Annotated in this window: 147 protein-coding genes (1 of these 147 only partly in view); 65 read left to right on the top strand and 82 right to left on the bottom strand. The window is 63.5% G+C overall.

Annotated elements, in window-relative coordinates; translation table 11 throughout:
* Window positions 1-1,020: 1,020 nt before the first annotated feature.
* Both G3574_RS24400 and G3574_RS24395 read left to right on the top strand, forming a co-directional pair.
* Complete coding sequence (locus tag G3574_RS24400) at window positions 1,021-1,284, top strand: hypothetical protein (RefSeq protein WP_163968137.1); 264 nt, start codon at window positions 1,021-1,023, stop codon at window positions 1,282-1,284.
* Window positions 1,285-1,681: 397 nt separating this feature from the next.
* Window positions 1,682-2,854 (top strand): glycoside hydrolase family 16 protein, encoded by a 1,173-nt coding sequence (locus G3574_RS24395; protein WP_235953601.1) that lies wholly within the window; start codon window positions 1,682-1,684, stop codon window positions 2,852-2,854.
* A gap of 63 nt (window positions 2,855-2,917) precedes the next feature.
* On the opposite strand, the gene G3574_RS24390 is transcribed toward G3574_RS24395, so the two are convergent.
* From G3574_RS24390 to G3574_RS24325, 14 genes are all read right to left on the bottom strand, one after another.
* Entirely contained in the window at window positions 2,918-4,492 is a 1,575-nt protein-coding gene (locus G3574_RS24390; protein WP_407941701.1) for an amidase, read from the bottom strand.
* 83 nt (window positions 4,493-4,575) lie between these two features.
* Window positions 4,576-6,666: a type III secretion system export apparatus subunit SctV gene (gene sctV / locus G3574_RS24385; RefSeq protein WP_205609901.1), complete on the bottom strand. Its 2,091-nt coding sequence runs from the start codon at window positions 6,664-6,666 to the stop codon at window positions 4,576-4,578.
* Between the two features lie 43 nt (window positions 6,667-6,709).
* A complete protein-coding gene (locus G3574_RS24380; RefSeq protein WP_163968135.1) occupies window positions 6,710-7,120 on the bottom strand; it encodes a tetratricopeptide repeat protein in 411 nt (136 codons plus the stop codon).
* Window positions 7,121-7,122: 2 nt separating this feature from the next.
* A complete protein-coding gene (locus G3574_RS24375; protein ID WP_163968134.1) occupies window positions 7,123-7,548 on the bottom strand; it encodes a hypothetical protein in 426 nt (141 codons plus the stop codon).
* A gap of 39 nt (window positions 7,549-7,587) precedes the next feature.
* Window positions 7,588-8,070 (bottom strand): hypothetical protein, encoded by a 483-nt coding sequence (locus G3574_RS24370; protein ID WP_163968133.1) that lies wholly within the window; start codon window positions 8,068-8,070, stop codon window positions 7,588-7,590.
* 156 nt (window positions 8,071-8,226) lie between these two features.
* The gene (locus G3574_RS24365) at window positions 8,227-8,529 is read right to left on the bottom strand and encodes a type III secretion system chaperone (RefSeq protein ID WP_163968132.1); all 303 of its coding nucleotides are present in this window, start codon (window positions 8,527-8,529) and stop codon (window positions 8,227-8,229) included.
* The gene (locus tag G3574_RS24360; RefSeq protein WP_163968131.1) at window positions 8,526-9,737 is read right to left on the bottom strand and encodes an HrpJ domain-containing protein; all 1,212 of its coding nucleotides are present in this window, start codon (window positions 9,735-9,737) and stop codon (window positions 8,526-8,528) included. Before G3574_RS24360 ends, G3574_RS24365 begins: the two co-directional genes overlap by 4 nt.
* Window positions 9,738-9,739: 2 nt before the next feature.
* On the bottom strand, window positions 9,740-11,278 hold the full coding sequence (locus G3574_RS24355; RefSeq protein WP_163968130.1) for a type II secretion system protein: 1,539 nt from the start codon (window positions 11,276-11,278) through the stop codon (window positions 9,740-9,742).
* 281 nt (window positions 11,279-11,559) lie between these two features.
* A complete protein-coding gene (locus G3574_RS24350) occupies window positions 11,560-12,204 on the bottom strand; it encodes a type 4 pilus major pilin (RefSeq protein WP_163968129.1) in 645 nt (214 codons plus the stop codon).
* Between the two features lie 147 nt (window positions 12,205-12,351).
* A complete protein-coding gene (locus G3574_RS24345) occupies window positions 12,352-13,425 on the bottom strand; it encodes a type II secretion system F family protein (protein ID WP_163968128.1) in 1,074 nt (357 codons plus the stop codon).
* The gene (locus G3574_RS24340; RefSeq protein WP_163968127.1) at window positions 13,400-15,151 is read right to left on the bottom strand and encodes a GspE/PulE family protein; all 1,752 of its coding nucleotides are present in this window, start codon (window positions 15,149-15,151) and stop codon (window positions 13,400-13,402) included. The genes G3574_RS24345 and G3574_RS24340 overlap by 26 nt, the downstream gene beginning before the upstream one ends.
* Before the next feature lie 379 nt (window positions 15,152-15,530).
* Window positions 15,531-16,127, bottom strand: a complete 597-nt coding sequence (locus tag G3574_RS24335) for a hypothetical protein (protein WP_163968126.1) — start codon at window positions 16,125-16,127, stop codon at window positions 15,531-15,533.
* A 1-nt stretch (window position 16,128) separates the two neighbouring features.
* Window positions 16,129-17,553 (bottom strand): type 4b pilus protein PilO2, encoded by a 1,425-nt coding sequence (gene pilO2, locus G3574_RS24330; protein ID WP_163968125.1) that lies wholly within the window; start codon window positions 17,551-17,553, stop codon window positions 16,129-16,131.
* A 10-nt stretch (window positions 17,554-17,563) separates the two neighbouring features.
* On the bottom strand, window positions 17,564-18,574 hold the full coding sequence (locus tag G3574_RS24325) for a hypothetical protein (protein WP_163968124.1): 1,011 nt from the start codon (window positions 18,572-18,574) through the stop codon (window positions 17,564-17,566).
* A gap of 48 nt (window positions 18,575-18,622) precedes the next feature.
* Here G3574_RS24325 and G3574_RS24320 point away from each other — a divergent pair, with 48 nt between their 5' ends.
* Window positions 18,623-18,778: a hypothetical protein gene (locus G3574_RS24320; protein ID WP_163968123.1), complete on the top strand. Its 156-nt coding sequence runs from the start codon at window positions 18,623-18,625 to the stop codon at window positions 18,776-18,778.
* A 104-nt stretch (window positions 18,779-18,882) separates the two neighbouring features.
* On the opposite strand, the gene G3574_RS24315 is transcribed toward G3574_RS24320, so the two are convergent.
* The 3 genes from G3574_RS24315 to G3574_RS24305 all read right to left on the bottom strand — a co-directional run bounded on the left by G3574_RS24315 (window position 18,883) and on the right by G3574_RS24305 (window position 22,690).
* Complete coding sequence (locus G3574_RS24315) at window positions 18,883-19,302, bottom strand: hypothetical protein (RefSeq protein WP_163968122.1); 420 nt, start codon at window positions 19,300-19,302, stop codon at window positions 18,883-18,885.
* A gap of 8 nt (window positions 19,303-19,310) precedes the next feature.
* Window positions 19,311-19,607, bottom strand: coding sequence for a hypothetical protein (locus G3574_RS24310; RefSeq protein WP_163968121.1), 297 nt, complete (start codon window positions 19,605-19,607; stop codon window positions 19,311-19,313).
* 350 nt (window positions 19,608-19,957) lie between these two features.
* On the bottom strand, window positions 19,958-22,690 hold the full coding sequence (locus tag G3574_RS24305) for a hypothetical protein (RefSeq protein ID WP_163968120.1): 2,733 nt from the start codon (window positions 22,688-22,690) through the stop codon (window positions 19,958-19,960).
* A 460-nt stretch (window positions 22,691-23,150) separates the two neighbouring features.
* Between G3574_RS24305 and G3574_RS24300 the strand changes: the two genes are divergently transcribed.
* The 5 genes from G3574_RS24300 (at window position 23,151) to G3574_RS24280 (ending at window position 28,565) form a co-directional block, all read left to right on the top strand.
* The gene (locus G3574_RS24300; protein ID WP_163968119.1) at window positions 23,151-24,101 is read left to right on the top strand and encodes a hypothetical protein; all 951 of its coding nucleotides are present in this window, start codon (window positions 23,151-23,153) and stop codon (window positions 24,099-24,101) included.
* A gap of 398 nt (window positions 24,102-24,499) precedes the next feature.
* Window positions 24,500-25,159, top strand: coding sequence for a hypothetical protein (locus tag G3574_RS24295; protein WP_163968118.1), 660 nt, complete (start codon window positions 24,500-24,502; stop codon window positions 25,157-25,159).
* A gap of 106 nt (window positions 25,160-25,265) precedes the next feature.
* On the top strand, window positions 25,266-25,754 hold the full coding sequence (locus tag G3574_RS24290; protein WP_163968117.1) for a hypothetical protein: 489 nt from the start codon (window positions 25,266-25,268) through the stop codon (window positions 25,752-25,754).
* 2 nt (window positions 25,755-25,756) lie between these two features.
* Complete coding sequence (locus tag G3574_RS24285) at window positions 25,757-27,247, top strand: hypothetical protein (protein ID WP_163968116.1); 1,491 nt, start codon at window positions 25,757-25,759, stop codon at window positions 27,245-27,247.
* Between the two features lie 79 nt (window positions 27,248-27,326).
* Window positions 27,327-28,565: a hypothetical protein gene (locus G3574_RS24280; RefSeq protein ID WP_163968115.1), complete on the top strand. Its 1,239-nt coding sequence runs from the start codon at window positions 27,327-27,329 to the stop codon at window positions 28,563-28,565.
* A gap of 123 nt (window positions 28,566-28,688) precedes the next feature.
* On the opposite strand, the gene G3574_RS24275 is transcribed toward G3574_RS24280, so the two are convergent.
* Complete coding sequence (locus G3574_RS24275; protein ID WP_163968114.1) at window positions 28,689-29,447, bottom strand: hypothetical protein; 759 nt, start codon at window positions 29,445-29,447, stop codon at window positions 28,689-28,691.
* 395 nt (window positions 29,448-29,842) lie between these two features.
* The gene (locus G3574_RS24270) at window positions 29,843-31,327 is read right to left on the bottom strand and encodes a hypothetical protein (protein ID WP_163968113.1); all 1,485 of its coding nucleotides are present in this window, start codon (window positions 31,325-31,327) and stop codon (window positions 29,843-29,845) included.
* Between the two features lie 642 nt (window positions 31,328-31,969).
* On the opposite strand from G3574_RS24270, the gene G3574_RS24265 reads away from it, so the two are divergent.
* Entirely contained in the window at window positions 31,970-34,342 is a 2,373-nt protein-coding gene (locus tag G3574_RS24265) for a PAS domain-containing hybrid sensor histidine kinase/response regulator (RefSeq protein WP_163968112.1), read from the top strand.
* 31 nt (window positions 34,343-34,373) lie between these two features.
* Here the strand turns inward: G3574_RS24265 and G3574_RS24260 are convergent, their stop codons facing one another.
* Window positions 34,374-34,673 (bottom strand): hypothetical protein, encoded by a 300-nt coding sequence (locus tag G3574_RS24260; RefSeq protein ID WP_163968111.1) that lies wholly within the window; start codon window positions 34,671-34,673, stop codon window positions 34,374-34,376.
* A gap of 301 nt (window positions 34,674-34,974) precedes the next feature.
* On the opposite strand from G3574_RS24260, the gene G3574_RS24255 reads away from it, so the two are divergent.
* Complete coding sequence (locus G3574_RS24255; protein ID WP_163968110.1) at window positions 34,975-35,424, top strand: AP2 domain-containing protein; 450 nt, start codon at window positions 34,975-34,977, stop codon at window positions 35,422-35,424.
* Window positions 35,425-35,504: 80 nt separating this feature from the next.
* On the opposite strand, the gene G3574_RS24250 is transcribed toward G3574_RS24255, so the two are convergent.
* The 5 genes from G3574_RS24250 to G3574_RS24230 form a co-directional block, all read right to left on the bottom strand.
* Entirely contained in the window at window positions 35,505-35,879 is a 375-nt protein-coding gene (locus G3574_RS24250; RefSeq protein WP_163968109.1) for a hypothetical protein, read from the bottom strand.
* A gap of 15 nt (window positions 35,880-35,894) precedes the next feature.
* Window positions 35,895-36,611: a phosphoribosyltransferase gene (locus tag G3574_RS24245; RefSeq protein WP_163968108.1), complete on the bottom strand. Its 717-nt coding sequence runs from the start codon at window positions 36,609-36,611 to the stop codon at window positions 35,895-35,897.
* Window positions 36,568-37,263, bottom strand: a complete 696-nt coding sequence (locus G3574_RS24240; RefSeq protein WP_163968107.1) for an apolipoprotein A1/A4/E family protein — start codon at window positions 37,261-37,263, stop codon at window positions 36,568-36,570. Before G3574_RS24240 ends, G3574_RS24245 begins: the two co-directional genes overlap by 44 nt.
* 165 nt (window positions 37,264-37,428) lie before the next feature.
* Complete coding sequence (gene fghA / locus G3574_RS24235; protein ID WP_163968106.1) at window positions 37,429-38,295, bottom strand: S-formylglutathione hydrolase; 867 nt, start codon at window positions 38,293-38,295, stop codon at window positions 37,429-37,431.
* Window positions 38,295-39,401 carry an S-(hydroxymethyl)glutathione dehydrogenase/class III alcohol dehydrogenase gene (locus G3574_RS24230; RefSeq protein ID WP_163968105.1) on the bottom strand — a complete coding sequence of 369 codons (1,107 nt, stop codon included), beginning with the start codon at window positions 39,399-39,401 and terminating at the stop codon, window positions 38,295-38,297. Before G3574_RS24230 ends, fghA begins: the two co-directional genes overlap by 1 nt.
* 186 nt (window positions 39,402-39,587) lie before the next feature.
* Between G3574_RS24230 and G3574_RS24225 the strand changes: the two genes are divergently transcribed.
* Both G3574_RS24225 and G3574_RS24220 read left to right on the top strand, forming a co-directional pair.
* Window positions 39,588-40,979 (top strand): hypothetical protein, encoded by a 1,392-nt coding sequence (locus tag G3574_RS24225; protein WP_163968104.1) that lies wholly within the window; start codon window positions 39,588-39,590, stop codon window positions 40,977-40,979.
* Between the two features lie 162 nt (window positions 40,980-41,141).
* Entirely contained in the window at window positions 41,142-41,774 is a 633-nt protein-coding gene (locus G3574_RS24220) for a hypothetical protein (protein ID WP_163968103.1), read from the top strand.
* 100 nt (window positions 41,775-41,874) lie between these two features.
* Here G3574_RS24220 and G3574_RS24215 read toward each other — a convergent pair whose 3' ends face one another.
* Window positions 41,875-42,099 (bottom strand): hypothetical protein, encoded by a 225-nt coding sequence (locus G3574_RS24215; RefSeq protein WP_163968102.1) that lies wholly within the window; start codon window positions 42,097-42,099, stop codon window positions 41,875-41,877.
* A gap of 295 nt (window positions 42,100-42,394) precedes the next feature.
* The gene (locus tag G3574_RS24210) at window positions 42,395-46,018 is read right to left on the bottom strand and encodes an indolepyruvate ferredoxin oxidoreductase family protein (RefSeq protein WP_163968101.1); all 3,624 of its coding nucleotides are present in this window, start codon (window positions 46,016-46,018) and stop codon (window positions 42,395-42,397) included.
* Between the two features lie 113 nt (window positions 46,019-46,131).
* Here G3574_RS24210 and G3574_RS24205 point away from each other — a divergent pair, with 113 nt between their 5' ends.
* Window positions 46,132-47,037 (top strand): LysR family transcriptional regulator, encoded by a 906-nt coding sequence (locus G3574_RS24205; protein ID WP_163968100.1) that lies wholly within the window; start codon window positions 46,132-46,134, stop codon window positions 47,035-47,037.
* 16 nt (window positions 47,038-47,053) lie between these two features.
* On the opposite strand, the gene G3574_RS24200 is transcribed toward G3574_RS24205, so the two are convergent.
* The 4 genes from G3574_RS24200 to G3574_RS24185 all read right to left on the bottom strand — a co-directional run bounded on the left by G3574_RS24200 (window position 47,054) and on the right by G3574_RS24185 (window position 51,654).
* Complete coding sequence (locus G3574_RS24200; RefSeq protein WP_163968099.1) at window positions 47,054-48,289, bottom strand: DUF3089 domain-containing protein; 1,236 nt, start codon at window positions 48,287-48,289, stop codon at window positions 47,054-47,056.
* Window positions 48,290-48,514: 225 nt separating this feature from the next.
* On the bottom strand, window positions 48,515-50,011 hold the full coding sequence (locus G3574_RS24195) for a hypothetical protein (RefSeq protein ID WP_163968098.1): 1,497 nt from the start codon (window positions 50,009-50,011) through the stop codon (window positions 48,515-48,517).
* A gap of 200 nt (window positions 50,012-50,211) precedes the next feature.
* Window positions 50,212-51,318 carry a PAS domain-containing protein gene (locus tag G3574_RS24190; RefSeq protein ID WP_163968097.1) on the bottom strand — a complete coding sequence of 369 codons (1,107 nt, stop codon included), beginning with the start codon at window positions 51,316-51,318 and terminating at the stop codon, window positions 50,212-50,214.
* A gap of 54 nt (window positions 51,319-51,372) precedes the next feature.
* Complete coding sequence (locus G3574_RS24185) at window positions 51,373-51,654, bottom strand: hypothetical protein (RefSeq protein WP_163968096.1); 282 nt, start codon at window positions 51,652-51,654, stop codon at window positions 51,373-51,375.
* Window positions 51,655-52,132: 478 nt separating this feature from the next.
* Between G3574_RS24185 and G3574_RS24180 the strand changes: the two genes are divergently transcribed.
* From G3574_RS24180 to G3574_RS24130, 11 genes are all read left to right on the top strand, one after another.
* The gene (locus G3574_RS24180; RefSeq protein WP_163968095.1) at window positions 52,133-53,650 is read left to right on the top strand and encodes an XrtA system polysaccharide chain length determinant; all 1,518 of its coding nucleotides are present in this window, start codon (window positions 52,133-52,135) and stop codon (window positions 53,648-53,650) included.
* 47 nt (window positions 53,651-53,697) lie between these two features.
* The gene (locus tag G3574_RS24175; protein ID WP_163968094.1) at window positions 53,698-54,669 is read left to right on the top strand and encodes an XrtA-associated tyrosine autokinase; all 972 of its coding nucleotides are present in this window, start codon (window positions 53,698-53,700) and stop codon (window positions 54,667-54,669) included.
* Complete coding sequence (locus G3574_RS24170) at window positions 54,656-56,197, top strand: TIGR03016 family PEP-CTERM system-associated outer membrane protein (protein WP_163968093.1); 1,542 nt, start codon at window positions 54,656-54,658, stop codon at window positions 56,195-56,197. Before G3574_RS24175 ends, G3574_RS24170 begins: the two co-directional genes overlap by 14 nt.
* 14 nt (window positions 56,198-56,211) lie before the next feature.
* On the top strand, window positions 56,212-57,219 hold the full coding sequence (locus G3574_RS24165) for an XrtA/PEP-CTERM system-associated ATPase (RefSeq protein ID WP_163968092.1): 1,008 nt from the start codon (window positions 56,212-56,214) through the stop codon (window positions 57,217-57,219).
* Window positions 57,216-58,376, top strand: coding sequence for a non-hydrolyzing UDP-N-acetylglucosamine 2-epimerase (wecB, locus tag G3574_RS24160; RefSeq protein ID WP_163968091.1), 1,161 nt, complete (start codon window positions 57,216-57,218; stop codon window positions 58,374-58,376). The genes G3574_RS24165 and wecB overlap by 4 nt, the downstream gene beginning before the upstream one ends.
* An 85-nt stretch (window positions 58,377-58,461) precedes the next feature.
* The gene (locus G3574_RS24155; RefSeq protein WP_235953609.1) at window positions 58,462-59,283 is read left to right on the top strand and encodes an XrtA system polysaccharide deacetylase; all 822 of its coding nucleotides are present in this window, start codon (window positions 58,462-58,464) and stop codon (window positions 59,281-59,283) included.
* Window positions 59,280-60,359 (top strand): FemAB family XrtA/PEP-CTERM system-associated protein, encoded by a 1,080-nt coding sequence (locus tag G3574_RS24150; protein ID WP_163968089.1) that lies wholly within the window; start codon window positions 59,280-59,282, stop codon window positions 60,357-60,359. Before G3574_RS24155 ends, G3574_RS24150 begins: the two co-directional genes overlap by 4 nt.
* A 5-nt stretch (window positions 60,360-60,364) precedes the next feature.
* Window positions 60,365-61,642, top strand: coding sequence for a TIGR03087 family PEP-CTERM/XrtA system glycosyltransferase (locus G3574_RS24145; RefSeq protein ID WP_163968088.1), 1,278 nt, complete (start codon window positions 60,365-60,367; stop codon window positions 61,640-61,642).
* Window positions 61,639-63,279, top strand: coding sequence for an exosortase A (xrtA, locus tag G3574_RS24140; protein WP_163968087.1), 1,641 nt, complete (start codon window positions 61,639-61,641; stop codon window positions 63,277-63,279). Before G3574_RS24145 ends, xrtA begins: the two co-directional genes overlap by 4 nt.
* On the top strand, window positions 63,263-64,480 hold the full coding sequence (locus G3574_RS24135; protein ID WP_163968086.1) for a TIGR03088 family PEP-CTERM/XrtA system glycosyltransferase: 1,218 nt from the start codon (window positions 63,263-63,265) through the stop codon (window positions 64,478-64,480). Before xrtA ends, G3574_RS24135 begins: the two co-directional genes overlap by 17 nt.
* Window positions 64,481-64,521: 41 nt before the next feature.
* Window positions 64,522-66,456, top strand: coding sequence for an XrtA/PEP-CTERM system amidotransferase (locus G3574_RS24130; RefSeq protein WP_163968085.1), 1,935 nt, complete (start codon window positions 64,522-64,524; stop codon window positions 66,454-66,456).
* A 501-nt stretch (window positions 66,457-66,957) separates the two neighbouring features.
* Here the strand turns inward: G3574_RS24130 and G3574_RS24125 are convergent.
* Genes G3574_RS24125 through G3574_RS24110 form a run of 4 tightly spaced genes read right to left on the bottom strand, consistent with a single transcriptional unit; the run spans window position 66,958 to window position 71,278 of the window.
* Complete coding sequence (locus G3574_RS24125) at window positions 66,958-67,662, bottom strand: DUF2894 domain-containing protein (protein WP_163968084.1); 705 nt, start codon at window positions 67,660-67,662, stop codon at window positions 66,958-66,960.
* Window positions 67,659-68,297: an OmpA family protein gene (locus G3574_RS24120; RefSeq protein ID WP_205609900.1), complete on the bottom strand. Its 639-nt coding sequence runs from the start codon at window positions 68,295-68,297 to the stop codon at window positions 67,659-67,661. Before G3574_RS24120 ends, G3574_RS24125 begins: the two co-directional genes overlap by 4 nt.
* Window positions 68,294-70,462, bottom strand: coding sequence for a DUF802 domain-containing protein (locus G3574_RS24115; protein ID WP_163968083.1), 2,169 nt, complete (start codon window positions 70,460-70,462; stop codon window positions 68,294-68,296). Before G3574_RS24115 ends, G3574_RS24120 begins: the two co-directional genes overlap by 4 nt.
* A gap of 15 nt (window positions 70,463-70,477) precedes the next feature.
* A complete protein-coding gene (locus G3574_RS24110) occupies window positions 70,478-71,278 on the bottom strand; it encodes a DUF3348 domain-containing protein (RefSeq protein ID WP_163968082.1) in 801 nt (266 codons plus the stop codon).
* A 459-nt stretch (window positions 71,279-71,737) separates the two neighbouring features.
* Between G3574_RS24110 and G3574_RS24105 the strand changes: the two genes are divergently transcribed.
* The 4 genes from G3574_RS24105 to G3574_RS24090 all read left to right on the top strand — a co-directional run bounded on the left by G3574_RS24105 (window position 71,738) and on the right by G3574_RS24090 (window position 75,234).
* The gene (locus G3574_RS24105) at window positions 71,738-73,192 is read left to right on the top strand and encodes a hypothetical protein (RefSeq protein WP_163968081.1); all 1,455 of its coding nucleotides are present in this window, start codon (window positions 71,738-71,740) and stop codon (window positions 73,190-73,192) included.
* Window positions 73,193-73,249: 57 nt separating this feature from the next.
* Complete coding sequence (locus tag G3574_RS24100) at window positions 73,250-73,630, top strand: DUF1801 domain-containing protein (RefSeq protein ID WP_407941699.1); 381 nt, start codon at window positions 73,250-73,252, stop codon at window positions 73,628-73,630.
* Window positions 73,631-73,772: 142 nt separating this feature from the next.
* Window positions 73,773-74,933, top strand: a complete 1,161-nt coding sequence (locus G3574_RS24095) for a trypsin-like peptidase domain-containing protein (protein WP_235953600.1) — start codon at window positions 73,773-73,775, stop codon at window positions 74,931-74,933.
* A 64-nt stretch (window positions 74,934-74,997) separates the two neighbouring features.
* Window positions 74,998-75,234: an oxidoreductase-like domain-containing protein gene (locus G3574_RS24090; RefSeq protein ID WP_163968079.1), complete on the top strand. Its 237-nt coding sequence runs from the start codon at window positions 74,998-75,000 to the stop codon at window positions 75,232-75,234.
* 19 nt (window positions 75,235-75,253) lie between these two features.
* Here the strand turns inward: G3574_RS24090 and G3574_RS24085 are convergent, their stop codons facing one another.
* Together G3574_RS24085 and G3574_RS24080 are read right to left on the bottom strand one after the other, a co-directional pair.
* A complete protein-coding gene (locus tag G3574_RS24085) occupies window positions 75,254-76,162 on the bottom strand; it encodes a CAP domain-containing protein (RefSeq protein WP_163968078.1) in 909 nt (302 codons plus the stop codon).
* Between the two features lie 26 nt (window positions 76,163-76,188).
* The gene (locus G3574_RS24080; RefSeq protein WP_163968077.1) at window positions 76,189-76,395 is read right to left on the bottom strand and encodes a hypothetical protein; all 207 of its coding nucleotides are present in this window, start codon (window positions 76,393-76,395) and stop codon (window positions 76,189-76,191) included.
* Window positions 76,396-76,615: 220 nt separating this feature from the next.
* On the opposite strand from G3574_RS24080, the gene G3574_RS24075 reads away from it, so the two are divergent.
* Window positions 76,616-76,921 carry a hypothetical protein gene (locus tag G3574_RS24075; protein ID WP_163968076.1) on the top strand — a complete coding sequence of 102 codons (306 nt, stop codon included), beginning with the start codon at window positions 76,616-76,618 and terminating at the stop codon, window positions 76,919-76,921.
* Window positions 76,922-76,970: 49 nt separating this feature from the next.
* Here the strand turns inward: G3574_RS24075 and G3574_RS24070 are convergent, their stop codons facing one another.
* Window positions 76,971-77,222: a hypothetical protein gene (locus G3574_RS24070; RefSeq protein ID WP_163968075.1), complete on the bottom strand. Its 252-nt coding sequence runs from the start codon at window positions 77,220-77,222 to the stop codon at window positions 76,971-76,973.
* A 258-nt stretch (window positions 77,223-77,480) separates the two neighbouring features.
* Between G3574_RS24070 and G3574_RS24065 the strand changes: the two genes are divergently transcribed.
* Window positions 77,481-78,308 (top strand): isocitrate lyase/PEP mutase family protein, encoded by an 828-nt coding sequence (locus G3574_RS24065; RefSeq protein WP_163968074.1) that lies wholly within the window; start codon window positions 77,481-77,483, stop codon window positions 78,306-78,308.
* 105 nt (window positions 78,309-78,413) lie between these two features.
* Here the strand turns inward: G3574_RS24065 and G3574_RS24060 are convergent, their stop codons facing one another.
* The 6 genes from G3574_RS24060 to G3574_RS24035 form a co-directional block, all read right to left on the bottom strand.
* Window positions 78,414-78,938 (bottom strand): SRPBCC family protein, encoded by a 525-nt coding sequence (locus tag G3574_RS24060; protein ID WP_163968073.1) that lies wholly within the window; start codon window positions 78,936-78,938, stop codon window positions 78,414-78,416.
* Between the two features lie 3 nt (window positions 78,939-78,941).
* Window positions 78,942-80,147 carry a vWA domain-containing protein gene (locus G3574_RS24055; protein WP_235953599.1) on the bottom strand — a complete coding sequence of 402 codons (1,206 nt, stop codon included), beginning with the start codon at window positions 80,145-80,147 and terminating at the stop codon, window positions 78,942-78,944.
* A gap of 68 nt (window positions 80,148-80,215) precedes the next feature.
* Window positions 80,216-81,124, bottom strand: a complete 909-nt coding sequence (locus G3574_RS24050) for an AAA family ATPase (RefSeq protein ID WP_163968071.1) — start codon at window positions 81,122-81,124, stop codon at window positions 80,216-80,218.
* An 8-nt stretch (window positions 81,125-81,132) separates the two neighbouring features.
* Entirely contained in the window at window positions 81,133-81,933 is an 801-nt protein-coding gene (locus G3574_RS24045) for an FAD binding domain-containing protein (RefSeq protein ID WP_163968070.1), read from the bottom strand.
* A 10-nt stretch (window positions 81,934-81,943) separates the two neighbouring features.
* Window positions 81,944-84,409, bottom strand: a complete 2,466-nt coding sequence (locus tag G3574_RS24040) for a xanthine dehydrogenase family protein molybdopterin-binding subunit (RefSeq protein ID WP_163968069.1) — start codon at window positions 84,407-84,409, stop codon at window positions 81,944-81,946.
* Between the two features lies 1 nt (window position 84,410).
* On the bottom strand, window positions 84,411-84,923 hold the full coding sequence (locus G3574_RS24035) for a (2Fe-2S)-binding protein (protein ID WP_235953598.1): 513 nt from the start codon (window positions 84,921-84,923) through the stop codon (window positions 84,411-84,413).
* A 339-nt stretch (window positions 84,924-85,262) separates the two neighbouring features.
* Here G3574_RS24035 and G3574_RS24030 point away from each other — a divergent pair, with 339 nt between their 5' ends.
* Window positions 85,263-86,282 carry an XdhC family protein gene (locus G3574_RS24030; protein WP_163968068.1) on the top strand — a complete coding sequence of 340 codons (1,020 nt, stop codon included), beginning with the start codon at window positions 85,263-85,265 and terminating at the stop codon, window positions 86,280-86,282.
* Between the two features lie 609 nt (window positions 86,283-86,891).
* A complete protein-coding gene (locus tag G3574_RS24025) occupies window positions 86,892-87,404 on the top strand; it encodes a hypothetical protein (protein WP_163968067.1) in 513 nt (170 codons plus the stop codon).
* A 5-nt stretch (window positions 87,405-87,409) separates the two neighbouring features.
* On the opposite strand, the gene G3574_RS24020 is transcribed toward G3574_RS24025, so the two are convergent.
* The gene (locus G3574_RS24020) at window positions 87,410-87,793 is read right to left on the bottom strand and encodes a hypothetical protein (RefSeq protein WP_163968066.1); all 384 of its coding nucleotides are present in this window, start codon (window positions 87,791-87,793) and stop codon (window positions 87,410-87,412) included.
* A 332-nt stretch (window positions 87,794-88,125) separates the two neighbouring features.
* On the opposite strand from G3574_RS24020, the gene G3574_RS24015 reads away from it, so the two are divergent.
* The 3 genes from G3574_RS24015 to G3574_RS24005 are packed head-to-tail and all read left to right on the top strand — an operon-like array spanning window position 88,126 to window position 92,396.
* Entirely contained in the window at window positions 88,126-89,715 is a 1,590-nt protein-coding gene (locus tag G3574_RS24015) for a DUF4118 domain-containing protein (protein WP_235953597.1), read from the top strand.
* A complete protein-coding gene (kdpE, locus tag G3574_RS24010) occupies window positions 89,712-90,407 on the top strand; it encodes a two-component system response regulator KdpE (RefSeq protein WP_163968064.1) in 696 nt (231 codons plus the stop codon). Before G3574_RS24015 ends, kdpE begins: the two co-directional genes overlap by 4 nt.
* Window positions 90,408-90,464: 57 nt before the next feature.
* Window positions 90,465-92,396: a potassium transporter Kup gene (locus tag G3574_RS24005; RefSeq protein ID WP_205609898.1), complete on the top strand. Its 1,932-nt coding sequence runs from the start codon at window positions 90,465-90,467 to the stop codon at window positions 92,394-92,396.
* Here the strand turns inward: G3574_RS24005 and G3574_RS24000 are convergent.
* Window positions 92,365-93,675 (bottom strand): metal-dependent hydrolase, encoded by a 1,311-nt coding sequence (locus G3574_RS24000; protein ID WP_163968062.1) that lies wholly within the window; start codon window positions 93,673-93,675, stop codon window positions 92,365-92,367. The genes G3574_RS24005 and G3574_RS24000 overlap by 32 nt on opposite strands.
* A gap of 48 nt (window positions 93,676-93,723) precedes the next feature.
* On the opposite strand from G3574_RS24000, the gene G3574_RS23995 reads away from it, so the two are divergent.
* Together G3574_RS23995 and G3574_RS28880 are read left to right on the top strand one after the other, a co-directional pair.
* Entirely contained in the window at window positions 93,724-96,186 is a 2,463-nt protein-coding gene (locus G3574_RS23995; protein ID WP_163968061.1) for a PAS domain-containing protein, read from the top strand.
* A 265-nt stretch (window positions 96,187-96,451) separates the two neighbouring features.
* Window positions 96,452-98,095, top strand: a complete 1,644-nt coding sequence (locus tag G3574_RS28880) for a methyl-accepting chemotaxis protein (RefSeq protein ID WP_328804841.1) — start codon at window positions 96,452-96,454, stop codon at window positions 98,093-98,095.
* Between the two features lie 580 nt (window positions 98,096-98,675).
* Here G3574_RS28880 and G3574_RS23985 read toward each other — a convergent pair.
* Window positions 98,676-100,736 carry a PAS domain-containing hybrid sensor histidine kinase/response regulator gene (locus G3574_RS23985; RefSeq protein ID WP_163968060.1) on the bottom strand — a complete coding sequence of 687 codons (2,061 nt, stop codon included), beginning with the start codon at window positions 100,734-100,736 and terminating at the stop codon, window positions 98,676-98,678.
* The gene (locus G3574_RS23980; RefSeq protein WP_163968059.1) at window positions 100,733-101,530 is read right to left on the bottom strand and encodes an alpha/beta fold hydrolase; all 798 of its coding nucleotides are present in this window, start codon (window positions 101,528-101,530) and stop codon (window positions 100,733-100,735) included. The genes G3574_RS23985 and G3574_RS23980 overlap by 4 nt, the downstream gene beginning before the upstream one ends.
* Before the next feature lie 354 nt (window positions 101,531-101,884).
* Here G3574_RS23980 and G3574_RS23975 point away from each other — a divergent pair, with 354 nt between their 5' ends.
* The 6 genes from G3574_RS23975 (at window position 101,885) to G3574_RS23950 (ending at window position 108,684) form a co-directional block, all read left to right on the top strand.
* Window positions 101,885-103,189: a sensor domain-containing protein gene (locus G3574_RS23975; RefSeq protein WP_163968058.1), complete on the top strand. Its 1,305-nt coding sequence runs from the start codon at window positions 101,885-101,887 to the stop codon at window positions 103,187-103,189.
* A gap of 142 nt (window positions 103,190-103,331) precedes the next feature.
* The gene (locus G3574_RS23970) at window positions 103,332-103,748 is read left to right on the top strand and encodes a hypothetical protein (RefSeq protein ID WP_163968057.1); all 417 of its coding nucleotides are present in this window, start codon (window positions 103,332-103,334) and stop codon (window positions 103,746-103,748) included.
* Window positions 103,749-103,914: 166 nt separating this feature from the next.
* Window positions 103,915-105,150: a TIGR04063 family PEP-CTERM/XrtA system glycosyltransferase gene (locus tag G3574_RS23965; protein ID WP_163968056.1), complete on the top strand. Its 1,236-nt coding sequence runs from the start codon at window positions 103,915-103,917 to the stop codon at window positions 105,148-105,150.
* Window positions 105,147-106,373, top strand: a complete 1,227-nt coding sequence (locus G3574_RS23960; RefSeq protein WP_163968055.1) for a glycosyltransferase family 4 protein — start codon at window positions 105,147-105,149, stop codon at window positions 106,371-106,373. The genes G3574_RS23965 and G3574_RS23960 overlap by 4 nt, the downstream gene beginning before the upstream one ends.
* Entirely contained in the window at window positions 106,370-107,701 is a 1,332-nt protein-coding gene (locus tag G3574_RS23955; RefSeq protein WP_163968054.1) for a putative O-glycosylation ligase, exosortase A system-associated, read from the top strand. The genes G3574_RS23960 and G3574_RS23955 overlap by 4 nt, the downstream gene beginning before the upstream one ends.
* Window positions 107,698-108,684, top strand: a complete 987-nt coding sequence (locus G3574_RS23950; protein ID WP_163968053.1) for a polysaccharide deacetylase family protein — start codon at window positions 107,698-107,700, stop codon at window positions 108,682-108,684. Before G3574_RS23955 ends, G3574_RS23950 begins: the two co-directional genes overlap by 4 nt.
* Before the next feature lie 477 nt (window positions 108,685-109,161).
* On the opposite strand, the gene G3574_RS23945 is transcribed toward G3574_RS23950, so the two are convergent.
* The 5 genes from G3574_RS23945 to G3574_RS23925 form a co-directional block, all read right to left on the bottom strand.
* Window positions 109,162-110,244 carry a glycosyltransferase family 4 protein gene (locus G3574_RS23945; RefSeq protein WP_163968052.1) on the bottom strand — a complete coding sequence of 361 codons (1,083 nt, stop codon included), beginning with the start codon at window positions 110,242-110,244 and terminating at the stop codon, window positions 109,162-109,164.
* 88 nt (window positions 110,245-110,332) lie between these two features.
* The gene (locus G3574_RS23940) at window positions 110,333-112,345 is read right to left on the bottom strand and encodes an acyltransferase family protein (protein ID WP_163968051.1); all 2,013 of its coding nucleotides are present in this window, start codon (window positions 112,343-112,345) and stop codon (window positions 110,333-110,335) included.
* Between the two features lie 111 nt (window positions 112,346-112,456).
* Entirely contained in the window at window positions 112,457-114,325 is a 1,869-nt protein-coding gene (locus tag G3574_RS23935) for an asparagine synthetase B family protein (RefSeq protein ID WP_205609897.1), read from the bottom strand.
* Window positions 114,326-114,367: 42 nt separating this feature from the next.
* Window positions 114,368-115,603, bottom strand: coding sequence for a pyridoxal-dependent decarboxylase, exosortase A system-associated (locus tag G3574_RS23930; protein ID WP_163968050.1), 1,236 nt, complete (start codon window positions 115,601-115,603; stop codon window positions 114,368-114,370).
* Complete coding sequence (locus G3574_RS23925) at window positions 115,600-117,186, bottom strand: acyl-CoA ligase (AMP-forming), exosortase A system-associated (RefSeq protein WP_163968049.1); 1,587 nt, start codon at window positions 117,184-117,186, stop codon at window positions 115,600-115,602. The genes G3574_RS23930 and G3574_RS23925 overlap by 4 nt, the downstream gene beginning before the upstream one ends.
* A gap of 263 nt (window positions 117,187-117,449) precedes the next feature.
* Here G3574_RS23925 and G3574_RS23920 point away from each other — a divergent pair, with 263 nt between their 5' ends.
* Genes G3574_RS23920 through G3574_RS23895 form a run of 6 tightly spaced genes read left to right on the top strand, consistent with a single transcriptional unit; the run spans window position 117,450 to window position 122,290 of the window.
* Complete coding sequence (locus G3574_RS23920) at window positions 117,450-118,229, top strand: hypothetical protein (protein ID WP_163968048.1); 780 nt, start codon at window positions 117,450-117,452, stop codon at window positions 118,227-118,229.
* On the top strand, window positions 118,213-118,479 hold the full coding sequence (locus G3574_RS23915) for an acyl carrier protein (protein ID WP_163968047.1): 267 nt from the start codon (window positions 118,213-118,215) through the stop codon (window positions 118,477-118,479). The genes G3574_RS23920 and G3574_RS23915 overlap by 17 nt, the downstream gene beginning before the upstream one ends.
* On the top strand, window positions 118,479-119,327 hold the full coding sequence (locus tag G3574_RS23910; protein ID WP_235953596.1) for a hydrolase 2, exosortase A system-associated: 849 nt from the start codon (window positions 118,479-118,481) through the stop codon (window positions 119,325-119,327). The genes G3574_RS23915 and G3574_RS23910 overlap by 1 nt, the downstream gene beginning before the upstream one ends.
* The gene (locus tag G3574_RS23905; RefSeq protein WP_235953595.1) at window positions 119,318-120,265 is read left to right on the top strand and encodes a hydrolase 1, exosortase A system-associated; all 948 of its coding nucleotides are present in this window, start codon (window positions 119,318-119,320) and stop codon (window positions 120,263-120,265) included. Before G3574_RS23910 ends, G3574_RS23905 begins: the two co-directional genes overlap by 10 nt.
* Window positions 120,235-121,563, top strand: a complete 1,329-nt coding sequence (locus tag G3574_RS23900) for a glycosyltransferase (protein ID WP_235953594.1) — start codon at window positions 120,235-120,237, stop codon at window positions 121,561-121,563. The genes G3574_RS23905 and G3574_RS23900 overlap by 31 nt, the downstream gene beginning before the upstream one ends.
* Entirely contained in the window at window positions 121,544-122,290 is a 747-nt protein-coding gene (locus G3574_RS23895; protein WP_163968046.1) for a tetratricopeptide repeat protein, read from the top strand. Before G3574_RS23900 ends, G3574_RS23895 begins: the two co-directional genes overlap by 20 nt.
* Before the next feature lie 197 nt (window positions 122,291-122,487).
* Here the strand turns inward: G3574_RS23895 and G3574_RS23890 are convergent, their stop codons facing one another.
* The 6 genes from G3574_RS23890 to G3574_RS23855 all read right to left on the bottom strand — a co-directional run bounded on the left by G3574_RS23890 (window position 122,488) and on the right by G3574_RS23855 (window position 133,532).
* A complete protein-coding gene (locus G3574_RS23890; protein WP_163968045.1) occupies window positions 122,488-123,945 on the bottom strand; it encodes a lipopolysaccharide biosynthesis protein in 1,458 nt (485 codons plus the stop codon).
* Window positions 123,946-124,571: 626 nt separating this feature from the next.
* Entirely contained in the window at window positions 124,572-127,574 is a 3,003-nt protein-coding gene (locus tag G3574_RS23885; protein ID WP_235953593.1) for an RIFT barrel domain-containing protein, read from the bottom strand.
* A gap of 247 nt (window positions 127,575-127,821) precedes the next feature.
* Window positions 127,822-130,056: an NHL repeat-containing protein gene (locus G3574_RS28165; RefSeq protein WP_205609896.1), complete on the bottom strand. Its 2,235-nt coding sequence runs from the start codon at window positions 130,054-130,056 to the stop codon at window positions 127,822-127,824.
* 352 nt (window positions 130,057-130,408) lie between these two features.
* The gene (locus tag G3574_RS23865; RefSeq protein WP_163968160.1) at window positions 130,409-131,011 is read right to left on the bottom strand and encodes an XrtA/PEP-CTERM system exopolysaccharide export protein; all 603 of its coding nucleotides are present in this window, start codon (window positions 131,009-131,011) and stop codon (window positions 130,409-130,411) included.
* A gap of 172 nt (window positions 131,012-131,183) precedes the next feature.
* Window positions 131,184-132,251 carry an SDR family oxidoreductase gene (locus tag G3574_RS23860; RefSeq protein ID WP_163968044.1) on the bottom strand — a complete coding sequence of 356 codons (1,068 nt, stop codon included), beginning with the start codon at window positions 132,249-132,251 and terminating at the stop codon, window positions 131,184-131,186.
* Window positions 132,252-133,532, bottom strand: a complete 1,281-nt coding sequence (locus G3574_RS23855; protein WP_235953608.1) for a nucleotide sugar dehydrogenase — start codon at window positions 133,530-133,532, stop codon at window positions 132,252-132,254. It lies immediately after the preceding gene.
* A 402-nt stretch (window positions 133,533-133,934) separates the two neighbouring features.
* Between G3574_RS23855 and prsT the strand changes: the two genes are divergently transcribed.
* Window positions 133,935-136,676 (top strand): XrtA/PEP-CTERM system TPR-repeat protein PrsT, encoded by a 2,742-nt coding sequence (gene prsT / locus G3574_RS23850; protein ID WP_163968042.1) that lies wholly within the window; start codon window positions 133,935-133,937, stop codon window positions 136,674-136,676.
* Between the two features lie 343 nt (window positions 136,677-137,019).
* On the opposite strand, the gene G3574_RS23845 is transcribed toward prsT, so the two are convergent.
* Together G3574_RS23845 and G3574_RS23840 are read right to left on the bottom strand one after the other, a co-directional pair.
* A complete protein-coding gene (locus G3574_RS23845; protein ID WP_163968041.1) occupies window positions 137,020-137,652 on the bottom strand; it encodes a PEP-CTERM sorting domain-containing protein in 633 nt (210 codons plus the stop codon).
* A 143-nt stretch (window positions 137,653-137,795) separates the two neighbouring features.
* Window positions 137,796-138,251 carry a hypothetical protein gene (locus G3574_RS23840; RefSeq protein WP_163968040.1) on the bottom strand — a complete coding sequence of 152 codons (456 nt, stop codon included), beginning with the start codon at window positions 138,249-138,251 and terminating at the stop codon, window positions 137,796-137,798.
* A 311-nt stretch (window positions 138,252-138,562) separates the two neighbouring features.
* On the opposite strand from G3574_RS23840, the gene G3574_RS23835 reads away from it, so the two are divergent.
* Genes G3574_RS23835 through G3574_RS23820 form a run of 4 tightly spaced genes read left to right on the top strand, consistent with a single transcriptional unit; the run spans window position 138,563 to window position 143,949 of the window.
* A complete protein-coding gene (locus G3574_RS23835) occupies window positions 138,563-139,960 on the top strand; it encodes a TIGR03013 family XrtA/PEP-CTERM system glycosyltransferase (protein ID WP_163968039.1) in 1,398 nt (465 codons plus the stop codon).
* Window positions 139,957-142,029, top strand: coding sequence for an XrtA/PEP-CTERM system histidine kinase PrsK (prsK, locus tag G3574_RS23830; protein WP_163968038.1), 2,073 nt, complete (start codon window positions 139,957-139,959; stop codon window positions 142,027-142,029). The genes G3574_RS23835 and prsK overlap by 4 nt, the downstream gene beginning before the upstream one ends.
* The gene (gene prsR / locus G3574_RS23825; RefSeq protein WP_235953592.1) at window positions 142,013-143,443 is read left to right on the top strand and encodes a PEP-CTERM-box response regulator transcription factor; all 1,431 of its coding nucleotides are present in this window, start codon (window positions 142,013-142,015) and stop codon (window positions 143,441-143,443) included. The genes prsK and prsR overlap by 17 nt, the downstream gene beginning before the upstream one ends.
* Before the next feature lie 35 nt (window positions 143,444-143,478).
* Window positions 143,479-143,949, top strand: coding sequence for an MgtC/SapB family protein (locus G3574_RS23820; protein ID WP_163968037.1), 471 nt, complete (start codon window positions 143,479-143,481; stop codon window positions 143,947-143,949).
* Between the two features lie 13 nt (window positions 143,950-143,962).
* On the opposite strand, the gene G3574_RS23815 is transcribed toward G3574_RS23820, so the two are convergent.
* Window positions 143,963-144,388 carry a DUF1810 domain-containing protein gene (locus G3574_RS23815; protein WP_235953591.1) on the bottom strand — a complete coding sequence of 142 codons (426 nt, stop codon included), beginning with the start codon at window positions 144,386-144,388 and terminating at the stop codon, window positions 143,963-143,965.
* Between the two features lie 49 nt (window positions 144,389-144,437).
* The gene (locus G3574_RS23810) at window positions 144,438-146,804 is read right to left on the bottom strand and encodes a cytochrome P450/oxidoreductase (RefSeq protein WP_163968035.1); all 2,367 of its coding nucleotides are present in this window, start codon (window positions 146,802-146,804) and stop codon (window positions 144,438-144,440) included.
* 221 nt (window positions 146,805-147,025) lie between these two features.
* On the opposite strand from G3574_RS23810, the gene G3574_RS23805 reads away from it, so the two are divergent.
* Window positions 147,026-147,997, top strand: a complete 972-nt coding sequence (locus tag G3574_RS23805; protein ID WP_163968034.1) for a Bug family tripartite tricarboxylate transporter substrate binding protein — start codon at window positions 147,026-147,028, stop codon at window positions 147,995-147,997.
* A 99-nt stretch (window positions 147,998-148,096) separates the two neighbouring features.
* On the opposite strand, the gene G3574_RS23800 is transcribed toward G3574_RS23805, so the two are convergent.
* The 10 genes from G3574_RS23800 to G3574_RS23755 form a co-directional block, all read right to left on the bottom strand.
* On the bottom strand, window positions 148,097-148,387 hold the full coding sequence (locus tag G3574_RS23800) for an HU family DNA-binding protein (RefSeq protein WP_163968033.1): 291 nt from the start codon (window positions 148,385-148,387) through the stop codon (window positions 148,097-148,099).
* Between the two features lie 96 nt (window positions 148,388-148,483).
* The gene (locus G3574_RS23795) at window positions 148,484-149,218 is read right to left on the bottom strand and encodes a glutathione S-transferase family protein (protein ID WP_163968032.1); all 735 of its coding nucleotides are present in this window, start codon (window positions 149,216-149,218) and stop codon (window positions 148,484-148,486) included.
* Window positions 149,215-149,715 (bottom strand): RidA family protein, encoded by a 501-nt coding sequence (locus G3574_RS23790; protein ID WP_163968031.1) that lies wholly within the window; start codon window positions 149,713-149,715, stop codon window positions 149,215-149,217. The genes G3574_RS23795 and G3574_RS23790 overlap by 4 nt, the downstream gene beginning before the upstream one ends.
* A 66-nt stretch (window positions 149,716-149,781) precedes the next feature.
* Window positions 149,782-151,233, bottom strand: coding sequence for a right-handed parallel beta-helix repeat-containing protein (locus G3574_RS23785; RefSeq protein ID WP_163968030.1), 1,452 nt, complete (start codon window positions 151,231-151,233; stop codon window positions 149,782-149,784).
* A 189-nt stretch (window positions 151,234-151,422) separates the two neighbouring features.
* Window positions 151,423-154,134, bottom strand: a complete 2,712-nt coding sequence (locus tag G3574_RS23780; protein ID WP_163968029.1) for a bifunctional diguanylate cyclase/phosphodiesterase — start codon at window positions 154,132-154,134, stop codon at window positions 151,423-151,425.
* A 176-nt stretch (window positions 154,135-154,310) separates the two neighbouring features.
* Complete coding sequence (locus G3574_RS23775; RefSeq protein ID WP_163968028.1) at window positions 154,311-155,279, bottom strand: chemotaxis protein; 969 nt, start codon at window positions 155,277-155,279, stop codon at window positions 154,311-154,313.
* 299 nt (window positions 155,280-155,578) lie between these two features.
* Window positions 155,579-155,992, bottom strand: a complete 414-nt coding sequence (locus G3574_RS23770) for a hypothetical protein (protein WP_163968027.1) — start codon at window positions 155,990-155,992, stop codon at window positions 155,579-155,581.
* A gap of 97 nt (window positions 155,993-156,089) precedes the next feature.
* A complete protein-coding gene (locus tag G3574_RS23765) occupies window positions 156,090-156,596 on the bottom strand; it encodes a CinA family protein (RefSeq protein WP_163968026.1) in 507 nt (168 codons plus the stop codon).
* Between the two features lie 89 nt (window positions 156,597-156,685).
* Window positions 156,686-156,925 carry a hypothetical protein gene (locus G3574_RS23760; protein ID WP_163968025.1) on the bottom strand — a complete coding sequence of 80 codons (240 nt, stop codon included), beginning with the start codon at window positions 156,923-156,925 and terminating at the stop codon, window positions 156,686-156,688.
* A gap of 168 nt (window positions 156,926-157,093) precedes the next feature.
* Window positions 157,094-157,501 carry a hypothetical protein gene (locus G3574_RS23755; RefSeq protein WP_163968024.1) on the bottom strand — a complete coding sequence of 136 codons (408 nt, stop codon included), beginning with the start codon at window positions 157,499-157,501 and terminating at the stop codon, window positions 157,094-157,096.
* 187 nt (window positions 157,502-157,688) lie between these two features.
* Between G3574_RS23755 and glf the strand changes: the two genes are divergently transcribed.
* Window positions 157,689-158,843: a UDP-galactopyranose mutase gene (gene glf, locus G3574_RS23750; protein WP_235953590.1), complete on the top strand. Its 1,155-nt coding sequence runs from the start codon at window positions 157,689-157,691 to the stop codon at window positions 158,841-158,843.
* Window positions 158,844-158,897: 54 nt separating this feature from the next.
* On the opposite strand, the gene G3574_RS23745 is transcribed toward glf, so the two are convergent.
* Window positions 158,898-159,128, bottom strand: a complete 231-nt coding sequence (locus G3574_RS23745; protein WP_163968022.1) for a hypothetical protein — start codon at window positions 159,126-159,128, stop codon at window positions 158,898-158,900.
* Between the two features lie 331 nt (window positions 159,129-159,459).
* Here G3574_RS23745 and G3574_RS23740 point away from each other — a divergent pair, with 331 nt between their 5' ends.
* Window positions 159,460-160,725: an AI-2E family transporter gene (locus G3574_RS23740; protein ID WP_163968021.1), complete on the top strand. Its 1,266-nt coding sequence runs from the start codon at window positions 159,460-159,462 to the stop codon at window positions 160,723-160,725.
* Between the two features lie 18 nt (window positions 160,726-160,743).
* On the opposite strand, the gene pssA is transcribed toward G3574_RS23740, so the two are convergent.
* From pssA to G3574_RS23720, 4 genes are all read right to left on the bottom strand, one after another.
* Window positions 160,744-161,376 carry a CDP-diacylglycerol--serine O-phosphatidyltransferase gene (pssA, locus tag G3574_RS23735; RefSeq protein ID WP_163968020.1) on the bottom strand — a complete coding sequence of 211 codons (633 nt, stop codon included), beginning with the start codon at window positions 161,374-161,376 and terminating at the stop codon, window positions 160,744-160,746.
* 136 nt (window positions 161,377-161,512) lie between these two features.
* Window positions 161,513-162,091 (bottom strand): protein phosphatase CheZ, encoded by a 579-nt coding sequence (locus G3574_RS23730; RefSeq protein ID WP_163968019.1) that lies wholly within the window; start codon window positions 162,089-162,091, stop codon window positions 161,513-161,515.
* Window positions 162,088-162,486 carry a response regulator gene (locus G3574_RS23725; RefSeq protein ID WP_163968018.1) on the bottom strand — a complete coding sequence of 133 codons (399 nt, stop codon included), beginning with the start codon at window positions 162,484-162,486 and terminating at the stop codon, window positions 162,088-162,090. The genes G3574_RS23730 and G3574_RS23725 overlap by 4 nt, the downstream gene beginning before the upstream one ends.
* 211 nt (window positions 162,487-162,697) lie before the next feature.
* Complete coding sequence (locus G3574_RS23720) at window positions 162,698-164,098, bottom strand: exonuclease domain-containing protein (protein ID WP_163968017.1); 1,401 nt, start codon at window positions 164,096-164,098, stop codon at window positions 162,698-162,700.
* A gap of 172 nt (window positions 164,099-164,270) precedes the next feature.
* Between G3574_RS23720 and G3574_RS23715 the strand changes: the two genes are divergently transcribed.
* Window positions 164,271-164,738: a septal ring lytic transglycosylase RlpA family protein gene (locus G3574_RS23715; protein ID WP_163968016.1), complete on the top strand. Its 468-nt coding sequence runs from the start codon at window positions 164,271-164,273 to the stop codon at window positions 164,736-164,738.
* A gap of 25 nt (window positions 164,739-164,763) precedes the next feature.
* On the opposite strand, the gene G3574_RS23710 is transcribed toward G3574_RS23715, so the two are convergent.
* On the bottom strand, window positions 164,764-165,993 hold the full coding sequence (locus tag G3574_RS23710; RefSeq protein ID WP_163968015.1) for a nucleoside recognition domain-containing protein: 1,230 nt from the start codon (window positions 165,991-165,993) through the stop codon (window positions 164,764-164,766).
* Between the two features lie 157 nt (window positions 165,994-166,150).
* Between G3574_RS23710 and G3574_RS23705 the strand changes: the two genes are divergently transcribed.
* Window positions 166,151-166,723, top strand: a complete 573-nt coding sequence (locus G3574_RS23705; RefSeq protein WP_163968014.1) for a hypothetical protein — start codon at window positions 166,151-166,153, stop codon at window positions 166,721-166,723.
* 18 nt (window positions 166,724-166,741) lie between these two features.
* Here the strand turns inward: G3574_RS23705 and G3574_RS23700 are convergent, their stop codons facing one another.
* Complete coding sequence (locus G3574_RS23700; RefSeq protein WP_163968013.1) at window positions 166,742-167,452, bottom strand: hypothetical protein; 711 nt, start codon at window positions 167,450-167,452, stop codon at window positions 166,742-166,744.
* Between the two features lie 329 nt (window positions 167,453-167,781).
* On the opposite strand from G3574_RS23700, the gene G3574_RS23695 reads away from it, so the two are divergent.
* The 4 genes from G3574_RS23695 (at window position 167,782) to G3574_RS23680 (ending at window position 172,686) form a co-directional block, all read left to right on the top strand.
* Window positions 167,782-168,600, top strand: coding sequence for a mechanosensitive ion channel family protein (locus G3574_RS23695; RefSeq protein WP_163968012.1), 819 nt, complete (start codon window positions 167,782-167,784; stop codon window positions 168,598-168,600).
* Between the two features lie 148 nt (window positions 168,601-168,748).
* Entirely contained in the window at window positions 168,749-169,138 is a 390-nt protein-coding gene (locus G3574_RS23690; protein WP_163968011.1) for a hypothetical protein, read from the top strand.
* Window positions 169,139-169,333: 195 nt separating this feature from the next.
* Window positions 169,334-169,669, top strand: coding sequence for a DUF3135 domain-containing protein (locus G3574_RS23685; protein ID WP_163968010.1), 336 nt, complete (start codon window positions 169,334-169,336; stop codon window positions 169,667-169,669).
* 224 nt (window positions 169,670-169,893) lie between these two features.
* On the top strand, window positions 169,894-172,686 hold the full coding sequence (locus G3574_RS23680) for a bifunctional diguanylate cyclase/phosphodiesterase (protein ID WP_163968009.1): 2,793 nt from the start codon (window positions 169,894-169,896) through the stop codon (window positions 172,684-172,686).
* A gap of 128 nt (window positions 172,687-172,814) precedes the next feature.
* Here G3574_RS23680 and G3574_RS23675 read toward each other — a convergent pair whose 3' ends face one another.
* A complete protein-coding gene (locus G3574_RS23675; RefSeq protein ID WP_163968008.1) occupies window positions 172,815-173,174 on the bottom strand; it encodes a DUF4148 domain-containing protein in 360 nt (119 codons plus the stop codon).
* 378 nt (window positions 173,175-173,552) lie between these two features.
* On the opposite strand from G3574_RS23675, the gene G3574_RS28875 reads away from it, so the two are divergent.
* Window positions 173,553-174,743 carry a GGDEF domain-containing protein gene (locus tag G3574_RS28875; protein WP_163968007.1) on the top strand — a complete coding sequence of 397 codons (1,191 nt, stop codon included), beginning with the start codon at window positions 173,553-173,555 and terminating at the stop codon, window positions 174,741-174,743.
* 19 nt (window positions 174,744-174,762) lie between these two features.
* On the opposite strand, the gene G3574_RS23665 is transcribed toward G3574_RS28875, so the two are convergent.
* Window positions 174,763-175,941: a hypothetical protein gene (locus G3574_RS23665; protein WP_163968006.1), complete on the bottom strand. Its 1,179-nt coding sequence runs from the start codon at window positions 175,939-175,941 to the stop codon at window positions 174,763-174,765.
* Window positions 175,942-176,242: 301 nt separating this feature from the next.
* Between G3574_RS23665 and G3574_RS23660 the strand changes: the two genes are divergently transcribed.
* Window positions 176,243-176,405 carry the beginning of a glycoside hydrolase family 16 protein gene (locus tag G3574_RS23660; RefSeq protein WP_163968005.1) on the top strand. It continues 800 nt past the right edge of the window, so the window shows 163 of its 963 coding nt (coding positions 1-163); the start codon lies at window positions 176,243-176,245; its stop codon lies beyond the right edge, outside the window.

Genomic DNA, 176,405 nt, shown 5'->3' with positions numbered 1-176,405 from the left:
TGGCATTGCTGCCAGATCTTCCCTCCACCAGGTTGCCCCGGCAGACGTCCGATCGTCGCTCACTCAAAATACTGACTAGGCCAGTCCTTGCGAACTGTCCTGTATTCTGTGCAAGCACTTGATATATTGTGAGACACCGGTTACCCGGCGTGCACCCCATCAAGCGCCCACACTTATCGGCTGTTATTTGTTAAAGATCTGTCCGCTTGCGCTGCCAGCCGGTTGACCGGGGAGCGCTGTGCTGCGAAGCGTTGTGTTCGTCAGCAGCAGAGAAACGAGATTATGGGGATTCTTCCGCAGTGCGTCAAGCGCTTTCTTTTGCTTGGCGTTACGACAAACATCGTCGTGAAGTTGAATCCCTCCCCCGATCTGTCCTCACACCTTTCGAGGTGTCGTGCAGCGGGGAGCGCACTTTAGCAAACCGCGTGCGGACGCGCAAGCAGTTGACGCCTCGACGCCGAACATGGCCCATGCTTAAGCGTGACGAGGAACAGTTTATGCGCGCCAGATTTCCAGAGTGAAATGGCGAACCTTGCACTCGCCATTTCACTCTGGAAACGACCACCCTCCGCAAATTGCAGCATTCCGCTCCTGCCGTTATAGTATGCGCCTGATCAGGGAGTCAGCTGTCCATTTTGCAAATGCTGCGTCGGGTCGCGCACAAAGAGCGCGGGCCTTCGTGCGCATGCTCGATGGCGGCGTCTCATCCATTAACCCGTGCATGAATTGACTGGCCGCCCAACATTGGCGGCATCACCAAGGATAAGAAATCTTGTATTTCGCATCCGACCGTCAACCGAATGCAGAAACATGTCACTCAGTTTCGCGCTGCCTGACGCGCTCGATGCTTTTGCGTTCGAAACCGGCGGCGTGCTTCAGACTGAAGAAAGAGAACAGCGACGACCCGGGCGGCCTAACCGCCTCCGGTCCTGAAGTGCAAACAATCCGATAAAGACATTCCCACCTGAACGCGTACTGGCGATCTCGCCGTCGCACTCAGGTTGAAACACTGGACGCCATATGAACGAGCAGGAAATTTTTGCCTACATCACGTCAACAGAGACGGAGGACGTCCACCCGCGCAGCGTAGCCCGAGCTTATGCAGCCACGATCAATGAATTGCAATCTCGTATCAGCGAGCAGGAATTGCAGCGCTTGCTGCTGCTTGGCGCGGCCATGTACAAGAACAGTGTCAGCGATGAGCACAAGGCCTTGCAGATGCCGGCGAGCCTCAAGCCATCCACGGAGCTGAACGCCGACGACGCGAGCGACATCGTTCACTGACAGCGCGGCTTTGCGGCCCTGCGTCGCCACGCAACTCCACTCCGCATCAACTGCAAGCCCGCGCCCGATTCCTGTGCGCGGCTCCGTTGCGTCCCGTACGTGCCGCGTCGCCCAAGACCATCCGTTCACTATCCGCTCATCGCCTGAACACTTTTGTACAACAGGCATGCAAGAATCGTATCGCCCGCGATACTGGTTCGGACCCGCTCAAATATTTTCACCACGCGTGTCACGAAAATCATCGTTCGATCTCAGATTAAAGAGATACTGAGATTTGCCACATTCGGACAAGCGAAAGCATGTTCCGAGAGCATTCTATGGAATGAAACGTTCCTCTATGAATCGATTCATAGTTTTTTTAAGATGATTTTTTAAATTTGCGGAACCATCACTTTCCATGTCCATCGAAACGGTTTTTTTTGATGGGAAGATAAGTATGGCGCATTTAACTCAGGGTCGAAAAACACTGCTCGCATTCGCAGGCATGTCCGTTTTGCTTACAGCCTGCGGCGGCGGATCTTCAGGAGATGCTGGAAGCACGCCGGCACAGGGCGCGCAATCATCCACGAGTGCAACATCCCTGGTTCAGAGCAGCACGGCCGCAGTGCCTTCCGCCGCACCGACCGAGAGTACTGCCTCCACAGTGAGCACCGCGCCCGCAGCCAGCACCGATACAAGCACGGCCAACGCCGCTTCGGCAACACCGGCAGCGCCGGCCGCATCAACAACCCAGGAGACCCAGACCACCCAGCCAACACAGGCAACCGCTGCAAGCGCGCCGGCACCAACGACAACCGCAGCCGCCGCAGGCAACACCACCAACACCAGCGCCGGTACGAGCCAGCAACTTGCAGACGCCGTCGTCACCGGACCCGACTCGCCTACCGGCCAGAATCCCGACAATTTCACCCTCACCTTCAAGGACGAATTCGATACCGACCTCGATTCCAAGCGCTGGAGAACGGACCGGACCGACACCTGGTCTTCCATCAAAAATTACGCGGTAGAAAACGGCACCCTCAAGATCTGGCCGCAGCGCGGCAATGATGGCGCCTTCTTCAATCGCACCATCGATACCGAAGGACGTTTCACCCAGCAGTATGGCTATTTCGAGATCGAGGCAAAACTGCCGAAGGGCAAAGGCGCCTGGCCGGCATTCTGGCTCTTTAACCAGTTCGGCGAGCGCCGCCCGGAAATCGACATCATGGAAGCCTATCCCGGCGGCCTGGAACCCTGGAGCCGCATGGGTGCGGACGGCGTCCCCGTCGCCACCATGTATGCGCCAGTGGCGTGGACGGACAGCACGTCGCGCGCAGGTTACGCCAAGGTCGAGACGCCTGACCTTTCCGCGGATTTCCACCGCTACGGCCTCAAGTGGGAACCGAACCGCCAGACCTTCTATTTCGACGGCCGCGAAGTATTCACGCTAGACGTATCGATGTCGGATCCGATGTACATCATCCTCGACCTCTGGTTCGGAAGCGCGAGCGGAACACCTGATGATTCGACCCCGACCGGTCCGGGCAATTCCTATGAAATCAAGTATGTAAAGGCATGGCAGTTCAAGTAAGCCAGCAGACGCGGGCGGCGCATGCATCATGCCGCGCGCCCGCGTCAACGCATATGTCCCGGCTTACAAGACAGGCGGCCGCCGCGCGCGCGTCGCCTGCTCGAACGCATAAGCCAGCTTGATCAATGTCGCCTCGGCATAAGCCTTGCCGACGAATGACAGGCCGATCGGCAATCCGCTGACCTGCCCAGCCGGTACGGTGACGTGCGGGTAGCCTGCCACCGCGGCAGGCGTGCTGAAGCCGCCGGTATCGCGATCGCCGTTCACCAGGTCGGTGAGCCAGGCCGGCCCGCCGGTCGGCGCCACGAGCGCGTCGAGCTGATGTTCCTGCATGATCTTGTCGATGCCTTCCGCGCACGAGTAACGCCGGTTGTTCTCCAGTGCGGCGAGATAAGCGGGCGAATCGAGGCCTTCCTTGGCTTGGGCCTGGATGAAGAGTTCCTGCCCGAACCAGGGCATTTCCGTTTCATGATGCTTCTCGTTGAAGGCGATGATGTCTTCCAGCGACCTGACCGGCGCGCCTTGCGCGAATTCGGCGAGGTAGGCATTCATGTCCGCCTTGAGCTCATGCAGCAGCACTTCGAGCTCGGTGTCGGCATATTTCGCGACATTGGGTATCTCTACCTCGACGACGGTGGCGCCGAGCGCTTCCAGCTTGTCGACGGCCTGCTCGGCAATCTTCCACACTTCCGGATGCGTCACGAAGGGATTCCGCGCGAATCCGAGCCGCGCGCCGGCCATGCCATTGCGGTCGAGCGCAGCCAGGAAGTCCGGCGGGGCCTCGGGTTGTCCCGAGGTCGCCTTGTCGCGCGCATCCCTGGCGGCGATCACCTGCAGCACAGCGGCGGCATCGGCGACGCAGCGCGCCATCGGGCCGGCGGTGTCCTGGGAGTGAGAGATGGGTACGATGCCATCGCGGCTGACCAGTCCGACCGTGGGCTTGAAGCCGACCAGCGCGGCCATGGCGGACGGCGACACGATGGAGCCATCGGTTTCGGTGCCGATGGCGACGGCCGCGAGATTGGCTGCGATCGCAACCGCCGATCCTGAACTCGAACCACTGGTATTGCGTTCGGCCGCGTACGGGTTGCGGGTCAGCCCGCCGCGCGCGCTCCAGCCCGAGGTGGACCGGGTGGAACGGATGTTGGCCCATTCGCTGAGATTGGTTTTGCCGAGGATGACCGCACCCGCCTGGCGCAACCGTGTCACGAGGAAGGCATCGCGCGGTGCCTTGGCGCCGACGAGCGCCAGCGACCCGGCCGTGGTCTGCATGCGGTCGCGAGTAGCGATATTGTCCTTCAATAGCACGGGAATACCGTGCAGCGGACCGCGCGGCCCTTGCCGGCGGCGTTCCTCGTCGAGTCCGGCGGCCAGGTCGAGCGCATCCGGGTTGAGCTCGATCACGGAACGCAGCGCCTTGCCGCGCCGGTCGATGGCATCGATGCGTTGCAGATAGAACCGGACAAGGGAGACCGCGCTTGCCTGCCCGGTTCGCATCATGGCCTGGAGTTCGGCGATGGACTTTTCTTCCAGTCCGGCGGCCTGGCGGGATTCCTTAGCGGTCCTGGCTGAAATGGACGGGACGGCGAGGGAGCCCGTGGCAAGGGAAGCAACGGTCAGGAACTGGCGTCGGGTCAGCGTCATGGCGGGCATGCATCAGAAAGTTGGCATGCCGGCATTAAACCACATCGCCCTCCTGGCGCGGCGGCGGCTCGGCGCGATCAATGCAATTCGATGCGCGCCAGCGGATGGATATGGATTTCCTGCGACAGTTCCTGGTAGGACACCACGGGGAGCTCGAACAGATCCTGTTCGATCATCTTGCGGATATAGCGACGGATGTCCATGTTCGTGAGCAGCACCGGCATCTGAGAGACCTGGGACAGGTCGCCGACCGCCTTCTTGATGTTGGCGACCAGGGTGCGGGCGACGGCGGGATCGAGCGCGAGATAGCTTCCCGCGGAGGTCTGGCGCACCGCATTGCGCACCGCTTCCTCGACCTTGGGCGTAAGCAGGTAGGCCGGCAGCATGGTTTGTCCGCCGGCGCACTTGTAGGAAATCTGCCGTTTCAGCGCAGTGCGGATGTGCTCGGTGAGAAGCACGACATCCTTTTCCTTCTGGCCCCATTCAATCATTGCTTCGGTAATACCGCGCAGGTTGCGGATGGAGACGCCCTCCGCCACGAGACGCTGCAGGATTTCGCCGATGCGCTGCGGCGGGAGGAGGCGTTGAAGCTCCTTCACCAGGTCGGGGTACTTGTCTTCGATCTTGGAGATCAGGAAGCGCGATTCCTGCACGCCGACGAATTCGCTGGCGTAGCGCCTGAGGATGCTGGCGGCATGGTGGGCGATGATCTGCATCGAATCAAGGAAAGTCACGCCGAACCCGGCAAGGTCCTCGGAACGGCTGGCGTCGACCCAATGGGTGGGAATGTTGCTCATGAAGGAATCGTCCTTCACGAACGGAACGTTGAGAGAATCGAGATTGCGCTCGCTCTCGCGCGCCAGCACGCTGCCGGGACGCAGCTTGCCGCGCGCCACAGGGATTTCCTGGACCAGGATCGCATAGCCATCCTCAACCTTGTCGCTGAACCGCGCCTGGATGTCCGGGAAAGGCACGCCGAGCTCGAGGTAAAGCGCCTGCCGCATCGACGCGAGCTGCTCGCGCACCGCATCGATGTCGATGTCATTCTTGTACGCGTCGGCGATATCGACCATCAGCGGCACGGTCAGGCTGAACGTGCCGCCGCCCTTGTCACCCTGGCTTTCGCCATCCGGCGAGAGCGAAGCGGCGAACGACGCGCCGCCGCCGGACTTGGCCGGTTTCGCCATGCGGATCAGCACGTAGCCGACGCCGCCCATCAGCAGCGCGAGCACCAGGAAAACGGCGGTCGGCATGCCGGGCACGAGGGAGAATCCGAACAGGATGCTGCCCGCGATCAGCAAGGCGTAGGGCTGGGCGATGATCTGGTTGGAGATGTCGCGGCCGATGTTGCTCTTGCCATCGCCGCTGGTGGTGACGCGCGTGACGATCATGCCCGCGGTGATCGAGATCAGCAGCGCAGGGATCTGCGCGATCAGGCCGTCGCCGATGGTCAGCACGGAATAGACGCGCATCGCCTCGGATGCGCTCTTGCCGTGCTGCATAGTCCCGACCAGCAGGCCGCCGATGAGGTTGACCGCAACGATGATGATGGAGGCGATCGCATCGCCCTTCACGAACTTCATGGCGCCGTCCATGGCACCGTAGAGCTGGCTTTCCTTTTCGACGTTGCTGCGGCGGCGGCGCGCCTCGTTCATGTCGATGGCACCGGCACGCATGTCGCCGTCGATGGACATCTGCTTGCCCGGCATGGCATCCAGCGAGAACCGTGCCGCGACTTCAGCCACGCGTTCCGCGCCCTTGGTGATGACGATGAACTGCACCACCGTGAGGATGAGGAAGATCACTAGGCCGACCACGAGGTTGCCGCCCACGACGAAGTCGCCGAAGGTTCGGATGATGTGGCCGGCATCGGCCTGCAGCAGGATCAGCCGCGTGGTGGCGATCGACAGCGCGAGGCGAAACAGCGTGGTGATCAGCAGGACCGACGGGAAGGAACTGAAGGCAAGCGGGCTGGGCAGGTACATCGCCACCATCAGCAGCAGTGCGGAGACCGCGATGTTGATGGCCACGAGCACATCGACCAGGGCCGTGGGCAGCGGCAGGATGAGCATGAACACCACCGCCATGAGGATGACGGCGAAGACCACGTCGGCGCGCTGGGACGCCAGGAGCACGAGGCGTTGGGTCGATTGCAGGAACTTGTCCATGGACGATTGAGGTGGTGGTCTGTGGCGTTCGGTGGATGGCGGATCAGGGCAGGTATTCGACGTGCTCCCGGAAACGGCGATACCTGGCATATTCCGCCTGGGCATCCTTCGTCATGCCGAGCTGGGAAAGCGCGCGGCCGCGCAGCATGTGCGCTTCACCGGCGTCGCGCAGCCATGGCGAGGCGAGGTGCTCCAGGGCCTCGGCCGCCCGGCCCAGGCCCAGCAGGGCGATGACGAGCATCTGCCGCATGACGGGATCGGACGGATCCTGGTGCAGCGCCAGCTCGATCAGGGGCCGCGCGCTTTCGTAGCGCGACAGGCGGAGGTAGCGATATGCCAGCAGGCGCACGGATTCATGGCCGGATTCGTGGCTGGTGCCCTGCTCGGCGGCAGGCGCATGGACCTGGTTTTGCGGCTGGGGCCTGGCAAGGGTGGCGGATAATTCTTGTGTCATGATCATCCCGCAATCAAGGCAAGACGGTTCCTGTTGAGCAGTTCTTGCAGTTGTAAGTAAGGCTGGACCACGTCGCGGACGCGTGCGGCAAGCTCGGCGGACACCGCGGATTGCGGGCCGTTCAGGCTGGCCAGCACATCCGAGAGGCCGTCCTGCAGCGCCGAATCGGAGAGCGCGGCCAGGGAACCCCGGCGCGCCAGGCGGTCCAGGAGTTCACCTTCGAATCCGGGACGGGCAAGCTCGCCGAATCCGTCCTTCGCCGAAGCGGGCAGCGGAAACGGCGCCGGTGCGAATGGGGTCTGCCAGGCCGCTCCCGCCTGGGCCGGCGGCACGCGCCCGGCGGGAACGTCGGAGGCGTGGGGGCCGCCCGATCCCGCCAGTCCGGCGCGCGGCAGGCGGTCATCGCTTGGCAGTGAATTCAGGCCCATCCGGAATGCCGATCAGATCGTCAAGAGTGGTTTTCCGGTTCAGGCGCCGACGCCGGACATGTCGGCCGTTGCCACTTTCACGCCGGGCACGCTACGCGAAGCGGCCTGCCAGAACGTGGACAGCGTGGAGGCATGGCGCGCCAGATATTCGACGTAGGCGGGAACCTTGTATTCCGCCGCCTGGCCTTGCGCGGTGCGGTAGGCATTGATGGCTTCCACCGCCAGGCAGAATTCGAATGCCTGCCGGGTGATTTCATTGCGGACGTCGTGGGGAATCTCAGGATCGAGGAACAGGGCGACGAGCCGGCGCCCGGCATGCTTGACCGACTGGGCATCGGTGGCTTCCATGTCGAGCACGTAGTTGAGCAGGAACTCGACGGCATGCATGTTGCCGAACTGGGCCTCGCCAGCCAGCTTCGCGATCGCCTTGAGACGCTCGAGTCCGACCATGCCGTCTTCCATGCCCTCGGTTCGGGTCAGCAGCGGTTGGGCAATGGCCTTGGTACCTTCGTAGTTCAGCATACCGGTTCTCCAGACAGTTCCTGAGGAAGGACAAGTGCTTCCTTCGATAGGGAGAAAGTATGCTGTCGGCGCTTCGGGTAGACTCGATAAATTAATTCGGTCTAACAAATGCTCGGTCTTCGGTGCGCCGGCCTCGATCCGGCATCGGAAACGGCCTCATTCCCCGCCCGCCATGGCAAAGAAACCGACCAGTTCGCGAACCGCTGTCTCGAGCGTACGCGCATCGAGCTGGTGGGAAGGCACCCGCAGCGCGAGCACCACCGCTTCCCGGAACACGCCGATGCCGATCGCCCGGCCGGGACGCTGGCGAAGGTTGGCATGCAGCAGGCAGCGCTCCCCTACCTCCTGCGCGTCCCAGGGACGCGGCATGAACATGGTGACGATGCGTTCGCCGTTTTCCGCCGTTTCCACCGTCACCCAGTTGCCGGATTCGAGCTGATATCCCTGGTCTTCTATCATGTGCTGATGCCGACGATCTGGTCGACGAGTTGTTGAATCACGGACATAGCTTCGAACCGGTGTTCGTCGCTGGGAAAGATCTTCGACGGCATGCTGCGCAGGACGCCGATCGAGCCGACAAGGAAGACTTCGCGCGGATCGCCGTCGGGCAGGTCCTCGCCTTCGTCGTCCTCATCGTCTTCGTCATCGTCGCCTTGACCGCCCTTCCCGCCATGGCGCTGGGGTTGATCGTGCCAGCGCAGCTTGTCTTCCTCTCGCTTATCGTTGAGCACCTGGTCCTGCTCGTCGCGGCAGTATTTGTTGAGCAGTTCGGTGGCATGGAAGCTGAATACCAGCGGCTCGCGGGCCCAGCGCACCAGGTCTTCCAGCAGCGCCGGCGCTTCGAAGCGCTTCATCTGCAGGTACTTCATGCGCTCGGCAAGCTGCTGGCAGTTGTCCAGCACGCCGCACATGACACCAAGCTGGTACAGATCCTGCAGCAGCAGGTTGAGCCGCTCGGGCTGGGTAGAAGGATGGATCGACGCCATGTCGGCGCCCAGCGCCTCGCGCATCAGGGCGATGCCGTTTTCCAGATCGTTGCCGAAGTTCCTCAGCAGGAGCATCAAGGTATCGTGCAGCTGGGTGCAGCCCATGATGGCGTCGCGGTAGGTACTCCGGAACAGCTCCCCGGACGCGTGGTCCTTCCCATAGGCCTGTGACTGGCGGATGGTGTTCAGGTCGGCGCGGATGGCCGCGCCGTCGCGGGCCATGAGGCGGTCGATGGCATCGGCCACCGAGGTCAGTTCGGCGGCGGGCCGGCCCTCGTTGCGAGCGGTGTGCAATGCCTTGGCCAGGGTGAGGTAATCCCGGCTGGCCTCGCCGCGCGAACCATCCAGCGCGCCGAAGACATTTTCTCCCTTGGCCGCCATGTCGAGCAGTTTCTTTACCCGCTCCATCAGCTTGGCCGCGCCCTCCTCGCCCTGGTACATCGCGGTGAGGTAGGCATCGATCTGTTCCAGTTCAGGGACCTCGGGCGGCTTGTATTCCTCCACCTTGCGCTCGTCCAGCGACTTGTCCTCGATTTCCTCTTCGCGGCCGAAGGACTTTTCCTCGGCGGCGTCGGTGAGGGAAAAGGGGGAGGAAGGGAGCTCGACCGGTTGCACCTTGGCGGACTGGATGTCGCCAAGGGCGCGAAACTGGTCGGCGTCGGAAATTGAGGGTAAGGGCATGGTCAGCGCGAACAGCCTAGATAATAAATTCCCGTTGGAGAATACAAGCCGGGGTTTTTAGAAACGGGACCATAGAATCCGTCTGGCGCCAAACCAGCAACGTCGGAGGACGATAAGCTGCTTCCTTGCACTTCGAAGCGATTCAACACCACGGTGCAAGGAGTTGGTCCCGACGCGCCAAATCGCCATACATATAACGTAGACTGTTGCGCAGTGAGATTGGTCGTCACGACACCTTTTTTGGGATCCGACACCACTACATTGCCGCCGGCGACCTGCACGTCCCCGTTCAGCACTTGCACGTTTCCGTTGATCCGCGCCCCGCCCTGACCTATATTCACGCCATTAGATGCGCTGATTGCACCCTGGCCGAGATTCGTGCCATACGTGGTGATGTTCCCGGTAAAGACGTCGATATTTCCACCCGGAACCGTTATCCCATTATTTGCTACCAGCCTGCCATCGATAGTTGCCGCGCCGCCGGTGCCATCGGAATATTTACTGACCCTCAGTGCCATCGAGTCGCCATTGCTGGTTCCGGGGGCAGGGCCAAAGATCGCGGCGCCATTGCCGACAATCAGCGACTGTTTTTGGTCGATCACCTTGGTGGAAGCAATATTAGTATAGGTAACATGCTGTCCATATGAATCGGTCACGCCGACATACGCGCGTTCTGTGTCAATGATGGAGGCATTCATGTTTTTTGCATTCACGCTGGAGGCATTATTGATTGCGTGAGTGCCAGCAGCATCCTGCATGTTCAGGTCGCCCTGCATGGGCAGTGATCCGTCTCTTCTCAAGTAGGCGTACCAGGGACTCGTGTCATAAGTCGACGTCGCGCTCAGGATTCCATCGACGGTGCTGGGAATAACCGACATCAGAGCGGCGCCGTCGAGTGGATTGGTGTCAGTCACGGTAATTCCATCCCGTGCCAGCAATTTTCCGCCCTTGGTATAACCAATCAACACGGTCGATGAAGAACGTTGCAGCACCTCTCCGATTCCAACCTCGTCGACAGCGCCGACAGATGTGCCGCTCGACCTCACCAGCGGTTTGCTCCCATAGACAACCGCGACGAAGCGACAGCTTTTCGAGGCAACACAAGCAGGGAAATTCGTACCCGGAGAAATCCGGAAAACATAGTCTCCCACCATGGGGTGGCTGGACGGCGCTCCGCTGGGCAGCCATCCCATTTGTGAAAGTTCCTGGTAACTTGGATATAGCGGAAAGAAATTGGTCGCCATTCCAAATGAGGCAACGACGTCGCTGGCGTTGGCGCCGAAGCGGCCCGACAGGAAGTCTTTCTTCGCCTTCACATCCAGCGTGCCGTTCAACGTGTAAAGCGAAGCCATGTTCATGACCATGTAGTTCTGCAGGGCTTCCGCAAGCAGTTGCATCTGCCCGGCGATGACGGCTCGCTGCTCGCTCCTGACCTGCTCCGCCTTGTAGAGAAAGCCGGCCGCCGTCACCAGCGTTCCGATGATGAGGACGATGGCGAGTTCGATCAGGGTGAAGCCGGAATGCCTCCTGGTGGGCATCATGAAATTCCTTTCAATACGCGGCGATGCGGACGCACGAGCCTACGGTTGCCATGTCGTTCCGGACGACCTCAATGTGCAATGAACGCATGCATGGCTTGACAACCCGGAATGTTGATACTGTCATCCCCGCGCAGGCGGGGATTCCATGCAAGTTTCATCGTAGGCCGCTTCGCGCGATCGAAAAGGGATCCCCGCCTGCGCGGGGATGACGGAGTCGCTTCAATCACGCTTGTTGTTCGATCAATTGCCTTTCCACGACTACCGGCATGATCGCAAAAGCGTCAAACCTTGCTGAAATACAGGGCGATGTCAGCATTCGTCGTGCCGCAAGCTGTGATAGCCGTCGCTTCGTTGTAAGTCCCCCCAATCGTCTTGACCGAGCCGGCAGGCGGGGCGGCCAGTGTGGCCGGCGTTGTAGGGATCGTTGCGGGAGTCGTCGGACTTGTGGTGATTGCAATGCCTGCAAAGGAATCACCTACTGCCTTCGCAAAATTGATGCAATCCTTTGCGGGAACCGATTTGTAAGTGACAGCAAGGCCATCGGTCGTGGTTGCGAGGGTCGCGGGATTGAAGGTGATCGTGCCGCCAAACTTCGAATTGATCGCCGTACCGTTCACCGCGTCTGCCGGAACGATGCTTGCGTTGATTGCAACGTTGTCGGAGAAATTCGCAGTAGTTGTCGACGTAGCCAGGTATGCTCGTGCCTTCTGCTGCATCAGCAATGCGCGCTGCACTTCCGAATTCACACGCTGATCACGAAACATCGTCTGCGCCGTGATCGCCACGCCGGCAATCACCAGGCCAATCACGGCCAGGCCGATGATCAGTTCGATTGCCGTCAGGCCGCGCTGGCGCTGCAGGCTGACATCCGCGACGGTGCTGACGGGTTTGACCGAGGTACGAAACAGGGATTTCAGGGATTTCATGGTATTTCCTTTCAGATTTTCGATTAAATAAAACAGTCGATCAAACGGACATGCAGAAATGATTTGGAACGCTGCTTACCGCACGTACGGAACCACATCACTTTTGCATATCCACTTAAACCTCCTGCCGACGACAAATGAACCGGCTTACCGGCCGGTCGACCGGACCGCCGCACTGATGGTGTTCCCCAGGGTGAAGGTATCGAACACCATCAACAACAACAGCAGAAACACGACGATCTTGATGCTCCAGGCGATCTTGCCCACGCTTTGATCGACGATGCGCAGCGACTTGTCGATGTTCTCGAAGCCGATCCGCTTGATGATTTCCTCGAGGTTGCTCGACCCCGCCCGCTCGAAGGACACGAGGCGATCCACCACTTCGTGCGGCACTAGGCCGGTGTCGAGCGCGGTGGTCAGGGACTGGCCGTTGTTGAGCTTGTATTTCATCAGCTCGAGGTGATGACGCTCGTACTGGCCGGCATCGCGGCGCATGAGGCCGACGGCATCTTCCAGCGTGACGTTGTTTCGCAGCAGGCCGGAAATCTTGATCAGCAGGCCGGCGCTCGTGTATTGGCGAACCACGCTGTAGGGTGGGACCTTGTCCAGCCATTCGCGCGCCGCGCCTGTGACGAACTTCACGCTCCACACCAGCAGGCCGACCAGGCCCAGCAGCACCGGCACCACCACGAACCAGTAAGCCTTGACGAACTCGGTCATGGCATAGGTGACCTGGTAGGCATAGCCCATCTTGTCGAGCTTGACCACGAACAGGAACTGCGGGATCACCATCACGCCGAACATCACCAGCATGCCGAACAGCATGACCGCCAGCGCGAAGGGCGCGACCATGTGGCCGACGACGATGGCGCGCATCTTCTGCATGGACTTGTTGGCGAAGGTCGCCGACTCCACGCCCTCGATGATCTTCGCCACATGCTCGCCGGCGCGGATCATCATGATGTTCGAGTCGGGCACGAGGCCGACGATGGCATCGGACAGCGTGCCGCCTTCCTGCATGCGGCGCATGATCATGCCGTACACCATGGCGAGTCCCTGGTCGCCCCGTCGCTCGGCGATTTCCTGGCGCGTGGCGAGGAAATGCGACAGCGAGATGTTCATCCTGAGGTTTTCGAGCAGCTCCTCATAGAACATGTCCATGCTGGAGCGGAAGCTCATCTTCCCGAGGAAAAAGTTAATTTTTTCCAGCACGGCGGTCATAGTTGGTCATTTCCACGTAGAGTTCCAGCGGCTGGAATTCCTGTTCCACTTCCCGCGGGTCGATGATGCCTTCGCACATCTTGTAGATGGCCACTTCCAGCGCCTGCTTTCCCCTGGAACTCGGTTCGTGCAAGGGCGCGATGCGCTGGCGCAGGTGCTGGTACCCCTCGATGCTGCGTTCCTCCTGCAGCAGGCGCAGCAGCGTGTGGTCCGGCAGGATGACCTCGGCGCAGACGGTGCGGCCCGCAACCCCTTTCACCGCGGCGCCGCTGCAATGCGGACAGCCCTTGAGATTGGTGACGTACATGCGGCCGGTATCGCCCAGCAGTTCGCAGCTCGCGATCTTGTCTTGGGGCAGGTCCGATTCGCGCAGCGGGATCTTGCAGTGTTCGCACAACTTGCGCAGCAGCTTCTGGTAGATCAGCAGGGTCAGGAAATCGGGCGAGGACAGCACATGGCGCGGAATGCCGATCTCCGGCGCGGCGAGGCGCTCGTAGATATCGAGCGCGGAGCTGGCATGCACGGTGGACAGCGTCTGGTGCCCGGTCTGGATCAGCTGCTTGAAGGCCGATCCCGTCTCGATGCCGCGGATTTCGGAAACCATGGTGACGTCCGGATCGAGGCGCATCAGCGACTTCACGATTTCCGAGATGGCCTGGTCGGTATCCATGTCCTCGGTGGTTTGCACCTGGATCTGGCTGACGTTCTGCAGCTTGCCCTCGATCGGGTCTTCGACGGAATAGGTTTTCTTCGTCTCGGTGGCGATGTGGCCGAGCATGGAATACAGCGTCGTGGTCTTGCCCGAGCCGGTGACACCGGCCAGCACGATGCCGCCCGCCGTCTTCATGGCGGCCAGGCTGATTCGCGTGGCCTGGTCGTCGAGGTAGCCGAGCCTGACCAGGTCGGACTTGAGGCTATCGCCCTTCTGGAAGCTCACGCCGGATTGCCACAGGATGCGCATGACGGCATCGAAACCGCCGAGCGCCGGGGTGATCTGGAAACGCAGCTTGAGGGCTTCCGCCTTGCCATTGATGTCGACTTCGCAGGGAATCGCGGCCCGTTGCTGGGTTTCGAAGGTGATGAGAGAACCGCTGTTGGAGCCCTTGTCCGGCATGCTGTTGTAGACGGCGCGGATCAGGTCCTGGCAGCGGCGGTAGGACAGAGGGCGGCCGCTGCGCACGATCTGCCCTTCCACGCGGAAGAGGATGACGGCGCCGCCTTCCCGCGCGCAGAAATGGATGTCGGAACTGCCGCGCAGCGCGGCTTCGCGCACCACGTCGAGGAATTCCCGGAGGGCCGAGGATTGCGACAGGCCGCGGTCGGTGGAGGCCTGGTGCTGTGATGCGACGTAATCGACCGCATAGCGGATTACGCTCGCGGTGGCGACATGCTTGACGACTTCGAGGCGCTGGCGTTCGAGCACGGTCAGCACGTTGTCGAAGGTGGTTCGGTGGCGCGCCAGCAGGTTGCGCGTGACGAGCAGCGTCACCTTGCCCTCGCGCTGCTGGAAGACGCAGATTTCCTTGCCATGCTCGCCGGCCGTCAGGCGCGCAAGAGTGGGATCGGCATACAGGCTGACCTGGGAACGATGGAAATCGAGTTCGCTCCATTCCTGCACCTCGTGGTCGTACCAGGCGCGGTGGCGCTGGCCCGATGGCGGCATGGTCGCACCGGCAGCTTGCGCGTCGGCCTGCGCGGCATGCGGAAACTGCGGAGGCTTGTTCATGGAATCAATAGTCCGTTCGCCGGGCGTCGCGGCATCTTTCCTGTCGGTTTTCGTCTTCGCGTCGGCGAACCAATGGATCATCTTGTCAACCCAAAAAGGAACACTTTGCAATTCAATTGATTGGTATCAATTCTGCGGAAGCTGATGCAGGCTGACGCGAAGTATTAGTCCGTGCTAACGGCAACGATGGTGAAACGGTCGGGGAAACAGAGATGTCCGGGGCAAGCCTCGACCGGCTTTTCCCTGTGCGATTCAGGCAAAGGCGCCAATGTCATTCAAAATGACCAGTGGTCCTTCGATTCATCCCTGTCAACCTGAGCGGGGATGACGGAGGTGGTTTGGGAGCAGGCGGTCATGTCAAAAAATTCTATAGATCTGCTTAGTTGACCCCGAACCGTGGCTGGCGGGGCAGGTTGCCGGCCGTCAGGTCGCCGGGCCCCGGATTCGAGGAAAGGCGCGGGTTGCGTTGCGCGCCTTGCAGGTCCGGCACGGTCGGCTGCACGAGGTTGAGCACGATGGGGCCGGTCTCGATCACTGCCGGCGCATACATGTCGATGGTCCGGGTCTGGACGGGCTTGCGCCTGTTGGGCTTGCGCGAGATGGTAATGGAATCCCGGTCGATGCTGGCCAGCTTCCAGCCGAGCAGCATGTCGCCTTGATGGTAGCTGCGCAGGATGCCGCCGGCGCGGACCTGCGCTTCGAGCTTGTCGCCGATGCCGTAGATCCCCATGAGCTGCAGGTCTTCCAGCACGGGGCCCTTGTCCCTGGGGCTGCCCATGACCGCGGACATGCCCGGCTTGAGGCTGGCCTGTTCATCCAGGATCTGCTTCTCGGCCTTGAGCAGGGTGAGCTGGGCCTGCTTCTTCATCAGCTCTCGCTGCTGGCTGACGAGGCTGTCGACATCGCTGGCATGCGCCGGCGCGATGACGACGAAGGCGGCAATGACTGCCAGGCGGCGTTGAAGGAGGAAGCGCATGTCAAGGTCCTTTAGGGGAAGCGGTCGGGGCTGCCGGGGGCATCGCGGCGGGAGCGACCGGGGTGGCTGCACCAGGTGCAGCGGTGGGAACCGGCGGCGCGGGTGTCGCGACCGGCACCCCTGTCGCAGTGGCAGTTGGAGCCGGGCCGCCGATCGAGACGAGATAGGTGCCGGCAAAGGCGAAGCTCAGTTTTTCGCCCGGTTCGATCGTGACGCTGTCGGCATAAAACAAGGCGGGGTCGAGCTTCCTGACGATGTCCATGGCGAGGGATGATCCGCTGACGGACCACTTCCCTTCCTGCACGTCCACCGGAGACGCCGGCACGGAGACGTTCGGAATCGGGGCGGCCGCGCCGAGTTCCATGGCGAGGCCGATGTCCTTGGCTGTCTGGAACGGCGGCAGCATGGCGACCGACGATGCCGCCTTCGACGGGAAGGCGGCCGCGATGTCCATCGGCCGCGCGATCGCCGGCAAAGTCTTCGGCGCGAGGTCGAACCTGGCGCTTGCCTTTGCAGTATCCATGCCCTGCTCGAGAGTGTCGAACTGGTCTGCGCGCAGGGCCAGCGGGCCGAAGAAGGGTCGGCGCACTAGGTCATAGGTGCAGGTCTGGGTGGCTGCCTGGCAGTCGATACTGGTGATGCGCCAGCCCGACTGCTCGAGCGCCACCTTGCCGGCCCGCTTGTAGGCCGCATCCAGGAATTCCACCGCGGGGAAACGCGGACGCCCGGCGTAGTAGGCGAGGAAATTCTTCATGAACTGCTGGTCCGGCGGAATCTGCTGCTGCGCCTTGAGCGCCTCCTGCCGCAACCGCTCTTCCTCCTGGTAGACCCTGTATTGCCAGTAGCCGACGCCGCCGAGCACCACCAACAAGAGCAAGGCCAAGCCGGCGATGAGACGACCGCGGCCGGCCGCTTTCACCAGCTTGGCCTGCTCCGGCGGCGTTCCTTGCAGGAGTACGTCGATGCTGCCCGGACGGAAAGCGGCAAATTCCTGGAGCATGGCGTCCTGCATGCCGTCGAGCAGGAATTCGAAATCGCTCCGGTCGTGCGCCATCATCAGGTCTTCAAGCGCGGACAGCAGGCGGGAACGCGGCAGGATGCGGTCGCCGCGCGGCAGCGGCAAGCCCTTGTAGATCGCGCACAGCCACACTTCCTCGCCGCCGAGATGCTTGATGACGATGAGGGAACGCCCTGCCCCGACGGCCAGCGCGAGCCAGGCGGCGGCGGATACCGTGTTCCTGCCGGCCTGGCCGGCGCCATAGGCGCTGCTGTCCCCGGCCGAGAGCAGGATGGCATGGCTTGCCCCGGAAAACTTCAGCTGGGTCTTCATTTCCCGCTTCTGCTCGCGCGGCTCGCGGGAAAGCGCCGTCCAGTCGAGGCCGATCAGGACGGGCGTGCTGGCGCCGACGTTCAAGATTCGCTGCATGATCGCCGCCTCAGATATCGTTGTCGATCACCACCGGGGTAATCAGGATCACGCTCGCTTCGCGGTTGCGGTCGCCGGCGGCGGACGCGCCGATGAGGCCGTAGGCCGCCCGGTCGCTGTCGCTGCGCTTGCCGAGCTGGGTCAGCACCAGGGTCTCGCCGGTCCGGATGTTGACCGTCTGCGAGGTGGACTTGCGCGCCACCCGCGGCGATTTCACCGTCGGCACGCCGGGCGTCGGGCTGTTCTGCACCGTCTCGAAATCCGGATCGCTCGACAAATCCACGGTGTATTGCAGCAGCATGCGGTTGCTGTCGAGTACATGCGGCAGCAATTCCAGGAAGGTGCCGGTCGTGATCTGCTTCTGGGTCACGGTGGGCGTGGGCGGCGTCAGCGTCACGTTACTCGACGCGGTCGGCACGCTGACCGAATCGACATACGATTGCGTCGAGGCGACGGTGAAGGGCACGGGATGGTTGTTGACGGTGTAGGCGTCGAGCATGGACCTGCTGACCACCGTGGTCTGACCCTGGCGCGCATTCAGGCTAAGGAGGCTGTCGCGCCACTTGCCGCCGCTGAGGGTGAACGACGCGGCGCCGCTGCCCGTGGCGTTGGCCACCGTGCCGAAGGGCGATCCGGTAAAGGTGCCGTTGCCGGCGGTGAAGACCGCCGCCAGGTCGGCGCCGAGCTGGCTCTGCGACGTCGAGCTCAGGGTGAGCATTTCCACCTTGAGATAGACGCTGCGGCCCACCCGGCGGTTTTCTTCCTCTATGTATTTTTCCACGGCGCGCAGCACCTGCGGCGTGTCAACGACGGTGATGGTGCCGCTGGACTCGTTCGGCACCATCTTGCCGCCGGCGGAAAGCATGGCATCCACGCCCTTGGCAAGCGATTCCCAGAAATTGAGCTTGCTTTCCTGCGACTGCTGCACCGAGATCACGGACGAGGAATCGCCCGCGGCGTTGTTCGAGGCATTCTGGCCGGTCGACGAGAAGTTCGAGGCGACCCGCTTGGACCCCGACAAGGCCTTGATCTCGAAAACCCTGGCCTTGTAGCGGAAGAAGCGGATCCGGTGTCGATCTTTCAGTTGCGGCTGAAGCTGGAACTACTGACGCACGGCCGCATGACTCTGGTGAGCGTGTACAAGCAGGGGTATTGCCTGCGGCATAAGCGCGGGGACGATCCGCTGGTCGAACTCGAGGAAGGTGGGATGTTGTTTGCGGCTTGAATTGCTTGAATTGCGAGTGGCCCCCAGGCGATGGCGGGCCGCAAGCGTGAAAAAGCGGAATGAAGGTTAGCCTTCATTCCGCTTTTCTTTATGGAGTGGTTTGGTCAGAGTTTGTTGAAAGCACTGGCGGCGCCCTCGAATTGCTGAGTTTGTGCCAATACCTGTGAAAGGAATGCTTTAGCTTTCCCTGTCATTTCCTGAATTTCTTCCGTGCCAGCATTGCCAGCTTCGATCATTTTTGAATACTTTTCACAAAAAATAGACGCTTCATGTGTCACGTTCTTAAGCGCCTGTTCGCTAAGTGCCAGATGGGAAGCACCACCAACTATCATAGCGCTTTCTGTATTACCTAGCGGCATGTTGCCGTGTACGACATTCGCCTTTTTTCCAATACATTCCGTAGCATGTTTCTCATGTACGGATTTCTGTGGCTCTGGCTGCGAATTATTCATACCAGCGTGCTGATCGTCAGGGGCGGATAGAAGTGCGGCGGCTTGCGACGTGGCGTTCGATATAGTAGGCATGACAATTCTCAATTGGAGTTTTCCGCGCTGTGCGCCGAATGTTCGGTGAAATGGGACAAGGCATCCCGGTAGTCCTGCTCATTCAGTTCCACGGGCTCGCCGTCATGGGCGACGGGAATGGTGTCATCGTCGAACAGTTCGACGAAGGGCTGCATCATGAGCCGGACCTCTTCCCGCGTCATTCCAATCTTGTCGTACAAGGCATTGGCCCGGAGAATCGCGATGTCGGCAAGCTGTACTGCCTCTTCGAGGCGCTCCAGCATTTCTTGCGCCTGGCGGAGCGCTTCCTGTGCTTCATCAGTCATGGTCGTCCCGTGGGTAACTGGAAAATGATTTGATGGGTAACGGTTTGTTGACACGCGGTGACTCTGGATGCACGAATCTTCCGCCACGTCCACCAATTCTGACGGTGTGTGTCAACGGACCGCGGCAAGGTTCACGCGTCGACAATAGTTTTTTATACTTCTTTCTAATAACAACTCCGCTTGGCATTCGGCATTCAACTAAAGCGTTTCCTCAAGGTGATGACGACGCGACTTGCTTGATGCGCATGGCGCCGCAAACCGCTTCGCACAAAATAAAAGGGAACGCGCAATGCAAGTCGTTGGCATTGCACGCTCCCTGTCTTCGCCATCCAACCGTGGGATTTTGGCGCTTAATTCGATTCCTCTTCAGGGAATATTTGATCCCGTTCGCGGCGGATCCCGGATGCATTCCCGCCCCTCTTCTCGCTGGCGGGGCGCGATTTACCAAAAACCCCGTTGATGCCGTCCAGCATGGTGAACAGCGTCTTTCGCAAGAATCCGGGAATGACACTGGCCGCCACTTCCGGATTGAGCATCTTCGCACCGGAGCCGCCGGTACCATCCGCTCGCGGCACGTACATGGGCAGGTCGGTTCCTCCGATCGCGCGCACTGCGCGGATGGCGCCGATCGGCGATCCCTGCTTGTCGGCCTTTTCTTTCGCCGCCTGCCGGTACGACTGCCAGACGACTTGGGCGAGTCCGTAGAGCTGCATGCCGGAAAGGGTTGCGGTTTGTTCCTTCCTGAGCTTGACAAGTTGCTGTGGATCGAACTGCTTGAGCTCGTCCCTCTGGAACGCAGCGAACTGCATCGCCGTGAGGTTGGCGACCTGGTCCGCCGAGAATTCCTTGACCAGCCTGAGGCGCTGTTGCGAAGACAATTGATAGAACTGGTTCGGCGGAATCTTGCCGATGTGTTCGGGCGCGGTGGAAAGAATGTCCGTATCCGCCTGGCTGCCGGCCACAGCGCCACGCGCCGATGACAGTCCCGAGGCGCCGATTCCCGAACCGACGAGGTATTGCCTGCTGCCCTTGAGCATCAATGCCTTCGGTATGCCAAGCCCATCGATCGTGCCGGCTGCCGCCTGCAGGAGGTTGCCCTCCTTCCCGGAGCTAGCCGCGCCAAAGAGAGCGCCGGCATCATCGCCGGTTTGCTGCAACGCCAGCGCCTTCTCCGCGGCTTCCGCCTCTGGACCCGACAAGCCGAGCAAGCGCGATGCCAGGCCGCCCTCGAAGAGGAAACGCAGGTCGGCGTCCGACAGGATGTCGCTCGCCCCCTGTCCGCCTTCGGCACCCAGGCCGGCCGCCAATGCCTTCAAGCCCTCATCGTTTGCCATCGCGTCGGCAATGCTGGGCAGGGCAAGGAAGGCATGCATCAGCGCTTCTTCCTGGCTTTCGTTCAGGTGATCGAGCTGGCTCAGGCTGAGCGACTCGAGCTGGTCGTGAGACAAGTTGCCGAAGTCTGACGGGGGAACGCCCGCAATCCAGTCATGGGGCAGCGCCTCGATCTGCTGGGGAGTGCAGGCGGACAGCAGCCGCACCGGATTCAGCGCGGCGGACATCAGGGCGGACGCCTGACCGGATTGCAGCTGGCTCAACTGGGAAGCTTGCAGAGCGAGCAGCTGGTCCGGCCGGAAGGCAGCAAGCTGGCGCACGCCGAATTGCGCGAGATCTTGCGCGCTCAGCCCCGCGACGGCATTCGCGTCCAGTCGCTGCACGCCGGCTTCGTCGAGCGCCACGATCGGCACCAGGTTCCTTGCATCGCCATTGACCAGGGCTTGCAAACCATGTTGCCCGGTGCCGTCGACCGGTGGGACGAGCAGGGTTGGCGGACCGGACAATGCGATGTTATGCGTGATCTCGGGTGCCGCACGCTGGATCAGCCGGAACGCCGCGTCGGCGGTCGCAAACTGGTCCAGCTGATCCGCCGGAGCCGTTTTCAGGAGGGCGAGGTCGGCATCCGACAGGTCGCTGATCCAGCTTGCATCCTGCGGCGATTTGCCTTGAAGAAGGTCGGACACGCCCGACACGCCTGCCTCCGGCTGTTGCGCGTTCAGCGTAGGCAGCGCATGCACGAGTTCCTTGGCCCACGCCGGCAGGTTGGCGTTGCCGAGCAGGCTGCCGGCCACCTTGCGGATGCCAGACTGGACGAAGCGTAATGCAGTGCCGTCGATGACGTCCGCCGCTTGACCTGCCGGCGCGTGCGTTTCGTCTTGCCTGACGCGAGGCACTTCCAGGCCAGGCGCGTCAGAATGATCGCCGCTGTCCTGCTGGCTTGCCTTGATGTTCATCTGCACCGGACCGGCAAGGCCAGTCTGGGAAGCTTCTTGGCTAGCCTGTTGCCCGTTATCATGGACACCAGTCAGCTGCCTGTTGAAGGCCAGGCTGAGCGACATCAGTACCGCGACTTCCTGGAATGGCGACAACTCGCGAATCTGCTCCGGCCTGACCGACTCGAGAACCGGGACAGGCAAGGTGCGCAGGACATCCACGTCGAGGTCGGCGAGCCGCACCGCTGACGACCGGGCATTCATTCGTTCCTCGTCGCTGGCCCGGCTATCTTGCTCTTGCGCCAGTCGTTCTTCAGCGTCCCGCCGCGCCGCCTTCTTCTCTTCTTCACGCCGCTTCTTCTGAATGTCTTCCGTCACCGCGGCATTGAGATCGGATCTGAATTTTGCGAGGTCGTTTTTGACGTTCGAGGTCGAGCGCCTTGCATCGGCGAGGCTGGTATAGAAACCGTCGAGCCGCGCGGCGAAGGTGCTCATAGTGCCGAGGCTGATGATGCCTTCGTGGCCGTAAGCGATGGACAGCATGAGTTCGGCCTGCTGCGTGGACTGCCAGGATGAGAGGCGATCGCTGGCGTCGTCGTAGCCGGACCCGTCGGCGAGCGAAGATGGCGGCTGGAGGGTCGTCGAAGCGTCGATGGCGCCGTTGGCCGCGACGATGCGTTTCGCGGTTGCGGAAATGGCGGACAGGTTGACTTGCGCGCTGGCGTCGCTGCCATTCGCCTGGTCGGTGCCGGGCGCATCCGGGCTTGCCTGCCCCGATGTAATGGCCGCTGAACCCGAAAACTCGATACTCATCATGTGCTCCCAATATCTTCGTTCGCAGTCTGGATTGAACGAAGCAAACTTCCCGGGCCGTTGTAAGCCAGGCGATCCGCCAAGCCACGACGACTATCAATGGAAGATTATTGGAGACGGGTGCAGTGGAATGCGAAGAAGATTATTCAAACCTAACAATTCGCCGCATTGCAGCATGGCTTCAGGGAATGCTCCAGGCCTTGTGAGAGTATGAATCAGGTTATCTAGCAAAAAGGACAACTCGCCTCATTTTTGCAAAGCATTAGGCTCGATTAATTATTGATTACACCCACCCAGACGCTGGTGAAAGATTGAATCCATTTGATTTTCAACGCAGCTGCAAGGACCGTAAAGAGTTGTTCTACCTTTACTGTCCGTTGCGCAAAGCCTGGAAATCATCGAACGTCAATTTCATTTGCATGCGGACCATTTAGTATCACCCCAAATTTTATTGGAGTAAGCCATGGCAGGAGAATTCGGATTTATTAACGTGGACTTTACCAACCTGAACTTCGACTTTGGAGGCCTTTCTTCCATTTACGACAACCTCTACAAGGTAGGGAAACACGCTGTCACGGAAGCAGATCTTGCAGAATTTGAACGACAAAAAAATGCAAGCACGACCTCAGAAGAGCTAGTTGCGGCTTACAATTTCATCGATGACAAAGCCAAGCTCGACCGTCCGGTCGACTCACTGGACGCGACCCAGGTTTTCAGCGAAGCAGATCTGGCGAACGTCGATACGCAACTTACCCTTGCTGTTCCAGATGGCAGTATTACAACCGACAACGCAAAATACTTCCTTTACGATTACAACAAAACATCACTGAACCCGCATGAAGTACTGGCCAAGGACAAGAACGGGACCATTTATCACACTGATCTTGAAACCGCGAAAGAACATAACTGGAAGGTCCAGGTCAATGGCGGTACCAACCAGTGGGCCTACTACACTGGCCAGGACGCTGACTACAACAAAAGTCTGGTCACCAATAACAAGTGGAATCGTGTCCACACCATCGGTGGCTCATTCGCCGGCAGCTGGGAACTCGGCTTGTGCATGGCGCTGCTCCATCTCAACACCAATGCCAACCAGATGCTCGCGGGTTCGAACCAGACCTTGAAATTCATTCAGGCGTTATCGACCAAAGCCACGGACGATGCAAAAAAGGCCCGTGAAGACCTTGATGCTGCAATTGCTAAAAGTGATGCCACCGCCAAGCAGAAAGCGCAGGATGCCCTCGACAACGCTCGCGACGAATTGAGCAGGCTATCCGCCCTGTCCAGCAAGGCACAGGGCGAGGCCGGCCAAATCGCCAGCGGTGGAAACAGCATGGTGGAAAGCGCCACGTCTGTCAGCTCCAATTTCTTCAAGAAGGTCGAAAACCTGGTGCAAACCGCCTTCCGCTCCTAATTTGCTCGCGATACCTCGTCATTGCCAGCATCGGCCTGGCGAATCGGATATCGCTCCCTGGCCTGGCCCCCAATGCCGGCTTGACACAATATGTTCACGGAAAATCGCCACGCGATCTTCCGTGACATGCCCGCGCTTCTTCCCTTCACCCGTCTTCGGTCATCGTCGCCTATGGATCAGGCTTCCTCGCGATGCAGCAATGGCATCAATGTTAGCCATAGCTAATAGATAGCGCAGCCCTGAACTTTGCTTGATAAGGTATGACTCGTTGTGGGTGCAGCCTAGCAGGCGTACCCGGCGCAGCCTGGAATCCGAGCCACGAGGGCAGCCTGACACCGCTATCGCTGACGACTCGCCGGCAAAACCATAGACATCTTCAAGCTTGAAAGGGGAATAACATGTTTGGTCAAAATAGGCGTTATGCAAAGCAGGCGGACCCGGTTCCGACCATTGCAACCTCGGGATCCGGAGCCACCACGCAGATCACCGCGGATCTTTATGGCAACCCGCTGGATTACAAACGCCTGCTTGCCGAATCAAGTACGACCAACGATGGAAGCAACACCATCGGCGACTGGCAGATTGCCTTCTCCTCCATGGTGAGCGAACTGAGCACCAATGCGCGGCGCCAGGCAGAGTCGATGCGCCCTGAAATCGAATCAACCATCTTTGCATCGCAATCGTCGTCCAACAAGCAAAAGGCATATTCAGATCTTCTGGATAAAATCGCTTCGGATGGTACAACGGACGCCGAAACCAATACAACGACGATCGCGGGCTACAAGACCGCCTACAACGGCAATGCCGCCCTCCAGTTAAAGGCTTGGCCGAGTCCCGAGCCGACCACTGTCGGAGCGATCAAGACCTTCCTGAACGACGCCCTGACCGCCGAGCGCAGCACCGGCAGCAACTACGTCACCCTCGGCTCCACGCTCAGCCAGAAGCTGTCGGTCATCGTCCAGGCCGACAACAACAACACCCTGATGTCGACCAACATGTTCGCGGCCGTCATGACCCTCAAGAAAGCCCTGGTGGACAACTTCCGAAGCGGCATCTGACGCGGAACGCGAGGAAGCGAGAGACGCGCGGAAGCCGGCGCCAACCGGCTGCAACCAGCGCAGCCGTTCGACTCGAACCCAGCCAGACGTTCAACCAGGGAGAACCATGCTCAACTTGCCGCCAAATGCATCCGGCGAACCGCTCAAGTGGTTTGCCCGCCTGATGCAGAACCAGCCCTTCTTCGCCGCCGGCGTGTACACCGAGGACGAGCAGTCGGTGATGTACGCCATGGCCTACCAACTCTTCGTGGACGGCCGGCTCGACGATGCCGCCGCCGTCTTCCAGGCGCTCTGCGGCCAGCGCAATCCGAAACCGAAATACTTCCACGCCATGGCGGCGTGCGAACAGATGCGGGGCAACTACCAGATAGCCGGCATTTCCTACGGCCTCGCCTTCGGGGCGGACCAGAACGACCTCAAGGCCCTGTTCCACATGGGCGAGTGCCTGCTCGCCTGCAACAAGCTTCACCGCGCCGAATCCGTGCTGAACGACTTCATGAAGCGGTCAGCTGGAAAAGCCGAGATGTACGCCTTGCGCGAGCGTGCATCCCGGTTGCTCGAAGAGAGAATCGCGCCAACCACCACTGGAGTTTAACCATGTCTGAACTCGTCATCACCCCGGGCGTCGGAGGCGCAGGTGCCGCCGATCCGTCCTACGGTGCGGATTACGATGATTCGCCACCGCCGGCGGCTTCAAGTTCCCCTGCCCCGGAACTGAAGTTTGCCCCACCCAAGCCTCCCGCGGAATCCGGCACAACCTTGTCCTCCGCCGGAAAAAGCGGTACCTCAACGGTTTCCGCCTCTCCCTCCGTCCCGGCACCCGACGTCAACCCGCCGGTGCAGACAGCCTGGATCCCCACCGGCCTGAACGCCATGGTGATCTGCGCCATCCTTCATGAATTCGCGACCAAGATCAACCTGACGCGCGCGGGCGAAGCGGTGAAGAACGCCGACGACGCCATGAAGGTCCAGAAGGATGCGATGGCCACCTATCGCGCCGACAAGGCCAAGGCCGAAGCAGAGAACGCACAGCGTTTGCAGGAACAGCAGGAAGCAGAGCAGCACAATAGCTGGATCGATATTCTTACCCGTGTCTTTACCAAGATCGCGAGCGTCGCGACCATTTTCTTTACCGAATCGCCGGCAATGGCTGCAGTCGCAGTCGTTGATCTCGCGCTTGATGTCACCAACGAAATTCTCAAGGCCGCACACGTCGACGTCGATGTGCGGTTGAGCGCACTGCTCACCCAAGCCTCCGAAAAAATTCTGATCGGCTGCGGCATGCCGCAGGAGGAAGCCAAGAAAAACTCGGCGATCCTGGGAACGGCCCTGGTCTTGATGATCACGATGGGGCCGGGCATGGCGAAAGGGGCAGCGAGTGCCTGGTCGTCCACGGGTGCGGTCAGCCTGGCGAAATTCAGCCCGACCGCCATCGCCAGCGGCGCCGCGACGTTCGCCGGCACTGCGGTTGCCGACAGCGCGAAGTACCTTGGTCCGGCGCTGATGCTGACGGCGGACATGTTCGGCCAATGCGCGGAGCAGATCGCCTTGCATGCCGGCATGTCGAAGGAAGACGCATCCTATGTCGGCCTGGCCTTTACGCTCGCCGCCGGCCTGGCTGGCGGCGGCCTGATGGCCCGTGGGCTAGCCAAGGGCGGTTCATCGGCAGCGTCGAGTTCCGGCAAGTTCGCGCAAGTCTTCAACCGGATGAAAGTGGCGATCTCCTCGCGGATTCCCGCATCGGTCTCCGCCAGCGGCGCCGTCAGGGCCGCCGGTGCCGCCGGCAAGGCGTTCGTGAACCATAGCGGAAAGATTGCGGTGATCGCTTCCGGCGCGGCGGGTGCCTGCCAGATCGACAGCAGCGTGCACAGCCTGACTGTTGCCCGGGACGAACGCGACATCAGGCGAAGCGGGATCACCCTCGACCTGGAGGAAGCCGGCTTCGATGGCATGCAATCCCGCATCGACGAGTACATGAACGAGGCACGCCAGGCGTTCCAGGACTTTTCCAGCACGATGAACGTCAGCCGCGACCTGTCGCGGGACATGTTCGATTCGATGAGCAAGGTCTGGCAGCTGACAGCCTGATTCGATTCGGCAATGGCGGTGCGCGTCCACCAAATGGAACGTGCCGCCCGAACCAAACAAACACTGAAAGAGATCTATCATGACTACTACGATCACGACAGATAAACAAACCGCTCCGTCCACCACGCAATCGCCGGCACAGGCCGTTGAGGTGCATGACGACGAACACGCAATGAATGTCGAGGCGAGCAAGTGGGAGCTGATTCGCAGGCTGAGGGAAATGGGCAAGGATCAGGAACTTGAAGCGATTGCGGATACGCAGATGCAGCGAAAGAGCATTCAAAGCCAGTTCGCTGAAGAGAAATCACGCGCTGACAAACGCAGCGAAGCCAATGAAGCCGAGTTCGAGGCGGATAAGGCCCAGGCCGCCGCCGGTTTGGTAGGCGGTATCGCCGGCGTTGGCTTGTCGGTAGCAGGCGGTGCGGCCATGGTCGGCACGAAGGGGATCAAGGGCTTGCTTAACAAGGCGAAGAGTTCGCTCGGCAAGGGCAAGACGGATGGAGTGAATGACCTTCAGCTCAAGGTGAAAGGCGGGAAACGCGTTGCTCCTGCGACTGAGGAAGAGCTCATGGACCTGGAAAAGCCTGTGCACACGCATTTGCAGACCTCGTCGGAACCGGTTGAACATGCGAAGCAAACGGGTAGGCCAAACAAAAAGGTGGATCACGATACCAATGGGAAACACGTTTCTACGCAGACCGAGGATGTGGAAAGCGACGACCAGTATGTTCATCTCAGGTATATGGAATTGGACGACGAGTCAGCTCCGGAACTCGTCCCTACCCAACAACGTCGTAATTCGAGCAATCGTCCCGATCACAGCGCCATGGAGCTTGAACCGGAGGCCCGAATCCGTGTAAAACAGGGAAGCGTGAATCATGGCGACGGCATGGATGTCGATGAACCGGTGAGTTTCCATGTGAAGCAAGAGAGTGGCGCGCCAGATCCTAGCCAGCCAAAGCCGAATGCTGCGGAGGACAGCCACACTGAAGCCCCAGAGGTGGCAATGAAAACCGGCAAGGACGATGGCGCGGACGCGGCCGCACGCAACACCAAGGCACAGTTGTACTCCGCTGCCGGCCAGGGAGCAACGCAGGGTATCTCGGGCATTGGCGGAATCATCAGCGCGATTGACAAGAAAGATGCCAACAATGCCAACAAGGATGCCGACCTTGATTCCGCGGAAGGCAACAAGGCAGGCAGCGAAGGCCAGATCTCCGGCAAGCTGGCGGAAGATCGCCGCAACAGCGGCAGCGGCATGATGAATACCGAGGGCATCGTCGACGCCTTGACAAAGGCCGGGACCATGCCGCGTTAATCTCGTCCGCAGGTCATCAGCAGTCAAGCTGCAGCGTTCCCGGAACGGATGTTTTCCCAGGCAGGAAGCAAGCCTGGAAGACGCCCGTTGCGGGATTTTTCATTCAGCCCGTCACTCTTTTGATCACGGCCCGTCCCGGGAATCGAGGATGCGTTGCGCAGACCAGGCGCTTCCCACACCGGCGACGAGCAACAGGCTTTGCGCGGCTTCGAGGCGCAACATGCTTCCGGCCTTCCAGTTCTTTACCCCGATCCATCCCGCCAGCCGACTCCTCCCCGCCGGCAATTGGAAAAACACTGCGGGCGTGAGGCAAGCCAGGGTAAGCGCCGCGCTGCGCGCGTCGAGATGTGTCGAGGCATCGCCCGCCGATGTGGTCCGTCCATCCCCTTCCATCTCGTGATGGTTCCCTGACTGCCTGAGATAAGCATAAGTCAAGGCGCTGCCGACGATGGCTCCCGGCACCTGCCCGAGCAGGATTCGGGTTCCCGCTTGTACCCAGGCACAGTTCGACCTGACCATCGCCCGTTGCAGCATGTAGAAAGGAATGAAGGGCACTACCGCGATCGCCGATTCCGCCGCGATCCGGGTTAAGGGCAGCGCCTTGCGCGGACGTTCTGCTTCCTGCTTTTTTTGCAATGCGCAGGACATCAAACCCGAGGCATAAATCAGCAAGGGCCGCCTGTTCGGCGGCAGGAGAGGAGACAGCGCCGTCATTGAGGAAAACGCAATGACGGTATTGCCGAGCGCGCGAAGGGTATGCCGGGCGAGGTCACCGGGCGGTTTGGGGCTTGCCGGTTGCGCGCCAGCGTTCGTTCCTGGCTGGGGCTGCGTGGTTGATTGCAATGGCGGCGGCATGACGCTGCGGACGCAGGGATGGATCATGTGGAGGTCTCCGGTGATTTTTTTTGTTCGTGCGCTGGTCTTTGATCGGGACCGGGTGGCCGGTCCGCCGTTCATGTGGTCGAGGGCGGATCCTGACAGGGCGTCAGTGACGGATGAGGTGGGGTCGTCGCGGGAATGTTCGGGTTATTTGGTTTGCCGCAAAAATTTTAAGGATTTTTGTGACCTGTTTCAGCGGCTGGGGATTTCAGTTGGTCAGCTTTCGTGGGCCAGGCTAAGCAAATCTATAGAAGTTTTTTGACATGACCGCATGCTCCCAAACCACCTCCGTCATCCCCGCCTGTGCGCTAAGCGGGAATGACCGGGGGCAGGTCGGAACGCAAGTCGCATAGGGTTCCTCTATCGGTGATTAATCCTGCAGGCTTTACCCCCTTGAGTCATTCGTCCCCATCCAGGCTGTATTTTTTTCTAAGCGCCGCCAACTCCAGCTCCCATGACGTCGGCGTAACCCTTTCCTTTTCTCGAGCGCTTTCCTCTCGTGCGGTCTTCTCGATACGATCAAGTTCGCTTCCCAGCCTCGAGTCGTCCTGCTTGACGAAGCCCTCCCATCCTGCATGCCCGGAAGTACGAGACGGATAGTCGAAATCAATTCCGAGCGATTGCCGGGAAACGCTTCGCTTGCCGGACATCGTCGCATATCGCGCATCGCTCTCGTCGCCGGATACCATGGGTTCCTCATGATCCAGGCTGTTCACCCGGTCACGCTGCAAGGCGACGCTGGGCGACGACATGCTCGATAGCGATGGGCAGCGATCAAGAAGGCTGGGGCTGACGAGAGGCGAGGGGAACGAGATGTCGCCAAGGTCGAAGACCCTCAAGTCGAGCGCGGGTTTCTCTGCCTCGAAAGATGCGGCAGATACCGTCCCAGCCGCATCCGGCAATACCGCGGGCTTGCAACGACCGGCGATCCGTCGCATATGCTCAAGCCTTTCCGGGTTCTTGCAATGCACACGGATCTCCCCACGTTTGCGAATTGCGGCATTCGGCTTCGCTGCCGCTCTGCCAACCCGCGGATGGACTAGCGTTTCGCACAGCCCGACAGACTCCGATTGTTCCGCCGGCACCGCCCGGTCCGCGACTGGCTGCCGCGCGCCGGCATCCGGTCCGACGTGAGAGAAACTCGAACGCCGGCTCGATGCGGCCTCATCGCTACCGGACGAGGGAAGATGCGAATACGAACACCGGTCCTGGAACGGGAGCGATAAGGAAGGCATGGAATCGAGAGAAAGCTCCGAGGGTGTCCGCGTGCGGCTGGGGATATGTATCGCATCGCCCGGACCGTGGGCAGGCGCCGGCTCATCCAGGTAACGCAGGTGCACATACCCAGGCATGAAGCGATCCGACATCAGGCTGCGCAGCAGGTCCTTGGTTCCTTCATGCAGCGCGGCGCTGCGGAAGATGCTGCTCCTTGCTGGCGGCGGCAACGCAGGCCAGTCATGCGCCTGCTCCCGATAAGGAGCGTCGTGTATGTCGTTGAACAGGCCGCAGACCCGCCGCAGGATGATCCAATGGCCCGCAAGCTGCGCCATGCTCGCGCCCTTGAATCCCTGCTGCAGGCTGCGCGCGCAGATCGCGAGCGGAATGCCGAGCAGCCCCTGGTGCAGCTTCAGGCCGCCATCGCGTTCGGCCATGACCTCGAGCTTGACCAGCGCCGCTTCCGCGCGAACGGAGTCGCCATCCCGGCAGCGCGTCCAGAGTTCCTGCCAGAGGTCGCCATACCGGCAATCTTCGCCGGGAAGCTTTCGCATGAATTGCGCCTCGGCCTCGTCGCGTTCGCGGGTGTCGGAAGGGATGAGGTATTCGATTCCCACCTTAAGGTCCTTGAGCGCATCGACCAGCTTGATGACCTGCTCCCGGTTCATGTTGGGAACATCGAACAGCTTGTTTTCCTTGCGCGTCAGCTTGCGTTGCGGCGCGTGGCATAGCTTGCAGGGCGCGGGAGGATTGCCGGTCGGGCGGCGATACGAGGGAAAGAACCAGGCCAGGAAGCGCGTCCAGGCAGAGCGCGCGGGAAGACCGATCTGGTTGTCGTGCCGGTGATGGCGCACGTGGATCGCAACGTCCTGCCCGACACTTGCGGAATGATCGTTGGGAAGCAGTTTCGGGGAGGCGCCTGGCCGGAAGGAGGAAGGATGCATGGAGCACGGAGGAATGAACGTTGCAGGCCCGGGGTGAAAGCCCGGGAATGGAGACCGGCATCCGCCTGGCATGCCTGCCAATGCTGCCAGCATCGGCGCCAGGGACGACACATCATGGCAAGGAATGCACCGCGTCGTCCCGGATTGCTTTCTGCGTGACAAGCCGGCGGCCGGGGTTCCACGCACCCAGGGCCAGCCTGACTAAGGTTTTCTTAAGGATGCGTTTAAGGATGCGTTTCCAGCTTTGGGAACCGCTTGCGCCGGACGTGGCCTGTCAAGAACCGTGGAAGGACGGTAATATCATGCATGCCGGCGACCCCGCCGTTTTCCGCCCCATTTTCCTTGCAGTCCCAGCCAGACAACCGCATGATGCTTTCCCCCAAGATCGGCCACCTGAGCGCCGCACAACTCAACGGTATCCTGAGCATTGCCGACGATGCCATCATCTCGGTCGATTCGAACCAGCACATCCTGCTCTTCAACCAGGGCGCGGAGCGCATCTTCGGCTGGACGGCGGACGAGGTGGTCGGCCAGCACCTGAATACCCTGCTGCCGGCACGCTACCATCGCGACCATGGGAGCCACATGCAGCGCTTCCACGATTCCGGCCAGACCGCCCGCAAGATGGCGGAGCGGCGCGAAATCTATGCGGTGCGCAAGGATGGCAGCGAGTTTCCGGCGGAAGCCTCTATCTCGCGGCTGTTGGTGGACCAGAACCTGATCTACACCGTGATCCTGCGCGACGTCTCGCGCCGCAAGGCCTACGAGCAGGAGTTGCAGGACGCCAAGGAAAAGGCGGAAACCGCGATGCAGGCCAAGAGCATGTTCCTGGCCAACATGAGCCACGAGATCCGCACTCCGCTCAACGCCGTGATCGGCATGACCAGCCTGCTGCTCAATACCCATGTCAACGACGAGCAGCGCGACTACGCGGAAACCATCCGCAGCAGCAGCGAGGTTCTGCTCTCGCTCATCAACGACATCCTCGACTATTCGAAGATCGAGATCGGCCGCCTGGAGATCGAGCGCCAGCCCTTCGACCTGCGGCGTTGCGTCGAGGAATCGCTCGACCTGCTGGCGTCCGCGGCCGGCGAGAAGAACCTCAACCTTGCCTATTTCATCGACGATAGCGTGCCGGCCACGCTGATCAGCGATGCGACCCGCCTGCGCCAGGTGCTGGTCAACCTGCTGTCGAATTCCATCAAGTTCACGCACAGCGGCGAAGTGGTGGTCAGCGTGACCACGACCATGCGCGACAACGATCATTACGAAGTCCAGTTCGCGGTGAAGGATACCGGCATCGGCATTCCCGCCGAGCGCATCCCGGACCTGTTCCAGGCCTTCACCCAGGTCGACGCCTCGACCACGCGCAAGTATGGCGGCACCGGACTGGGCCTGGCGATCAGCAAGCGCCTGACCGAAATCATGGGCGGACGCATGTGGCTGGAAAGCGAGGTCGGCGCAGGCTCGACCTTCTACTTCACCATCGTGGCCGGCGCGTCCGGCAACCAGCGGGCATTGAGCTTCCTGCAGGAACGGTCTTCCGCCCTGGCCGGAAAGCATGTGCTGGTGGTCGACGACAACAGCACCAACCGCCGCATCCTCGTCAAGCAGTCGCTGCTGTGGGGCATGGTGCCGTCGGCTGCCGCTTCCGGCGTGGAGGCGCTCGACCTGATACGCCACGGGCATTCCTTCGACGTCGGCATCCTTGACATGAGCATGCCGGAGATGGACGGCCTGCGCCTGGCCAATGAAATCCGCAAGTACCGCGACAACCTCGCCCTGCCGCTGATCATGCTGACCTCGGTGTCGCACCGTCCGCATGCGCCCGACCTGCAACGCGCGAGCTTCGCGGCCTACCTCAACAAGCCGATCAAGCCGACCGCGCTGTTCGATGCGCTCACCCACGCCATGCGCCTTGGCGCGGTGACCGTGCCCGTCGCCGCGCCGGCACCCGAGGGGCGGCTCGCGGACCGGCTGCCCTTGAAGATCCTCGTTGCCGAGGACAATACCGTCAACCAGAAGGTAGTCCAGCAGCTGCTCGCCCACCTCGGATACCGCGCGGACGTGGTGGCCAACGGCGTGGAGGTGCTCGACGCGCTCGAGCGCCAGAACTACGACGTGGTACTGATGGACGTCCAGATGCCGGAAATGGACGGCCTGGAGGCCACCCGCCGGCTGCGCGAACGTTTCGGCGGCGAAGGCCCGAAGGTGATCGCCATGACGGCCAACGCCATGCCCGGCGACAAGGAAAAGTGCCTGACCGCCGGCATGGATGGCTATGTGTCCAAGCCGGTCGAACTCGCCGACGTGCGCAACGCCCTCACCTTCCTCGCCGCGCCCGCCCCGGACGCGTCGCAGGCCCGGCACGGCTTCCAGCTCGACGAGACGGTCATCGACCGGCGGCGCATCGACCAACTGCTCGAGCTGGAAGATGAAAACAATCCTACCCTGGTGGCGGAGATCGTCGACCTCTTCATCCAGGATTCCCCCAAGCATCTCGGCAACATCGCGAGCGCCATCGCGCAGGACAAGCCCGCCGAACTGCTGACGGCAGCGCACCGCTTCCTGTCAAGCATCGAAAACCTCGGCGCGGTGCGGATGCGGGCGGAATGCATGGAGCTGGAGACCTTGGGCCGCTCGGGGACGACGGCTGGCGCGAAGTTGGCGCTGGAGCGCTTGCGGCTGGAGTTCGACGCCGCGCGGGGACAATTGCAGGGCTTGCTGGGACGGGAGTAAGGACCTGGCCCGGACGGCCGGCGGCTGATTCCTACAACGCCAGCCGGCTCAGCATCTGCCGCGCCAGCAGGATCAGTTCGTCCATCCTCGGATCCGCTTCCTCCACATGGTTCTTGAGATAGGCTACGAGGCCCTTCACCAGCTCGGCCATGTGGGACAGGTCTTCCTCCGTGCAGGGCATGCGCTGCTTGCTCTCGCGGAGCATCAGGATCACGTGCTTCACCGATGCCGGGTCGCAGATCTGGCAGTAGGTTTCCATCCACGCCTCGGGCCGGCAGCTGACTTCGATTGCACGTTCGCAGGCATTTTCCATCAGGGTCAGACTATGCATCGCTCGCCTTTCCGTAAGAGGGACCGGGGGGTGTCAGCCGCGCGTGCGGCGCAGGCGCTCGGATTTATCAAGGACGGGAAGGTAATGTAGTACAAATATTGCCATACGGCAATTTTAATTGACGGTTCCTTGATGTGTTCCGCACAGATTCATGGCATGAAGCGGTGGCCTTGACGCGTGGAACTTTCCCCAAGGCGATTTCACACAGCGAGCACGCATGCCGTCCGGCATGCCAACGTGCCGGTCCTTACCGGCGCCGGCAATCCTGCTTCGTGCTTTCGTGAAATCGGAATATTCTGCAATGTCATCACCCACCCGCCGCCACATCCACCGTATTGACAACGAAACCAACCGCACCCACTGCTGGAAGGTGCAGGTCCAACACCGCAACCGCGTCGTGATCCATCATTTCAGCGACGGCCGCTACGGCGGCAAGCGCAAGGCGCTGACAGCGGCCATCGCCTGCCGCAACGAACTGCTCGAAGACATGCGGGACGAGCGCTATGCGCACTGGCGGCGAAACCGCCGGCGCCGCAACAATACGTCGGGCATCGTGGGCGTCGGCCGCTACGTGGCGCGGGAAGTCGTCGGCGGAAAGGATGTGGAAAGGGCGTCCTGGATCGCCTTCTGGGACGGCGCGGACGGCAAGCGGCACACGCGCAAGTTCGCGGTCAACAAGTACGGCGAAGCCCGCGCCAAGGCGCTGGCCTGCAAGGCGCGACGGGAAGCCATGGCGGCGCTCATCGCCTGACCCCGTTGGCTGTCCCCCATTGCCTGCCCCCATTGCCTGGCCTCGGCGCCTAGAGGGACGCTAACGGAAACGCATTGCCGTCAAACGATCTTGCAAGGCACCCGGATCTGTTCGTCGGTGCTGAACAGCGCGCACAGCCGGTGAAAGCCATCGGCAATGATGAGCGGCGCGCCGCTGTCCTGCCTGACGAGAAGGATGGGAGCCAGCGGCTTTCCGGTATCCAGTTCCTTCTCGTGCTTCGACCAGTCGAACGCCTCGACGTACATGATGGATGTTCCTGAAGCACGCAGGATGTCCTTCGCCGAGAACTCGGTCATTTCTGCCCGCCGCAGACGCTTCGCCGTCAGGCGGGCTTTCTTTTCGTCGACGAGAAGGCGGAGATATTCCTCGGCCGCCTCGTAGTCATGCTCGACCGGTTCGTCGAGCCAGCGGATTTCCGCCTTCTTCTTTCTCATCGTGTCGGTCTCGCGTCAGGAAGCGGCGCCGAGCAGCGCCACGACCTCCTCATCCGTGGTCTGCGTGAAATCATCGTAGAAGTCGCCGACCGACCGGAAATGCTCGGGCATCAGCAGGGAGATGCCGTCGTCCGCCTCCGACAGCAGCCGCGCGGCCACATCCGGAGGCGCCACCGGCACGGCGAACAGCACGCGCGCTGCCTTCTCGGCGCGGCAAGCCCGGAGTGCGGCCTCCATGGTGCTGCCGGTGGCCACGCCATCATCGACCACGACCACGTTGCGTCCGGCAAGGACGGGAGGCGGGCGATCGCCGCAATAGCAGCGCCGGCGGCGGTTGATTTCCTCACGCTGGCGCTGCACTTCTCGTTCGATGTAGTCGTCGGGCACCTGGAGCCGATCAATCAGCCCACGGTTCAGGACGGGCTGGGAGTTCGCGCCACCGACGATGGCACCAATGCCGAGTTCGGCATGCATGGGTGCGGAAAGCTTGCGTACGAGGAGCACGTCGAAGTCGGCCGGCAAGGCGCGCGCGATTTCGGCGGCCACTGGCACGCCGCCGCGCGGAAGGGCGAGCAGGAGGGGGGAGTCCAGGGCAAGCGGGCGCAGCGCGGCGGCAAGGCGGCGGCCGGCGTCATGCCGGTCCCGGAAACGGCCTCCGCCGTCTCCGGAATGTCCGCGCCCGGGAGGGTCAATGACGGGTCGGCGAGGTGTCGCTTCCCTGGGGTTGATCATTGTCGGCGAAGCTGCCCGTTCCCGCGACGCCGCCGCCGGAGGCATAGCTTCCGGTGTTGTCGTCGCTGCCGTAGCCGCTGCTGAAGTTGTCGGTGCCCATGCCGGGCGTCATGTTGCGCAGCCTGTTGGTCGCGGACGTCCGGCGGTGCGCGCCCATGTCCGGATCGGCGAGATACATGCCGATGGCGCCGAGGATGGCGCCGCCGATCATCCACAGCTCGCGGTTGGCGGCCTTCTCGAAATAGCTTTCGCTGCCCAGGCGGATCGAGCTGCGCAGCGGCGCGCTGTCGGTTTCGGCACGCAACTCGCGCGAACGGTCGCTGACGCGGTCGCGCACGTCGTCGGTGCGGGACTTGATGCGTCCGCTTAATTCGTTGGTGGTCGATTTCACGCGGTCGGTAAGCTCGCTGGTGGTATCGCGCAGGCGGTCGCTCAGGTCGCTCGTGGTATCGCGGAAACGGTCGCTCAGGTCGCTGGTCTTGGCGCCGAGGTAATCACGGGTGTCGGTCAGCACGTCGCTAAGTTTTTCGGTGGCCACGGCACGGCGCGCCTGACCGCGCTCGGGATCGGTCAGGAACATTGCCAATGCGCCAAGCGCCGCGCTGCCGAGCAGCCAGCCGAATGTCGATGCGTCGAAATTGTTCCGCTCCATTGCTTGCTCCTTTTCTGGTGATACTGGTTGAACGAATTTCAATAAATGAGTGCTCCGGCGGTCCAAAGGTTCCTGCCCGAGCGCCTCTTGCGCCGCATTGCACCAGGGACAAGCCGGTGCGCCGCGTTATTGCCACAGGACAAGGTCACGCCTCCTGACGAATGCTCAGGCATTGCGTCCGAGCTGCGTGATGTGATGCGTGATGTGATCATCGATGAAGCTGGTGATGAAGAAGTAGCCATGGTCGTACCCCGCATGCCGGCGGAGCGTCAGGGGCTGGCCCGCCTTGGCGCAGGCGCTTTCGAGCAGGTCGGGCTTGAGCTGTTCCTCGAGAAACTGGTCCGCCAGTCCCTGGTCGACCAGGATGCCCGAGGGAAAAGGCGCGGCGTCCTGGCGCGCCATCAGGATGGAGGCGTCATGGTCCTGCCAGCGCGTCTCGTCGCCGCCGAGATAGCCGGAAAATGCCTTCCGCCCCCAGGGGCATTGCGTGGGGGCTGCGATCGGCGCGAATGCGGACAGCGACCGGAACACGCCGGGATGCCGCATGGCCAGCACCAACGCGCCATGCCCGCCCATGGAATGCCCGGTGATGCCGATGCGCTCGCGGTCCACGCGCAGCAGGTCGATGGCCAGCGGCAGCAGTTCATGGATGAGGTAGCTCTCCATGCGGTAATGCCGCGACCAGGGCGGCTCGCTCGCATCGAGATAAAAGCCCGCGCCCGCGCCGAAGTCCCAGCTTGCGGTTTCGCCCTCGATTCCCGCCCCGCGCGGGCTGGTGTCGGGAGCGATGAGCACCAGGCCCTCGCGCGCGGCGAACCGCTGCGCGCCGGCCTTGATCATGAAGGTCTCTTCGGTGCAGGTCAGGCCCGGGAGGCAGAGCAGCGCGGGCGCGGGCTTGCCGCCCAGCGCCTGCGCCGGCACGAAGGCCGAGAATCGCATCGGCAGGCCGATCTCGCGGGAAGCATGCCGGTAGTAGCGCTGCGCGCCGTCGTAGCAGCGGTGCTCGGAGAGCAGTTCGATCGCGCCGTCCATCAGTACATCACCACGGACCGGATGGATTCGCCGCGCTTCATCAGGTCGAAGCCCTCATTGATCTGGTCGAGGCGCAAGGTGTGGGTGATGAGGTCGTCGATGTTGATCTTGCCATCCATGTACCAGTCGACGATGCGGGGCACGTCGGTGCGGCCGCGCGCCCCGCCGAAGGCCGACCCCTTCCATTCGCGCCCGGTGACGAGCTGGAAGGGCCGGGTGCTGATTTCCGCGCCCGCCTCCGCCACACCGATGATGATCGATTGACCCCAGCCTTTGTGGCAGCACTCCAGCGCCTGGCGCATGACCTTGGTGTTGCCGATGCATTCAAAGGAGTAGTCCGCGCCGCCGCCGGTCAGCTGCACGATGTGGTCGACCACGTTGTCGACCTCGGTGGGATTGACGAAATGCGTCATGCCGAACTTGCGCGCCATGGCTTCGCGGCCGGGATTGAGGTCGACGCCGATGATCTTGTCCGCGCCCACCATGCGCGCGCCCTGGATCACGTTCAGGCCGATGCCGCCAAGGCCGAACACCACCACGTTGGCGCCCGCCTCCACCTTGGCGGTGAACACCACGGCGCCGATGCCGGTGGTGACGCCGCAGCCGATGTAGCAGATCTTGTCAAAGGGCGCGTCGCTGCGGACCTTGGCGACGGCGATCTCCGGCACCACGATGTAGTTCGAGAAGGTCGACGTTCCCATGTAATGCAGGAGCGGCTTGCCGCCGATCGAAAAGCGGCTGCTGCCGTCCGGCATCAGCCCCTTGCCCTGCGTGGTCCGGATCGCCTGGCACAGGTTGGTCTTGCGCGACAGGCAGAACTTGCATTGCCGGCACTCCGGCGTGTAGAGCGGGATGACATGGTCGCCCTTCGCCACGCTGGCTACGCCGGGTCCGACGTCTACCACCACGCCCGCACCCTCGTGCCCGAGGATGGCAGGAAACAGTCCTTCCGGATCGGCGCCCGACAGCGTGTAGTAATCGGTGTGGCAGATGCCCGTGGCCTTGACTTCGACCAGCACCTCTCCGGCCCGCGGGCCCTCCAGGTCCACTTCCTCGATGGTCAATGGACTTCCCGCCTTCCAGGCGACTGCCGCCTTGGTCTTCATCGCGTGCTCCCTTCTCGTGTTGTCCGCACGACACCGGCGCCGGTGCAACGTCGGGCCGCAGCCTCATGCGGTGCTTGTTTAGATGTGATCGGACTGATAAGTTTCCAGCCCGACGGCTTGTCATGACTGTGCCATGTGTTGCGATTATGATAATAACCCCATCCTCAGCGGACCGCCTTCCCTGCCATGCCCACACTCTATTGCGTCCGGATGACGCCCGACCGGCCGTTCAACTTTCCGCTGGCCGGCTCGCTTCCCCATCCGGTCCTCGGCAAGGACATGCACCGTCCCATCCTGCGCGACAAGTCCGGCGTAGACCTGCAACTGCAAGACTGCGCCCGGATGCGCCAATCCTCGCGCATGCGCCGGCCGCGAACGGGCATGCCGCAGCGGAACGACATCCTCGCGAGCGCCAACTACATCACCCGCACCGGACAGCTGGCGGCCGCCATGGCCGACTATGGCTTGCACGAACCTGACTACGCATCGGGCCTGCGGCGTACCGGCGACCTGATACCGCCCGAGGTATTCGCCGCGACGGCTGGCCTGCATGCCGGCGGCGGCGTGGTGGAAACGGTCCTGACAGTCAGGAACTTCCTCGATTCAGCGCGCACCCGGTTGGGCGAAGAGGAGGCGCGGCGCCAATCCGAAGAGGCAGGGGCGGACCTTGCCCGCGCGCTGGACACCCGCCGGCATGCCGCCCCACGCGATCCCTGCTTTCTCATGCATACCGGGCCGGAAGCGCGTGAAGACGCCGGCCGGCAAGCCGCCTTGCAGGCGGCGCGCTACTTGCCGCTGGCGGCGCGGTCCATGCGCGCGCCGGCCAGCGAGCGTTTCACGGAGCGAACGATCGACGTCTTCCGTTACGCCGTGCTCGGATGGTGCGCCAGGATCGTTGGCGGCCTGCGCGCCGCGTTGCAGGCTATACCTTGGATTGCCATCGCAAGCGCCGCGCTCGGCATGGCCGGAGCTGCCCTGCAAGCGGTATCCGGGGCGGTGAAATGGCGCACGGCATCGCGCGCCGCGGGACGGGCGCGGCGGGCAGTGTGGCGCTGCGCGCCGCCGCCTGGCATCCGCTGCGGCAAGCTCGAGCACGCCTTGCGCGCGCATGCGCGCAGCGCCTGCGTCCAGTCGCTGCGCGAGGCGAAGTCGCGGCGCTGGCGGGCGCGCGTGGAAACGGCGGCGGGCATCGCCACCCTGCTCTGCCTCGGCCTGAGCCTGGCGTTTCCGCCGGCGATGCTGGTGGCGTGGCAGATCATGCTGATGTATGCACTCTACCGGGTGACGGTGGCTGCGCTCGCCTGGCGCAGGACGCGATGCGAGGAGTCGCGCCGCCGCCTGGAAAGCGAGTCCGAATCGCGGCGACGCGACGTTGCCGCGGCAATCGACGCCGCGGCCCGCCGCGAGGCGCCCTGGCTGAAGGAATTAATGCAGGATTGCGGCGCTCCGCGCATGGAAGCCGATGCCTTGCTGGTATTGGCGCGCGATGGCGGGCGGGACGAACTGCTGCTCGCGCAGAGCATCCTGGAACGGCGGTTGCAGCAAGCGCCGCACGTGTCCAAGCGCCACTGTTTCTGACACCATCGCCCCGCCCGAGGCGGATTGTTATTCGGAATTAATTTTTAGGGTCCGCGGCGGGGAATCGCGCAAGACTGCGTTCACATGTCACCGCGTGACGCGCAGGATCCAGGCAACGCATGCGGCGAAGAGCTGGCGATTTTCCGCGTTCCGGAGCGATCAATGATCCGACCCCTGTTTCTCGTGGCCCTGTGCGTGCTGGCCGGGCATGCCGGCGCGCAAGGCAATGTTTACGTCAGCCGAGGATTCCAGCATGCGGTGCGCCTGCAGCTGCCCGAGCATCTCATGCCTACCTTCGAACAGGCTACCGACCAGGAATACCTGATCGAGCTGGCGCCCTTCGGACAATCCGCGATCCAATGGGACAAGCGCCTCACGCTGCATGGCATCAAGACGCTCGGCCAGAAAATCACGGCACGGGAATTCGCCATGGGGTGGGCCCGGGGCTACCACACCGCCTGCCCTGCCACCTACAGCGCCCTGAACATCGGCGCCCTGAATGTGAACGGACTGGCGGGCCATGCGGTGGTGGTGTCTTGCGGCATGTCCGCTGCCGCGGCGAAGCAGCGCAGCGAGACGACGGTGAATGTCGTGGTGCAGGCCGGCGAGGACCTGTACGAAATCCTGTGGGCGGAACGCGCCGCCGCTTCCGCGACTCCGCTCCTGCTCGACCAGTCCTTGCTGGCCAAGACCCTGCACTGGCTCGCCGCAACGCGTTTCTGTCCCTTGACGAAATCCAGCCTGCCGATGGGGGCTTGTCGCGACAAGGTCGAGGCCATCAAGACCCGCCTCTGATTCACTGATTTCCAGGACCGCCGGAACGGCCGGCACAAAAAAAAGCCGGCCTCTCGACGAGAGCGGCCGGCGCCTGGAACGCGACTTGCGCGTGTCCGTGTCAGACGAGGGTGATCTCTTCCCTGTCGAAAACCTTCACAGGCAGATGTGCCACCCGGTCGACGTGCTTGCTGATTTCGAGGCGGTATTCCGACTTTGCGAGGCGAACCAGGCTGCGCAGCGATTCGCGGCAGACGTGGCGTTGGCGGTCATCGGCATCGGGGCTGCACATGGCGTCGACGAGTTGTTCGATGGCGGCGTCAGTGCTGGCGTAGAGATGAGACATGGCGTTTTGCGTCCTGAAGGAGTCGTTGATCGGTACAGGTGCAAGTATCTATTTCTAATTGATGACAGAGCTTGATTAAACGCAACGGAATGTCGGAAACGTCCTACATGTTGTAGGATTAACAACGCCAAAACCGACCCTATGTTTAATCTTTGGCAACATATTTTTGAAATATATCCAGGAAATCAAGTGCTTGCTTGATATGGAATGAAAAAACCCCTTGTAGGCCTATTCCTACAAGGGGTTTCGGGAGCTTGCTGGCTGGGGTGCCGTTCCCGGCCTGCCTTCGCTTATATCAAGCGGCTTGCTGGGAATTTCCCGCGGCAGCGCCCTTGCCATGATAGGCCGCAAGCAGTTCCGCTTCCTTCGCCTTGGCCGCCTTCAGGTTCCTTTCCTTCACGTGGCCGAAGCCGCGGATGTCTTCCGGAATGGCGGCAATCGCCACCGCCGTGCCGAGGTTTTCCGGCTTGAGGCCAGGAAGCAGGGCAAGGACCGTCTTCTTGTATTGCTCGATGAGGGCGCGCTCGGTCTTGCGTTCCTCGGTATGGCCGAAGACATCGAGGGCCGTGCCGCGCAGGAACTTCAATCCGGCCAGCATGCTGAAGGCCTTCATCATCCACGGCCCGAATTCCTGCTTGACGAGGTGGCCCTGGGCATCGCGCTTGGCGAGCAAGGGCGGCGCAAGGTGGAATTTCAGCTTGTAGTCGCCTTCGAACATGCCCTCGATCTTGGCCTTGAACGCGGCGTCGCTGTGCAGGCGGGCGACTTCGTATTCATCCTTGTAGGCCATGAGCTTGAACAGGGACTTCGCCACCGCTTCCGTCAGGCGCAGGGGACGCTGCTCGGTCGCCTGCTGTTCGGCGGCCATGACCTTGGACACCATCTCGCGGTATTGCGTGGCGTAGGCGGCGTTCTGGTAGGCGGTGAGGAAGTTCACGCGGTGCTCGACGAGCGATTCCAGCGAGGGCGAACGCTTGAACTCGATCACTTGCGCGGCGGTGCTGTTCATCTTCGCCAGGCGTTCCACGGCAGCCCAGTCGTGCGCGGCGTTGCGGCCCCAGACGAAGGCTTGCTTGTTGAAGTCGATCGACACGCCGTTGAGTTCGATGGCCCTGAGCAGCGCGGCCTCGGACAGCGGCACCCAGCCCTTCTGCCAGCAATAGCCGAGCATGAACATGTTGGTGGCGATGCTGTCGCCCATGAGCGCGGTGGCAATCTTGCCGGCATCGAGGAAGTCGACCCGGTCGCCGCCGCACGCGGCGCGGATGGATTCCTGGGCGCTGGCCTGCGGGAATTGCCAGTTCGGGTTTCGCACGAAGGCGGCGGTCGGCGACGAGGTCGAATTGACGGCCGCATGGGTCCGGCCCTCGCCCATGCGGGACAAGGCGTCGCGGCTGGCGGTCACGATTTCGTCGCAGGCGATCACCAGGTCGGCCGCGCCGGTGCCGACGCGCGTGGAATGGATGTCGTCCGGATTGTCGGCGAGACGCACGTGGGACATTACCGGCCCGCCCTTCTGCGCCAGGCCGCTCATGTCGAGCACCGAGCAGCCCTTGCCCTCGACGTGCGCCGCCATGGCCAAAATCTGGCCGATGGTGACCACGCCGGTGCCGCCCACCCCGGTCACGAGGATGCCGAAGGGGTCACGCGTGCCCGGGAGCTGGGGCTGGGGCAGCTTGCTGCCTTCGAGGATGGGATGCTGAACGGTCCGCTTGCCGCCGTCATCCGCGCCGGCGCCGGCCTTCTTCGGCTTCTTGAGCTGGCCGCCCTCGACGGTGACGAAGCTCGGGCAGAAGCCCTTGACGCAGGAAAAATCCTTGTTGCACGACGACTGGTTGATCTGGCGCTTGCGGCCGAGCTCGGTCTCCAGCGGCTCGACGGACAGGCAGTTGGATTGCACGCTGCAGTCGCCGCAGCCTTCGCACACGGCTTCGTTGATCACCGCCCGCTTGGCCGGGTCCGGGTACAGCGGCTTGCCGTCCTTGCCGGTCTTCTTCCGGCGGCGGCGCTTTTCGGAGGCGCAGGTCTGGTCGTAGATGATGGCGGAGACGCCTTTCACCTCGCGCAGTTCGCGCTGGACGGCATCTAGCTCGTCGCGGTGGCGCACCGTGACGCCCGCCGCCCAGTTGTAGCCGGCGGGGTATTTTTCAGGTTCGTCGGTCACGACCACGATGGGCGTGACGCCTTCGGCCGCGATCTGGCGCGAGATCATCGCCGGGTCGAGCGGACCGTCGACGTTCTGGCCGCCGGTCATGGCCACCGCGTCGTTGTAGAGAATCTTGTAGGTCATGTTGACCCTGGCCGAGACCGCGGCGCGGATTGCCAGCAGGCCGGAGTGGAAATAGGTGCCGTCGCCGAGGTTCTGGAACACGTGTCCCTCGTCGGTGAATGGCGCCTGGCCGATCCAGGATGCGCCTTCCGCGCCCATGTGGGTGAAGGTCGCGGTGGAGCGGTCCATCCACAGCACCATGTAGTGGCAGCCGATGCCGGCCAGCGCGCGGCTGCCTTCCGGCACGCGGGTCGAGGTGTTGTGCGGGCAGCCGGAGCAGAAGTGCGGGACGCGGTCCTTGTTGGGATCGGGCTTGGCGGCGCTGACCTTGAGCACGGCTTCCTTGGCCTCGAGGTAGGCGACGCGTTCCTTGATGCGCTGTTCGATCGGATGGCCGGCGAAGTAGCGCGAGATGCGCGCGGCGATGGCGCGGGCGATCTGCGCCGGGTTGAGTTCATAGGTTGCCGGCAGCAGCCAGTTGCCGTGGCCTTCGCGATGGTTGCCGCTCCATTCGCCGGTATCGTCGAACTTGCCGACCACGCGGGGCCGCTGGCCGTCGGGCAGGTTGTAGAGCTCTTCCTTCAGCTGGTACTCGAGGATCTGGCGCTTTTCCTCTACCACCAGGATCTCGTCGAGCCCGCGGGCGAACTGCTGCACGCCGTCGGCTTCGAGCGGCCAGGTCATGCCGATCTTGTAGAGGCGGATGCCGATGTCGCGCGCCACCTGCTCGTCGATGCCAAGGTCGGCCAGCGCCTGGCGGGTATCGAGGTAGGACTTGCCGGCGGTAATGATGCCGATGCGGGCATGCGGGCTGTCCCAGATGATCTGGTTGAGCTTGTTGGCGCGCACGTAGGCCAGCGCGGCATACCACTTGAAGTTGTTCATCCGCGCTTCCTGGTCGAGCACGGGGTCGGGATAGCGGATGTTCAGGCCGCCGGGCGGCAGCTCGAAGTCGGTGGGCAGGAGGATCTTGACGCGCTCCGGATCGAGGTCGACGGAGGCGCCGGACTCGACGATGTCGGTCACGCATTTCATCGCCGTCCACAGGCCGGTGTAGCGCGACAGGGCCCAGCCGTGCAGGCCGTAGTCGAGGTATTCCTGGACCGTCGACGGGTAGAGCACGGGGATGCCGCAGGCCTTGAGGATGTGTTCGCTCTGGTGGGCGGTGGTGGAAGATTTCGCGGCATGGTCGTCGCCGGCGATCACCAGCACGCCGCCATGCTTGTCGGTACCTGCCATGTTGGCATGCTTGAAGACGTCGCCGCAGCGGTCGACGCCGGGGCCCTTGCCGTACCACATGGAAAACACGCCGTCGTAGCGGGATTTCGGGAACAGGTTGACCTGCTGCGTGCCCCAGCATGCGGTGGCCGCGAGGTCTTCGTTCATGCCGGGATGAAACTTGACGTGGTGAGCCTCGAGATGCTTCCGTGCCTTCATCGCCGTCATGTCGACGTTGCCCAGCGGCGAGCCGCGGTAGCCGGTGATGTAGCCGGCGGTGTTGAGTCCGGCGGCAAGGTCGCGCTGGCGCTGCATCATGGGCAGGCGGATCAGGGCTTGGGTACCGGTGAGGAAGGCTCTGCCCCGCTCCAGGGTGTATTTGTCGTCCAGGGTAATGGACTCGAGGCGGGTCGGGTCGATCGGCATGTTCATGGCATGGTCTCCGGATGATTGTCGGCCATAGATAAGGGCACTTTGACAAAGTATAGTCAGCCGTCAAGGTATCGTAAAATCACGAATTATCATTGGCGATATCAGGAAAACGCATGGCGGATAATGTTTCCCTCAGGCAGTTGCGCTACTTTGTCGCAGCCGCGAAGGCAGGCCAGTTTTCCATGGCGGCGCGCGACGAGCACGTCTCGCAATCCACCATCACCAATGCCGTGCTGGCGCTGGAGGAAGAGCTAGGCATCAAGCTGTTCGACCGCCTGGCGCAAGGCGTGGCGCTGACCGCCGAGGGGCAGGATTTTTTCCATAACGCCTGTCACATCCTGGACTCGGTGCGCGATGCGGTGCACAACCCGCGCTTCCGCAAGGGCACGCTGCGCGGGAGCGTCAGCGTGGCGGCGTCATACACTGTGTTGGGTTATTTCCTGCCTGAACTTCTGGCGCGCTTTCGGGCCAGCTATCCGGACGTGGAAATCGACCTGCGCGACACCGACCGGCCCGGCATCGAACAGGCGGTGGCAAAAGCGGAAGTCGACCTGGGCGTGGCCATCATTTCCAACGTGCAGCGCATTGACCGCTTTTCCCATGCGGTATTGGTGCGTTCCCGCCGCCAGCTCTGGGTAGCGCCGACCCACCCGCTGGCGCAGATTCCCGCGCCGTCGCTGGCTGACATTGCCAGGCATCCCTACATACAGGTGACGGCCGACGAGGCCGAAGCATCGACCCTGGCCTACTGGAAGAACCGCAAGTCGAGGCCGCGCATCGTGTTCCGGACGTCCTCCATCGAAGCGGTGCGTGGACTGGTGGCCCACGGGTTCGGCGTGACGGTTCTTTCGGACATGGTGTTCCGTCCCTGGTCCCTGGAGGGCAAGCGCATCGAGGCGCGGCCGATCCTGGATGCGGTGCCGCACATGGAGGTCGGCGTGCTCTGGCATCCGTCCAAACCCCTGAGCCCGCCGGCGGAAGCTTTCCTGCAATTCCTGCTGCACGCGTATGGAAGCTAGAACGGCACGACGCGCTTTAGCGATTGGCGGTGGTCCAGGCCTTTGACTGCTGGCGCACGATGTCGATCAGGTTGCCTTGCGCCAGGTCCACGTCAACCAGGTGCAGGCCCCATTCCTGCAACAGGCGATCGCCGTAGTACAGGTCCCCCGCAATGTCGATACCCTTCGCGGTGTAGGCCGGATCGATGCTGACGCTGAGATAGGAGGCATTGTCGCGCTGGACGCATTCGGCGCTGGCAATGCCCTCCGGGCTGGCAAACGGCGCGTCGGCTCGCTTCGCCATGGCGGCAAAGGCGGTCTTGTCATGGGCCTGGCCGGTGAGGTTGGTCTGGACCGGCAGATAGGAACGCAGCACGCCGCGTCCGCCGCCGAGGGCCGCCGGATTCGTGCATGCCACCTGGCTGCCATCGCCGACCCGCCCGAACAGGCTGTTCGCCGGCGGCGGCAGGCGATCACGGAAAGATACGTAAGTGATTACGCAGCCAGCCTGCGACGCCGACCTGCAAAGCGGCAGCTGGCTGAAAGTGCCGCCGACGTCCTTCCCGGGCGGGACGCTGATGTTGGTGCCGATCAGCAGCGCCGACACCAGCTGCTTCTGCACCGGCTTTCCCTCGACTTCCTGGCGCAGCAACTCGCTCAGGATGCGCGCTCCCTGCGAATGACCGACCAGCACGATGCCGCGTCCCTGGTTGTGATGCTGGAGATAATACCGCCATGCCGCGAGCACGTCGCCATAGGCCACCTGCGGATTGACCGCCATCGGCTGGCCTGTCAGTCGGCTGCGCAGGCCCTGGATGGTCACTTGCCGGTACACCGGCGCGAATAGGCGGCACACGCTGCCGAACCGGGCGAACTGGTGTTCCACCGCGCGCTTTTCCTCAGGTCCCGGATTCATGTCGCTGTTGGGCGTGGGGTCGTTGGAAATGGTGGGATAGACGTAGAAGCAATCGACCGGGGGATTAGACGCAGGCTGGTAGCCTTCATGGCCGGCGGGTTCGCCGCCGCGACGGAAGACGCTGGCATCGAGATTGACACTGCAGGCATCGATGCGGCCATGCAGGCACAACCAGTTGTCGCCGTTGGAATAATCATTTTCCGAAACGGCGGCAGAGGGGGCAGTGGGAGCCTTGACCTGCTCCGGGGCAACGACTGGCTTGCTGCTGCAGCCGGCAAGCAGCGTGGCAGCACATGCAACGGCAAGCGAGGAGAAGCGGACGGCGAAAAACGGGGGCAGGCTGGCGGGTTGTCTCATGGTTCTTGATTGGAGATGGCAGCGGAAAAGCGAGTGTTCTCGACCGGCGTAGCCGCACCTCGCCGCTCCGCCTTAGTTCCACATTGCAGAATATTGTTTCATAAACCACAATAATAGACGCAAGCCAGAGACAGGGCAAACATCGACATGGGGTAGCCTGGATGATTGCGGTCCAGCAATGCCGTTATCGCCTGCTTGTCGAAATCTGCAAGCCACCAACTTCGTTCATCTACCCGCCCTTGCGCCAATGTAATTTACATGGTCCTTCCTGAAAAAGCCTACGGGAAGTTTCAGCATGTGCCCTATCAGCGCTTCACTGCGCGCCGCCTTCGATTGCGTTTGCAGCGCCGCCGCCCACCGCGCGAGAGGGCTGTCTTTTCCGTACCAGACTACTTGGACTTGTGATTTTTCAAATTCCGACCGGCTGAAGTCTCTGGTGCTGTTATGCAGGATCATGATGAGATCGGCCCGGAGCAATTGATGCAGCATGGTGATGCTGTCCGAGTCTTGCATGTCCGCCCAATTCCCGTTGGTCGCCCGGTAGCCGGCGTTTTCCAGGAGCGCCTTGGCAATGCGGATGAGGCTGGCTTCGGCATTACCCGCACGCGCCTCGCCATCCGCTGCCCGGGTGTGGAAATCGGTCAGCCTGCCATCTTTCATGATCATGTCGATTGGGAGTTGCGTTTTTTTGTCCCACTTGGCGATGGCCCCCACCATTCTGGTAATGAGGTCTTCCTCTTCTGCGCTGATCGAGCATTGCGACCGGATCAATTGGATGAGTTTTTGGGCACCGTCCCCGCGTCCGGCGTACTGTTCCAGGATGGACGCCCAACTGAAGCGGGCCCAACATTTGTAGTCGTGCGATGAAAGGATGCTGGGCTTGAACGCGGTAGGTTGATGACTGCCGATCGGTAGGGCCGAATGCAGCAGGTCGTAATCGAGCGAGCTTGAATTCAGGATCGCACATCTTTGATCCCCGATATACAAGGGCGGGTTTTCCTCGAAGGCCGCCATTGCATGGTTACCTGTAAGCGGTGTCGCGCGCTCCATTTCCTGCGGTGCTTCTTGACATGGCTGCATAGGGCGCGACGGGCCGCTCGGTCGTTCAGTCGTCCCAGGATTGAAGGGCTGATGAGAACTTCGCACAAGTGCCCCGCTCTCCGTGGCATGCAAGAGGGCGAGGATAGCTTCATAGTCGGGCATGCATTCCGGGAGCGGCCGGGCAACCGGAGAGCGCGATGCTGGACGAATTGCATCCGGATGGCTGAGGAGTTCCAGCAGCACATGCGTGTTGCGCTCGGCGTCGGCGACATTCATACCACCCTCTCCGCCGGCCCTGCGCTCGACGGCAAGATAAGCACTGACGAGCGCGGCCGTTTTCTTGTACACCTGGCGGGCGGTGACCTGCCATCCGTTGCGTCGAAGAAGACGAACGTGCTGGATGATGGCATCGCGCGCCACTTCCTTGTTCATTCCGTATTGATCGAATGCCATGACGCGATTTGTTCCGGTCGAAAACCTCGGCTGGAGGCCGGACGACGGCTCACCCAGGCCGCGCCCGCCGATGCCCGCGGCGCCGGCCTGGTCGCGTGTTCTTGGTGCCAATGACGACGGGCCTTGGTGCATGCTTACCACTTGCGGGCATTGCAGCTGCTTGGTAGCGGCGTCAGGCATCGCGGCGTTAGGCTGCTTGCATGAAATGCGGATGGAGGGTGTGCTCATGGTAGCCTCAACACAGAATGGAAGTCGCGGGACGTTGGCAGACAAGTTAGTGAAACCACCCTGTCCAGGCGGCAGCTTCGAGCAACGCGGATGCCACTCTGTGTCAATTAGCTCGCATACGTTCATTTCCATTCTGCAACAGACCTGTCGGCACCGAACCGACGCCGGCTCGCCAGTCCGCGCCACATAAGCATGTCCCCCTATATCCCACCGTTCGCCGCCTCCCCTTCGGCTGCCGTGACGATGATGTAAATCCCCTCTGCCCCATGACGTTGCGGAAGAATGGACACCCGGGTCTTGACCATGTTGCCCCGCAAGTCCGGAAAGTCCTGTTCAAAGGAGACGGGATGGCCTTGCAGCCCAAGACGGATCATGCGTTCATGCTTGCGATACAGCTCCACGCCAACGAGGGCGGGCAAGGCGACTCCTTTCGCAGCCATCGGCGCCACGCCGAGCTTGGCGGAGAAAGGCTTGTTCAGGAACTGGGTGACGAGGTTGCGATCCCAGTAACCCATCAGGACGGGCATGTGATCGACGATCTCGCGGGTCTCGGCGGTGATCATGCCGAGCTGGTCGGCGGCCAGGCGCCGGTGCGTGCAATCGCGACCCGCATGGTAGAAGTGCAAGTCCTTTCTGATCACCGTGGTCCACTCGACCCAGCGATAGTCTCCATGCACCGTCAGGCAGCGGCTTTCATAGCGCGCCGGCGCCTCGCCGTGCCTGACCCGTTCATGGGACTGCACCGCCAGTTCGCGGTCATCCGGGTGGATGAGCGCGAGGAGGTGCAAGCCTGCAAGATCATCCATGGCCCAGCCAAGCTGGCCATCCCAGGCAGGGTTGGAACGGACGAAGCGGCCATCGGACGTCGTGACCGCAAGCAGGTCGGGCGAATGAATGAAGAAGGCATTGCCCACCATTTCCGCCTGCTTGCTGACGGAAATGTCGCTTACCTGGGTCACGTAGAAATGCGGCTTTCCATCCTCGCGGCGCACGAGCGCAACGCTCACTTCCACCCAGATGATGCTGCGGTTCTTGTGGTAGTAGCGCTTCTGCGTCCGGTAACTCGGGATGCGGCCCGTCTGTAGCGTGCTCAGGAAAGCGAGGTCGTTATCGAGGTCCTCCGGGTGGGTCAGTTGCTGGAAAGAGGTGCGCAGCAATTCCTCTTCGCCATACCCCACCATGTCGCACAAGGCCTTGTTCACCTTGAGGAACTGGCCTTCCAGTCCGACGAGGGCCTTGCCGATCGGCGCGAATACGAAGGAACTCTCGAAGACCTCCCTGGCGCTGCGGCTATCGATGATGGCCATGAGTGCTGCTTCGATCCTGTCCGTCCCCGGGCGGGAACCGATGACGCCGCCTGATCATTCGACGGTCCTTCGCAGGTTCGCCAATGCCTCGGGACGCATGCCCGCGCCTGACGTGATGAAACGGCATGTGCCGGGGTCGTAATCGCGCGCTGCCATCACATCGTACCGGTGATTGAAAAACAGGCGTCCTTGCCCTTGCATCCGCCACGCAAGCGTAGCAATGTCATTGTTCTGGTCCCCTTCCCTTTTGCATTTCTCGTTATCGTGCGGCCCGGCAGAACCATTGCGACGGAAAAGGTCTGCCAGAACCTGTATCGCAAATGATGCGATTTGCATGCCAGCAATCAAAGGCTTTTCATTTCAATGACTTGTCGCTGGCCGGTTGCGTCAGCGAAGTGGAGTTGTAAGGTTCATCGACACTCAAGGCCGGGCTTGATGCTCACCTCCCATCGTTGCCGCCGCAATCGGTTTGGACGAGAAAACCACCCGTTGGCTATTCGATTCCGCTAAGTGCCTCTCAAAACAAGCCGGTTTTGCATTGAGAAAAGTCAAATCTCCAGCGCCCTTCCTGCTTCTTCTCAAGACTGGCGCTTGCCACGCTCGACAAGAGCTTGCGCTATTCGACATTTGCTCGCGAATCTTAGAAACGCATCAGCGACCCTGCCAACTTGTTGATATTCGTCATTTCGGGACGGTGTGATCCTGCCAATATTTGACCCTGTCGAGACGGCAACTTTTTGCCGATCGAACGAACGGCCCGCCACAGCGCGGCAGCCGAACAAGAACAGAACGCCGGTCAACAGGGAAGGCAGCCATGGAAGAGTTAAGCAACCAGCTGATGAGCGCGATCAAGGGAGTGTGGAAATACCGCTGGTGGGCGGCTGCCATATCCTGGCTCGTCTTTGCCGGCGGCGCAGCCGTCGTATTCTTCATGCCCGACAAGTACGAGGCGACGGCGCGGGTCTACGTCGATACGCAAAGCGTGCTCAAACCGCTGATGTCGGGCATGACCAGCCTGCCCAACATGGAACAGCAGGTGTCCATCATGAGCCGCACGCTCCTGAGCCGTCCCAACCTGGAGCGGCTGATTCGCATGGTGGACCTCGACATCAAGGCCAAGACCAGCAAGGACATGGAGCAGCTTGTCTTCGAACTGTCCAACGACATCAAGTTGACCGGCACCGCCAAGGAAGACATCTACACCATCACCTACCATCACCGCAATCCAAAGCTGGCCAAGGATGTGGTGCAGTCGCTGCTGACCATCTTCGTGGAGGGCAGCTTCGGCGACAAAAAGCAGGATTCGCAAAAGGCGGTCGCCTTCATCGATGAGCAGATCAAGAGCTACGAGCAGAAGCTGCTCGGCGCGGAGAATGCGCTGAAGGACTTCAAGATCCGCCACGCCGAAGTGCTGCCACGCGACGGCGCCACCTATGCCGCGAGAATCGGCGAAGTCACGGACCAGCTCGAACGCGCCAGGCTGGACCTGCGCGAAGCGGAACAGACGCGCAACGTCCTGCGCCGCCAGCTTGCCGGCGAAGACACTTCCCTGCTGGTGGACCAGGGAACGGTAACGACCAGCGAATCCGAATTCGACGGTCGGCTGCAGGAGCTGTACCGCAAGCTCGACGGCTTGCAGATGCAGTACACCGACCGTCATCCTGACATCGTCTCCACCCGCCGCCTGATCGACCAGCTGGAAGCGCGCAAGGAAGAAGAACTGAAGAAGCGGCGCGAGCGCCCGGCCGGACGCGCCAACTATAACCCCATGCTTCAGCAGCTCGGCGCCTCGCTGGCGGAAGCCGAAGCCTCTGTCGCCGCGCTCACCGCGCGCGTGACCGAGTACCAGTCCCGTTATGCACGCCTGAAGGCCATGGTAAACGCCGTGCCGGAGGTGGAATCCCAGCTGGCGCAGCTCAACCGCGACTACGCGGTGAACAAGGAAAATTACGAGAAGCTGATCGGCCGCCGGGAAGCGGCGAAATTGTCCGAGGAACTGGCTTCGACCGGCATGGTGAAATTCAAGATCATCGATCCGCCGGTGATTCCGCAAAAGGCAATCGGCCCGAACCGCCTGCGCCTGCTGTCCATCGTCCTTGCCGCATCGCTCGTGGCGGGCATGGGAAGCGGTTTGCTGATGAGCCAGGCCAGGCCTACCTACATGAGTCAGGCAAGCCTGCGGCAGGCGACCTCGCTGCCGCTGCTGGGCACGGTCTCCATGAACTGGACGGCACCGCAGCGTAGCCGGGAACGACGAAGCGGCTACCTGCTCGGCGTGTCCTTCCTGATGCTGCTGACCATCTACGGCATGGCCATGATGCGCGCGCTGTAGGCCGCGTTTCCCGAATTCCGAATCGATCAACTGACTTACGGTGATCCATGAGCATCATTGAAAACGCCGCAAGGCGGCTTGAACAAGCCCAGCCCGTCCCGAATGCCGCCGGCAACCGGAATGACACGCCGCTCCCGGAGCATGCGGGAATGAAGCCCATCGAACGGTTGCAGGAGCGCATCCAGCGCGACCGTGAGCGAGACCAGGCGCAGACGCTCGCCGCGGAACCATCGTTCGCACCGGTGACCCCGCTTCCCCGCAACCTGCCGGAATCCATTCACCCCCGGCAGTATGCCAAGATCGACCTGGACCGCATGCACGAACTCGGCATGGTGGTGTCGAACGGCGAGCGGACCAGCGTGGGCGAGGAATTCCGCATCATCAAGCGTCCGCTGCTGCGCAACGCCCTGCCCGTCCGCGCGCCGTCCGTCGGCAAGTCGGGCATCCCCAATCCGCCCAACCTGATCATGGTGACCAGCAGCCTTCCAAAGGAGGGCAAGACCTTCTGCGCCATCAACCTGGCGATGAGCATCGCCACCGAAAAGGACTACACGGTGCTGCTGGTTGACGCCGATGTCGCCCGCCCATCCGTGCTGAAGACGCTCGGCATCCAGGCCGATACCGGCCTGCTCGACCTGCTGCGCAATCCCGGCATGGACGTCGCGGAAACCATCATCCACACCAACGTGCCCAGCCTCAGCATCATTCCGGCCGGCCAGCCGAGCCGCCATGCGACCGAACTCCTCGCGAGCCACGACATGGCGCGCCTGCTGCAGGAACTGGCGATGCGGTATCCCGACCGGATCGTGATCTTCGATTCCCCGCCGCTCATGGCGACCACCGAGGCCCAGGTGCTGGCCCAGCACATGGGGCAGGTCGTGGTCGTGGTCGAGGCAGAACGCACCACGCAGAAGCAGCTCAAGGAAGCGCTGACCCTCATCGAAGGTTGCTCGAACGTCAGCCTGGTCTTCAACAAGGCTCGCCTGTTCGCCACCGAAGCCAAGTATGGATCGTACTGAACGTCCCCCACTCCGCTTGCCGCGCCGGCGTGCCCCCTGGCTCGCGGCCGTCTTGCTTGCCCTGGCATGCGACGCGTCGCAGGCGGCGGACTGGACGGTTTCACCCGGAATCGGCTTGCGCCAGAGTTACAGCGACAACATCAACCTGTCGACCGGACCGGCGGCGATGCACGACTGGGTTACCGAACTCATCCCGCGGCTCGACGTCGCGGTGGAAGGCGCGCGCTTCAAGCTGCGCGGCCAGTATGCGCTGCACTACCTGCGTTACCACAACGAATCCAATCCATCGCAGGTGCAGCACACGGCGGTATTCGACGCGCACGGCGACCTGGTGAAGGACTGGCTCTACCTCGACAGCGCGGTCAACGTCTCCCAGCAGCGCCTGTCTTCCTTCGGCCCGCAGTTCATCGACCCGGTCAACCTGACCGCGAACCGTACCGAAGTCCGCACCTACAGCCTGAGTCCCTACCTCCGGCACGAATTCGACAGCACCGCCACCAGTGAACTGCGCTACACCTGGCAGAAGACGGAAAGCAGCGAAACCAGGGCCCTGGATGGGCAGACCGACAGGCTGCTTGCAAGCGTGTCGAGCGGCCCGCGCTTCGGACGCTGGGGATGGACGCTCACCGCCGACCAGGAAAAGATCGACTACGCCAGCGCCGACGACGTCAAGCTGAATCGATACACCGCGCAGGTCAAGTATGCGATCACGCCGCGCGTGGCGCTCAATGCGACCGCGGGCTACGAGAACAACAACTACGTCTATACCGGTTCCAGCCCGAGCGGCCGCCTCTGGTCCGTTGGCGCCTCCTGGACGCCATCCGAACGCTCCTTGCTCAGCGCCAGCCTCGGACACCGTTATTTCGGCAGCACCTATTCCCTGACGGCGCAGCACCGCTCCGCCCACACCGCCTGGAACGTCACCTACAACGAAGACGTATCGACGCAGAATGCAACGCCCCGCGCGGACGCCGTCGAAACCGCGAGCTTCCTCAACCAGTTGTGGGCGGCGAGCATCCCCGATCCGGCGGCAAGGCAGCGGATCGTCAACGCTTTCATCCTCGCCAACAACCTTCCCGCCACCCTGAGCAGCAACATCTTCGGCCTGTCGAACCGGGTTTACCTGCAGCGCACCTGGCTGGCTTCGGTCGCCTTCGAGGGAGCGCGCAATACCGTGCTGCTGCAACTGACGAGCCAGCGCCGCCGGCCGCTGGATGCGGGCACCCCAGCCGGCACCGGCGTGACGGTGCTGTCCGACGACGTACTGCAAACCGGGCTGTCGGGAACCTGGAGCATGCGCCTGTCGCCGCTGACCTCGATCGACGCCACCGCCGGGCTGGCACGCATCAGCTCGTTCTCGAACGATCGCCTGGACCGGATCAAGACCATGCGCCTCGGCTTGTCGCACCAGATCGGAAAGCGCACGACCGGGCTTGTCGAAGTACGGCGCCAGCAACGCTTCTCCAACGTGCCTGACCAGGATTACACGGAAAACGCGCTTGCCTTCTTTGTCTCGATGCAGTTCTGACCCACGGACCATCCATGTACAACAACTTCTACGGCCTGTCCGCCAAACCATTCCAGCTCAATCCCGATCCCGCCTTCTTCTTTGGCAGCAAGGGACACAGCCGGGCCATGTCCTACCTGGAATACGGCCTGTCGCAGGCGGAAGGATTCATCGTGATTACCGGTGAGGTCGGTGCGGGCAAGACGACACTGGTGCGCAACCTCTGCCGCAAGCTGAAGAACCAGAACATCCTGGTGGCGCACATCGTCAACACCGCCCTCGACTCGGGCGACATCCTGCGCATGGTCGTGTCGGCATTCAACCTGCCCTTCGAAAGCATTTCCAAGGCCGCGCTCCTGCTGCGCATCGAGCAATTCATGCTGGAGTGCGGGCGTGCCGGCAAGCGCATCCTGCTGGTGGTGGATGAAGCGCAGAACCTGTCGCGGCAGGCGCTGGAAGAATTGCGGATGCTCTCCAACCTCCAGGCCGGAGACAAATCGCCGCTGCAGACCTTCCTCCTGGGACAGCCCGAATTCCGCGCCACCATGATGAGCCCTGGCATGTCCCAGCTACGGCAGCGTGTCATCGCGACCTACCATCTCGGCCCGCTCGACGCGGCGGAAAGCAAGGCCTATATCGAGCACCGCCTGCGCACCGTCGGCTGGCGAGACGACCCATTGATTGCCGACGACGCCTTCGCCCTGATCCATGATTATGCGGAAGGCATTCCGCGAAAGATCAATACGCTTTGCGACCGGCTTTTCCTCATGGGTTATCTCGAGGAACTCCATGCCTTCGGCGCGCACGAAGTCCAGGCTGTCGTCGCAGACATCCAGGAAGAGTTCGCCTTGCCGCCCGCGTCTTCCCTGTCTGCCGCGATGGCTGATGGCGGCGAACAGTCTCCCGTGGCGGCGCTGCAGGAACTCGAACACATCGAGGAACGCGTATCGCGCGTCGAAACTTCCGTCATTTCGGTGCTGGACGCCATCCGGAAGATGATGGTTGCACCCCTTTTGAAAAGCGCGAACCAAAAAAACCAATGACAACGACAACGACTTCCCAAGCCAATCCGTGCGACCTGCTCTGCGTGGTCGGCGCCCGGCCTAATTTCATGAAGATCGCGCCGATCGCGGCGGCACTGGCCGCACACGCTCCCGGCTTGCGGGTGGGCCTGCTGCACACTGGCCAGCACTACGACGCGGCCATGAATCACCAGTATTTCGAAGCGCTCGGCATTCCGGCGCCGGACATCAACCTGGAAGTCGGTTCCGGCACCCATGCCCAGCAAACGGCGGAGGTCATGCGCCGTTTCGAGCCCGCCCTGGATGCCTGCGGCGCGCGCAGCGTGCTGGTCGTTGGCGACGTCAACTCAACGATCGCCTGCGCCCTGGTCGCAGTGAAGAAGAACATTCCGGTCATCCACGTCGAAGCCGGCCTGCGGAGCTTCGACCGCGGCATGCCCGAGGAAATCAACCGCATCCTTACAGACCAGATCTCCGACCTGCTGTTCACCAGCGAGCAGGGCGCCCGCGCCAACCTGCTGCGCGAAGGCATCCGGGAAGAAGCGATCCGCTTCGCCGGCAACGTCATGATCGACACCTTGCGCGCCAACCTTGACCGCGCGCTGCCGCTTTCCCGCATCGTGCCGCCGGAACTCCGGGAACGGCATGGCTTGACGGGCAAGCAGTATGCCGTCGTCACGCTGCACCGGCCTGCCAACGTCGACGACCCCGCGGTGCTTGCCAGCCTGGTCGATACCCTGGTCGAGACCAGCAAGCGCCTGCCCGTGATCTTCCCGATGCATCCGCGGACCCGAAGCATGCTCGAGCGCGCGTCCCTGCTGGAAGCGCTGGAACGCGGGCGCGTCGCGGTCCTGCCGCCCCAGGGTTACCTGGAGATGCTCGGACTCATGAAGGATGCCACGGTGGTGCTGACCGATTCGGGCGGCATCCAGGAAGAGACGACCGCGCTTGGCGTGCCCTGCATCACGCTGCGCGAGAGCACCGAGCGCCCGGTCACCGTCGACGAGGGCACCAACACCATCGCGGGCACGGAGCCGCGCGTCATTCTCGGACTGGTGGAGGAAGTGCTGTCCACAGGCGGCAAGCGCGGCAAGATCCCCGAAGGCTGGGAGGGCAAGGCATCGGTCCGCATTGCCGTTGCCATCCGCGATTGGATGTCACGCGGATGCAAGGCCTGATGCCATGAACGCGCCCATCGAACGTTTCCAGGAAGCGCCGGCCAGGCCGCTGGCCGCAAGCGAGCGGGCGACGCTGCGCAATGCCATGAGCGTGGATGTCGAGGACTACTTCCAGGTCTCCGCCTTCGCTCCCTATATCGACCGTGCCCACTGGGACGCCATGCCTTGCCGCGTGGAGCGCAACGTGGACCGCATCCTCGGCGTTTTCGAGGGCAAGGGCGTCAAGGCCACCTTCTTCACCCTGGGCTGGATCGCCGAGCGCTATCCAGCCATGGTCAGGCGGATCCATGCCGCGGGTCACGAGATCGCGAGCCACGGCCACGGCCACCAGCGCGTCAGCGAGCAGACCCCGGAGGCATTCTTCGACGACATCCTGCGCGCAAAACTGGTCCTGGAGGACGTTACCGGCGCTGCCGTATCCGGATACCGCGCCCCCAGCTTCTCCATCAATGGCACGACGCCCTGGGCCTGGGACATGCTGCGGCGCGCCGGCTATCGCTACAGCTCCAGCGTGTATCCGGTCAGGCACGACCACTACGGGATGCGCGACGCGCCGCGCTTTCCCTTCTATCCCACGCTGGGCGCGGACCTGCTCGAATTGCCGATCACGACCGCCCGGGTCCTGTCCCGCAACCTGCCTGCGGGCGGCGGCGGCTATTTCCGCCTGCTGCCCTATGCCGTGTCGCGCTGGATGATCGCGCGCGTCAACGCACAGGATGGCCGGCCAGGAATTTTCTATTTCCATCCCTGGGAGATTGATCCAGATCAGCCGCGCCCGGGAAAGCTGGATCCCAAGACGCGCTTCCGCCACTACGTCAACCTCCGCCGCACGCAGCGGCGCATCTCCACCCTCGCACAAGATTTCCGCTGGGACCGCATCGACCGCATTTTTCTGGAGCAGGAATGACCTCGATCAGTGAAGCGTTTCAACAGAACTACCCCTCCGTCTCCGGGAGCGCACCCATCATCCGGTTGCTGACCCCCGCCGACCGCGAGCGTTGGGACGCCTTCGTCATGGGCAGCACGAAAGCCACGTTCTTCCATCGTGCCGGCTGGCAGCAGGTCATCGAACAGGCATTCGGACATCGCACCTGGTTTTACTATGCCGAATCCGGCGGCGAGATCGTCGGCGTGCTTCCGCTGGCCGAGGTCAAGAGCCGGCTGTTCGGACATTCGCTCAGCTCCCTGCCCTTCTGCGTCTATGGCGGCGTGGCCACCGCCTCTCCCGCCGCGCGCCGCGCGCTGGAGGAAGCCGCGCAGGCACTGGCCGTAAAACTGAACGTGGACCACCTCGAATACCGCAACATCGCGGCGCAGCATCCCGATTGGCCGTCCAAGAACCTCTATGTCACCTTCCGCAAGGAGATCCTCGCGCAGGAAGAGGAAAACATGCTGGCGATCCCGAAGAAACAGCGCGCCATGGTGCGCAAGGGCATCAAGGCCGGCCTCGCGAGCCAGCTCGAAGACGACATCGACGGTTTTTTCGCGGCCTACTCGCACAGCGTTCACCGGCTCGGCACGCCGGTATTCTCGCGAAAATATTTTCGCCTGCTGAAGGAGGTCTTCGGCAAGGACTGCGAACTCATGACCGTCCGTCACCAGGGACGCGTCGTCACCGGCCTCATGAGCTTCTACTTCCGGGACGAAGTGCTCCCCTATTACGGCGGCGGCACCGACGAAGCGCGCGCGGTCGCCGGCAATGACTTCATGTACTGGGAACTGATGCGCCGCGCCTGCGAGCGCGGCCTGAAAACCTTTGACTTCGGACGCAGCAAGGCAGGCACCGGCGCGTTCGATTTCAAGAAAAACTGGGGGTTCGCACCGACGCCGCTGCACTATGAATACCAGTTGCACCGTGCCAGGGCGGTTCCGGACCACAACCCCCTGAATCCGAAATACAAGTTCTTCATCGAGACATGGCGCAGGCTGCCCCTGGGCCTCGCCAATGCCATCGGTCCCTACATTGTCCGCAGCCTGGGGTAATCGCCATGGAAGACCTGCTCTATCTGGTGCACCGCATTCCCTTCCCGCCAAACAAGGGCGACAAGATTCGGTCGTTCCACATCCTGAAGCATCTGAGCACGCGCTATCGCGTGCATCTTGGCACCTTCATCGACGACCCCAAGGACTGGGAGTACGTGGACAAGGTCAAGGCCCTCTGCGCCGAGACCTGCATCGTTCCCCTGAATCCTACCGTCGCCAAGTTGCGCAGCCTGTCCGGCTTCCTGCACGGCGAGGCCTTGTCCCTGCCTTACTATGCGAACCGCCGGCTCCAGCTTTGGGTGGACACCATCCTCGGTGCACGTCGCATCGACCGCGCGCTGGTGTTTTCGTCGCCGATGGCGCAGTATCTCGATGGCCACCGCGTGGCGCGGCGCGTGATCGATTTCGTCGACGTGGATTCCGACAAGTGGCGCCAGTATGCCCGCAGCAAGCGCTGGCCGGTCAGCGCCATCTATTCCCGCGAAGCCCGGACGCTGCTCCAATATGAACGCCGGATCGCCGCCGAATTCGACAGTTCCACCTTCGTTTCGCGGGCGGAGTCCACGATGTTCAAGCGACTCGCGCCCGAATCCGCGGCCAAGATCCGCTTCTTCAACAACGGCGTCGACTCCGACTACTTCTCGCCGGAACATGCCTACGAAAATCCCTTCCCCGCCGGCGTGAAGCCCATCGTTTTTACCGGTGCAATGGATTACTGGGCCAATGCCGAAGCGGTGGACTGGTTCGCGCACAAGATTTTTCCGGTCATCCGCGCCCGCAAGCCGGGTGCCGTCTTCTACATCGTCGGTGCCCGCCCGATGCCGCAGGTCAAGTCGCTGGCCGCGATCGACGGCATCACGGTGACCGGCTCCGTCCCGGACGTGCGTCCCTACATTGCCCATGCCGCCGTGTCGGTCGCGCCCCTGCGCATCGCGCGCGGCATCCAGAACAAGGTACTGGAAGCCATGTCCATGGGCAGGACCGTGATCGCGTCGCCGGAAGCGGCGGAAGGCATACAGGCCGTCACAGGCCGGGAGCTGCTCGTGGCGCGCGATGAACGCGAGTACGTCGACATGGTGCTCAAGCAGCTGCAAACGAAGGACAAGGGGCAGATCGGCCGCGCGGCGCGCGAGCGGGTGGTACAGCGCTACAGCTGGCAAAGCGGCATGAAGCAGCTGCAAGACCTGCTCGACGCAAACCCCTCGGCACCGGCGCCCGCGAAGCCTCTTCCCTTTCCCACCGCGGCTTCCAAGGCCAACCTCGTTCTGGACGGTGCTTCATGAGCGCCATTCTTGACCAGGTTGGCACGGCCGACGCCGGCAAGCGCCAGTTGTCCGGCCTCGGACAAGCTGCATCGACCGTATCGACCGCATCAACCACCGCTCCGCCGAGCGGCGCCCGCGCCCTGTTCTGGCTTTGCCTTTCGCTGATCGGTGGAATCCTCCTGGCCTACGCCGGCACCATCGCCGGCATGGCGTCCATCTGGTTCAAGTCGGACACCTTCCTTCATGGCATCCTCATCGCGCCGATCAGCCTGTGGCTGGTATGGTCGCGCAGGCGCGAATTGTCCCGCCTGCAACCCAAACCGCAGCCCCTCGGCCTGGCGGCTCTCTGCTTCCTCGGATTCGCCTGGCTGCTCGCCACGCTGGCCGACGTGCAGGTCGTGCGTCACTTCGCCGTGGTGGCGATGATCCCCGCGGCAATCTGGACCCTGCTCGGAAAGCGGATGACGGCGACCATCGGCTTTCCGCTGGCCTTCCTCCTGCTCGCGGTGCCATTCGGGGATGCCTTCATTCCCACCCTCATCGACATCACCGCCAACGCCACGGTGTGGGCATTGCAGCTGACCGGCATCCCGGTTTTCCGGGAAGGCAATGCATTCTCCATTCCAAGCGGAAACTGGTCGGTGGTCGAGGCATGCAGCGGCGTTCGCTACCTCATCGCCTCGCTCACCCTCGGCAGCCTGTACGCCTACCTCACCTACCGCACCCTGTCGCGGAGGCTGATGTTTATCGCGATCTCCATCCTCCTGCCGATCGCCGCCAACAGCGTGCGCGCCTACATGATCGTGATGATCGGCCATCTCAGCGGAATGACGCTCGCGGTCGGGGTCGATCACCTGATCTACGGCTGGATTTTCTTCGGCGTGGTCATGGCCTTGCTGTTCTGGACGGGCACGATCTGGCGCGAAGACCATGAGACGCCGCAGGCCGCCGGTCCGGCCAATGCTGACGCGGCTCCCGGCACGCAGCCTCTTCCCGCGCCCAGGATCGACCTGAAGCCGGTGGGCCGGATCGCGGCACTTTGCATCGCGGTCCTGCTCATCTGGCCGGCCTGGGCAAAATTCATTGCCAGCCCCTCGCCCGACACACCCGCGACGCTCGACTTCCCCGCATTCCTCAAGCGCTGGCAGCAACCCGGGCAGGCAAGCCCTTGGTCGCCGCAGTACACCGGCAATCCGATGACGGCGAAAGCAAGCTTCCGCTTCAGCGGCAAGGCGGCGAGCATTCATGTCGCGCACTATCCCGTCCAGGCGGATGGCGTCGGCCTGGTCACCTTCGGCAACACCCTCGTCGCGCAGGACGACCCGAACTGGCATGCATCCACCGATACGCGCCGCCTTGCCGTTTCGGGCAACACCGCGATGCGTGTGCGGGAAAGCGTCGTGTTCGGGCCGGGCGTCAAGCTCCTCGTCTGGCGCTGGTATGTGATGGACGGCACCACCTACGCGAATCCTTATGTATTCAAGGCAGCGCTGGCACTCCAGCGCCTGCTGGGACGTTCCACGGCGGCAAGCGAAATCATGCTTTACGCCCCGCTGCAGGAGCGGCGCGAAGATGCCGAGGCCAGTCTTGCCGCCTTCCTTCCCGATGCGGCCCTGCTGATGCGCGAAAGGAGCGGCCATGCCAATCAGCGCTGAGCTCCATGCCGATGACCGGTCTTCGCTCGGACCCGCCACGCCCCCGCTCGTGGCGCATGTCATCCACTCCCTCGGCGTCGGGGGACTGGAAAACGGACTGGTCAACCTGATCAACCACATGCCGCCGCAACGCTACCGGCATGCAATCATTTGCCTGAAGGGGTATTCCGACTTCGCCCAGCGCATCACGCGCAAGGATGTGCAACTGGTCGCGCTCGACAAGAAGGAAGGCAAGGACCCGTCCGCCTACCGGCGCATGTACCAGGCATTGCGCCGCCTGAAGCCGGACCTTGTCCACACCCGCAACCTCGCCACCATGGAAATGCAGGCAGTGGCCGCTCTTGCCGGCGTCAAGGCGCGGGCGCACGGAGAGCATGGCCGCGATATCTATGACCTCGACGGCAAGAACCGCAAATACCTTCTGCTCCGCAAGGCGATGACGCCATTCATCGGCCAATTCACGACCGTCAGCAAGGATCTCGAAAGCTGGCTGACGGATGCCGTCGGCGTGTCGGATGGCCGAGTCACCCAGATCTACAACGGCGTGGACAGCGAACGGTTCCATCCCAGGCAGCCCGGCGCCGACCGCGTGCCCGCCGCATCGCCGCCCGGCTTCCTGACGCCTGGCGCCGTCGTCATCGGCAGTGTCGGCCGCATGGCCGCGGTGAAGGATTACCCCAACCTGGTCGAGGCTTTCCTGATGATGCTCGAGCGCCAGCCCGAATGCCGCCGCACCGCCCGCCTGCTGATCGTCGGCGAGGGCGAGTCGCGCGAAGCCTGCCGGAGCAGGCTGCGGGCCGCCGGCGCCGAACACCTGGCATGGCTGCCCGGAGAGCGCAATGACATCGCCGAATTGATGCGCGTCATGGACGTCTTCGTCCTGCCGTCGCTCGGCGAGGGCATTTCAAACACCATCCTCGAAGCCATGTCGACCGGCCTGCCCGTGGTTGCAACGCGCGTCGGCGGCAACCTCGAACTGATCGACGACTGCAGTACCGGCAAGCTCGTTTCCCCGGCAGACCCGACCGCGCTCGCTGCCGCCCTGTATCACTATTCCAATGACGCGGAACTGCGGCTTCGCCACGGCATGGCGGCGCGCCGGCGCATCGACAGCGGCTTCAGCATGGAGTCGATGTCCCGGGCCTACATGCAGGTCTACGACGGATTGCTGCAAGCCCGCGCCTTGCCGGCCGCGCGCTAGCCATAAATTTAACGCTTCAAATTGCACTGAAAGGGATTCGCATGTGTGGAATTGTCGGGCTGGTGGATACCAAAGCAATGCGCGACGTGGATGGAAAGCTGCTGCATCGCATGAACGAGAGCCAGTTTCATCGCGGACCTGACGAAGGTGGAACGCACCTTGAACCCGGCGTTGGCCTGGGCCACCGCCGCCTCTCCATCATCGACCTTTCCAGCGGCCAGCAACCGCTGTTCAATGAAGACCACAGCGTGGTCGTCGTCTTCAACGGTGAAATCTACAATTTCCAGGCGCTGGCGGAAGAACTGACGCGGCTGGGACATCGCTTCCGTACCCATTCCGACACGGAAGTGATCGTTCATGCCTGGGAACAATGGGGCGAGCGCTGCGTGGAACGCTTCCGGGGCATGTTCGCCTTCGGTCTCTGGGACCGCAACACCTCGACCTTCTTCATGGCGCGCGACCGCCTCGGCATCAAGCCCCTGTACTACGCGGTCCTCGACGATGGCATGCTGATCTTCGGATCCGAGCTCAAGACGCTGCTTGCCCATCCCAGGATGCGCCGCGAGCTTCTGCCGGAGGCCGTGGAGGATTACTTCGCGTATGGATACGTGCCGGAGCCCAAGACCATTTTCCGCCATGCGCTCAAGCTCTCCCCTGGCCACACGCTCACCATCCGCCGAGGCATGCCCATCCCGCAGCCGCGCGAGTACTGGGACGTCGCTTTCAAGCCGCACGCGCCCATGGACGAGCAGGAGGCCGCCACCGCCTTGCGCGAGCGGGTACATGAGGCCGTGAGCAGCCACATGCTGGCGGAGGTGCCGCTGGGTGCATTCCTGTCCGGAGGCGTCGATTCCAGCGCGGTGGTCAGCGCCATGGCCAGCCTGAGCAAGGAGCCCGTCAACACCTGTTCGATTTCCTTCGATGACGCCAAGTTCGACGAATCCCGTTACGCCCAGGAAGTCGCGGAGCGATATGGAACTAGACACCATGTCGAGCAGGTGGCGACCAACGATTTCGCCCTCGTCGACAAGCTTGCCGCCCTTTACGACGAACCGTTCGCCGACAGCTCCGCGATTCCAACCTACCGGGTCTGCGAACTCGCCCGCAAACGCGTCACGGTCGCGCTTTCGGGCGATGGCGGCGACGAAAACCTTGCCGGCTACCGCCGCTACCGCTGGCACATGATGGAAGAACGCCTGCGTTCGCGGCTGCCGCTGTCGGCGCGCAAGCCAATCTTCGGGCTGATGGGGAACCTCTATCCCAAGGCTGACTGGGCGCCGCGCGTGCTGCGCGCGAAATCCACTTTCGAATCGCTGGCCCGGGATTCGGTTGAGGCCTATTTCCATACCGTCTCGCTGCTGGGAGACAAGCTCCGCCGCAAGCTTTTCTCCGCGAACTTCCGGCGCGACCTGCAGGGCTACGAAGCGTGCCAGGTCCTGCGCGACCATGCCGCCAAGGCGCAAACCGATGATGCCCTGTCGATGGTGCAGTACCTTGACATGAAAACCTACCTGCCCGGGGACATCCTCACCAAGGTGGACCGCGCCAGCATGGCCCATGCGCTGGAAGTCAGGGTGCCGCTGCTCGACCATGAACTCGTGGAGTGGATTTCCGGCTTGCCCTCGTCGCTCAAGCTGAAGGGCGCGGAAGGCAAGTACATCTTCAAGAAGTCACTCGAAGGCGACCTGCCGCACGACATTCTCTACCGCGACAAGATGGGGTTCGCCGTACCGATCGGGCAATGGTTCCGCGGGCCCTTGCGTGATGTGCTGCGCCGTACCTTGCTCGGGCCGACGCTGGCGTCGACCGGTATTTTCGACATGGCGTTCGTTGCGGAGATGATCGAGATGCATCAGAGCGGGCGACGGGATTTCACCGCGCCGTTGTGGTCGTTGCTGATGTTTGAATCGTTCTTGCGGCAGACGCTGGCTGGCGCGGGGGATCCGGATGAGGGGTGGTATCGGAGGGTAGCTTGAGTTGAGTCGGGGGCGGCCCCGGTGCCGTTTTGGGTGTTTGCCGGTGTTTTTCTTCGTCGTTGGTTCAACGCTCCGTTATCCCCATGAAGGCGGAGATTCCATTTCTACTGCGGTTGCGCAAGTTTCTCCGGTGACCCGGTTGCGTCTCCCACTTCGTGGGGACTAGCCGGGGCTGGTCCCGGCGGCCCAGGTCCTTTCTTTGTCAGCAGACAAAGAAAGGAACCAAAGAAAGCTGCTGGAAAACCAACTCCCATGTGGGAGTCACTTCGGGCGACCTTGTTCGATGGGTTGAGGGGATGCCGTCATCGACGGTAGTAATCACCTGAACGGCAAATGAGTCGACCTCCTACCGCATCGGCATGGCTCAAGTCTGTCCCGACCACGGGAAGCACCCGGCTACCCCTGTCATTCCCGCGAAGGCGAGAATCCCATTTCGGCCGTCCGGAGAAACGCACAATGCAATTCCCGCCTACCCGAAAACACGTCCGCTTATAACACCCCTCACTTCCTCATCGCTTTCCCACCTTTACCACCGCGTTTCACCGCAACCGTCTTCTCCCCCTCGCCCTGCTCCAGCTTCAGCAAGGTATCCGCATACGACAAAAATCGGTTCAAATACTCAGGCGACATGTCGCGCATCAATGCGAGCGAACGCAACACCAGCATGTGTGAATTGATCGGCCCCGCGTTCTTCGGGGCTTGCTGCAACGCCTGGGTGACTTGCTTGTCGGCGCTGAGCTTGGCCCAGGTATCGCGGAACTGGCTGACCGCCTTCAGTTCCAGCGGCAAATCGGAGGAAGACGGCGCCCAGGAAGGGGTAGCCTGATGATCATGATGCGCCAGGTCGCGCAGTAGGGACGCAAGCGTATCCGTCGGGACCGGCTTGCGGAGTGCGGCGATTGCTTCATGCAAACGCTTGAACTCACCCGCGGCAAACAAGGAGTGCAACTCCGCAGACGCCTCGGGATGCGATTCGGCCGCGGCGGCTAACGCGTCCCGGGCCTCGTCCTGCCCCTGCCTGAAGCAGGCGTCGAGCGCATGCAGGATCTGCGTCAATTTCGCATCGAGCAACTGCCGTACCTTGCCCTCCGAGGCCGCGGCACGCCGGGCGAGCGCTTCCGCATGATGCCAGCGCACGGCATCGAAGCGCGCCGCACCGCTTTGCCTGAGCGCTTCCATGAGGGGCATGCCGTCGGCCTCACTCATGCCGGGGCCGGCTTCTGGTTCGAGGTTTTCGGGACGGGTGCCATCTCGACCCGCCGGTTCTGGGCGCGCGCGGCATCGTCGGTGTTGGGCCGGACCGGCTGTTCGGAGCCGAAGGCGGCGGCGAACACCATCGACGACGGCATGCCTTCGTCGATCAGCGTGCGGGTGACCGTCAAGGCGCGTTGTGCCGACAGTTCCCAGTTATCGGCGAAACGCCCGCCGCGAATGGATTTGTCGTCGGTAAAGCCGCTGACCATCAGCATTTCTTCGCGCGACGACAAGTAGGCTGCCAGCGGTCCGACGAGGCTCTTGAGGAGCTGCCGGCCTTCGGGCTGCAACTGGTCGGAATTCAATGCGAACAGCACCTGTCCGCTGATGCCGATGCGTCCGTTGTTCAAGGTGATGCGTCCGGACGCCAGCGGCACCGCGAGCGCCTTTTCCAGGCTGATGCGGCGCTGTTCCTCAATCTGGCGTTTCCTGACTTCGTCCTGCAGGTTCGAAGTCAGCTCCATCTGAACCGCGGCCACCGCCACCAGCATCAGCACGAACGCGCCGAGCAGGCTGGCCATGAGATCGCCGAAGGCGGGCCAGATCGGGGAGGCGTGGTCGATGCCTGCGTCAAGCTCGTCCATCATCTAGCCTCTTCCGCCACCAGGGCTTGCTTCGACGGCAGGCGGCGCAGTTCTTCGACGACGTCGCGTTGCGACGAGAGGCTCAGGTCGATGATTTCCCGGGCCTGGGCGACGTAATAGGCAAGCTGGTCGTCGCTGCGCGCCATGGATTTGTCAAGCGCCGCTTCGATGCGCTGCAGGTCGGCAACCAGTTTCTCGTTGGCGGCATGGAAGGATTGCACCGCGGCCCCGAGGGTTTCGCCCAGGCTGGCGACGTCGATGGCACTGGTGGATACCTGCGCCGCGATGTCGGACAGCTTGCCGGCTTCCAGGGCAACGCTTTCCGTGAAGGCGCTGGAAGTGGCATTGAGCGCGGTAGCGGACGACGCCACCAGGGAATCGATCGCCGCGCGCTGTTCCCGCGACGCATGGTTGATAGCGTCGAGCAGCGCGTTGAGGGTTTCCATGATGCGGCTGCGCTCTTCGAGCAGGGCGTTGTCGCGCTCCATGCCCTTGGAGACTTCCTGGCGGAGCTGGGAGATCACGTCGGCTGCGGCGCGCGGCGCCTCGGACGCGGTCTCGATGAGGCGGGCAATCGGCGCTTCGAGGGCCGTGCCCAGCGTGCCCAGGTGCACGGTCACGGCATCCTGGAGCGCGGCGAGGCGGTCCACCGCGGCCTGGCCGCGTGCCGCCTCGTCTTCCTTGAGCGCGCCGAGTTCGGAGCGCAGCAGCGCGGCGAGCTGTTCCATGCTGTCATGATGACGTGCGAGCCATGCGGCCTCGGCTTCCATGCGCGACTGCATCAGCGCTTCCGCACTGGCGATGAGCCGGCTCGTTTCGGCCAGTGCCTGGCCGGCGCTGTCCTGCGCCTGTCCCTGGATGGCTTGCACCGACTGGGCGAGCGCATCGCAGATCTGGCGTTGCCGCTCGAGGGTTTCCGCGCCGGCCTGCTGCAGGACCTCCCGCATGGATGCGGCCATGCCATCCAGCGACCCGGTCCATGCCGCGAGGCGCCGGCCGTCCTGCTCGGCCTGGGCCGCGTGCAGCCGGGCATGCGCGTCGGCCACGGTCTCGACCAGCGCTCCGGAACGCCGTTCGAAATTAATGGCGAATTCATCGAGCGTTTTGGCGACGTTGCCGACGAAGTTGGCATTCGACGCTTCCTGGTCCTTGAGCGCGGCGGTCCAGCCCGCCGACACGGCATGGGCCGATTCGCTGAAGCGCGCGGACAGGCCGTCGAGCTGCGCCTGCACGGCGCCGGCCATGCGTTCGTGCATCCGGGCGGCATCGTCGGCGATGCCCTGCATGGTGGCCGTGATCACCGGCTTGATGCTTTCACCCGCCACCTGGGCGCTGTGCTTCATGCTGTCGCGCAGCGACTGGTCGACCGACCCGGCCAGCTCGGTGTAGGCCAGCTTGACATGGCGATGGAATTCTTCCTGGTTGCCGAGCAGGCGCTGGCTGAGATGCTGGGTCATGCCATCCATTTGCGTCATCATGGCCTGCAGCTTGTCGACCACGGCCGGCAAAGCCTGGGATTGCAGCTGCAAGGCCTTGAAGGTTTCCTGGCGCTGGTGCGCGAAGGAAAAGCGGCGCAGCACCGTGGCGACCTTGGTGTCGAGAAGCTGGGAAGCCTGCAGCCGGTCGCGCCGGCTCAGCGCCGCCATCAGGCCCAGCATGGCCGACGCCGCGACGCCGGCGACCGACGTGCCGAAGGCCAGTCCCAGCCCCTTCACCGGCACCGAGAGCGCAGAGCGGATGGCCTGCAGGTCGGTGGTCTTTTCCAGCGCGAACACCGCCCCCTTGAGCGTGACCACCATGCCGAGGAAGGTGCCCAGCATGCCGAGCATGACCAGCAGGCCGACGAGGTAAGGCGTCAGCGCCGGGCCAGGCAACGCGCCGCGCTCGCCCTCGATGCGCAGGCGCACGGGGTTTTGCAGGGACTCTTGCAGGCGCGGCAGCCAGTCGTTCAGGTCGGCCAGCGACGCGGGAATGGCGGCCAGGGCCTCGTTGAGCGTGCGCGTGGCCTGGCGGAAGTGATGCAGCTCGATGGCGCCTGCCACGTATGCCGCGCCGATGATCGCGGTCATGGACATCGCCAGCCAGCTGGAATCGATGAAGCCGACGCCCGCCCAGACGATGGCGATCAGGCCGAGTAGAAAGGCGATTGCAAATAGATGTTTGTTCATGGCGTTTGTCTGTGTCTAGGCCTCGGCGGGCGCTGACGGTGCCTGCAGCATGTGCAGGAGCCCGAGCGTCGGCTGCATGCGCAGATCCAGCTCGGCGAGCAGCACCGTGCGCAGCTCCTCGCGAAAGCGGGCCAGCCAGCCGCCGGGCCGCATCCATGCGGCAGGATCGTCGGCCTGCGGAATGGCATCGAGGCGTTGTTGATGGTTCCTGAACAACTGGGCGAAGCGCTTGCCGAGCAGCGCCGGCACGCGGGCGAGCAGCCTCGTCTCGCGTTCGGCCAGGATTTTTTCCAGGGTCTTGTCCAGCTCGGCGAATTGCCGGTGCTGCGGCGACATGCCGGCCAGCGCCTGCCGCACGTTCGCGCGCAGGGGCGGGATGCTCAGGCTCATGTCGCGCTGGTGCGACTCGTGGAAGCGGCGATACGGGGCAAAGGCGGCCGCGACGTCGAGCGGCAGTTCGAGGTTCGGTTCGGGCAGCCTGATGCCTGACTTTCCCGGCTTGGCAGAATAGCTTCGCGTGATCGAACCGGCAAGAATGGACTGGATTTTCTCCACGTCCCCGGTGATGGCCTGGGCAGCGCCCGCGGCATGACCGGCTTTCGACATGGCTTGCAGGGCGGGGGACGGAGAAGCCGAAGATGGCGCCATGTCCCCGTGCACCGCCGACAGCGTGATCGCATCGGCGAAGTGGATCCACTGGCCCAGCCTTTCCGCGAAGGCCTTCTCCGGCTCGATGCCTTCGACCACGTCCAGGCGGGCGAGACAGCGGATGAGGTCGGAGCTATGGAAGTTCGTGCGCGGAAGAGCTCGCGTCATAGGCTGGCGCAATCAGGATGAAAGCAGGGAACGGGAACCGGAAAAACGGATCAGCGGCGGGTTGTCGTGGCGTGATGTAAAGGCAGCGTGGATGGTTCTGGATGCGTTGGTGTTCAAGTCTTGCAACATGCCTTGCAATTTGCGGGGCATGCCACGCGGCCTGCGAAACCGGCGGCCTTGCTACCGGCTGCGGCCCGCGGGAGCGGCAGATTATATCCCGGGGGAATGGGAAACTCAAACGAGTGGAAATGGCAACGCCGGGAATGGCAAGCCGCTCGCAAGGCATTGATCCGTCAAGGGATTCCGGCAGTCTCGGGGTCGCCGGCGCGGTCCGCATGCCCCGGTCGGGAAAGCCGTCGCCAACCGGTTTCTCCTTTCGCGAAAGGCTTTTCGGCACGAACCGATTTCCCTTACACTTGCGACCACGACAATCACGGCAATCATAACGACAACATCATCATGCCCAAGCGACTCATCTCGGCTGGCGCCATCTCGTCGGCGCTCCTGGTTTCCGGCTGCGCCTCCGTATCGGGCGGTAATGTGCAGTCGATGGTCGTGACGACGGCGGAGAAAGGCGGCCGTGACGTCGCCGGCGCCGAATGCATGCTGAGCAATACCAAGGGTAACTGGCGGTTGAAGACGCCGGGAGAAACCACGGTGGTGCGGTCGAATACGCCAATGACCGTCAAGTGCGAAAAGGAGTCTCTGCCGGCCGGCATGGCCACCGTGGAATCCGCCACGCGCGCGGCCATGTACGGCAACATCCTCGTGGGCGGTTTGATCGGCGCCGCCATCGACCATTCGTCCGGCGCCGCCTACGAATACCCGGTCTCGGTGAAAGTCGTCATGGGCGACGTCGTTTCGATTGCCGCGCCCAAGCCGGCGGAAGGCGCCGCCCCGGGCCGCAATCAATCGAAGGTCCACGACAAGCGATTCGACCTGCCGCCGGCAAGCGGTTTTGCGGATGCGGCCAACGTCAACGCCGTTCCTTCCGAGGCGGCGCGGAAAGCCTATGCGCAATGGCTGGAAAAGCCGGTACCTCGGGCCTTCGTGCTGTCTTCCGACGGCCGCGCTTACTGGTCGTCGGACACCTCGGCCGCGGTGCAGCGCGCCACGGATCGCTGCAACGAACGCGCGAGCGGCTGTCAGCTTTATGCGTACGACGACGTCGTGGTCTGGAAGGCGAGCAACGTCATCGAGCCGAGGCAGAGGCGTGCCATGCCCGAGACAGGCAACGCCTTCGAAAACGCCGCTGGCGCGAAACAGGCCAGCGCCGCCGGCATCCAGACCGTGACGGCGCGGGTGACGCACCGCGATCCGCTGCCGGCGCCGACAAGCTTTGCCGCGCTGGACGACATCAAGGCCTTGCCGAATACTGGTGAAAAAGGACGCGACCTGTATCGGGAATATCTGACCTGGGCGGTGCCCAAGGCGATCGCCATCTCCGATCGTGGCGCCATCGCGCGTGCGCATGGCATCCCCGATGCCATGCAGTCGGCATTGCAGAAGTGCGAAAAATTCGGCGGTCCATGCAGGCTCTACGCCGTCGACGGCAACGTGGTCTTCGTGCCGTTTCCGCCCAGGCAGCACCTGTTTCATCGTCCGTCGGCCAGCAATTTCGCGCCGGCCGATGACGTCGCCGCCATGCCCTTCGTGAGCGAACGCGCACGCGAGGGATACAGCCAATATCTCAACCTATCCGCTCCCAAGGCATTTGCCATCAGCGCCCGCGGCCACTGGAGTCACCTGGGCAACGACTCCCGTTCCATGAAGACCGTCCTGGAACGTTGCGAAGCCCATGGTTCTCCCTGCTGGCTCTATGCAGTCGACAACCAGGTGGTCTGGCGCGCGGAAGCCAACGAGCGCATCGGCTTGCGTCAACTGCAGCCCATGGCGGAGAGCGCGGGCAACTAGGGTTCCGCGCCGGGTTTTTCGTTTCAAGAATGCGAACTTTCATGGAGCATGTATTCGATGACCATCATCAAGGACGAGGCAGCGGCAGCAGGGGATTGGCGAAGCGAGGTGCTGGATAGCGTACGCGCTTTGATCAGGCGCGCGGCGCCGCAGGCGACCGAAGAGTACAAGTGGAAGAAGCCTTCCAATCCGTCCGGCGTCCCAACCTGGTCCTGCGACGGAATCATTTGCACCGGCGAGACGTACAAGGACAAGGTGAAGCTCACCTTCGTCCATGGCGCGGCGCTGGATGATCCGCATGGCCTGTTCAATGCGAGCCTGGATGGCAAGGTTCGCCGTGCCATCGACCTGAAGCAGGGAGACGCCCTCGACGAGCCGGCGTTCCTGGCGCTCGTTCAGGCTGCCGTCGACTTCAACCGGAGGGAAAAGACTGGCTGAGTCTCGGCCAAGGATTGCTCCTTGCTTTCTCCGACGCAATCCCTAGCCACGACTTTCACCGCGCGGAACCTTGCCTGAATGGCACGTCTAACCTGACACCCGCCCATCGTCCAACGCCCCCGCCGGAGTCATGAAAGCCGCCATGCCAGCCAAACATTGGTTCACCATGCTGTCCGCCGCGTGCCTGGCGCTTTCGCTGGCCGGATGCGGCAAGAGCGACAAGCCGCCCGCCGCGCCGGGCAATCCGCCGGCTGCCCAGGCACCCGCCCCGGCGGCACCGCAATCCGCCCCCGCCGCTCCGGCCGCCGCGGCCGGCGGAATCACCCTGCCGAACTTCGCCAGCCTGGTGAAGCAGGAAGGCCCGGCGGTGGTGAACGTCAGCGCGATCAAGCGCGGCACGCCGGCGCCGATGCGCCAGGGCGACCCGCTGTACGAATTCTTTCGCCGCTTCGGCGGCCAGCCCGACATGGGCGAAGCGCCGACCGGCAGCGTGGGGTCGGGCTTCGTGATCAGCAAGGATGGCTTCGTGCTGACCAATGCCCACGTCATCGCCGACATGGACGAAGTTTCTGTCAAGCTGACCGACAAGCGCCAGTTCAAGGCCAGGGTGATCGGCGCGGACGTGTTCACCGACGTCGCCTTGCTGAAGATCGACGCCGACAACGTTCCGGTGGTCAAGATCGGCGATCCGTCCAGGCTCGAACCCGGCGAATGGGTAGCGGCGATCGGTTCGCCCTTCGGCTTCGAGAGCAGCATCACGGTGGGCGTGGTCAGCGCGATCGGCCGCATCCTGCCGGGAGGCAGCTACGTGCCGTTCATCCAGACCGACGTCGCCGTCAATCCGGGCAATTCCGGCGGCCCGCTGTTCAGCACACGCGGCGAGGTGGTGGGCATCAATTCCCAGATCTACAGCCAGACCGGCGGCTACATGGGGATTTCCTTCGCGATCCCGATCAACATCGCGATGGACATCGCGAAGCAGCTCCAGGAAACCGGCAAGGTGACACGCGGACGCATCGGCGTGCAGCTGCAGGAACTCACCCAGGATCTCGCCCAGTCGCTGGGCATGAAGAATGCACATGGCGTGCTGGTGGCCGCGGTGCAGCGCAACGGCCCGGCCGACCGGGCGGGCCTGCGTCCTGGCGACGTGATCGTGTCGGTGAACAAGGAGCAGGTGCAGACCGCGGCGGACATGGCGCGTCTCGTGGGCAGCGCCAAACCGGGATCGACGGTGGACGTGGAAGTGGTGCGGGAAGGCCGGACGGCCGCGGTGCAGGTGAAGGTGGAAGCCATGACGGGCTGAGCAAGACGGGCCGAGGTCCGGGCCGGTATACTGCCGCGACCCAAGCACTTTCCGCCCTCGCCACGTGACCACCCAAGCGCTTCCCGCCAATGCCGGCCAGGCACGGCAATGGATCGCCGAGCTCCAGCACAAGCTGGACCGGCTCGGCATCGTCTTCCGCGATCCGCCGGAAGAACCCACCACCTGCTGCGGACGCGGCTGCAATGGCTGCGTCTGGGAGGGCTATCTCCACGCCGCTGGCTACTGGTGCGAGCAGGCGCGCGACCTCGTTCTCGCCGGCGGGGCGCCCGGCCCGGCCTGAGGCGTTTCCCGAAAATCGTTTATTGCGGCGCGCCGAAGAGCTGCGTCCAGTAAACCACCCGGCTCCCTGCCTGCAAGGCATAGGCCGCGCCCATCTCGGTCAGGCGCGGATCCATCAGGTTCGCGCAATGCGGCGGACTGGACAGCCAGCCGGAGACGGCCTCTTCGGGGGTGAATTGTCCCGAGGCGATGTTTTCGCCGACGCGCCGCCAGCGGTAGCCGGCATCGAGCGCGCGAGAACCGGGGTCGCTGCCATCCGAGCCCTGGTGCTGCAGGCTGCGCCTTGCCGCCATGTCGCGGCTGTGGCGCAGCGCCGCCTCGCCCAGCGTGGAACGCCAGGACAAGGGCGGCGCTGGAGGAAACGCCCGGTCGCCGCAGGTATGCGCCACGGCGCGCGCGGCATTGGTGAGGCGCAGGATGTCCTGGCCCGCCTCCGTCCAGTCCGGCAATTGGGGCACGCGCTGCGGCTGCGCCAGCACGATCAGCCAGTCGTTGCCGGAACGCGCGACGCCGATGCTGCTGTATTGCGTGCTCAGCAGGCTGGCGCAATAGGCATTCCGGATCGCGCCCAGCGCCGACTCCGCATCCTGCGGACCCGAGACGTAGATGCCTTCAGCCCGCTCGACCGGATACCCCAGCCGCTCCAGCGCCTGCGGCAGATAGGTCTTCGGCGTGAGCGGCGTCTTGCTCAAGGCAGGCTGGATGGCGAGAGGCGCGGCTGCCTGCGCGGGCTTGCCCCCGCACGCGCCCGGGGCGGCGCGGAATGCATTGATCAGCGCCGCCAGGCCGGTATTGTCGGCGCTCCCGTCGATGGCATCGGCCGCCGGCAAGGAAGGCGCGATGCAGGCAGCGAGGACGAGGCACGCGGCACGCGCGGCCAGGCGCCGCGGCCTGGAAGTCCTGCCGACGCTTTCCTTGCCCCCGGTCAACGGCTCATTGGTCCTTCGCGGCGGGCTCAGGACAGGCGGCGCAACGCGCGCATCGGAGTCCAGGCCAGCTTGCCTTCGTTGATGGCGCGGCCGATGGCATGGGTGATGTCGTGCGGATCGCAGCCTTCCTTCGCATGCCGCTGTTCGATCTCCTGCTTGATTTCGTGTATGTCGTGCACCGTGCCGCCCAGTGCATCGAAGGCTTTCAAGACGTCTTGCGTGCTCATTTCCATGGTTTCTCCTTTCATGGCTGAATCACTCGGAAGCGATCCCCGCTGGCCGGTCCATCCGCCTTGCATGTGCCTTGCCGGAGGGGTCGCTTGTTAGAACCCGGCGCCGGTATCGCGGTTCTTGGAAATTATCCGTTGATTGAACGCAATGCAGACAAAATCCCAAGGGCAAATAATCAGGGACCGGCCTGCGTGCCATGACCACAGCCGAAAGGTGACCCAGATGGAACCACGTGACTTTTTTGCCGGACAGGCGCTCAATGGCCTGCTTCGCGAGGACGACGACTACAGCAAGGGCAAGAACCTGAGGAAACTGGTGACCCTCGCCTATCGCATCGCCGATGCCATGCTGGAGGAGCGGGAACATCTCTCTCACCCGTCGCTGATCCGCGACAACGATGCATTCGGGCATGACGACGACGGCGGCTTCAAGGGTGCTGCACAAGCCACACAAGCCGGAGAGGCCAAGGAAGGCCGGAAAGGCAAGAAGGCGCGCAAGGCGGAGGCGGAAGCGAAACTGGTGCAGTGACACGCGGCGCGGCCCGCCGTCGCGCACCAGTCGTCATCAGTCCTGGGCATCAATCGAAGCGCATCTCGATCAATTCTTCGTCGAGTTGCGGAATGACGCGGCGGCGCTCCATCAGGCTGGATGCGGGAACCCGCCTGCGTTCCCTCACCCATTGGCTGCCGATGCGCAACAAGATGTCGATCGCGATCTCCGCGCCTTCATCCTCCTGCACCACGCGCGCAGGTATCGGGCTGACCTTGAGCGGCGCATCCTCGCAGCGCCACGTCACCCTGTCGCCTTTCTTCCATATTCGCTGGGTCATATACCCTCCCTAAGCAATGTTTCCCGAGGACCATGGCAAGTGTTTTTACCGGTCCTGATGCGGTGCAGCATAGACGCTGGATCGGGCCTTCCTGTTGATCTGTCGCTAGCTTTGCCGAATTCGAGACACGATAGCAAGAGAAATATTGCTCATCCGCATCCTAAGCAGGGCGTGGCCGTTCCTTGCCGCAACAACACCCGGCCAGGACCAAGCTTCCGCTACACTCCGCATGCCAACCCTCAACCGCAAGGAGCCCAGATGTCACGAACCGTCGCCGAAAAACGCGCTGCCTTCCGCGCATTGCACACGTCCGGCTGCTTCATGCTTCCCAATCCCTGGGACGCCGGCAGCGCACGCTACCTGGAAAGCCTCGGCTTTTCCGCCATCGCCACCACGAGCTCGGGATTTGCCTGGTCGACCGGGCGTGCCGACAATCATGTGACCCGCGACGCCGTGCTCGATCACCTGCGGATGATGGCCGAGGCGACCGACTTGCCCGTCAACGCCGACTTCGAGAACGGTTTCGGCGACGATCCGGCCGGCGTGGCGGACAGCGTGGCGCTCGCCGTCGGCACCGGCATCGCCGGCTTGTCGATCGAGGATTCCACCGGCGATCCGGCCGCGCCCCTGTTTCCGCTCGACGTCGCGGTGCAGCGCCTCAAGGCCGCCCGCCGCGCCATCGACGAATGCGGCGGCGACACGCTGCTGATCGGCCGCGCGGAAAATTTCTTCGTCGGCGCGCCGGATCTCGACGACACGATCAAGCGCCTGCGGGCCTATGCCGATGCCGGCGCGGATTGCCTGTATGCGCCGGGCATCCAGACCCGCGGGCAGATCGAGGCCGTGGTTGCCGCGGTCGCGCCGAAACCGGTGAACGTTCTGGTCGGTGCGGCGTCGGATTTCACCCAGGAGGAACTGGCCGGGCTTGGGGTGCGGCGCATCAGCGTGGGAGGTGCGCTGGCGCGCGCAGCCTGGGGCGGTTTCATGCAGGCGGCGCAGGTGCTCGCGAAGGGCCGCTTCGATGGTTTTGCCGGGGCGGCTTCGGGGAAGGAGCTGAATGCCTTGTTTCTGGGGCGGGCTGGGTGAGGATGGCCCCGTGAGTCGCGCTTAGCAAGCGAAACGGATTCCCGCCTTCGCGGGAATGACGGAGGGTGGTGTGGACGTCAGCGGCGAGCCCTAAAAGCTAGCGAGCTACGCCCCTTCCTCCTTCGCCCTACCCGTTCCGATCACGGTATCCTCCGCTTCAGCCGAAGCCGAAGCACCGGGTTCCACCGCCCCCTCGCTCAACCTCCGCACGAAAGCGGCAAAAAACTCATCCGCCATCTTCCCCGCCGCCGCATCGAGCAAGCGCGACCCGATCTGGGCGAGCTTCCCCCCGATCTGGGCATTCGCGGTATAGGCCAGTAACGTCTCCACGCCCTCGACGGAGAGCGTCACCTGCGCCCTCCCCTTGGCAAACCCCGCCATCCCGCCCTCCCCCTCGAAAACCAGCGTGTAAGACTCCGGCGGATTGGAATCGGCCACAAGCAGCTTGCCATTGAAGCGGGTCCGGATCGATCCGATCTTCGACACCATGGTGATCTGGTAGGCGTTGTCGCCGACCGCCTCGAAACGTTCGCACCCCGCCACGCATTGCTTCAGCGTGTCGGGATCGTTGAGCGCCAGCCAGACGGCTTCGCGCGATGCCGGCACGCGGCGGGCACTCGACATATCCATGCTTCATCCTCGCATCTTGGTTGGCGCAACGGGAACCGCATGGCGACGGTTCGCCTGCAGCGACGACAAGGCGCGTCCTAGCGCTTCCAGGCTGTTCAGGTGATGCACCGGCAGGAACCGGTCGACGTGGGGCAGCATGGCGCGAATGCCCGCCGGCCTGGCCTCGAACCGCTCGTAGCGCAGCAGCGGGTTCAGCCAGATCATCCAGCGGCTGGCCAGCCGCAGCGCCTGCATCTGCTTGCCCAGGTCGTCGGCCTCCTCGCCTTCCAGGCCGTCGCTGATGATCAGCACCACCGCGCCCTGCGCCATGAGCCGCCGCGCCCAGCGCCGGTTGAATTCCTTGAGGCAGGCGCCGATGCGCGTGCCTCCGGCCCAGTCATGCACCTGCCGGGCGACCTTGTCGAGCGCCACGTCCACGTCGCGGTCGCGCAGCGCGCGCGAGATGTTGCTGAGCTGGGTGCCGAACAGGAAGGTGTGCACGCGGTCGCGGTCATTGGTCAGCGCATGCATGAAATGCAGCAGCATGCGGGTATAGGGTTCCATCGAGCGCGAGATGTCGCACAGCACGATCACCGTGGGCGGACGCCGCACCAGGCTCCGAAAACGCAGCGCCGCCATGCCGTCGGGTTCGCGCATCATGGACTTCATGGTGCCGCGCAGGTCGACCCGCGGACCGCGCGGATCGGAGCGGGTGCGCCGTCCCGGCAGGCGCGGCAGGGGCAGGCGCATGCTGGCGATCATGCGGCGGGCTTCGCGCAATTCGTCGGGCGTCATGCTGGCGAAATCCTTGTGCTGCAGGGTTTCGCGGGCCGAGGCGGTATCGCTGGAATCGATGCTGATCTGCGGCGGCTGGGCGGGACTGTCCGCGGCCCGGCCCATGTTCGGAAAGAGGGCTTGCGCGACGCGCTGGGGCGGCGGCGGACGCCGGGCGGGCACCGAGCGCAGGCCGCCGAGCAGGCGCAGCAACTCCTGCAACTGCTGGCCGACGCGCGACGGATCCTGCCAGAACCGCTGGAAGGCTTCGTCGAATACGAACTGCTGCTCATGCCGCTGCACCATCACTGCCGACAGCGCGAAATAAAAGTCTTGCCGGCTTCCCAACCCCACCGCCCTCACCGCGCGCAGCGCATCGATGGCGACGGCGGGGCCGAGCGGCAGGCCGGCGCGCCGAAGCACCCGGGTGAAATGCACGATGTTCCGGGCAAGCATGCCGTCTCCGGCAGGGCTGGCACCGGCGGCACCATCAGAACCATCGGCACCGGCGGGAATACCGCTGCTCATGTCGCCATGTCCCGCCTGACTTCCTCAATCAGCCGTTCCAGGGCCGGGCGGTCGATGCTGGCGATATCGTCCTGGTATTTCAGCAGCAGGCCGAGCGTCTCGCCGACCACTTCCGGATCGATGCGTTCGCGGTCGAGCGCGGACAAGGCATTCGCCCAGTCGATGGTTTCGGCCACCCCGGGCGGCTTGACGAGGTCCATGCCGCGCAGCCGGGCGACGAAACCGGTGACTTCCCGGCTGAGCGCCTCGGCCGCGCCCGGCGCCTTGCGGCGGACGATGGCGAGTTCGCGTTCCTTGTCGGGATAATCCACCCAGTGATAGAAGCAGCGGCGCTTGACCGCGTCGTGGATTTCGCGGGTGCGGTTGGAGGTGATGATGACGATGGGCGGTTCGGCGCAGCGTATCGTGCCGATTTCCGGAATGGTGACCTGGTATTCGGCCAGCACCTCGAGCAGGTAGGCTTCGAAGGGTTCGTCGGTGCGGTCGAGTTCGTCGATGAGCAGGACGGGCGGCTTGCCATCGCTCGGCTCCAGCGCCTGGAGGATGGGGCGCCGGATGAGGAAACGCTCGGAAAAGATGCCAGCCTCGAGGTTGTCCTTGAGGCCGGCTTCCCCGGCCCGGGTGGCTTCCGCGAGACGGATCTCGATCATCTGGCGCGGGTAGTTCCATTCGTAGACCGCGCTGGCGATGTCGAGCCCCTCGTAGCATTGCAGGCGCACCAGCCGGCGGCCGAGGCCGGCGGCGAGCGCCTTGGCGACCTCGGTCTTGCCGACCCCCGCCTCGCCTTCCAGGAACAGCGGCCGGCCCATGCGCAGCGCGAGAAACAGGGTGGTGGCGAGGCGCCGGTCCGGCAGGTAGTCCTGCGATTCCAGCAGCCTCGCCACCGCGTCGATGTTTTCCGTCATCGGCTCGCTCAGGCCAGGGTTTGCGCCACCGCGCGGGCCGCCAGCACCGGGATGAGGTGGGCGCGGTATTCCGCGCTCGCATGCAGGTCGGTGTTCAGGCCCTGCGGGGAAAGCGTCACTCCCTTCGCCACCTCCGGGCGATAGTCCCGGCCCAGGGCATCCTCGATGGCGGTGGCGCGGAAGACGCAAGGCCCGCATCCGGTGACGGCGACCCGGACCTGCTTGTCGCCGTCGCGCTGGCTGACGAAGACGCCCGCCAGCGCGAAGTGCGAGGCGGGATTGCGGAATTTTTCATAGGCCGAGCGGCTCGCCACGGGAAAACGGATCTCGGTGATGAGTTCGCCCTCTTCCAGCGCGGTCTGGTACAGGCCGAGGAAGAAGTCGTCGGCCGCGATCTGGCGCCGGTTGGTGCAGACGGTCGCTCCCAGCCCGAGCACCGCGGCGGGATAGCAGGCCGCGGGATCGCTGTTCGCGACCGAGCCGCCGAGGGTGCCGAGGTTGCGCACCTGCGGGTCGCCGATCTGGCCGGCGAGGCTGGCGAGCCCGGGAATGGCCTGCTGCACGAGGTCGGACTTCGCCACCTCCGCGTGGCGGGTGGTCGCGCCGATGACGATCATGTCGCCGTCACGGCGGATGCCGCGCAGCTCCGGGATGCCGCCGAGGTCGACGAGCTGCTCGGCGAAGGCCAGCCGCGTCTTCAGCGTGGCGACCAGGGTCTGGCCGCCGGCCAGGGGTTTGACGTCGCCCTGCCCGAGCAGGGTGACGGCGTCGTTCAGCGTCTTGGGCTGATGCAGTTCGAATGCATACATCGTCGTTTCCTCAAGCTTGGGGGTAGGTGACCGGGATGGAAGAATCGTCCAGTCCCCGGGCGCTGGCGTTGCCGCCCTGGGCGGGGGAGGCGTTGCCCCCGGCCTGCCGGATGGCTTGCCAGACCCGCTGCGGCGACGCCGGCATGTCGATGTGCGTCACGCCCAGCGGCGCCAGCGCGTCGATCACCGCGTTGATGACCGCCGGCGGCGAACCGATCGCGCCCGCCTCGCCGCAGCCCTTCGCGCCGAGCGGATTGTGCGTGCAGGGCGTAATCCGGTGATCCACCTTGAAGGACGGCACGTCGGACGCGCGCGGCATGGCGTAGTCCATGAAGCTGCCGGTCAGCAGTTGTCCGGACTCGCGGTCGTAGACGCAGTTTTCCAGCAGCGCCTGGCCGATGCCCTGGGCCAGGCCGCCATGCACCTGCCCGGCGACGATCATCGGGTTGATGATGTTGCCGAAGTCATCCACCGCAGTCATCGCCACCACTTCCACCTGGCCGGTGTCCGGGTCGACCTCGACTTCGCAGATGTGCGCGCCGCCGGGGTAGGTGAAGTTGGTCGGATCGTAGAACGCGGTTTCGTTCAGGCCGGGCTCCAGCTTTTCCAGCGGATAGTTGTGCGGCACGTAGGCGGTGAAGGCAACCTGTCCGAAAGGCACGCTCTTGTCGGTGCCGGCGACGGTGAACTTGCCGTCCTTGAACTCGATGTCGGTGTCCGCCGCTTCCAGCAGGTGGGCGGCGATCTTCTTGCCCTTGGCTTCGATCTTGTCGAGCGCCTTCATGATGGCGGACCCGCCTACCGAGAGGGAGCGCGAGCCGTAGGTGCCCATGCCGAAGGGTACGCGGCCGGTGTCGCCGTGCACGATGTCGACCTGGTCGATTCCGATGCCGAGCCGGTCGGCGACTACCTGGGCGAAGGTGGTTTCGTGGCCCTGGCCGTGGCTGTGCGAGCCGGTGAACACCGTCACGCTGCCGGTCGGGTTGACGCGGATCTCGCCGACCTCGTACAGGCCTGCACGCGCGCCCAGCGCGCCCGCGATGTTGGACGGCGCCAGCCCGCAGGCCTCGATGTAGGTCGAATAACCGATCCCGCGCAGCTTGCCGCGCTGCTTCGCTTCCTCGCGCCGGGCCGGGAATCCGGCGACGTCTGCCAGGTCCATCGCGCCGTCGAGGCAGGCGTTGAAGTCGCCCACGTCGTATTGCAGGGCCACCGGCGTCTGGTACGGGAAGTTGGTGATGAAGTTGCGGCGCCGGATCTCGGCCTGGTCAATGCCCATCTCGCGCGCCGCCGCCGACACCAGCCGTTCGACCACGTAGGCCGCCTCGGGGCGCCCCGCGCCGCGGTAGGCGTCCACCGGCACGGTGTGGGTGAACACGCCATCCACTTCGGCGTAGATGTGCGGCGTCTTGTACTGGCCGGCGAGCAGCGTGGCATACAGGATTGTCGGCACCGACGAGGCGAAGGTCGAGAGATAGGCGCCGAGGTTGGCGGCGGTATGCACCCGCATCGCGAGGAAGTGTCCGTCCTTGTCCAGCGCGAGTTCGGCGGTGGTGACGTGGTCGCGGCCGTGGGCGTCGGACATGAAGGCTTCCGAGCGCTCCGCCGTCCACTTCACCGGCCGGTTGGTCTTGCGCGCGGCCCAGGTCAGGGCGGCATCCTCGGCGTACAGGAAGATCTTGGAGCCGAATCCGCCGCCGACGTCGGGCGCGATGATGCGCACCTTGTGCTCGGGCAGCGAGAGCACGAACGCGGTCATCAGCAGGCGCTCGACGTGCGGATTCTGGTTGGCGACGTAGACGGTGTAGCTGTCCTCGGCGCGGTTGTAGGAGGCCGAGACGGCGCGCGGCTCGATGGCGTTGGGCACGAGGCGGTTGTTGATCAGGTCGAGCTTCGTCACGTGGGCGGCCTGGGCGAAGGCGGCGTCGACCGCGGCCTTGTCGCCCAGCGACCAGGTGTAGCAGCGGTTGTCGGGAGCGATGTCGTGCACCGCGGGCGCGCCGGACTGGAGGGCGTCGCGCACGTCGGCCACGGCGGGCATGACCTCGTAGTCGACCTCGAGCAGTTCGGCGGCGTCCTTGGCCTGCAGGTAGGACTCGGCGATGACCATGGCCACCGGGTCGCCGACGTGGCGGGCAACACCCTGCGCCAGCACCGGATGGGGCGGTTCCTTCATCGGCTGCCCATGGACGTCGGTGATCAGCCAGCCGCACGGCAGGCCGCCGACCTTGTCGGCGGCGAGGTCGTCGCCGGTATAGATCGCGACCACGCCGGGCGCGGCCAGGGCGGCATCCTTGCCGATGCCCTTGATGCGCGCATGGGCATGCGGCGAACGCAGGAAGCAGGCATAGGTCTGGTGATCCATGCGCACGTCGTCGGTATAGCGGCCGCTGCCGGTCAGGAAGCGGTAGTCTTCCTTGCGCAGCACGGGCGCGCCGATGCCGGTGGCAAGCTTCATGTCGGTGGGTGCGTTCATGTCAGGCTCCCTGCAGTGCGGGCTGGGCTTGCGCCTGGGAGGCGGCCTGCATGCCGGCGGCGCCGGCCTGCACCGCCTTGACGATGTTGTGGTAGCCGGTGCAGCGGCAGATGTTGCCGTCGAGCTGCTCGCGGATGGTCTTCTCGTCAGCATTCGGGCAGCGCTGCACGAGGTCGATGGCATTCATCACCATGCCCGGCGTGCAGAAGCCGCATTGCAGGCCGTGGCAGGAGCGGAAGGCTTCCTGCATCGGGTGCAGCGAGCCATCGGCCGCGCCGATGCCTTCGATGGTCGTGATCTCGGCGCCCTGGAATTGCGCCGCCAGCGCGGAGCAGGCCTTGATCGCCATGCCGTTGGCCAGCACCGTGCAGGCGCCGCACTGGCTGGTGTCGCAGCCGACGTGGGTGCCGGTGAGGCGCAGGTGCTGCCGGATGAAATCGACCAGGAGCAGGCGCGGTTCCACCTCCGCCTGCACCGCCTTGCCGTTGACCTTCAGGGATAACTGGATCGCCAATTTCGTCTCCTTGTGTGGTGTTCTCGGGGGCTGGCGCCGGCATCTGGCGTGCCATGACGCGGCCAGGGCGAAGACGTCGGGGAAGATTTCCGGCAAGCCACATGTCGTACGGACGGAAGCATGCCGCGGTTGACGTTCGCGCATCGCTTATTGGAAATCAACGCCTGCCGCGCCTTCTGCGAAAGATCAAACAAGCGCATCGATGCCGCGAAACATTTTGAAGCCACCGGCAAACCGGCCGGGAACAGGTTAAGCTAAGGGCTTGGACGGCATCAGAAGACGACAAGAAAAGCCGCGCCCGGCCACGCCTGCCGCCCCGTGCGGCATTGAGGAGACATCATGGACACCATCGACCTCGACGTACTGAAGAATTGCGCGCAATGGATTGCCGCCGGCAAGCGCTGCCAGCTGGTGACGGTCATCCGCACCTGGGGTTCCAGCCCCCGCCCGGAAGGCGCGATGCTCGCCATTTCCGAGGATGGCATCGTGGTCGGATCGGTCTCCGGCGGCTGCATCGAGGACGACCTGATCGCCAAGGTGCGCGCCGAGGGCATTACCCGCACCCTTCCGGAACTCGTGACCTACGGCATCACCGCCGACGAGGCCCACCGCTTCGGCCTGCCCTGCGGCGGCACCCTGCAGCTTGCCATTGAACCCCTCGGCCCGGCCAGCGGCATCGCCGAGCTGCTCGAGCGCCTGGGACGCCGCGAACTCGTGGCGCGCCGGCTCGACCTCGGCAGCGGCGCAGTCATCCTCGGCCCCGCCACGAGCGGCATGGCCATGCAGGTTTCGGAATCCGCCCTCACCACCATCCACGGACCGCGCTGGCGCCTGCTCATCATCGGCGCCGGGCAGTTGTCGCGTTTCCTCGCCAGCATCGCCGCCGGCATGGACTATCGCGTGACGGTCTGCGATCCGCGCGAGGAATACCGCGAAGGCTGGAACATCGACGGCGTGGAACTGCTGCATGGAATGCCGGATGACCTGGTGCTCGACATGAAGCTCGACCATCGCAGCGCGGTAGTGGCCCTGACCCATGATCCCAAGCTCGACGACCTGGCGCTGATGGAAGCGCTGAAGACCGACGCCTTCTACGTCGGGGCGATCGGTTCGCGCGTCAACAATGCCAAGCGGCGCGAGCGGCTCAAGCTGTTCGACCTGGATGACGCTCAGCTGGCGCGGTTGCATGGACCGATCGGCTTGTACATCGGCAGCAAGACGCCGTCGGAGATCGCGATTTCGATTCTCGCGGAGATGACGGCCGTGAAGAATGGCGTGGCGGTGCCGCAGGACATGACGGTGCAGGCGGCGAAGGACGCGGCCAAGCTGGGCGCGGGTGGAGAGGCTTGCGGGATTTGAGTTGGGGATGGTCGTTTGTCCTGACCATCGCTATCGGAACTGGCTGTTTTCGTGGTTTGCGCTGATTGTCGGCGTCCGCGAAACTCTCCGTTTTCTGCGCAAACCTCCGGCATCCGCGCGAACCTCTGTCATCCCCGCGTAGACGGGGGTGAAGCAGGGGTTCGCAAGGCACTGCCTTGCGCCTGCGTAACCGATCTGCCTTGCAAGGCAGATCGTGGACTCCCATTTCTGTTTGCGTTCCGATTTCTCTCCGGTGAACCGGTTGGGGTTCCCACTCCGTGGGGCGGTGCCGGGTCTGGCCCCGGCGGGCCAGTTTCTTTCTTTGTCTCGCCCCTAGGCGGGCCCCACGAAAGAAACCAAAGAAAGGCGACCCTGCTGCCGTCGCCCCTGCGGGGTTCCCGAAAGAGAGGACGGCCAAGCGGGAAGCGTGGAAACTCGCCTTCGGCTCAGACAGCCACGCTTCTTTTTCCGCTTGGCCGCCCTCCCTTTCGGCGACGTCAGAAGGGACAACGCAGGCTCGCCTTCGGCATTGCGCTCGGCACCCTTCGGGCACACTGCGTCCCCCAAATCACCGATAATTGTCGCCAATCCAACCCTTACCCGATCGCAATGAAAATGCACGCATCCCCGCGCCGTCCGGCGCTGCTGACCACCCTTGCCCTTGCCTGCCTCGCCAGCGCCCCGCTGCATGCCGAGCCCTTCTTCAGCAGCATCGAGTCCCGCCCGCTGTCGCAGTGGTGGGTCAATCCCGGCTTCTACTCCGCGCACTTCCAGCGCGACAAGGGACTGAACGACAGCAACCCCGGGCTGGGCGTGGAATACCGCATGTCGACCGTCACGTCGCTGACGGCCGGCCGCTTCTACAACAGCGACCGGGCGTATTCCAACTACGCCGGCGTGTACTACCAGCCTTTCACCATCGGCCCGTTCCAGGCGGGCGCCGTGGTCGGGGGCTTCAGCGGCTATCCGAAGATGCGCGACGGCGGCTGGTTCCTGGCGGCGATCCCGGTGCTGACGCTGGAAGGCGAGCGGCTCGGCTTGAACATCGGCATCGTCCCGACCTACAAGGACCGACTCTACGGCGCGATCTCCTTCCAGCTCAAGCTCAAGGTCTGGGAGTGAGCTGATCAGGGATGGACCATGACCGGCAGGGCGTCGCGCATCGCCATGCGGTAGCGCTGTTCCTGCTCGTCGAACGCGGCCTTCTCCGCCGCGGTCATGCGTTTGGCGGTGATGACCACGCGCGGGATGGCATCGGCCGACGCGTCGTCACCGGACGCAACTTCCTCCGGCAAGACCGTGACCGGCAAGGCGGCGGGATAGGTGGCGATGGCGGCGGGCACGGGCAGCGCGGCCTCTGTCTCCGGGGCGGCGGTGCTGCCCAGGCGCGTCACGGCGGCGCCGAAGGCGGCGATGACGAGCGCGATCTGCGCGGTGTGGATCAGGGCGTTTCTGGCGGCAACGTTCATGGTGGTCCTCGCAAGCTCGATGTGATGGAAGAAGGTGAGCATGACGACCTCCTCCGACGCTTCCTTGCCAACTTCGACTTGTCGGAACCTGCCATGCCTTGCTTCATCCATTGCACGGCGCATGCCATGCCTTCGCCACCTTCACCGGAACAAAATTTCCTTTCCCAATCAACGGCTTATAAATTCGTGGCAAAAATTGCCATGGCGCAGGCAGTTGGCCGGCGCCCGACATCCGCCGCCCGAAAAGTCGGGTCCGGCACGACGCCTGGTGCCGACGCCATCAGGCCGGCGCGGGTTTTTACAACAAATTTATGCGCTTTCCACTACGCTGGCGTCATGAATGCTTCCCGCCCGAATTCGCGCCAGCCCAGGTCATGAACACGTCCCGGCCACCCGAACGGATTTCGCCGGGCCGCGCCTATGCGGCGGCGGTGGTCGCGCCGCTCTGCTGCGCGCTGCTCGCCACGCCGCTGACGCACTACCTCGACCTGGTGAACATCATCATGCTGTTCCTGCTGGTCGTGGTGGCATGCGCCGCGCTGCTCGGCCGCGGGCCTGCCGTGGCCGCCACGCTGGTGAGCGTGGGCGCGTTCGACTTTGCCTTCGTGCCGCCGCCGTTCTCGTTCACCGTGGCCGACGGCCAGTACCTGATCACCTTCGTTGTCATGCTGATCACCGGCCTGCTCATCGCTCAGCTCACCAGCCAGCTGCGGGAACAGGCGCGCGCGGCGCTGGGACGCGAGGCCCAGACCCATGCCTTGTATGAATTCGCCAAGGAATTGTCCGGCACGCTGCAGCGCGAGCAGATCGCCGAGCTGACCCGCCACCATGTGCGCGCGATGTTCTTCGCGCCCTCCGCCCTGCTCCTGCCCGACGAGGACAACCGCCTGCGGATGGCGGAGACGCCGGGCGACGGCGCGCCGGCCATGCCGTTCGGCGTGCTCGAGCTGGGCGTGGCGCAATGGGCGTTCGACAACGCCCGTCCGGCCGGCCCGGGCACCGACATGATGCCCGCGTCCCGGTTTCTCTACGTGCCGCTCATCGCGCCGGTGCGGCCGCGCGGCGTGCTGGCGGTGCAGCTCCATGGATCCAGAACCAATGCGCCGCAGCAGCTCGGCATCTTCGGCGCGCTGGTCGCGATCGCCCTGGAGCGCGTGCATTACATCGACGTGGCGCAGCGCGCGATGCTCGACATGGAATCGGAACGCCTGCGCCATTCCCTGCTCGCGGCGCTGTCGCATGACATCCGCACGCCCTTGACCTCGCTGGTCGGTTTGGCGGAGGCGCTGGCCATGAGCGATCCGCCCTTGCAGCCGCAGCAGCGCGAACTGGCCGAGGCCTTGCGTGAAGAAGCGCAGCGCATGAACGGCATGGCCTCGACCCTGCTCGACATGGCCCGGCTGCAGAGCGGCAGCGTGCAACTGAACCTGCAATGGCAATCGCTGGAGGAAGTGGTCGGCAGCGCCCTGCGGGCCTGCGCCGTCCCGCTGCGCGCGCATGTCATCCGCACCTGCGTTCCGGCCGGCCTGCCACTGGCGCGTTTCGATGCGGTGCTCATGGAACGCGTGCTGTGCAACCTGCTAGAGAATGCCGCGAAATACACGCCGCCCGGAACGCCGGTCACCGTGTCGGGATGGCAGCGCGGCAACTGGCTGGAGGTGGAGGTGCGCGATGGCGGGCCCGGCTTGCCGGCGGGCCGGGAAGAACAGCTGTTCGGCAAGTTCGTGCGCGGGGAACGCGAATCGGCCTTGCCCGGCGTGGGGCTCGGGCTGTCGTTGTGCCGCGCCATCCTGCAGGCGCATGGCGGCGACATCCACGGCGCCAACGTCCCGGGAGGCGGCGCGTCCTTCCTGTTCCGCCTGCCGCTGGAGGCGGTTCCCGCGGTGCCGGACGCCGCGGACCTGCCGGAAGCCGGCCGCGAGCCGGCTGCGCCCAGCCATGCCGGCGGGAGGGCATCGGCATGAGCCGTCACCTTCCCGTCGCCGTCATCATCGAGGATGAGCCGCAGATCCGCCGCTTCGTCAGGCTCGCGCTTGCCGGCGAGGGATGGCAGGTGCACGAGGCCGAGACCATGAAGCGCGGGCTCATCGAAGCCGGCAGCCGCAAGCCCGACCTTCTGCTGCTCGATCTCGGCTTGCCGGATGGGGACGGCGTGGACTTCATCCGCCAGGTCCGCACCTGGTCGCCGCTGCCCATCATCGTGCTCTCCGCGCGCAGCACCGAGCAGGAAAAGATCCTTGCGCTGGACGCCGGCGCCGACGACTACCTGACCAAGCCCTTCGGCATCGGCGAGCTGCTGGCGCGGGTGCGCACCGTGCTGCGCCGCCTGCAGCCCGGCGGCAGCATGCCATCGCTCGTCAGCTTCGGCGACGTGACGATCGACCCGCAGGCACGCCTCGTCACCAAGGCCGGCCAGGCGCTGCACCTGACGCCCACCGAATACCGCCTGCTCGGCGCGCTCATCGCGCATGCCGGCAAGGTCATCACCACCCAGCAGCTGCTGAAGACGGTATGGGGGCCGACCCATGCCGACAGCACGCATTACGTACGCATCTACATGGGCCACCTGCGCCAGAAACTGGAAGACGACCCGACGCAGCCGCGCTACCTGCTGACCGAAACCGGTATCGGCTACCGGCTGCAGCTGCCGGACTGACCCCCGCTTCATAGCAGAAGGCTCCCGACCACCCGCTCAATGCAATCACTTTCCGCCATGTCCACCTCCTCCTCATTGCATTCGCCCGCCGACCCCGCGGCCAGCCATGACGCTGGCGCGAGCCATGCCCGCACCGGCATCGCCGCCCTCACACTGGCCGCCATCGGCGTGGTCTACGGCGACATCGGCACCAGTCCGCTGTACACGCTCAAGGAAGTATTTTCGCCGGAGCATGGCCTGATGCTCGACGAAGCCAACCTGCTCGGCGTGCTGTCGCTCATCCTCTGGGGCCTGACGATCATCGTGTCGCTGAAATACGTGTCGCTCATCCTGCGCGCGGACAACCGCGGCGAAGGCGGCATCATGGCGCTGGTGGCGCTGGCCTTGTCGACGGTGGGCACGAAGTCGCGCTGGCATTTCCCGCTGGCCATCGTCGGCCTGATCGGCGCCGCGCTGTTTTTCGGCGACGGGGTCATCACGCCGGCGATCTCGGTGCTTTCCGCCATCGAGGGGCTGGAGGTGGCGACGCCCGCCTTCAAGCCCTACGTCGCGCCGCTGACCGTCGGCGTCCTGGTGGGCCTGTATGCGGTGCAGAGCAAGGGCACGGCCGGCATCGGCAAGTGGTTCGGGCCGGTGATGCTGGTGTGGTTCGCCGCGCTGGCCGCGATGGGACTGGTCAACATCGCCGGCCATCCCGACGTGCTGCGCGCCCTGAATCCGCTGCACGCCGCGCGCTTCCTGCTGGCCAACGGCTGGGTCGCCTTCCTCGCGCTCGGCGCGGTGGTGCTGGCCTTCACCGGCGCGGAAGCCTTGTATGCCGACATGGGACATTTCGGCAAGAAGCCGATACGCGTGGCCTGGTTCGCCATCGTGTTTCCCGGCCTGGCCCTGAGCTACCTCGGGCAGGGCGCCTTGCTGCTGGCCAATCCGCAGGCCGTGTCCAATCCCTTCTACCAGCAGCTCGGCCCATGGAGCGTGTATCCGCTGGTCGCCTTGTCCACGATCGCCACCGTGATCGCCTCGCAGGCCACGATCTCCGGCACGTTTTCCATCGTGCAGCAAGCCATCGCCCTCGGCTACCTGCCGCGCATGCGCATCGTCTACACCTCGGAAAGCGAGATGGGGCAGATCTACGTGCCGTTCGTGAACTGGCTGCAACTGGTGGCGGTGGTGCTGGCGGTGCTCGGCTTCGGCTCGTCGTCGAACCTGGCTTCCGCGTACGGCATCGCCGTGACCGCGACCATGCTCATGACCACCGTGCTGACCTTCTTCGTGGTGCGCCACCGCTGGAAATACCACGCGGCAATCGCCTGGCTGGCAACCGCCTTCTTCCTCGCGATCGACTTCGCGTTCTTTTCCGCGAACACGCTCAAGATCCTGCATGGCGGCTGGTTCCCGCTGGTGCTCGGCGCGGCGGCGATGCTGCTCATGACCACCTGGAAGGAAGGACGGCGCCTGGTGGCCGACAACCTGCGCCGCCACATGGTGCCGCTGCAGGATTTCCTCGACTCTCTGTTCATGGGCGAACCGGCCCGCGTCAGCGGCACGGCGGTATTCTTCCGCGCGGTGGCCGACGGCGTGCCGCATGCCATGCTGCACAACCTGATGCACAACAAGGTTCTGCATGAGCGGACCATCTTCCTCACCATCCGCAACGAAGCGATTCCCCACGTTCCGCCCGACCAGCGCGTAAAGGTCGAGAACCTCGGCCACGACTGCTACCAGGTGGACGTGCATTTCGGCTTCATGGACGAGCAGGACATCCCCGCCGCCCTGGCACAGTGCGGCGGATTCGACCCGGCCCTGGCGCCGATGGAAACCTCCTACTTCATCGCCCGCCAGACCGTCATTCCGCGGGTGGGCAGCGGCATGGCCCTGTGGCGGGAAACCTTGTTCGCGACGCTTTCGCGCAATGCGCGGGACGCGGCGGACTACTACCGCATTCCCGCCAACCGGGTCATCGAGCTGGGGACGCAGGTAGAGATCTAGCGCCGGGGCCCGCCGCAGTGGCTGTGCCATTGCCCGCGTCCGTGCCCAGCAGGTCCTCGCGCGGGAACGACCATTGCGGCACGAAGCGCGGACAATCCGGACGGGGCGATGCCGCCCGGGAAGGGATCTGCATCGCCGTGAAATTCCCGCGCGGCGAATTGGCGTAGCGGGCATCGAAGACATTGTTGCCGTCGATCAGCGGCATGCGCGCGAAGCGCATCCAGGCCTCGAAGCGGCAATCGTCGCGCCGCAGGGCGCGCAAGCGCTCCAGGTCGGCCTGCTCCTGCCAAAGCAGGATCATTCCTCCGGGACCGGGCGCCGCTCCCGCCGCAGTTCCGGCGAGCGCCGGCGGGCAGGCGCCGGCCGGCACCACGGACGGCGCCGCGCTGACCAGGCCATGCCGCAGCAGGTAACGCTGCGTGGCTTCGTTCTTCTCGATGGACACCACGTCCCAGCAGAAGGGATTGCTCGGATAGGCGGTCAGGGCGGCGTCGAGCAAGGCGTTGCCCGGGTCGGCTTCGTGCAGGGCCTGGACGACCGCCTCGCGGGCCCGTCCGGCGGCGGCCTGCTGGATGCCGACGAAGCTTCCGGCGGCCAGCACCGCCAGGCAGAGGCCGGCCAGTCCCGCGCTGCCGGCGCGAAGCTGCAGCCAGGCGCAGGCAATGCCCAGCGTGGCGAGCATGGCGAAGGATGGCCAGGAAAGGTAGCCCTGGGTGGTGAACCAGAGCGGCACGCCGACCAGCAGCGCGCTGAACAAGACCTTCAGCGCCTTGCCCGGCAAGGTCATGGCCATCGGTACCCCGAAAGCGATCCAGAACACCGGCTCCAGGATGAATACCAGATCGCCGTAGAACCAGCGCCCGCTGAACGGGTGGAAGGGATGCACGCCGTAGGAATTCAGGAAGTCCATGCCGATATGCAGCAGCAGGCCCGCGCCCAGCGCCAGCCCCAGGCCGGCGCGCGCCGCGCCGCTGTAGCGCAGCAGCGTGCGCGCCGATGGCCAGAGCAGCCAGACCAGCAACCAGATCAGCCCCGCCTGGGGCAAGGCGGCCAGCAACGTATGGGTATGCCCGCGGTGATGCAGCAGGTAACCCAGGGGCGGGGACATCAGCGGCGACAGCAGCAGGTCGAGATCGGGGAAATTGCTGGCGGCCCAGCCGGCGAACAGCAGCATGCGCCGGCGCGTCCTTTGCTCCAGCGGATCGAGTTCATGCGGCAAACAGCGGTGGATGGCTTCGCCCAGGGCGAGGCCGACGACGGAATGGGTGAGGTTATCCATCCACGAATGCTACCTTGACCGCCGACGGCGTGCAGGCAATGCCGTAGAATGACGGCGTCCTCCTTTCCGGCGCCCGTTTCCGACACCATGCCCTCCTCGCACGACTTTGCCTTCATGCTGCCGGTCCACGGGGAAATGGCCGAACGGATCCGCGCCCACGACTGGTCCTCCTCTCCGGCCGGCGCGCCATCCGGCTGGCCGGCGGCGCTCAAGACCACGCTGAGCATGATGCTGGGCGCCCGCTTTCCGATGTTCCTCGCCTGGGGCGACAGCCACGCCTACTTCTACAACGACGCCTTCATCGACATCCTCGCCGACCGCCATCCCTCGGCGCTGGGCCGCCGGCTCGCCGACATCGCCCCGGAAGCCTGGGAAACGGTATCGTCGCTGATCGGCCGGGCGCTCGCGGGACAAGAGGTGTATCACGAGGACATGCCCTTCAAACTGCGGCGCAAGGGCTACGATGAGCAGGCCTGGTTCACGGTGTCTTATTCCCCCGTGCTCGACGACGCCGGCGCTGCCATCGGGGTGCTGGGCGTCTGCGTGGAGACGACCGGCCGGCTGCACGCCGAGCAGGCGCGGCTGGAAGAAATCGGCAGGCTGCGGGAAGTATTCGAACAGGCGCCGGTGCCGATCGCGGTCCTGATGGGGCCGGAGCATCGCTACGAAATCTCGAATGCCATGAACCAGGTCTTTCTCCAGCATCGCGCAGTCCTTGGATTGCCGGCGGCAAAGGCCCTGCCGGAAGCGACCGAGCAGGGCCTCATCGCCTTGCTCGACCAGGTGTACCAGAGCGGCGAACCCTACCTGGGATGGGAGGTGCCGGTGACCGTCGGCACCGCCAGCGGCACGCCGGCGCTGCATTACGTGAATTTCATCTACCAGCCCATCCGCGACAGCCTGGGCCGCGTCATCGGCATCTTCTCGACCGGTAGCGACATCACCAGCGCCGTCCTTGCCACGCGCGCACTCGAAGCCAGCGAACAGCGCTTCCGCACGATGATCGATGCCGTGCCGCAGATGATCTGGTGCGCGTCGCCGGATGGCGCCAATACCTACTTCAACAAGCAGTGGTACGCCTTCACCGGCATGCCGGCAGGGAACCTCGACGGCTGGATGGCGGTGCATCCGGACGACCGCGCCTGCAACGCCGTCCAGTGGCGCGCCAGCGTGGCGACCGGCATCCCATACGAGGTGAAGAACCGCCTGCGGCATCATTCCGGCGAATACCGTTGGACGCTGGTGCGGGCGCTGCCGGTGCGCGACGCCGCCGGCGAGGTTACCGAATGGATGGGCACCAATACCGACATCGACGAGCAGGAAAGAGCCGTCGAGGCGCTGCAGCAGGCAAGCGCGCGCAAGGATGAGTTCCTCGCCATGCTCGCCCATGAACTGCGCAATCCGCTCGCCCCGATCAGCGCCGCCGCCGAACTGCTGGCCCTGCGGGCCGCGCAGGACGCCGGCGTGCGCCAGGCCGCCGGCATCATCGCCCGGCAGGTCGATCACATCGTGCACCTGGTCGACGACCTGCTCGATGCGTCGCGCGTGACCCGCGGCCTGATCCAGCTCGAAAGAAGCATGCTCGACATGCGCGAGGTGGCGGCCGGCGCGCTGGAACAGGTCCGGCCGCTGCTGGAACGCCATCGCCACCATCTCGCGGCCGACCTGCCGGCCTCGGCGGTGCACGTCCTGGGCGACGGCAACCGGCTGGTGCAGGTGCTGGCGAACCTGCTGAACAATGCCGCCAAGTACACGCCCGAAGGCGGCCATGTCAGCCTTGCCATGAAGGCGGGCGGCGAAACCGTCGAGGTATGCGTGGCCGACGACGGCGCCGGCATGACGCCCGACCAGTTGCGGCAAGCCTTTGAACTGTTTTACCAGGGGGAGCGCACGCTCGACCGCGCCCAGGGCGGACTCGGGATCGGGCTCGCGCTGGCGAAGAGCCTCGCGCAACAGCATGGCGGCAGCATCGCCGCAAGCAGCGACGGCCCAGGCAAGGGCAGCCGGTTCGTGCTGACCTTGCCGCGCGCGGCGGCCGGCGCGCCTTCCGGCCTGTCCGGCGTACCTCTGGCCGCCGCCGGCGCCCAGCGGGCAAGCAGCCGCCGCGTGCTGGTCGTGGACGATAACGTGGATGCTGCCCTGAGCCTCGGCCTGCTCCTGGAAAGCATGGGCCATGTAGTGGTGACGGCGCATGACGCCGCTGCCGCCCTCGCCCGCCACCGCGAGGCGTCCTTCGATGCCTACCTCCTCGACCTGGGCTTGCCGGGCGTCGACGGCTTCGCGCTTGCCCGCCTCCTGCGCGCGGACCCGGCCTCCGCGTCAAGCCTGTTCGTCGCCCTGACCGGCTACGGACAGGAGCAGGACAAGCTGGCTTCAAAGGCGGCCGGATTCGATTGTCATCTCGTCAAGCCTGTTGGAGCCGCACAACTGCATGAAGTCCTCGCATCTTGCGGTGCCGGAATCGACGCGCAAGGAGCGCGCATCGATTCCTCGTCTCAGCCCGCCCCGTGACGCATCGCCGAGCAATCGCTCGCTGCCTGGGCCTTAATGTGCCTCCAAGCCCCCGTTCCGAAAAATGCAATTGCGCAACTAGTATTAGTCTTGTTTAATAACGGAAGCTCTCCCGCTGCCGCCAGGCACTGATTTTTCCAACAACATGATCGGGAGACCGTCGCGCCTGACAGGACGCCCGACGCACTGCGCGCCGCCTCCCGGTACCGCGGGGAACCCACGCAAGCATGCCCACGATGAGCAAGGCTGCCTTGAGGATTGAACAATGATGAAACTTTCGAACTTGAAAATCGGTGTCCGGCTGGGCCTGGGCTTTTCCCTGTTGCTGTTGCTGATCGCCATCATGAGCGCAACCAGCCTCTGGCGTCTCGGCACCATCGATACGGCCAAGGACAGGATGGTGGAAGCCACGCGGGAACAGAACCTGGTCCAGGAATGGCTGCGCGGCATTGCCACGAATTCGGTGCGCACCTTCGCCCTCGCCCGGACCAACGACCCGGCCGACAAGAAAATGCTCGAAGGCGAACTGAGCGCGCAGAGCAAGCGCCTGACCGAACTGCAGAAAGAACTCGAAAGCGTGATGACCTCGCCGCGCGGACGTGAATTGATGGCGAACGTCGCGAGCAAGCGGACCGCCTATACCGATTTCCGCAAGCAGGTGTTCCAGCTCAAGGGCGAAGGCAAGGAAACCGAAGCCCGCCAGCTCGCCGACGAAAAGATGATGCCGGCCATGAAGCTTTACATCGAATCGGTCTCCCAGGTTCTCGCCCATGAGCAGACGACTTTCAAGGAAGCCGACACCTCGATCGAAGCCATGTTCCTTTCCAGCAAGCAGCTGCTTGCCGGCATCACGATCGCCGCGCTCGCCATCGGCGTGCTGCTCGCATGGCGCCTCTCGCGCAGCATCACCGCTCCGCTCGAAAAGGCGGTCCGCGTCGCGCAAATGGTTTCCTCCGGCAACCTGACCGCGCGCATCGATGTCCGTTCCAGCGACGAGACCGGGCAACTGCTGCTGTCGATGCGCAACATGAACGACAGCCTGACCGACATCGTCGGCCAGGTCAGGACGGGCACCGAAGCGATTGCCTCCGCCTCGTCGCAAGTGGCATCGGGCAGCGTCGACCTGGCCGCCCGCACCGAAGCCCAAGCCTCGTCGCTGGAAGAGACGGCCTCGTCGATGGACGAACTGACCTCCACGGTCCGCCAGAACGCGGACAATGCCCGCCAGGCCAGCGAACTCGCCGCCATGGCCTCCGGCGTGGCCAGCGAAGGCAGCAAGGTCATCGGCGAAGTCATCGGCACGATGCAGGACATCAATGGCTCGTCGCGTGAAATGACCGACATCATCAACGTCATCGACAGCATCGCCTTCCAGACCAACATCCTCGCGCTCAACGCGGCGGTGGAAGCCGCCCGCGCCGGCGAACAGGGCCGCGGCTTCGCCGTGGTCGCCACCGAAGTCCGGACCCTCGCGCAGCGCAGCGCCGGCGCCGCGAAGGAGATCAAGCGCCTCATCGAGGAATCGAGCGCCAAGGCAGACAATGGCAGCAAGCTCGTCGGCCAGGCGGGCCAGACCATGCAGCAGATCGTGGAAAGCACCCGCCGGGTGGCGGACATCATGGCCGACATCACCGTCGCCAGCCAGGAGCAGAGCGCCGGCATCCAGCAGATCAACCAGGCGATTTCCCAGATGGATGCCATGACCCAGCAAAACGCATCCCTGGTGGAAGAAGCCACCGCCGCCGCGCAAGCCATGCGCGAACAGGCGGTGTCGCTGGCCGAAGCGGTCAGCGTGTTCCAGGTAGGCGCCGCGGTCACGCACGCCCGTCCGGCGATGACGGTGGTAGCGTCGAGCAGGGACGCATTGCCCGCGCAGGTAGAAACGCCGCGCCGAAGGATTGCTTCGTGATTTGATGGCGTGCCGGGCCTGGATTTGACAGGCAGCGTCAACTCGATGGCAATTGGGACTCAAGTGGCAGGGAGAATCTCAAGTTACGCTGAAGTCACGCTGTCTTGCTCCCCGTGGTCGGGACAGGCTCGAGTCGTTCCGATGCGGCAGGAGGTCGAACCATCATCTGCCTTTCAGGTGATTACTACCGTGGAGAACGGCATCCCCTCAACCCATCGAACAAGGTCGCCCGGAGTGACTCCCACATGGGGGTTGAAGCAGCTTTCTTTGGGTACTTTCGTAGGGTCCGCCTAGGGTCTGCTGATAAAGAAAGTACCTGGGCCGCCGGGACCAGCCCCGGCAAGTCCCTACGGAGTGGGAACCGCAACCGGGTCACCGGAGAGACGTCGGAACTCCAACAGAAATGTGAGTCCACGATCTGCCTTGCAAGGCAGATCGGTTACGCAGGCGCAAGGCAGTGCTTTGCGAAACCCCTGCTTCATCCCCGCCTTCGCAGGAATGACGGCGCGTTGTGGGGATGACGGCGCTAGACGTGGATGACGGAGGTAGGCGTCAACGCCGACGGCACTCTTCTCCTCACTCACTCCTCTCCCAAAAACACCCCTCCGATTCCCCGCTCCGTCTCCTCCAGCAAGCCAACCATCTCAACAAAAATCCCCCGCATCACCCCCCGATCCTGCCTCGCATGCTCCAGCGCAAAGCATGCCTGCTGCAACCGCGTCGCCCCCACCACCCCGCATGACGATTTCAACCGATGCGCTAGCATGCGCACCTGCTGCAGTTCGCTCGCCGCAAACGCGTCTTCGATTTCCCGCAGCGTAATACGCGCAGACTCCACGAAGCGCATGGCGAATCTGCGAAGGATGAGGGGATCATCCCCCACCATCGTCGCGAGGGTCGGCAGATCGAAGGCGCCGTCCGGCGCGTTGGCAGCGCGCACCGGCGTCCCGCGCTGGGTCACGTCGACGCAGGAAACCAGGCTGGCCAGCAGGCGGTAGAGCTGTTCGGGCTCGACCGGCTTGGTGATGAATCCGCTCATGCCCGCCTGCAGGCAGCGGGTCTTTTCCGCGTCGAGCACGTTGGCGGTCATCGCGATGATGGGAAGATCGCGGAACGCGGGCATGGCGCGAATGCGGGCCGCGGCCTCGTAGCCATCCATGACGGGCATCTGAATGTCCATGAGCACGGCGTCATACCGGTTCGCCCGCACCAGGTCCAGCGCGGCGCGGCCATCGACCGCGACGCTGACCCTGGCCTTGACGCGTTCGAGCTGCAGGACGGCGAGCTCCTGGTTGACCTCGTTGTCTTCCACGACCAGGATGCGCGCGCCGCGCAGGAGCGATATCACCTCCGCGAGCGGAGGCGCGCCGACCGCCACGGTGGCAAGCGTCTGGCTGCCGCGTTCTCCGCGGTCCTGCCCGAGCCGGGTCGTGAACCAGAAGCGGCTGCCCCGGCCGGGCTCGCTTGCGACCCCGATGTCACCGCCGAGCAGGCGCACCACCTGGCGGCAGATGCTCAGTCCCAGCCCGGTGCCGCCGTAGCGACGGGTGGTGGACATGTCGGCCTGCTCGAAGGCGTCGAACACGCGCAGCTGCTGTGAGGGCGTCATGCCGATGCCGTTGTCCGACACCGTCCAGCGCAGCACGCATCCGGCCGCGTCGCGCTGCAGGGTTTCGACGCCAACGTTCACCTTGCCGCCGGGCGCGTACTTGATCGCGTTGTCGATCAGGTTGGCCAGAACCTGCTGCAAGCGGTGGGGATCGCCGGCAACGACGGCGGGCACGTCATCCGCGATCTCATGGCCCAGGACCACGGCGCCGCGCTCGGCCGCGGTCGTGAACAGGCGCAGGCAATCCTGCACCAGCGCGGCCGGCTTGATCTCGACATCCTCGAGCTCGACCTTGTGCGCTTCCAGCTTGGAAAAGTCAAGGATCTGGTCCACCACGTGCTTGAGATGTTCACCGGAACGCACGATGGTTGCCAGCCGTCCGGCGAGCAGGGAATGTTGCGCTTCCTCGCAGGCCAGCCGCGCCATGCCGAGCATGCCGTTGAGCGGCGTGCGGATCTCGTGGCTCATGTTGGCCAGGAACTCGCTCTTCGCGCGCGCCGCGGCTTCCGCGACCTTGAGGGCGTCGGCGAGTTCGCGCGTGCGCGCCTTGACCCTTTCCTCGAGCAGCGTGGCGTCGAGCTCCGCCTTCTTCTTGGCCTTGAGCAGCTCGCGCTCGAAATGCCGCCGTTCGCTTGCATTGAAGACCGACAGCACGAACGCCGGCCGGGACGACGGCTTGCGGGGCAGCGCCTTGCCATGCACCAGAACCGGCAGCAGCGAACCGTCCCGCGCCTGCATGTCGAGGGCGATCTCGCCCGCGGCGCCCTGCATCTGGAGCAGCGGCTGGTAATGCGTATCGAAGAAGATGCGTCCGCCGGGCGGCAGCAGGTCGGCGAAGCGCCTGATGCCATCGGGAAGCGGGCCCTTCTCGTCGAGGCCGAGCCAGGAAGCGAGCGTGCGGTTGACGCGGCAGATGCCGCCGTCTGCGTCGAGCAAGGCATAGCCGCAGGGCGCATCGTCGAAGAATGCCGCGCTCCAGTCGTCGACGCGCGACGTGGACGATGTCCAGTCTTCGCCCGGCGCGCCCATCATTGCTCTCCGAGGAAGGCCGCAATAGCCGCGATCGTTTCCTGCGGAGCGCTCAGGTGGGGACAATGGCCGATCGCCTCGAGCCGCACGTAGCGGCTGTCGGGCAAGGCCTGGTGCACGTACTTGCCGACGGCTTCGGGCGCGATCGCATCCTGCGCGCATTGCATCACCAGCGTCGGCACGGGCACCCTGGGCAGGTCGGCGCGGTTGTCGCCGAGGAAGGTCACGCGCGCGAACTGCCTGGCGATCGCCGGATCGGTGCGGCAGAAGCTGTCCGCCAGTTCATCGCTTTGCGCGGAGCCTTCCTGCCGCCCCGTGATGACCGGCGCCATCGTCCTGGCCCAGGCCAGGTAGTTATCGTCGAGGAAGGCGATCAGGTTGTCGATGTCCTGGCGGGTGAAGCCGCCCACGTAGGCGCCGTCGTCGATGTAGCGGGCCGACGGACCGATCATGACCAGCCGGGAGATGAGCTCGGGCGCGGCGATCGCCGCCAGCGCGCCGATCATGCACGACACCGAATGGCCGACGAAGACCGCATCGCGCATGCCGAGCGCGCGCAGCATGCTGCAGACGTCGTCGGCATAGGGTTGCAGGGAATCGTAGCGGGATGGATCGTAGCAGGACATGTCCGAGCCGCCCGCACCGACGTAGTCGAAGAGAACCACGCGGTGGGAGGCATGGAAGGCGGGCGCGATGTGGCGCCACATGACCTGGTTGCAGCCGAAGCCGTGGCCGAAGACCATCGGCGTCGTGCCGGATCCGCCCAGGCTGATGTTGTGCTTGATGGTGATGGACATGGCGGCTTTGCTCCCTGCTTCCCTGCTGCGGCAATAGATGATCGAGAGGAATATCACGGCGGCCGGCCGTTCGCCATCAGAGATTTTCCTAGATCCGGTGAAGGAGCATGGAAATGAGCCTCTCCTGCCACTTGTGCAATTGAAGGGAAGCAGTTAAAACTATGCCTGAAGAGCGCAACGAACCGGACGTCCCGCCGGCCGCATGCCAAGGACGCCGGACCTGCCTCGTTGATTCGAAAACTTGACCTTTTCCCGGGCGGACGTGACGCCTTCCCGGCATGCGCCGATGCGCTGCAGACTGCGTCACGCGATCCGTCCGTTGTCGCTTTGCCACCTTGCCACGCGAGCCTTGCCATGTCGATTGAAACGATGGATCCCTTTGCCGACATCGCGGACCTGCTGCTCGACGCGATCGTCATCGTCGACCTGAGCGGCAAGGTCGTCGCCGCCAACGCCGCATGTCTTGCGGTGTTCGGCTACACCCCCGAGGAACTCACGGGGAAGACGCTGTTCGACCACGTGGTTCCGGAGGACCGCGCCAAGACATGGGAAGAGTCGCTGCTGGTCATGTCGGGCACGCCGCGCATCGGCTTCGAAAACCGCTACATCCGCAAGGATGGCAGCATCGCGCACATCATGTGGTCGGCGCGCTGCGATGCCGAGCGCCAGCTTCGCATCGGCGTGGCGCGGGACATCACCGCGAAGAAGCGCGCCGAAGCGGTGCAGATGGCGCTGTACCAGATCGCCGCGCTGGCGCATGGCAGCGACGGCCTCTCCCAGCTGCTCGATGAAACCCACCGCATCGTATCCCGCCTGGTCTCCGTGGCCGGCATGGCGGTCATCGATGCCCGCGTCAAGCACCGCCTGAATTGCCTCTACCAGTCAGATTCCTCGGGCAAGGGCGCGGGCATGGTCGACGAAGCGGCGCGGCAACTCGTCGACAAGGCCTTGCAGGAACAGCAGCCGGTCGTGTCGGACCTGCCCGGCGCGACGGGCGGCGCCGGCATGTCACTGCTGGCGGCCCCGCTTTCGGGCACGCAAGGTCCGGTCGGCGCCCTGATCCTCAAGAGCCATCCCGGCATGCGTTTTACCGACGACGATACGAAGCTGCTGCATTTCGTGTCGTCGCAGGTCGCGGTCGCGCTGGAACGGCGCTGGCTGCTCGACGAGCTGACCCGCTCCGCCCGCTACGACGACCTCACCGGCCTGCCCAACCGCAGGCTGTTCTACGACAGGCTGGAGACCGCGCTCTCGCAGTCGCGCCGGCGCAATTCCCGGTCGGCGCTGCTCTACCTCGACATCGACGGCTTCAAGCAGATCAACGACACCCTCGGCCACACGGCGGGCGATGAACTGCTGCGCGTGCTGGCGCGCCGCATCAAGAAGACCATGCGGGAGGAAGACACCGTGGCGCGCCTCGGCGGCGATGAGTTCGTGGTCCTGCTTCCGCACGTGAGCACCCTGGAAGCCGCCACCGGCGTGGCCGAAAAGATCCGTACGACCTGCAACGAAATGGTCTGGCTGGACCGCCACCTCGTCGAACCCCGGCTGAGCATCGGCGTGGCCATCTATCCGGACCAGGCCAGCGATGCCACGCAGCTGATGAAGCTCGCCGACCAGTCCATGTACGAAGAGAAGCGCCGCACGAAGCAGTCCTGACGCGCGCCGGCGGCCACGGCCGGGCTCCGACCATACCTTGCGAGCCACGATTTGCATGGCGCCGCGGCGCTTGTTAGTCTGGGCGTCATTCCCCCGCATGACACGGCGGACAATGCTCACCCGGCTGACAAGGACCTCTCACATGAACGCTCTTCCCGGCGCCCGCCTTGCCCTGGCGGCCTTGCTAGGCGCGCTGCTCGCGGCCTGCGGCGGCGGCGCGGGCGGCCCGACGCTCGCGCCGGCCGATTTCGTCGCCATGGCGAAGACCGCCGAATGCAGGGATCTGGGCAATCGCCTGTTCCTCATCGACGACAGCTTCGTGTTCTGGGACGTGAGCGGCAGTTGCCCCGACCTGTCGCCGGTGCGCAAGCTGTTCGGCAAGACCCCCAGCGACCAGCTCTGTTCCCAGACCGGCAAGCCGGTGGGCGTGGTCACGGTCTGCAGCGACGCCAGCGCCATTCCCATGTTCCATGCCATCCTCGATCACCTCGACCTGCCCGACCTGGGCCTGGGACCGTCCCACCGGGTGCAGGCCATCCCCTTCCAGAACCAGCCCTGATCGCGGCAGCGCCGAGGGAAGGATGGCGCCGACAAAAATCAAGCTTGCTTCACGCGGGATGCGGGATGTCGCCGGCCGGCCGACGTTATTTGGTATTTATCAAAGCGACAAAACATTTCCTGCGCAAAATTAAGTCCTTCCGGAACAACGCGGACTCATGCCTCCCATGCGCATTCTGCACATCCTCGATCATTCGATTCCGCTGCACAGCGGCTATACCTTCCGCACGCTTTCCATCCTGAAGCAGCAGCGGGCGCGGGGCTGGGAAACCTTCCACCTCACCAGCCCGAAACAGGGAGCGCTGCAGCAGCGCGAGGAAATGGCGGACGATTGGCATTTCTTCCGCACGCCCCCGGCCGATGGCTTTCCGGCGCGGCTGCCGGTGCTCAACCAGGTGGCGGTCATGAGCGAACTGGGCAAGCGCCTCGCGGAGATCATCCCGGTGATCAAGCCGGACATCCTGCATGCCCATTCGCCCGTGCTCAACGCCCTTCCCGCGATCAGGGCGGGCAGGCGCTTCAACATTCCCGTGCTCTACGAGGTACGCGCATTCTGGGAAGACGCGGCGGTCGACCATGGCACCAGCAGCGAAGGCGGCGCGCGCTATCGCCTGACCCGGGCGCTCGAAACCCACGCCTTGCGCCAGGCCGACGCGGTCACCACCATCTGCGAAGGGCTGCGCCAGGACATCATCGGCCGCGGCATCCCCGCCGACAAGGTCACCGTCATCCCGAATGCCGTGGACATCGCCAGCTTCCAGGGCAGCGGCACGCCCGATATGGCCCTGGCCGCGCGCCTGGGTCTGGACAACAAGCTGGTGCTCGGCTTCATCGGTTCCTTCTATGCCTATGAAGGCCTGCCGCTGCTGATCCGGGCCTTGCCGCGCATCCTGCAGCAGCGGCCCGATGCGCGAGTGCTGCTCGTGGGCGGCGGCCCGCAGGAAGAGGAGCTCAAGGCGATGACCTCGCATCTCGGGCTGGAAAACCACGTCATCTTCACCGGCCGCGTGCCGCATGAGGAAGTGCAGCGCTACTACGACCTGATCGACGTGCTGGTCTATCCGCGCCTGCCGATGCGGCTGACCGAGCTCGTCACGCCGCTCAAGCCGCTCGAGGCCATGGCGCAGGGCCGCCTGCTCGCCGCCTCCGACGTCGGCGGACACCGCGAGCTGATCGAGGACGGACGCACCGGCATCCTTTTCCGCGCCAATGACGTCGCGTCGCTCGCCGGCAAGGTCATCGACCTCATCGGCAACCGCCAGCAATGGACGAGCCTGCGCGACGAGGCCCGCCGCTATGTCGAGACCGAGCGCAACTGGAACAACAGCGTCAGCCGCTACCAGCCGGTGTACAGCCGTCTGTTCCACGGCGCCAGGACGGGTGCCGGGGCGAAGGCCGCATGAAGATCCTGACGTTCAGCACGCTCTATCCGAATCCGGAAAAACCGCAGCATGGCATCTTCGTCGAAACCCGCTTGAAGCACCTCGTGGCGAGCAAGGAAGTCACGGCGCGCGTGGTGGCGCCGGTGCCCTGGTTTCCCTCGCGGCATGCGCGTTTCGGCAGCTATGCCCGCTTCGCCCGCGTGCCGCGCGAGGAAGTGCGCTCCGGGCTGCAGGTGATGCATCCCCGCTATCCCGTCCTGCCCAAGATCGGCATGAACGTCGCACCCTTTCTGCTAGCCCAGGCGGTCAAGCCCTGCATCGGCCGCATGATCGACGAGGGCTTCGACTTCGACCTCATCGACGCCCATTATTTCTACCCCGACGGCGTGGCCGCCTCGATGCTCGGCAAGCACTTCAACAAGCCGGTGGTGATCACCGCGCGCGGCAGCGACATCACGCTCCTGCCGAACCATGCCATCCCCCGCCGGCTGATCCAGCGCGCGGCGCGCGACGCCGCCGGCATCATTACGGTATGCGATGCGCTCCGGCAGGAAATGACCAAGCTGGGGGTCGACGGGTCCCGCATCGTCCCCTTGCGCAACGGCGTGGACCTGCAGCTTTTCCAGCCGGGCGACAGGCAGGCATTGCGCGACGGGCTGGGCCTGCGCGGCTTCACCCTGCTTTCCGTCGGCAATCTCGTTCCCGTAAAAGGCCATGACCTGGTCATCCGCGCCCTCGCCATGCTCCCCGACGCAACCCTGCTCATCGCCGGCGAAGGCCCGGAACGAAGCGCACTGGAAAAACTCGCGGAATCCCTCGGCGTCGCTGCGCGCGTCCGCTTCCTCGGTTCGGTGCCGCAGGCGGGGCTGCGCAACTACTACGGCGCGGCCGACGCACTGGTACTCGCCTCCAGCCGCGAGGGCTGGGCCAACGTGCTGCTTGAATCCATGGCCTGCGGCACGCCCGTCATCGCCAGCAAGGTCTTCGGCACCCCGGAAGTGGTGACCGCGCCCGAGGCCGGGAAACTGCTGCCGGAGCGCAGCCCCGAGGCCATCGCGGCAGCGGCGCGGGCCCTGCGCGACGACTACCCCGACCGCGGCCAGACCCGCCGCTACGCCGAACGGTTCAGCTGGGACGACACCACCGCCGGCCAGCTTGCCCTGTTCGGCACGATATGCCGGCAGCGGCCGGCACGTTCCGCCGCATCGGCCCTGGCCGCCTTGACCACGGAAGGACAGCGATGAGAGACATCCTCATCGTGCTGATCGTCTTCGGCACGCTGCCCATGGTGTTCAAGAGGCCTTACGTCGGCGTCCTGCTCTGGGTATGGATCAGCGTCATGAACCCGCACACGCAGGCCTACGGCTTCGCGGTGACATTTCCCTTCGCGCAGATCATCGCCGGCGTGACGGTGCTGAGCCTCTTCATGACCTCCGCCCCCAAGGCGCTTCCCATGAAGGGGCCGACCATCGCCCTGATCGCCTTCACGCTGTGGATGAACGTCAGCACCGCGTTTTCCTTCTTTCCGGAGTATTCCCTGGAAACCTGGAACACCGTCATGAAGATCATGTTCATGACCTTCGTCACGATGATGATCATCAAGGAAAAGAAACACATCCAGCTCTTCATCGGCATGCTGGTGCTCTCGCTCGGCTTCTACGGCGTCAAGGGCGGCATCTTCACCATCCTCAGCGGCGGCTCCGACATCGTCTGGGGTCCCGGCAACACCTTCATCGGCGGCAACAACGAAATTGCGCTGGCGCTGATCATGACAATCCCGCTGATGCACTACCTCCAGACCCTGAGCACCCGGCGCTGGCAATGGTGGGCCTTGTCCGCGGCGATGGGCTTGTCCGCGCTTGCCGCGATCGGCTCCTATTCACGCGGCGCCCTGCTCGCCATCGTCGCGATGAGCCTGTTCATGACCGCGAAGAGCCGCTACAAGATGCGGGTCGCCATCCTCGTCATGATCTCGCTGCCGCTGATCTTCACCTTCATGCCGGAAAAATGGGCCAACCGCATGGATACCATCCAGACCTACCAGAAGGATGATTCCGCGATGGGCCGGATCAATGCATGGTGGATGGCATTCAATCTCGCCAGCGACCGGCCGCTGACGGGCGGCGGCTTCCAGATCTACGAGCCAGCCATCTTCCAGCGCTACGCCCCTGTGCCGGACGACGTCCACGCGGCGCACAGCATCTATTTTCAGGCGCTGGGCGAACATGGCTTCGTCGGCCTCGGCCTCTACCTGCTGTTCGGCATCCTCACCTGGCGCACGGGAACCTGGATCATCCGGGAAACCCGAAGGCGGGACGACCTGAAGTGGGCCTTCAACCTCGCGACCATGATCCAGGTCAGCATGATCGGCTTCGCGGTGGGCGGCGCCTTCCTCAGCCTGCTGTATTTCGACGTGCCCTACTACCTGATGGTTGCGCTCGTCGCCACGCGGGTCGTGGTCGAAAAGCAGTTGCAGGAAACCCCGGCCGCCAAGGCTGCCAAGACATCGGGCGCAAGGCTGGACCAAGGCGTGCCTGAGCCCCTGTCTGCCATGGAAAGGGGAACCGCATGAAGCAGGCCGGTTTCCGTTTCATCGCCCGCACGCTCTCGCTCTCGCTGGGAGGACCGCGTCTTTCCATCCTCATCTACCACCGGGTGCTCGCCCGCCCCGATCCGCTGTTTCCGGCGGAAGTCGACGCGGCAGCATTCATGGAACAGATGAGCCTCTTGTCGCAGATGTTCAGGATCCTGCCCCTCGACGACGCCATCCAACGCCTGCGTGCGGGCACCTTGCCCCCTGGCGCCGCCGCTGTCACCTTCGACGATGGCTATGCCGACAATGCCGACATTGCCCTGCCCATCCTGAAGATGGCCGGCGTGCCCGCCACCTTCTTCATCGCCACCGGCTTCCTCGACGGCGGCCGCATGTGGAACGACACCATCATCGAATTCGTGCGCCGCGTCCCGCTGCCTGAACTGGATCTTCGCCCCGCCGGGCTGGGCTGCCACCGGACGGGTTCGCTCGCCGAGCGCAAGGCCGCCATCCAGGCACTGATCGGCACGATGAAGTACCTTCCCCCGGACACCAGGCTGGAGCGGATCGAGACCATGCTCCGCTGCGTGCCGGTCGACCTTCCCCATGACCTCATGATGCGTTCGGACCAGGTGCGTGCCTTGTCCCGCGCCGGCATGGGCATTGGCGGCCACACCGTCAACCATCCCATCCTGGCCTCCGTCGACGATGCGTCCGCACTGCAGGAAATGGTGAATGGCAAGCGTCGCCTGGAAGACATCACCAGCGCGCCAGTCACGCTCTTCGCCTACCCGAATGGCAAGCCCGGCAAGGACTACCATCTCCGGCATGCCGAACTCGCAAGGAAGGCCGGTTTCCAAGCCGCGGTATCGACGGCCTGGGGTGCCGCCGGCAAGGAAAGCGATCCTTTCCAGCTTCCGCGATTCACTCCATGGGATCGCCATCCGGATCGCTTCCGGCTGCGCATGGCAATGAATTTGACGCGACGGAACGAAGAGCGCGTGTTTGCGGAAGCGGCTTGATGGGTCGATGTTGCCTGGGCAGTCGGCCGGGAATGCATGATGGATTGGTCGACTTGCGCGGGATGTCTAGTCAGGATTTCACGAGATTTTGCAGACACCAGCGACGGATGCTTTAGTCGTTTTCACGGCAGGTTCGAGGTTCGCCGTCATCAACTCAGAACGACGGAAATGGGATTCCCGCCTGCGCGGGAATGACAGAAGTGCGCGAAGGCAGGAGTCGCTCTTCTTTGGTTCCGTTTCGTGGGGCCCGCTTAGGGTGCGAGACCAAAGACATGAACTGGCCCGCCGGGGCCAGTCCCGGCACCGCCCCACGGAGTGGGAACAGCAACCGGGTCACCGGAGAGACACGCGCAACTGCCGTAGTAATGAGATTCCTGCCTCCACGGGAATAACGGGGCGTTGCAGGGATGGCAGATGTTGACACTGATGTTGAGACAATCCCAATGACAGTGGCAAACAGTGCTGCCAAAACCATCCCTACGCCACACTACCTACCATCTCCCCCACCTCGGCAACAACCTTCACCCCCTTCCCCTGCGGCAACACCTCCTCATACACCCGAAGAATACTCTCCGCAACATGACGCCAGCGATACTGCGTCACCACCTCCTTGCAGGCCAACGGTGCCCGAACCGCAGTGACGGTGTCGATCAACAGCCTCCGCAAGGCATCAACATCATCCGGCCCGCATTCCTTCACCATGGAAGACGGTTTCATTCCCATGGCATGACGATCGGTCATCACAACCGGCGTCCCCGCGGCAAGCGCTTCCATCACAGACAAGGGCATGACCTCGTCATGGCTAGGGAGGGCGAACGCCGTCGCCGCCGCATAGGCAGACGGCAGGATGGGATCCTGGTAGGCGATTCGTCCCCCATAACGCACATGCGGATAGGCCGTCAGCGCCGCGAGATAGTCCTCATGTTCTTTCAGGCACTCGCCGAACAGCATGACGGTGTATCCGGTGCCCGCCGTCGCCTTGACCAGGGCAAGCTGGTTCTTGTGCGGATTGATCGCCGCCACGTTCAGAATGCACGGGCCGTCGATCGCAAATCGCTCCCGGAACAGGTCCGGCGTCGCATCGAAGAAGCGCTGCGGAATGCCATTCGGAATCACGCAGACCTTGTCGGCCGGGATGTCGAAGGCCGCTTGGATGGACTCCTTCTCGGTCACGCCCAGGGCAATGATCTTGTGGGACTCATCGAGCGCAACCTTCAGCTCCTGGTAGATGGTGTGCACATGCCAATTGGTCAGGCGTCCGACCAGGCGTTCGATCATCGCCGAACGCCACCCTGTGAATCGGGTCCAGCTGGGGCGGATCAATGGCGACAGGACGACCTTGCATCCCAGGCTCCTGGCGGTCTCGACGATGCGGTGATTGCCGTTGATGGCCGCGAAGACATGGATGATATCGAACTGTGACAGCGATACGCGGCTGGGATCGACCAGCGTGACGTCCACGCCCAGTTCGCGCAGCCCGGCGATGGATTCGTTGATCTGGATCTGGAGGCCTCCCGTGCGCTGGTACAGCATGGGATAAGAAAGCACGCCGACTCGCATGGTTATCCTTTCCAATTGATAGACAATTCAGGCATCGACGCTGAACGACGCATTTCCGCTATCGACGCGTCAACGGCAACACCGCAATTCATTTCAGGCCATGCTGACCACGCTGGACGGTACCCGTAGCAGCCATGGCGGCCAGCGGGGCACTCGGCTGCCTGAGCGCCGGCATGGCGGCGTCCGCGATGGCGGCGGCCACTTCATCCGCGCCTGCCAGGGAAAGATGGTTGTCGTCGAAATAGAACGCAACGCCATCCTTCGCGCCGAAACAGGTTTGCCTGTCGCAGAACAATGCCGCCGGATCGATGACCTTGACGCCGGGCGGGACCTGGTCCAGCCGAGACATCACATAGTGATTGCGCTTGTCCCACCACGAGCGGCTGACGCCTGCCACGCTCGCCGCCGGGTGCGCCGCCCGCATCACCAGTTGATCGATGCGACGCGGAAGCTCGGGCGCCTGGATGACGAGGACGACCTGCTTGCCGCCGTACTGGAAACGTCTCAGCACCGCGAGAAAGGATGCCCAGCGCCTTTCCCTTTCCTCGCTGCCGATCTCGTCCGGTAGATCGGGATAGATCTTCTCGTGCGTGCCAAAGAGGGCGGCATGGATACGGTAGGACACCACCACGTGGCTGATACGCGGGTCGGAAGCGATGTCTTCCACCGTCCGCGCCGTCCATTCCGCGCAATGCCTCAGGCTGCCGGTCATGACGCGGCCATAGACAGGCGCGCAACCGCTGAAGGAATAGTGGCGGACCGCCGCTCCCGAGTTCTTGAGCCGGTTCCCCAGTGCGTAGGCGAGCTCGACGGTATGGCTGTCGCCGAACACCGCCCACTTCTCGTCGGCGGCAAAGTATTCGCAGGCGTGGCTCGCATCGACGATGTGGGTATCGGTGGAATGGCACTCCGCGCGCCGGGGACTGTACACCGCCGTTCTCAGGACGGCGAGCTGCTCGTCGGTCGTCTTCCAGCGTGCGAATCCATTCGTAGCATGCCCCGACAGGCCGACCGCGAGAAATGCCAGGTTGCCCAGCAAAGCCAGCGCGAATATCGACGACCGCCGGACGCGCTTCCCGTCGCGGAACGGCGTTTCAATGTATTTCCAGGTCAATCCCGCAAGCACCATCGTTACTGCGACGAGCGCGCCATAGGTTTGCCAGCGCGGGAAGTCCGGACTCACGTTGCGCGCGAAGGCGAAAAGCGGCTGGTGCCAGAGGTAGGCGCTGTAGCTGACCAGCCCGATCCCCACCAGCAGCTTGCTGCCGAGGATGCGGTTGGCTGTCGTCCCTTCGCGCGCGCAAAGGATGATCGATGCCGCGCCGAGCGTGGGCACCAGCGTATAGACGCTCGGGTAAGGAAGCTGGCCGTCATAGAAGAAGATGGCCCAGGCAATTGCGGCAAGGCCGGACCAGGCCACCAGCTCGTTGATCCAGCGCTTACCAGGCTGGCTGGAGGCACGCCCGGCGAGTATTGCCGTGCCCGCGCCGATCAGGAGTTCCCATGCCCGCGTCGGAAGGAGATAGAACCCAAGCTCCGGCCGGGAAAGCGCGCTCCATTGGGCCAGCGCGAGGCTGCCCAGGATGGATGCAAGGATGATGGCTGCCAGCCTGCGCCGGCCCTGCTTTCCGGGGCGTAAGACGAGAAGCAGCAAGAGCGGAAACAGGAAGTAATACTGTTCCTCGACTGCCAGGCTCCAGGTATGCAGCAAGGGCTTGAATTCGGCGCTGGCATCGAAATAATCACTCGTCTTCCAGAAGAACAGGTTGGAAGCGAAGAGGGCAACGGCCGCCAGGCTTTGGGTAAAGTTTTTCAGGTCGCCGGGTGACAGCCAGGCCCAGGCGAAGGGCAGGCAGCAGAGCAGGACGGTGAACAGTGCGGGCAGCAGGCGCCGCGCGCGGCGTTCGTAGAAGCTGGCGAGGGAAAAGCTGCCGCTTTCCATTTCCGCCAGCAGCAAGGACGTGATCAGATAACCGCTGATGACAAAGAAAATATCCACCCCGACGAACCCTCCCCTGCACAGGGACAGTCCGGCGTGAAACAAGATGACGGGCATGACCGCGATCGCGCGCAGGCCATTGATTTCGGGGCGATATTTCATCGAATCCGCCTGGTCGAGCGTGAGGTAGGCATAAGGCTGGCGAACGTGGAAAAAGGAAATGCCGGTGTACCAGCCGGCATTTCCGGCGCAGCGTGAATAAGTCGGGCGGTGTCAGGCAGTGGCTTGGTGCGACTTGAACCATTGTTCGAGCATCATCAGCACCCAGACCATGGTGCCGTGATAGCCGGCATGCTCCTTGAGATGCTGGTTCAGCAACTGGTCGATGAACACCGGATTGATGATGCGCCGCGCCTTCAGGTCATGGATGCTGTCCCGCGCCATGGCTTGCATCCTGGGATGCTGCTGAAGCCAGACACCGAAGGGCAACCCGAATCCATGCTTCTTCTTCGTGATGATTTCATCCGGCAGCACGCCACGCAGGGCTTCCTTGAAGAAGTAGCGCAGCTTGGTGCCCTTGAGCTTGAGATCTGGCGCCAGCCGGGCCGAGAAATCGACGACGTCGTCGTTCAGGAAGGGGAACGCAACCTGCATGCCGGCCAACTCGCATGCCTTGACCACCTTGGGCAGGTCATTGTCCGCGAGCGTGATCTTGAGATCGAGCGCAAGCATGCGGTTGATCAGCGTATGCGCATTGCACTGCCGGTAGGCGTCGTTCAGGCAGTCCATGGGAAATCCGGTATCGACCGTTCCCAGGAAGTCCGGAGCGAACACCGATTCAGCGCCGTAGCGCTCGAGCAGATTATAGGTCTCGAGCCTGGCGGGCATCGGGATAGTCGCCTGCTCGATATAGCTGCGCGCCTTGCGCAACAGCGGAATGCGTTGCCCGCCCGGCACCTTGAATGCAATCGGTTCCACGAAAGCCGCGCGCAAGGGAACGGGGATGCGCTGGTAGAGCGAAAAGATATGCTGCTTGGCATAACGCTCGTTGCCGCCGAACAGTTCGTCGCCGCCATCCCCGCCCAGCATGCGGTCGAGGCCATCGGCATGGGCCAGCCGCGCGCAGTAGTAGGCTGGTACGGCGGATGCGTTGCCGAAGGGCTGGTCGAACACCGCGGCGATCCGAGGCACCGCGTCGACCACGTCGTCCGGCGTGACATAGTATTCGTGATGGTCGGTCCCGTAGTGGCGTGCGGCGATGCGCGCGTATTCCATCTCGTCGTAGCCCTGGGCATCGAAGCCGATGGAATAGGTTTTCGCCGGGCCCTGTCCCAGGTTTGACAGCAGGCCGGCAATGGTGGAGCTGTCGGTGCCGCCGCTGAGGAAAGCGCCGGTGCGGCTCGTCGCCGCCTGCTTGACGGACGATCGAAGGACGCCGATGAATTCCTCCTTCAGTTCCGCGAAGTTCACACGCCGGGTTTCCTCGAATTGCATCTTCCAGTATTTCTGGATCTGCAATTCGCCCTTGCGCCACAAGGCGAACTCGCCAGGCTGAAGACGCTGCTGGTTCCGGTAGATGCTGTCGGGTCCCGGCACCATGTGGAAGTACACGTAGTTGAAAAGCGCCTGAGGATCAATGTCGCTGCCCGCATCAGGATGGCGAACGAGACAGGCCGACGAGGTGCCGAAGAGCAGCCCCTTGCCCAGTCGCTGGAAGACGACCGGACGGCTGGCCATGCGGTCGGTCGCCAGCAGGACGGCGTCGTTGCGGTGATCGATGATGCAGAGGGAGAATTCCCCGAAGACCATGGCGCAGAGTCCGCTCCCCTTCGCGAACCAACAGCGCGCCAGCACGGCTGCCGCGCCGTGCTGCTCGGCCTCAGCCTGCAGGTGGGTATCGCGAAAGCGGGGCATGCCGCATGCGATCACCGTCAGGCCAGGTTCGGCGTGGAATTGCTGGGACGTCTCCCTGCCGGCGATGGCGACGCCATGGTTGATTCCCGTGTCGACGCGGATGCTCGTGCCGTTGAATTGCGCCAGCGGCGCCGCCATGCAGTTGGCGATGCGTTGCGCATCCTGGTCTCGCATGCCGATGGACATCCAGCCGCAAAAGCCGGTGGCGGCGTATTCTCCCTTGAACATTGCATTCCTCTTATGATTGATGTTAGGCGGCATGCGAGCAAATCACACAAGCATCTCGGCCGGCGCAGGATGGCTGAGAAATGCCGTCGGGCTGGCTGTCAGCCCATAGGCGCCGGACTGAAACACCACGACAAGGTCGCCCGGTCCTGCCTTGGGCAACTCCATCTGGTCGGCGAGCAGGTCGAGCGGCGTGCACAGCGGCCCCACCACCGACACGGTCTCCTTCACGGCTCCCTGCATGCGGTTGCCGATCGCCACCGGATAATTCTTGCGGATGACCTGGCCGAAATTTCCGGAAGCGGCGAGATGGTGGTGCAGTCCGCCATCCGTGACGAGGAATACCTGACCTCTGGATTCCTTGCGCTCGATCACCCGGCAAACGTAGATCCCTGCCTCGGCGACGAGAAAGCGGCCGAGCTCGATGATCAGGCGGGTGTGCGGCAGGTTCTTTTCCGCAAGGGGAATGAGTTCGTGCAGGCCGGCGCCGACCGTGGCAAGGTCCAATGACTGCTCGCCAGGGAAATAGGGCACGCCGAGGCCGCCGCCGATGTTCAAGGTACGCAGGCCGGTTCCCGCCGAATCCTGCAAGCGGATGGCGAGATGCAGGGTCTTCTCCTGGGCTTCCCTGAGCGCGTCCGCGCGCAGGCTCTGCGAGCCGCTGAAGATATGCAGGCCTTCGAAATCCAGGTCCAGCTTGCGCAGGCGGGCGAGAACCTCGGGCACCTGTTCCGCGTCGATGCCGAACTGCTTGGCACCACCACCCATCCGCATGCCTGATGACTTGAGTTCGAAATCCGGATTCACCCGGATGGCGACGGTCGGCCTGATGGACAGCTTGTCCCCCAGCGCGGCGATCCGTTCCATCTCGTGTGCCGATTCCATGTTGATGACGCAGCCGGATGCCACGGCGGAGGCAAGCTCGGCATCGGACTTTCCCGGCCCGGCGAAGCTGACGCACCTGGCCGGCATGGTCGTATCGAGGGCAACACGCAGTTCGCCGCCCGAGGCGACATCGAATCCATCCACGAGACCGGCAAGGTGCTGCACGACGGCGGGCATCGGGTTGGCCTTGATGGCGTAATGCAATTCGATCTGCCGCGGCAGGTGCTGGCGCAGTTGCGCAACGCGTTCGCTGATCTGGGCGCGGTCGTACACATAGAAAGGCGTCTGGCCGGCGCGCTGCGCGAGGCGCGTCAGCTCGATGCCGCCAACGCACAGGTTGTCGTTGCGCACGGCGAAGCGTGTCTGCGGCGGATGAACGGGACGAGCGCCACTCATGCGACGGCCTCCGCGCGCTGCGCGGTCAATTCCTGCGCCAGCAGCTTTCGATCGATCTTTCCGTTGGGATTGCGCGGCAGGCTGCCGCAGCGGATCTCAACATGCGAAGGCAGCATGTAGGCGGGCAACTTGGCCTTGCAGGCATCGATGAGCGCCCGCCCGTCTCCCGCCTGACCGTCGCGCAAGACGGCGACCACGGTGATGGCCTGGCCAAGGACGGGATGGGGCATGCCGAAGGCGGCCGCCTCGGCCACGAGGCCGGTCGCGTAGAGAACTTCCTCCACTTCCGTCGGACTGACGCGGTAACCCGACGTCTTGATCATTTCGTCCTTACGGCTGATGAAATACAGGTACCCGGCATCGTCCATGCGTACCGTGTCGCCGGACCATACCGCCAGCTCGGGCAGGGGCAAGCCGCTATGCGGCGACAGCACCGGCTTGAAGCGCTCCGCCGTCTTGACCACATCGTTCCAGTAACCCATCGAGACGAGGGCGCCGCGATGCACCAGCTCGCCGGGTTCGCCCGGCGCGCATGGGCTTCCGTCCTCGCGCAGCACCATGACCTCGGCGTTGGGAATGGCCTTGCCGATGGAGTCGGGCCGGAGATCGATCTGGTCGGGCGGCAGGTAGGTGGAACGGAATGCCTCGGTCAGGCCGTACATGAGGAAGACCTTCGTTTCCGGCAGCACGCGGCGGAGCGCGTCGAGCGTGGTGCGCGTCATGGCGCCGCCGGAATTGGTGATGTAGCGCAGCGAGGTGCGCGCGGGCCATTTCTGCTGGCTCAACTGTATCCACAACGGCGGCACGGCGGCGAGGCCGGTGACGCCCTCCTCTTCCACCGCGCGGACGACGTCCTGGGGAAGCAGGTGGTTCAGCAGCACCACCGAGGCACCCACATGGAACGCGGTCGTCAGCTGGCTCAGGCCGTAGTCGAAGCTCAGCGGCAGGACGGCGAGCAGGCGATCGTCGGCGGTGTTCTCGAGGTAGGACGAGACGCTCTTCGCGCCTGCCACCATGTTCCGGTGGGAGAGCACGACGCCCTTGGGCTTGCCGGTGCTTCCCGACGTGTAGAGAATGGCCGCCATGTCGATGTCGATGATGCGCGGCAGCGCCGGCGTGTCACGGCAGGAGGACAGCTTGTCCCACGCGACCAGCTTCGCCCTTCCGACAGAGATGTCCTTGTCCACCGTCCCCACGACCACCACCGTCTCGAGGTCGGGGCATTCCGCGAGGGCCGGCGCGAGAAGGCGCAGCCTGTCGGCGGACGTCACGAGGATGCGCACGTTGCAGTCGGCAAGGATGTAGGCTACCTGTTCCGCCTTGAGCAGCGGATTGACCGGCACGAAGACACCGCCGGCCGCGGCCGCGCCGAACATGGCGACGACCGTTTCGAAGCGTTTCTCCAGATAGACGGCGACGCGTTCCCCGCGACCCAGCCCGATGCCATGATAGGCCGCGGCCACCGCGCGCACCTGCGCCGCGAGTGTCCCGTAGTCCATGGTCTGCGCCAGGTAAGTCAGTGCGCGTGCGCGCGGTTTCGCGGCCGCCGTGCGCAACAGGAGTTCATGCACGAATTCACTCATGTTTAGTTTCCCTCGTTCCCTTTGACGGAGCCATTGTGAAAGTGCAGTTGCCTTACGACATTGAGAAATTGCAAACACTGCGCACTCTGCCTTCGAACGCATCAAGGCGCTGTCAGCCGTGCTTGATATGGGAATGTTCCGAGCGGCCCGCTTTCCAGCCGATGCAAATTCAACAAGCAGTATTTGTCGGCGATCAAGAAGTGCGCTGTGGCACGCCCCTAGAATTCCCTCACTGAAACACTCGACACCGGAAGGACGCGCCGATGCTGCGCCATCTCGCAAGCCGCTGCATGAAGCTATCGAAGGCATACCGCGAAACCGTCGCCCAACTCGGCGCGGGCAACGCCTTCCTTTATGCGATGGACCGCGTCCTGTCAGCGGCGTCGGGCGGCCGGATTCGCATCGTGAAGTACTACGTGGTGGCGCAACCGGTGTCGGGAGACGCGCTGCTTCCTCCCGGACGGGGCCGCAAGCTGACCGTTCGTCCGGTGCTGCCGGGAGACGACCTGGCCCGCGCGTTTCCACGCCCGCCTGCGGTGATCGACAGCCGCTACCGGCAAGGAGCGCATTGCCTCGCCGCCTACAAGGACGGGGAATTCGTCGGCTTCCACTGGCATGTTCACCGCCAGTACGAGGAGGACGAAGTGAGGGCCATATTCGGCATGAAGAGCCCGGCCGCGGTCTGGGACTTCGACGTTCATATCGAGCCCGGTCACAGGCTGGGGATTGCCTTCCTCCGCTTGTGGGAGGAAGCGAACGGCCTGCTCGCGGGCCAGGGCGTGCATTGGTCCTGCAGCCGGATCTCCGCCTACAACGCCGATTCGCTGCGCTCCCATGGACGCTTGTCCGCGACCCGGCTCGGCATGGCCGTGTTCCTGCGAATCGGGCCCTGGCAGGCCATGATGTCCAACATGAGACCGCGCCTGCATGTCTCGCTGCAGGCGGCGTCGCGACCTGTCTTTCAAATCGATACCACCTGGCTCGACGCTTCCCGGCCGGGCCGCAACCCTTCCTTATGGAGAAACCATGCAGCATCTCGATGATGTCAGAAACATGCTGGCCGATGTCCTCGGCCTGGGCGATCGCAAGGCTCACCTTGACGCCGACTCGCCGTTGCTGGGAAGCGTTCCGGAACTCGATTCGATGGCGGTGATCAGCGTCATCGCCGCCATCGAGGACTGGTTCGGCGTCACCGTCGATGACGATGAAATCAATGCCTCCGTATTCCGGACCCTCGGCACCCTGGCCGAATTCGTCGACGCGAAGCTTGCGCTGACCCAGAAGACGGCCTGATGTTCATGCCCGGTCCCCGGCGCCCTGCCCGTCCGTTCTTCCTGCCCGCAGGCGATGGAGAGCGCTATTGCCTGTTCCATCCGCCTCAGGAGGAAAAACAGGCGCGCGGCAGTATCCTTTACGTTCATCCTTTCGCCGAGGAGATGAACAAATCACGCCGCATGGCGGCGCTGCAGGCCAAGCGCTTTTCGCAACTGGGCTACGGCGTGCTGCAGATCGACCTGTTCGGCTGCGGGGACAGCACGGGCGACATGCGCGACGCTTCCTGGGAAACGTGGCAGCAGGACCTCGATCTCGGCGCCTCGTGGCTGCGCCAGTGGATGGACGCGCCCCTGCATGTATGGGGCTTGCGTCTCGGGGCGATGCTGGCGCTCGACTTCGCGCGCCGCCAAACGGCGGAGGTGGAGCGGTTCATCCTCTGGCAACCGGTGATCAGCGGCGAAGCCTTCCTGTCCCAGTTCCTGCGCATGAAGCTGGCGAACGCGATCATTTCCGGCAGCGGCGCGCCAGGGCCAGGCGTACGTGAGCTGCGCGAGACGCTGCGTGCCGGCATGCCTCTCGAAGTCGCCGGCTATGAACTTCCCCCCGCGCTTGCCGGCGCCATCGATGCCTTGCGTCTCGAGGATATACGCTGCGGATCGCCGGTCGACTGGTTCGAGATCGTGCAGGAGCCCGGCCGGCCCCTGCCGCCGGCGTCGCGGCGCGTGCTCGACACCTGGACGGCAAGCGGCATCGATTGCCGCCTGCACCTGGCTGCCGGTCCGTCCTTCTGGATCAGCCAGGAAATCGGCGAATGTCCCGAGCTCATCGACAAGACCTGCAGCACGCTGAGTGAAACATGCCCATGACCATGGCCCATCCTTCCGATTCGCTAGCCGTGGAAGCGTGTGAAGAACGCGCCACCGCCTTCCAGTGCCACGATGCCTGGCTATACGGCATCCTAAGCGTGCCGTCGCAGCCGGCGCAATCGTCGTCGCGCGGCGTGCTGGTCGTGGTGGGCGGGCCGCAATACCGCGCGGGAAGCCATCGGCAATTCAGGCTCCTTGCCCGCGGCCTCGCCGCCCAGGGCATACCGGCGTTCCGGTTCGATTACCGGGGCATGGGCGACAGCGACGGCATGATGCGCACCTTCGAAAGCGTCAACGACGACATCCGCGCAGCGATAGACCACTTTTTTTCGCAGGTTCCCGAACTGGAAGAGGTCGTGTTGTGGGGCTTGTGCGACGGGGCGTCGGCTTCCCTGTTCTATGCGAGCCAGGACGCGCGCGTCGCGGGATTGGCGTTGCTCAATCCCTGGGTACGCACCGAACAGGGCGAAGCGAAAGCCTATCTCAAGCATTATTACGCACGGCGCCTCTTCGCGACCGAACTCTGGAGCAAGATACTCAGCGGCCGGTTCGACTACCGCTCCGCTGCACATTCTTTCTGGAAGATGGCGACGAAAACCCTGCGCGAGACAAGCCCCGAAGCCATCTCGCCCAATCAGGCCGCGAAGGCGTCCGACAGCCCTGCCCAGCCGCTGCCACGGCACGTGCCTTCGCTGCCGGAACGCATGCTTCTCGGCCTGAAGGCGTTTCGGGGACCGGTGCTCCTCGTCCTCAGCGGCAATGATCTCACCGCGCAGGAATTCTCCGATCTGGCGGGCGCCAGCAAACCGTGGCAAGCGGCACTGGCGGATCGCCGCGTGCAGCATCGCAGGCTGGATGAAGCCAACCATACCTTCGCGCAGCGGAACTGGCGCGACCAGGTTCTGCAATGGACCGCAAACTGGGTACGCTCATGGTAAGAAAAGTCTTGATGGTGGCCTACCACTTTCCGCCGCTGCGCGGCAGCAGCGGCATACAACGTACGCTGAAGTTTTCCTCCTACCTGCCCGACTGCGGCTGGGAGCCTATCGTTCTCACCGCCCATCCGCGCGCGTACGAAAGTGTTTCCTCCGACCAGATGGGAGACATCTCGCCCCGGGTCACGGTCAGCCGTGCCTTCGCCTTCGATACCGCGCGGCATCTCGCCGTCTTTCGACGCTACCCGCGTCTCCTGGCCCTGCCGGACCGCTGGGTGTCCTGGCTCGCCGGCGCAATTCCCGCCGGCCTCAGCCTGGTGCGGCGCCATCGTCCGGACGTCATCTGGTCCACCTACCCGATTGCGACCGCCCACCTGATCGGCTGGGCATTGCATCGGCTGACCGGCCTGCCATGGGTCGCGGACATGCGCGATCCGATGACCGACGATGACTATCCGAGTGACCGCCTGACGCGTTCGGTATTTCGCTGGATAGAAAACCTGACCGTCCGATCCGCGGATGCCGTCATTTGCACCACACCCGGCGCGGTCGAGGACTACCGGCGACGCTTTCCCGGGGTCCCGGCAACGCGATTCAGGCTGATCGAAAACGGCTACGACGAAGAGGTGTTCAGCGCCGTCCTACCCAAGCAGGGTACAGCCGCCGAGGACCATCGCACCGACAAGCGCTTCACGCTGTTGCATAGCGGGATCATCTACCCCTCCGAACGCGATCCGAGCGCCTTGTTCGCAGCCCTCGGCAAGCTTCGCGCGGAGGGCATGGTCAATGCGGGAAGTTTTCGCCTCGTGCTTCGTGCTACCGCGCACGATGATCATCTCCGGCCGATGTTGCAGGCGAACGGCATCGCCGATCTCGTCGACCTGGCGCCGCCTTGCCCTTATCGGGAAGCTCTCGGCGAAATGCTGAATGCCGACGGCCTGCTCCTGCTGCAGGCGGCGAACTGCAACCGGCAGGTGCCGGCCAAGCTTTACGAGTACCTGCGCGCACGGCGACCCGTTCTTGCCCTGACCGATCCGGCAGGAGATACCGCTTCCACCCTGCTGCACGCGGGCGCGGGGACGATTGCCCGTCTCGACGATGCCGATGCGATCAGGGTCGCCCTGATCGACTTCATCAAGCATGCGAAGTCCGGAAGCGTCCCGGTATTGTCCGAGGCGTCCGCGCAAGCCTTTTCGCGGCGCGCGCGTACCCGGGAACTCGCGGCTGTGCTGGACGCTTGCCTGCGCCCTAACAAACTAGCTTTGTCAATGGAACTTGGCGATGAAAAACCTTTATCCTGAACGCAAGCCACTGCGGCTGATCGTTGCGCTTGCCGGCATCGTGGCATCGACGCTGGCGCAGGCGCAGTTCGATGGCATAAGCTGCGGCGAACTGAGCAACGGCTTCGGCCCCTACGACTATCGCAGCCCATCGGAACGGCAAAACCTGCCGATCGTGGAAAAGCATCACTTCACATCGCAAGTCGAGGCCTTGACCAAGAGTGTGACCGGCAGCGTTGCCGGCGACATCGACTACACCCTGCGCGCATTCCCCAACCACCTGCGTGCCCTCGATGCCATGGCACGTCTCGCCTTGCGAGAACACACGCCCAAGCCGAAGGGAGCGAATTACACGGTAACCTGCTATTTCGAACGGGCCTTGCGCTTCAAGCCGCATGACGGCCTGGTGTACATGGCATACGGACACTTCCTCGCACAAGCAGGACATACCGAACAAGCCATCGCCATGATGAAGCGGGCTGTCGAACTCGAGCCGTACAATGCCTCTGCCAACTACAACCTCGGCGTGGTCTACCTGAAGGAAAAAGACTACGAGCAGGCGAACAAATACGCTCAGGTCGCCTATTCCCGAGGCTATCCCCTGCCGGCACTGCGCAAGAAGCTGGAAGAACTTGGGAAGTGGCAGGAAGCGTCGGCGGCGAATGCGGTAGAAGAAAAATCGCCGGCCTCGGTGGCTGCTTCGCCTGACGCTGTTCCAGTTCAAGACGGGAAAAGCACTGCGCAATAAACTGGCCGGACGTCCAATGCCGGCGTAGACATGGGATTCCCGCCTTCGCGGGAATGACGTTGAATAACGGGGACGGCGGCGACCTGACACCGGCAGTGTCAGCGCCGCGGTTGAAAGCGCTACACGCAGCAAAGGGGTGAACGGGGTGATTTGGCCGGCAAGTCCGGCCCAGGTTTCATGGCTTGAAAAGGAAAAGCTCAAGCCCCTTTCATCATTCCAAACTTTCTGAGCACATAGCTCTCCGCGCCATCGTCGCTCCGCGCGAAATACCACAACACTAGCAAGCTCAGGCTATAGGCCATGACACCCGATGCAATCTTGAACGCAACTTGCAAGGACAAGGGATAGCCCGACACGTCAGGCAGATGAAGCAGCACCCCCGCCATGACCAGGGAAGCCGTGCAGGGCCGCCAGACGGTCGCGAGCATGTCCATGATGCTCCACGCCGGAAAACTGCGATACACGAAAAACATCATGACGAAGAAGCCGGCGACTGCAACACCCAGCCTCAGCTCGGAAATCTGCAGCGCGCCGGCACCAGGCACGATCAACAGCACCGCTACCAGCAGCAGAAGCACCTGGCTCCATGAATGGATGGCGGAAATCCTCGCCTTGCCCAGGGTCAGGAACAGATAGACCGGGCTGGCATTCAAGGCACCGGCGATATTGATGAAGCCCATGATCTGGATGAATGGGACGACCATGCTCCACTGCTCCCCCAGCAGCAAGGCCACTACCTCCGGGGCGATCAATGCGAGCCCCACGGCGGCGGGCACGCCGATCATCACCTGAATTCCCATCGACAGAAAGAAGGCCCGCTTGAGCTTGACGGGATCATCCTTGACCAGGACCATGAGCGGGAACAGCACCCGGTTCAGCGGTGCGAGCAGCTCGGTGGAAGGAATCGCGGAGATTTCGGCAGACAGGGTATAGGCGCCCATCACCTTGGTGGCCTCGCGATTGCCAACCAGCAGGCGGTGCAGGTTTTCGCTGAGATACCCGCCGATGCTGCGCAGCAGGTTCCAGGTGGAGAAGGACAACATGCCGTGCAGGCGCTGGAAATTCGGTTTCGGCCGCATGTCGTGCATGACATAGCTGCCGATGACGCCGGCGATCTTCGTTGCCAGGGTGCCGATGACCAGCGCCCAGTAACTCTTGAGCAGGAATGCGGCGGCGATGGTGATGGCAAAACCGCATACCCTGCGGATCAGGAAGAACTTGAATTCCTGTCCGAACTCGAAGTTCTTTTGGAAGCTGACGATGCCGATGTTTTCCAGCCCGCCGATGAGCACGGCAGCCGACAGCGCCTGCACGACGAGGGTAACGCGCGGGTCACCGAAATACGCCGCGGCGGGCCAGGACGACCCGAATACGATGGCCGCAACAGCCATCGACTGCAAGAGCCGCAGCGTCCACGCCGCATCGTAGTCCTCCTGGGTCGCCTTGCTGTTCTGGACCAGCGTGATGCCGACTCCGAAATCCAGGAAGACGTCAATCAGGCCGACGACGATCGACGCCATGGCAACAACCCCGAAGTCCTCGGGCAGCAGCAAGCGTGCAAGGATGATTGTGCTCACGAGACCGATCAGGCGATCGACCCAGCGCACGGCCAGCACGAGGATGGCCCCCGCCGTAGTGGAAACGGACTTGTTCATGGCTTGAGTAAAGTGACGACGCTCCCTGCGCGGCGGGTCAGGAGCAAGGCAGTTTTGTCGGAATCTGGAAACTGCTCAATTATCGTCAAAGCAACGGGCTTGGACTTGCGTTTGCACAATGCCTGACATGCCGTTGCGAAAGATTGGGAGGGGAGGACTGGAGGATTGGAGGTTGCAGGAGGAGAGATTGCCATGCTCCTTACTTCCCCAGGCTGTGCCAGACAGGGTCATTTCCATGAAGGGGAAATGACATGGTGCGTTTCTCTAGACGACCGAAATGGGATTCCCGCCTTCGCGGGAATGACAGGAGTAGGCGGGAATGACGGGAGCAGGAAGGTGCTCCCCGTCGTCGGGACAGGTTCGAGTCATGCCGATGCGGCAGGAGGTCAAACCATCATCTGCCTTTCAGGTAATTACTACCGTGGAGAACCGCATCCGCTCAAACAATCGAACAAGGTCGCTCGAAGTGGCTCCCACATGGGGGTGAGAGCAGCTTTCTTTGGGTACTTTCTTTATCTGCTGATAAAGAAAGTACCTGGGCCGCCGGGACCAGCCCCGGCAAGTCCCCCCGGAGTGGGAGCCGCACCCGGGTCACCGGAGAGACACGCCCCCCCTCTCATCTCACATCACCGCGGCACAATCGCAAACTGCGGCCCGTTCTGGTAATCCGGCTTCACCGACCGCTGCATGAACTTCTGCCACGCGCTCGCCGCATTCGCCGTCCCCCCATCCACGCTGTACGCCAGCGCCGGCTGCATGTTCGACGGATACCCCGTGTTCGACGACGAGTACCCCAGCATCTCCCCCACCGACAAGCCCAGCGCCGCGGCCATGTCGCTGCCGCCGCAGGCCAGCGACGTCTGCGTCGACGGAATCGTCGACTGGTACACCTGGCTCATCGTCGTGTAGAACGCCGACGCGCTGCTGTCGCGCATGTTCATGCTGTAGTTCGCGCCGTAGATCCAGCAGAAGCCCGCGTCCAGCATGCGCGCCACCGGGAACTTGCCCTTCCACGCCAGCAGGCTCTGCGCCTTCGTGAAGCCCAGCTCGTTGGCGCGGCCGATGGCCGACGTGAAGAAGTCGTCCTGCCACGGCGCCACGCCGGTGGCGTTGTTGTACGCCAGGGCATAGCCGTTGGTCAGCACCCCCAGCGCATTGGGCGTGCTCGCCGCCGAGCCAACGTAGCTGGCATTGAACCAGTCCAGGTTGTTCGACAGGAAGGTGGTGAACTGCGACTTCAGCGCGTCCTTGTCCGGCGTGATGTAGGCGGCTTCGGCCAGCATGCGCATGGCCCACGCCTGGCCGCGCACCTGGTCGGACTTCACCAGTCCGGCCGAGAAGTTGCGGTAGGCCGGCGTGTACTGGAACACGTCGTACATCGCCCAGAACTGCAGCTCTTCCAGGTGGTAGTAGTCGCCGGTGAGCAGGTAGGGCACATACGAGAAGTCCGGCTGGTGCGACGCGTCCGGCGTGATGGCGGTGGCGCAGTTGCTGCAGGCCGGGAAGGCTTCGCTCTTGCCGGTGGCCGGGTTGACCATGTCGCCGGCATTGGCCAGCAGGCTGGCATACGGGTAGTTGAGGATGCTCAGCGGGCGGTCGGTGTTGCGGTCGCGGTAGTGGATCGGCCAGCTGCCGGCCAGGGTGGCCGTGCCGAAGGCGGCGTCCTTGACGTCCTTGCTGCCCGAGAGCAGGTACATCACCGTCCAGGCCGGTTGCAGGCCGATGTCGGGGCGGCCGCCGGTGTCGGGCATGTAGGGCGCGGCCAGGCCGGGGCCCATGGGTTCGGTCTTGGCGCCGGTCCAGCTGGTCTTGATGTCGGAAATGGCCGTGCCGGAGACGACCACGGACGGGTCATAGTTGGGGATGGCGCGGCTGGCCTTGAGATAGGCGGTGTTGTGCACCAGGTGGGTCTGCGGCGCGGCGCCCCACCATAGTTCCTTGCGCCAGCGGGCATGGTGGTAATGCGTCATGCCGGTCTTGGTGTAGGCGGCGGTGCCGCCGACGAGCAGCTGCACGTCGTAGGTGAGGTTGGAAGGATTGGGTTCGTAGGCCCAGTTGTTCTCGATGGTGACGTCGACGCGGGCGCGGTTCAAGCCGGCGTAGCTGCGGATGGCGAAGCGGGCCATGAGGTGCGGATGGGCGGTGCCGGACGAGGTGGTCAGGGGCACGTTGACGATCCACTCGCTGGCCAGGGGGCCGGAGAGCCAGGTGGTGTAGGCGCCGCTCTTGAGGGCGGCGTCGGCGGAAGCGGAGTACTGGACGCCACCGAGGTTGATGCTGGCGCTGGCGGTGAAGCCGGCGTTGAGCAGGGCGGCCGGGGTAGGCGCGCTGCCGGTGGCGGTGGCGGAGGCGGCCTTGACGAGGTTGAGCGTGAGGGACTGGCCGGCGCTCATGGAGGGCACCACGGCGGAGAGGATGGCATGGCGCACGCTGCCGTCGGGGTGGGTGGCCTTGGTCTCGACCTGGACGGGCACGGTGGTGCCGTTGGACAGGGTGCCGCTGAGGCCGTCGGTGGGCAGCAGGGCGCCGGGGGCGAAGGCCTGGCCGAAGGTGACCGGGACGCTGGACTGCGAGGACGACGCCAGGCTGTCGATGCGGATGTTCGTGATCGTGGAGCCGGATGGCAAGGGCGCGGGTGCCGGCGTGGGGCTAGGTGCCGGGCTCGGCGTGGGGGCCGGCGTCGGGCTCGGGGTGGGGCTCGGGGTGGGAGCCGGCGTCGGGCTGGGCGACGAGACCGTGCCGCTCACGATGTCGCAGTGCTTGGCCACGCCCGGCAGCGGGTCACCGAACACGGTGTTGGTGCAGGCCACCGACGACGATACCGTCTTGGTGACGTAGGTGCCGTTGGCGCCGAAGCGCACCGTCGACGCGGTCGGCACGGCGCACATGTCGTTCTCGTTGGCGCACCAGTTCCAGGTGCCGGTCGGCGCGGGCGTCGGGCTCGACGTGGGACTCGGCGTCGGGCTGGGTGTCGGGCTCGGCGTGGGAGACGGCGCGGGAGCCGGAGCGGGCGTGGGGCTGGTGGTCGAACCGGTCAGGATGTCGCAGTGCTTGGCGATGCCGGGCAACGGGTCGCCGAAAACGGTGTTGGTACAGGCCACCGACGACGATACGCTCCTGGTGACGTAGGTGTCGTTCGCGCCGTAGCGGACCGTGGTCGCGGCAGCAACCTGGCAGGTATCGTTCTCGTTGGCGCACCAGTTCCAGGTGCCGGTTGCCGACGGCGCGGGGGTGGGCGACGGCGTGGGCGACGGGGTCGGGCTGGGCGTGGGACTCGGCGTCGGGCTGGAAGAAATCACGTCGCAGTGCTTGGCGACGCCAGGCAGCGGGTCGCCGAAGACGCGCGTCGTACAGGCGACCGAGCTCGATACCGACTTGGTCACAAAGACGCCATTGGCGCCGAAGCGCACGGTCGCCGGGGTGTTGATCTTGCAGAGATCGTTCTCGTTGGCGCAGAAAGTCCAGCTTGCGGAAACGGTCGCGGTCGCCGCGACGAAGCTCGTGCCACCCGCATCCGTGGCGCCGGACTGCGGCCCGCCATCGGACCCGCCGCCGCAGGCGGACAGCGCGGCGCTGGCAAGCAAGGTGGAGAGTAATTCCATTTTTCGCTGGAATGGCAATCTGTTCATGGGGTTTTCCATTATCGCAACCCTGGTCTCAGGGCGGGTTGATGATCGTCGCCGGAATGAGGGCGTCCGGCGGAATGTCGATGGCGGGGGTGGGGGAGGTCAGCCGGAGGGGTATGGCGCGTGCATGGTGTCCCTCGCTTTCGTTCTTGTCATGGGCATTCCGTCTTGCGTCCCGGATGTCCTCGCCGCCATGGTCGATGGTCGGGGCGGAGCATCCGGGTCGCGCATCAGGATCGCTGAAGCGGCATCAAGGCTTGTAGACGTAGACGTTCTGTGTCGTGCTGTTCACGAGCACGAAGACCTTGCGCGCCGTGCTGTAGCGGAAGCGGCCGTAGGTGCCCCAGGTCTGCTGCGCGGGGGGCACGTCTCCGGAGGGAGACAGCTTGGCCCAAGTCGCGGTTGCCGGGTTGAACGTGTAGACGTCCTGGTTGCCCCCCCAGGCGTAGAACTTGTCCAGCGCGTCGGCATAGGACATGCCGGGACGGTTGCCGAGGTTGGTCGGCGCGGTGCCGGTGGCGGCGACCGTGGAATACGTCTGCGCCGCGTTCAGGCTCGCGGGCGAATTCAGGTCCCAGCGGCGCAGGGAGTGGCTGCCATCGCCATTCGGGTAGAGGGTGTAGAGCTGGTTGCGCTTGCGGTCGATGTCGGTGCCGCCACCGCCGTCGTAGTTGTTGTAGCCGTAGCGGGTCCAGGCATTGGTGCCGGGGTCGTACTCGCCGACATAGCCGGCATCCGCGGCCACGGCCCAGACGTGGCCGTTGGCTGCCACCGCGGTCTGTCCACGAGCGCCGATGCCTTGCGGACGGTCGGCGATGCGCGACCAGCGGGACGTCGCGGGATCGAAGCAAACGCTGACCGGCGAGCCGCTGGCGGAGAGGTAGTAGGTTTCGCCGATGGAGCAATACCGGCCTTGCGGATCGACGAACACGCCGCCATAAGTATGCGAGGAGCGGGGCTGCTGCAGATCGAGCTGGGACAGGACCGGGTCGGTGAAGCATGCGCTGAATGCAATGCGCGTTCCGGTCGAATCCATGACGCTGCTCGGCAGGGACATCGTGCCCTTCGGATAGAAGCCGCAGGCTTCGGCGCGCGTGTCGCGCCAGGAGGCATCGGCCGTGTCGCCCGTCGAAATGCTGCTCATCTCGGAGAGCCGCATCCACTTCATCTGGCCGAGGTCGAAGGCGAACATGTTGTTGTACCAGGAATCGGCATGGCCGCCGCCGTACACCACCATCCGGTCGCGCGCATTGTCATAGGCGCCGCCGCTCCATGCGGACATCACGGCTTCGCATGCGTACGAGTTGTAGGGCTGCGGGCAGACGTCCTTCATCATGGTGTTGGGGAGCATTTTCCACGAATTGGACGGCATCGCCGAGATGATGCTGTCGATGGTTCCGGAACCGACCGGTGCGGGCGCGGGTGTGGGTGCGGGCGCGGGTGTGGGTGCGGGCGTCGGCGATGGCGTGGGCGAAGGTGTCGGCGCGGGAGTCGGGGAAGGCGTGGGCGACGGAGCCGGTGCGGGCGCGGCGCTGATGGTGCCGCCGACGAGCACGTCGCAATGCTTGGCGACGCCGACCAGCGGATCGCCGAAATAGGTATTGGTGCAGGGGACGGACGACGTGACCGTTTTCGTGACATAGGTGTCGTTGGCGCCGAAGCGAACGCTTGCGCTGCCGCTCACGCCGCAGGTCTGGTTTTCATTGGCGCAGAACGTCCAGGTGCCGGCCGGTGCCGGCGTGGGGCTGGGTGTCGGGCTCGGCGTGGGAGACGGCGTCGGGCTCGGGGTGGGGCTGGGCGCGGGGGCCGGCGTCGGGCTCGGCGAGGCAACCGTGCCGCTCACGATGTCGCAGTGCTTGGCCACGCCCGGCAGCGGGTCGCCGAACACGGTGTTGGTGCAGGCCACCGACGACGATACCGTCTTGGTGACGTAGGTGCCGTTGGCGCCGAAGCGCACCGTCGACGCGGTCGGCACGGCGCACAGGTCGTTCTCATTGGCGCACCAGTTCCAGGTGCCGGTCGGCGCGGGCGTCGGGCTCGGCGTGGGAGACGGCGCGGGAGCGGGAGCGGGCGTGGGGCTGGTGGTCGCGCCGGTCAGGATGTCGCAGTGCTTGGCGATGCCGGGCAGCGGGTCGCCGAACACGTTGGTGCTGCAGGAAACCGAGGAAGTCAGCGTCTTGGTGACGTAGGTGTCGTTCGCGCCGAAGCGCACCGTCGAGGGCGCTGTAATCTTGCACAGGTTGTTTTCCTTGGCGCACAGCACCCAGGAAGTCGTGCTGGAGGCTGTCGCGCCTGACGGCACCACGGTCGAGGTGCCGGCAAGCGTGACCGCGCCGGACGTGGACCCGATCGCGTCGGAGGCGCCACTTCCTGCATTACCGTCAACGCCGCCTGAACCGCCGCAGGCGCTCAGGATGCAAGTGACCATGACGGTGGTCAGGAATGGAGTGGCAGTCTGCCGGGTTGATCGTTTTGTGCTCGTCATTAAATTCACCAAGAAATTGAACAAAATCAATAGTTACGTGCTGCAACATTGCCTTAAGGCATGGCGCGCACAGAAAAGTTCCGCAGGACATCTTTCTGTTTGTAACTATTGACGACGATCAACAGCCTGGCAATAGTGAATGAAGAGCTTCCGACCAACGTTGAATTACCAATGGCAAAAGGCCCGCACACGTAAATGTGCGGGCCTTTCGGATTGCATTTTGACTTGCGCCGTTTATCGTTCCGCCTGGGCCGTTCGTCGGTGGCGCCCTGGCGAAATTTACCTGGCAATCGGGATCAACTTTCCTTCATGCGAGCGCCGGCATGATTCTGAAAAACAGGAAAGCGCGGCGTCAGAAGAAACTTTCGGGGATCACGAGCACGTCGCCTGGGCGCATCGGCATATTCGCCGACAAGTCGCCGTCCTTGAGCAGATCACTCAATCGTACAGGTAACTTGACCATTTTCCCGTCGGCCTGGCGCATCACCCGTGCCTGGTTACCGGAGGCATACGGCGTGATCCCGCCGACAGCGATCAGTACGTCCATGAGGGACATGCCGTTCTTGTACGGCAGCGCCTGGGGCTTCACTGCCTGGCCGATGATCTTGATCTGTTCGCCATAAGGCCCGCTGAAGCCGGTCACCGTCACCGTCACAACCGGATCCTTGATGAATTTCGCCAGGGACTTCTCGATTTCCCGCGCGAGTTCGGTCGAGGTCTTGCCGCTGGCCTGCAGGTCTTCGACGAGCGGCGTGGTGATCTTGCCATCCGGGCGAACAGGCGCGGTGACGGACACATCGGGATAGCGCCACACGCTGATCTGCAGGTTGTCTCCCGGACCGATCAGGTAATCATGCTGGAAAGGCGCGTCCTTGCTGGCGCTGACCTGGCCGGCACCTGGAGTCGCGCAACCGCCGAGACCGGCTGCAAGCAAGATGCAGCCGACGGCGCCCATGAACAAGCGAAAATACGAGACTAGACGACTCACACTCACCTCCGAAGCAAAAGAGTACGACGCAAAATTTCCTTTTCGAAACATTATTAGGCTAAAGCAAAAGAAAGCTTCTTTATTTGCGAATAAACAATGAATGGGGACGAGCGATACGCCGTCCCCACTCCGGCCAAGCTCATGCCGCCTTTACAAGCCGTGACGGGTCGACCGCCTGGTTGACGAGGGCCTGCAAGCCCGCACGGATCGGATGCGTGGGCGAATAGCCGAGCAAGGTCCTTGCCTTGGAGATGTCGGCTTGCGAATGGCGGACATCTCCTTCCCTGAAGTCGGCATAGATGGCCTCTTGCCGCAGTGCGTGGGGAAAATGCTCGCCGAGCATTTCCCGCAGCAGCGCATGCAGGCCGTTCAGGGTCGTGCGGTCGCCGAGCGCGATGTTGTATACCTGGTTGGCCGCTTCCGGATGCTTAGCAAGGGCGGCCAGCAGGTTGGCCTGGACGGCGTTTTCGATGTAGCAGAAGTCGCGGCTCGTTTCGCCATCGCCATTGATATAGACCGGCTTTCCCTCTTTCAGCGCATGCAACCACTTGGGTATGACCGAGGCGTAGGCGCCGTTCGGATTCTGACGCGGTCCGAACACGTTAAAGTAACGCAACCCGATCAACTCCATGCCGTAGCGGCGCGCGAAGACATCGGCGTACAGCTCGTTGACATACTTCGTCACCGCATAGGGCGAGAGCGGGTTGCCGATGACCGGCTCGACCTTGGGCAGGGCGGGATGATCGCCATATGTCGAGCTCGAGGCCGCGTAGACGAAACGCTTCACCCTGGCGTCGCGCGCGGACACCAGCATGTTGAGGAAGCCGGTGACGTTGCTGGCGTTGGTCACGATCGGATCCTCGATCGAGCGCTGCACCGAGCCGAGCGCGGCCTGGTGCAGGACGTAGTCGACACGGTCGCACGCCTCCTCGCAGTCGGCGAAATTGCGGATGTCCCCTTCGATGAAGTGGAAATTGCGCCAGGCTTGCGGACCGACGATGTCACGCACCTGATCAAGGTTATGGCGGAAGCCTGTCGAAAAGTTGTCCAGGCCGGTCACGCGCTGCCCGAGCCTCAGCAGCGTTTCCAGGAGATTGGACCCGATGAATCCGGCCACGCCAGTCACCAGCCATTGGTATTGCTGATCGGCGAGCTGGCGCAGCACCCCGGCATACTCCGCCGGCACCTTGACCTGTGCGTCAGTCATTTACAGCCTCCAGGTCTGGTAGCCGGCCTCGCGCAGCGCCGCGAGATCGAACTTGGACTTGACGTCGATGAAGCAGCCCTGCTCCACCAGCTTGGACTGGAAATCCGCCAGCGGACGGCCGAGGACTTCCTTGTGCGCGACGGCGACGATGACCGCCTTCGCCGGGGGCAACTCGTCCCAGGTCTTCAGCTCGATGCCATATTCATGCTGCGCCTCGTCGCGGTCGGCCAGCGGATCGTGGACGTGCACGTCGAGCCCGTACGACTTGAGCTCGCTGATCATGTCGGCGACCTTGGAATTGCGCAGGTCGGGGCAGTTTTCCTTGAAGGTCAGGCCGATCACGTTGACCGTGCTGCCCTTCACCGGGAATCCCGCGCTGATCATTTCCTTCACGGTCTTCTCGGCGACGAACTTCGCCATGCCGTCGTTGATGCGGCGGCCGGCGAGAATGACCTGCGGGTGGTAGCCGACCATCACCGCCTTGTGGGTCAGGTAATAGGGATCGACGCCGATGCAGTGGCCGCCGACGAGGCCAGGCTGGAACTTGAGGAAATTCCACTTGGTACCCGCGGCCTCCAGCACTTCCGAGGTATCGATGCCGAGCATGTCGAAGATGATGGCGAGCTCGTTCATCAATGCGATGTTGAGGTCGCGCTGCGTGTTCTCGATCACCTTGGCGGCCTCGGCGACGCGGATGTTCGACACCGGGAATACGCCCGCCTTGATGATGGAGCCGTAGAGGGCGGTGACCTTCTTCAGGGTGGGTTCGTCATCGCCGGAAACGATCTTGAGAATGGAGGTAAGGGTATGTTCCTTGTCGCCCGGGTTGATGCGCTCGGGAGAGAAGCCGACATGGAAGTCTTTCTTCCACTGCATGCCGGAGAACTTCTCGAGGACGGGGATGCAGACTTCCTCGGTGGCGCCGGGATACACCGTGCTTTCGTACACCACGATGGCGCCGCGCTTCATGTGTTTGCCGACGGCTTCGCTGGCGCTGATCAGGGGCGTGAAGTCCGGGTTGTGCGCGATGTCCACCGGCGTGGGCACGGCCACCACGATGTAGTCGGCTTCGGCGAGCGCGGTCGGATCGCAGGTCGGCGCGAGCCGTGCCGCGGCACGCAGTTCATCGGACGGCACTTCGCCGGTCGGGTCGATGAACTTCTTGTAGTTTTCCACCTTGACCTGGGACAGGTCGAAGCCGATTGTCTTGTGCTGCTTGCCGAAGGCAACGGCAAGCGGCAGTCCGACGTAGCCGAGTCCAACGACGGCAACGACACCCAGATCATCCGATGAATTGCGGCTCAGCTTGTTGATCTTCTCAATCTGCTCCTGGACGGGAGCGATAGGCATGCTTTCATGATTCGCGTACAAGGTAACTCCTTTCGATGATGACTGTCGTGATACGCTGGACTACACCCCGTCAACCTCCCTGCTGGCGGTGCGATGACCTGCGCGCTGAGCGCGGCGTTTTTGATGAACGCTGTCTGGGTGTCAATTATTGAATTTCGGCATGCCCCATTCTTGACGAAACTCAATAAAGCGCATCACCACTTTCACCTACCATCGGGTCTGCGACCACAAGTTCGAGCAAAATCAAGCGGCGTAAGCTTCACGCGCCGAAAACGGCGCCGGCAAACGCGGAAACGCGGCCATCCGATTCATCACGCATCCACAGGGAGTGGCATGAAGAAAAGCAATTTCAACCGTGCGGCGCGCATCGCGCTCACCATGGGCCTGCTGGCCGCAGGCGTATCCGCATGCGGGCAGAAGCAGACGCCGCAAGCGCTGTTGAACGAGGCCGTCAACTATGACCGGCAGGGAGACCGCAAGGCGGCCATCATCCAGTTGAAGAATGCGCTGCAGCTCAGCCCCGACTTCACCGAGGCGCGCCAGATGCTCGCCTCGCTGTATGTCAAATCGGGTGACGGCGCATCGGCAGAAAAGGAAATCCGCAAGGCCATCGATGGCGGCTATGCCGCCGACAAGGCATGGCCGGTGCTCGGCAAGTCGCTGCTCATGCAGGGACAATTCAAGCGCATCCTCGACGAGACTCCCGCCGGCAATGCGCGCGATCCGGAATCGCTGGCCATCCTCGGGTCCGCCCAGGGCGCCACGGGCAAGCTCGATGAGGCCCTGGCCAGCTTCAACACCGCGCTCGAGATCGAGCCGCGCAATGTCTCCGCGCTGCTGGGACGCGCCCGCCTGCATGCCGCGAGGAACAACCTCGCGGCCGCTGCCGACGACGCCGACAAGGCGATCGCCGCGGCGGATGGCCAGCGCGTGGAAGCGCTGCTGTTCCGCGGCAATCTCTATCGCACCCAGATGAAGCCGGAGGATGCGCTGGCTGCCTACGGCCGGGCGATCGAAGCCGAACCCGGCAACGTGGAAGCGCACCTGGCGCGCGGCTATCTTTTGTTGTCGCAGGAAAAGTTCGGTGACGCGCAGCATGACATCGAAGCGGCCCGCAAGGCATCGCCGAACTCACTTGGCGTCTATCATGCGCAGGCCATGAGCGATTATCTGCAGGCTCGTCCGAAGCAGGCCCTGGAAGCGATCCAGATCGTGCTGAGGGCAGCGCCGGAGCATCCGCCGGCCATGCTGCTCGCCGGCCTGATCCAGGCGCAGCTCGGCGCGAACCAGCAGGCGGAGGATTACCTGAGCCGCTATCTCGAAGTCGACCCCGGCAACCTGCAGGCGACGAAGCAGCTTGCGGCCATCTATCTCAAGCAGGGCGACGCTCAGCGCGCCGCCAGCCTCGTCGAGTCCTCGCTCAAGAAACGTCCCGAAGACGTGCAGCTGCTCGCGCTCGCGGGGCAGGCATCGCTGCAGAACAAGAGCTTCATCAAGGCGGCATCGTATTTCGAAAAAGCCTCCACCCTGGCGCCCGATTCGGTCCGCTATCAAACCGCCCTCGGCCTTTCGAAGATGGCGGCGGGAGATACGCTAGGCGCGTCCGAAGTGCTCGAAAAGGCCACGAAGCTGGATGCCAAGTCGCTCGACGCCGCCCTGCTGCTGGTGAACACGAAGATCCAGGCAAAGCAGTACGATGCGGCGCTCGACATGATCAAGAAACTGGAGTCCGCCCACGCCGACAACCCCGTCCTGCCCAATCTCGCCGGCCAGGTGTATCTGCGCAAGAAGGACGCGAAGAACGCGCGTGCCTCGTTCGAGCGTGCCCTTGCCGTCAAGCCGAGCTTCTTCCCGGCGGCGGCCATGCTCGCCCAGCTCGACATGAAGGATGGCAAGCCGGATGCCGCCAAGCGCCACATGACCGAGCTGCTCGACAAGGACAAGAACAACCTTTCGGCGATGCTCGCCTTGTCCGACCTGGAAGCGATGCAGAACAACCAGGCGCAGGCCATCGACTGGCTGGAGAAGGCGAATAAGGCGAATCCGAAAGACGCGAAGACCGCAGCCATGCTCGCCGGACGCTACCAGGCCACGGGCAAGGCCGACAAGGCCCTGAATCTCGCGAAGGCATTCGCGTTGGAGAACGCCGAGAGCGCCGAAGCCCTGGAACTGCTGGGCCAGGTGCAGTTGGCGAACAAGGACCGTGACGGCGCCCTGGACAGCATGGCCAAGGAGGCCAAGCTGAGCCGCACACCGGAAAAGGTCTACCTGCGGCTTGCCTCGCTCCATCTCTCGGCACGGGAAGACGCCAAGGCCCAGGAAGCGGTGGACAAGGCCTTGAATGCAGCGCCCGACCTGCCGCAGGCCCGCTTCATGCAGGGAGAGCTGAAGCTTCGCGCCGGAGACGCCGACGGCACCCTGGCAATGGCGAAGAAGATGCAGCAGGAGCAGCCGAAATCCACGTGGGGCTATCTGCTCGAGGCGGACGCCGCGCAGGCCAAGCGCAACAGCCAGGGTGCCATCGCCGCCATGGAGAATGCCTTCAAGGCAGAGCCGAGCCCCGCGGTCCTGATCAGCATGCATCGCATCATGGATAGTGCGGGACGCTCGGCGGACGCGGACGCGAAGCTGACCGAATGGCTCAAGACGCATCCCGACGACGTGGCCGTCCGGCTGCGGCTGGCCGAAGCACAGCTTCTGCGCAAGCAGTACAAGCCGGCGATCGGCAATTACGAACAGGTCATTCGCACCGATCCGAACAATGTCATGGCGCTCAACAACCTCGCCTCCGCCTACCAGGCGGAAAAAGACCCTCGCGCTTTGGAGACCGCCGAGAAGGCACAAAAGCTGGCAGCGGAACACCCGGCCATCCTTGACACGCTTGGGTGGATTCTCGCCGAACGCGGAGATGGCGCGCGCGGGCTTCCGCTTCTGCGAAAGGCGGCTGCGCTTGCACCCAAATCGACTGAGATTGCGTCGCACCTCGAACAAGCGCAGAAGCGTTATGGCGACTCGGGGAGCAAGGTTGGCGGGGATATCAAGCCGGTTTCGGTGAGTGGGTCGAGCGGGTCTTGAGGTGGTTTGTGGGGTGAGGGGAGTGTGGTCGTCATTTCACCTTGCCCCAGTTGGCATCGCTTGCATCCGTCCTTTCCGCGCGAAGACGGGGTTTAGCAGGCGTTTCGCAAGGCATTGCTTTGCAAGTCAATTCATGGACTCAAATTGCGCGGTTCTCCGGAAGACCGAAATGGGATTCCCGCCTGCGCGGGAATGACAGAGGGTGATGCGGATGACAGCATCTTCCCGAGCAAGCCTAACTAGATCAATAAAGATATAAAGACCCTATATCTACAGGGCTCCTCCCCACCCGGGGAAGGAGCTACCCGTGCTTATACCTGAGATGTCAGGTTGATTGCGCCGATCAGGCGCCGATCACTCGCTTGCGACGACTCAGCGCCAGTCCCGCGCCCGCAATGCCCAGCAAGGCAATCGGCATCGGTTCCGGAATCGACACGGTCGACGCAGAGAAGGTCGTGAAGCCGTTGCCCTGGCTGGTCAGCGTAAAGACACCCGCCGCCGCGTTGTATCCGCTGAGATGGAAGGTACCCGTGCCGGAAATGGTCAGGCTTGCCAGACTGCTTCCGGTGGCGGGAATGCGTGAATCGACGTTCAAGGTGTTGAGATCGAAGGCCAGCGTATTGGCGCCCTCGGTGATCGTGTAGAAGCCGGCAATGGGCCCGAAGGTACCGAAGTCAGCAATGTCCTCGATCGTGCCGCAACCACCCGCCGAAGGCGATGCAGGGCAGCCTGCGGTGTTGAAGAGGGAGAAGGTGCCCGTCGACCCGACGCCGAGAGAGATGGTGCCGCCAGGCGTGCCGGCCGAACCGTTCTTGAAGAAGTCCAGGCCGGTAGCGGAGTCGAGCGAACCCGAACCGCCGATGGAAGACACGTTGCCGAAGATGTTGATGGTGCTGCCTACCAGGATGTCTGCAGACGACGCGGTCGCGGACATTGCTGCCAGCGCCAGGCCGATCACTGCTGCTTTTAATTTCATTGTGGTCTCCAAAAATAAAGGGTACTGCAACCCTCGATTAGCAGAGGCCATGCCAGGCGGAAAACATCTTTCAATTCAAGGCGCTACATGAGATCTCCGCAGGCTCGCGATGCGAATGTAACGTTTGTCGACAGATTTGGACATCAGGAAGCGCCCTGCCGCCGTCGCCGACGGAGGGCGCCAAGCAGCAAGGCAAGGACCGGCGCCTCCAGCCCGCGCAGGGGCAACGAGGCGATTTCGATGCGCGGCGCGGCGAGATGCGCAAGTAGTCTTTGCGCCACCTCCGTCGCGTCGGGGCTGGTGCGCGGCAGGGGCGGAGATGCAGGCGCTTCGTCTTCCGCATGATCCAGTTCATATGCCAGGGTCGTGTTGCCTGTCCTGATCCGAAAACCGGGGCGCGCCGCGTCGCCGTTTGCATCCGTGCGTTCGGCGGCGATCCGTACCGGACCATCATTGATCAAGGGCGGGATGCCGTCGGCATCGGCCGGCTGGATTGCGGCGCGGGCACACGTCATCGCAAGAAGAAGCAAAGGCAGCAGCAGCGCGGGTTTCATCTCGATGTGGACTAAGTAACTGGTTGATAAACGAGAGGAAGCCAAGCATTCAGTGTGCCAATGCTGAAACTCATTAGCGATCAATGACTTGTCTCACGGGCCATGAACCCGCGATTCAAATTCGTAATAACAATCGACTTGCGGCTCCGCAAAGCACCGCTGACCGACTTTCAAATACCTAAAGTAAGAGCGTCATTTGCTTGTTGAAAATCAAACAAGGAGGTTGTCGGCGGTCAATAGCATCCCGGTAACAAAACGTATCTTGATCACTCCAGAACATGGCCTGACAAAGCGGGCAGTCAGATTCGCAGGAACACGGCGGCCATGTAAGAAAAGCCAGCACGACAGGGAGCATCATGATCAAGATCTTCAATCACTTCGTTCCGAGAATCGTCTCGCTGCTGTTCCTGAGCGAACTGCTGATGTTGCTTGCATCTCCCTATCTCGCGGGCGCGGTGCGCTTTGCCGCATCCGATTACCGCTTCGTCGAAGCCATCCCGAACTTCGGCGCCTCGGCGATCGCTTTCGCCCTGATCCTCACGTTCTGCATGGCTGCCTTCGGCATGTACCAGATGCAGTCGCGGGAAAGCGTGCATGCGTCGCTGTACCGCATGTTCCCGGCGTTCGGCGTGGGCGTGCCGCTGGTCGTGCTTGCCTTCTATCTCTTCCCGGAGCTGTTCATCGGCCGCGGCATCCTGTCGATCGCCATCCTGTTCGGCTTCACCTGCATCCTGTTCTCCCGCCTGCTGCTGCTGCGTTATTTCAAGTTCCACTTCCTGAAGAAGCGCATTCTTTTCCTGGGTGACTCGGAACTTGCCAACGAGTGCATCGACCTGACCAACGCGAACAGCTTCTACGAACGCTACGATGTCGTCGGCTTCGTTCCGCTGCTGAACAACGAGCTCACCGGCCACGGCGCGGCGGTACTTCCCGCCGACCAGTCGCTGATGGACATCGCCGCGAAGTACAGCGTCCACGAGATCGTCATCTCGCTCAAGAACTGGCGCGGCGTGAACATCCCCATCCAGCAGCTTCTCGAGTGCAAGGTGCGCGGCGTGGCGGTGACGCAGATCGCGCGCTTCTTCGAGCGGGAGGCGAACCAGATCAAGATCAGCTATCTCCAGCCCAGCTGGCTGGTGTTCGGCGACGGCTTCAATCAGGGCATGGTACGGGCCCTGGGCAAGCGCCTGATCGACCTGCTGGCCAGCCTCGCGTTGCTGACCGTCGCGCTGCCGGTCATGCTCATCACCGCGGTCTGCATCGTCCTCGAGGACGGCGGCCCGGTTCTCTACCGGCAGGAACGCGTCGGCAAGAACGGCAAGACCTTCATGGTCCTCAAGTTCCGCAGCATGCGCACCGACGCCGAAAAGTCCGGCAACCCGCAATGGGCCCAGGTCGGCGATACGCGGGTCACCCGCGTCGGGCGCTTCATCCGCAAGACGCGCATCGACGAGCTGCCGCAGATCCTCAACGTGCTGCGCGGAGAAATGAGCTTCGTCGGCCCGCGGCCGGAACGTCCCTACTTCGTAAAGCAGCTTTGCGAACAGGTGCCCTTCTACGACATGCGCCACAGCATCAAGCCGGGCCTGACCGGATTCGCCCAGGTGCGCTACCAGTACGGCGCCACCGTCGACGATGCGATCGAAAAGCTGCAATACGATCTTTACTACGTCAAGAACAACAGCCTCTTCCTTGACCTGCTGATCATCATCGACACGGTGCAGGTCGTCCTGTTCGCCAAGGGAAGCCGATGATCGCAGTCGCCGCACTCGGTTACGTCCTTGCCAGCGGCCTCTTCCTGATGCTGGCAGGATGGGCCTTGCTTGCCTGGCGCGGAAGGCCGCATGCGGCGATGCTTTGCCTGGCGTCGCTGCTGAGCGCCGCCTTCTTCGGCAATGTCGTGATGAGCATCCTTGCCAAGACGGGCTCCACGCTGCTCATCGAAGGCCTTGAAATTCTTCGCAGCGCGGCATGGTGCCTGCTGGTGATCCGCATCGTCTCGGTGCACCGTAACGGCACGGTATCGGCGGCGCCTTCCGCCCGATTCCACGCATCCATCGCCGTGATGTTCGCCCTCGCTTTCCTGGTCACCGCGGCACTCTCGCTGCCGCTCTTCCAGCAGGATGCCTACACCGCCACGATCCGGGCTGCCGTCCGCGTGGTGATCGCCATCGCCGGCATGGCGCTGGTGGAACAACTCTATCGGCACACGCCCTCCGACGGGCGCTGGGCAGTGAAGTTCGCCTGCTTCGGCATCGGGGCCATGTTCGCCTACGATTTCTACCTGTACAGCAACGCCACCCTTTTCCGGGCCGTCAATGTCGAAGTCTGGGCTGCGCGTGGCTTCGTCAATGCCTTCACCGTTCCGATGGTCGCCCTCTCCTTCTCGCGCAATCCGCGCTGGCTTTCCGGCATCGGCGTATCGCGCCGCATGGCGATGGGCTCGACCACCATCCTCGGCTCCGCCTGCTACATGCTGGTGATGGCGACCGCCGGCTATTACATCCGCGTCGTCGGCGGCGACTGGGGGCCGGTGATCCAGTGGGCCTTCCTTGCCGGCGCCATCATTCTGCTGCTGTCCATCCTCTCGTCCGGCACGGCACGCTCCTGGCTGCGCGTCTTCCTTGCGAAGCATTTCTATCACTACAGCTACGACTACCGCGAAGAGTGGCTGCGCTTCACCCGGTCGCTGTCCCATGACGGCCCGGCCTTGTCCGAGCGCGTGATCAAGGCCATCGCCACGCTGGTGGAAAGCCCCGGCGGCAGCCTCTGGACACAGGCGCCAGAGGGCAATTTCCGGCAGCAGGCTTGCTGGAACGCGCCTACCCTCGCCTGCGAGGAACCGGAAAATTCGGCATTCTGCGAATTGCTGCGCCAGCACCAGTGGATCATCGACCTCGACGATCCGGCGCGCCTTCCCGACGAGCTGCCCGATTTTTCCATGCCGGAATGGCTGACGGGCATGAGCCAGGCAAGGATCGTCGTGCCCCTGCTGCTGCGCGGCGACCTGTTCGGCTTCGTCGTCCTGATGCAGCCGCGCAGCAAGATGAAACTGAACTGGGAAATCTTCGACCTGCTGCGCGTGGCGTCCAGCCAGGCGGCAAGCCATCTCGGCCAGCAGCACGCCGCGGAAGCCCTGCTGGTGGCGCGGCAATTCGAATCCTTCAACCGGATGTCCACCTTCGTGGTGCACGATCTCAAGAACATCATGTCGCAGCTCAGCCTGGTCGCCTCGAACGCGGAGCGGCACCGGCACAATCCCGAGTTCCAGGATGAGCTGCTGGCCACGCTGAAGCACTCGACCCAGAAGATGCGCTTCCTGCTGCAGCGGTTCAGCCAGGGACATGCGCCCGAGTCTCCCGCCCCCGTCTCGCTCGACGCCATCGTGCGCCAGGCGGTCGCGGAAAAGGCCGGGCTGCAGCCGCGTCCTTCCGCCGAGATCGAGGACGGCGACCTGGTGGTGCTGGCCAATTCGACACTGCTGCTGCGCGTGATCGGCCACCTGCTGCAAAATGCCATCGAAGCGACGCCGGGGACCGGCCGCGTCGTGGCGCGCCTGCGCCGGCGCGGGGAAGCCGCCATCCTGGAAATCGAAGACACCGGCCAGGGCATGAGCGACGCCTTCATCCGCGACAAGCTGTTCAAGCCGTTCAGCACCACGAAGTCCTCCGGCATGGGCATCGGCGTGTTCGAAAGCCGCACCTATATTCATGAACTGAGGGGCACCCTCGTTGTTGACAGCCGTCAATTCTGCGGCACCACCTTTAAGATAACTTTGCCCCTCTACGATTGCGAAGGAGTAAGTCTTGGAACCGCTGCTTGACCAGAACAGGAGCAAGGCTGTCAGCAACCGCAAGCTGCTGATCGTGGAAGACGACATCGGCTTGCAGAAGCAGCTGCGCTGGAGCCTGGACCAGTACGACGTGGTGTTCGCCAATGACAGGGAAAGTGCCATCAGCCAGGTTCGCCGCCACGAACCCGCGGTCGTGACCCTGGACCTGGGCCTGCCGCCCGACGCGGACGGCGCCAGCGAAGGCCTTGCCACGCTGCGCCAGATCCTGGAGATGATGCCTGACACGAAGGTCATCATCGTCAGCGGCAACAGCGAGCATGCCAATGCCGTCAAGGCAGTCGGCAGCGGCGCCTACGACCTCCATCCGAAACCCATCGACATCGACATGCTTCGCCTCGTGATCGAGCGCGCCTTCCACCTGCATGCCTTGCAACAGGAAAACCGCAAGCTCATGACCATGCAAGCTGATTCACCGCTCGCCGGCATCATCACGCGCGACGCGGGCATGCTCAAGATGTGCCGCACGGTGGAGAAGGTGGCGTCGTCGTCGGCGACCATGATGATCCTCGGCGAAAGCGGAACGGGCAAGGAACTGATCGCGCGGGCGCTGCACACCTCGAGCCGGCGGCAAAGCCAGAAGTTCGTGGCGATCAACTGCGCCGCGATTCCCGAGACCCTGCTCGAAAGCGAGCTGTTCGGCTATGAACGCGGCGCCTTCACCGGCGCGGCCAAGCAGACCATCGGCAAGATCGAGATGGCGCACAAGGGCACCTTCTTCCTCGACGAAGTCGGCGACCTGCCGCTTTCCCTGCAGGCCAAGCTGTTGCGCTTCCTGCAGCAGCGCACGATCGAGCGGGTGGGAGGACGCGAAGAAATCCCGGTGGACGTACGCATCGTCTGCGCGACCCACCGCAACCTCAAGGAACTGGCGGCCAAGGGTCAGTTCCGCGAAGACCTGTATTACCGCCTGAGCGAAATCGTCCTGACCTTGCCGCCCTTGCGCGAACGGGTAGGCGACGCCGCGCTGCTGGCGCATCATTTCAAGAACAAATTCGTACGCCTGGAAGGCCGCGGCACGCTGTCATTCAGCCAGGAAGCGCTCGACCTGATCGAGAGCTACTCCTGGCCAGGCAATATCCGGGAAATGGAAAACTGCATCAAGCGCGCGGTCATCATGGCGGAAGGGCGCCAGATCACGCCCATGGATCTTGGGCTGATGGAGTGCCCGGCGGAACCGGAAAGCATCAACCTGCGCCAGGTCCGCGACGTGGCGGAATGCAAGGCGGTGCTGCGCGCGCTTGCACGCATGGATGGCAACATCGCCAAGGCGGCCGACCTGCTCGGTGTCAGCCGCCCTACCCTCTACGACATCATGAACCGCCACGGCATCCAGGCAAAGACGGAAAAGCCGGCGCAGGAACTGGAGATGGGCCTGCGTGCCTAACGCCTGTCTCGTCGATGGGTGCAGGAAGGAACGGCATGGCATGGGAAGCGGTCTGGACGGTTGTGCAGGAGGAATTCTCCGACCTTGGCAATGTGGAAGGCGTGGCAAGGGTATGCCTGCGCCTGGTCGTTGCCATGCTGCTCGGCTCCATCCTTGGCTATGAGCGGGAATCGATAGGCGCCGCGGCGGGACTGCGTACCCACATGCTGGTCAGTGTCGGCTCGGCACTGTTCGTCCTAGTCCCCTTGCAGGCGGGAATGCCGGTCAATGATGTGTCGCGCGTGCTGCAAGGCGTCACCGCCGGCATCGGCTTCCTTGGCGCCGGCGCCATCATCAAGATCAAGGAAGATTCCGAGATACGCGGCCTGACCACCGCGGCCAGCATCTGGCTGACTGCCGCGGTTGGCGTCGCCGCCGGCATGGGGCTGGAGGCTACCGCCCTGCTGAGTACCTTGTTCGCCCTTGTCATCCTCACGCTGCTGCGGACCCGCAAGCCTAAGGAATGAGGGCCTGCGCCCGTCACGGACCAAGCAGGGAAAGCGTCCCCGCATCCTTCCTGCCTGAGAAATATTTCGCGAGGCACGCGGCGAACACGGATTCGTCCGCGCCATCCGCAATCGCGAACAGGGTCATCGACGAATGGAATTTCAGGTTATCGGGAGAGCCGAAAATGCTGTCCGCCGTTTCGCCGTCCAGGTCCAGCACCAGTTGCGCGCACTCCCGCAATCGCCCTCCCAGTACCGGATGATCCAGGTAGGCCCGCGCCTCGTCGAGGCTGGCGATCGCATAGGCCCGGGCCATCGCGCTGTGACCGAGTCCCGCGACTTGCGGAAAGATGAACCACATCCAGTGCGAGCGCTTGCGGCCGGCGCGAAGCTCGGCACGCACCTGGTCGATGACGGCATCCTGCGCCGTGAGAAAACGGTCGAGCCGATGGCTTGTCATGATCATGTCCTCCCCGGTCCGGCAATGACGCGGCGAAATTTGAATTGGTTCAAAGGGCAAGTACGAGCCGCTTGCCGCGCGCACGTGAACAGCAGGCCATCATCCTGTCGCCCGCCTCGCGCTCGGCGCGGGTCAGCACCACGTCGCGGTGGTCGATCTCCCCCTCGATGACGGCGACCTCGCAGGATCCGCACAGGCCTTCGCAACAATCGCTCTGCACGTCGATGTTCGCGGCGCGCAGGGTGTCGAGCAGGGTGCTGTCCGCAGGAACGGTCAAGCTGATGCCGGAATCGCGCAGTTCCACGTCGAAGCCATGCTCCTGGCCGGGATCGAGCTTGCCCTGTGCGGCGGCGAAATGCTCGGTGCGAAGGGCATCGTCCGGCCAGCCGGCGCAGCCTGCCTGCAGGGCATCCAGCATCCGCGCCGGTCCGCAGGCATAGATGCGGGCATCCGGTCCCGCGGCCGCGAGCAGGGCAGGGATGTCGAGGCGTCCGCCTTCGTCGCTGGCATGCAGCCGGAGCCGGCCGCCATGCAGGGCGGCGAGCTCGTCGGCGAAGCCCATGGCGTCCCGGGAACGGCCGCAATAGTGCAGGACGTATGGCAGGCCGAGCTCGCGGGCGCGACGGGCCATCGGCATGAGCGGCGTGATGCCGATGCCGCCGCCGATGAAGATCACTTGCCGGACATCGTTCTCGTCGAAACGGAAATGGTTGCGCGGCCCGCGGATCTTGAGGCGCTGTCCCGGCTGCAAGGCCGTGTGGATCCAGCGCGAGCCGCCCCGGCTGGCGGGATCGCGCAGGATGGCGATCTCCAGCCGGCGCGGATCGGCCGGATCGCCGCACAGTGAGTATTGCCGCGAAAGCCCGGTGTCGCCGCATTCGACATCGATGTGGGCGCCCGCCTGCCACCGCGGCACCGGCCGGCCATCCGGCGGAACGAGGCGCAGGCGCACGATGTCGGCCGTGACCGGTTCCACGCTCTCGACCACCACGGGATAGCTCACGGCATGGCGCGAGGTTTCTCCCATGCGTACCGGCGTGCTGCGCTCGAGCAGCGCCGGGTCCGTGCCTTCCGGATTGCGGCTCGGGTCCCATTCCACCCAGAGATGTTCCGGTCCGCGGAAAGAGGTGTTCGGCACGTAGCTGAACGCTTGCTCCCGAAGCCGCATGTGCGGCAGGCGCCTGCTCAGCTCCTCGAGAAAGACCTGCATCTCCATGCGCGCCAGGTTCTTGCCCATGCATTGGTGGGCGCCGTAGCCGAACGTGAGATGATCGCTGGCGTTCTCGCGCAGCAGATCCACCCGGTCGGGATCGTCGAAATGGCGCGGGTCGTGGTTGGCCGACGCCATGACGATGAGCAGCTTGCCCCCGGCGGGAACGTCCACCCCGCCGACGGTGACGTCGCGCGTGGCGATGCGCCGCCACGCCGGCACCGAGCCGTTATGCCGCAGGCACTCCTCGACGGCATTGGGAATCAGTCCCGGATCGTCGCAGACGGCGCGCCATGCCTGGGGGCGCTGCAGCAGGAGCTTGAGGGCATTGGCCGTGGCGTTGGCGGTGGTTTCGTGCGCGGCCACGATCACCGCCATCATCATGGAGTGCAGGTAGGAGTCGGTGATGACGTCAGGGCACTCCGCCTGCATGCGGATGCCGAACTTCATCCAGCCTGGTCCGGACGGGTCCTGGCGCATCTTGTCGAGGATGCGTCCCGCGAGCTGCCAGAAATTGCCGACGGCATGCGCGACCCGGACCTGTTCCTCCGGCTTCGGACGGCCCCAGGTGTTGATGGTATGCGCGATCGAATACTGCCGCAGCATCTGCATGTCTTCCTCGGGCACGCCGAGGAAATGCAGCGCGACGGTCAGCGGCACTTCCCACAGCATCTGGTCGACCAGGTCGGCGCGGCCGTCGTCGATGAAGCGGTCGACATAGGCCCGCGCCAGCTCCCTGACCATGGGCTCGTGTTCCTTGAGCGCCTCCGGCGTGAACGGCGCCATCAGCACGCGCCGGCGCGCCATGTGGGCGGGCTCGTCTTCGTTGACGAGGGTGCGGTTCATCGCATAGCCGTAGGACGCCAGCACCGCGTTGGCTTCCGGACCGGTCGGCGTGATTTTCTCGAGGGCGATCGAGGGGCTGAAGGTGATGTTGTCGCGGAAGATGGCCTTGATGTCCTGGTAGCGCGTCACTACCCAGTAGCCGAGACGGGGGCTGAAGAACACCGGTTCGTCGTCGCGCGACCAGCGCACGTAATCCGGCGGGTCTTGCTGGTAGGCGTCGTCGAAGGGATCGAAGGCGGCGGCGCGCGCACTGATGGGGCAGCCGTTCGGCGCCGCTTTCGCCGCGGCGTCCATGGGGGCCGCGTGGAAGGGGCAGCCGGGCGCGGCCGAGAGATTGCCGGCGTGGTGTTCGCTGGTCATGACTTGTCCTTTCGGGTGGGCGGGAACCGCGACCTGTTTGCGCGCGTCGGCGGGCGAGGTCCCTGTCAACGGCTATCTTGGCATATCCGGTAAGCTTGCGTCATCACCCTGCCGGATCGGTTCGATTCGGATAGGATTGACGGAAAACAAGTGCGCCTTCTTTCCTGCCGCGCAGGGAATCGGGCGCATGGAGAATGAAACCCGAATCCAAGGAGACAACCATGAAGAAGATCATTGCCGCCTGCCTTCTCGCCCTGCCCGCGCTGGCCGCGTCCGGCATCGCCCTCGCCCAGCAGTATCCCAGCAAACCCATCCGCTGGCTGGTGCCGTATCCGGCGGGCGGCGGGTCGGACTTTCTTGCCCGCACCGTCGGACAGGCCATGTCCCAGCAGATGGGCCAGCCGGTCATCATTGAAAACAAGGCCGGCGCCAACACGGCCATCGCTGCCACCGAGACCGCCCGCGCCGCGCCCGATGGCTACACCATCCTGAACGCCGACAACGGCACGATGGTGTTCAACTCGGCGCTGTATTCCAAGCTGTCGTACCAGCCTGAAAAGGACCTGGCCCCGGTCGCGCTCGTCGGCAGGTTCCCGCTGATCCTGGTTGCGGGTCCGGCCGGCGACTTCAAGGACGCCAAGGATTTCATTGCGAAGGCCAAGGCCAGGCCGGGAAGCATTAACTTCGGGTCGGCTGGCGCGGGCAGCCCGCACCACCTCGCCATGGAACTGCTGAAGGTGAATGCCGGCCTGCACATGGTGCATATCGCCTACCGTGGCGCCGCGCCGGCATTGAGCGACCTGGCGGGCGGCCAGATCCCGGTCATGATGGTGGACTACGCCGCCGGCGCCGCCTTCCTGAAGAGCGGCAAGCTGCGCCCCCTCGCCGTGGCGAACGCCAGCCGCCTGCCCCAGTTGCCGGATGTGCCGACCTTCAACGAACTCGGCATCAAGGGCGTGGAAGCGGCGGCGCTGGTGGGCGTCGTCGCGCCTGCCGCGACGCCAGCGGACATCATTGCCACGCTCAACAAGCAGATCGTTGCCGCCGTCAACCAGCCCAATGTCCGGCAGCGGCTGGTGGATTTCGGCGTGGAGCCGGTGGGCAGCACCGCTCAGCAATATGCCGATCTGCTGCGCAGCGAAACCGTCCGCTGGCACAAGGTGATCAAGGACCAGAAGATTTCGTTGGATTGACGGGCTTCGCCTTCCCGCTGGCGAATGTCGGCGGCGCCCATGAAAAAGGCCGAGGATCGCATGATCCTCGGCCTTTGTGTTTGTAAGTCCGGGCGCGAATTACTTTGCGACCTTGACCTTTGCAACCAGTTCCTTCAGTGCGGGAGCGGGCTTGAAGCGGACCGTCTTGCTGGCCTTGATCTTCAGTGCTTCGCCGGTCTGCGGATTGCGGCCGGTACGGGCGGCGCGCTGACCAACGGTGAAGGTTCCCAGGCCCGGGAAGGCGAAGCGGCCTTCCTTCTTGAGGTCAGTACCGACGAAACCGAATACCTGCTCGACGATCGCCTGCGCCTTCACCTTGGAAAGCTCATGCTCGGCCGCGACTTTTTCAATCATCTCTGCTTTATTCATTGATCAAAACTCCTTGTGGAAATGCTCTGCGCGTTGCAGAAAGCGCAGTATATAAAAAGATTGCCTTGTTGTAATTGGCTTTCTTGCGAATCGTTGCTAGCCCGCCATCGCGGCCGTCGTTGCCGGCGCCCCCGCCGGCGCGGGGAAACGGGCCTGCATGCGCGCGACGTAATCGTCCAGCGCGGGGTAGGACTTGCCTTTCCGGCGCAGGGGATTGTCGAAGGCGGGACAAAGGATTCCGGCGGCAAAAGCATAGACGGTGGCGTCCGCGCCGCAGGGATTGCTGCCTCCCAGGTAGTCGTTGCTGCCAAGAAGGGTAACGACGGAATCGATGGCACGCTCCGCCAGTGCAAGCTGCTCTCCGGCGGAATGACGTCCCGCGCCTTGCACCCGCAGGGCCTTGCGGATCTTGCCGCGAGCCAGCGTTTCCACCAGCGGCCTTGCCGGCCAAGGTATCTTGCCGAACAAGAGACCGGAAACCTTGGCGAAATTCGCGTCATCCATCCAGCGCCAGTGGGCGAGTATCCAGTAGAGATGGTCTTCCAGCATCTTCTCGACCGCCCAGGCGCTGGCGCGCTGCGCCGGATCCAGGCCCTCGTCGAAATCGACGCCGTATTTTTCCTCGATGTGCCAGCGGATGAAGGTGGAATCGGCGACGACCTGTCCATGGTCGTCGATGTAGGGCAGCTTGCCTTTGGGCGCCTTCAGGAAACCGGTCGTGTCACAGCGGTAGGGCAGCCCGGCCATGCGGAGCAGCATGTGCGCCTTGGTGACGAAGGGGCTGGGGTCGAGCAGGCCGAATGCCGGGCCGAAGGCGTAAAGCGTGATCATGTCCGGGAAGGGTCCAGGTGAGGATGAATCGCCGCGATGAGATCGATTTCGACGGACGCATTCTTGGGCAGCGTGAAGACGCCGACCGAGGTCCGGCTATGCGCGCCGGCATCGCCAAGCACAGCCCGCAGCAGGTCGGACGCCCCGTCCGCCACCTCGCTTTGCCGGGTGAAGTCCATGCCGGATTGCACGAACACCGTGATGCGCAACACCTGCCGGACGGCATCGAGCGAACCGCAGGCCTGCCTGAGCACCGCCAGCGCACGCATGGCGCACACCTTGGCGGCACGCCTCGCGTCGTCGAGCGTGACGTCGACGCCAACCCGGCCGGTCACCACCACCTCGTCGCCCACGCGCGGGATCTGGCCGCTCACGTAGGCCTCGTCGCCATGAATGATCACCGAAGCATAGTTGCCGCCGATACGGATTTCCCCATCGAAGCCGTAGCCAAGCTCGGCGGCGGCTTGCTGGAATAAAGCCTCTCTGGAAAGCGGCATGGGAGTGCTCCGTTCAGGTACCGGGTCGGAATTGTCTGGCATGCTGCCAGAGGCAGGGAGACGATGTCAATCCGGACGAGTGCCTTGCGGCGGGCGCGGTGACTTGAGGCATCCGGCAACGTCGTTGAAAGCGCCGATCACGCGCATGCCGCCATCCCTGGCCTTGTCTTCGCCATTGACGCACAGGTCGGGGATGCCGTCGGCTGCGCGCTCCCGTGGCCTGGAACGCCAGGACAGGTCGGCCGCTCCCGCATCGGCAAACAGCTGCCGTACGGGATGCAGCCCGGCGTACAGTTGCGGCATATGCGTTTCGATATTGTCGGCGGCGTGGACGATCCCGTCGTCCCGGCTGACGATCGCACCGTCCACCAGGTTGCCGGTCAGGTAGACCGCGCTCTCGGGAAAGCGCACCTGAATGCCGGCCGTATCGAGAAGCGTGTTGTGCTGCAGCCGGATTCCGGCGGCACGATTGACATAGATGCCGGCGTCGGAACACCGCGCGACCAGGTTGGCAGCCATGCTGCTCTGCTCTTGTTCGGTGAGGCAACGGCCGTCGCGGCAATAGGCCGGCGCGGTGCCGCCGCCGCCGAAGGACAGGCCGATCCGCCGCCCGCCCGAGGGCTCGGCGCCGGTTTCGCAAAGGATCAGGTTGCGGTCGATGCGGTTGCGGTCGCCCGCGCCCTTGGCGAAGATGCCGTAGCTGACCATGTCGCCGCCCGCCTTGATGAAATTGGCGATCAGGTTGCCCTGCACACGCCAGTGACTGGCCGCCACGAGGTCGATGGGAGTGACCGCGCCGTCGGTCTGGCGCGGCTGCCGGTTGCGCAGGGTATTCGAATCGATCAATCCATGATCGGGAAAGCGGCCGCCGGCGCCATTGACCTTGACGTGCGCGTTGAAGTCTTCGAGCACCGAATTGGCCAGCATGAAGTGCCGGGCATCGCCGGCCACGTGAAAGGCATGCTCGCATGCGGCCTGGGGTTCGCAGGCGCCCCGCATTTCAAGATTCAGGAAACGCCAGTGCGGCGCGCTGACGAGCACGCCCTCCTCGACGCGCACCTCGAACCGCGCATCGTGCAGCCGTTCGGCGCGCACGGTGATGGGACGTTCCGGCAGCCCGGGACGCGAAGCGTTCAGGCTCGACGCAATGACATAGCTGCCCGGAAGGAGGACGATGTCATCCCCGGGTTGGGCCGTATCCATGGCTTGCCGCAGCTGCTCCGTGCCGGACACTTCCCGCCGCGTGCCGGAAGCAGGCAATTCCTTTCCCTGCTGGGCGCCGAGCGTCCAGTTCTCCGTCGCGAACCCGCCGCCGAGGCGCTCGTCGACGCTTTCCATCATGCGATGCAGGAAGACGCCGACGCGCTCCAGCATCGGATGATGGCCGGACATTCGCTGCTCGAGAACCGGCCCCAGCAAGCGCGGCCCGACCGGCAGCCGGCTGGTGACGAGCACGAAGGCGGCAACGCAGACCAGGACGAGGGCGAGCAGGCCGCCCAGCACGACGGCGACCCGCACGATGCCCCTGCCTGACTTTCGCCTCCGGCCGCGGCGAAGCCTGCCATCTGTTGAAGGAGACGTCTGGAGTGCGCTGTGGCTCATGGCATGGCGGTTGGCTCAAGGAATCGAGCACCTATCATGACTTAGCGCAAACCAGCCAACTTGTGCAAAGTCAATATTATGGCCGTGCCGGACGGCCGCCCGCCCTCATGCCGCGAGCCGGATCCGCCGCTCGATGAGGGGCGGCACCTCGTTCGCCGGCACGGGCCGCGACACATAGTAACCCTGGATCTCGTCGCATCCGAGACGCTTCAGTATCCTGGCCTGCTCCAGGGTTTCCACCCCTTCCGCGACCACGCGCATGCCGAGCGCATGCGCCATGGTGACGATGGCGGTGAACAGGATTTCCCCTTCCTTGGACCGGCCCAGTTCGGAGGTGAAGGCGCGGTCGATCTTCAGGCCATCCATGTCCAGGCGCTGCAATTGCGACAACGAGGAATAGCCGGTGCCGAAGTCGTCGACCAGGAGCTTCACGCCGAGCGTCTGCAGGGCGTCCATTTCCTGGGAAATGTCTTCGGTCTCGCCCATCATCGAATTTTCCGTGACCTCGATTTCCACCATCTCCGGCAGAACGTGATGGCGGTTCAGGGATGCCTCGAGCACCCGCTTGACGCTGCCTTCCTGGAACTGGCGCGGCGAGACGTTGATCGATACCGGCACGCATTTCTGGTTGGCCTCGGCCCAGCTCGCGAGCTGGGCGCACACCTTTTCGATCGCTGTCCGGCCCAGGCTGTGGATGAGGCCGGTCTCTTCCGCGATGTGGATGAAGCGCAGCGGCTCCATCAGGCCTTCTTCCGGATGATTCCAGCGCACCAGCGCTTCCAGGCCGCAGACCCGCCCGGTTTCCACGTCCACGCGCGGCTGGTAGTGGATCACGAACTGGTCGGACTCGACCGCCTCGCGCAGCATGCGCTCGGTGCGCAGGCGGCTGCGCAGGTCGTCGTAGAAGGCCGGATCGTAGAAACGGAACTGCCCCTTGCCGCTCTGCTTGGCCGAGTACATCGCGACGTCGGCATTCTGCAGCAAGGTCTTGGCATCCGCGCCATCCTTGGGAAACAGGCTCACGCCCACCGAGACGCCGACCGCGTGCACGCCCTGGCTGAGCTTGAACTTTTCGCTGAACAACTCGACCACGCGCTGCGCTACCTGGGCGGCCTCGGTGTCGTGCCGCAGCCGCTGCATCATGATGAGGAACTCATCGCCGCCGAGGCGCACCGCCTTGTCCTGCGGACGAATGATGGACTTGAGGCGGGAAGCGGCGATGCGCAGCAATTCATCGCCGGCGGCGTGGCCCATGGTGTCGTTGACTGCCTTGAAACCGTCGATGTCGATGTAGAGCAGCGCCATCATTTCGTCTTGCCTGCCGCTTTCCTCCAGCGCCCGCGGCAGGAAACCATGAAGCCAATGGCGGTTGTGCAGCGCGGTCAGCGCGTCCTCGTGCCCGCGCCGCTCCAGCTCGTCGATATGCTGCTTGGTCTGCGTAATGTCGCGCACCGTGACCGCCAGGCTCCTGCCGGAACGCACCAGACGGCGGTGCGCCCACCGCGCATGGATGACACTGCCTTTCGGCACCTCGTAGTCGTCTTCGTACACGCCGTCCTGCATGGCGCGCAGGAAAGTCACCATCGCCGGCTTGAAATGCCGCGGCGCATACATGGCGGATACCCGCAAACCGAGCAGGTCGGCGCGTTCGCGCCCCACCAGCTGCGCGCCGCGCTCGTTGCAGTCGACGGTCTCGAAATCCACGATGTTGCCGTCGGCATCGTCGATGGCTTCGAGGATGTAGAAGGCGTCGCTCGCGGTTTCGGTGGCAAGGCGGTAGGCGTCGTTCACCGTGCGGGCGTGATGGCGGATGTGGGCAAGCCGGGCCGCGGATACGGTGGCATAGGCGGTGATCACGGCGGCGATCAGGGTGGCCAGCACCGCGAGGCGTATCGACGAGGCACGCGCTTCCTCGTAGGGCAGTAGCTGGTCGTATTCGTCGCGCCCGACCACCGCCAGCATGTCGGGTTGGCCGGGAACGGCATTCCAGCTGACGAACCGGACGCGGTTGTCGGTAAACCAGCTGCCATTGAGCTTGATGCTGCCGGAGTGCGATTTGACGGCGGGCATCTGGCGCAGCACGTGGAACCCCGGCGACTCGACCGCCTTGCCGATGCGCGACACGCGGATCGTTCCTTCCGTGCCGACCGCCGCGAGCATGTCATCGACAGTGAGCGGCCCCGCCTCGAAGGACAAGGCGAAGTATTCCGGGCTGACCGACACCACGACCACGCCGTTGAAGCTGCCGGCGCGGTCCGTGAGCTTGCGGGAAAACTGGATGACGGTCTTTCCGGAGAGGCGCCCGACCACGGGTTCGCTGATGAAAAGGGAATCGTCCTTGCGTTCGAGGTGAGCCTTGAAATGGTCGCGGTCCGCCACGTTCACGCTGCGGTCGATGGGCTGGGTGCTGGTCAGCGGCCGCCCTTCCTTGTCGACGACAGAGACGAGCACCAGTTCCGAGGCGGGGAACAAGCCTTCCTGGCGCATGTTCTCCAGGGACAGCGTGTTGCCGGCGGCATTCCAGGCAAACTTGACGAAGAGGGCGACCTGGTCGATGGCGTCGATGGAACGGGCCAGGTGGTCGGCGTAGGCTTGCGCCAGCGTGGCGCTTTCCTTGAGGGCGAAGCGTTCGATGTCGCGGCGTTCGTCTTCCAGGCGGATGAGCAGCAGCGCCCAGCCCAGCACGGCGAGGACGAGAAAGCCCAATGGCCACGACAGGAGTTCGCGCCAGGTGCCTTCGAGAAAACCGAGGCGTCTTTTCAGCCAGCGGTGCTTGTCCCGCAGCAGCATGCGTGCCGGCGGCAAGGTGAATGCCAATCGTCCCCCCGTTCGTCATCGGCAGGAAAATGGCTTGCCCTGGTGGCCGAGCGTAGACATCGGCTGCATTCCTGCCGCACGTTTGACCGTGCACCCCGCGTTTGGTTTATTGCACGCCTTGCCGGATTGCATGCCGGCGAGGCGTGGGGTACGGCGGCAGGAACGGGGCTCAGGCCTCAGGCCGGCGCGCCGCTGACGATCCGGCGGATGATGCCGGTCAGTTCTTCCGCATTGAACTTGGCGACGTAGCCATTGGCACCGACGCTCTTCACATGCTGTTCGTTGGTCGAACCGGAAAGGGAGGAATGGATGACCACCGGAATGGACTGGAAACGCGGATCGCCCTTGATGTTGCGGGTGAGGGTGAATCCATCCATTTCCGGCATTTCGAGGTCGGACAGGACCATCGCCACCTTGTCGCGCACCGTCCTGCCTTCCTTCGCGGCTTCTTCCGCGATGTCGTGCAGGCGTTCCCAGGCTTCCTTCCCGGACTTGGTCATGACGTATTTCGCGCCGATGGCCTGCAGGCTCTGTTCGATCAGCATCCGCGCCGAAGCGGAGTCGTCGGCGGCGAGGATGAAGCTGTCGTCGCTCAGGCTGACCTGCGGCCCGACCTTTTCGGGGCTCACGTCCTCGTCCTTCGGCGGCAGCACCGAACGCAGGATCTGTTCCACGTCCAGCACCTGGGCGAGACGGGTATTGTGGACGTCGGTATCGAGCTGGGCGATGCTCGTCACCGTGCCGTTGCCCGCGGCGGCGCCGACGGCCGGCCGGACCTGGCTCCATTCAAGGCGCACGATCTCGTCCACCGCTTCCACGGCGAACGCCTGGGTGGTACGCGCGTATTCGGTGATCAGGAGAATGTTGAGGCCGGTGGCCGGCGTGCAGCCGAGCACCGACGGCAGGTCGATGACGGTGATGATCTGGCCGCGGACATTGACCACGCCAAGCACGTGGGGCGGCGAGTTCGCGATGGAATTGATGGTCGGCATGGCGACGATCTCGCGCAGCTTGAAGACGTTGATGCCATAGAGGTCGCTATGGTCGGCGCCCGCCGCCCTGCCAAGGCGGAAAAGCATCAATTCGAACTTGTTGTTCGCCGTTAGGGCGGTCCGTTCGTCGATTTCCTGCTGGACTGACTTCATTGCTCTCTCCCTGGATCTTGGCATGGATGAATGCGCAGATGGCTTTCGGCGCAAGCTGCGGCACAAAGGCGATGTGTCCCGGTGCGGCCTTCGGGAAGGCGCACGAGGACGATGTTGTTGTATTGCCTTTTGTCTGCGAAGAAATATTAGTCGCTGGGGCCGAATAAGGCATCCTGAATTTCAGGATAGTCACGAGAGCTCGTTGCCATTGAACAACAAGCGTTCCCTTGAACCGGGAAACGCTTGCGCATGGGGCGGGCCTGCTGTAGCGCCCGGTGCCTCCGGGGGTTTCCGCAAGCCTACTGCCAGCCTTTCTTCATGCGGAAATCATGGGCAAGGACGAGGCGGGTCCGGGCGATCAATGGATCGAGCCCGAGCACGAGCTGGGTGAGGCGGTCGCCCGGCAGCGTCCAGATGCGGCCGGCGGGCGCCGCGACGCCCGTGGCGGCGGTGAGCAGCGGCGTGACCCAGTCCGCTTCCTCGGTCACGTCAAGCACGACGTTACCCTCCGCATCGGTATGCAGGTAGATGTCGCCGCCGTGCCCTAGGCTGAAGCAAATGCCATAACCCGTCAGCCGCGGATTGACCACGACCCGCCGCAAGTCGCGGTTGTAGCTGTCTATCCATGCCTCGACGTCGTAGGTCGTTCCCAGCGAGATCCATGGCTTCTCGGACAATTCGACGGGTTCTTCGCTGTCATGCTCGTGCATCATTGCATTCCTGGAAAAGCAGATGCCCGACACTCTAGAGCATTTTCAGCATAGGCGTGGCCGGCCATTCAGCCTTCCCGCCGAGGCGGGTGGCCGCGCGCTACTTGCCGGAGCCGGTCAGCTCGTTGTGATAATGCCAGATGCGGCTGATGGCGTAGTCGGCACTCTGCTTGCGGATTTCGTTGCGCTCGCCATCGAACTTCCGGGTTTCGGTGAAGGTTCTCACGTCGGTGTCGCCGATCTGGAACGACCAGCCGAAACATACCGTGCCGACGGGAATGTCGCTGTCGCCGTTCGATGGCCCGGCCAGTCCGGTGTCCGACAAGGCAAGGTTGGCGTGGCTGATACGAAGGGCTCCTTCCGCCATTTCACGCGCGACCTCTTCGCTGGTCAGGTTGCAGCGGTCGATGGTTTCCTTGCTGACGCCGAGCACGCCAACCTTGGCGTCGACAGAATAAGTGACGAAGGCGCATTCCAGGATGGGCCCCACGCCGGGCTGTTCGGCCAGGGTCGACGCGATCAGGCCGGCGGTGCAGGATTCCGCGGTGACGACCTTTAGCCCGTTGTCCCTCAGGTAGCGCAAGACGCTGTCGAGCTGATGATTCATGTCATGGTTCCGATATCGGGCAATGCCGCATTGCATTGCCATCCCGACCACTAGGACAGGCCCGCGCCGGCCAGGTTCTTCGAAACATCTTACTCCGCACGCAACTCGCCGCCGGGACGGGAACGCCCCGCGCGCATCAGCGCGGCCTGCTCTCGCTCGAAGTCGAAGGCACAATCGCTGTCGCAGAATTTCTGCAAGGGGGGCAAAGGTTCGTCGCAGAACCAGCAGGCGCCCTTGGCGGGCATGCTGGGCTGGCGGCGGCATGCCTCGATCGCCGCGAGGCGGTCGAGTTCGATGTTTTCTTCTGCGATGTCTGCGTCGTCGCTCATGGTTTTCTCCTACCGTATGGCCGTTGATGGAACTCACTATAAGCGTGGCTCCGTTGCCGGGGAATCGGAATGTACCCCTTCAACGCGTAGGAAAACCGGAAAAACAAAGCACTCTTAAAGCGAGTCAAAAAATCGGTGCGGCAACTTGCGCAGAAAGAAACCCTCGCGTCAGCCGGGGATCCATCTCAGGGTAAGGATGGTGCAATCCTCGTCCACGAACCAGCGATGGTAAACGCCCTCGCCCCAAGCGGAGAACTGGCCTTGCTTCTCCAGCACGTGCTCGACTACCTGCCCTTCCGGAAAGCCGGGCTCGGGAGAAAACTGCAGGCGGAAACGGCCGGTCTCGCTCACCAGGAAGGAAATCGTCCTGCCCTCGCTGACGGGCTTGCCGCTGCCCAGCGGGTCGCCCTTGACGTGGCGCATCCATTTCACGCACAAGGACCGGGCGCACGCATCCTGCGGCATGTAGCGCAAGGCAGGTCCCGTCGCGGCGTCCTGCAGCCAGGGGCCGAAGCCGACCAGCCAGCCCGTGCCATTTGTCTCGACGTTGCCGGCGTCGTTGAACTCGATGTCCATCTCTAACTCCTCATGTCCATGCGCATGTCCTGACGTGCGCTTTAGCTGCGACAAACAGTACGCCCTAACTTCCACGCGTTTCCTGCTTCGCCTCAAGCGCACGCCAGGACATGCGGCATAGACTTGAGCAACAAGCTGCGCCTGCGCCGGGCGGCGCATGGCAACCGTCCATCATGAAAGGTTCAGATTGAAAAAGAGAATTGGAATCGTTGGCGCCGGATTTTCCGGCGCGGTCATCGCGCACGAACTGGCGCAACGGGATTACCGCATCGATATCTTTGAATCGCGCTCGCATGTCGCCGGCAACTGCCATTCGGAGCGCGACGCCGAAACGGGCGTGATGGTACATGTGTACGGACCGCACATCTTCCACACGAGCAACGAGAGGGTCTGGGAATACGTCCAGCGCTTCGATGAATTCATGCCCTTTGTCAACCGCGTCAAGGCCATCACGAAGGGACGGGTCTTTTCATTGCCCGTCAACCTGCTGACCATCAACCAGTTTTTCGGCAAGACCTTCAACCCGCGCGAAGCCGAGGAATTCATGGCATCGATCGGCGACCAGAGCATCACCGATCCGCAGACCTTCGAGGAGCAGGCGCTGCGCTTCGTCGGGCGCGACCTGTATGAGGCATTCTTCAAGGGCTACACCACCAAGCAGTGGGGCATGCATCCTTCCGAGCTGCCCGCCAGCATCCTGCGCCGGCTGCCGGTGCGCTTCAACTACGATGACAACTACTACCCCAGCAAGTACCAGGGCATGCCGAAGAATGGCTATACCTACATCGTCGAGAAGATGCTGGATCATCCGGCCATCAAGGTTCACCTGAACACCAGCTTCGAGCGCAGCATGGCGGCGGACTATGATCACCTTTTCTACAGCGGCCCGATCGATACCTGGTTCAACCACAGCCAGGGAAGGCTGGGATACCGCACCCTCGATTTCGAGACCGAAAGACACGTCGGCGATTACCAGGGCAATCCGGTGATCAACTATTGCGACGAGGATGTGCCCTGGACGCGCATCTCGGAGCACAAGCACTTCTCGCCATGGGAGACCCACGAAAGGTCATTGATCTACAAGGAGTACAGCCGGTTCTGCGAAGAGACGGACATTCCCTACTATCCGATCCGCCTTGCGAAGGAGAAGACCCAGCTAAAGCAATACGTCGAACTGGCCTCCGCGGAACGCGACACGACATTCATCGGCCGCCTTGGGACATATCGTTACCTCGACATGCATATCACGATCGCCGAGGCGCTGGACGTCGCCGATCGTTTCCTGGCATGCGAGGCGGGTGGGGAAGAGATGCCGGCATTCATGGTCAATCCGCTGGGCTGAGCCCGCGCCGAAGGAACGGGGCCGCCGGCATCCATCCCCTGGCGCCCCATGTCTTCAGCAGCGGCCGTCGATGCCGAGCGGAGAAGTCTGCAGACCGCCTTCCTTGGCGAGGTCGGAGCGATGCAGCGCGGCACGTGTCCGCAAGTCGTAGATCTTTGCGCCGTTGCTTTCGCGCGGCAAATGCATCACGCCGTCGCTGGTCATCGCATTCAGCGCGGGAAGAGTTTCCTCGTTCCTGGCAGGCTTGGTCGCGGGGCGCAGAACGAAGATTTGGCAGGTATCCATCACGGGTCTCTTTAACTATGGAAATTTCAGTATAGGAGCCAAGGCAAGGAATTGCTGTGACATTTTGTACGTTCTTGTGTCTATCCCTTTAGCAGGACGGATGGAAAGGTTCGCGCAATCCGATTCCTGCCTTGCCATCAAACGCATCATTGCCGCGGCCGGCTGACGGCCCCGAAGGCAGACCTGCCATGCGGCGCAACGCCGCGTGGGACAAGGCTGAAGTCAGAAAGCAGAAAGCGTCCCGTCGCGGGCAATGACCCGAAGCAAGACGAAATTCATGCGAACGCGCATTTCCCCCGCGCCTTCGAGACCATAGGAGAACCGGCAAACCATGCAAGCACAACCCTCCGCGGGCAAGGCATCCTCGCAGGACGCGCCAGCCACCATGAAGGTGGAGATTTCCATTGCCAGCATGATATGGATGGTGCTGGTGCTGGTAGGCGTGTGGACGCTCGTCAAGCTGGTGCCGGTGATCCTTGTCCTCGTGACCGCGCTGTTCCTGGTGGGAACATTCAGTCCGGTGGTGGAAGCGCTGGAGCAGAAGGGATTGAAGCGGTTCGGCGCCATTGCGGTCGTCTTTACCTTGCTGTTCGTCAGCATCCTGCTGCTGTCGTTCCTGACGGTTCCCGCCTTCATGGCCCAGGTCAAGAGCCTGGTGGCGCACGAGCCTGCCTTGCGCAACCACCTTGCCGACATGCTTGCGGGAGTCCCACTGGCCTCGGCGCTGTCCGACACCTTGCGCAACGTGCGCTACGATTCCCTGATCAGCTCGTCGGCGGCGACGGTGGTGGCGGTGTCGACGCGCGTGCTTCAATTCGTGGCCTACGCCGCGGGCGCCATCTTCCTGGCGCTGTACATCATGATCGACCGCGACCGCCTGCGGGGCGCGATGTTCGCCGTCGTGCCGCGCGCCCACCATATCCGCCTGTCCCGCATCATCCTGAACCTGCAGACCATCGTCGGCGGCTACATCCGGGGACAGCTCATCACGACGTTCATGATGACGGTGTTCCTATTCTTCGTGCTGAAGTTCGCCGGGGTCCCCAACGCCCTGGCCCTGGCGGTGTTCGGCGGCCTGGCCGACATGCTGCCCTTCATCGGCGCCTTCCTCACGATGGGTCCCGCGGTCGCGGCGGCCTTCACCGTCAGCCCGATGACCGCATTCGTCGTGTTCGTAATCCTTCTCTCCTACGAAGAATTCGAAAGCCGCATCATCATCCCGCTGGTGTATGGCAGGGCCCTGCGTCTGCCTTCATCGGTCATCCTGTTCGCCCTCATCACAGGCGGCACGCTCATGGGCATCGTCGGCGCCCTGCTCGCGCTGCCGGTGGCGGCTGCCGCGTTGATGCTGATCGATGAATTGCAGGTCGACCTTCCCGGCGAAGCGGAGATGGAAGAGGACCGCCACATCAGGCGCAGCGAACGCGAGTACGAGCGGAGGACCGAGGGAGTGCCGGCGGAAGAAGCGGCGGCGCTGGCCTTGAAGATCGCGAACATCCAGAAGCGGCGCGAGGCGGAACAGGAAAAGCGCGATCAGGAAAAGCGTGAGCAGGAAAGCGCCCCGGACACCAGGAACGACAAGGAAGACAAGGCCTGAGCCGGGACTAAGTCCGCGCTATAGCTTGGGAATGCGCAGCGTCTTGCTGATCATGAGCGTGCCGGACAAGCCAAACAGCAGGACCAGCGGATGCAGTGCCATGCCGCCCGCCATCCATGCGCCTCCCCATAGTTGTTCGCCCACCCTGCCCTGCCATGCGGCCAGGGCGAGTACCGCGGTCAGCAGCACGCTCGTGGGGATCGGCGTGCCTTCGAAATACGCCACCTTGCCGCTGTCGCCCGACAGGCTTTCCGCCGTCACGTTGTAACGGGCCAGCCGGCTGACGCCGCAGCAGACGAAATAGATCAGCACCGCCCAGTCGAGCGGGGCGCGCAAGCCGGCGGCATAGCCCAGCACGGCGGGCGAGACGCCGAAGGAAATTACGTCGGCAAGCGAGTCGAGTTCACGACCTAGCGGAGAATGCTGGTTGCGCCAGCGCGCGATCCGGCCGTCGAACACGTCGAACAAGAGGGCTAGCGGCGCCATGGCGGCGGCCGTGAGGAAGCTGCCGACCGATCCCGATGCCATGTAATTCATGGCAAGGAAGATGGAAAGGATGCCGCACGCGGCGTTGCCGAGGGTGAAAAAATCCGCAAGGTGAAAACTGCGGATCATCGAGAAATGCTTGGGTCGATCGGGCGGATTAGCCATGTTCTTCGTCCATAGGAAACGGACCAACGCGGAGATGCCGCCGTTGGCCTATTGAACTATAGACAAGACTGAACCGGAAAGTGCCTTGACTTGAGCCAAGGCATGATCATGACCAAATACGGAGCCAGGCGCTTTTTCAGAAGCCAAGATCGGCAAGCAGGTCGTCGACGTCGCCCTGTTCGAGCGCGACGCTGCCCGGCGCGCCCGGCCCGGCCATCAACTCTTCCTTCTTGACCTCCGAGATCGTGCCCGGCGGCGCGGCGTCGATCAGCAGACGGAGCAGGTCTTGCTCGGTGCGTTCCAGGACGGTCACCACTTTCTTGATGAGCTGGCCTGTCAGGTCCTGGAAGTCTTGCGCCATCATCATGTCCGATAGCTTGGCGCGCGTGATCACGCACGACTGTTCCACCTCTGCCAGGAAGCCGGTGGTTTCCTCGGCGGACGGCGGGGCGTCACGCAAGGCTTGCGCCCGGGCGATCAGCCTGTCCTGCACCGGCAGGCATTCCTCGACCCGGGTAAGGACGGTATTGGCGGCGCGTTCGGTCAGCTGGCCAATATGCAGCAGGCGTTCGCGGGCGGAGGGAAATTCGACGGCGGCCTCGGAGAGCACGGCATCCGCACCCATTTCCCGCAGGGTATCGTGGAGTGAACGGACGAGGTGCCCAAGACGGTCGAAGACGACCTCCTTGCTGTCCGAAGCGGCCTGGTCGCTCATGCCAATCCTTTCTTGCTCATGATCTTGTCGAGCTTCTCTTTCAGCGTGGCGGCATTGAAAGGCTTGACCACGTAGCCGTCCGCGCCAGCCTGGGCCGCCGCGATGATGTTTTCCTTCTTTGCTTCCGCAGTCACCATCAGCACCGGCAGGTCCTTGGCCGGACCGCCGCGGATGTTCTGCAGGAGGGTCAGGCCATCCATCACCGGCATGTTCCAGTCGGTAACGACAAAGTTGATGGGATGCACCGCGTCAGTCGATTGCAGAAGCTTCAGGGCCTTCTCGCCATCTTCGGCTTCGCTGATCTTGGTGTAACCCAGTTCCTTCAGGAGGTTGGAAACGATTCTTCTCATCGTCGAGAAATCATCGACGACGAGGAAATGCAATGCGGTGGTCATGATTCAAAAGTCGAAGCTGGAGCCCTGGCAAGACGATCCCGCCGGGCAATCCTGCTGAATGGTAGACGCATTTCGCGGACGTTGCATCTGCGCGGAAACAACAGGTGCAGGATTGCGACACTCTTGAGCGGTAGGCGGCGCAAGGTAATGACGAACTAAATGGCGCCGAGCCGGGAAGACAAGGATACAAGCGCGGCGAGGCCGCGGGACACTATTTGTCGAGCTCGACGATGTCAGCTTCGCCGCGCTCGAGCAGGTCCGCGAGGAAGCGGTAGACGTCGGCGTCGAAAGCTTCGCGGCCCTTCGACGCAAGGACAAGCGCGCCATCCATGTCGGGCGCCGATCCCTGGAATGCCCAGCCGCTGATCACGTGCAGCCGTTCGCCTTCGCGAATGGCGATCGCGCTCGGATAGGGCCACTCGCGCAGGCGCAAGGGCGCGAGCGCGGCGCGCAAGCGCGCATCATGCTCCTGCTGCGTCTCACGCCCATCGCAGGCCATGCAGGCCTTGCCGGAGTCGTTTGATTTTCCGGCAAGGCACGAGGCGCCTGCCGTTCCCTTCTCCAACCCTAGCCGTACCCGGCAAAGCCCGTGTTCGTCGCAAAGCCGGCGCAAGGCGTCGCGCGCCTGGCGGACGCTGTCGAACAGGCCGAACAATCCTGCGTCGTAGCCAAAGAACATGTCGTTGCTGTCGACGAGCATCGGCAGCAGGCTGCCTTTGCGGGAGGCGAGGCGCCAGGCGTGGTGCGGGGCGACCGGCCTTTTACCCGCGTCTTCCCGGGGCGCCGCAAGCAGCGATCGGTGCAGCGCAAGACGGTGCAATTCCGCGCCGACGTTCCCGCCGGTTTCGGTCCATGTCACGCGCTTTACCTGTTCGATGAGGCGGGCCTGCCGGGCGGGCATACGCGCGCCGCCTGCCTGCGCGATCACGACCGCGCGAAGGTTCGACGCCTTGCCGACGTAGAGCGGAACATCATCTTCTCCGTGCAGGACGTAAGCGCCGGGACGCGCGGGCAGGCTCTCGACCTGCAGGGCAGCAAGGCGGTGGGGAAGGCGCGGACGCCACGTCAGCGAGCCGACGGCGGACTCGATCGCCTGCGCGGGCACTAGCGCGTGCAGGTGCTCCCAGAACTGGCGGATCAGCTGGGCATCGCCCAGCGCCCGATGGCGTTCGGTGACGGTCAATTGGAAGCGCGCGACGAGCGCATCGAGTCCGTGCCGCTCCGCATCGGGAAAGAGCCGGCGCGAGAGGCGGACGCTGCACAGCACCGGAGGCCGGAAGAGATGACCTGCACGTCGGAACTCATGCTCGAGGAAACCGAAGTCGAAGCGCGCGTTATGCGCGATGAAGAGGCGGTTTTCCAGTAGCGCCGCCACCTCCCCGGCGACGTCGGCGAACGAGGGGGCGTCCTTCACCATCGCGTCGGTGATGCCGGTCAGGTGCTGGATGAAGAGCGGAATCGCTTCGCCGGGATTGACCAGGGTGCTCCATTCCCTGACGCCATCCAGGTCCACCTGCACGATGCCGATTTCCGTGATTCTGTCCTGGGATGCCGAACCTCCGCTCGTTTCCAGGTCGACAAAGGCAAGGCGTGGATAGGCATGGCTGATCATGCGCCTAACTATACTATGCCGCCCTGCAAGACGCCGGCGCGGAACGTGGCGAAACTTTCAACTTGTTTGGTCATCGAACGATTGGGGAACGAGACCTTTCAGGGAGTCAACTTTTCTGAACCTGGAGTTCACCGTGTTGACCGAATCGAAAAAGAAGAACACTGTTCGAATCATGCTGTTAAGCGCCGCCCTCTTCAGCCTGCCGGTTCTTGCCGACAGCGATGGCAAGAGCGCCGCCGGCCCGGCTTCCGCCGAGGCGGGAAAGACCGACAGCAGCAAACCCGCAGGCAAGAAGCTGGACCGCTCGGGCAAGGCGCGCAAGGGCAAGGCGTCTTATTATGCGAACAGTTTTGCAGGCAAGAAAATGGCGGATGGCACGCCGATGAATCCGAATGAAAACATCGCTGCCAGCAGGACGCTGCCGCTTGGCACGAAGGCGGAAGTCACCAACCTGGAAAATGGCAAGAGCGAGGTCGTGGAAGTGCGGGACCGCGGCCCTTACGTTGGCGGCCGCATCGTCGACGTTTCGCCCAAGGTGGCGGAGAAGCTCGACATGAAGGAAGACGGCGTCGCGCCGGTCGTGGTGAAGCCTATCGAACTGCCTTCCGGCCAGCCCGGGGAGACCAGTTCGGGCCAATGATCCCGCGCATTCGACGCGTCCGTCTTCATCCAAAGAACCAGTAGCACACGCCGATCGACGCCAGCACGCCGGCGAGATCGGCCAGCAGGGCGCAGGCGACCGCATGGCGGGCGCGCTGTATCCCGACCGCGCCGAAGTAAACCGCCAGCACGTAGAACGTCGTCTCGGTGCTGCCTTGCACCGTGGCCGCAATCAGGGCCGGAAAGCTGTCGACCCCATGGGACTTCATGGTGTCGATCAGCAGCGCGCGCGCCGCGCTTCCGGAAAAGGGCTTGACCAGTGCGGTCGGCAAGGCATCCACGAAGCGCGGATCCCAACCGAGCACGTCGATCGCATGCCGCAGCAGGTCGAGCACGGCGTCAAGCGCGCCGGATGCACGCAGCACGCCCACCGCGCACAGCATGGCCACGAGATAGGGCAGCAGGTTCCTGGCAACGTCGAAACCTTCCTTCGCGCCTTCGACGAACGCCTCGTACACCGGCACGCGCCGCCAGGCGCCGACGAGGATGAAGGCAAGGATGAGGCTGAACAGCACCAGGTTGCCCAGCAGGGAAGAGAAAGCATTGAGGGCGGCATGCGACAGGCTGGCAAGCAGGAAGATGAATGCGCCCAGCGCGAGTCCGGCTCCGCCCAGCCACGCCAGCACGACCGGATCCCAAAGCCGGATGCGTTGCGCCACCGCGACGGAAATGAACCCCGCGAGCGTGGAGCATGTGGTGGCCAGCAGCACCGGCAGGAAGATCAAGGTCGGGTCGACCGCGCCCTGCTGCGCGCGGTACATGAATATGCTCACGGGCAGCAGGGTAAGCGACGAGGCATTCATCACCAGGAATAATATCTGGGCGTTGCTGGCCGTGCGCGGATCGGAGTTGATGTCCTGAAGCGCCCGCATCGCCTTCAGTCCGATCGGCGTGGCGGCGTTATCCAGGCCCAGCGCGTTCGCGGTAAAGTTCAGCGTGATCAGGCCCAGGGCAGGGTGGCCGGCGGGCACCTCGGGCATCAGGCGCCGGAACAGCGGCCCGAGTCCGCGTGCCAGCAACTCGACCATTCCCGCTCGCTCGGCGATGCGCAATATGCCCAGCCACAGTGTCAGGGTGCCAAACAGCAGAACCATCACTTCCACCGACAGCTTGGCCATGCCGAACAGGCTGTCGACCATGGCGCCGAACACTGCCGCATCCCTGAGCGCGAGCCAGCGCCAGAATCCACTGATGCCGGCGACGACGAAGAATCCAAGCCACAAGCTATTGAGCATCGCCTGCTCGCGTGACGATGGACATTGCAGCCTGCATCGGCCGCGCAGGCGCATTTAGCATGGCGAAAATCGGGAAGCTGGCGTACATGACGATGCGGGCTCGAGGGGGAGAACGCATTCTACTTGAGAATGCCGGGCCGCCAGAAGCCGGTGTGGCATGCTGAATGTCCTTCCATGCCGCCGTGTTGATTCAGGACTGCACAGCAGCGCTTTCCCGACGCCGGGAATGATATGCGATATGGCAAGGCAAGCCGCCGCGCGGAAGAGCGGCTATCGGCGTCTTAGATGGAATTGGCTGGACCGGGAAGGCGAACCCGATTATGCTGCGAGGCGTCAACCTCACTCCAATTCCAACGTGCTTTCCCACCGACTCAGCTTTGCGGAAGTCTTGTTTCTTGAGAATGGCATCGTTGAAACCATCGTCGACAATGGCATCGAGATCAGCCGGCAGATGCTTGATGAATGGGCGCAGTTCCTGAAGAAGTATCATCCGCACCCTCCCCTCGTGCTGGTGCACAAGTTGCATTCCTATTCGTATTCTTTCGCCGCGCAGCTGCGCGTGGGCGAACTCGATTTCGTGCGCGCGGTCGCAGTCGTGAACGCGTCCAAGTTCAGCAACATTACCAGCCAGAGCGTCCTGTCGATGCTGCCGTTCGGGCCGCCCTGGCCCGTCCGCTTCTTCCAGGGGCGCGCCGAGGCACTGGACTGGCTCGGCAAATATTCGGAGTAATCACCGGAGAAACGGCCATCAGTTCTGGGTGTCCTTGATGCCGCCGCTGATCTGCATCACGATGACCATCATCTGGCGCGTGGAATCCCCCGCCCGCGACACGCCAAGCAGGCTCTGGGAATTGCTCGATTGGTCGCGGCTCTGGTCGAAGCCGAACAGCACGATGGCCTGGCCGTCCCTGACGAAGGCCTGCTGCTGCAGGGATTGCGAAGCGATCTGCGGGGTCTGGATGATCTGGCCTCCCGACTGGATCGAGGTCAGCGCGACCAGCTGGGAAATCTGCATCTGGTATTGCAGCAGGATGCGGTTGTCGCCCAGGATCAAAGGCAGGAAATTGGCGGTAAAGCCGACGATCTTGGTGCCGGGCGTGGCGGCCGTCGTGGCTCCGGCATTCGGGGAGACCGTGGTCGATACCGAGGCGATGTAATTGATTTCATTAGCAACCTGCATCGGCGCCGGCTGGCCGTTGATGGCGATGACCTGGCCTTGGGTATGCAATGCGACCTTGCCGAACTGGGACAGCGCCTCGGCGACCACGGTGGACGAGTTCCAGCTCGGATCCTTCGAACTCAGGGTGATGACGCCGGGTGTGCCGCTGGATGGCGCGAGCGTCGGCGCGCTGACGATCGATGCGCCGAGGCCGTTGAGGCGCTGGTAGAGCAGATTCGTGCTGAAGCCGAGCGTTGACTGCCCGTCGACCGAAACGCTGTAGACCTTGACGTCCACCATCACGTTCTGGGCGAACCGGGGTCGCCATCTTTCAGCTGCGCCTCAAGCTTGAAATCCTGACCCGCTGCCAGACCAGCCTCGTCAGCGTGTACAAGCAGGGTTACTGCCTGCGCCACAAGAATCCGGGCATGGTGCGCGACGCAGCCATCGAAGGCGTCGCTGCCTGAACGCCAAGGCGGGCACGCCATGCAGGCGCGGCAGCACCGGGAATATTCCTTGACCGAGTGGCAGGCTTGATGGCGGCAAATGTTTGATGCGTTTCCTGGCGAGCGCACTTGCGCGCCGGATGATGGTCCATCTCTACATTCAAGCCCGCCCCCGGAGCAAGGATGGACCGTTTCCTCGTCTTGATGAGTTCGGCGTTCCAGCACGACCCGCTTCTCTTTCATATCGGCAAGACCGAAGTCACGCTGAGCACCATGCTCACCCTGGTCGTCGGCATGACCCTGCTGGTAATCGTCTCCGGCTGGCTGCGGGGCCTGATCGCCGACCGCCTGCTGGCATACGGCCATGTCGACGTCAGCACCCGCTACACGATCGGTTCGCTGGTGCGCTACCTCGTGCTGGTGGTCGGCACTATGATCCTGATGCAGACCGCCGGCATCAACCTGACCGCGCTGAGCGTCCTCGCGGGCGCGGTCGGCGTGGGTGTGGGCTTCGGCCTGCAGAATATCGTCAGCAATTTCATCAGCGGCCTGATCGTCATGTTCGAGCGTCCGGTCAAAATTGGCGACCGGGTGGAGCTTGGCGGCGTCGAAGGCGACGTGATCGAAATCGGTGCGCGCGCCACCCGCCTGATGACGGCCGAGGGCAGCGTGATCATCATGCCGAACCAGAAGTTCATCACCGATCCGGTCAAGAACTGGGCGGACGGCCATGACCGGTCGCCCCTCGTGCTCAACCTGGCCGTCGGCCGCGGCAGCGACATGCGCGAAGTGGCGGCGCTGCTGCACCAGGCGGTCGACAAGCATTATTCCGTAGAGAAACGCCCCGCGCCCCAAGTGCTGCTGACCAGCGTGACGGGCGCGGCGACCTTCAGGATCATCGTCTGGGTCAATGGCAGCAGCCAGGTCCGCAACCAAGTCATGCACGAACTTTACCTTTCCATCCTGGAAGCGCTGGCAGCGGCGGGAATCGCGCTCGGTTAGCGAACCTCTGCCTCAAGATGAATCTAAGTGACACGGATAATTCATGTCACCGGAAGCATGTCGGGCACCTGCCCTGAAATACGTGTCTTGTAATACGTCAATCCGCCCCCATCTCCCGCGTGACGCATTTCATTCTTGAGGAAAAAAGGTGGCAACTCAAACGAGCGAAAAGGTCGATATTTCGCGAATTCTCATCCATCCGGTCAATGGATCAGCGTCCAAGGCGCGCGTAACCTCCCTGGAAGCAGCCAACAATGTCTTGCAAAGCTGGGCGGACCAGGCGCCTTCGGCTGCTGGCGAAGAGTGTGAAGTCGAGATCATCTTCGAGGACGGACTTCGCTACGTCGGGCATTACCCGCTGAAGAAGCAGGAAAAGAAGGTGTCGCTCGGCCGCCATGTGCGCCGTCGCCTGCTGGCGATGGCAAAGACGCAATGCGTGAAGCGCAACCAGGCGCCGGCCAACGACAGCGTCGTGAGCCCGGATGACCGCGACAGCATGCAATGCGCCCAAGCCGTGCTCGAGCATTACAACATCTGACCCAAGGGGCGCCCGCAAGCCCTCTGCGGCTCCCCTAATATTTCGCACATGTTCCGAACCGCCCCGGACGACCGGCCACGAAACCGTGCGTCCTGTGCGGGAAGACAAATGAAGAGGCTGATCGGTTTGACAGCCCACAAATGATTTCTCCGCCTTGCACGTTATAACTATGGCAACGGTATTCAGGAGCAAATCATGAGCATGGACAAACCGCTTCCCGATTTCGACGCGCTGGTCGCGTTGCATCAGTTCGATCCCGAGGGTTTTGAAGATTTCCGGCGCCACGTCCTGCGCGAAGCCGTCGAATGCGCCCCGATCCGGCACCGCGCCAGGCTGGAAGCGCTGGTCGCCCAGCTCGACAAGGCGCGCAGCGAGGCGGAGACGCCCTACGACGCGGCGCGCGTCGCCTCCGAAATGATGCAAGAATCCGCCCGCCGGCTGTGCGATGCCTGGGACGAGGCGCACGAGGCGGTGGCGGGCATGCAGGCCCGCATTGTCATCGACCGCATCAAGGAACATCGCTTCTGCTGAACGGCGCGTAGCGCCCCTCCATGAAAGCCGGCTCCGCAGCCGGCTTTTCCATCATTCTTCCGGTTTTTCCCTCCCCCCTGCCTTGCGCCGCCCGCTGAAACCGCGGGACATGCCCGGGCACTGTCGCTTTTTTGCGCAGGGCGCGCATATTTTCAGCTTCTCAAGTAAGATTCCCAACAGCTTTCTCAAAAGAAAGTAAACGCCATTGCGCGTTCGAAGCAGGCGTGAGAGACCTGCTTGTCACGATGACAACGATGAGAGGAGACGGTCTGAAACCATCCGACGCCGAATTGACTTTCGCGGAAGGCGCGCAGGCGACCACGTCTGACGTCAGTCCGGCGGGCCCGCACGTCCGTGGCGACGCATCGCCGGTCTCGCTGACCTGGCGCCAGCACGTGGCCGTCATGCTGTGGCCGCTGCTGTGCTTCATCGCGATCCTGACGATCTGGGGAGTGACCCAGTCCAAGATCAGCGATGAAGAACAGGCATTGACGGAACGCGTGCACGCCGAAGCCCAGGCCAGGGCGAAGGCCTATGCCAATCATGTGTCGCGCTCCATCGAGCAGGCGGACCAGGTTTCCCGGGCGATCCGTTACGCCTGGAGTTTTTCGGGAAGAGACCTGCAGCTGGCGGAGCAGACCCAGCGGGGACTGGTGCCGAACACCGACCGGCTGCACGCCGCCGTGTTCGACCGCAAGGGCGACATGGTCACCTCGACGGTCGGCAAGCCGATGGGAATCAACGTCTCCGGGCAGGAATGGTTCCAGGCGCAGCAGCGCCAGGCAGACGACCGGCTGACGATCGGCGGCCCCGTGCTTTCCCCACTGGTCAACAAGCGCGTGGTGGTATTCAGCCGCCGGGTCGAAGGGCCGGAGCATGAATTCGACGGCGTCGTCGCCGTGGCGCTCGACGTATCTTCATTCGCCTCGCTGGACGACGAAGGCATCGTGTCGGGCAACGCCTTCGTTTCGGTCCTGAGGAAGGACGGCACGACCCTGGCAATCAACGACGGCTCGAATTCGCAGAACATGTATTCCGCATTCGTGGTGCCGCCGGAATTTTCCTCCGTCGACGGCGTGCAGCGCATGCCGGCAAGCGACTTCATCGACCAGACCGAACGCATCGTCGCCTGGCACAGGGTCGCCGACCAATCCCTGATTTCCGTGGCGGGGCTGTCGGTCAAGTCCAGCCTGGTTTCCCATGAAGCGATCGCACGCGATTACTTCGGCTTCGCCGTCGCCGGCAGCCTCGGCTGCATGCTGGCCGCGGTCTGCGGCACCCTCTACTTCTACCGCGCCACGCACCGGCGCCGGGTGGAGGACGAAGTCACCTCGGCTTTCCGCCTCGCCACCGACAACGCGCACGAGGGCCTGTATATCGTCCAGGCGCTCTACAACCACGAAGGCACGGTGATCGACTTTACCTATGTGGACTGCAATGAAAGCGGCGCCGCCCTGTACGGGCAGACCAAGGACACCTTCATCGGGACCCGTCTGTCCAAGCTGTACGGCGGCGATTATTTCAAGACGGCGATGGATCTGTTCCAGCGCACGCTGGAGCATGGCTTCCACGAAGACCAGGTGCGCGTCTCGCCGGACAGCGCGGTGCGCGCGACCTGGATCAATCGGCGCCTGGTGCGCTATGGCGAAGGCCTGGCCATCACCTTGCGCGACATTTCCCATGCCAAGCAGCAGGAGCAGGACCTTTCCTGGCTGGCCAACTCGGACGCCCTGACCACCCTGCCGAACCGGCATTGGCTCATGCATTACCTGCCTGAGGCGCTGGAGCGGGCGCGCCAGTCGGGCAGGAACCTCGCCCTGCTGTTCGTCGACCTCGATGATTTCAAGAACATCAACGATACGCTCGGACACGCCGCGGGCGACAAGCTGTTGCAGGCCAGCGCCTTGCGGCTGAAGTCCATCATGCGGCCGCACGACAACGTCGTGCGCCTGGGCGGCGACGAGTTCACCGTGATCCTCGAAGACCTCGATTCGGAACGGATGGTTTCGCGCGTTGCCGACCGCCTGATCCAGGCCTTGATGGAACCCTTCGACCTGTCCGACGGCAGCACGCACTCCATCCGCGCCTCGGTCGGCATCAGCCTGTTTCCGCAGGATGGCGACAGCGTCGAAACCCTGCTCAAGCATGCCGACGTGGCGATGTATGCCGCGAAGGCGGCAGGCAAGGGCCGCTACGAGTATTACCAGCCCAGGCTGTCCGCCAACCTGATGGATCGCCTCTCGCGCGAACAGGCCTTGCGCCGGGCCATCGACAAGGACGAGTTCCTGCTGCATTACCAGCCCCGGGTGGATACCTTCAGCGGGGAAATCCGCAGCATGGAAGCCCTGGTGCGGTGGATGAATCCGGAAAAGGGCATGATCCCGCCGAACGATTTCATTCCGCTGGCGGAAGAGACCGGCCTCATCCTGAAGCTTGGCCAACTGGTCATCGACAAGGTCTGCGCGCAGCTCGCCGAATGGCAGGCGCAGGGGCTGCCCGTGGTGCCGGTCTCGATCAACGTTTCGCCTCGCCAGTTCAGCGAAAGCTCGGTCGACCGGCAGCTCGCCGATGCGGTCAACCGCCATCAGCTCGATCATTCCCTCATCGAGGTGGAGCTGACCGAGTCATGCATGATGGGAGAAGAGGTGTCAGTGAATGCCCAGCTGGCCGCGATCGAGGCCCTGGGAATCAAGCTGCTGGTGGACGATTTCGGAACGGGTTATTCCTGCCTCTCGCAGCTGCAGCGGCTGGAAGTCGACGCCCTCAAGGTCGACCGGGCATTCACGGCGCGCCTGTGCGCAAGCCGGGAAGGCGAAGCGCTGTTCATGGCGATCCTGTCCATGGCGCATGTCCTCGGTCTGAGCGTCGTGGCGGAAGGCGTCGAAACGGTGGAAGAATTGCGGGTGCTGCAGGCCTTGTCCTGCAACGAGGTGCAAGGTTATTTCATCTCGAGGCCGGTGCCGGCGGCGAATGTTCCTGCGCTGCTGGAAAAACGCTTCCTCTTTCCGACCCTGTAATTCAAAAAGCGCTGTCGCCGCATCGAATCTGCGCCCGCCCGGCCTTGCGCGAAACGCAAAAAAAACCGGCCGGGAAAACCCGGCCGGAAACATCAGCGGATCGAGCACGCATCCGCGAAGAGATCAGATCAACGGCCTGCCTTGGCGGCCTGGATGGCTTCGCGGCGGACTTCGTCGCGGGTGCGCACCGAAGCGAAATGGGTGTTGTCGGTGAACTCGGGATTGCGTGCCACCTGGAACTCATGCTCGCCGCCCAGTTCGGCGCGCACTTCGGCACGGCTCTTCTCGGTGGCCACGCGGGTGTAGTCGGTGAATTCGGTCGAACCGGGCAGCGCGGCTGCATTGTCAGCCTTCACGGTCGCGGCGACGGCGGCGCGGCTGGTCGACGAGGCGTAGCCGGTGTGCTCGACGAAGGGATAGGTCTGCTCGGCAAAGGCGGAACCGGCGGCGATCAGGGCAACGGCAGCGATCAGGGTCTTGGCATTCATGTTGTTCTCCAAAAGGGTAAGTGATTGACTCCGGGCTCGGCAGGCCGGCGCAAGCGGCGCCAGCCGTCGGGTCCTGCCTCGTTGAGTCGCACTGTGTGTGCTCATCGATGAAGCACAGTGTAGCCATCCTCCCCTTTCCGAAAAACATTACCGGACACAACAAACTATTCCAGTTTGAGCAATAATCGACCGGTCACTCGGTTCGCAATCATCCAAAGCGGCAAATGCCTTCCACGGCTTTGTAAAGGAACTGCATGCCCCGACGGCGAACCGGATGTGGTTTTCCATGCAGAATGCGTCAGGAGTTTCCAATAGGAAGCGACGTTGCCGTGCAAAGCCGCTACTATTGTTCATGTCGGTCCTGATTAAGGTTTTCGCGTGCAGTCCCTCACCGCTGGCATCGCTCTCGTCCTGGTACAGTTCTCCGTCGCCTTGGTCATGGCGGGTATCTTCACGGCGGTACCCTCCGAGAAATGCACGCGCTACTGGGCCTGGTCGGGCGCCTTGAGCGCGCTTGGGGTGATGACCGTGGTGCTCAATGCAGGCAGGCCGAATTATTTTTTCCTCGTCGTCGGCAACTTCCTGCTGATCGGCGGCGTCATGCTGCAATGGTGGGGCGTGCAAAACTTCTACGGGAAACGCCCTTCCCCGGTCGGTTGGTGCACCGCGCTGGCCTTCTGCGTGGTCTACGTCGCGCTGCTCGCGATGGATGCGCCGGTCTACTCCCGCGCCGCCCTGGCCTCCGTGACCTGCGCCGTCCTGTACTTCGGCATCGCCTGCAGCCTCATGCGCAACGGAAGCCGCAAGCGCACCTTCGGCAACCTGCTGGGCCTGCTCGGCAGCCTGCTCATCGTCGTCTCCTGCGTCTACCGCTCCTTCGTCAGCTACCAGGGCAGCATGTTCTTCCTTCCGACGACGGACAACTCAATCGGCGTCTCCGTCGTCTTCCTGGTGCCGCTGGTTGGCACGCAGGTCCTGGCAATGGCGCTGCTGCTGCTTTATTTCGAACGCATGGTTAAGCGCAAGGATTACCTTGCCGCCCACGACGACCTGACCGGACTCATGAACCGCCGCGCCGTCATTGCGGCCGGCGAACGGGAAATCGATATCGCGATCCGCACCGGCATTCCCCTGTCGGTGGCCTACATCGACATCGATCACTTCAAGTCGATCAACGACCGGTTCGGCCACGAGACGGGCGACAAGGTGCTGGCGGACATCGCCCGCATCCTGCAGAAGACCTGCCGCCGCATCGACCTGGGCGGGCGCTACGGCGGCGAGGAGTTCTGCGTCATTTTCCCGGGCATCAATGCCGCACAGGCGGTCGTGGCGGGCACGCGCCTGCTGGACGCCATCCGGTCCGCGTGCTTCGCCGAGGTCGGACGGGTCACCATGAGCATCGGTATCGCCGAGCTGTCCGCAACTCCGGAAAGCCGCGAATGGAATGCCCTGATGAAGTCGGCCGACGACGCGCTCTACCAGGCAAAGGCGCAGGGACGCAACCGGCTATGCCTCGCCGGCGCGCCTGATGACCGCACGCCGGCGCCCGCCGACGCGGCGGAACAGTGACGCCAGACCGCCTGAACGGTCACGCCACGCCACGACGCGTGGCTTCCGCATCGCCGCGCGCCGCACGCCATAACAAGGCGCGTCCGGCGGCATATTCGAGGAGGGTTGCGGCCGCCAGCAGGCCTGCGCCTGCCGCCAGCAGATGCGCCGCGGACAAGTGGGACAGCAGGTTCCAGAACAGCACGAGCGACGTCATCCTGAACATCCAGAGCACCACTTCCCTGGCAACGATACGGTCCTGCAAGGCTCCCTGGATATCGAGGGTACGCTGGTTGAGCACCTGCTCGCTGGCGCTCAGGAACGGTCCGCCGGCCGCCTTGAGAACCGCATACAGCACATAGAACACCGGCGACCACGCGCTCATCCCGAGCATCACGAAGGCCGCGGCAACGACCGCGCAGGACCGCCCGAGCCAGGCCACGCGGTTGCCCGCGTCCCGCCAGCGCCTGGTAAGGAAGAGCGCAATGGCGCCCGCCATGCCGGCCAGCGTTGCCACCCAGCCAAACGTGCTCGCCGAACCCAGCGCCTGGAATGCGCCGGCCGAACCGACCGCCTGCCCGACGCCGAACAGGCCAGACTCCAGGAAGAACAGCGGCATCGACGCAAGGAATTGCGGCTGCTTCAATACGGCCAGCGGATTGACGAGCGCGCGCATGCGGTCCCCGGGAATGCGCTTGCCCAGCATGAGTCCGCCCAGGATGCCGATCGCTCCGGCGCCGCGGAATGCCATGCCCGTGCCTGCGCCGGTACCCGCCAGCAGGAGCGTGACGAGGATAGTCGCGGCGATGCCGCAGGCGACGCCGAGCGCGCCCGAGCGCGATGCATAGGCATCGCGTTCGCGGTCACGGAACATCGACATTTCCAGCAGATGCCGGGCGCCCCAGGTCATGCCGATGAAGGCGCCATAGCCTGCCGCGAGCACGTCCGGCGAACCATCCCCGAACAGCAGGATGCAGCCGGGCAGGACGAATCCTGCTCTCAGCATGACGGCGCTGCTGGCGCGGCAGAGGGGACCGACGAGGTAACCGGCAACAGTACCCGCAATGGCGGACGTCAGCATGCAAAGGGTATAACGGAAGATGGCATTCGCGTCGCCGGACGCCATCACGTGAAAGCCGATGAAGCCGCCGAACGCCGTCAGCCCGCCTTGTAATCCGATCAATGGCAACAATGCGCGTTCGCTCTTGGAAACCGCCATGACAACTCACTTTCATTGCACAAAGGAATGAAGTGAGATGTGTCTCCAAGGACATAGTTCAATCGGGAAAGCTTGTTGGCGGTAAATTGAAAACTTGCCGGGAGTGAAATTCTGGCGAGCGGTTCCTTAGTAAGCCATTGATAAATCGCAATTCATGTTTACAGGACACTTGCAGCATACATTTTTTTACGAATGAATTTTATTTTTATAAGGTGCCGCTTGCGTCACATTAAGGCAGCCGTGCGCTTTCAATAACAAACTAGTCGCTGTTTCGGTATTCGTCTTCATTCCAACAGTGACCATGAAAAAACTTTCTCATCGCGCACTTGCTCTCATCCTTCCCGTCTCGCTTGCATCATGCGGCGGTGGAGGTGGATCAAGCGATACGATTGCCACGGCAACGCCAACCACCCCGACATCCACCGTCCCTTCCACCGGCACGACACCTGTACAGACAACGCCAA

This window comes from Noviherbaspirillum galbum (assembly GCF_010974945.1).
Classification (GTDB): domain Bacteria; phylum Pseudomonadota; class Gammaproteobacteria; order Burkholderiales; family Burkholderiaceae_D; genus Noviherbaspirillum; species Noviherbaspirillum galbum.
This window is presented reverse-complemented; position numbering and strand designations above follow the sequence as displayed.

Excerpts from the sequence above, each read along its gene's own strand:
- G3574_RS23950 (WP_163968053.1), top strand. The coding sequence starts at position 107,698 with ATGAAGCAGGCCGGTTTCCGTTTCATCGCCCGCACGCTCTCGCTCTCG.
- G3574_RS24280 (WP_163968115.1), top strand. The coding sequence starts at position 27,327 with ATGACTACTACGATCACGACAGATAAACAAACCGCTCCGTCCACCACG.
- G3574_RS24255 (WP_163968110.1), top strand. The coding sequence starts at position 34,975 with ATGTCATCACCCACCCGCCGCCACATCCACCGTATTGACAACGAAACC.
- G3574_RS23965 (WP_163968056.1), top strand. The coding sequence starts at position 103,915 with ATGCGCATTCTGCACATCCTCGATCATTCGATTCCGCTGCACAGCGGC.
- G3574_RS24150 (WP_163968089.1), top strand. The coding sequence starts at position 59,280 with ATGACCTCGATCAGTGAAGCGTTTCAACAGAACTACCCCTCCGTCTCC.
- G3574_RS24400 (WP_163968137.1), top strand. The coding sequence starts at position 1,021 with ATGAACGAGCAGGAAATTTTTGCCTACATCACGTCAACAGAGACGGAG.
- G3574_RS24290 (WP_163968117.1), top strand. The coding sequence starts at position 25,266 with ATGCTCAACTTGCCGCCAAATGCATCCGGCGAACCGCTCAAGTGGTTT.
- G3574_RS24345 (WP_163968128.1), bottom strand. The coding sequence starts at position 13,425 with ATGACCGCCGTGCTGGAAAAAATTAACTTTTTCCTCGGGAAGATGAGC.
- G3574_RS24060 (WP_163968073.1), bottom strand. The coding sequence starts at position 78,938 with ATGGATATGTCGAGTGCCCGCCGCGTGCCGGCATCGCGCGAAGCCGTC.
- G3574_RS24370 (WP_163968133.1), bottom strand. The coding sequence starts at position 8,070 with ATGCTGAACTACGAAGGTACCAAGGCCATTGCCCAACCGCTGCTGACC.
- G3574_RS23920 (WP_163968048.1), top strand. The coding sequence starts at position 117,450 with ATGCTGCGCCATCTCGCAAGCCGCTGCATGAAGCTATCGAAGGCATAC.
- G3574_RS24300 (WP_163968119.1), top strand. The coding sequence starts at position 23,151 with ATGGCAGGAGAATTCGGATTTATTAACGTGGACTTTACCAACCTGAAC.
- G3574_RS24000 (WP_163968062.1), bottom strand. The coding sequence starts at position 93,675 with ATGGATAACCTCACCCATTCCGTCGTCGGCCTCGCCCTGGGCGAAGCC.
- G3574_RS24275 (WP_163968114.1), bottom strand. The coding sequence starts at position 29,447 with ATGATCCATCCCTGCGTCCGCAGCGTCATGCCGCCGCCATTGCAATCA.
- G3574_RS24180 (WP_163968095.1), top strand. The coding sequence starts at position 52,133 with ATGGAAGAGTTAAGCAACCAGCTGATGAGCGCGATCAAGGGAGTGTGG.
- G3574_RS24285 (WP_163968116.1), top strand. The coding sequence starts at position 25,757 with ATGTCTGAACTCGTCATCACCCCGGGCGTCGGAGGCGCAGGTGCCGCC.
- G3574_RS24295 (WP_163968118.1), top strand. The coding sequence starts at position 24,500 with ATGTTTGGTCAAAATAGGCGTTATGCAAAGCAGGCGGACCCGGTTCCG.
- xrtA (WP_163968087.1), top strand. The coding sequence starts at position 61,639 with ATGAGCGCCATTCTTGACCAGGTTGGCACGGCCGACGCCGGCAAGCGC.
- G3574_RS24260 (WP_163968111.1), bottom strand. The coding sequence starts at position 34,673 with ATGCATAGTCTGACCCTGATGGAAAATGCCTGCGAACGTGCAATCGAA.
- G3574_RS23820 (WP_163968037.1), top strand. The coding sequence starts at position 143,479 with ATGGCATGGGAAGCGGTCTGGACGGTTGTGCAGGAGGAATTCTCCGAC.
- G3574_RS24220 (WP_163968103.1), top strand. The coding sequence starts at position 41,142 with ATGATCCGACCCCTGTTTCTCGTGGCCCTGTGCGTGCTGGCCGGGCAT.
- G3574_RS23795 (WP_163968032.1), bottom strand. The coding sequence starts at position 149,218 with ATGATCACGCTTTACGCCTTCGGCCCGGCATTCGGCCTGCTCGACCCC.
- G3574_RS23760 (WP_163968025.1), bottom strand. The coding sequence starts at position 156,925 with ATGAGCGACGACGCAGACATCGCAGAAGAAAACATCGAACTCGACCGC.
- G3574_RS28165 (WP_205609896.1), bottom strand. The coding sequence starts at position 130,056 with ATGACGAGCACAAAACGATCAACCCGGCAGACTGCCACTCCATTCCTG.
- G3574_RS23910 (WP_235953596.1), top strand. The coding sequence starts at position 118,479 with ATGTTCATGCCCGGTCCCCGGCGCCCTGCCCGTCCGTTCTTCCTGCCC.
- G3574_RS23955 (WP_163968054.1), top strand. The coding sequence starts at position 106,370 with ATGAGAGACATCCTCATCGTGCTGATCGTCTTCGGCACGCTGCCCATG.
- G3574_RS24110 (WP_163968082.1), bottom strand. The coding sequence starts at position 71,278 with ATGACGCGAGCTCTTCCGCGCACGAACTTCCATAGCTCCGACCTCATC.
- G3574_RS23980 (WP_163968059.1), bottom strand. The coding sequence starts at position 101,530 with ATGTCCATCACCATCAAGCACAACATCAGCCTGGGCGGATCCGGCACG.
- G3574_RS24205 (WP_163968100.1), top strand. The coding sequence starts at position 46,132 with ATGGCGGATAATGTTTCCCTCAGGCAGTTGCGCTACTTTGTCGCAGCC.
- G3574_RS24210 (WP_163968101.1), bottom strand. The coding sequence starts at position 46,018 with ATGAACATGCCGATCGACCCGACCCGCCTCGAGTCCATTACCCTGGAC.
- G3574_RS24315 (WP_163968122.1), bottom strand. The coding sequence starts at position 19,302 with ATGCCTACTATATCGAACGCCACGTCGCAAGCCGCCGCACTTCTATCC.
- G3574_RS24015 (WP_235953597.1), top strand. The coding sequence starts at position 88,126 with ATGAACACGTCCCGGCCACCCGAACGGATTTCGCCGGGCCGCGCCTAT.
- G3574_RS24100 (WP_407941699.1), top strand. The coding sequence starts at position 73,250 with ATGACCATCATCAAGGACGAGGCAGCGGCAGCAGGGGATTGGCGAAGC.
- G3574_RS23935 (WP_205609897.1), bottom strand. The coding sequence starts at position 114,325 with ATGTTCAAGGGAGAATACGCCGCCACCGGCTTTTGCGGCTGGATGTCC.
- G3574_RS24355 (WP_163968130.1), bottom strand. The coding sequence starts at position 11,278 with ATGATGCCCACCAGGAGGCATTCCGGCTTCACCCTGATCGAACTCGCC.
- G3574_RS23905 (WP_235953595.1), top strand. The coding sequence starts at position 119,318 with ATGCCCATGACCATGGCCCATCCTTCCGATTCGCTAGCCGTGGAAGCG.
- G3574_RS24115 (WP_163968083.1), bottom strand. The coding sequence starts at position 70,462 with ATGAACAAACATCTATTTGCAATCGCCTTTCTACTCGGCCTGATCGCC.
- G3574_RS24265 (WP_163968112.1), top strand. The coding sequence starts at position 31,970 with ATGATGCTTTCCCCCAAGATCGGCCACCTGAGCGCCGCACAACTCAAC.
- G3574_RS23845 (WP_163968041.1), bottom strand. The coding sequence starts at position 137,652 with ATGAAATTAAAAGCAGCAGTGATCGGCCTGGCGCTGGCAGCAATGTCC.
- G3574_RS24080 (WP_163968077.1), bottom strand. The coding sequence starts at position 76,395 with ATGGAAATGAGCACGCAAGACGTCTTGAAAGCCTTCGATGCACTGGGC.
- G3574_RS23790 (WP_163968031.1), bottom strand. The coding sequence starts at position 149,715 with ATGCCGCTTTCCAGAGAGGCTTTATTCCAGCAAGCCGCCGCCGAGCTT.
- G3574_RS23755 (WP_163968024.1), bottom strand. The coding sequence starts at position 157,501 with ATGGACATCGAGTTCAACGACGCCGGCAACGTCGAGACAAATGGCACG.
- G3574_RS23975 (WP_163968058.1), top strand. The coding sequence starts at position 101,885 with ATGTCGATTGAAACGATGGATCCCTTTGCCGACATCGCGGACCTGCTG.
- G3574_RS23705 (WP_163968014.1), top strand. The coding sequence starts at position 166,151 with ATGCTGAATGTCCTTCCATGCCGCCGTGTTGATTCAGGACTGCACAGC.
- G3574_RS24045 (WP_163968070.1), bottom strand. The coding sequence starts at position 81,933 with ATGTATGCATTCGAACTGCATCAGCCCAAGACGCTGAACGACGCCGTC.
- G3574_RS24105 (WP_163968081.1), top strand. The coding sequence starts at position 71,738 with ATGCCCAAGCGACTCATCTCGGCTGGCGCCATCTCGTCGGCGCTCCTG.
- G3574_RS24395 (WP_235953601.1), top strand. The coding sequence starts at position 1,682 with ATGTCCATCGAAACGGTTTTTTTTGATGGGAAGATAAGTATGGCGCAT.
- G3574_RS24030 (WP_163968068.1), top strand. The coding sequence starts at position 85,263 with ATGGACACCATCGACCTCGACGTACTGAAGAATTGCGCGCAATGGATT.
- G3574_RS24375 (WP_163968134.1), bottom strand. The coding sequence starts at position 7,548 with ATGGGCCTGAATTCACTGCCAAGCGATGACCGCCTGCCGCGCGCCGGA.
- prsK (WP_163968038.1), top strand. The coding sequence starts at position 139,957 with ATGATCGCAGTCGCCGCACTCGGTTACGTCCTTGCCAGCGGCCTCTTC.
- G3574_RS24175 (WP_163968094.1), top strand. The coding sequence starts at position 53,698 with ATGAGCATCATTGAAAACGCCGCAAGGCGGCTTGAACAAGCCCAGCCC.
- G3574_RS24230 (WP_163968105.1), bottom strand. The coding sequence starts at position 39,401 with ATGAAGACCAAGGCGGCAGTCGCCTGGAAGGCGGGAAGTCCATTGACC.
- G3574_RS23945 (WP_163968052.1), bottom strand. The coding sequence starts at position 110,244 with ATGCGAGTCGGCGTGCTTTCTTATCCCATGCTGTACCAGCGCACGGGA.
- kdpE (WP_163968064.1), top strand. The coding sequence starts at position 89,712 with ATGAGCCGTCACCTTCCCGTCGCCGTCATCATCGAGGATGAGCCGCAG.
- G3574_RS23675 (WP_163968008.1), bottom strand. The coding sequence starts at position 173,174 with ATGAATGCCAAGACCCTGATCGCTGCCGTTGCCCTGATCGCCGCCGGT.
- G3574_RS24250 (WP_163968109.1), bottom strand. The coding sequence starts at position 35,879 with ATGAGAAAGAAGAAGGCGGAAATCCGCTGGCTCGACGAACCGGTCGAG.
- G3574_RS23940 (WP_163968051.1), bottom strand. The coding sequence starts at position 112,345 with ATGAAATATCGCCCCGAAATCAATGGCCTGCGCGCGATCGCGGTCATG.
- G3574_RS24135 (WP_163968086.1), top strand. The coding sequence starts at position 63,263 with ATGCCAATCAGCGCTGAGCTCCATGCCGATGACCGGTCTTCGCTCGGA.
- G3574_RS24335 (WP_163968126.1), bottom strand. The coding sequence starts at position 16,127 with ATGCGCTTCCTCCTTCAACGCCGCCTGGCAGTCATTGCCGCCTTCGTC.
- G3574_RS23900 (WP_235953594.1), top strand. The coding sequence starts at position 120,235 with ATGGACCGCAAACTGGGTACGCTCATGGTAAGAAAAGTCTTGATGGTG.
- G3574_RS24075 (WP_163968076.1), top strand. The coding sequence starts at position 76,616 with ATGGAACCACGTGACTTTTTTGCCGGACAGGCGCTCAATGGCCTGCTT.
- G3574_RS24005 (WP_205609898.1), top strand. The coding sequence starts at position 90,465 with ATGTCCACCTCCTCCTCATTGCATTCGCCCGCCGACCCCGCGGCCAGC.
- G3574_RS23695 (WP_163968012.1), top strand. The coding sequence starts at position 167,782 with ATGGACCGTTTCCTCGTCTTGATGAGTTCGGCGTTCCAGCACGACCCG.
- G3574_RS24155 (WP_235953609.1), top strand. The coding sequence starts at position 58,462 with ATGAGCGTGGATGTCGAGGACTACTTCCAGGTCTCCGCCTTCGCTCCC.
- G3574_RS23930 (WP_163968050.1), bottom strand. The coding sequence starts at position 115,603 with ATGAGTGGCGCTCGTCCCGTTCATCCGCCGCAGACACGCTTCGCCGTG.
- G3574_RS24065 (WP_163968074.1), top strand. The coding sequence starts at position 77,481 with ATGTCACGAACCGTCGCCGAAAAACGCGCTGCCTTCCGCGCATTGCAC.
- G3574_RS23770 (WP_163968027.1), bottom strand. The coding sequence starts at position 155,992 with ATGATGCACGAGCATGACAGCGAAGAACCCGTCGAATTGTCCGAGAAG.
- G3574_RS23885 (WP_235953593.1), bottom strand. The coding sequence starts at position 127,574 with ATGAACAGATTGCCATTCCAGCGAAAAATGGAATTACTCTCCACCTTG.
- G3574_RS23805 (WP_163968034.1), top strand. The coding sequence starts at position 147,026 with ATGAAGAAGATCATTGCCGCCTGCCTTCTCGCCCTGCCCGCGCTGGCC.
- G3574_RS23730 (WP_163968019.1), bottom strand. The coding sequence starts at position 162,091 with ATGAGCGACCAGGCCGCTTCGGACAGCAAGGAGGTCGTCTTCGACCGT.
- G3574_RS24195 (WP_163968098.1), bottom strand. The coding sequence starts at position 50,011 with ATGAGCACACCCTCCATCCGCATTTCATGCAAGCAGCCTAACGCCGCG.
- G3574_RS23995 (WP_163968061.1), top strand. The coding sequence starts at position 93,724 with ATGACGGCGTCCTCCTTTCCGGCGCCCGTTTCCGACACCATGCCCTCC.
- G3574_RS23725 (WP_163968018.1), bottom strand. The coding sequence starts at position 162,486 with ATGACCACCGCATTGCATTTCCTCGTCGTCGATGATTTCTCGACGATG.
- G3574_RS23960 (WP_163968055.1), top strand. The coding sequence starts at position 105,147 with ATGAAGATCCTGACGTTCAGCACGCTCTATCCGAATCCGGAAAAACCG.
- G3574_RS23775 (WP_163968028.1), bottom strand. The coding sequence starts at position 155,279 with ATGAAGTCAGTCCAGCAGGAAATCGACGAACGGACCGCCCTAACGGCG.
- G3574_RS24020 (WP_163968066.1), bottom strand. The coding sequence starts at position 87,793 with ATGCTCACCTTCTTCCATCACATCGAGCTTGCGAGGACCACCATGAAC.
- G3574_RS23765 (WP_163968026.1), bottom strand. The coding sequence starts at position 156,596 with ATGAATCATCAGCTCGACAGCGTCTTGCGCTACCTGAGGGACAACGGG.
- G3574_RS24215 (WP_163968102.1), bottom strand. The coding sequence starts at position 42,099 with ATGTCTCATCTCTACGCCAGCACTGACGCCGCCATCGAACAACTCGTC.
- G3574_RS24145 (WP_163968088.1), top strand. The coding sequence starts at position 60,365 with ATGGAAGACCTGCTCTATCTGGTGCACCGCATTCCCTTCCCGCCAAAC.
- G3574_RS23985 (WP_163968060.1), bottom strand. The coding sequence starts at position 100,736 with ATGATGGGCGCGCCGGGCGAAGACTGGACATCGTCCACGTCGCGCGTC.
- G3574_RS24170 (WP_163968093.1), top strand. The coding sequence starts at position 54,656 with ATGGATCGTACTGAACGTCCCCCACTCCGCTTGCCGCGCCGGCGTGCC.
- G3574_RS23835 (WP_163968039.1), top strand. The coding sequence starts at position 138,563 with ATGATCAAGATCTTCAATCACTTCGTTCCGAGAATCGTCTCGCTGCTG.
- G3574_RS24040 (WP_163968069.1), bottom strand. The coding sequence starts at position 84,409 with ATGAACGCACCCACCGACATGAAGCTTGCCACCGGCATCGGCGCGCCC.
- G3574_RS28880 (WP_328804841.1), top strand. The coding sequence starts at position 96,452 with ATGATGAAACTTTCGAACTTGAAAATCGGTGTCCGGCTGGGCCTGGGC.
- wecB (WP_163968091.1), top strand. The coding sequence starts at position 57,216 with ATGACAACGACAACGACTTCCCAAGCCAATCCGTGCGACCTGCTCTGC.
- G3574_RS24055 (WP_235953599.1), bottom strand. The coding sequence starts at position 80,147 with ATGCTTGCCCGGAACATCGTGCATTTCACCCGGGTGCTTCGGCGCGCC.
- G3574_RS23970 (WP_163968057.1), top strand. The coding sequence starts at position 103,332 with ATGAACGCTCTTCCCGGCGCCCGCCTTGCCCTGGCGGCCTTGCTAGGC.
- G3574_RS24350 (WP_163968129.1), bottom strand. The coding sequence starts at position 12,204 with ATGAAATCCCTGAAATCCCTGTTTCGTACCTCGGTCAAACCCGTCAGC.
- G3574_RS23740 (WP_163968021.1), top strand. The coding sequence starts at position 159,460 with ATGCAAGCACAACCCTCCGCGGGCAAGGCATCCTCGCAGGACGCGCCA.
- pssA (WP_163968020.1), bottom strand. The coding sequence starts at position 161,376 with ATGGCTAATCCGCCCGATCGACCCAAGCATTTCTCGATGATCCGCAGT.
- G3574_RS24240 (WP_163968107.1), bottom strand. The coding sequence starts at position 37,263 with ATGGAGCGGAACAATTTCGACGCATCGACATTCGGCTGGCTGCTCGGC.
- G3574_RS24380 (WP_163968135.1), bottom strand. The coding sequence starts at position 7,120 with ATGACACAAGAATTATCCGCCACCCTTGCCAGGCCCCAGCCGCAAAAC.
- G3574_RS24365 (WP_163968132.1), bottom strand. The coding sequence starts at position 8,529 with ATGATAGAAGACCAGGGATATCAGCTCGAATCCGGCAACTGGGTGACG.
- G3574_RS23915 (WP_163968047.1), top strand. The coding sequence starts at position 118,213 with ATGCAGCATCTCGATGATGTCAGAAACATGCTGGCCGATGTCCTCGGC.
- G3574_RS24245 (WP_163968108.1), bottom strand. The coding sequence starts at position 36,611 with ATGATCAACCCCAGGGAAGCGACACCTCGCCGACCCGTCATTGACCCT.
- G3574_RS23810 (WP_163968035.1), bottom strand. The coding sequence starts at position 146,804 with ATGACCAGCGAACACCACGCCGGCAATCTCTCGGCCGCGCCCGGCTGC.
- G3574_RS24185 (WP_163968096.1), bottom strand. The coding sequence starts at position 51,654 with ATGCAAATCGCATCATTTGCGATACAGGTTCTGGCAGACCTTTTCCGT.
- G3574_RS24165 (WP_163968092.1), top strand. The coding sequence starts at position 56,212 with ATGTACAACAACTTCTACGGCCTGTCCGCCAAACCATTCCAGCTCAAT.
- G3574_RS24340 (WP_163968127.1), bottom strand. The coding sequence starts at position 15,151 with ATGAACAAGCCTCCGCAGTTTCCGCATGCCGCGCAGGCCGACGCGCAA.
- G3574_RS24130 (WP_163968085.1), top strand. The coding sequence starts at position 64,522 with ATGTGTGGAATTGTCGGGCTGGTGGATACCAAAGCAATGCGCGACGTG.
- G3574_RS24200 (WP_163968099.1), bottom strand. The coding sequence starts at position 48,289 with ATGAGACAACCCGCCAGCCTGCCCCCGTTTTTCGCCGTCCGCTTCTCC.
- G3574_RS23665 (WP_163968006.1), bottom strand. The coding sequence starts at position 175,941 with ATGGCGGTTTCCAAGAGCGAACGCGCATTGTTGCCATTGATCGGATTA.
- G3574_RS24360 (WP_163968131.1), bottom strand. The coding sequence starts at position 9,737 with ATGCCCTTACCCTCAATTTCCGACGCCGACCAGTTTCGCGCCCTTGGC.
- G3574_RS23800 (WP_163968033.1), bottom strand. The coding sequence starts at position 148,387 with ATGAATAAAGCAGAGATGATTGAAAAAGTCGCGGCCGAGCATGAGCTT.
- prsT (WP_163968042.1), top strand. The coding sequence starts at position 133,935 with ATGAAGAAAAGCAATTTCAACCGTGCGGCGCGCATCGCGCTCACCATG.
- sctV (WP_205609901.1), bottom strand. The coding sequence starts at position 6,666 with ATGGACAAGTTCCTGCAATCGACCCAACGCCTCGTGCTCCTGGCGTCC.
- G3574_RS23890 (WP_163968045.1), bottom strand. The coding sequence starts at position 123,945 with ATGAACAAGTCCGTTTCCACTACGGCGGGGGCCATCCTCGTGCTGGCC.
- G3574_RS24225 (WP_163968104.1), top strand. The coding sequence starts at position 39,588 with ATGCCCACACTCTATTGCGTCCGGATGACGCCCGACCGGCCGTTCAAC.
- G3574_RS23700 (WP_163968013.1), bottom strand. The coding sequence starts at position 167,452 with ATGGTGGACGTCAAGGTCTACAGCGTTTCGGTCGACGGGCAGTCAACG.
- G3574_RS23895 (WP_163968046.1), top strand. The coding sequence starts at position 121,544 with ATGAAAAACCTTTATCCTGAACGCAAGCCACTGCGGCTGATCGTTGCG.
- G3574_RS24070 (WP_163968075.1), bottom strand. The coding sequence starts at position 77,222 with ATGACCCAGCGAATATGGAAGAAAGGCGACAGGGTGACGTGGCGCTGC.
- G3574_RS23710 (WP_163968015.1), bottom strand. The coding sequence starts at position 165,993 with ATGCTCAATAGCTTGTGGCTTGGATTCTTCGTCGTCGCCGGCATCAGT.
- G3574_RS24050 (WP_163968071.1), bottom strand. The coding sequence starts at position 81,124 with ATGACGGAAAACATCGACGCGGTGGCGAGGCTGCTGGAATCGCAGGAC.
- G3574_RS24125 (WP_163968084.1), bottom strand. The coding sequence starts at position 67,662 with ATGAGTGAGGCCGACGGCATGCCCCTCATGGAAGCGCTCAGGCAAAGC.
- G3574_RS23715 (WP_163968016.1), top strand. The coding sequence starts at position 164,271 with ATGCTGTTAAGCGCCGCCCTCTTCAGCCTGCCGGTTCTTGCCGACAGC.
- G3574_RS23815 (WP_235953591.1), bottom strand. The coding sequence starts at position 144,388 with ATGACAAGCCATCGGCTCGACCGTTTTCTCACGGCGCAGGATGCCGTC.
- fghA (WP_163968106.1), bottom strand. The coding sequence starts at position 38,295 with ATGGACGGCGCGATCGAACTGCTCTCCGAGCACCGCTGCTACGACGGC.
- G3574_RS23685 (WP_163968010.1), top strand. The coding sequence starts at position 169,334 with ATGAGCATGGACAAACCGCTTCCCGATTTCGACGCGCTGGTCGCGTTG.
- G3574_RS24095 (WP_235953600.1), top strand. The coding sequence starts at position 73,773 with ATGCCAGCCAAACATTGGTTCACCATGCTGTCCGCCGCGTGCCTGGCG.
- G3574_RS23925 (WP_163968049.1), bottom strand. The coding sequence starts at position 117,186 with ATGAGTGAATTCGTGCATGAACTCCTGTTGCGCACGGCGGCCGCGAAA.
- pilO2 (WP_163968125.1), bottom strand. The coding sequence starts at position 17,553 with ATGCAGCGAATCTTGAACGTCGGCGCCAGCACGCCCGTCCTGATCGGC.
- G3574_RS24190 (WP_163968097.1), bottom strand. The coding sequence starts at position 51,318 with ATGGCCATCATCGATAGCCGCAGCGCCAGGGAGGTCTTCGAGAGTTCC.
- G3574_RS24310 (WP_163968121.1), bottom strand. The coding sequence starts at position 19,607 with ATGACTGATGAAGCACAGGAAGCGCTCCGCCAGGCGCAAGAAATGCTG.
- G3574_RS24120 (WP_205609900.1), bottom strand. The coding sequence starts at position 68,297 with ATGATGGACGAGCTTGACGCAGGCATCGACCACGCCTCCCCGATCTGG.
- G3574_RS24305 (WP_163968120.1), bottom strand. The coding sequence starts at position 22,690 with ATGATGAGTATCGAGTTTTCGGGTTCAGCGGCCATTACATCGGGGCAG.
- G3574_RS23865 (WP_163968160.1), bottom strand. The coding sequence starts at position 131,011 with ATGGGCGCCGTCGGCTGCATCTTGCTTGCAGCCGGTCTCGGCGGTTGC.
- G3574_RS23860 (WP_163968044.1), bottom strand. The coding sequence starts at position 132,251 with ATGACTGACGCACAGGTCAAGGTGCCGGCGGAGTATGCCGGGGTGCTG.
- G3574_RS23745 (WP_163968022.1), bottom strand. The coding sequence starts at position 159,128 with ATGGATACCTGCCAAATCTTCGTTCTGCGCCCCGCGACCAAGCCTGCC.
- G3574_RS24270 (WP_163968113.1), bottom strand. The coding sequence starts at position 31,327 with ATGAACCGGGAGCAGGTCATCAAGCTGGTCGATGCGCTCAAGGACCTT.
- G3574_RS23720 (WP_163968017.1), bottom strand. The coding sequence starts at position 164,098 with ATGATCAGCCATGCCTATCCACGCCTTGCCTTTGTCGACCTGGAAACG.
- G3574_RS24025 (WP_163968067.1), top strand. The coding sequence starts at position 86,892 with ATGAAAATGCACGCATCCCCGCGCCGTCCGGCGCTGCTGACCACCCTT.